Source organism: Geothrix edaphica (assembly GCF_030268045.1).
GTDB classification, from domain to species: Bacteria; Acidobacteriota; Holophagae; order Holophagales; family Holophagaceae; genus Geothrix; species Geothrix edaphica.
On sequence record NZ_BSDC01000001.1, the window covers coordinates 224,797 to 450,706 of the forward strand.

The following is a 225,910-nucleotide window of genomic DNA, read 5'->3' on the forward strand; positions in this document are numbered from 1 at the left end:
GGACGAGGAAGGGGCGCGTGAACAGGGGCGCGATCTCCGCTCCCTGGGGCCCCAGCAGGCCAAGGCCCGGGGGCGCCTCGATGGGACCGAGGCGCTCGACCATCAGTCCATCATCTCGCTGATGCTGCGGCCCCCGTGGATGCGGAGGATGGCGTCGCCGAAGAGGGCGGCCGTGGAGAGCACCCGCAGGTTGGGCAGGGCCTTGGCGCGGTCGGGTGGGACGGGAATGCTGTCGGTGATCACCAGCTCGTCCAGGTTCGCCGAGTTGAGGGTCTCCACCGCGTTTCCCGAGAGGACGCCGTGGGTGACGCCCACGCGGACCGTGCGGGCGCCGAACTCGCGGAGGATGCGGGCCGCCTCCTTGATGGAGCCGCCGGTGGCGATCTCGTCATCGTAGATGATGGCGTCCTTCCCCTTCACGTCGCCGATGAGGGCCACGCTCTGGGCCTTCTCCGTGTCGTCGAAGCGGCGCTTGTCGATGATGGCCATGGGCACGGACAGCCGCTTGGCGAAGTGCCCCGCGAACTTGGCGGCCCCCGCGTCCGTGGCCACCACCACGGCGTTGGAGAGGTCCTTGGTCTTGAAGTAGTTCGTGAGGGTGGGCGTGGCCAGCAGCTGGTCCGCGGGCTTGCGGAAGAAGCCCAGGATCTGGGGGGCGTGCAGGGTCATGGTGAGCACGCGGTCGGCGCCGGCAGTCTCCAGCAGGTCGGCCACCAGGCGGGCCGTGATGGAGATGCGCGCCTCGTCCTTCTTGTCGCTGCGGGCGTAGGGGAAATAGGGCAGCACCGCCGTGATGCGGGCCGCGGACGCGAACTTCAGGGCGTCGATGAGGATCAGCAGCTCCAGCAGGTTGTCGCTGACGGGCGGGCAGGAGGTCTGGATCACGAAGACGTCCGATTCCCGGACGTTCTCCTCGATCTTCACCTTGATGTTCTCGTTGGAAAATCGAGTGATCTTGAGCTTCCCCAGGGGCATGCCCATGTGCGTGGCGATGCCCCTCGCCAGATCCGGGTGGCTGCTCCCGGAAAACACCTTCATCTCGCCGAACATGGATCCCCCGATCTCGCCCCCAGTGTAGCCGAGGGGTCGGGCCGTGGCCGTCACAGGGATATCGCCCCGGATAAAACCCGCGGCGCCCCGGGGTGGGAGGCGCCGCGGGGGCGGGCCGGAGGCCCCAGCCTGAAGTGGCCTGGGCTGCGCCAGTGGGGCGACTCAGCCCTCGTCGGCGCTGGGGCCGTAGATGGAGGGCACCGGGACGTCGAGCAGCCGGAGGTAGACGGCCACCTGAGCCCGGTGGTGGATGAGGTGGTTCATCACGAAGCCGCGATAGACGGCGATGCGGGGCATGGCGAACAGGACCTGGCCCTGGTTCTTGAGCGTCCAGACCACGTGGAAGTCCTCGTCCGAGGCGCCGTCCAGGGCCTTCAGGGCCCCTTCCACCCCAGCGTCCAAGGTGCGGAGCAGCCCCTCGGTCGTCGTGCTGGGCTTGGGCTGCCGGGCCTGGGTTTCGGGCAGGCCGAAATCCAGCTCGGTCTCGGTCATGGTGCTGATGGTCCAGCCGGGGATCGTGGCCAGGTGGTTCGCGAGGTCGCCCAGGGTGAAGGACTTGGGATGGGGGCGGTAGTCCATCCGGCCCGCGGGGATGCGCTCGAGCACGCGGCGCAGGGTGGCCATTTCGTGCTCGAACTCGGGGAGGAGGGCTTTGGCGAGGGCCATGGAGGCTCCTTGGGAAGTGGAAGGACCATGGTGCCCCCGACTCCTGACAACCTGGTGGCAGGAGTGTTTGGACAGGCGCTTTTAGATCTGGTTCTTTTCCGTCCGGATTTTCCCCAGGTAGTCCTCCAGGCCCCGCCCGGGGAGGGCTTCGAAGGGACCGAGCAGCTCCGTGGACTGGATCCGGTCCACCCGGAAGGTGCGGAGCGCCTCCCGGAGCTCGCACCAGGCGGCCAGGTGCCACCGGTAGCCCCAGAAGATCACGCCGAGCGGCTGGAGGACCCGGTCCGAGCAGGTCCCGTCGGCCCGGGCGTAGGTGACCCGCACCCGGCGCTGCTCCCGCAGGCCCTGCCGCAGCTCCCCCAGGAAGCGGGCGGTCTCCGGCGGCACGTGGAAGTCCGGCACCAGGAAGGGGAGGCCCGACAGGGGCTGTTTCCGGTCGGGCGGAAGGACGGCCTCCACCTTGCGGAGCACGCTTTCCGCCGCCTTCCGCAGCGAGGGATCGCCCCAGGCCGCCACGACCCGGGCCCCCAGGAGCAGGGCCTCGCCCTCCTCGGCATTGAACATGAACGGCGGCAGGTCGAAGTGGCGCGGCAGGCTGTAGCCGACGCCGGCCTCGCTCTCGATGGGCACGCCGGAGGCCATGAGGTCGGCGACGTCACGGTAGAGGGTGCGCTCGCTGACGCCGAGCTCCCTGGCGAGGCGCGCGGCGGTGCTGATGCGGTCCCGCCGCAGCAGCTGCACGATCTGGAACAGGCGGTCGGCGCGGCGCATGGGGGTCGGGATCGGGACAGGTCGGACGGCGCCTAGACCCTGCCGCCGCCCACGCGCTCGATGTGCGCGCCCACGCCCTGGAGCTTCTTCTCCAGGCCGGCGTAGCCGCGGTCGAGGTGGTAGATTCGGTCCACGATGGTCTCGCCTTTGGCCACGAGGCCGGCGATGACCAGGGCCGCGCTGGCGCGGAGGTCCGTGGCCATCACGGTGCAGCCCGTCAGATCCGCGGGGCCCGCCACGATGGCCGTGTGGCCGTCCGTGCGCAGGTTGGCGCCCAGGCGCTCCAGTTCCATGGCGTGCTGGAAGCGGTTCTCGAAGATGCCCTCGTTGATGACGCTGATGCCGCAGGCCTGGGTCATGACCGCCATCACTTGGGCCTGCAGATCGGTGGGAAAGCCGGGGAAGGGCAGGGTGGTGACATCCTTCGAGCGCAGCTTCTGACCGCACTCCCGCTGGATGCGCAGCTGGCGGCCGTCCTGACCCTCGCGTTCGGTGATCACGCAGCCCGAGCGCTCCAGCAGGTCCAGCAGCGACCGCAGGTGCTCGGGCTCGCAGCGGTCCAGCACCACGTCGCCGCAGGCCGCGGCCACGGCGCAGAGGTAGGTGCCCGCCTCGATGCGGTCGGGGATGACCGCGTGCTCGCAGCCGTGGAGGCGCTCGACACCCGTGATGGTGAGGGTGCCCGTGCCGATGCCCTCGATCTGCGCGCCCATCTCCACCAGGAGGCTGGCCAGGTCGCCGATCTCGGGCTCCAGGGCGGCATTGCGCAGGACCGTGGTGCCCTGCGCCAGGGCCGCGGCCATGAGGATGTTCTCCGTGGCGCCCACGCTCACCTTCTCGAAGGTGTGGTCGATGCCCTTCAGCCGGCCCTTCACCGAGGCGTGGATGTAGCCGTGGCTGATCTCGATCACGGCCCCCATGCGTTCCAGGGCCTCCAGGTGCAGGTTCACGGGGCGGGCCCCGATGGCGCAGCCGCCGGGCAGGCTCACGGTGGCCTTCCCGAAGCGGGCGAGGAGGGGCCCCAGCACCAGGATGGAGGCCCGCATGGTCTTCACCAGGTCGTAGGGCGCCTTGGGGTCGTCGCTGCCGGTACAGGCGAGCTTGGCGACCAGCTCGAAGCCCTCGCCTTCGGGCTCCAGCGTGGCCTCCGTGCCCAGGGCCTGGAGCACCTTCACCATGGTGCGGATGTCCGCCACCGCGGGCAGGTTGGACAGCACGACGGCATCCGGGGTGAGCAGGGCCGCCGCCAGGCAGGGCAGGGCCGCGTTCTTCGCCCCGGACACCCGGATGCGCCCCCGCAGGGGATGTCCACCTTGGATCACCAGTCGGTCCATCGAAACTCCAGCCCTCTAGCGTAGCCCAAGCAGGGCGTTCGAACTCCACCCCACGGTGGGAACCGTGGGGTGGGTCATGCGCCCGGAGGTGGCCAGATCGGAGCGGACCCCCTACTTCTGGCGGGTGTAGGTGATCTCCATGGTCTTGATCTCTTTCCCGCCCCGGGATTCGTACCACTCCATGACATGGGAGTCGTCGCTCAGGATCTTCACGGTCTGACGGACTTTGACTTTCGTGCCCGGCTTCATCATGTCGTCCATGTCGCCTTTGTAGGTGAAGGTCTTGGAGGTGGGGTCGTAGGTTCCCGTCATGAGCATGATGGCGGTGCCCATGTTGTCGGCCCAGGTGGCGGTGAAATGCCTGGCCACGTTGTCATAGCCCGTGAGCCCGAGCCCCTGGAAGGCCATTCCACCGAATGTGCCCGTGTACTCGCCCTGGATGAAGCGTCCGTCCATCAAGGGGGTGTAGACCGCGGAGCCCGTGGACATCTCCGGCGGGGCTCCGGGTTCCATCCACATCTTCGTGGCGAAGGTCCACTGGCCGGTGAGCCCGGCGAGAAGCTTGTGGTTCGAGCCCGGCGTGGCGGCCTTTTGCCAGGCTTCCATCATCGCCTGCTGAGCGGCCGTGGGCTTTTTCTCCTTCGCTTCCTGGGCCAGGAGTGGCAAGGCCATGACCATGCTGGCGGCGGCCACGATGCGCGTGAAGAGATGCTGCAGGGACATGTGAGCCTCCTACAAGATGCTCGGTACGAGCGGAGGGATACCGTACCACAATCAAGAAAAATAAAATCCATTTCGATGAAATGGCGTTTTTTTCGTCATTCATGGACCCACCCAGGGGCCTGTGCGTGCGAGATCATTCTTCCCTGCCGCGGGCTCGGCGGTGGGCGTTTGCTTTAGAGGATGCGCGCCCGCAGGGCTTTCGCGGGCAGCGGCCCCCAGCTCCGCCCGTCCTGGCTGTCGGGCCGGTTGTCGCCCAGGACCAGGTAGCCGTCCCCGCAGCCCGTCCGGCCCCGCCCCTCGCGCTCCGGATGGACAACCCAGGGCTCATCCAGCCGCTGGCTATTGACCCAGAGATCCGGGCCGGTCCAGGCCACGCTATTGCCGGGAAGCCCCAGCACCCGCTTCACGGTGGGGCCGTGAGGCCCTTCCACCAGCCAGATCTCGCCCCGCCGGGGGGCATGGCTGACCCAGGCCCGCAAGGCCAGGCGCAGGCTCCCATCGTGGAGCGCCGGTTCCATGCTGCGTCCGGACACGCGGACGGGATGTACCACGGCCAGGGGGGCCAGGGCCAGGGCCAAGGCGGCGGGAAGGATCCAGGGTTTCATCATGTGCTCACCAGACATCAGTCCCGCCATCAGCCCCGCACTGCCAGCCGCCGTCCGCGCCCATCCGTCAGGGCGAGCTCCTTGAGGTGGGCGGGGGCTGGGACGAAGGGGGCCAGGTCCGCCAGCAGGCGCCGGGCCAGGGCCAGGGGGCCGTCCAGGTCCAGGTCCGAGAGGAGCTTCCCCTGGAGGGGCGCCAGGCGGCGATCCAGGGCGGCCTCCAGGTCGCGGAAGTCCACCACCACATCGAAGCCGTCCAGGCCCGGGCGCGCGGCCACCACCTCCACCGTGTAGTCGTGGCCCTCCCAGGCCTCGCCGGCGCGAAACACCACCGACAGGGGGCGGGTCACGGCGGCTTCGAAGATCAGGGGGGATGGGGCGGTCAAGACTGACTCCAGGTCGGGACTTCAGTTTGTCACGGCCATGGCTACACTGTCCCTTCGACCGCATACCTGATAACTGGGTGAGACAATGCCAGGGCCCCAAGCCCCGCGCTGTGGCCCACTCTGAACGTCGACTGCTGGGAGGGACCGCCATGAAGGCCCTGGAAATCGCGCTGTTCTGGATCATGACCCTGGCCGCGGTCGGATTCTTCGCCTGGACCATCCGGCTGCGGATCGCCACCCTGAAGGCGGGCCTGCCTGACAACCGCTTCGACCAGCCCTGGGTGCGCCTGAAGGGCGTGTTCACGCTGGCCATCATGCAGAAGCGCATGGTCCGCGACAAGTACGCGGGCTTCTACCACATCCTCATCTTCTGGGGCTTCTGCGCCCTGGCCCTGCGCTCCGTCGGCCTGGTGCTGGAGGGCCTCTTCCCGGCCTTCCACATGACCGAAGCCCTGGGCGCCTTCGGCCTCGGCTACCAGACCACCAAGGACGTGTTCGAGGTGCTGGTGCTGCTTGGCCTGGGCCTCGCCACCTTCCGCCGCCTGGCCGCCAAGCCCTGGCGCCTGGAGAACTCCTGGGACGCCTGGGCCACCCTGAGCCTCATCGGTGGCCTCATGGTCACCGACCTGCTGGCGGACGGCGCCTACGTGGCCCTACACCATCCCGCCTGGGCCGCCTGGTCTCCCGCCGGCGTGGCCGTGGCCGGCTGGCTGGGCGGCCTGAGCCAGACCGGCCTCATGGTGCTCTACAAGACCATGTGGTGGCTGCACCTGGCCACCCTCTACTTCTTCGCCAACTTCCTGCCCTACTCCAAGCACTTCCATGTCTTCACGTCGCTCTTCAACATCTACTTCCGCGAGCTGGAGCCCCAGAAGAACCTCAAGCCCATGGACATGGAGGCCGAGCACTTCGGCATCAACAAGATCCAGGACTTCACCTGGAAGCAGATGCTGGACTTCTACACCTGCGTGGAGTGCGGCCGCTGCCTGGAGAACTGCCCCACGACCCTGACCGGCAAGCCGCTGCGTCCCAAGGATTTCGGGACGGACCTGCGCGACTACCTGAAGGCCACGCCCCTGGAGCAGATGGGCCAGGACAAGCCCGTGCCCGAGGACCGCAAACTCATCGGCGGCCCCGTCCCCGAGGGCTCGTACTGGAAGCGCGATGACGAGCACGCCCCCTGGAGCAAGGCCCAGCTCGAGGGCTGGATCAGCCAGGACACCATCTGGGCCTGCACCAGCTGCGGCTACTGCGAATGGGCCTGCCCCCTGCAGATCAGCTTCGTGGACAAGCTCGTGGGCATGCGGCGCTACCTCACCCTGGAGGAGAGCGACTTCCCCGCCGAGGCCCAGGTGGCCTTCAAGGGCATGGAACGCCAGGGCAATCCCTGGAACCTGCCCCAGGCCGACCGCGCCAAGTGGGCCGAGGGCCTCGAAGTCCCCACCTTCGCCGAGCACCCCGAGGCCGAGTACCTCTTCTGGGTGGGCTGCGCCGGCAGCTACGACGCGGCTGGACAGAAGGTGTCCAAGTCCCTGGTGAAGCTGCTCAAGGCGGCCAACGTCTCCTTCGCCATCCTCGGCACCGAGGAGAGCTGCACCTGCGAGTCCGCCCGACGCCTGGGCAACGAGTACCTCTACCAGTCCGCCACCGAGGCCAACATCGAGACCCTCAAGGGCCATGGCGTGAAGAAGGTCGTCACCAACTGCCCCCACTGCCTGAACACCCTGAAGAACGAGTACCCGGCCTTCGGCGGGGACTTCGAGGTGGTGCATGGCACGGAGCTGGTGGCCAAGCTGATGGCCGAAGGGAAGATCAAGCTCGAGCAGACCGTGGAGGCGGACCTCACCTACCACGACCCCTGCTACCTCAGCCGCATCAACGGCCAGGTGGAGGCCCCCCGCGCCATCCTCGACGCCATCCCCGGCGTGAAGCTCACGGAGATGGAGAAGCACGGCGAAGCCACCATGTGCTGCGGCGCCGGCGGCGGCCGCTTCTGGCTGGAGGAGCACCTGGGCAAGCGCGTGAACCACGAGCGCTTCGAGCAGGCCCTCGAAACCAAGGCCACCACCATCGCCGTGGGCTGCCCCTTCTGCAACGTCATGCTGAACAACGCGGCGGGTGAGACCAACCACGAAGGCGTGGCCACAACGGACGTGCTGGAGCTGGCGGCGAAGGCGCTGAAGGCGTAGGTCGTCCCTTCCTGCGAGACGAGGGGGCGCAAACACGCCCCTTTGTTTCGTTGGAGGGCCCCCACCCCCCGAGGGGCCGCGTTCAGCGGGCAGGGGTGGATCCCTTCTGGCTCCGCAGGTGCTTCCGGATCCTGCGGGCCCAGTCCTTTTCGATGTCCGTGCGCCAGAAGCCCTTGGACACCTGCATGAGGCCGAGGACCTGGCCGGTGGCGGGATCCCAGAGTCTGACGCGGCAGATGGGTCCGTTTCGGGGCTGGGCCTCGCCTTGGAGGAAGAGGGTGCCTTCGGTTTCGGACAGGGTGGGCCCGCCCTTCTCGGCCTCCGGTTCGGCGAGCTTCCGGGGCATGCGGTTGGCCTGGAGGCCCCACTTGAGTTCCTTCTCGCCCAGTTCGGAGTCCAGGGACTGACCGGCGAGCCAGCGCAGGCAGTGGATGCGGGCCTGGCTCAGATCCAGGCCCGAGCTGAACCAGACCTTATCGCCGTCCGCCTCGTGGAGTTCCCTGGCGGGCCACCAGGTCGCTTCGGCCACCGGTCCGCCCGCCAGCTCCCAGATCGCCGCGGGAAGGCTGGTGGGAGACTGGAGGCTCTTGAAATCCAGCCGGTCCTGGAGCGCCAGGACGGTGCCTCCGGTGCGGAGATCCACCGCCTTCACCTGGAACAGAACGTCCGTGCGGTAGCCCGACACGCCGCTGATGAAGAGGGGCTGGTTCAGGGCGCCGTTGGAAAGAAGCAGGAGGGCCAGGTTCACGGGGACCAGGGCGATGTTCCCCGCCACCTGGCCGGCCTTGGCGGCCACCCGGGCCTGGCGATCGAAGGCGAGCACCCGCCCCTGGACCCGATAGACCGGTGGGGCCGCTCCCGGGGGGCTCCACTGCTGGGCCAGTGCGAAGCCCTCGGCGGCGAGGACCTGGAGGACCTGGGTGACCTGATCCCGCTTGGTCGTCCAGGGACCGCCTGCCTCAGCACCCGGAGGCGGAGCCGCGGGGACTTCCCAGGGGGCCAGTTCCATCGGCTGGCCCCGCAAGTCGAGACCGGGCCGGGCCCAGGCGAACGGGACGCGACCGAGCGGCGCCGGTCGGACGCCCTCGCCGAACCAGGCCGGATCCTGCAGGACCGGCTGCTCTTTCGGTCCCTGGGGCAGCGTGGAAGGCGGCGGGTGGCAGGCCGGGAACATCAGCAGGATGACCAAGCCGAGATACCACCTGCCCTTCCGGACCGGTGCAGGGGGAGCGGGGAGCGCGGCGCTGGCGGACATGGGGCCTCGTGCGGCGATTATCCCACCCTGGCGGTAGTGCCTGATCCGGGCGGTCTCAGAGAGCGCCGGCCTTTCAGGAGGCGTTCCGCCGCTTCGGCAGGTGGTCCTTCAGCAGGGCTCGGGTCTCGCGCAGCATGGCGGCGGTGTCGTCCCAACCCAGGCAGGCGTCGGTCACGGAGCAGCCGTAGCGCAGGGTGGCGAGGTCTGCCGGGATGGGCTGGCTGCCCTCCTCCAGGAAGCTCTCCACCATCATGCCGACGATGGAGCGGTTGCCCCGCAGGATCTGGTGGGCGCAGTCCTGGAGGACCAGGGGTTGGAGGCGGGGGTTCTTGTGGCTGTTGGCGTGGGAGCAGTCCACCACGATGTTCTCGGGCAGGCCCGCCTTGCGCAGGGCGGACTCCGCCAGGGCGATGCTGACGGTGTCGTAGTTGGGGCGGCCCCCGCCGCCACGCAGCACCAGGTGGCCGTGGGCGTTTCCCTTGGTGCGCACGATGGCCGCGGAGCCCTGGTCGTTCAGCCCCAGGAAGCTGTGGGGGCGCGAGGCCGAGAGGATGGCGTTCACGGCGGCGGCCAGGTCGCCGTCCGTGGCGTTCTTGAAACCCACGGGCGTGGACAGGCCGCTGGACATCTCGCGGTGGGTCTGGGACTCGGACGTGCGGGCGCCGATGGCCGTCCAGCTGATGAGGTCGCCGATGTACTGGGGCGTGTTGGGGTCCAGGGCCTCGGTGGCCGTGGGCAGGCCGACCTCGCCGATGCGGAGGAGGAACGCCCGGGCCTTCCGCATGCCTTCCTCGATGTGGAAGGAATCATCCATCCGGGGGTCGTTGATGAAGCCCTTCCAGCCCGTGGCGGTGCGCGGTTTCTCGAAGTAGACCCGCATCACCAGCAGGAGCGTGTCGGAGACTTCATCCGACAGGGCCTTGAGCCGTTGCGCGTAGTCGAGACCCGCCACCGGGTCGTGGATGCTGCAGGGCCCCACCACCACCATGAGGCGGGGATCCTCCCGGGTCAGGATGCGCTGGAGGTCCCGGCGGCCCCCGGCCACGGTCTCGGCCACGGCGTCGGGGACGGGCAGGGCGGCATGGACCTCCGCCGGGGAGGGCATGCGGTCGAACGAATCAATGTTGAGGTTCTCGAGCGCCTGGTGGGTCATGGCTGGGCCTTTTGGAAGAAAAAGAAAAACCCCGATTCCTGGGGAGGATCGGGGTGGTCAGTGGGATGTTCCAGGATGTCAGGCTGGACCCTCGCCGTGCCACGCACGATCCGCGCGCGGGAACCAATAATAGGTGTGGAAGCGGGGCGTCATGGGCGGTCCAGGGTGTTCCATCCTGGACCGGGGGGCCGGGACCGTCAAGGTCGGGCGGGCACGGATGGGGGCCCTGGCCGCGGGGCGCTCAGCACGATAATACAAAAATGTCTGCAATCCATGGTGATGTTACAATTTTGTATAACCACCCCCTTGGAGCCCCCATGGCCGCCCCGGAGGACGTCCTTCACCTCTCGCCCCTGCTGGAGCTGAGCCAGGCCCTGGCCGCTTCGGACATCCGGGCCTCCCTGCCGCGGGTGCTGGAGATCCTGGCGGAGGCCTTCGGGGCCCTGAACGGCGCCATCCTGCTGGCGGACGAGGAGGGGACCGCCCTCCGCATCGAGGCGGCCCGGGGCCTGTCGAGCCAGGGGGTGGCCCGGGCCCGCTACCGCGTGGGCGAGGGCATCAACGGGCGGGTGCTGGCCAGCGGCAAGGCCATCGTGGTGCCCCAGGCCAGCCAGGAGCCGCTGTTCCTGGACCGCACCGGCGTCCTGAAGGAGCAGAGGCGGAAGAAGTCGGACATGTCCTTCTTCTGCATCCCCGTGTTCCTGGACCGGAAGACGGCGGGGACCCTCTGCCTCACGGTGCCCTACGACCGCCACCGCGACTTCGACCGGGACACCAAGCTGCTCCAGATCGCGGCCTCCATGGTGGGCCTGGCGATGAAGGTGGCGAAGCTCGTGGCGGCGGACCGGCAGCGGCTGGTGGAGGAGAACCAGCAGCTCCGCCTGGAGCTCCGGGAGCGCTACGACCTGCACCACCTCATCGGCCACAGCCACGCCATGCAGCGGGTCTACGAGGCCGTGGCCCAGGCGGCGCCCAGCAGCACCACCGTGCTCATCCGCGGCGAGTCCGGCACCGGCAAGGAGCTGGTGGCCCACGCCCTCCACTACAACTCGCCCCGGGCCGAGAAACCCTTCATCAAGGTGAGCTGCGGGGCCCTTCCCGAGACCCTCATCGAGTCCGAGCTGTTCGGCTACGAGCCCGGCGCCTTCACGGACGCCCGCCAGCAGAAGAAGGGCCGCTTCGAGCTGGCCCACGGCGGCACGCTGTTCCTGGACGAAGTGGGCGAGCTGTCCCCGGCCACCCAGGTGAAGCTGCTGCGGGTCCTCCAGGAACGGGAGTTCGAGCGCCTCGGTGGCGTGCGGCCCGTGAAGGTGGACGTGCGGCTCATCGCCGCCACCAACCGGAACCTGGAGGCCGCCGTGAAGGCCGGCACCTTCCGGGAGGACCTCTACTACCGCCTGCACGTCTTCGAGATCTTCATGCCGCCGCTGCGGGAGCGCCAGGCGGACATCCTGCTGCTGGCGGACCACTTCGTGGAGAAGATCGCCGCGGCCCAGGGCAAGGACGTCCGCCGCATCTCCACCTCGGCCATCGACATGCTGGCGGCCTACCACTGGCCCGGCAACGTGCGGGAGCTGGAGAACGCCATCGAGCGGGCCGTCCTCGTCTGCGAAGGCGGCGTGATCCACGCCCACCACCTGCCGCCCTCCCTCCAGACCGCCGAGGTCTCGGGCACCGTGCCGGGGGCGGCGCTGGGCGACGCCGTGGCCGCCTTCGAGCGGGACCTGCTGCAGGACGCCCTGAAGTCGGCCCGGGGGAACCGCTCCCGCGCCGCCCGCCTCCTGCAGACCACGGAGCGCATCCTGAACTACAAGGTGCAGAAGTACGGGCTGGAGCCGGAGCGGTTCCGGTCATCTTGAAGGAAACTTACAAATTTGTAGTTTTATTTAAATTTTTGTACATTTTTGTAAAATCATTTTGGGTAAAATTCGGCGTTTTATTTTCAGGCATCTCGTTTTATTTCAGCGTTTGAATTTCACGAGTTGCCGCTTTCCCAAAACCGGCACACTCCCTGCTCTGTCTTAGGGCACAGGTGGCCGATGGTCGGCTCCTGGACTCAGGGAGGAATGGAACCGATCGTGGCCTGGACCGTCCTAACGGATTCCCACGGCAAAGGCCACATCGCTCCTCCGGCCCGTTGAAGGAGGCTCTCCCATGAACCGCCGAACCCTGTCCAGGGTCCTCGCGGTGGCCGTGGCCCTGGCGGCCATCTCCCCGCTGCTCCTCGATCTCGGCGGCGGCCTCCAGCAGTTCCCCTCCTGCGCCGCGGACCTCCCGTCGCTGGTCCTGGGCTCCTCCCTCCCGCACTGACGCCCGTCCCCATTCCGATGCCGCCAGGGACCATCCAGGTCCCCTGGGGTCGCTCTAGCCCGGTCTTCCGGCCCCCATCCCGAGCCCGGGTGCAGACCCGGACCTTCTCCTTCCTGGAGCACGCCATGCACTTTCTCAGGGCCCTTCCCACGCTCGCCACCCTGGCGGCTTCCCTCGCGGCCCAGAGTCCGGCATCGCCGGCCCCACCTCCTCCCCCGGCCCTCCTGGGGTTCACCCTGGGCGGCTCGGCCACCCTCGGCTCCCAGTACATCTTCCGCGGGCTCACACAGACTGACGGCAAACCCACGGTCCAGGCGGAGCTGGACCTGGTCCACCCCACGGGTTTCTACCTCAGCACCAGCCTCAGCAACATCTCCTGGTTCACGGACCAGAACGCGGGCCTGGCCAGCGCGCCCACGTCCCTGGGCTCGCCAGCCGCCGTGGGCGCGCCGCTCTACCGGGCGGGCAAGGTGAACTCCGCCGGGGTGGAGCTGGATCTGTTCGGCGGCTACAAGTGGGGCTTCGCCAAGGACTGGACCCTGGATGTGGGGCTCTACCGCTACCTCTACCCGGGCACCTACGAGAACCTCGGCGCCTACCGGAATCCCGCCACCACCGAGGCCTACCTGGGCCTGGGCTATGCCTGGGCGAGTCTGAAGTACTCCCAGGTCATCAGCGCGAACACCTTCGGGGTCAACAACTCCGGCGGGACGAGCTACGTCGACCTCACCCTGGCGATCCCCCTGGGCGCAAGCGGGTGGACGGTGCTGGCCCACGGGGGCCACACCACCTACGCCGACAAGGCGAACCCCGGCTACTTCTCCAACGGGAGCACCGTGACGGGCGAGAACTCGCTGTTCAGCTACTCGGACTACAAGCTGGGCATCGCGAAGGAGATCAAGGGCTGCACGCTCGCCCTCGCCGGCACCTATGCGGACACGAAGGCCCGCGCCGCCGACGACGACGTGACGGTCTACGAGAACGCCATGGGCCGGAACATCGGCAAGGGGCGGCTGACCCTGACGCTCACCAAGGCCTTCTAGGCGGGGCCCCGCCCTGCCGCATTCGAACACCCTCACCGCCTCTCTTTTCATGGAGCCCGCCATGGCACGGATCACCCACGAGCGAGACAAGCTCTCTTTTGCCGGGAAGCTGGCCCGGCTGTCAGCCCGCCTGAGGGACCCGGAGTGGCGCCGCTACGGGTTCGTGCTGGCCTCGGGCAAGCTGCTGGGGCTGGCCACCATCCTCGGCATGATGATCCTCATTCCGCTGCTGCTGAACGGCAGCTCGGTCCGGGCGGACGTCCCGCCCGCGAACCCGCCCGCCGCCGTGGCCACGGCCGCGCCCGCCGCAGCGCCGGTGCCTCCGGCTGCGCCCGCGCCGCCGGTGGTCGTGGCCAAGGACATCGTCAACCCCCTCAACACGGTCTGGACCCTGGTCGCGGCCTTCCTCGTGTTCGGCATGCAGGTGGGCTTCGTCATGCTGGAGGCCGGCTTCTGCCGCTCGCGGGAGACGGTGAACGTGCTGGTGGAGTGCGTCTTCGACACCTGCCTGTGCGGCATCCTCTTCTGGGCCTTCGGCTACGCGTTCATGTTCAGCGAGGGCAACGGCTTCATCGGCACTCACTGGTTCTTTCTCAAGGGCGCCCCGGTGACCTACGGAGCCACCGGCGTGGCCATCCTGGCCCACTGGCTCTTCCAGTTCGCCTTCGCTGACACCTGCTCCACCATCACCTCCGGCGCCATGATCGGGCGCACGGACTTCATCGGCGACATCCTCTACAGCTTCGCGGTTTCGGGCTTCATCTATCCCATCATCGGCCACTGGGTCTGGGGGCCCGACGGCTTCCTCGCCACCATGGGCAGTGCCGGCAAGTTCCTGCCTTCGCTGGGCATGAACTTCCATGACTTCGCCGGCTCGACGGTGGTGCACACCATCGGCGGTGCGGTGGCCCTTGCGGGTGCCGTGGTGCTGGGCCCCCGCCTCGGGCGCAAGTTCAAGCGGGACGGCGGCGGGCCCATGACGCCCCACGACCTCACCATCGCCGTGTGCGGCGGCCTGTTGCTTTGGTTCGGCTGGTACGGCTTCAACCCCGGCAGCACCCTGTCCGCCATGGACTTCGAAGGCATCGGCCGGGTGGCCGCCAACACGACCCTCGCGGCCTGCGCCGCCGGCCTCACGGCGGTGTCCTACATCTACTTCCGCACGGAGAAGTGGGATCCGGGCTCCATCACCAACGGCTTCCTGGCGGGCCTGGTGGCCATCACGGCCCCCTGCTACTGGGTGAGCCCCTTCGGCTCGGTCCTGATCGGGGCCATCGCCGGCGTCATCGTGATCCTGGGCGTGGACCTGCTGGAGTACCTGCGCATCGACGATCCCATCGGCGCGGTCCCGGTGCACATGATGAACGGCATCTGGGGCACCCTCGCCCTCGGCCTCTTCGCCAGTGGGCAGTATTCCGCCATCGGCAGCGATCCCATCTCGCCCGACCTCTCCACCAGGCTCACGGGGCTCTTCTACGGCGGCGGCACCAAGGTCCTGGCCGCCCAGGCCATCGGCAGCGCCATCGTCACCTCCGCCACGCTGGCCGTGTCCTTCGCCGTGATGCTCGCCATCGACGCCAAGGGGCTCCTGCGGCTCCATGAGGACGCCGAGCACGATGGCCTGGACATCCACGAGCACGGCATCTCGGCCTATCCCGAATATGTGATCTCGGCGCTGGCCTCTCCCGCGGGCGCGCCCCTGCGGGTTCCCGTCCACAGCGAGAAGGCCAGCGGAACGCCCACTCCCGTCCCCCAGTCCCTGTAGGAGGAGCCGACCATGAAGATGATTGTCGCCATCATCCGGCCCGACAAGTTCGAGGCCGTCCAGGCCGCCCTGGTGGCCAAGGACATCTACCTGATGACCGTGTCCGACGTGCGGGGCTGCGGCACCCAGAAGGGCTTCGCGGAGCAGTTCCGGGGCAGCAAGATCGGCCTCATCCGCCTGCTTCCCAAGGTGAAGCTGGAGATCGCGGTGAACGAGGAGTTCGTCCAGCCCGCGGTGGAGGCCATCATGGCGGCCGCCAAGTCCGAGCCCAGCCACCTGGGGGACGGGAAGGTCTTCGTCCTGAACCTGGAGGAATGCTACCGGGTGCGGACGGGCGAAACCGGCGGCGCGGCCATCGGGCCGTGAGTGGGGGTGAGTGGTAGGGGGGCGCCTGGAGCCGTTTCTGGTCCGGGCGCCCCCTGACGAGCCACGGCCTCCCGTCGCCCGGGATTCCGATAAGCTGGTCCCATGCCGCTCGATCCTCGCCTCCTCGAGATTCTCTGCTGCCCGGCCTGCCACGGGGACCTCGTGGAGAAACCGGAGGGGCTGCACTGCCAGACCTGCGGGCTGCTCTATCCCATCGAGGACGGCATTCCCGTGATGCTGGTGGACCAGGCCAAGCAGATGGGCGCCAAGAAGGTGCAGCCGTGAGGCTCGACCGCGCCCAGGCCGAGTCGCTGCTCCGCCGCATGGAGGGCCGCAAGGTGGCCGTGCTGGGCGACGTGATGCTGGACGAGTACCTGTTCGGCGAGGTCAGCCGCATCTCGCCCGAGGCGCCCGTGCCCATCGTGCGGGTGGTGCGCGAGCAGGCGGTGCTGGGCGGGGCGGCCAATGTGGCGGCCAACCTCAAGGCGCTGGGGGCGGAACCGCTGCTCATCGGCACGCTCCAGAAGGATGTGGCCGGCGACCGGCTGCTGGGCCTGCTGGGCCGCCTGGGCATCTCCATCTCGGGGCTGGTCCTCGATACGTCCCGGCCCACCATCATCAAGACCCGCGTCGTGGGCCAGCAGCAGCAGATGCTCCGCATCGACCGCGAGGAATCCGGGCCGCCGGAGGCCGCGGTGCTGATGGGCCTGAAGACCCGGCTGGAGCAGGCCCTGGCCGAGGCCTCGGCCCTCATTGTGTCCGACTACGCCAAGGGGGTGGTGAACGCGCCCGTGATGGAGGCGGTGCGGTCCATCTGTGCCGCCAAGGATCTGCCCTGGATCGTGGATCCGAAGCCCGCGCACAAGGCCCTCTACCAGGGCGCGACGCTCATGACGCCCAACACCAAGGAGGCCTCGGAGCTGGCCCAGCGGCCGGCGAAATCCGATGCGGACGTGGCCGACGCCGGCCGGGCCATCCTCGCCGAGCTGGGCCTGCAGGGCCTGCTGGTGACGCGCAGCGAGCGGGGCATGGCCCTCTTCGCGCCGGACAGCGACCACATGGCGCCGTGGATGGTGCCCACGGAGGCCCGGGAGGTCTTCGACGTGAGCGGCGCCGGCGATACGGTCATCGCCGCCTTCAGCGCCGCCATCGCCGCGGGGGCCGATTGGCGCGAGGCCGCCATGCTGGCCAACGCCGCCGCCGGCGTGGTGGTGGCCAAGGTGGGCACGGCCACCGTCACCCCCGCCGAGCTGCTGGCCCACTACCACGATCAGGAAGCGAATTAGTTCCGCAGTTCGATGGCCAGCACGAAGCGGTCGCCCTTGGCGAGGCGCTCTTTCACCTGGGTGAAGTTCAGGTCGAAGGCCTCGGTCTCGCCGGGCTTGATGGTGCCGACCTTGGTGCCGCCGGAGGCCACGCCGAGCAGCCTGCCGTCCCTGTCCAGCACCGCCACGGCGAAGCCCGGGATCTTCGGGTACTTGGCGGTGTTCGTGACCTCCACCTGGGCCCGGGTCCCGAATTCGGCGCCTTTGAGGAGGTTGAAGAAGCCGGGCTCGATGACGCGCCGGTTGAAGAAGATGCTGGTGACCTTCAGGCCGTCCAGGTTCACGGTCAGGGGGATCGTGCGATCCCAGGCGAAGGGGAAGCTCTCGGAATAGTAGGAGAGTGAGGTCTCGGCGGCGGGGGCGGCCGCGGGAGCCTGGACCGGCGCGGTCGGGGCCGGCGCGGGGGTCGGAGTCTGGGCCAGGCAGAGGAGGGCGGCGAGGGCGAGGGTCTGCATGTCAGTTCTTCCCGAAGAGGCCACCGAAGAGGCTCTTCTTCGGAGCGATCTCCAGGATGGGGGAATCGAAGGCGGGAGCCGAGCCGCTGCGGTCGCGCCGCAGGCGCTCGAAGACCGGGCGCAGGCCGGGCACCTTGTGGGCCTCCAACCAGTTCTCGCTGTGCTGCCGCGCGACCAGATGGTGCTCCAGGATGCGGCCTTCTTCGATCCAGGCGGTCAGCTGGGCCATGGTGAGGCCCGGGTAGATCTCCTCGCCGATCTTCAGGCGCAGCCGCTCGGCTCCCGCGTCCTCGAGCGGGGCCGTGGGCTCCATGACCGGGCTGGCCGCAGCCTGCTGCTCCGGCAGGGGAGCCAGCAGGTCCGAGGGCCGCAGGGCCTCGGTGGGCTGCTCCGGGGCTCCGGCCCGAAGGGCGGCCCGGAGGTCCTCCTGGGTCAGGCGCAGCGTGGTGGTGGAAGGGGCATGGAGGTCCTCGGGGTGCAGGCCGGAGGAGGTGGGCTCATCGCCCTCGGGTGCGGCGGAGCCGCCCGGAGTCGCGCCGCCCTTGCCCAGGGTGGCCTCCAGGGCCGACAGCGTGGCCTCCATGTCCATGGAGGAGGGCTCCTTGGGGGCCTTCGGCGCCTGGGGGAGCTCCGGCATGCCGGCGAACAGCTTGCTGATGGCATCCCGGGCGGAGCTGTACGTGCCGGTCAGGGTATCCTCGCCGGCCTCCGGTGGCAGGGGCTTGGCCGCGCCGATGGCGGCGGCGGGGGGCGCCTCGACCGGGGCTTCGGGCATGGGGACTTCAGGCAGGGAGGCTTCGGGCACGGGATGGCCCAGGCCCGAGAGGGTCTTTTCCAGGATTTCCGCGTCGGTGCCCTCCAGATCGCCCAGGGTCAGCGAGGAGGGGACGGCCGGGGCGGGATCGAGGGGAGCGGCCGGCATCTGTTCCAGCGCCGCCGCGACTTCCGTCAGGTCGAAGCGGCCGGTGGCGGCCGCGGCCTCCTCTACTGGCGGAGCGATCGGCGCGAGGCGGCCCAGGGGGAACACCTCACCGCAGGAGAAGCACCGGGCCCGCCGGATGGAGGGCTTCAACCGCTCGGGACGCAGGCGGTAGCGGGTGGAGCAGCTGGGGCAATGGATCGCTTCGGCCACCTGGAACTCCTGGAGTTTCAAGCAGGATAGCACTGCCGCGGGAGGCGGCCAAACCGCAGGGGCCCGGCCCCCGGGTATCCTCATCGGACGGAGGTCGGTTTGCGGGGCGTGTTCATCACCATCGAGGGTGTGGAGGGTTCGGGGAAGTCCACCCAGCTGCTGCGGCTTTCCGAGCGGCTGCGCCACCTCGGCCTGCCCCTGGTGGTCTCCAAGGAGCCCGGTGGCACGGCCCTGGGCCGGGAGCTCCGCCGCCTCCTCCTGGAGCGCCACAGCAGCGGCGAGACCTGGTGCGCGGACGCCGAGCTGCTGCTCTTCTACGCCGACCGGGCCCAGCACCTGGAGACGGTCATCCGGCCCGCCCTGGCCGAGCGGAAGGTGGTGCTGGTGGACCGCTTCGAGGACTCCACGCGCGCCTATCAGGGCGCCAGCGGTGTGTCGGAGGCCACCCTGGACCGCCTCAGCGAGCTGGTGCTGCGGGGGCTGCGCCCGAACCTGACGGTGCTGCTGGACATGGATCCCGAGGTGTCGCTCCAGCGGGTGGAGGTCCGCAACCTGTCCCTGGGGGCCGAGTTCGCCGAGACCCGGTTCGATCAGGCCGCCCTGGAGTTCCACCGCAAGGTGCGAAACCGCTTCCTGGTCCTCGCCCAGACCCATCCCACCCGCGTCGCCATGGTGCCGGCGCGGGATCCGGTGGACCAGGTGGAGGTGGCCATCTGGGCCCGGGTGGCGCCGCTCCTGCGCAGCGCCGGATTCGTGGTGGACTGATGTTCGCCCCGGACCTGGCCGGCCATCACGCCATCCGCCAGCGCCTCCTGGCCCGCCTCCAGGCAGGGCAGATCCGCGGCTCGCTGCTCTTCACGGGGCCCGAGGGCATCGGCAAGCGCCGGGTGGCCCTGGAGCTGGCGCGGCGCGAGCTCTGCTTCCGCCGCAATGCCTGCGGGCAGTGCGAGGGCTGCCGCATGGTGATGGGCGACGACCTGCCCTTCGAGCTGCCCAACCTGCTGCGCATCGTCCCCGAGGGCAAGGCGGGCGTCATCCGCATCGACCAGGTCCGCGAGGGCCTCGATTCAGACCACCAGCCGCGCTTCAGCCGGGGCGTCATCGAGTGGGCCTCCCTGTCACCCCCCGTGGGCTGCCACCGCTGGATCCTGGTGGAGGAGGCCCACCGCCTCCATGAGAACAGCGCCAACCTCCTGCTGAAGACCCTCGAGGAACCGCCCCCGGACACCCACTTCATCCTGGTGACCCATCGCCCCGAGGCCCTGCTCCAGACCATCCGCAGCCGCTGCGAGCGCATCCCCTTCGCGCCCCTCGGGCCGGAGGAGGCCTGGGCCGTCGCCGTCCAGAACGGCTGGACCGAGGCCGACCGCCCCCGCTGGACCGCCCTGGGCGAGGGGGGCCTGCGCTTCCTGGACGAGGCCGCCTTCCGCCGCGCCGAGGCCCAGGTTGAGGCCTGGCTTGCCTTGCTGCAGGGACGCCCCTTCAGCGAAGCGGGCCAGGCCCTGCTGCCCGAGAAGGATTCCCCGCTGGCCCAGAGCGAGCAGCTGCGGCAGCCCCTGGAGCTGCTCCTGCGCCTGCTGGCGGACCTGGCGCGGATCCGCGCGGGCGAGGCCCCGGGCCTGGACCCCTGGCGGGCGGCCCTGGAAGACCTCGCCGCCCAGCCCCGGGACCTGAGGCCGCCCCAGGAAGCCGCCCTGGAGTCCCTGCGCCACCTGCCCCGGAACCTCAGCCCCGAACCCTTGCTGCGGGAAGTGGGGCTGTCCCTTCAGGGCGCGTGACCCCCGTCACGAACGACCCAGGTAGACTTGGTTCAGGAGCCACGACTCCTGAACTGGAGCCCGCCATGTCCGAACCCCTCTACGGCCACGACCTGCTGTCCCTGCTGGTGGAGAAGGGCGGGAGCTGCCGCCTGGAGGAGCTGCGCGCCGCCTCCGTCGCCGCCCACGGCCCCGCGGCCACCTACTGCAACTGCCATGGGGACACCTTCGACTTCGATGGCGTCCTGGCCTTCCTGGGCAGCAAGGGCAAGATCCAGGTGGCTGGGGGTACGGTGACGCTGGGGATGGCCCCCGCTTGCCAGCACTGACCGGCCGGCCGGAGAGGGGCGGTCCCCCCTCGGGAGGGTGGTTGCCCCGGGTTGCTAGGATCTCCCTTTGACCTCTCCCGCGGATCCCATGGAACCTTTCCAGGACGCTCCCATCCAGACCTTCGCTCCCAAGCGCTTCCTGCTGGGGCTGCAGGCCGGGGTCCTGATCCTCAACCTCTTCGTCATCCTCATGGCGGGGATTTCCGTCTACAAGGGCCTCCAGAGCCGCCGGGACCTGGCCATCGCCACGGCCCAGAACCTGAGCCTGGTCCTCGACCGCTATGTGGCGGAGACCTTCAGCAAGGCCGACCTCGCCGTGCTGGCGGTGAAGGAGGAGGTCGAGCGGGTGGGCATGGATTCCGCCCGGGGACGGCAGGACCTGGATGCCTTCATCCGCCGCCAGCATGAGCGGGCTCCGGAGCTGCTGGCCATCCGGACCACCAATGCCGAGGGCGTGGTGGACCACGGGAGCGGCGTGGGGTCGAATGCCAGCGTCAACCTGTCGGATCGCGAGCACTTCATCCGCCTCCGGGACGTTCCCGGGGCCGGCCTGGTGATCTCCAGGCCATTGATGGGGCGGCTCACGGGCACCTGGGTGATCATCCTGGCCCGGCGCATCGAGCGCCCCGATCACAGCTTCGCGGGGATGGCGCATGCGGTCATCCCCCTGGACCAGTTCACCCGGGCCTTTTCGGCCCTGGATGTGGGGCCCCACGGCTCCGTGGCCCTCCGGGACCTGGACATGGGCCTGATCGCCCGCCACCCGGAGCCCGTGAGCGCCGGGACCGCCATCGGCCAGCGGGTCGTCTCCCCGGAGTTCGTGGCCTTCGCCCAGTCCGGCCGGGGTGCCGGCACCTACCGGGCCGTCACGCCCTTCGATCACGTCGAGCGCACCTTCGCCATCCGCCGGGTGTCCGGGCAGCCCTTCTTCATCCTGGTGGGCCTGGCCGACCGGGACTACCTGGCGGACTGGCGGCGGGACGTCGCCCAGGAGGTCATGGAGGTGCTCCTCTTCACCTGCCTGACGCTGGTCGCCTCCTGGATGGTGCACCGGGCCTGGGTCCGGCAGCAGGCGGTCCATGCGCGCCTGGAAGCCCTGCTGGCCGAGGTGAAGACCCTCGGCGGCATGCTCCCCATCTGCAGCCACTGCAAGAAGATCCGGGACGACAAGGGCTACTGGAACCAGATCGAGGCCTACCTGAACGAGCACACCGACGCCGAGTTCACCCACGGCATCTGCCCCGACTGCGCGAAGGAGGTCTTCCCCAGATCCGGGAAGCACACGGCCATCTAGCTCCGCCCTACACTGGTTCCGGGAGCCCCTTATGAGCACGCAGCTGGAGCGGAGTGCCACTTTGGCGAAGCCGAAGCCCGCAGGGCGCGGCACGGGAGGTGCCGCGTGAAGCTGCTGCGCATCAACCACCTGGGCATCGCGACGCCGGGCCTGGACGAGGCCATGGCGCGCATGGCGCGCCTCTTCGACATGGGCTCCGACCACACCGAGGCCGTGCCCGAGCAGAAGGTGGCGACCGCCTTCTTTCCGGTGGGCGAGAGCACCCTGGAGTTCCTGGAGAGCACCGATCCCGAAGGCCCCATCGGCAAGTTCCTGGCGAAGCGCGGCCCCGGCATCCACCACGTCTGCTTCGAAGTGGACGACATCGACGCCGCCGTGGCCGGGCTCCTGGCCAAGGGCGTGCGCATGATCGACCAGGCCCCGAGGAACGGCGCCCACGGCTGCCGCGTGGCCTTCATCCATCCCGCGGAGACCGGCGGGGTGCTGATGGAGCTGAGCCAGCAGGGCTGAGCGTCTCTTCCAGGGCATCCAGGCGTCCCACATCCAGTTCAGTCATGCCGTCTGTCGCCGCGAAGATCATGGGTTGGAACCGGGTACCCCACTGGACCTCATCGGCGGTGTAGGAGGTCCGGGCGTAGATGGTCTGCGAGAAAGTGTCGTCGAAGGCCTTGATGAGGACGATGAACTCGGCCTTGGCGCGGCGCAGATCCTCGGCGGTCATGCCATGCAGGGGGCTCCCCTCGTCGATGGGGTGCACCACGGTCCAGTTGGATGGGAAGAGGTGGATCTTCGAGCGCTCGAGCGGCAGCAGGGTGTACCGGCGCATGCTGGAGCCCGGATCCTCGAAGGACAGGCTCACCGTGGCCTCCACTTCGATGAGCTGGTTGCTGCGCATGTTGACGAGGCGGAACATGAAGCCCGTGATCTGCCGATAGGGGGCCACCACGGCCCTGGTGCTGAAGCGCAGGCAGGCCTGAGGTCGGGAGAATCGCCCATACAGGAGGCCGGTGGCCAGGGCGAAGCTGAGGAGCCCGAGGAGGGACTCCAGGGCCGCCGCGGAGCTGGCGAGGGTCCCCCTGGGGCTGATGTGCCCGTAGCCCACGGTGGTGAGCGTCTGGGCGCTGAAGAAAAACGCATCTTCCAGCCGGCCCGGGAGCGTCTCGCCGCCCGGCCGGGTGAAGTGTTCCATCCCGATGCCGAGGTAGAGCAGGGCGAATACGGCGTTGGTCAGGAGGAAGGCCAGGAACAGGAGCCCCAGGAAGGGGCCCCAGCCCATGGTGATGAGGTGGTGGTAGAGGTCGTAGGCCCGGAAGCGGGGAAGGCCCAGGCGGCGCACGTTGAAGGAGCCGTCCTTGTTGACCCCTCGACCGGCCCTCCCCTGTAGGCCCAGGCCGAGGTCGTCAGGGAGAGAGGGTCCGCGGAAGGGGGAGGCCATGGCGTCCTGCGAAGGAAGGGAAAGCCCAGATTGTAGCGACGGGGGGCCAGACTGCCAGAGGCAGGCCGCGTCTCCTTCTCTCGCGGTCGGCGGGAAGCCGGATCAGCCCACCACGCCCAGGTACCCCAGCCACAGCGCCCGCCCGAAGAACACCACCATGGGCGTGGCCAGGGCCAGGAAGCAGCCGAAGGGCAGCATGGTCTGGCCCCCGGAGCGGCGGGTGAGCATCAGGGGCAGCCCCACGGCGGCGCCCAGGCCCGCGCCCAGGAAGAGGACCCCCAGCATGGGGGCCCAGCCCCAGAAGGCGCCAAGCCAGGCGAGCATCTTGAAGTCGCCCATGCCCAGGCCGTCGGTCTTGCGGATGGCCTTGTAGACCAGGTTCAGCAGGGCTGGCGCCCCATAGCCGATGGCCAGGCCCAGGAGGCTGGCCTGCCAGGTGACCGTGGGTTCGAAGCCGTGGTAGGCCGGGGCGGGCTGGAGGCCGTTGTGGAAGGCCAGGGCCTGGATGAGCGTGTCCCCCCGTCCCCAGGCCTTCACCAGGGTCTCGGGCCAGGCCAGCTGGGGCAGGGCGCAGAGGACGCCCAGGACCATCAGGGGGAACTGGATCGCATCCGGCAGGATCATCTCGGTGAAGTCCGTGAAGAAGAGCACCAGCAGGGCGTAGGCGCAGATCACGGCCTTGAGCCAGATGAGCGTGCCGAAGGGGAAGAGCCAGTGCGCGCCGCCCAGGATCAGGCCGCCCAGCAGCTCCACCAGCGGGTAGCGGAAGGGGATGCGCCAGCCGCAGGCCGCGCACTTCCCCCGCAGCCACAGCCAGCCGAAGAGGGGCACGTTGTGCCAGGGCTTGATCTTCGCCTTGCAGGACGGGCAGTGGCTGGCCTTCGTCACCACGTTGCGATCCTCCGGCGCCTCCTGGGGCAGCCGGTGGATGAGCACGTTGGAGAACGAGCCCAGGAGCAGCCCGAAGGGCGTCAGGAAGAGGCTCAGGATCCAGGGCGGGAGGTCGAGGAACGGCATGGGACAACGATACCGGGGACTTCTTCCGCGTTCGCGGCAGAATGGAAGGGAACGCCCCCAGGAGTCCCCGTGTCCCGTTTGCTGCCCAGCCTCGTCCTCGCTGTCTCCCTGTCCGCCCAGGCGCCCGTCCCGGCGCCCACGCCAGCGGCCACGCCGGTGCCTGTTCCTGCGCCCCTTCCCGCGCCCCTGGCCAAGCCGCGGGTGCAGCTGCTCACCAGCTACGGTCCCATCGTGGTGGAGCTGGAGCCGGAGCTGGCCCCGAAGACCGTGGAGAACTTCCTTCAGTACGTGAAGGATGGCCACTACAAGGGCACCATCTTCCACCGCGTCATCGAGGGGTTCATGGTTCAGGGCGGCGGCCTGCTGGAGAACCTGGAGGAGAAGCCCATGCGGGCGCCCATCCTCAACGAGGCCCCCCAGACCTTCCGGGCCGGCTTGAAGAACACCCGCGGCACCATCGCCATGGCCCGCACGGGGTCGCCCCACAGCGCCACGGCCCAGTTCTACATCAACACCGTGGACAACAAGGCCCTCGACCACCGGGACCTGAGCGAGGAGGGCTACGGCTACTGCGTCTTCGGCCGGGTGGTGGCGGGCATGGACGTGGTGGACAAGATCGAGAAGGTGCGGACCGAATGGCGCAAGGGCCAGTCCGGGGTGCCCCAGTACCCCGTGCGGCTCAAGGACGCCGTACTGCTGCCGCCGCAGTAGGGGCGATGGCGGGCCGTCCTCTCCTCCGTCCCCTTCTGGTCTGGATCTTCGGCGCCCTGGCGCTGGCGCTCTCTGTGTGCCTCTGCTTTCTGCTGGCGCCCTTCCTCGGCGGCCCGGGGGCCTTCTGGCTCGTGGCGCCCCGCTACATCCGCGGCACAGCCCGGGCCTTCGGCATCCGCCGGGAGCTGGAGGGCTGGGAGGCGCTCCCGCCTGATCTCCGCAGCGGCGGACGGCCCGCCGTGTTCATCGGCAACCATACGTCGCTGTTCGATCCGCCCCTGATGATCTCCACGCTGCCCTGCCGCCCGGTGTTTGTGGCCAAGCGGGAGCTGGCGCGGGTCCCCTTCCTGGGGTGGGTGATCTGGCTGGCGGACTTCATCTTCATCGACCGCCGCGACCGGAACGCGGCCCTGGCGAGCCTGGAGGAGGCCGCCGTCCGCATCCGCGCGGGCCAGAGCATCGTGGCCTTTCCCGAGGGCACCCGCAGCCAGGAAGGGTGCCTGCAGCCCTTCAAGAAGGGGGCCTTCGCCCTGGCCTTCGAGGCCGGCGTGCCCGTGGTGCCCCTCGCCATCCACGGCGGTCCGGAGATCCTGCCCAAGGGCGGCTGGCGCGTGCGGGGCGGCCTCTACCGCATCACCATGGGTTCGCCCCTGGAATCCAGCGCCTACCCCGACGCGGAGGCGCTCCGCCTGGCCGCGGAATCAGCGGTGCGCGAGCTCCTGGGGAAGGGCGACGGTCGCTGACCCCAGCGGTGCCGGGCTCAGTTCACGATCTTGATGGGCGGAGGCGGCCCCTGCGGACGCCGGCGGTCCTTGGGGATGAAGATCGCGCCGAGGACCGATGCGATGACGCTGCTCACCAGGGCGCCGAAGAAGCCGGCCCAGAAGCCCGGGACGGTGAACCCGAGGCCGAGCCGCGAGGACAGCGCCCCGGCCAGCCAGAACACCAGGCCGTTGATGACCAGGCTGAAGCAGCCGAAGGAGCAGGCCACGGGGACGAAGGCGATGAGCTTCAGGAGGCTGCCCACGGTGGTGTTCAGGGCGGCCAGGATCACGGCCACGATGAGCAGATCGAGGAAGGTGCCGTGGCCCAGGCCCGGCACGAAGGCGCAGGCCACCAGCAGGCCGACGGCCGAGAAGAGGAAGCGCAGGAGGGTGGTCATGCCGGCATTCCGTCCTTTTCCTTGGCCTGGGTGATGATGCTGCCCGGAGGCACGCTGCGGGTGAGCCACACGTTGCCGCCGATGGCCGAGCCCTTGCCGAGGGTGATGCGGCCCAGCACCGTGGCGTTCGAGTAGATGATCACGTCATCCTCCACCACCGGGTGGCGGGGGACGCCCTTCACGGGGTGGCCCTCCGCATCGAGTGGGAAGCTCTTGGCTCCCAGCGTCACGCCCTGGTAGATCCGCACGTTGCGGCCGATGATGCAGGTCTCGCCGATGACAACGCCGGTCCCGTGGTCGATGAAGAACCGCTCGCCGATCTGGGCGCCGGGGTGGATGTCGATGCCCGTGAGGCTGTGGGCGAGCTCGGTGATCATGCGGGGCAGCAGGGGCACGCCCAGCTTCAGCAGCTCGTGGGCCAGGCGCTGGCTGGTGATGGCCACCATGCCCGGATAGCAGAACAGCACCTCATCGGGACTGGTGGCCGCCGGATCGCCCTCGAAGCCCGCCTGGATATCCGTGGCCAGGAGGCGCCGCACCTCGGGCAGCCGGGCCAGGAAGGCCCGCGCCAGGTCCAGGGAACGCTCGCCGCAGTCGCCGCAGGCCGGATCGGAGGCCATCATCCCCCGCTGGATCTGGTCGCAGAGCCCGTGGAGCACCCGGTCCATGCGGGCGCCCAGGTGGTAGCGCAGAGTCTCGGCCTTCAGCTCGGAGGCGCCGAAGTAGCCCGGGAAGAGCAGGGCGCGCAGCTCTTCCACCAGGGCGGCCAGGGCCGTGCGTGAGGGGAACTCCCGCCGGCCCAGGGGCATCTCCGTGAGCGCCGAGGAGGCTTCGGCCAGAGCCTCGACCACGGCGTGGAGGTCGGGCCGTGGCTCCGGGTGTCGCTTGCTGGGCATGGGGACTCCAGGATCCATCCGGACCGCGGAGGGCCGGATGGACTAGGATGCCGCAGAATCACTCCCGCACGTAGTGGCAGGTGTAGCCGCCGGGGTGCTTGATCAGGTAGTCCTGGTGATATTCCTCGGCCGTCCACCACGGCCCGGCCGCGGTGATCTCGGTGACGACGGGCCGCTTCCACTTGCCGCTGGCGTCCACCTCGGCCTTCACGCGCTCGGCGGTCTGCCGCTGGGCCTCGCTGTGGGTGAAGATCGCGCTGCGGTACGAGGTGCCCACGTCGTTGCCCTGGCGGTTCAGGGTGGTGGGGTCGTGCATGCGGAAGAAGAAGCGCAGCAGGGCCTCGAAGCTGGTCTTGGTGGGGTCGAAGCGGATCTGCACAGCCTCGGCGTGGCCCTCGTGGTGCTCGTAGGTGGCGTTGGGCACGGTGCCCCCGGTGTAGCCCACCTCGATGCCGAGGACGCCGGGCTGCTTGCGGAGGAGGTCCTCCATGCCCCAGAAGCAGCCGCCGGCGAGGGTGGCGATCTCCTCCTTGGCCACCGGCGCCGCCTTGGCCGTCCGGCCGAACAGGGGCAGGAAGCGGCCCAGGCCCTCCTTCTCCAGGTCATCCACGGGCACGAAGCGGAGGGAGGCCGAGTTGATGCAGTAGCGCAGGCCGCCCTGGTCACGGGGGCCGTCATCGAAGACATGGCCCAGGTGGGAGTCGGCGCCCTTGGATCGCACCTCGGTGCGGATCATGCCATGGGAGATGTCGCGGTGCTCGACCACCTCCTCGGCCGCCAGGGGCTTCGTGAAGCTGGGCCAGCCGCAGCCCGAATCGAACTTGTCCTTGGACGAGAAGAGCGGCTTACCGCTCACCACGTCCACATAGATCCCGTCCCGGTGGTCGTTCCAGAACTCGTTCTGGAAGGGGGGCTCGGTGCCGGCCTCCTGCGTGACGCGGTACTGCATGGGCGTGAGCTTCTTCTTGAGGGCGTCAGGGCTGGGCTTGTCGGGCGCGGTCACATTCACCTCTCGATCGGTCGGGGTAGGAGGATGCCCCGGGTGGGGGAGGGCCAGGGCCGCGCCCGCCAGCGCCACTGCTGCGGCCACCGCCAACCAGATGCTCCGCCTCCGCATGGGTCCTCCGGATGCAGGTTGGATGCCGCCAGGTGCCCGGGCGTTTCCGGCTGAGGGACAATGGGCCCCTTGGGGGGCTTCCATGCGGTTCATCTTCGAGCAGATCCGGGTCGGGGGCGATCGCAACTTCGGCTATCTCCTGGGGGACCGGGAAGCGGGCGTGGGCGTGCTCATCGATCCCTCGTACACCCCCGAGACGGTGGTGGAGCGGGCCCGGGCCCAGGGGCTGCGGATCACCCACATCCTCAACACCCACGGCCACGCCGACCACGCCAACGGCAACGAGGGGGCCAAGGCGCTGACCGGGGCGCTGGTGGCGGGAGGCCCGGGGCACCCCGGGCCCACCGACCTCACGCTCAAAGATGGGGACCGGGTTCCCTTCGGCGCGTATTCGCTCCGGGTGTGGCACGTCCCCGGTCACTACCACGACCACCTGGCCTTCCTGGTGGAGGGCGAGGGCGCCGGCTTCACCGGGGACCTGCTCTTCGTGGGTAAGGTGGGCGGTACCCAGACCGAGGCCGACGGCCGCACGGAGTGGGACAGCCTCCAGCGCCTGCTGCGGGAGTGGCCGCCCCACACCACCCTCTGGCCCGGCCACGACTACGGCGCCCGCCCCAGCTCCACCATCGAATGGGAACGGTGCTACAACCCGTTCCTCCTGTGCCCTGATGTGGAGGCTTTCCTCAAGGCCAAGGGCGAGTGGGCGGGGTTCAAGGCGAACCACGGGCTGCGCTGAGCGCTGGACCCGATCGCCATCTAATTTGAAGGACTTCTTCTCCATTTTGATGGAATCCGCCGGAACGGCAGGCCCAATATGGCTATGTAAGTTATTAATATAAATAAATTTAAGTTGTGGCCTGGAATGTGCACCTCAGAGCCATGGTTGGCGGGTCGGACCTCACGGTCCGGGCCCTCGATCTGCCGTCGCCCCATTCCCCTTCCTGCTTAAGGAGCAGCCATGAATGACTTCAAGCGTTTCGCCCCGGGTGCCTTGACGGTGCTGGTGGCTGTCGGCTTCACAGCCTGCCAGCCCAAGGCCAGTGATGCCACCGTCCAGGCCCAGGTCGCCGCCCAGCTGCAGGCCAAGGCCGCCGAGGACCGGGTGGCCATGCTGGAACAGCAGGTGGCCGACATGAAGGCCGGCAAGAACCGCGCGTCCGGCGACCAGGAAGCCATCAACCAGGTGTCCCTGGCGCACATGCGCGCCCTGGACCGGCAGCTGGCGGACGCCCGGCAGCGGGCTGCAGAGCGCCGCAAGGACGCGGCCACCTTGGCCTCGACTCCGGTCGCCCAATTGCCACGGGTGACCATCGTGGAGGTTCCCAGCGGCACCCGCATCACCGTCAGGATGGGCGCTGAGCTGGCCACGGATCGGGACCAGGCCGGAGATCCCTGGTCCGGGACCCTGTCCGAGGACGTGATGGTGGGGAACACCGTGGTCTGGCCTGCGGGCACCAATGTCAGTGGTGTCGTGGCGCAGAGCACCCCCGCGGGGCGCCTGTCCAGCGGCAATGGTGGGCTGGGCATCCGCTTGACCACAGTGGGCCACAACGGCGTGGATGCCGGAACCTACATGGTGGTGGGCGACACCCGCGGCAAGCGTGACGCCAAGTTCATCGGCGGCACCGCGGCCCTGGGCGCCCTGGTGGGCGTCCTCACCGACAAGAACCACCAGGGTGATCACGCCCTGGGTGGGGCGGCGGCAGGCGCCCTCGCCGGAACCGCGCTTGCGGCCGGTACCGCCGACACCGTGATCCGCATCCCCTCCTCCCAGCTCGTCACCTTTTCCCTGACCGCCCCCGAGCCGGTCTCCGTCAAGTGACTGGCGCATTGTCCAGGAGATGAGAACCATGGTTGCGACCAGGAAGACCATCCAGATCAAGAAGTCCCATGAGGGGCGGCTCCACAAGGACCTGAACCTCCCCATGGGCCAGCCCATCGAGGCCGCCAAGCTGGAAGAGGCCCTGCATTCCAGCGACCCCGTCGTGCGGAAGCGGGGCCAGTTCGCGAAGAATGCCCACCATTTCCATCACCCCAAAAAGGGTCAGTAGATCAGCGCAGAGGCCGCCAGGAGGGGCTTTATGATTCAGGGAGGCCTGGTGGGCTGCCCTGAAAGGATTGGCGCTGTGAACCTGTTCGACGTGCCCAGCGAAGCACACACCGCCGCGGTCGATGCCGCCATCACCAGCCGCCGCTCCATGCGTGCCTTCCTGCCGACGCCCGTGCCGCGCGAAACCGTAGAGGCCATCCTGCGCGTGGCTTCGCGGGCCCCCTCGGGCACCAACATCCAGCCCTGGCAGGTCCATGTGCTGACTGGCGCCGCCAAGGAGCGGCTCTGCGACCGCATCCTCGCGATCTACGAGGATCCCGACGAGCTGGCCCGCCACGAGCGGGAGTACGAGTACTACCCGAAGGAGTGGGTCTCGCCCTACCTCGACCGGCGCCGCAAGGTGGGTTGGGACCTCTACGGCCTCCTGGGCATCGCCAAGACCGACAAGGCAGGCATGCACGCCCAGCATGGCCGCAACTTCCGGTTCTTCGACGCCCCTGTGGGCCTGATCTTCAGCATCGACCGCCGGATGCAGATGGGCAGCTGGCTTGATTACGGCATGTTCCTCCAGAACCTCATGGTGGCGGCCCGGGCCCGGGGCCTGCACACCTGCCCCCAGGCCGCCTTCATCCAGTTCCACCGCGTCATCGCCGAGGAGCTGGCCTTCCAGCCCGGGCAGATGCTGGTCTGCGGCATGGCCCTGGGCTACGCCGACCCGGCGTCTGTGGAGAACAGCCTGGAGACCGAGCGCGCTCCCGTCGCTGAGTTCACGCGATTCCTCGAGGATTAGCCCGGGGCCCTCAGCCCCCACCCACCAGGGGGAAGAGGGCCAGGGTGTCGCGCTCGCTCAGCGGATGATCCAGGGGAGCGTGCTGGCCGTTGACCATGACGATGCCCATCTCGCCCAGCCGGAAGCCCAGCCCGAGGATGACCTCGCGGCAGGCCACGCCGGGCGGGAACTGATGGTCGGCCTCCTTGAACCGGCCGTGCCGGAAGTGGGCGAAGAGCTTGATGGTGACGGTGATCGGCGCCATCTCAGAAATCCCAGAAGGCGTCGATTTCCTCGTTCGTGAAGTCCCACACGGCCTGGTGGGGCGTGACGGGATCCGAGCTGAAGAACTCCGGCAGGCGGTCATCGGCGCTGGTCAGGCCGGCCGCCAGGTTGAAGGCCCGCTCGAGCTTCAGGACCGTCTTGCCCAGGCCCGTCACGTCCTCGCCTGTGAGCTTTGCGCCGAACCGGGCGTTGATCATGGCGATCAGCGCCGGCAGGCACTCGGGAATGTCCAGGGCCGGGAAGGCGATGAAGATGCACATGCCCGTGGAATCGATGGCGGCCGTGGCGATCTGCAGGTTCCGGGAGAGCTCGACCTGGCCCTCCTTCTTCAGCGGATCCACCTGGCCGCCCACGTTGAGGATGTTGGTGGCGATGGTGTAGCCCGCGGTGTGGTCCGCGCCCATGGGGCTGGTGCAGTAGGTGATGCCGATGCCCTTGACCGAGCGGGGGTCGTAGGCCGGGATGGCCTGGTTCTTCACCACGGGCACCCGGGTGACGCCGTAGGTGCGGCCCACGGCGCCTGCGCCCGAGCCGATCACCCGGCCCAGGGCGGTGCCCTTGCCGATCTCCTCGCGCAGGATGCGGACCACTTCCTTCCCGTCGCCCCAGGGGAGGAGGCCCGCTTCCATGGCCACGCCGAAGGCCACGGCGGTCTCGATGGAGTCGATGCCGAGGTCATCCATGAGGTTGTCCGCCAGGGCGATGTCGTCCAGCTCGGCGATGAGACAGTTGGCGCCCAGGCCCCAGATGGTCTCGTACTCGAAGCCGGAGGTCAGGTACTGGCCCTCCTTGTCGTGGTAGACCTGCGAGCACTGGATGACGCAGCCCGCGTGGCAGCCGTGCCGGGGCTTGCCCCCGCGGGCCACGATGGTGTCGTGCATGGTCTCGCCGCAGATCTGCTCGTGGCCGTCGAACTGGCCGTGCGTGAAGTTCCGGGTCGGCAGGCCGCCCGCCTCGTGGAGGATGTTGACCAGCACGTTCGTGCCGTAGGTGGGGAGGCCCTGGCCGCTCACGGGGTGGTCCATGAGGGCCTTCGTGAACACGCGGGAGGCGCGCTTGAAGGCCTCGGGATCCGCGAGCTGGATGCCGGGGGCGCCCTCGTCATCAATGGCGATGAACTTGATCCGCTTGGAGCCCATGACGGCGCCAAGGCCGCCGCGGCCGTGGCTGCGGATCTTGCCCGAGGGATCCTTCACCGAGATGTTCGCGGACGTGAGCTTCATCTCGCCGGCGGGGCCGATGGCGATCACGCCGGTCTTCTTGCCGAGGAGCGCCTGGAGGGCGTCGATGACGGCGAAGTTCCCCAGGCCCAGGAGCCCGCGCTCCTCTTCGATGGTGACGCCGTCCTTGCCGACCTTGAGGGCGTACCAGCCCTCGCCTTTGGGCATGCCCTCGACGATCAGGGCCTTGATGCCCAGGCGCGCGAACATCTGGGCCGCCGTGCCGCCGACGTTGCTCTCCTTGATGCCCCCCGTCAGCGGGCTCTTGGCGCCGGCGGACAGGCGACCCGAGTTGGACGCCGCCGTGCCCGAGAGCAGCCCGGGCGCGAACACCAGCTTGTTGTTGGGCCCGAGGGCGTGGCAGGTGGGCGGGACCTCCTTCGCCACGATGGTCGACGTGAGGGCCCGGCCGCCGAGACCGGCCCACTCGGCGGGCACCTCCTCGACCGCGGTGGTCAGGTCGGTCATGTTCACGCGCAGGATCTTGTCCATGGTGGGCTCCCCTCAAGGTCTCGGATGGATCCCTGACCAAGGCAGGAGGTGTGCCGGTCGCCGGAGGCGGGGGGCTATTCTTGACATAGGTGTCCGCGAAGCCCCGGCCGGCCCGGTCGGGAATGGGAAAAAACGAAGGTCCAATCCTCCGGAGCCGCCCCCGATCCTCGGTTTGAAACGTTACTTCTTGATCATTTATGTATCGAATCGTTACCATGATGGAACAGTTTGGCGCGACCCGCGACCGGACTGGCCTCCGGAGGGGCCATGGCGCAGAGGGAGGGGCAGACCACGGAGCGCTGGGCGGTCTGGGACCGCTTCATCCGGGCGGGGAAGATCGAACCCGGAACGCTGGGCCCTGAGCTGGAGGCCTCATGGCGCCGCTGCCAGGCCGCGGGTGTGGATCCGCTGGCCGGGCGCTCCACGATGGTACTGGGGTCCGCCGAGTTCGCGGCGCTGGCGGAGCGGAAGCAGGACCTGATCCGGGTCGCCAAGCCCTTCATGGAGAACCTGTACAGCCTGGTGGCGGGCTCCAGCTTCGTGGTGCTGCTCTTCGACGAGCAGGGGTACCTCCTGGAAGCCGTCGGCAACCCGGACCGCATCCTCGCCTCCCAGGACCTGAACCTGAACAAGGGCGCGCTCTGGGCCGAAGCCGAGGTGGGCACCAACGGGGCTGGCACGCCGCTGGTGCTGGGCCGCCCCTTCCAGGTCTCGGGGGCGGAGCACTACTGCCAGAAGCACCACCGGTGGACCTGTTCCGGGGCGCCCATCTTCGACCCCCGGGGCAAGACCATCGGCCTGCTGGATATGACCGGCCCCGTGGACGAGACCCACATCCACACGCTCGGGCTGGTGATGGCCGCGGTGGAGGCCATCCAGCACGAGCTGGAGGTGGGCCAGAAGAACCGGGAGCTCCGGCTGCTGAACAACCGGCTCTCCAGCATCATCCTCACCGTCACTGACGGGGTGCTGGTGCTGGACGTCGATGGCGTCCTCGATCAGATCAACCCCGTGGCGGAGCGGCTGCTGGGCGTCTCCAGCCAGCAGGCCGCGGGCAAGCGCATCACGGAGCTGGTCCGGGACCTGGGGCCCATCCGCGAGCTGCTGGCGTGGGGCCGGGAGTTCCTGGACCGGGAGCTGGAGCTGACCTCCGGCCGGGGAACCCTCCAGTGCGTCGCCAGCGGCAAGCCCATCCTGGACGAGGGCGGCGTGGTTAAGGGGGCCGTGCTGTTCGTGAACCCCATCAACAAGATCAAGGGGCTCATCAACCGCTTCAGCGGGGCCCAGGCCACCTTCCGCTTCGAGGACATCCTGGGGCAGGGGGAATCCCTGCAGCGGGCCGTCCAGCTGGGCCAGCTGGCCGCGGCCAACGAGAGCAACGTGCTGCTGACCGGCGAAAGCGGGACGGGCAAGGAGATGTTCGCCCACGCCATCCACAACCAGTCGGAGCGCCGGAAGGGGCCCTTCGTGGCCATCAACTGCGGGGCCATCCCCCGGGAGCTCATCGCCAGCGAGCTGTTCGGCTACCAGGACGGGGCTTTCACAGGCGCGGCCCGGGGCGGGCGCCCGGGGAAGTTCGAGCTGGCCAGCGGAGGCACCCTCTTCCTGGACGAGATCGGCGACATGCCCCTGGAGCAGCAGATCGCGCTGCTCCGGGTGCTCCAGGACAAGACCATCACCCGCCTCGGCGGCGACCGGCCCTTCGTGGTGGATGTACGGATCATCTGCGCCACCCACAAGGACCTGCGGGAGGAGATCCGCAAGGGGACCTTCCGCCAGGACCTCTACTACCGGCTCAACGTCTCCATGATCAGGCTGCCGCCCCTGCGGGAGCATCCGGAGGACATCCCGGAGCTGCTGGAGGCCTTCCTCCACAAGTTCGCCACCCGCAAGGGGGTCGCGAACCTCCGCATCGATCCCGGCGTGAGCGGTGCCCTCCAGGGCTATGCCTGGCCCGGCAACATCCGCGAGTTCCAGAACGTGGTCGAGCGGATGGTCCATGCCATCAAGGGCGAGGTGATCACGCTGGGGGACATTCCCGAGGAGATCCTGCGAGCCCCGGACGCCGCGGCAGCCGTCGCGGCCCCCGCGCCTCCGGGCCCGGCCAGGAATCCGGCGCCCGCGAACCTCCGGGAGCAGCTGCTGGAGGAGGAGCGGGCGCAGATCCAGGCCTGCCTGCGCGCCTCGAAGGGGAACATGAGCAAGGCGGCCCAGGAGCTGGGGATGGCCCGGAACACCCTCTACCGGAAACTCCAGAAGCTGGGCATCTGAGCCATGGGACAGTCCTGGGGGCTCGCAGCGGGAGGCCAAGAGGCGGCGCTGGCCTACCTGGCGGGCATGGCCGCGGCGCTCTGGCTGCTGAACCGGGCCCGGCGCTCCTTCTGGCTCTTCTCCCTGCTGGTGCTGCCCGGGACCTTCTGCCACGAGCTCTGCCACTGGCTCGCGGGGCATCTGCTCAACGGGCGCCCCGTCCACTTCACCGTGCTCCCGCGGCGTGAAGGCCGCGGCTTCGTGCTGGGGGCCGTCACCCTCTCGAACCTCCGCTGGTACAACGCCTTCTTCATCGGCCTCGCGCCCCTGGCCCTGCTGCCCGCCGCCTGGGGCCTGCTCCTGTGGCGGCTCGGCGGCCGGCCCGCCCTGGGCTGGCCCGAAGTGGCCATGGGGTTCCTCCTGGCGAACCTGGTCTTCGCCTCCGTGCCCTCCTGGCAGGACCTCCGCATCGCGGCCCGCTCTCCCATCGGCTGGTTGCTGCTGGCGGGGGCGCTGGCGTGGGGGTGGCTGCGGGACGCGAAGCCGGGCTCCGCCCCGGCTCCATCACGCCCGGGTCACGGCAGGAAGAGCGCCTGAGGCGGACTCCGCCCAGGCCGCGATGCCCTCGGCCAAGTCCGGGATGCCCGGCCCGAAGCGCGCGGCGCCCAGCCAAACCAGGCCCTGGGGGAGGCCGGCGAGCACCCGCGCCACCTGCGTGCCGTGGCCCGGCTCCAGCAATGGGAAGGCCCCGGGGCAGACTTCCTCCCGCACCTGCACGGCCTCGGGCAGTTCCGGCAGCCAGTGGCGGAGCTCGGCGAACACGCCGGCCCAGGTGTGCAGCGCGGGGGCCACGGGATAGGCGCCGCCGAGGTAGGTCCGCAGCTGGAGCAGGCCGGGCACGCCCCGGGGATCGTCCGCCGCGAGGGACACGGCCCCCAGGAGGCCCCGGCCCTCCGGCGGGTGGATGAGCAGGCCGAGGCCCCGCTCCCAGCCCGGAACCATGGCATGGCGGCTGTGCCAGACGCGGAGCTCCAGCTGGGGGACGTCCGCCAGGATCCGGCTCGCCGCGGAGGCCACCGGCGCCAGCAGCGAGGACGCGGCCTGGGCCGGCAGGGCCAGCACCACGGCCTCCGCCTCGCAGCTGAGGCCCGCCCCGTGGACCCGCCACCGGCCCTGCGTCAGGGGTTCCAGGGCCTGGGCGGGTCGGTGGGTGTGCACGCAGCCGAGCCGCTCCGTCAGGTCCCGCGCCAGGGCGCCGGTGCCTCCGACGGGCAGGCGCGTGCGCTCCGGGCCCGCCCGCAGGCCGCCGAGAAGCAGGCCTCCCCGGGCCTCCAGGCGCTGCAGGCGGGGCAGGGCCTCCAGGCCGATGCGCTCCGGCGGTGCCGCCAGCACACCGGCCACCAGGGCCGGCAGCAGCTCGCGCGCGAAGCCCTCCCCCAGGCGGCGGGCGAAGAAGGCGTGCAGGCTTTCGTCGGTCGCGGTCCCCGCCGGAATGAAGGGTTCCGCCAGCATCCGCAGCTTCCCGCCGGGCCCGAGGCCCGGCGCACGCAGCAGCCCCGTCAGCGTGGCTGGGCTGGGCTCGCGCCTCCCGCCCCGGCCCAGCCAGCGGGGGCCTTTCGGCTGGGGAGGGCGCAGCTCCAGATCCAGGTCGTGCAGCAGGCGATCCAGGGCGCCGTCCCGGCCCACCAGGAGCCCCTGGGGACCCCGCTCCAGGAAGCCCGGCTCACCGGCCGGACCAGGCCAGGGCAGCGTCTGTGCCCAGCCGCCCGCCGCGTGGGAGGCCTCCCAGACCTCGACCTCGCAGCCGCGCCGGCGCAGGTGCCACGCCGCGAGAAGGCCGGAGATTCCGCCCCCCAGGACGAGGATGCGCGCGCTGTTCCTGTTCCCTTCCACACCACCCCGTGGCCCGCCCGCCATCGCCCCACCGCAGGAGCCCGGGCATCGCCAGACCGACTATATCGGGGGCGGGCGCCGATCCTTCCCCGTTTTCTGCCGAGGCCAGGAAACCCCGGTGCGATCAGCTCACCCGCGTTCCTTGTCCTTGTCCTTGTCCTTTTCCGGATCAGGCTTGGGCTTGGCTTTGGGGGCCGGATCAGGCTTGGGCTTGGCTTTCTCCACGGGATGAGGCGCGGGTTCCGGCCGTCGCTCGAGCTGCGGTTGGGGCCTGGGAGCAGGCTGTGGATCAGGCCTCGGCGCGGGTTTCCGATCAGGTTCAGGAAGAGGGCGCGGGGCCGGCTCCGGGCGGCGCTCAGGCGCGGGCCGCACGGGCGGTTCTTCCTTGGGCCTGGGGGTCGGATGCAGGGTGGGCTCCCGGCTGGGTTCCGGGGCTGGCCGCGGGGCCGGCTCCGGGCGGCGCTCAGGCGCAGGCCGCACGGGCGGTTCTTCCTTGGGCCTGGGTGTCGGATGGGGCGCAGGCTCCCGGCTGGGTTCCGGGGCGGGACGCGAGGCCGGCGCGGGCTGGCGCTCAGAGGCAGGGCGCCCTTCCGCGGGGCGCGGCTTCGATTCCTGTGCCGGGCTGGCGGGCCTTGTCGCAGGAGTCGGGCTCTTCACGGGCGGTGGCAGGGTTTTCGGCGTGGCCTTCAGGACGGCCTCTGGCACCTGCCCACCGGGGGCCTTGGCCGGCACCACGCTCCTGGGGGAGAAATCGGCGGGACGCACGGTGGCCGCCACGGGCGGTTTGCCGCGGTTCACCGAGGCCAGGAGTTCCCGGTTCTGGCTGGCGACCTCATGATGCCGGGTCTGCTCTGCGGTGGGCTGCACGTGGGCTTCCCGCGCCCACGTCCGATCCCGCTCCGTGGGGGCGACATTCACGCCTCCGGTGCCGCCGTTGTAGGCGATGTAGGTGTTGTTGTTGACGACCGTCTTGTTGTAGACGTAGGTGATGCTGCTGGTGTTCACATTGGTGACGGAGCGGTTGTAGTAGTAGTCCTGCCCCTGCCAGTAGCCGCCTTCGAAGCCATCACCTCCATAGCCATGGCCGTAGTTGATGCCGCCGTAGAAGCCCACGTGGAGCCCCCAATAGCCCCGGTGGAACTCGAAGAATTCGCCTTCCCACCCCCAATAGCCGGGCGTCCAGAGCAGGCCTCTCTGGGGGATCCGCACCCAGGTGCCGGGAACCCAGTAGTAGCCATCGCCGCCCCAGGCCCAATAGCCAGGTGTCCAGGCGTACCCGTACTCGGGAACCATGGGCTGTTCGTAGATGGGAATCGGCGGGGGCCCGATGGTGATCTGGATGCTGATCTGCGCGAGCAGGGCGGAGGGCGCGGCCATCGCCAGAAGGACGTAGGTGAGCCGGGGAAGGAATCGCTGGGCAAGCATGAGGTGCTCCTCCAAGAATCGTTGGGCCGCAGAGGGGTGGTTCGGAGCGGGAGACGATCCACCCCCGCTCCGCCTGATGGCGAAGATCACGGGAAGCACGACCCCCAAAGGGGGCAGGGCCCTTCCGCGAACGTGGATAAGCAGGTTCCGAGCCGCCGCCATAAACATCATTTTTGAAGTTGTTTATGGCTTCCCGATACCCGGTGGCGCGGGCGGGCCCATCAATATGGAGGGGGCTTCCCCCTCAATTTGAAGGAGTAGGAGCCGCCGCCCGCTGCCCCTGGGGCCGGGGCGGCTTCAGGGGCCCGGGCGTCTCAGCGCTTCCCCACCTGGATGCACTCTTTCGTCTTGGGGGTCATGGCCCGGCTGACGGTCAGCTCCACCTTGGGGGCGACCATCACCTTGATCCGCCCCACGGAGGCCGGGCGGATCCCCTTGACCATCCCGGGGCGCAGCAGCAGGTGGCGCTGAATGCGGACCATGCCGTCCTCCGGGAAGGTCTGCTCCACCTCCGACAAGGCGGCCCAGCGCGTCAGATAGCGGTTCTGGCCGCGGCAGGCCCAGACCTGGTTCTGCTCCAGTTCGAAGTGCGTGACCAGCTCCAGCTCCATGTAGATCTCCCCGTCGCCGGCCCGGATGGGGAAGCGGATCGGGGGCGGCACGAGGGCCTTCAGTTCGGTCGGGCTCAGGGGCCGGATCAGCCGATCCCGCAGGCGCTGCAGGCATTTCGCCAGCCGGTCCTCGAACACCGGTTTCAGCAGGTAGTCCACGGCCGCGAGCTCGAACGCGCGCACCGCATAGGTGGAGTAGGCCGTCACGAAGACCACGGGCGGGGTGTCCGGGGCCTCCGCCAGCACCTCCAGACCGCTGAGGCCGGGCATCTGGATGTCCAGGAAGATGACATCCGCTTCGTGGGGTTCCTTCAGCCACTGGAGCAGGGCGACGCCGTCACCGAGCTCCGCCACGACGGTGCAGCCGGCCTCCAGGAGCAGCCGCGAGAGCCGCTCCCGGGCCAGGGGCTCGTCATCAACTACAAGGGCCTTCAGGGACTTCATGGGGGAATTCTACTTGGATCGCCTCGAATCGAATGCAGGCAAGGGTGCCCGTGCCCGAGGGCCCGATGGACAGCCGGGCGCCATTGCCGAAGTGCAGGGCCAACCGGGAGCGCAGGTTCTTGACGCCGATGCCGTTCCCGCTCCCGTGGACCGGGAAGGGCTGCCCCGAATTCCAGACCTCCAGGAGGATGGCCCCCTCCTGGGCCCGGGCCCGGAGCACCAGGTCGCCTCCGGGGATGCTGGGCGCGATGCCGTGCTTGATGGCGTTTTCCACCAGGGGCTGGAGGAGGAGTGGGGGCAGCTCGATGGAGTCCAGCCCTTCGTCCCACTCCCAGACGACCCGGAGCCGGCTGCCCAGCCGGATGGCTTCCAGGGCCAGGAAGTCGGCGATGATCTTCCGTTCTTCCCGCAGGGGCAGGCGCACGTGCTCCGACGCGACGAGGATGCGCCGGAGCAGGTCGGAGAGATGCCGGATGGCGCCCTCGGCGGCCTTGGGATCCTTGTGCACCAGCTCCGCCAGGCCGTTCAGGGCGTTGAACAGCACATGCGGGTGGATCTGGCTCTGGAGCAGCCGGTTCTTGGCGATCTGGGCTTCGGCCTGGGAAGCCTCCCGGAGCTCCTCCGAGCGGGCCCGCGCCGCGACAAGTCCCCCGACGACCATCATGGCTGGCCCCACGAGTGAGGTGTAGAGCTGCACGAGCTTCCGCAGGTTGAATTTGACGTTTCCTTTGGCAAGAAACCATCCATCGATAATGGGGAGAAGAACCGCAACCAGCTCACAGGCAACCACTGAGAGCACGAACCCGAGAATGAAGTTCCAAGGAGTAGAAAGCCGTCGAGGCAGGACCCAGGGCAGAGGGGCCAGGAAGGCGAAAGCTCCAATGTGCGTGAGCGGAGAGGAGAAGGCACTGGCCAGCCACCATCCGGAGCCGATCCGATGAGACGTCCAATGATCGTACAGAAGGAGGATGACCCACAGGGAATAGCAGGCTCCGATGGCCCGCCAGTTTTTGGCCAGCGGAAAGGCTGAAACCCATGGGTTCGCGGGGCCCATGCCCCCTTCTTCCCCCCACTCGGCGAACCCATGTCGGTTGTCAATCAATGGTGGTGAGTGAGGTGGTGAGGGTGATCGGCCGCTGGCCCCGCTCATGCTTCGGCCCCTGGCCTTCCGTGAAGGGCGCTGTGGGTCGGCTGGCAGCTTCGCTCATCTGGCTCGAGCGCTGGATGGATTCTTTGCGGAAGGAGAGGCTGGTGTTCACGGGAGCTCCCAGGTGGCGCCGCAGGGCGCGACCTTGTTTTTGAACCCTCCCGAGACGGGAACCAACGTCTTTCCATGAACGGTATGTAACCACACCTCCAACCGTTGGGACCCCTGCATGCCACCATTCGGAGATTCCGGGTGGTGCGCGGTCGGGAGATGATTCCCTGGAGCGGTCTCCCAACGAAGGCATCCGGCCCATGTCGCACCAGCCCACCTGTCGAACCGCTGACTTTTTTGTGTTACGTAGCCCGAGCCTCCCGCTGGATTCGCTGGATCCCCGGAATCCTCCGGAACGGGACCGGGAGGCCCTGCGCGGGATCCTCCGCGAGCTGGCCGGACGCGACGCCGTGCGGGAGGCCCTGGCGCTGGCCTCGCCGGACCTCGCCGCGCGGCTGGACGCGTGGCGGTCGGGAGCCCTGGAGCCCCCGGCGGCCCGCGGCGTCGAGCGGGCCCTGCTGAAGTACCTCGGCCGCATGAGCCGCCGCGCGACGCCCTTCGGCCTGTTCGCGGGCGTGTCGACGGGAACCTGGGGCGCCACGAGCCAGCTCGCCGTGGCCTCCTGGCCGGAGTGCCGCAAGGCCGTGCGTCTGGATTGGGGCGTCCTGGAGACCCTGGTGGCACGCCTGGAGCAGGCGCCGGAGGTGCGGTCCCGGACGGTGTACCGCCCCAACTCCAGCCTCTACGGATGCGGGGGCTGGTACCGGTACCTGGAGCACCGGGAGCAGCCCGGAACGGGGCGGACCTACCACCTGGAGGCGGTGGAGGCCACGCCCCACCTGGACTTCGCGCTTCAGGAGGCCCGGGATGGCGTGCGCCTGGAGGACCTCGCGGAGCGGCTGGCCGGTCACCTGGAGGTGCCGCCGGCGGAGGCGCGGGCCTTCCTGGAGCAGCTCGTGCAGGCCCAGGTCCTCTGCGGGGATCTGCTGCCTCCGCTGAGCAGCCGGGATCCCCTGGGCCACGTGGTCTCCGCCCTGCGGGCCGAGTCGGCCACGGCCCACCACGCGGAGCCCCTGGCGGCCCTGGGCCTGGGCCTGAAGCGCCTCCAGGAGGCCCCGGCCGGTTCGCACCCCCGAGGCGATCCGGGCCTGGCGGCCGCCCTGCTCGATCTGGGGATCCCCGCGGAAACCCGGGATGTCCTCCAGGTGGACCTCTTCCGTCCCGCCCCGGACCTGTCCCTGTCCCCCGGAGTGCGGCAGGCCCTCGAGGAGGGCGCCGAGACGCTCCGCCGCCTGACGCCGGCCCCGGCCGAGGGGGCGCTGGAGCGGTTCCGGGCGGCCTTCACCGCGCGGTACGACGCCCGCTGGATGCCGCTGCTGGAGGTCCTGGACGAGGAGCGCGGGATCGGCTTCGACGGGGCGCCCGTCTATGACTCGCCACTGCTGGAGGGCCTGTCGTTCCAGAGCCCGCCCGCCCCGGCCCCGCTGTCCCGCCGGGACCGGTACCTGCTGGCGCAGCTGCCCCGCTGGCAGGGGACCCAGGCCTGGGAGCTGGAGGAGGCGGACCTGGCCGCCCTCGCCCACCCGGATCCCCAGCCCTTCCCGCCCTCCTTCGCCGCGCTGGCCACCCTGGCGGCGGCCAGTCCGGCCGCCCTGGACCGGGGCGAGTTCCAGTTCTGGATGGAGCACCACTCGGGCCCCACGGCCGCCCGCTGGCTGGGGAGGTTCGCCTCCGGGGATCCCGAGCTGGAGGAGGCCCTCCAGCGGCACCTGCGGAAGGAGGAGGCCGGGCGCCCCGAGGTGGTGTTCGCCGAGGTGGTCCATGTGCCTGAGGGCCGCATGGGCAACGTCCTGGCCCGGCCTTCGCTGCGGGACTACGAGATCCCCTTCCTGGCCCCGTCCGGCGTCGCCGCCGGGGCGGCCATCCTCCCTGCGGACCTCCAGGTGGCCGTGCGCGGGGAGCGCGTGGTGCTGGCCTCGACGCGGCTGGGGCGGGAGGTCGTGCCCCGCCTCTCCTCGGCCCACAACTTCGCCCGCGGGCCGGTGGTCTACCGGTTCCTGGCCCGCCTGCAGGACCAGGATGGGCGTCCGGGCGGGTGGTCCTGGGGCGCCCTGGCGGAACAGCCCTTCCTGCCCCGGGTCACGCGCGGGCGCCACGTCCTCAGCAAGGCCCGCTGGCGGGTGGAGGCCCGGGAGCTGAAGGAGGCCGCGGCAGGCCCGGGCGAGGGTGCCTGGGGCGCGTTCCAGGCGCTGCGGGAGCGCCGGGAGCTGCCCCGGTTCGTCGTGCTCACGGAGGCCGACAACAGCCTGCTGGTGGACCTGGACCAGGCCCTCTGGGTGGAGACGCTGCACCACCTCGTGGCGAACCGTCCGGGCTTCATCCTCACGGAGTGCTTCCCCGCTCCCGGCGAGGCCCTGGTCACCGCGCCGGAGGGGCGGTTCGCCCATGAGCTGGTCATCCCCTTCGAGGCGACCGCCCCGCCCAGGCCCCAGGCCATCGCCCTCCCGTCGGCGCTCCCCGCGTCCGAAGTCCGGACCTATCCCCCGGGGTCGGAATGGCTCTACCTCAAGCTCTACGGCGGGCCGGCCAGCGCGGACCGGCTCCTCACGGAGCTGGAGCCACTGCTCCGGATGACCGGGGCGCAGGGGCTTTGGGACCGCTGGCACTTCATCCGGTACCGCGATCCAGACCCGCACCTGCGCCTCCGCTTCCACGGCGTGCCCCTCCGGCTCCTCGCGGAGCTGCTGCCCCTGCTCCACAAGTATCTGGAAGAGCGCCGGGCCCAGGGGCTCCTCCGGACCTGGCAGGTGGACACCTTCGAACCCGAGTGGGAGCGCTACGGCGGCGCCCTCGGCTTCTCCCTGGCGGAGGCCTGGTTCTGGGCGGACAGCCAGCAGGTCCTGGCGCACCTGGCCGCGGGCATGACGCTGGAGCAGCGCTGGCGGACGGGGCTGCACGAGGTGGACGCCATCTGGGCGGCCCTGGGCCTGGACCGTTCAGCACGGAAGGCGCTGGCCCAGGCCACCCGGGAGCGTCTCCGGAAGGAATTCGGCGACACCGGGGCGGAAAGCGCCCAGCTGGGCGTGCGGTTCCGGGGCCTTCGGAGGGAGCTCGAGGCGGGGTTCCCCGCGAGCACCGGGGCCTCCGGGGCCCAGCACCTTCGCGGCCTGGACCGGATCCGGGCCGCCTCCGCAGAGGGGCTGCTGCAGGAGAGCCTGACCCGCATCGCGGGGAGCCTGGCGCACATGCACCTCAACCGCCTGTTCCGGAACCACCCCCGGGAACAGGAATGGGTGCTCATGGAGTTCCTGACCCGCCTCTACGACTCCCACCTCGCGCGGTTTCCGGAGGGCTCCGCCGGATCGGGAGGGTAGGGGGCCGGGCCTACCGTTCGGCCGGGAAAAGCGACCGTTCGACCGGCGGGCGGCCCGGCTCCCGCGGCCACTGCTAGGATCCGCTCCATGGAGGTCCTATGCACGAGAACCTGGAGATCCGGGGAACGGAAAGCCAGGAATGGATCAACGTCCACGAGCCCTACGAGCTGCGGGACTGGGCCATCTACTTCAGCGTCTCGCGGATGAAGATCGCCGAGGCGGTCATGGCCGTGGGTCCCATGGTCGAGGATGTGAAGCGCTACCTCGGGAAGTGAGCCACCCCGCCGGCGCCTCCGCCTGCCGCAGGGCGATGGACCGCCGGCTGCAAGCCCAGCACCCCTAGAGGCCTGGGGCGTCTGCCAGGATAGTCGGGAACCTTGCGGTTCCAGAGGCAGGCATGAGCTACGACCCCTTCGACGGTGTGCTGTTGGATGACCCGAGGCTGCCGGTCCCGGGCGCCCTGGGCATGATGCTGCACCTGCGGGTGGCGCGCCGCCTGGCCAAGTCGAATGGTTGGTCCAGGCCGAGTCTGGATGGCCTGAAGGCCCGGGCCGGGGCCTGCCAGGAACTCCTGGCCCAGGGCCTGCTCCCCGCGACGGTCCGGGCTCTGCGGGCCCATGGGCTGGACCTGGGGAATCCCACGACGCCGCACAGCCTGGCGAGCCTCGTGGCCCACCTGGAGGCCTACCTCCTGGAGGTGGACCGCGCCGGCTACCTGGAGCCCGACGTCGCCCTCTGGCGGGCCGTGGATCTGGAACTGGCGGGCCTGCGGGGATTCTGGATCGAGCGCACGGCGGAAGACGGCCCCATCGCCGCCGGCCTGCGCGACCTGGTCCCCGCCCGGCTACGGGCCCTGGCCTGCGTCCCGGGCCTGGAGGGCGCCGCGTTCACCCTCGCCACCCGCAAGGGGGACGCCACCTCCGGGCTCTTCGGCAGCCCCCAACCGGTGGTGGAGTGGTTCCTGGATGGGCTGGAGGAGCATGGCGGGGGCCTGCCCAACGCGCTGGATCTCGCGGAACCGGATGGCTGGGGCTCGGCCCCCTGGGTCCCGGCCCTGGAGAACCTCTTCGAGGGACCCCTGGACCTCGCAGGCCACGAAGGCTGCTTCCAGCGGGGCCTGGTGGAGGGCCCCGTGGACCTGCTGCGCCACGGGGCGGAGCAGGTCTGCGCCTGGCTGGACGAGGGCATCCCCGCGAAGGACATCACCCTCATCCACCCGGAGCCGCACAAGGTGGGCCTCTTCCTGGCGCCCATCCTGGCGGCGGAAGGGGTGGCCCTGCATGTGCGCGGCGGCCTGCTGCCCCTCCTCGCCAGCGAGGCCTGGAGCCCCCTCTGGACCCTGCTGGAAGGCGTGCAGCGCCTGGATCCCTGCGCGGTCTCCGCGGGCCTGCGGGCCTCCCGCCGCGACGACCTGCGCCGCTGGGCCGACCTCCTGGCGGTGGCGGACCAGGACGGGCCGCTCTCCTTCGAAGGCAGCTTCATGCACCTGAACGACTGGGCCAGGGCCGGCGCCCAGGCCACCTGGCGGGAGCTGGACGCCCTGCGCGGCCGGACGGCCGCCGCCCACGACTGGGCCGCGCGCCTGGAGGCCCTGGCCGCGGCCCTGCGCCTGCCCACGGATCCGGAGGACTTCTTCTCCCCGCTGGGCCTGATGAAGGAGGCCTGGGGGAACGAGGCGTGGTCGTTCGCCGACATGCTCACGGCCCTGGAGGCCTTCCTGGAATCCGCCCGCAGCAGCCGGGTGCCCCGGTCGCCCGAGGGCCTGCGCCTGGTGACGCCGGACACGCTGCTGGAGGACTGGTCCGGCGCCCGGGCCACACTGATCCTCGACCTCTCCGAAGGCGCCTGGCCGGGCCGCGCCGCCGACAACCCGGACCTGGACTGGAACCGGAAGGCCGCCCTCAACCGGGCGCTCCTGGAGGCCACCCGCGCCGCGGAGGGGGACGCCGTCTTCCCGCCGGCCCTCCAGCGCTTCTGGCTGCCCCGCAGCGAGCACGGCGACCAGATCCCCCGCACCTTCCAGATGGAGGCCTACGCCTTCAACAAGGTGCTGGCCATGACGCGGGAACGGCTGGTGGCGCTGAGTCCCGGCCAGGATGCCGAGGGGCGCCTGCAGGCCCAGGGGCCGTTCTGGAACGCCCTGGAAGGGGCGGCGCCCTGGGCGCCCCAGGCGACCGCCGTGCACAGCGGCCTGCGCTGGCTGTGGGAAGGGCGCGAGGCGGATCCCCGTGCCGAGGCCCGCGCCACCGCCGCCCTGGCGCGCCCCGAGAAAGACGCGCTGACCACCCAGGCCCCGGAACCTGATCGCGTGTCCGGGGTGCGCGAGGTCTGGCTCAAGGGCCGCCCCGGCGCCAGCCCCACGGCGCTCGAGGGGCTGGCCCGGTGCCCCTTCCGCTCCCTGGCCGAGCGCGTGTGGGGGCTGGCGAGCTTCGACGCCCGGAGCCGGCTCTCCATGGCCGTGGGCACCCTGGTGCATCACGTGCTGGAAGCGGCCCTGACACCGGTGGTGGGGATCGAGGACTGGCCCGCCGCCTTCCTCGCCGGGGCGGGCGTGGCGCCCGAAGCGGGAGCCGACGCCCTGCTGCCGGTGCTCCAGGACCTCTGGACCGCGAACCGGGAGACCTGGCTGGCCGGGCTGGGTGACGCCATCCCCCAGGAGCAGTGGCCCCAGGCCGTGCTGGACCTGGAGGCCCTGCTGCCCAACGCCGCCGCCGCCCTGATGCTCGATGCCACCACCCCGGGTCCCACCCGGTGGGAGATCGCGTTCCTCTATCCCGAGCGGATGCCCCTGGCGGAGGCCGCCAACTGGCGGAAGACGCCGCCCCTGCAGGAGGGCTGGACGCGGACGCTGTTTTCCCTGGAGGGGGAACTGGGTCCGGTGGATTTGGACCTGGGGAACGGCCGGAGCCTCGCCGTGATGGGGAAGGTGGACCGCATCGAGCGCTGGGACCACGTGGAGGGCCTGTCCTTCCTGCGCGTCACGGACTACAAGACCTCGAAGAAGACGAGCCTGGACGCCTACGCCGAGGCGGGCGCCCCCTTCGCCGCCCACCTGCAGACGCCCCTGTACATGCTCATCGCCGAGGCGGCCCTGCCCGGGAGCCTCAGCACCGCGGCGCTGCTACCCCTGCGCGAGGAGGAGCCCGCCCCCTTCACGGAGCACCTCCGGACCCTGGCCGAGGCCGGCGACTCCGGGGCCTGGCGCGCCCGGCTGCGGGAGAACCTGGCCCGCTTCGACGCGCGTCTGGAGACCGGGGACTTCCCGCCCACGCCCGGAGACCACTGCCAGCGCTGCGAGCTGGGCGCCCTCTGCGGCCGGCCGGTGGATGTGACCGTCGAGACCGACGAAGGAGAGGACTGATGCGCAGCCTCGACCTCCGCGATCCCCGCGTCCTCGACCAGTCCCTGGTGGTCAGCGCCAGCGCGGGCTCCGGCAAGACCTTCACCCTCACCGTCCTCGTCACCGCCAATCTGGGCCGCGGGGACATCCGGCCCTACGAGATCCTGGCCACCACCTTCAGCGAGGCGGCGGCGGCGGACCTCCGCGAGCGCCTGCTGCGCCCCCTGGACCTGCTGGCCGCCCTCGACGAGCCCACCTGGCGGGAGCTGCGACCCCTCCTGGGGCAGTCAGACAGCAAGCCCGTCGAAGCCCTGCTGAAGGCCCTGCCTCTGGCGGACCGCCTGCGGAAATCCGCCGGCGAGGTGGGCCTGGCGGCCTGCCACTGGGGCGGCGCCGCCTGGGCGGATTCGCCCGCCAAGGCCCGGGCCTTCTGGCGCCGCACGCGCCGGGAGGCGGAGCTGCTGCAGGTCTCCACCATCCACAGCCTGGCCCTGCGTCTCCTGGGCCGGGGCGAAGGCGCGCCGGAGAGCCTCCGCGACGTGGCCCATCCCGCCCTGCTGCGCCTGCTGCGCCAGACCGTGCGGGAGGCGCTGACCCTCCCCGAGGCGCACCCCGACCAGGTGCCGGCCCGGCTGCTGCTGGCCTGGGCCGAGCGGAACTGGGAGGACCTGTCGCGGGGGCACGACCAGCACCGGGATGCCCTGGGCCACCTCGACCCGGAAGATCCCGCGCCCCACCGGGCCGCGCTGCGGGCCGCCCTGGCCGCGGCCGCGCAGGCCCTGGCACCCTACGCGGCCAACCCGGTGCTGGCCCAGGATCAGGCCAGCCGCTCCCGGCATTTCTTCAAAGCCTCCTGCATCCTTCCGCTCCCGGGTGCGGGTGCGGACCTGGCCGCGTGCCTGCGCTGGGCCGAGAGCCAGAGCCGGCGCGCGGACGCGGAGAAGACCTACTTCACCCCCGAATTCCGGGCGGCCATGGCCACCTTCGGGCCCGTGGCCGATGCGCTGGAGGCCTGGCTGCGTTGCCTGCTGGTGGAGGCCCTGCGGCGGTTCGAGGCGCGCAAGGCGGAGCAGGGACAGGCGACCTTCGGCGACCTCGTCCGCCAGGCCCTGCTCGGGCTGCGGGAAGGCCGGCTGGAGACCACGCCGCCCAAGCTGCTGCTGGTGGACGAGTACCAGGACACCTCGCGCTCCCAGGACGCCTTCCTCACGGCCCTCGGCGCCGGGCGCATCGTCCGCGTGGGGGACGTCAAGCAGGCCATCTACGGATTCCGTGGGGGCGATCCCGACCTGCTGCGCGATCACCTGGCCGCGGCCGGGGACCGGGCCTTCCGGCTTCCCTCCAACTTCCGCTCCACCCCCGAGGTGGTGGCCCTGGCCAACCGCTACGTGGACGAGGTCTGGCCCCGGCTCGCCCCGGCCATGGACGGGCTGGACGGCCTCCAGGAGGCCGTTGGCCCCGAGGCGCTGCCGGTGGGGCTCGTCCGGTCGCCGGCCCCGTCTTCGGGAACGGATCTGCCGGCCCTGTCGGACTGGATCGCAGGGCTCTCCCGAGAGGCGGGCTGGCGGCAGTGTCTGGGCGCGTCCGCGCGGCCCGGCCCTCGCCGCCGGACGCTGCTCCTGAAGCAGCGCACCAAGCTGCCCGCCCTCCTGCAGCGCCTGAAGCACCAGGGTATCCAGCCCTACGTGGTGGCGAAGGCGGGCTTCTGGGACAGCCCCGGCGTGCGCCTGGTCATGGCGGCACTGGAGGCGGTGGCGCATCCCGAGCGGCCGCTGCCCTGCGCCGCGCTGCTCCGCCAGGTGGTGGGGCTCAGCGACGGGGAGCTCACGCGCCTCGCCGCCGCCCACGAGGGCCGGCCGGCCCTTCCGGGCCTGGGCTCGCTCGATCCAGAGGCCCTTCCCGAGCCGCACCAGGACGGGGCCCGCTGGCTGCTGGACCTGCGCCAGGCCTCCACCCAGGAGCTGGCGGGGCGGCTGCTGAGGCAGGGGAGCGTGCTGCGGGCGCTGGGTGCCCTGCGCATCCACGGGGCCATGGAGCCCCTGCGGGCGCGGCGGAACCTCGCGGCCCTGCTGGCCCTTCTGCTGGACCTGCCCGCCAGCCCCGCCGTGGCCTTCGCGCTGCTGGAGGATGAGCGCGCGGGCATGGAGCGGGGCGACCTGCCCGCCTCCGCGGAGGACGCGGACCTGCTCATCCAGACTGTGCATGGCAGCAAGGGACTCGAGTACGACGATGTCATCCTGCCCCTGCTCCACGCCCGACCCCGCGCCTTCCGCCGCGGCGAGCTGCGCACACAGCCGGACACCGGGGACCTGCTGCTGGCCTGGAAGCTGGGCGACCACCCGGGCGCCGCCTACCGGGCACTCAAGCCGATCGTCGAGGCCCGCCAACGCCGGGACGAGCTGAACCTCCTCTACGTGGCCCTCACCCGCGCCAAGGAGCGCCTCTGCCTGCTGCTGCAGGAGCCGAAGGACAAGAAGGATCCCGCCGAGGCGAAGACCTGGGCCCAGTGGGGCCAGCACCTCGCCGAGGCCCATCCCGAGCTGGAGCTCCTCCAGGCCCCGCCCCAGCCCGCGCCGCTTCCACCCCCGGAGGCCCCCGCCGCGCAGGCCCCCGCCGCCAGGCCGGCCCTGCCCGAAGGCGTGACGCCTCCGGACGCCCATGCCGGCACGCCCGCCGACACCCGCGCCAGGGCCCGCCAGGAAGGCGAGGCCGTCCACGCCTTCCTCCGCGACCTCCTGGTGCGCTGGGAGGACCCGGAAGCCCTCGCCGCCTGCCTCGCCGCCACCCCTGCGATCGCGCAGCTGCGCGAGAACGCCCTCCGCTTCCTGGCACAGTTCGAGGCCCGGGGCTGGCGTCCCCTCCGCCGCCGCACCGAGCTGCCCCTGGCCGGGGCTGCCGCCAGCGGCGCGCTGGGCCGCGCCGACCTGGTGGTCTGGGCGGACGACCGCATCCACCTCCTGGACTTCAAGCACTCCAAGGCCTTCGGGGAAGAGGAACTGGCCGGCTACCGCGACCAGCTCGCCCGCTACGCCCGCGTGCTGGAGGACCAGGAAGGGAAGGCCGTCGAGGCCTGGCTGGTGGCGCTGAAATCGGGCGATTGGGTGCGGGTGTAGGCGTTCCCCTGCCGATGCGCCGGAAGAAGCTGTTTCGATCGACTTGGAAGTGAGGGGAAGTAGACTGGTTACATTCAACAGGCCGGATTCCTCGACCGCAGGGAGAACGGATGGCTCAGGTACGCAGCGTCATCATCGGCACGGGCAGCTGCCTTCCCCTGCGCCACGTCCCGAATGACGCGTTTCTGGAGCATGCCTTCTTCGAGGGTGAAGGGCAGCCCTATCCCGCCGGGGAGACGGCGCGGATGGTGGCGAAGTTCCAGGAGATCACTGAGATCGCCGAGCGGCGCTACGCCTCGGAGGATCGGGTCGCCTCGGATCTGGCCCTCGAGGCCGCGAAGCAGGCCCTGGCCGCGGCCGCCATCGACCCGGAGACCCTGGATTACGTGATCGTGGCCCACAACTTCGGCGACGTGACCGCGGGCAGCCGGCAGTCCGATCTCGTCCCCACCCTGGCCGCGCGGGTCAAGGCGAGGCTGCGCATCGCCAACCCCTTCTGCGTAGCCTACGACCTGCCCTTCGGCTGCCCCGGCTGGGTCCAGGCCGTGATCCAGGCCGACTACTTCCTGCGCTCAGGGGACGCGAAGCGCGCCCTGGTGATCGGCGCCGAGACCCTCTCCCGCGTGTCCGATCCATGCGACCGCGACAGCCTGATCTATGCGGATGGCGCCGGGGCCGTGGTGCTGGAGGCCCAGGCCCACGACGAGCCCGTGGGCATCCTAGCGCACGCCACGAGGACCGACACCCTCGACCACGGCGGGCTGTTGCGGATGGGCCGCTCCTTCGACCTGGACCGCGGCGATGGCCAGCTCTACATCAAGATGCAGGGGCGGAAGCTCTACGAGTACGCGATCGCCACCGTGCCGGGTCTGGTGCGCCTGAGCCTCGAGCGGGCGGGCCTCTCCCTGGAGCACGTGGACAAAGTGCTGATCCACCAGGCCAACGGGAAGATGGACGAGGCCATCCTCAAGCGGCTCTTCCGGCTCTACGGCATCGCGGAGCTACCGAAGGGGATCATGCCCATGACAGTCTCCTGGCTGGGCAACAGCTCCGTGGCCACCGTGCCCACCCTCCTCGACCTGGTGGTGAGGGGCCAGCTGGAGGGCCACACCCTGCACAGCGGCGACCATGTGGTGTTCGCCTCCGTGGGCGCCGGCATGAGCATCAATTCTGTGGTCTATCGGTGGCCGTGATTCATCCCGGTGCAGGAGGCTTCATTGCGGCGATCTTTCCGCGGTCAGGATTCTCCTTGATCCAGATCTGGTAGCCTGGCCCGCATGGCCAATGCGGTGCTGACGACTTCGGTCGGATCGATCTATGACGATCTCCCCGAGTTCCGCTATCACTTCCCCAGGACCTACCTGAACCAGGTACAGGCTGCGGTGGGTGACTGGGTGGTGTATTACGAGCCGAGGCGCAGCCATGGTGGTGGCCGTCAGGCCTATTTCGCGATGGCACGTGTGCTTCGGGTGGAACCAGATCCAAATCTTCGAGACCATTTCTACGCGTACATGGATGGCTATCTGGAATTCGAACAGCCTGTCGGCTTCCAGGGAGCGGGGAGATACTGGGAATCCACACTCCAGAAATCGGACGGAACCACGAATAGAGGGGCTTTTGGGCGGGCGGTCCGGCTGCTGCCGGAGGCCGAATTCGAGGCCATTGTTCAGGCGGGCTATCAGCGGAACCTCGAACCTTGGGAGGCTATGGATGTGGCTCTGGCCCAAGGCGTTGCTGAAGAGACTTTCGCCTATGACGCACGTCCGATGGTCGAACAATGGGTGACGCGGCCTTTTCGTGAGGAGGCCTTCCGCCGCAAAGTTCGTGAAGCCTACAAGAACACATGCGCTTTTTCAGGGTTGTGCCTCGTCAACGGCGGCGGCCGGCCAGAAGTCCAGGCCGCGCACATCCGTCCTGTGGCCTCCAGTGGGCCTGATTCTGTGCGCAACGGCCTGGCGCTGACGGGCACCCTTCATTGGCTTTTCGATCGGGGGTTGCTGGCTGTGGGGGAGGACCTTGAAATCCTGGTTTCGCCCCAAGGCGTTCCCGATGGTCTCAGTCGGCTGTTGCGACCCGACCGGCGCCTGGTTGTTCCCGACGCTCCAGACTCACGCCCCCACGCGGTATTTCTCGCCTGGCATCGGGAGAATGTATTTAAGGGTTGAAGATGCCGGACGAATCGCGGAGTGACGCACATTGAGGAAGAGAGTGTGCGAGACAAGCAAAAGGCCCGGGAAACCGGGCCTAAGTGCTTTATTTACTGGTAGGGCTAACGGGATTTGAACCCGTGTTACCGCCGTGAAAGGGCGGTGTCCTGACCCCTAGACGATAGCCCCATGGGGTGGAACTTGGTGGGCCCTGCGGGATTTGAACCCGCGGCCAACGGCTTAAAAGGCCGCTGCTCTACCGCTGAGCTAAGGGCCCTTGCCGGTGGTTCCAGGCCCGCGTGCCCTCGAGCGCGCGGTGCACGCGAGCGTGCGATGCCTGAATGGGCAGGACGACCAGTGTGCCCGTGATAGAGCCCAGGGTCAAGCCAGCAGCGGCTCCAGGAAGGTCCCGGGATAGACGCAGCCCTCCTGGCGATCGGGGCCGGTGCTGAGGTAGGCGATGGGCACTTCGACGCTCTCGACCAGGGCCTCGAGGTAGGCGTGGGCCTCGGCGGGAAGCTCGCCGTGCCTGGTGATGCCCCGGGTGCTGGCCCAGCCCTTGAAGTACTTCACCTCGGGCTTCAGCTCCTTCCAGTCGGCGGCGCAGCTGGGGAGCTTGGTGGTGACGGTGCCTTCGCCGGTGCGGTAGCCCACGATGAGGCCCACCTCGTCCAGGCCGTCCAGGACGTCCAGCTTCATGATGGCCAGGCCATCCACGCCGTTGGTGCGGCAGGCGTGGGCGGTGATGGGGGCGTCGAACCAGCCGCAGCGGCGGGGCCGGCCGGTGGTGGTGCCGAACTCCTTGCCCACCTGGCGCAGGCGCTCGCCGGTGGCGTCGTGCATCTCGGCGGGGAAGGGGCCGGAGCCGACGCGGGTGGTGTAGGCCTTGGCGATGCCGAGGATCTTGTCGAGGGCCTTGGGGGACAGGCCGGTGCCGGTGAAGAGGCCGCCCAGGCTGCAGTTGCTGGAGGTGACGAAGGGGTAGGTGCCGTGGTCGATGTCGAGCAGGGCGGCCTGGGCGCCCTCGAAGAGGATGCGGTCGCCGCGCTCCCAGGCGGTCACGAGATGGCTCTGGGTGTCGCCGATGAAGGGCAGGAGCGGCTTGGCCGTGCGGAGCAGGCCTTCGACGATGGCATCCAGGGTGGGCAGGTCGGCGGCCCCGGCGCCCAGGCGCAGGCGGACCTCCTCGTAGCCGTGGCCGATGCGCTCGGCCAGGGTGTCGGGATGGAGCAGGTCGCCCAGGCGTACGCCCATGCGGCCGGCCTTCATCTCGTAGGCGGGGCCGATGCCGCGGCCCGTGGTGCCGATCTTGTTGGCGCCCCCCTCGCGCCAGAGGTCGAGCGCGATGTGGTGGGGCAGGATGATGTGGGCCCGGTCGGACAGCATCAGCCGGCCGGTCAGGTCGAAACCGCGGGTTTTCAGGCGATCCAGCTCCTGCTGGAAGACCTCGAGGTTGAGGACGACGCCGTTGCCCACCACCAGGAAGCAGCCGGGATGGAGGGCGCCGCTGGGCACCTGATGCAGTGCGATGCTCTGGCCGTCGACCACGACGGTGTGGCCGGCGTTGTTGCCGCCCTGGAAACGCACCACCTGATGGAAGTGCGGGCTGAGGAGGTCCACGACCTTGCCCTTGCCCTCGTCCCCCCACTGGAGCCCCAGGATCGCCAGATTGGTCCTAACCAGGCTCATGTCGCCCTCCCAGCCCTCCAGTCTACCGTTCCGACAGGGTTCTGTCCCGGGTGGAGGCTGCCTTCCGGCCCGGCTCCGGGCTCGGTTCTGTCCCAGCCGGGCCGGGACAACCCGGGGGGAAGGCGCTACCCTGGTAGGCCTCCCTGGAACCATCCCGGCCCCGGGGTCATCCAATCATCCGCAAGGATGATCTGCAGCTAACCCGAAAGGGTGTCCCGTGTTCGAAAAATTCACCGAAAAAGCGCGCCGTGTGATGTTCTTCGCCCGCTATGAGGCGAGCCAGTTCGGTGCCGAGAGCATCCAGAGCGGCCACCTCCTGCTGGGGCTGCTCCGGGAGTCGGAAAAGACCAGCACCCAGCTGCTCGAGCGCATGGGCGTGCAGGTGAGCGCCCTGCGGGAGCGCCTGGTGGCGGCCCTGACCCCCAAGGACAAGAAGATCACCCCCAGCAGCACCAGCATCGACATCCCCATGGAGGAGGAGGTCAAGCGCATCCTCCAGCACGCCACGGCGGAGAGCGCCAAGCTCAACCACAAGCACGTGGGGGCCGAGCACCTGCTGCTGGGCATGCTGCGGGAGGAGGGCTGCCTGGCCGGGCGGCTCCTGACAGAGGCGGGTGCCGACCTGATCGCCGCCAAGGAGATCCTGCTGGAGAGCAGCAAGGAAGAGAAGATCGCGAAGAAGAAGAAGGAGCACCCGCTCCTCTCCGAGTTCGCCCGCAACCTGTCGGAGATGGCCGAGCGCGGCATCTTCGACAACCTCATCGGCCGCGAGTCGGAGGTCGAGCGCATCATCCAGATCCTCAGCCGGCGCCGGAAGAACAACCCGATCCTGCTGGGCGAGGCGGGCGTGGGCAAGACGGCCATCGTGGAGGGCCTGGCCCAGAAGATCTACGAAGGCGTGGTGCCTCCCAGCCTGGCGGACAAGCGCATCTACGCGCTGGACCTCAGCCTGGTGGTGGCCGGCACCAAGTACCGCGGCCAGTTCGAGGAGCGGCTGAAGTCCATCATCGCCGAGGCCAGCAAGGATCCCAGCGTGGTGCTCTTCATTGACGAGATCCACAGCCTCATCGGCACGGGCGCCGCGGAGGGCAGCCTGGACGCCGCGAACATCCTCAAGCCGGCCCTCAGCCGGGGCGAGATCCAGTGCATCGGCGCCACCACGCACAAGGAATACGCCAAGTACATCGACAAGGACCGCAGCCTGGTGCGGCGCTTCCAGCCGGTGACGGTGAACCCCCCGGACGAGGCGGAGAGCCTGCGCATCATCGAGGGCATCCGCAGCCGCTACGAGCTGTTCCACCGGGTGCGCTACGCCGCCAAGACCATGGAGGCCTCGGTCTACCTGTCCAACCGCTACATCACGGACCGCTTCCTGCCCGACAAGGCCATCGACCTGCTGGACGAGGCCGGGGCGCGGGTGAAGCTGCGGGTGGGGCCCGGCGGCTCGGACACCGAGGGCCAGTCCCACGAGGAGGAGCTGCACCGGGTCATCAACGAGATGAACGAGGCGGTCCTCAGTCGCGATTTTGAAAAGGCCGTCCTGCTCCGGCAGCGGGAGCTGCAGCTCCGCGACGAGCTCCAGAAGGATCGCGGCGAGCTGACGGACGAGGACTATGCCCGCTTCCCCGAGGTGACCGAGCGGGACATCGAGGACGTGGTGGCCAGCTGGACCGGCATTCCCGTGACGGCCCTCAAGGGCGACGAGAAGGCCAACCTGGTGAACATGGAGCCCCGCATCAACGAGCGGGTCATCGGCCAGCCCGAGGCGGTGAGCGCCGTGGTGCGCGCCGTGCGCCGGGCCCGCACGGGCCTCAAGAACCCGAACCGGCCCATGGGCTCGTTCCTCTTCCTGGGCCCCACGGGCGTGGGCAAGACGGAGCTGGCCAAGACCCTGGCGGCCTTCCTCTTCGGCGACGTCAAGAAGATGATCCGCTTCGACATGTCCGAATACATGGAGAAGCACGAGGTCTCCAAGCTGCTCGGGGCCCCTCCGGGGTACGTGGGCTACGAGGAGGGCGGCATGCTCACGGACCGCATCCGGCGGAACCCGTACTGCGTCCTGCTCTTCGACGAGATCGAGAAGGCCCACCCTGACCTGATCAACATCCTGCTGTCGATCTTTGACGACGGTCAGGCTTCGGACGCTTTCGGGAACCTGGTGGACTTCAAGAACACCATCATCATCATGACGTCCAATGTGGGCAGCCGGGAGCTGCTGGCGGAGAAGGGGCTCGGCTTCGTCGAGCAGGACGCCCGTCCCGACGCGAAGTCCAGCGACGCCATGAAGGTCCTCAAGCGGACCTTCCCGCCCGAGTTCCTCAACCGCATCGACGAGATCGTGGTGTTCAACCGCCTGGGCGACGAGGAGCTGCGCAAGATCGTCCGCCTGCTGGTGGAGGACCTCAACGTCACCCTCCTGAAGCACAAGCTCTCCGTGTCCCTCACGGATGCCGCCTGCGATTGGCTGGTGAAGACCACCCTGCGGGACCGCGCCTACGGCGCCCGGCCGCTGCGGCGGGCCATCCAGAAGCAGGTGGAGGATCCCCTCGCCGAGCTCATGGTGGGCCAGGACACGGTGCCCTCGGGTCTCGTGAAGTTCGATCTGGTGGACGAGAAGCTGGTCCCCACCCTGTCTGATTCCGGAGACGTGGCCGCTGGCCAGGAAACCCATCTGGTCGGAGCGCCTGAATGACGCAGCGGAACATGGTTTGGAACCGGGTCCAGCCCCGGTGGTGGAAGGGCGTGCTGCCCCTGACCCTCGTAGTCCTGGCGGCGGGCTTCGCACTTCCGCTGGCGGCGCAGGACATCGAGCCCATCGTCAAGATCGAGGTGGTGGGGGCCCAGAAGCAGACGGCCGAGACGGTGATCTTCAAGTCGGGTGTGCATGTGGGCGACGATCTCCGGAACGTCGATCTCAGCGGCGTGATGAGCAGGCTCTGGGCCAGCGGCGGCTTCGATGACATCAAGCTGGAGCTCGAGGATGCCCCGGGCGGCAAGAAGCTGGTCATCCGCATCAAGGAGCGGCCCCTCATCAAGGAGATCGACTACCGCGGCGGCACCGAGGTGGGCATCACCAACATCAAGGACAAGGTGAAGGAGAAGAAGCTCACCATCAACCCGGACACGATCTACGATCCCGAGGCGGCCCGGAAGATCAAGAACCTGATCGTGGACCAGGCCGGCGAGAAGGGCTTCCGGAACCCGGTGGTGGACATCACGCTCGAGCCCATGGGCCCCGGCGTGGCGCGCCTGGTCTTCGAGGTGAAGGAAGGCGGCAAGGCGAAGATCTACAAGGTCGAGTTCCGGGGCAATAAGGTGTTTTCCAGCTCCCAGCTGCGCAGCGTCATGAAGAAGACGCGCAACCACTGGATGTTCAGCTGGCTCACCACCCACGACCTGCTGGTGGACAAGAACCTGGAAGAGGATCTGGAGAACCTCAAGAAGGCCTACTGGAAGCTGGGCTACAAGGATGTCTTCGTGGGCAAGCCGGTCATCGAGGTGGAGGACCGGACCACGGCCAAGCAGAAGAAGAAGAACGAGAAGCGCATCAAGGAGGCGAAGTCGCCCAAGTACGACCTCCGCGCCACCCTCACCATCCCCGTGCTCGAGGGGCAGCAGTACTTCGAGGGCACCTTCAAGGCCGAGGGCGGCAAGCTCTTCCGCGAGACCTACTACCCGATGAAGTACGCGGAGGTGAAGCGGGACAACCACTCCATCCTCAAGAAGTTCTTCAACATCCGGCCCTCCCTGGAGACCCCCAAGGCCGGCGCCAAGCCCGTGCCCTTCGACCTGGATGCGGTGAACCAGACCGTGGACAAGATCAAGGAGGCCTACAGCAACCAGGCCTACATCATGTTCCGCGCGGAGAAGAAGTTCGAGATCCGCGAAGAGGACGGCGTCAAGAAGGTGGACACCACCCTGAAGCTGGACGAGGGCGAGCCCTACACGGTCCGCCGCATCGAGTTCGAGGGCAACCTCACCACCAAGGACAAGGTGCTGCGCCGCAGCATGATGCTGAAGGAGGGCGACCCCTTCCGCATGGATATCTTCAAGGACTCCCTGCTGGGCATCAGCCAGCTGAGCTTCTTCGACGTGAAGACTTCCGAACCCAAGGTGGACCTGGTGCCGGATAAGCCCCAGGTGGATGTGGTGGTGCGCGGTGAGGAGGCCGGCGTCAACGAGCTGCTCTTCCAGGGTGGCTACGGCTCGCTGTTCGGTTTCTCCCTGGGCGTGAGCTTCTCCACTCGCAACCTCGGCGGCGGCGGCGAGACCCTGTCCATGAGCTACAACGGCGGCAAGTTCTCCAAGAACGTCTCCGTGGGGTTCACCGAGCCCTTCGTGTTCGACCTGCCCTACTCCTTCTCCACCTCCGTCTCGAACGGATCGGCAGACTACGACGCCTCCCGCGTAGGTGTTGCGAACGCCTACAAGCAGTTCACCCGCAGCCTCGGCCTGTCCGTGGGCGCGCGCCTGAGCAACTGGTTCCCCAACCAGCCCTGGGCCTTCTTCACCACCTATTCCACGGGCTACAGCTTCCGCCTGATCCGCATCGAGGGCGGCCGCAACTACTACTTCCGGGACCTGAGCAATCAGCTCACCTCCACCTTCAGTCAGAGCCTGGCTTACAGCACCGTGAACCACCAGTTCAAGCCCACCCAGGGCACCCGGGTGTCCTTCGGCCTGGAGTACGGCGGCTGGCAGTTCGGCGGCGACAAGCCCTTCCTGAGGGCCACCTGGGACTTCGCCAAGTTCACCAATCTGGCGGAGCGGCACATCTTCGCCATGAACCTCAGCTACGGCTACCTCCAGAACATGGGCCGCGAGGAGCTGCCGCTCTACGACCTCTACCGGCCCGGCGGCGAGAACAGCATCCGCGGCTATCGCTATGGCCAGGTGGGCTCCGTGCTCCTGGACAACAACGGCCAGCCGGTTGTGGTGGGGGGCAACAAGCAGTTCATCGCCAACCTGGAGTACCAATTCATGATTGCCGACCAATTCCGGCTCGTATTCTTCTACGACGCGGGTAACGCGTGGGGCAGCGGCACCAAGGTCTTCAGCCGCGACATGGTCCCCTACAAGGACGCCGCAAATAACCAGTATTCTTACAAGAGCCCGTCCCTCGTAAGGTCCATGGGCCTGGAGTTCCGGTTCTTCCTGCCCATCAGCCCGGCCCCCCTGCGCCTGATCTGGTCGCGGAAGCTGAACCCCTATCCCTTCGACTTGGAGGGGCAGAACGACTTCCAGTTCTCCATCGGCACCACTTTCTGATGAGTGGGGGCCGGGTCCCCCACGCTACAATGAGCCTTTCCCCCTGGAGCCTTCCCATGCGTCTGCTTGCCCCGTCCCTGGCCGCCCTCTGCCTGTCCGCCGCCCTCGCCGTGCCCGCCGCGGCCCAGGAGGCGCCCCGCTTCGCCTTCTTCAGCATCAACCAGCTGGTCCGCAGCTCCAAGAAGGCCGGCGCCATCTTCTCCGAGCTGGAGATCACCGGCAAGAACCTGCAGGAGAAGCTCCAGGCCAAGGGCCAGGAACTGCAGACCCTGCAGCAGCAGCTGAACTCCCCCAGCATCGACCCCGAGAAGAAGGAGGCCCTGGCCAAGAAGTTCCGGGACCTGGAGTTCGAGGCCAAGAAGATGCAGGAGGACAGCCAGGCCGAGTACCAGCGCGTGGAGAAGAAGGTCGGCGAGGCCATCACCAAGCTGGCCGGCCCCATCGTCGAACAGCTGGCCAAGGAGCAGAAGCTCCAGATGGTCTTCTCCGATCAGTCCGTGCAGATCCTCTCCTGGGCCGACGCGGAGTGGATGAAGGGCTTCACCGCCGAAGTGGCCAAGCGCCTGGACGCCAGCGAGGGCGCTGCCGCTCCCGCGCCCAAACCCGCCGCGCCCAAGCCCGCCCCCAAGAAGTAGTCAGCCCCATCGCCTGACGAGATGACCGCCGCGCGACGGCTGCTCCTGCTACTCACCGGGATCAACCTGGTGAACTACCTGGATCGGTACGTCATCGCGGCGATCCTCGATCCGCTGGGGAAGGAGCTCCGCCTCTCGGACGCCCAGCTGGGGCGGCTGACCCTGGTGTTCCTCCTGGTCTACATGTGCGCGGCGCCCCTCTTCGGGTATCTGGCGGACCGCCTCCACCGTCCCCGGCTGGTGGCGGCGGGCGTGGCTCTGTGGAGCCTGGCCACGATGGGCGCGGCCCTCGTCCACAGCTATCCGGCCCTGCTGGTGACCCGGTCCCTGGTGGGCGTGGGGGAGGCCGCCTACGCGACCCTCGGCCCCGCCATGCTGGCGGACGGGTTCGCGGAATCGGACCGGGCGAAGTCCTTCACCTGGTTCTACCTGGCCATTCCCGTCGGCAGCGCCCTGGGGTACGGCCTGGGCGGCCTGGTGGCCGGGGCCTGGGGCTGGCGGGCCTCCTTCCTGGTGGCGGGCCTCCCGGGGCTGGCCCTGGCCCTCTGGATGGCCTTCCAGGTGGACCCGGAGCGCGGGGCGATGGACGGCGTCCGCGACCTGGGCGTGGGCGAGTCCTTCCGGACGCGGCTGGGGCACATCTTCCTCAACCGGGTCTGGCTGGCCTGCACCGCCAGCTACGTCGCCTACACCTTCGCCATGGGGGCGCTCAGCCTGTGGGGGCCCACCCTCCTGCAGCGCCGCTTCGACGTGAGCACGGCCCGGGCGGGGCTGGCCTTCGGCGGCCTGGCGGCAGTCACGGGCCTCGTCGGAACGTTCCTGGGCGGGTGGCTCACGGACCGGTGGCAGAAGCGCAGGCCGGATGCCGGTGCCTGGATCTCCGGGATCTCCCTGCTGGCCGCCGCCCCGGTGGTGGTCTGGGCGCTCGGCGCCCGCAGCCTGGGCGCGGTCTATCTGGCCTTCTTCCTGGGCATGCTCCTGCTCTTCGTGAACACCAGCCCGGTGAACGCCATGACGGTCAGCTCGCTGCCCGCTTCGGTGCGCGCCACGGGGGTCGGGCTGAATGTCTTCCTGATCCACCTGATGGGGGACGCCATCAGCCCGGAGCTGGTGGGTCGCCGGGCGGATGCGCTCCACGCGGCGGGGCTGTCGGGCGGGGACGCCCTGGCCCGGGCCCTGGTCCTGGTGCTGCCGGCCATCGTCCTCAGCGGCGCGGCCCTCTGGTGGGCCCGGCACCAGCCGGCGCAGGACTGACATGGCCGGCAGCAAGGTCGCCCGCCTGCTGGGCCGGATCTGGTTTCGCGCCCTGCGGCGGGAAGGTCCGCCCCTGCCGCCGGGGCCCTGCCTGATCCTGCTGAACCATCCGAACGGCCTGCTGGATCCCCTCGCGGCCGCGGCCCTGCTGGACCGGCGCGCCGGCTGGCTCGCCAAGGCCACGCTCTGGAAGCTCGCCCCCCTCCGCCCCTTCCTGGCGGCCTTCCGGGCCATCCCCGTGACCCGGCCCAAGGACGGCGGCGCCACGCCGGAGTCCATCCAGCAGTGCTTCCGGAAGGTCCACGAGGTGCTGGCCCGGGGCGGGTCCGTGGCCATGTTCCCCGAGGGCGTGAGCCACTCGGAGGCGGACCTGGCCCCCCTCAAGACCGGGGCCGCCCGAATGGCCCTCTCCAGCCCCGTGCCCCTGTCGCTGGTGCCGGCGGGCCTGGTCTACGGGGACCGGGCCACCTTCCGCCACAGCGCCCTCCTGCGGCTGGGCGAGCCGGTGCCCTGGGAGGACCTCGCCGCCCAGGGCGCGGAGCCCGAGGCCGTCGCCGAGCTGACGGTGCGCATCCGGGCGGCCCTGCAACCTCTCACTCTGCATGACGCCGAAGCGCGCGTGCTGGCCCTGGCCCAGGACGTGGCCTGGCTCCTGGCGGAGGCCCCTGGCAGCCGCGTGGACCTGGAGGCCCTGCGCCGCCGCGTGCGGGCCCTGGTGCCGCATCTCGCCGCGCTGCCCGGGGGGGAACGGGCGGCCCTGGAGGCCCGGGTGCGGGAGGCCCAGACCTGGCTCCGGGCCAAGGGTCTCCGGCCCGACCAGGTGGGCTATCCCTATCCGGGGGCGGAGATCCGCCACTGGCTGCCGGGCGCGGCCCTGCGCCTGGGGCTGGCGGTCCTGCTGCTGCCCCTGGCGTTGCTCTTCTGGCCCTCGTACCGCCTGGTGGACTGGGCGGCCGGGCGCTTCACCGATGAGGGCGACCAGGCCGCCACCCTGAAGCTGCTGGGTGGCCTGCTGCTGCATCCGCTCTGGGCCGTCCTCCTGGCGGTCCTCTCCGGCCTGTGCTGGGGTTGGCCCGCCGCCCTGGTCCCGCCCGTGGCCCTGCTCCTCGCGCTGCTGGGGCTGCCGGTGCTGGAACGGGCCAGGGAGGACCTCCAGGCCATCCGGGGGTTCCTGAGGCGCCGGGACCCGGCCGTGCCCGACCTGCTGGAGGCCCGGAAGCAGCTGCTGGCGGCGTTCCCGGAGCTGGGTCAGTAGGCTCAAAACAGAGGCGGGGCCGAAGCCCCGCCTTTAATGACCCGAGGAAGGCTATTCCTTTGTCGGGTAGTTGATGACCAGGCTCTCGGGCCCGTAGGGGCTTGGTAGATGGACGGGAAGCAGTGTATTGGTCTGGATGCTGGGGTAACCATTCGTAGCATCAGCACCATCCGCGACCTTACCCGTCAACACCCAAATTGCAAGTTGCCGTTGGGCTGCAGCTGTGTCCGCGAGAATCGCGCCATCCAGCAGAAGGCCGTGAGAGGCCGGAGAAGTCAGGGTGCCGTACTGCATGATGCCCTGAGTGGGGTGAGAGGATCCGGTTGTGGTTTCCGGCGCCACGGCCGACTTTTTGGTGGTGAAGTCGGCCAGGGTGCTTCCGCCGAAGATGTACTTATTGGCTGGATCAGTGGTATCCGTGGTCCTGAGGACGTGTGTGAATCCGACGCTGGGATCCGCGCCGAACTGGGGCTTGCGTCCTGCGAGGGCATTCACGAAGTAATTGCCACAGGCATTCTGGATGACAGTATCGCCGATCGCTTCCTGGATCAGGATGCGACCGTTCCCCAGGCGGGAGGCAGAAGTAAGGGAGGTCGGAGTCGCCATGGTGGCGGGGTCGATGGGGTCGGCCACTGCCTGGGCCAGGGCGAAGAACTGGAAGAAGGCCGTGCTATTGGTCGGCACTTTGGCTAGGGCGAGGCCACCAGCCACGGTGGTAGCGAAGGAGGGGCTTTCCTTCAAGATCCAAGCGAGCCGTCCACCAGGAACACTGAGAAGCCCTTTGGGGTTGTTACCGCCGGTCTGGCTGCTGTTACCGGCCAGGAAGTAGGTACCGGTGATGCTGCCGAGGCTCTGGCCGATAAACTGGGTGGCACCGGCGGAAGCACTTGTCGGGGCGGTGTTGTTGAGGGTTTTGCCGGCGGCTGCCATGGCAGCCTGGAGGCTCGTGGTATCCGCCGCAGGCTGGATGAGAACCCTCTGAAGGCGCCAAAGGTTGAAGGCGCTGGTCTGCACGTTGGTGCGCGCGGTCAGGATAGAAGGCAGCATGAAGAAGTTGCTGGCCCACTCGGCCTGGGGACGACCATTGCCGCCGCCCGTGGTGATTCCGGTCGGTGTGAGGCTTCCCGGCCCACCCGGGAATCCGTGAACGGCCTGGTCGATGGAAACCACAGCGAAGCCAGCGGTGCAGAGCGTATTGGCAACGGGAAGCACGTCTTCCTTTGAGCGACCGATCCCATGCATGAAGATCGCGACAGGGAAGCCGCCAGCAGGAGCGTTCCCAGCGGGTGTGATGATGACGAAGGGTACGGTGCGGGTCTTATGGTAGAAACCACGCAAAACACCAGAAGGGTTTCTTGTGGCGCGGAGGAGGCCGGTTCCAGGAGTAGTACTGGTGCCAGGGTTGTAGATGGCTGGGGTGGTGCCAAAGACCGTGTCCATGTTGCCGCTGATGCTGGGATTGGCGTGGGCGTAATAGGGATCCATCTGGAAGTCGGCGCCCTCGAAAGAACCCCAGGCCACCTGGCCAACACTGCTGTGGGGAATGTACTTGAGATGCCCTGGATTATTGGCGTCAGCGGTGCGGAAGATGGATCCGATGGAGCCAGAGCCCGTGACTTCCGCATCCGCAGAGGCTGCGTCGGGAACAGCATTGGTGCCGACCACAGCGAAATTGCTCACCGAGTTGGACCAGGCTCGGCTTTCACTGGTGCTGAAATCCACTAGGTTTAAGCCAGGAGCAGCGGCATTGGGAACGGCGGCATTATTGGCATAGGCCCAGAGAGACATTTCCACCGGAATGCGCACTGCGGCAAGGGCAGGTGTGGCATTGAGAGGATCGGTCGGAATGTAACCAGCTCCTGTGGTGATGAAGCGGCCCATCAGCGCGATGTCGCTGCGACTTGTAACTGTGGTGGTGGTGTGGGCTGTAATGAGGTCATCCATGACCTTTTTGTAGCCCGACAACTGAATATTGGTGGTGCTGCCTGTGACCATGGCGTTGGCCCGGATGGGTTCCAACTTGCCGAAGGCCCCGGAGAGGGGGGTGACGGACTTCAGAGCCTCGAAATAGGGCGAAGCCGAGATTGGCTTTCCGGCCGAATCCAGCACGCGGTTGGTGACAACGTAGAGATAGCGGGTTCCTGGAAGAAGGGGCAGCTTTGGCATGGCATAGACGCCCCAGGCATTTGCATTGGTGACCGTGACACCATTTGCTGCATAGGTTGGGGCGGCGAAACTCGTGAAGGTGAATTGTCCAGATATATCAGTGAATGTAAGTGCATTATTTTCTGTGCTTGCGGGGTCGCTTGTATTGTCTGGGGTGATCTTGAAGACCTTGATGTTGCCATCCACCGTGCTGGTGTTGAACGGCGTGCTGAAGGCGATAAAGATCGGGGCATTCAGGCCAGAGACAGCATGGGTTCCGCCCACTTCTGCGAAGTTCACATAAGCCAGGGCCTTGTCCGGGGTGAGGGGGACCCCCGGGTTGATGTTCAGGTCACCTGCTACTCCCGATGGGGTTGCCGAGTAGGTGAGTTGGCCTGGGGTCCCGTCCACATGAACATACGAGGCGGTCGCCAGGATGTTCGGCAGGGGAACCGCGCCGTTCGCAGGGTCGAACACGGCCGTGGTCGCGCTCGGCATGCTGGCCGGGCCCGTGACGATGGTGGGGGCCTTGGAGTCGCCGCCGCCGCTGCAGGCGAGGAGTGCCAGCAGGGAAGCGCCGAGGACCGCTTGATTCAAGCGTGGAAGCATCGCGTCACCTCATGGGTGGGGTTTGGGAAGGGTTCGAGGATTGGTTTGATGACAATAGGCGGCCCGAAGGGGAATTGCCACACAAAAGGCGAGGCCCCCGGAGGGGCCCCAGCCTTACTTTGGGTAGGACTATCGTAGATCAATCGGTGACGGCAAAGACGACCTTGTCGTTCTTGAAGCGGCTCACGGTGATGAGCTCGATGGTGGCCGTCTGCTTGTCGGCGCTGATGGCCAGCTTGTAGTGCTCGTCCTTCAGGTACGAACCGGGCACCACGTTCACTTTGCCGATCTTCTTCAGATTCAGGTCGGAGGCCTTGATGGTGATGGTCTTGGCGGTGCGCAGGTCCAGGCTCTGGGTGAAGACCTCGTCGCGCCAGTTCTTGCCGGCCCGGTCCTTGGCGAAGACGGGGATCTCGATGATGCCCTCGGCCTTCAGGGTGTCGCGGACGCCCACGACGTAGTGCAGCGAGTTGAGCTTGGCCAGCTGGGCGGTGTTGTCGGCCTGGAGCTTGGTGCGCTCCTCGATGAGGTTGGCGCGCTCGGTCTGGAGGCCGGCGATCTCCTCGGTGATCTTCTGCTTCTGGCTCTCGAGGTCGGTGACCTCCTCCTGCAGCTTCTCGTTCTGGGCCACGGCCTCGTCGCGCTCGCCCTCGATCTTCTCGCGCTCCTGGCGCATGAGGTCATTGGGGGTGATCTTGGCCCGGCCCTGGGCAACCCAGGTGCCGTAGGTCCCGTTGGCGTAGAAGTGGTAGACCTCGAAGCCCGGCGCCAGCTTCTCCAGAATGGCCACGCGGCTCACCAGCTTCTTGGCCTCGGCCTCGGGCACGCCCTTCTTCTTGAGGAAGCGCATGGCCATGCCGTAGTGGCTGTCATTGGGCTTGGCCAGGTCGGGCTTCGGCAGGTCCGCCTTCAGCTTGGCGACCTTGGAGTTGAGGTCCTTGATCTCCTTGTCCTTGTCCAGCACTTCCTGGAGCAGGGCCTGGTAGGAGCTGTTCTTCTCGTTCTTGATGCGCTCTTCCAGGGCCTTCTTCTGCTCGTCGGTGAGCTGGAGGGTCTCGGCGTTGGGCTTGATGTCGTTCACGCCGGCCTGGGCCAGCTTCTTCTGCTGCTCCGTGCTGGCCTGGTTCAGCTGCTGGCTGGCCTTGTCGGCCTCGGCGGCCTTCTGGGTCAGCTCCCGGATCTGGGGGTCCTCGCGTTTGCAGGCGGTGGACACCATCAGGATGGACGCGGCCATCAGGGCAAGGGCCAGCGTCGGACGGCGGAAGGCAATCATGGGTTCCTCCACTGAGGGGGCTTGGGATAGGCGCTTCGGAGATGGGGCCATCCCACCTTAGTCCCCCAGGCTAGGGCATGGCAAGGTTTCCCGCGTCATCCAAAAGATGTAGGAGCAGCAAGCTCACGATATACTTTCCGTTTCCCCCGGAGGATCTTCCGGGGGGATTCCTAGGAGTCCCGAATGGCCGCCCAGGGGCGTCACCTGTTCACTTCCGAGAGCGTCACCGAAGGCCATCCCGACAAGATGGCGGACCAGATCTCCGACGCCGTGCTGGACGCGGCCCTCAAGGACGATCCCCGCAGCCGGGTCGCCTGCGAGACCCTCCTCACCACGGGCCTCGTCCTGGTGGCCGGGGAGATCACCACGGAGACCTACATCCCCGTCGCCGCGCTGGTGCGCGACGTGGTGAAGGACATCGGCTACGACCACCACATCAAGGGCTTCGACTATGCCACCTGCTCGGTGATGGTGACCATCGACCAGCAGAGCCCCGACATCGCCATGGGCGTGGACACGGGCGGCGCCGGCGACCAGGGCCTGATGTTCGGCTACGCCTGCCGGGAGACCCCGGAGCTGATGCCCGCGCCCATCCACTTCAGCCACCTGCTGACGCGGAAGCTCTCCGAAGTCCGCAAGAGCGGCCAGCTGCCGTGGCTGCGGCCGGACGGCAAGTCCCAGGTCACCGTGGAGTTCGACGGGGACAAGGTGCAGCGCATCCACACCGTCGTCATCTCCACCCAGCACGACGAGCACGTCACCCAGAACAGCATCCGCGACGCGGTGATCCAGGACGTGATCAAGGCCTCGCTGCCCCAGGACCTGCTGGACGCGCAGACCATCTTCCACGTGAACCCCACCGGGCGCTTCGTGGTGGGCGGTCCCATGGGCGATACGGGCCTCACGGGCCGCAAGATCATCGTGGACACCTACGGCGGCAGCGGCCATCACGGCGGCGGCGCCTTTTCCGGCAAGGATCCCAGCAAGGTGGACCGCAGCGCCGCCTACATGGGCCGCTACATCGCCAAGAACATTGTGGCGGCGGATCTGGCGGACCGCTGCGAGATCCAGCTGGCCTACGCCATCGGCGTGGCCGAGCCGGTGTCCATCGCCGTGGACACCTTCGGAACCGGGAAGGTGTCGGACGCGGCCATTGTCCGCGCCGTGCGCGAGGTGTTCAGCTGCACCCCCAAGGCCATGATCGAGGCCCTGGACCTGCGCCGGCCCATCTACCGCGCCACCGCCGCCTACGGCCACTTCGGCCGGGCGGAGTTCAGCTGGGAGAAGACGGACAAGGTCGCTGCGCTGCGCGCCGCTGCCAAGTAGCTGTCAGCTATCAGTGCTAACGGATGCGGCCCTTCGGGGCCGCGTCTGTTTCTCTCGGCTGACAGCCGATCGCTGATAGCTACTCCGCCCGTTCCACCCGGTTCCGGCCGCCCTGCTTGGCGCGGTAGAGGGCCTCGTCGGCCAGCTTCAGGAGCTCCTCGGCGTCGGGGCTGCCGGCCTGGCCTTCACGGGCCGACACCCCCATGCTGACGGTCTTCCGGATGGTGGCGCTGCCCAGGAGGTGGTCCATGGCGGCGAACTTCTGCCGGAGGTTGTCCGCGACCCGCAGGGCGGCGGCGGCGTCGGTGTAGGGCAGCACGAGGGTGAGTTCCTCGCCGCCGTAGCGTGCGGCCAGGTCCGTGGCCCGCAGGTTGGAGTTCAGCAGGGTGCCGATGTTGCGCAGCACCACATCGCCCATGGCATGGCCGTAAGTATCGTTCACTTCCTTGAAGTGGTCGATGTCGATCATGACCACGGCCAGGGGGACCTGGGTGCGCCGGGCCCGCCGCACCTCCTCGTCCAGCCGGGTGACGAGGAGGCGCCGGTTCGCCAGCCCCGTGAGGGCGTCGGTGACGGACAGCGCCTCGAGCTGGGCGTTCATCTCCCGCAACTCATCCTGGAGCCGCTTCAGCTTGGTGTGGATGCGCACCCGGGCGAGCAGCTCCTTCTCATGGAAGGGCTTGGTGACGTAGTCGGAGGCGCCCCGCTCCAGGATCTCGGCCTTGCGGTCCAGGTCGTCCTCGGCGGTGAGCATGATCACCGGGATCTGCTCCAGCTCCTTGCGGCTGGCCTTGAGGCCCAGGAACTTGAGGCCGTCGAAGCCCGGCATCACCAGGTCGCAGAGCACCAGGTCCGGCGGAGTCTCCATGATGGTCTTGAAGGCGGTGAGGCCGTCCGCCGCCTCCAGGAAGTGCGTGAACCCGCCGTCCTTCATGAGGACCGCCTTGATCTCGGTGCGGATCATGGCGTTGTCGTCGACGATGAGCACCCGGCCGGCCATCAGGCCTCCCCGGCGGTGGTCTGGAGCCGCCCAAGCCAGGCCTGCCAGGCCCGGGCATCGAAGGGCGCGGCAGGCACCAGGTTCCGGCGCATGGCCCGGGCGGCCTGGAGGGGCACCCGGTACAGGGATTCGGGCAGGCGGCCGGCGGCTTCGGCGCAGGCGGTCCAGCCCTCCGGGGTCTGGCAGACCAGCAGCCACTGGTGCCCGGCCTCCAGAGAGAGGCGCACCCGGTCGTCCCAGGTCCAGTCGGCGCAGCCGCCCATCTCCAGGTCGTCGGGGAGGAAGCGGCCCTGGATGCCCCAGGGGTTTTCCACCACGGAGCCGCGGTGCAGGCTGGCGGGCAGGGGGGCCGAGGCGGGCGTGCGGAGGTGCGCCACCATCACCAGCCGGTCCGCGTGGGCCAGGGGGATGAAGGCCGCAGCGTTGCGGTCCACCCGGGCGGCCTCCTCCAGGGCCGGCAGGCCCAGGTGGCTGTCCAGGGTGGTGCCGCCCAGGCCGGGGAAGTGCTTCAGGCAGCCCCGGACGCCCGTGGACTCCAGGCCGTGGAGGAAGGCCCCCGCGGCGCTGGCGACCTCGGCCGGATCGGCGCTGGCGGCCCGGTCCCCGATGCCCGCCTCCGGGTGGCCGTCCCAGAGGTCCACCACTGGCGCGAAGTCCACGTTGAAGCCCAGCAGGTGCAGCCCCTCGCCCCAGAGCCGGCCCCAGGCGGCGCATGCCTCCGCGCCGCCGCGGGTCCACACTTGTCGCAGCGGTGGCGTGGCCCCCACCCAGGGGCGCAGGCGGCTCACGGGGCCCCCCTCCTGATCCAGGGCCACGGCCAGGGGCAGGTCCGCGCCGAAGCGGGCCTGGAGGCCGTCGATCAGGGCCCGGCAGCGGGCGGGCCCGGCCTCCGGGTCGGGATCCAGGTTCCTGGCGAAGAGGACGAGGCCACCCGGCTTAAAGGGCAGTGCCACCTCCGGGGCGTCCAGGCCCCGGAAGCCGGTCCACAGAAGCTGATGGGGGCTTGTCATGCGATCACTTTATCCAGAGAGCGGGCCGCCGGCGCCGGGCCGGGACCGGTCATGGGACAGGCGTTATACCGCGGCCCAGGGTGAGCTCGTAGATCCGGGCGTCGATGAAGATGCGCAGGGCCTCCTTGTCCAGGAGGTTCACTCTGGCCTCCTGGTCGAGGATCTCCAGGCTCCGTTCCACGCTCACGGCGGCCTTGTAGGGGCGGTCGGCGGCGGTGAGCGCATCGTAGACATCCGTCACGGCCATGAGCCGGCTCTGGATCGGGATGTCCGGCTCCTTCAGCCGCCGCGGGTAGCCGCGCCCGTTCAGCCGCTCGTGGTGGGCATAGGCGATATCGGGCACGCCGGCCAGCTCGGTCGTCCAGGGGATCTGGGTCAGGAACCGGTAGGTGTGGGTGACGTGGCTTTCGATCTCCTCCCGTTCCTCGGCGGACAGGCTGCCCTTGGGGATCCTCAGCAGGTCGAGGTCGCTGGGCTCGAAGAGGATGCGGGGGTCCCCGCTCCAGTGCTGGTAGGTGAGGTCTTCCAGGGTGTCGAGCTCCCGCGCCACCTCCTGGGGCAACACCGTGGGCTCGTTGCTCCGCCGGACCAGGTCCATGATGTGCCGGGTCTCCTCTTCCTGGCGGCGCAGCAGGTTCCCGACGTGGTCACGGTCGAAGGGCTGCCCCTGGCTCCAGGCTTCCAGCATGCGGTCCCGCATGGTCTCGAGGGTGCGCTGATGGAGGCGCTGGTAGATGCTCTCCAGGCGCTCGCCCTGGAGCTTCTTGGCCTTCACCAGCACCTGCTCGCGGACGCCCACCTTGCCGAAGTCGTGGAGCAGGCTGGCGTAGCGGATCTCGCGGATCTGGGTGGGGGTGAAGGTCAGGGCGCCATACGGGCCGTTGGGCGTCCGGTTCACGGCCTCCGCCAGGCCCACGGTGAGTTCCGCCACGCGGCTGGAATGGCCCGAGGTGCTGGGATCGCGGGCCTCAATGGCGGTCACGGAGGCGTTCACGAAGCCCTCGAAGAGGCGCTCGATGTCGTTCTTCAGGCCCAGGATCTCCTCGGTGCGGGCCTCGACCATGCACTCCAGGTTCTGCTGGTATTCCTCGTTCTCCCGCAGCAGCCGGTAGTGCTCCAGCGCCCGCTCCAGGCTGGCCTGGATCTCCACCAGCTTGAAGGGCTTCTGGATGAAGTCGTAGGCGCCGCGCTTGAGGGCCTGGATGGCCGCCTCCGTGGTGGCGTAGCCGGTCATCAGGATGCCCAGGGTCCTGGGGTCCTCGTCGTGGATGGCCCGCAGCAGCTCCAGCCCGGAGAGCCCGCCGGGCATGTTCAGGTCCGTGAAGATGACGGGGAAGTGCTTCTGGTGTACGAGATCGAGGGCCCGGGCGCCGTTCTCGGCGCCAGCCGCGGCATAGCCCTCGTCCGTCAGGGCCTCCACCAGCAGGTTCCGTAGGTCCGCCTCGTCGTCCACGATGAGGATGGGGATGGGGGGAGTGAGAGGCACACCGGCTCCGTCGACCTGGACCTCATCGGAGGGGGCCAGGGGGATGGCAAGTTTCGCATGGTGCGGTCTTATTTGCCCAACCCACCGCCGACGCAACACCTACTGGACGGCCTCGCCCTCGACCAGGAGCTGGCCGTCACGGATCGAGAGCAGGGCCCGGCCGCCGGGCTGGAGCTGACCTTTGAGGATGAGACGGGAGAGGGGATTGACCACGGCCTGCTGGATGAGGCGCTTCAGCGGCCGGGCGCCGTAGTGGGGGTCGAAGCCCTCCTCGGCCAGCCAATCCAGGGCCGCCTCCGGCACCTCCAGATCCAGTCGCTGCTCCTGGAGCATGGCCTCCACGCGCTTGAGCTGGATGCGGGCGACCGCCTTCATGTCGTCCCGGCTGAGAGATCGGAAGATCACCACCTCGTCCAGCCGGTTCAGGAACTCGGGCCGGAAATGGCCGTGCAGGGCGGCCTGGACGGCGGCCTCGGCCTTCGAGGGCTCGCCGCCGGCATCGAAGATGGCCTGGCTGCCCAGGTTGGTGGTCATGAGCACCACCGTGTTGCGGAAGTTGACCGTGCGGCCCTGGCCGTCCGTGAGGCGGCCGTCCTCCAGCACCTGGAGGAAGAGGTCGAAGGTGCGCGGGTGGGCCTTCTCCATCTCGTCCAGGAGGATCACGGCGTAGGGGCGGCGGCGGATGGCCTCGGTGAGGCGGCCGCCCTCCTCGTAGCCCACGTAGCCCGGCGCGGCGCCGATGAGACGCGTGGCGTCGGCCTCGTGGGTGAACTCGCTCATGTCGATGCGGACCAGGGCGTTCTCGTCGTCAAAGAGGAACTCCGCCAGGGCGCGGGCGACTTCCGTCTTGCCCACGCCCGTGGGGCCCAGGAACAGGAAGCTGCCGATGGGCCGCTTGGGATCGCCCAGGCCGGCGCGGTTGCGGCGCAGGGCGTCGGAGATGGCCGTGAGGGCCGGGTCCTGGCCCACCACGCGCTCGCCGAGGCGGGCCTCCATCTTCAGGAGCTTCTCCACCTCGCCTTCGAGGATGCGGCTCACAGGAATGCCGGTCCAGCGGCTGACAATGGCGGCGACATCGGGCTCGCCCACCTCCAGGCGCAGCATGGCGCTCTCCTTGGGCGAGGTGGCGGCGAGCTGCTTCTCCAGGGCGGGGATCTCGCCGTACTCGAGCCGCGAGGCCCGCTCGTACTCGCCCTTCGTCTTCGCCTGGTCCAGCTCGATGCGCAGGTCGTCCAGCTTCTTCTGAAGCCCGCGCGTGCCTTCGATGACCTTCTTCTCGTTCTCCCACTGCGCTCGGAGATGGCTCAGTTCCTCATTCAATTCCGCCAGTTCTTTTTCCAGATCGGCCAGCCGTGCGCGGCTGGCCGCGTCCTTCTCCTTGGTGAGGGAATGCTTCTCCAGCTGCAGCTGCATCTCCCGGCGCTCGCGCACGTCAATTTCCGTGGGGCGGCTGTCGATCTGCATGCGCACGGCGCTGGCGGCCTCGTCCATGAGATCCACGGCCTTGTCCGGCAGGAAGCGGTCGGAGATGTAGCGTTGGCTGAGGTGGGCGGCGGCCACCAGGGCGGCATCCTGGATGCGCACGCCGTGGTGCAGCTCGTAGCGCTCCTTCAGGCCCCGCAGGATGGAGATGGCGTCCTCCACGGAGGGCTCGTCCACCAGCACCGGCTGGAAGCGGCGCTCCAGGGCGGCGTCCTTCTCGATGTGCTTGCGGTACTCGTCCAGGGTGGTGGCGCCGATGCAGCGCAGCTCGCCTCGGGCCAGGGCCGGCTTCAGCAGGTTGGCGGCGTCCATGCCGCCCGACACCGCGCCCGCGCCCACCAGCAGGTGCAGCTCGTCGATGAAGAGGACGATCTGGCCCTCGGCCTTCTCGACCTCCTTGATGACGCCCTTGAGGCGCTCCTCGAACTGGCCGCGGTACTGGGTGCCGGCCACCAGGGAGCCCATGTCCAGGCCCATGACGCGCAGGCCCTTCAGGCTCTCGGGCACGTCGCGCTTGTGGATGCGCTGGGCCAGGCCCTCCACGATGGCGGTCTTGCCCACGCCGGGCTCGCCGATGAGCACGGGGTTGTTCTTGGTGCGCCGCGAGAGCACCTGCAGCACGCGGCGGATCTCCTCGTCGCGGCCGATCACCGGGTCCAGCTTCCCGGCGGCGGCCAGGGCCGTGTAGTCCTTGGCGTACTTCTCCAGGCTGGCGAACTTCTCCTCGGCCTTCTCGTCCTCCACCTTCGAGCCCTTGCGGGTCTCGCGGATGGCGGCCTCCAGCGTCTTCCGGTCCAGGGCGAAGCGCTCCAGCACCTTCTTGGCGTCCGTGTGGGCGTTGCTGAGGGCCAGCAGCAGGGCGTCCGTGGCCAGGAAGCGGTCGCCCAGGCCCCGGCCCGTGTCGCTGGCCACCTCCAGGAAGTGCCGGAAAGCCGCGCCCACCTGGGGCTCGGCGCCTCCGACGGCCCGGGGCAGCTTCGAGACGAGGCCCTCGGCGGCGTCCAGCAGGCCCTGGGTGGATTCGGGCGTGAGGCCGGCCCGCTCCAGCAGGGGACGCAGACCCGCTTCGGGTGCGAGCAGGGCCAGGAGGAGGTGCTGAGGCACCAGCTCCGGGTGCTGGTCCGCCACGGCCCGCTCGCGGGCGGCTACCAGGGCGTCATTGGCTTTCTGGGTGAAGGGAAGGAGGGACACGGAACACCTCGGGTTCCATGATGGGACAAATGTGATGTTGATGCACTAAAATTTTCTTCTAATTTGAAGTATGGCCTTTGGGTGGGGGTTCAAGTCAGGCCCCGTCGATGGGCCTCCCGCTTCAAGGTCGGGTTGATGCCGAGGGCCTTCGCCGTGAGGGCCCGGGCCTCCTCCAGGTGGCCGTCCCGCTTCAGGCGCTCCGCTTCCAGCAGCTGGGCCCAGCCATCCCAGGGGCGGGTCCTGGCGGCGGCCCGGAGGGCGGCAACCGCGCCGGGGTCCAGAGGCAGCCCCCGCTCCCGGGCGGCCTCGAGGGCCAGGGCCCCCCAGGCGAGCTGGAGACCGGGGTTGCGGGGGGCGGCGGCCACGGCGCGCTTCTGGAGGGCGAGGGCCGCGCGGGCGGGGAGGGAGGCCTGGGCCGCGCGGGCCGACAGCATCCGCTCCCGGGCGCTGGCCGCCAAGGCGTCGGCCTGGCCGGGCCCCTTGGCGAGGACGCCAGCGATTTCCCTGCGGGCCTCGGCCAGGTCGGCTGCGGGAGTACGGTCCTGGTCCAGGTCCGAGGCGGCCCGATCCAGGAGGGTCGCGGCCAGGCCCAGGCGCGAGAGCCGCGAGGAGGGCTGGAGGGCCAGGCCCTTCCGGTGGCAGCGCAGGGCCTCCTCGAGGGCGGGGCGGGGGTCGGCGCCGGTCCAGGCCCGGTACTGGGCCAGGGTCTGGTAGGCGGCCCCCTCGCTGTAGTCGTGGCCCACCCAGGGGCGCAGGGCGGACGCCGCCTCGAGATGGTCCGCGGCGGCCTTGACCTCGGCGGCCGGGTCCTGCCCGGTCTGGAGCTGGCGTTCGGCCCGCAGGGCGTGGATGTTGCCGAGGGCGTCCAGGAGGAAGTCGTGCAGGCGCGGCTGGCGGAGCGCCGTCTGGAGCCCGGCCTCCGCCCGCGCCAGGAAGGGCTCCGGATCCCGACCCTGGGCCATCTCCCGCTCGGCGCGGTTGCGCAGGACCGTGGCCCAGTTCACCCAGAGGGTCGCCTCGACGGGCCGGAGCGCCAGGGCCTGCTCGGCGTCCGCGGCGGCGGCGTCGAGCTCAGGGCTGGGATCCTCGCCGCGGCCCAGGAGGTACGAGGCCCAGCGCCGATGGATGGCAGTGCTGTAGCTGTGGGCCCGCCAGCTGTCGGGGGCCACGGCCAGGGCCTCGCGGACGGGGCCGAGCGCCCAGTCGCGATCTGCCGGGGTGGCCTGCCCCTGGTCCACCTTCAGGCCCAGCAGGGCGAAGCGCCGCTGAGCCTCCTCCACCAGGGGCTCGGGCGCGCTGCGCGCGCGGTCCTGGGCGGCCGTCAGGGCGGCGCCCTCGATTTCCATCTGGGCCAGGGCCTCGTCCCGCCGACCCGCCGTGAGCAGGCCGAAGGCGATCTCCTGGCGGACTTCGGCCTCCAGCAGCCACGGTTCCGGGAACCAGGGCTGGCGGGCCTGGGCCTCCTTCGCCTTCCGGAGTGCCTCGTCGAAGCGGCGTTCGACCAGGGCGAGCAGGCCCTCGGCGTAGGCGGATCCCTCCAGGCTGCGGCCCTGGGCTTCGCGCAGGAGGGCCAGGGCCGGGTTGCGGAGGGTGGGCTCCAGGTCCCGGCGGCGCTCCTCCAGGGCCTGGCCATGGAGGCCTTCGAGCTCCGCCACGTAGAGGCGCGCCAGGGTGGTGCCGAGGGCCTGGGCGGCGTCGGGATCCCGGGGCGCGGCCTTCCGGGCCGCCTCGAGCTGGGTGCGGGCCTGCTCCAGGTCACCCAGGGCGAGGTAGCCCCGGCCCAGGGCCAGCCGGGCCGACCCCTGGGCCCACCGGCCCTGGCTCTCGGTCTCGGCCTGGAGTCGCGCGAGCGCGGCCCGCACCTCGTGGAGCTCGGGGCCGGCGGGATGGCGGGGCAGGCTGCGCACCTGGAAGATGCGGCTGTTGAGCCGCTCGACCTCCTGGGCCAGCTGCTGGGCGAAGCGCGCCTGGGAGCGGGCCCTCAGGGCGGAGAAGAGGCCGTAGACCGCCGCCAGGAGGAAGCAGGTGAGGAGGGCCGCCACCGGGCGGTTCCTGCGCAGGAGGCGATCCGCGCGGTAGATGAGGGAGGGGCGCCGGGCCTGGATCGGGTCGCCGTCGAGGAAGCGCCGCAGGTCCTCGCCGAAGGCCCGGGCGGAGTCGTAGCGGCGCTCAGGCTCCTTCTCCAGGGCCTTGAGGATGATGGTCTGGAGGTCCCGCGGGAGCCCGGGGGCGAGGCGGGAGGGTGGCACCGGCTCGTCCTCCGCGATGCTCTTCAGCAGGGCCAGGGGCGTCGCGTCCCGGAAGGGGGGCGCGCCCGCCACGCACTCGTAGAGGAGGGTGCCCAGGGCGTAGACATCCGAGCGGCGGTCCACCTTGTCCGCCCGGCCCTGGGCCTGCTCGGGGCTCAGGTACCTGGGCGTGCCCATGATGGCGTGCGTGTGGGTGTGGGAGACCGCATCCAGGTCCCGCGCCACGCCGAAATCCATGAGGTAGGCGTGGAGGCCCTTGTCGGTCCTCTGCAGCATCACATTGCCGGGCTTGACGTCGCGGTGGACGATGCCGGCGCGGTGGCAGGCGTGCAGGGCCTCCGCGGTCTGGAGGATCACTTCCGCCTTCTCCCGGAGGTTGAGGTTCCCGGAGGCTTCGCGGAGGGTCGGGCCGTCCACGAACTGCATGACGAGGTAGGGATGGCCGTGGGCCTCGCCGGCCTCGAAGATGTGGCAGATGTTGGGGTGTTCCAGCTGGGCCTGGACCCTCGCCTCCTGGAGGAAGCGCTCCGTGTCCTCCCGTTCAAGCCGCTTGAGGAGCTTGATGGCGACCGTGCGCTGCAGCTGGCGGTCGAAGGCGCGGTAGACCACGCCCATGCCACCCTCGGCGACGATCTCCAGGGCCTCGTAGCGGTCCTGGCTGGGCAGGGGGAAGCGGGCCATGAGCTCCCCGGGGCTCAGGCCGGGGGTCGGGGCACCGGAGGACGGGTCGGCCCCCTGGAGCTGGGTCGCATCCTGGGGTGGCGTCGGGCCCGCGGCCGTCCAGTCGTTCCCGCTTCCGCCGGGATTGGAAGGTGGCAGCGATGGGTCCGGGATGGGATCGGCCATGGGTTGACCTCAGCATAGTCGGCCCCGGGGCTTTGGCCACTCTGAAGCCGTCAGGGGCCCCGCCAGCCACGGAGACGGCCTAGCCCGCCGCCTCTTCCGCCAGGGCCAGGCAGGCCGTGAGGCCCGGGGACTCGATGCCGAGGAGGTTCACCAGGCCTGGGACGCCGTGGGCGTCCTCCCGCTGGATGAGGAAGTCCGGCGCAGTCTCTCCGGGACCGTGCAGCTTGGGACGAATGCCCGCGTAGGCCGGCTGGAGGGCCCCGTCCGGCAGGCCGGGCCAGTACTTGCGGACCTCCGCGTAGAAGCTGTCGGCCCGGCGCGGGTCCACATCGTAGTTCTCGCGGTCGATCCACTCCACATCGGGACCGAAGCGGGCCTGGCCCGCCAGGTCGAGGGTGAGATGCACGCCCAGGTGGCTCTGGTCCGGGATGGGGTACACCAGCCGCGAGAAGGGTGCCGCGCCGGCCAGGCTGAAGTAGTTGCCCTTGGCGAGCAGCCGGGGCAGGGGCGGAAGGGCCTCCAGGCGGATCCCGGCGAAGGCGCGGGCCAGGGCCAGGGCCCCCAGGCCGGCGCAGTTGAAGACCTGCTCTGCCATGAGGCTCATGGGCTCCGCGCCGCCCACGTCCACCCGCAGGCCATCGGCGGTGGCCATGCCGCCGGTGACGGGGCTTTTCAGCACCACCGTTGCGCCGGCGCCCTCGGCGTCCATGCGCAGGGCCCGCATGAGGCCGTGGCTGTCCACGATGCCCGTGCTGGGGGAGAGCAGGGCCGCGGCGCAGCGGAGCTGGGGTTCCAGGTGCCGGGCTTCAAGGGCGTCGAGCCACTGGAGGTCAGCCACGCCATTGGCTTCGGCCCGGGCGCGGAGCCTCTGGAGCTCCTCCACCTGGCTCTCGTCCGCGGCCACGATGAGCTTGCCGCAGCGGCGGTGGGCCACGTGGTGCGCCTCGCAGAAGGGGTAGAGGGCCCGGTTGCCGGTCACGCAGAGCCGCGCCTTGAGCGAACCCGCCGGATAGTAGATCCCTGCGTGGATGACCTCGCTGTTGCGGGAGCTGATGCCTGTGCCGATGCGGTCCTCCGCCTCCAGCACCACCACCTCGCGGCCGGCCTGGGCCAGGTGCCGCGCCAGGGCCAGGCCCACGACGCCGGCTCCGATGACGATGCAGTCCACGCGTTCCATGGCTCCATCTTCGCGGCAGACACGGCTCTGTGGGAAGATCGGAGACTCGCCTTTTCCGATCCTCCGACCCTCTGACCCTCTGATCGCCCACCCATGTCCACCCCGATGCTGCAGCAGATCGCGGGCCTCAAGCGCGAGGCGGGCGAGGCCGTGCTGCTCACCCGCATGGGGGACTTCTACGAGATCCTGGGCGAGGATGCCGTGCGCGCCGCGCCGGTGCTGGAGATCGCCCTGACGATGCGCGGCAAGGGCTCCGAATCCGAGACGCCCATGTGCGGCGTGCCCCACTTCGCACTGGAATCCTACCTTCCGAAGCTGCTGGCGGCGGGCTTCTCCGCGGCCATCGCCGAGCCCACGGCCAAGGCCGAGGAGGTCAAGGGCCTGCTGCCCCGCGCCATCAAGCGCATCATCACGCCCGGCACCTGGCTGGACGACGACGCCCGCTGGCTCTGCGCCCTGCACCGGCACGGCGGCACCTGGGGCCTGGCCCTGCTGCAGCTGGCCTCCGGGGCCCTGCGGGTGCTGCCGGGCGAAGGCGAGGAGGCCCTGCGGGCCACGCTGGAGCGCCTGGGCCCCCAGGAGCTCATCCTGGCCGAGGGCGCCGAGGATCTTCCGGATCTGGAGGCGGCGCGCACGCGGCTGCCGGCCTGGCGCTTCGAGCCGTCGAGGGCGAAGCAGCAGGTGCTGGCCTTCTTCGGGTGGCAGCATCTCGAAGGCGTGGGCCTCGATCCCCACCCGGCGGCCCTGGGAGCCCTGGCGGCCCTGCTGGATCACGTGGAAACCACCCAGAAGGGCCGCCCCGCGCACCTCCAGGGTGTGTCGCTGGAGCTCGGCGCCGCGGGTCCCCTGCTGGACGCCACCAGTGCCCGGCACCTGGAAGTGCTGGCCAACGGCCTGGACGGCGGCCGGGCCGGATCACTGCTTGCCCTGCTGGACCAGTGCCGCACCCGCCTGGGCTCCCGCCTGCTGAAGGCCTGGCTGGAGCAGCCCCTGCGGGACCGCGCCGCCCTGGAGCGTCGCTGGTCCCAGGTGGCCTGGCTCACGGAGGACCGTCGCCGCGCGCCCATCCAGACCCTGCTGGGCCAGGTGCCGGACCTGGACCGCCTGCTGGGCCGCGTGGCCCTGGGGCTCGCCACCCCGCCGGAGCTGGCCCAGCTCCGCGAGGGCCTGGCCGTCCTCCAGAAACTGCCCGCGCGGATCCAGGACGAGGGCTGGGCCAGCGAGGTGGCGGACCTGGGCCTGTGGCCCGGCGACACGCCCCTCTGCACGCCGCTGCTGGCGGAGCTCCAGCGCTGCCTGGCCGAGGCGCCGCCCTTGGATCTGGAGAAGGGGGGCGTCATCCGCGAGGGCGTGGACGCGGAGCTGGATGCCGTGCGCCGCCTGGCCCGGGATGCCAAGCAGGTGATGCTCGAACTGGAGGAGGAGGAGCGCGCCGCCTCCGGCATCAACAGCCTGAAGATCAAGTACAACCGGGTGTTCGGCTATTACTTCGAGATCACCAAGGCCAATCTGGGGGCCGTTCCCGCCCACTTCCTCCGCAAGCAGACCCTGGCCAATGCCGAGCGCTTCACCACAGAGAAGCTGGTGGCCTTCGAGCAGCGGCTCCTGAGCGCCGAGAGCGACCAGGGGCGCCTGGAGACGGTGCAGTTCCAGCGCCTGCTGGCCCTGGTGCTGGAGCACCGCGCGGACCTCACGCGCCTGGCTCGGGCCGTGGCCGCCCTGGATGTGCTCGCCGCGCTTGCCGAGCGGGCGCGATTGTCCGGCTGGACGCGACCCGAGCTCGGCGAGGATCGCGAACTGGTGCTGGCCTCCGCCCGCCACCCCATGCTGGAAGCGCGGCTGGGCCGCGAGTGCATCCCCAACGACCTGCAGTTCAGCGGGGCGCAGCCCATGGCCGTGGTGACGGGCCCCAACATGGGCGGCAAGTCCACCTTCCTCCGCACGGCGGCCCTCCTGGTGGTGCTGGCCCAGACCGGCTCCTTCGTGCCCGCGGAGCTCATGCGGTTCGGGCTGGTGGACCGCATCTTCACGCGCATCGGCGCCTCGGACCAGCTGGCCAAGGGCCAGTCCACCTTCATGGTGGAGATGACGGAAACCGCCCGGATCCTCAACCAGGCCACGGCCGCCAGCCTGGTGATCCTGGACGAGATCGGCCGCGGCACCTCCACCCGGGACGGCCTGGCCCTGGCGGAAGCCATCGCCGTGTTCCTGCGGGACCTCAAGGGCGGGGCGCCCCGGACGCTCTTCGCCACGCACTATTTTGAAATGACCAAGCTGGCGGACGACAGCCGCATCCAGAACCTCCACGTGGAGGTCCAGGAGTGGGAGGAGCAGCTGCACTTCCTCCACCGCGTGGCGCCGGGCCCGGCCGACCGCAGCTACGGCATCCAGGTGGCCCGGCTTGCGGGCCTGCCCAAGGCCGTCATCCAGAAGGCCCAGCGCCTGCTGGCCCAGGCGCCGGAAGCCCCGCCCCGGGCGCCCTTGCCGAGCCAACCCGCGCTTCCCTTGTTCGAACCGGAGCCGGACGCCCTCCGTGCCGAGCTGGAGGCCCTGGACCTGAACCGCATGACCCCCCTGGAGGCCCTCAATTGGATCGCGAAGCAGCGGGCATGAGCGCCCCCCACCATCCCATCCGCCGGCGCGACCGGGCGCTCGAGGAGAAGGAGACGTTGCGCCTGCTGGAGGAGGCCGAGTGGGGCGTGCTGGCCACGGTGGATGCCGATGGCTGGCCCTACGCGGTGCCCGTGAACCACGCCGTGGTGGACGGGGCCCTGATCATCCACTGCGCCACGGTGGGCCACAAGCTCGCCAACCTGGCCTTCAACCCGAAGGTCTCGTACTGCGCCGTCACCGTGGCCGAGGCCCTGCCCGCCGAGCTGGCCACCCGCTACGCGAGCGTGGTCGTCTTCGGCGTCGCGCAGCTGCTCACGGACGAGGCGGAGAAGCGCGCGGCGCTTCGGGCCCTGGGGTTGCGCTTCGCCGCGGAGCACCCCGAGGTGGTGGACCGCGAGCTCGACAAGGACCTCTTCCGCACGGCGGTGCTGCGCGTCCGCATCGAGCGGGCCACGGGAAAGGCGCGCCGGTGAGCGGGCAGACGCGGCCCCAGGCCGATGGTGTGCCCATGATCTATTGGATCGCCCACACCCTGTCGCGCGTCGTCGGCCACCTTGTATTCCGACACCAAACCCTGCACCGGGAGTTCCTCCCCGAAGCCGGGGGAGCCCTGATCGTGGCCAACCATGTGAGCTTCCTGGATCCGGCGGCCGTGGGGGCCGCCTTCCGGAAGCCCATCTACTACCTGGCCCGGAAGACCCTGTTCAAGGGGCTCCTGGGCTGGCTGCTCCCGCGGATCCAGGTGCTGCCCGTGGACCTGGGCAAGGGCGATCTCGCCAGCATGAAGCGCATCCTGGGCCTGCTCAAGGAGGGGAACCGGGTGCTCATCTTCCCGGAAGGCACCCGCTCGCCCGATGGCACCCTCCAGGAAGCCGAGGCCGGCATCGGCTTCATCATCGCCAAGGGCGAGGTGCCCGTGGTCCCAGTGCGGATCTTCGGGGCCTTCGAGTGCTGGGGCCGCGAGGCCCGATGGCCGAGGCCGGGGCGGATCACCATCGTCGCCGGGCCGCCGGTGGATCTCTCCGCGCTCCCCGCCGAGCTCACCGGCCGCGCCCGCTATCAGGCCTGTGCCGACCTGGTGATGAAGGCGCTGTCGGACATCCACCTCGAGGCGTGAGCTCCGATCTTCCACACCTCAGGTTCCAGGGCGTAGACTTCCCCCATGCCCAGGCCCCTCAGCAAGACCCGCATCCGTGTGGCCTGGGCCATCGCCCTGACCGTGGACGCCATCCAGGTGCCGGCGGATCTCTCGGGCCCCATGGGCTGGTTCCTGGGTGCCGGCCTCGATCTGATCACCATGGTCGTCCTGTGGGCCATGCTCGGCTTCCACTGGGCCTTCCTGCCGTCGTTCGTCACCGAGGCGGTTCCGTACCTGAACCTCGCCCCCCTCTGGACCCTGGCCGTGGCCCTGGCCACCCGGGGACGGGGCGGGGAGGGCCTTCCCCAGCCCGGCACCCCTGCAGACCCGAAGCCGCCCCTCAAAATCCTGAACCCTGAGGACTGAAGCCCGGAGACCGACCTCAGTCCACCGCCGCGCCGCGGAACTCGTCCTGCTCGTGCCGGTTCTGCTCTTCCATGAGGAGCAGGCTCAGCTCCTTCTTCAGGGCGTTGAAGGCCTGACTGGCCACGTCGCGGGGGCGGGGCAGGTCCACGCGCAGGTCCCGCTTGATGGTGCCGGGGCGGTAGGTCATCACCACGGTGCGGTCCGCCAGGTAGAGGGCCTCCTCGATGCTGTGGGTGACGAAGAGGATGGTCTTCCTCAGTTCGGTCCACAGGCGCAGCAGCTCGTCCTGCAGGTTGCGGCGGGTGAGGGCGTCCAGGGCGCCGAAGGGCTCGTCCATGAGCATGATGGGCGAATCCAGGGCCAGCACCCGGGCGATGGCCACGCGCTGGCGCATGCCGCCGCTGAGGTCCTTGGGGTAGCGCTTCCGGAAATCCTGGAGGTGCAGGAGCTCCAGCAGGCTGCCCACCTTGGCCTGGATGGCCGCCTTGGTCTCGCCCTTGATCTGGAGGCCGAAGGCGATGTTCTGCTCCACGGTCATCCAGGGGAAGAGGGCGTATTCCTGGAACACCATGCCGCGGTCGGGGCCGGGCGCCGAGATGGCCGCGCCTTCCACGGTGATGGCGCCGGAGCTGGGCAGGCTGAAGCCCGCCACGGCGTTCAGCAGGGTGGACTTGCCGCAGCCGGAGGGACCCAGCAGGCAGACGAACTCCCCGCGGGGGATCTCCAGGTCGATGGCCTTGAGGGCGTAGACATCCTGGCCGCCGCTCTGGAAGACCTTGTGGACGCCCTGGATGGAGATGTGGGAGGCGGTGTGGGTCATGTCCGTCATCCCTGCTCCAGGCCGCGATGCCACCGCAGCAGGCGGGAGCTGAGGCGGCTCATGACCGTGTCGATGCCCAGGCCCAGGAGGCCGATGGTGAACATGCCGGCGATGATCTTGTCGGACCAGAGGTACTCCCGGGCTTCGAGAATGCGGTAGCCCAGGCCGTTGTTCACGGCGATCATCTCGGAGACGATCACCACGATGAAGGCCGTGCCCATGCCGATGCGGGCCCCGGTGAAGATGTAGGGCGTGGCCGCGGGCAGGATGATGCGGGTGAACTGCGTGAACCGCGAGGCGCCCAGGTTCCGGCCCACCCGCAGGTAGATGCTGTCCACCGTCTGCACGCCGGTGACGGTGTTCATCAGCACGGGGAAGAAGGCCCCGATGCTGATGAGGAACACGGCCGGCGGGTTGCCCAGGCCGAACCAGAGGATGGAGAGCGGGATGTACGCGATGGGCGGGATGGGCCGCAGCACCTGGATGAGGGGGTTGAAGAGGCCGTAGGCCACCTTGCTGTAGCCCATGGCCAGGCCCAGGGGCAGGGCCAGGCCCGTGCCGATGGCGAAGCCCAGCAGCACGCGGTAGAGGCTGCCCATGGCGTCCTGGATCAGCTCGCCGGTGAAGCACCACTTGAGGTACGACCCCTGGCTGGGATCGAAGGCCTCCAGGGGCCGCAGGTAGGCCCACCACTTGGTGAGCACCTGCATGGGGGAAGGCAGGATGGTGGCGTTCACCCAGCCCTTGGCGGACAGCAGGTGCCAGAAGGCCAGGGCCGCCAGGGGGACGAGGATGCCGGAGGCGGCGTGCTTGTATCGCTTCACTACTTCACCTTCAGCCGCTTCTTGGCCTCCGCCAGGAGGTCGAGCTTCACCCAGTCGCCGGCCTTGGGCGGATTGGCCATCTTGCCCACGCCGTACTTGGCCATCAGGTCCGTGGTGACCTGCACGTGCGACACGGTGATGTCATAGCTGAAGGGGGAGTTCCCGATGGCGTCCAGGTAGTCCTCGGCGCTGATCTGGTTCTTGAACATCGTCTCGCGGACATACTTCTCAGCGGTCTTGGGCTCGTCGATGAACTTCTTGGTGGCCTCCACGAAGCAGAGCAGGAAGCGCTGGGCCACATCGCGGCGCTCCTTGTAGAGCTTCTCCGTGATGACCAGGGCGCGGATGGGCTCGCCGAGGGGCGTGTCGTACGGCTTGAGCAGCTCCACGCCGAACTTCCGGTTGATGGCCTGGGAGCTGTAGGGCTCGCTCTGGCACATGGCGTCGATGTTCTTGGCCATGAGGGCCTGGTTCAGGTCCGCGAAGGGGAGGTAGAGCACCAGCACATCCTTGCCGGGCCTGTCGGACCAGGTGAGGCCGGCCTTGGCCAGCTCCGCCAGCAGCAGCAGCTCCTGGGCTCCGCCGCGCGCCACGCCCACCTTCCGGCCCTTGAGGTCCTTCAGCGACCGGATGCCGGAGCTCGCGTTCACCACGATGCGCGCGCCGCCCCGGGCGAAGCCGGCCACCACGTAGATGGGCACGCCCGCCGCCCGGCCGGCGATGGCGGCATCCAGGGCCGCGGCGCTGGCGTCGATCTCGCCGGCCACGATGGCCGGGTTGATGTCGATGCCCTTGGCGAACATCCGCTCATCGACCCGCAGGTTGTACTTCGGTGCCAGCTCCTTCATGTAGGACACGGCCCCGTAATGCGCGAACTTCAGGTTGCCGAGACGGACCACATCCTGGGCCAGCAGACTCAGGGAGGACAGGGCGAGCAGGAAGGCCAAAGGCTTCATTCGCATGGGGTACTCCGGGGGTTTGGACCATTCTAGGCCAACGGTTCCCGGAGATGCACCGGTCAATCCTGCCGGCGCCTCGCCACCAGCAGGAACTCCCGCCCCAGGCGGCGCGGATGGCTGTTTGTTGCGTGCGCAAGATGCAGGATCTCGAAGCGGGCTTCCGCAAGAAGGCGCATCTCCGACATGGAAACGGCATGTGGAGGTCCCGGCCGTCCGTTCACGTCATGGAAGACCACGGCCATCCAGAGGCCGCCAGGCCGGAGGTGGTGCGCGCAGGCATCCACATAGGCTGGCCGCCGGGCGGGATCCATGGCCACGAAGCAGGTGTGGTCGAAGATCGCGTCCCAGGGCCCGAGCTGGGTGCTGAACCAGTCCGCCTGCGACCACGCGACTCGGTCTCCATAGCGCTTCATGGCGCCCTGGATGGCCAGGGGCGCGAAGTCCAGACCCGTGACCGCGAAACCCCGCGCGTCCAGTTCCACGGCATCGTGGCCATAGCCGCAGCCCGGCACCACCAGGTCGCTGCCCGGGCGCAGGCCCAGGGGAAGGGCCAGATCCAGCATGTCGCGCACCAGTGGCGTGGCGCCGTCCATGTCCCAGCCAGGGCGGCCCTGCTCTTCGTAGAGGCGGTTCCAGTAGTCGGGGTGGTCGGTCATGGCAGCTGGATCTCGTCTGCGCCCACGAACCCTGCCAGCCGCTCCAGGGCCTCGTCCAGACCGCGCTTCCGGGCCTTCGTGGCCTTGACGCCGGGCTCCCACCAGAGGCCCTTGATCTCCAGCAGGCCGCGGTCGCGGTGCAGCTTGGGATCGAGGCGGCCCACCAGGCGGTCGCCCTCGAGGATGGGCAGCACGAAGTAGCCGTACTGGCGCTTCGGCCCAGGCACGAAGGCCTCGAAGCGGTAGTCGAAGCCGAAGCGGCGCAGGGCGCGGGCGCGGTCGCGGAGGATGGGATCGAAGGGGCAGAGCAGGCGCGTGCGGTCCGGCGGATCGGGCAGCTTCGCCAGGCGCGCCTCCCAGTCCGCCAGGGCGAAGGCGGGGCGGACCTCGCCATCGGCCCCCTCCACCTCCACGGGGACGAGGCGCCCTGCCTTCGCCGCGGCGGCGCACCAGGCCCTGGCTTCGGCGGCCTCGATGCCCGCCCAGAACTCCGCCAGTTCCTTCGGAGTGAACACCCAGAGCCGCTCGGCGGCGCTGGCGCAGGCCCACTCCTGGTGTTCCTGGGGATCGGGGCAGGGCCGCGCGTGGTGCTCCGGCAGCACGCGCTCGGTGAGGTCGTAGAGCTTCTGGAAGCCCTCGCGCCGGGGGACCATCAGCTCGCCGCTGCGCCAGAGGAAGTCCAGGGCGGCCTTCTGCGGCTTCCAGCCCCACCAGGGGCCGCGCTTCTCGGGGTGCTCGAAGTCCGAGGACTTCAGCGGTCCCTCGCGCTCGATGCGGGTCTTCACGTCCTGCACCACCCGGGCCCCGTCCGTGCCGCGGAAGTGGTGTTGCCACCAGGCGTGGGCGCGGATGCGCTCCCGGTCCCGCGCGAAGCGGGGTTTCCAGTGGGGGAAGAAGGCCGTGGGGATGGCGGAGGCGTCGTGGGTGAAGCCTTCAAACAGGCTCCGCCTGTCCTCCAGCAGCTTCCTCAGGTGCTCCGGCTTGTAGCCGTCCAGGCGGCTGAGGAGGGTGAGGTCGTGGGCCCGGGCCACCACGTTGATGGTGTCCATCTGGACGAAGCCCAGGCGCTCGAGGAGGCCCTGGACCGACGCCGCGGTGGCCCGGCGCGCAGGGTCATCCAGCAGGCCCTGGGCCCCCAGGAAGAGGCGCCGGGCGGCGGAGGCGGGAAGGAGAGGGAGGGAGCCGGGCATTCAGATCTTCGCCGCCAGCTCGGCGCCCTGGCGGATGGCGCGCTGGGCGTCGAGCTCGGCGGCGAGGTCGGCGCCGCCGATGAGGTGGACGGACACGCCGAGGGCGGTCAGGGGTTCCGCGAGGCTGCGCTCGGACTCCTGCCCGGTGCAGAGGATGATGCTGTCCACGGCCAGGCACTTGGAGCCGGCATCCTTGCCATCGCGGATCCAGAGCCCTGCATCGTCGATGCGCTCGTAGTGGATGCCGCCCTGCATCTTCACCTTCATGGCCTTGAGGCCGGCGCGGTGGATCCAGCCCGTGGTCTTGCCCAGGCCGGCGCCCATGCGGTTGGTCTTGCGCTGGAGGAGGAAGACCTGGCGCGCAGGCGGGGGCGGCTGGGGCGTGGCCAGCAGGCCGCCCCGGTGGGCGTGGGCGCCGTCCACTCCCCACTCGTTGAGGTAGCGCCCGCGATCCGGCGTCGGATCCGGCTGCACCAGGAACTCCGCCACGTCAAAGCCGATGCCTCCGGCGCCGATGACGGCGACGGTCTGCCCGGCCGTCTTCCGGCCCGACAGGAGGTCCGGGTAGCTGATGACCTTGGGATGGTCCACCCCCGGGATGGAGGGCGTGCGGGGCAGCACCCCCGAGGCGAGGATGACCTCCTCGAAGCCGGTCAGCGCCTCCACGGTGGCCCGCTCGCCCAGGCGCACGGTGACGCCCGCGGTGGCCAGGCGGCGCCCGAAGTAGCGCAGCATCTCGTAGAACTCCTCCTTGCCCGGCACGTGCTTGGCCAGGTTGAGCTGGCCGCCCAGCTCCGCCTGGGCCTCGAAGAGGGTGACCACGTGGCCGCGCTCCGCCGCGTGGCACGCGAAGCTCATGCCCGCCGCACCGCCGCCCACCACGGCGATGCGCCTGGGGGCGATGGCCGGCTCGAAGACCAGCTCGGTCTCATAGCAAGCGCGGGGGTTCACCAGGCAGGTGGCGCGCTTGTTCTGGAAGACGTGATCCAGGCAGGCCTGGTTGCAGGCGATGCAGGTGTTGATGTCCAGGGCGCGATCCTCGGCGGCCTTGACCACGAAATCGGCGTCCGCCAGCAGGGGCCGGGCCATGCTCACCATGTCGGCGCAGCCCCCGGCGAGGAGCTCCTCGGCCACCTCGGGCGTGTTGATGCGGTTGGTGGTGATGAGGGGGATGCCCACCTCGCCCTTGAGCTTCTGCGTCACCCAGGCGTAGGCGCCCCGCGGCACCATGGCGCCGATGGTGGGCACGCGGGCCTCGTGCCAGCCGATGCCGGTGTTCAGGATCGTCGCGCCGGCGGCCTCCACGGCCTTGGCCAGCTGGACCACCTCCTCCCAGGTGCTGCCCTCGGGCACCAGGTCGAGCATGGAGAGACGGAAGATGACGATGAAATCGCTGCCGACCGCGGCACGCACCGCCTTCACCACCTCCACGGGGAAGCGCATGCGGTTCTCGAAGGACCCGCCCCAGGCGTCCGTGCGGCGGTTGGTGCGGGCGGCGATGAACTCGTTGATGAGGTAGCCCTCGCTGCCCATGATCTCCACGCCGTCGTAGCCGGCCTTCTTCGCCAAAGCCGCGCACCGGGCGTAGTCGCGGATGGTGGCCCGGATGCCGCACTGGGAGAGGGCCCGCGGCTTGAAGGGGGTGATGGGACTCTTCACGGCGGAGGGGGCCACGCTGAGGGGGTGGTAGCTGTAGCGGCCCCCGTGCAGGATCTGGAGGGCGATCTTTCCGCCTGCGGCATGCACGGCCTCCGTCACCAGCCGGTGCTTGCCCACTTGCCACGGCCAGGAGAGCTGGGAGCCGAAGGGCGCGAGGCGGCCCCGCAGGTTCGGCGCGATGCCCCCCGTGACGATGAGGCCCACGCCGCCCTTGGCGCGCTCCGCGTAGAAGGCCGCCAGCTTGACGAAGCCGCCCTTGGCCTCCTCCAGGTTCGTGTGCATGGAGCCCATCAGCACGCGGTTGCGCAGGGTGGTGAATCCCAGGTCGAGGGGGGCCAGCAGGCGGGGGTACGGCATGGAAGCTCCGGGGCTGGTGGCAGTGTACGGTGAGTCGGGAATCCGTGTTCCCAGGCGGCTTCGCCACGGGGTGTCTCTTGCCTGGCCGGGTTTTCCCCGGGGCGGTTGCGCTGCCATTGACTCTCCGCCGGACTCTTATTCGCCCTCTTGACCCGGCCAGCCTTGGGCCTTCCAATGGTGGACCGTTCCTTCCGGCCCCCCTTGATTGGTAAGACCTTGGCCATGCCCTACTCAGCCTTTCCCGCCCGTCGTCCCGCCCCCGCCTCCGGCGTGGCGGAGGTCCGGGCCTGCGGGGCCCAGGAGCGCCCATGAGCAACCTGCGGGGACTCCTCGAGAGCATCAGCATCACGGACGTGGTCCAGATGCTCCACCTGAACAAGAAGACCGGCCAGCTGCTCCTGCAGAACGGCCGCTTCCAGGGCGTCATCTACGTGAGCGGCGGGGCGGTGGTCCACGCGGAGACGGGCCGGACCACCGGCGAATCCGCTGCCTTCGAGCTCCTGGCCTGGGAGCGGGGCGAGTTCGAGTTCCAGGCGGTCCCGGTCAAGCCCGTGGGGAGCATCCGGAGGAGCGTGCCCGATCTGCTCATGGAATCGGCCCGCACCCTGGACACCCGCCGGCGCCTGGGGGCCTACTTCCCCTCCCTGGACGCGGTGCCCTGGACCTTCCTGCCCGAGCCCGCTCTCACGGCGGGCCTGAAGCTGTCCGCCGACGCCCTGAAGGCCATCCCGCACTTCGATGGCTACCAGGACTTCCATCAGGTGATGACCACCACCCAGCTGAACGAGACGGCGGTGCTTGAAGCCGCCTTCGCCCTCCTGCAGGCGGAGCGTCTCCAGGTCTTCGAACCTGCCGTCCCCCTGGCGGTGGAGACCCTGAAGACCGGCCTCTTCAAGAAGGGCGACCACGTGGAGCTGGGTGTCATCCACGAGTCCCGCTGGCGGGGCCTCCAGCCCTACAGCCACGGCCTCATCACCCAGGTGAGGATCCAGTGGCGCGGCGGCGTGGCCCACGAGGATGTGCGCTTCGTCCAGGGGCTCGCGGATGGCGTGCTCGCCGCGCCCGAGCCCTTCCTCCAGAGCTGGGGCGTCGGCCCCTCCGACATCGTGGTGGTCCGACCCGCCCCCTGACCTTCCCTCCCCGGAGCACGTCCTTTCCCTTGGAGCCAGCCATGGTCCAGACCATCGCCGACCTGTTCTACCAGGCCTGTTCCTTCCAGTCCCCGGATGCGCTGGCCTATCGGAAGGGGGGCGTCTATGTGCCCATCTCCCACCAGGAGCTGCAGGCCAGGGTGGAGCGCCTGGCCCTGGCCCTGGAGGCCCGGGGCCTGAAGGCGGGCGAGCCCGTGGCGCTCATCTGCGAGAACCGGCCCGAGTGGGCCGTGGTGGACTACGCCTGCGCCATCTCCGGCCTGCCCACCGTCCCGCTCTATCCCACCCTGAACGCGCCCCAGAGCGCCTTCATCCTCCGGCACTCGGAGGCCCGCATCGTCTTCTGCTCCACCGCCGACCAGGCCCGGAAGGCGCTCACCGCCAAGGGACCGGACTCGGCGCTGACCTGGGTGGTGCAGATGGACGGCATTCCCGCCGATCCCTCCGTGATCCCCTTCTCCAGCCTCATGGCCGAGGGCGAGGCCCTGGAGGCCCGGCGCCCCGAGGTGCGGGCCTGGGCCCGCCAGCGGAAGGCGGAGGAGCTGCTGACCATCATCTACACCTCCGGCACCACCGGCGATCCCAAGGGCGCCATGCTCACCCACGGGAACCTGGTGTCCAACGTGGAGCGCACCCTCCAGCTGCTGCAGCTCAAGAAGGGCGACCGCTGCCTGTCCTTCCTGCCCCTCTCCCACATCCTGGAGCGCATGGCGGGCCACTACTCGACCATGCGCATCGGCGCGAGCATCTACTACGCGGAGAGCATCGCCACCGTGGGCGATGACCTCCAGGCCACCAAGCCCACCATCATCATCAGCGTGCCCCGCATCTACGAGAAGATCTACGCCCGGGTCCGCGAGGGCGTGGCCTCCAGCAGCATCGTGAAGCGGTTCATCTTCCACTGGGCCATGTGGGCCGGGGACATGTCCGTGCCCTACCTGTACGAGAAGCAGAAGATCCCCCTCTGGCTCCAGTTCCAGCTCTGGTGGAGCCGCCACCTGGTCTTCCACAAGATCCTGGCCAAGACCGGCGGGAACATCCGCTTCGCCATCAGCGGCGGCGCGCCCCTGGCGCCCAAGGTCATGGCCTTCTTCTGGGCCATCGGCCTGCCCATCACCGAAGGCTACGGCCTCACGGAAACCAGCCCCGTGGTCTCCTTCAACCGCTTCGGCGAGGTGGTGCCGGGCAAGGTGGGGCGGCCCATCTACGACAGCTGGGAGGGCAAGCCCTACGTGAAGATCGCCGAGGACGGCGAGATCCTCGTCCAGGGCCCCAACGTGATGAAGGGCTACTGGAAGAACCCCGAGGGCACGGCGGAGGCCTTCGACAAGGACGGCTACTTCCGCACCGGCGACATCGGCGAGCTCAGCGCCCGGGGCCTCCTCAAGATCACCGACCGCAAGAAGGAGATCATCGTCACCAGTGGCGGCAAGAAGGTGGCGCCCCAACCCATCGAGGAACTGCTCAAGACCGACAAGTTCATCACCCAGGCCGTCCTGCTGGGCGACCGGCGCAACTTCATCTCGGCCCTGCTCATCCCCAACTTCGACAGCCTCCACCGCTGGGCCCACCAGAAGAAGGTCCCCTTCTCCAACAACCGCGACCTGGTGGCCCGTCCCGAGGTGCACCAGCTGATGATGGAGCGGGTGGAGCAGATCAACCAGCAGCTCTCCAACTTCGAGCGGATCAAGAAGGTGGCCATCCTCGATCACGAGCTGAGCCTGGAGACCGGCCAGCTCACCCCCAGCCTCAAGGTGAAGCGCCGGGTGGTGAACGAGATGTACGCCACCCTCATCGAATCGCTCTACAAGGGGGCCTGAATCAGGCAGAGAAGAAGGGCCCCCGGAGCGCCAGGCGCCCCGGGGGCCCTTCTCCTGCGTGTGCTAGAAGCGGATGCCTGCGTAGAGTCCGAACTGGCTCTTGGGCGCCATGGCCTTGAGCGCGTCCGCGCTGCTGGCACTGGGATCCACTCCGCTGCTCTTGGTGGTGAGGGGGAAGGCGACCTCGAGGCCCACGAAGGGCTTCACCACGGGCGAGGGGATGGCGAACCCGGCGTTCACCCGGGCCCACACGCGGTTGTAGGTGGTGCTGTCACCGGCACCGGAGAAGCTGGCGGAGAGCCGCTCCGAGCGGAACTCCAAGCCGGCGCCCACGGCCACGAAGGCCTTGAAGTTGAACATGGCGCCCGCGGACCAGTGGTTCTCCTTGAACTCGCCGACGTCCACCGCGGGGGTCCCCGGCAGCGAGGCCTTGACCGTGGCCTTGGACTCGGGCTGGTAGCCGGCGGTGAGCTGGAACTGGGCGGGGCCCAGGTCCACCACCGAGTAGCCGAACCGGACCGCAAAGACGGTCTTGTTGTCAGTCTCCATCCGCAGGGTGGTGCCCGGCGCCACGTCGGTGTGGATCGACGGGTACTGCTGCTGTCCGGCGAAGAGGCCCAGCTCGAAGGTCTGGGCCGCCAGGGGCGCGCCGAGGAGCAGGGCAAGGGCGATGGTTGTTTTTTTCATGGTTACCTCCAGTTGGGAAAAGGGAAGACGGTCCATCCTTCCATGACCTAACTGGAGAGTCAAGGGAGCCACCGGTCATGAATCGCGCCGAGTCCGGCGCTTCCGGCCAGGGGCCGGCTCAGTCCGGATCCACCTTTTCCACTGCGATCACCATGCGGGTGGCCACCGCGGCCAGGGCGCCCACGGCGGCGAACACCGGCAGCAGGGCGGCACCCACCAGGCCCAGCGTGAGGGGGATCTCGATGAGGGTCTTCCCCTCCTCGTTCTTCAGGATGATCCGGCGGATGTTCCCCTCGTGGATCAGCTCCTTGATCTTGTCGAGGACCTTGCCGCCATCGAGCTTGAATTCCTCGGTGCGCGTGCGGTTCTGCGTATCGGCGGACATGGTGGATTCCTTTTGGCGGGGTCAGGCGCGGATCAGCAGGTGCCGGGCGAGCCAGACCTGGAAGCGGCCCAGCAGCAGGGCCAGATGGAAGGTGAGGGGCAGGAGGGCGAGGCCCGCCAGGCCGCAGAGGGCCACCGCCAGGCCGGGGTGGGCGGTGACCCAGGCGACGCCGCCCAGGTCCCCGGTGAAGCTGGCGCCGAGGTGGAGCAGGCGCAGCACCGGCACCGCCAGCAGGGCCAGGCCCGTGGTGAGGAGGGTGACGAGCAGCGTGAAGTAGGCGATGCCCAGGGGCAGGAGCAGCAGGAAGTAGAGGAGGCTGGTCCAGGTGCGGCGGTCGGTGACCAGGGCCTTCAGGCGCGCCAGCCAGCCTTCCCCGGCGGGCAGCAGGGTGGGGGCCTCGGAGCCCTCGGCGCCCACCAGGGCCTTCAGCAGGTGCACCTCGGCCACGGACAGCAGGCGGGTGCCGGCCAGGAAGGCCGCGGCCACGGGGAGGCCGATGATGAGGATGGCCAGGCCCAGGCTCAGGGACAGCCCGGTCACCGCGTAGGTGAAGGTGAGGATGCCCGTGACCATGGAGCACAGCAGGTAGAGCAGGGTCGTGTAGGCGCGGCGGGTGGCCAGGACCTCGAAGAAGCCGGGGTGGGGCGGGGACAGCAGGGGCATGGAACCTCCATGGATGTTCCAATCTACGGATCGGGCGGGCCTTCCGGCGGGGGAAACCGGCGAACGGAGGGCGGGGGTCGGCGAAGGCACGGCTGGGCGCGGGCGAGCCCGGGCCCGGCCTCAGTCGTCGTAGCAGGGGCCGATCTCCCGCACCTCGACGGTGGCCCATTCCGCAGCGGGGCAGGTCGATGCGATGGCGATGGCTTCCTCCCGGGTCTGGCAATCCAGGAGGAAGAATCCCCCCACCATCTCCTTGGATTCGGAGAAGGGGCCGTCCAGGAGGGTGCGCCGGCCCTCGCGCACCTGCACCCGGACGCCCTCCCGATCGGACCGGAGCGAGTTGGTGGCCATCAGCAGGCCGCGGGCCTGCAGGTCCTCCGAAAAGCGCACCATTCGGTCGTAGACGGCATGCCCCTCTTCCAGGGTCCGGCTCGGGCGCTGGGCCCGCGATTCCAGGATCAGCAGCATGTAGGGCATGGGGATCTCCTTTCGAGTGAAATGTGGGGCCTGGGCATGCTCAGCCGCGCTCGCAGGCGGCGGCCCGATCCAGGAGCAGCTTCCGCTCCCGGACGTTCCGCGCGAGGCCGGCTGCCCGCTGGAACTCGGCCCGGGCTTCCCTGGCGCGGCCCAGCTTCGCGAGGAGGTCGCCACGGATGCTCGGAAGCAGGTGGTACTCCCTGAGCGAGGGTTCGGAGGCCAGTGCATCGACGAGCTCAAGGCCCGCCGCGGGGCCGGAGGCCATGCCCAGCGCCACGGCGCGGTTGAGTTCCACCACCGGAGATGGGCTGATCCGGGCGAGCTCTCCATAGAGGGCCGCGATGCGCGTCCAGTCCGTATCCGCGGCGGTGCGGGCACGGGCATGGCAGCTGGCGATGGCCGCCTGCAGTACGTAGGGCCCGGGGGCGCCGCCCAGCTTCTCGGCCCGGTCGAGGGCGGCGAGCCCCCGGCCAATGAGGAGCTGATCCCACTTTCCGCGGTTCTGATCGAGCAGCAGGATCGGATCCCCAGTGGGCCCCACCCGCGCATGGAGCCGCGAGGCCTGGATCTCCATGAGAGCGACGAGGCCGTGGATTTCAGGTTCCCAGGGCGCAAGCTCCGCCAGGATGCGGCCCAAGCGCAGGGCCTCCTCGCAGAGCGCGGGCCGGATCCAGTCCTCGCCGGCGGTGGCCGAGTAGCCTTCGTTGAAGATCAGGTAGATCACTTCCAGCACCGAGGCCAGGCGGTCGCGGAGCTCGGCCCTGCCGGGCCCCTCGAAGGGAACCCGTGCCTCGGCCAGGGTCCGCTTGGCCCGGACGATGCGCTGGGCGATGGTGGGCTCCGGCACGAGGAAGGCGCGGGCGATCTCCCCGGTCGTCAGGCCCCCCAGCAGCCGCAGGGTGAGTGCGGTCCTGGCCTCGGGCGAGAGCCGCGGATGGCAGGCGATGAACATGAGCCGCAGCAGGTCGTCCCCGATGGGATCGTCCAGCTCGGCGTCGAAGGCCTCCATGGCCGTCTCCTGCTGGGCCTCGAGCTCCCGGCCCAGTTCCTCGTGCTTCCGCTCCGCCAGCTTGATCCGCCGCAGCCGGTCGATGGCCCGGCGCTTGGCCGTGGCCATGAGCCAGGCCCCGGGGTTCTCGGGGATTCCCGCTCCGGGCCACTGCTCGAGGGCGATGACGAGGGCATCCTGGGCAAGCTCCTCCGCCAGGTCCAGATCGCTCACCATCCGCAGGAGGCCCCCGATGAGCCGGGCGGATTCCATCCGCCAGACGGTGTCGATGGCTCGATGGGCGTCGGTTGTCGTCACATGGGAATCAGACCAGCTTCAGGGGCGGGCCGCAACCTCCGGGACGATCGCGCCTGCCGGAAGGTGGCGATCAGCCTCGGATCGCCGCTTCGATGGAGGCGATGTCGATTTTCCCCATGGGCATCATGGCCTCGAAGGCGCGCTTCGCGACTGGTCCGCCCCTGGCCATCACGTCGGTCAGGATGCGGGGCGTGATCTGCCAGCTGATGCCCCACTTGTCTTTGCACCAGCCGCATTGGCTTTCCTGGCCGCCGTTTCCGACAATCGCGTTCCAGTACCGGTCCGTTTCCTCCTGGTCCTCCGTCGCGATCTGGAATGAAAAGGCTTCGCTGTGCTTGAACTGAGGCCCGCCGTTCAATCCAATGCACGGGATTCCGGCGACGACAAACTCCACCACCAGGGTGTCGCCAGCGCTTCCATCCGGATAGTCGGAAGGGGCCTTGTGGATGGCTCCGAGACGGCTCTGCGGGAAGGTCTCCGTGTAGAAGCGTGCAGCCTCTTCTGCGTCACGCTCAAACCAGAGACAGATCGTGTTCTTGCTCATTTGGAAGCCTCCTGTGGATCGTGATGGTCGGAGAAGGGCTTCAAGGGCCCAGCGACCTTGTAGGTCGTGAAGAGGATGCCGGACGGGAATGCATGCGTGCTGACAAGCTCGAGTGAACGTGGCGGGGTTCCCTCCGCAAAGAGGCGCTTCCCCGTGCCCAGCAGGACCGGGTAGACGGCCAGCAGGACTTCATCCGCGAGCCCATGCCCGAGCAGCGTCGATGTCAGCGTGGAGCTGCCCGAGAGGATGAGGTCCGGGCCGTCCTGGGCCTTGATGCGGCGAAGGCCGCCGAGAAAGTCCGGCCCGAGGTTCTCGAACGGGCCCCACTCAAGGCTTTCCGGACGGTGGGTCGCAATGTATTTCATGGCCGCATTGAGGCGGTCAGCCATCGGGCTGCCCGGCGCCTTGGGCCAGTAGCCCGACCAGAGGTCGTAGGTGCGACGGCCCAGCAACAGATCGAAGCTCCCGCCGTACGCCGCCAGCATGGCCTCCCGGCCAGCGGGTGTCCGATATGGCACGGTCCAGTCGCTGTGGCGGAAACCGTCATCATCGGTGGAGTGCTGGATCACGCCGTCCAGGGACAAGTGTTCGATGATTCGGAGTTTTCTCATCTGGGCGGGTTCTCATGGGGGATCGCGGCCGGATCCATCCACACCGCCTCCCAGACGTGGCCGTCAGGATCGGTGAACTCGCGGGCGTACATGAAACCCAGATCCTGGATGGGGTTGACGTCGGACACCCCGCCACTCGCGGCGGCCGCGGTGTTCATCGCATCCACCGCCTCTCGGCTCTCGCAGGAGACGGCGAGCATCACCTCGCTGGAGGTGGGCTGGGGAATGGCCCGCGTGGTGAACGTGCGCCACTTGGCATGGGTCAGGAGCATCACGTAGATGGCCTCGCTCCAGACCATGCAGGCCGCCGTCTCGTCCGAGAACGCGGGATTGTTGGTGAAGCCGATGGCGGCGTAGAACGCCATGGACGCCTTGAGGTCAGTGACGGGCAGGTTCACGAAAATTTGTTTGTGCATCGGTTGCTCTCCTTGTCGGCGTGGCTGATGTGGGGGCTAGGCCTTCCCGGCGATCTGGGCGCGCAGGCGCTCCTCCTGCTCCCGCAGTTCGGGTGTGAACTGGGGTCCAAAATCCTCGGCTTCAAAGACCTGGCGGAGCTCGATTTCGGCCGTTTCCCCCGTGGGATTGGGGCAGCGCTTGATCCATTCGACGGCCTCGTCCATCGACCGGACCTGCCAGAGCCAGAAGCCGGCGATCAGCTCCTTCGTCTCGGTGAAGGGCCCGTCGATCACGGTCCGCGTCGCGCCGGAGAAGCTCACCCGCACGCCCTTGGAGCTGGGGTGGAGCCCCTCTCCCGCGAGCATCACGCCGGCCTTCACCAGCTCATCGTTGTAGCGGCCCATGTCGGCCAGCAGCTTCTCGTCAGGGAGGACGCCGGCCTCCGTGTGCTGGGTCGCCTTGATCATGACCATGACGCGCATTGTCATGCCTCCTTGGAAGGGGTGGGGTTGGAAAGGCCGATCGTCCGGAAGGGGAGCAGCACCCCGAGCCGCGCATCGCGCAGGTACAGCCCTCCCCACACCAGCGCGGCCACATAGGTCGGGAAGAGGATGTGGGAGAACAGGGGATCGCCGACCCGCACATGGGTGGCCACCGCGCCGCCCAGGTAGCCCGTGAGCAGGATGGCTCCCAGCACGGAGGTCCTGGGAACCGCGTAGAGCACGACGCAGGTGAGCAGGGTGATGCCGAGGGGACCCGCGACGTTTTCCGAGTAGCCGAGCTTGGCGCAGGCCTCGAGGACCGGCGGCAGCCGCATCAGCTTGGCGACGGCGTCGAAGGCCAGGAACAGCACCGGCAGGACGCTGAGGGTGCGGCCCGCCCAGAGCCGTCTGGCCGGGATGGGGGCGGGTGGGGTGTTGGTTGGCATGGGTGCCTCCTCCAGGTGCGCTGCAGATGTGAACCGTGGGGTGGCTTCCGCGCGAGGTGGCGGCAGGTCCCGGATTCTACTCATGCGTCGAGTGGGAGGCGGCGGAATCGACAGGCTTTGAAACTTTTTTTGAGATGAATCGTTAAGATTAGTATTCGTAAGGTTAACCAGGCCGACGGCCCGGGCCGCCCCGATGCCTGGGCGACCTTGGCAGGCGGGGGGCCTGGTGTCGGGAGGGCCTCAGCCCAGGGCGGGCACCCGCCACAGGGCCAGTTCCTCGCCCAGGGCCGGAAGGGGCAGCAGGCCGTTCTCCACGGCACCGTCATCGCTCTCCGCCTCGCAGAGGTAGGCGGCGATGGCGCCCAGCGGCTGATCCGTGGGCACCAGGGACCAGCCCATGGGCGCCTTCCGGGGCACCCGGCGCCAGGAGACGGCCAGCTCGCCCACGGCGGCGGCCTCCAGGATGGCCCGGCCGCCCTCGGTTTCCAGGGCCTCCACCACGGGCACCTCCACCTCGAAGGCGCCCAGGGCCTCCTGCAGGGTGAGGCCATGGAGGCGCAGGTGGGCGGCCACGGAGGGCGGCACCAGGTAGGCCGCCGGGCGCTCCACCACCTTGGTGCCCACGAACCGGCCCAGGTGGGGCAGGGTCACGGTCGAGGGCGCGCCCTCCAGGGTGCGGGGCGTGCGTGTGAGGATCTCCACAGGCTGCGGGAAGGCCTTCAGGTCGTAGCGCACGGCGATGCGGTTCCGCGGCGTGCGGCTCTCGGCCACGGTCTGCACCACCTCATCCCGGTGGGCGGCCACGTACTTGAGCGTCTCCAGCATGAAGGCGTAGGCGGTGCGGACGCGCTCGGCGAAGGAGATGTACGAGTAGCACTCCAGCAGCAGGTCCATGCGGCTGGTGAGGCCCCGGTAGTTGCTGCCGAAGCGCGGGTGGTGCGGGTAGGTCATCCAGCCCTCGCGCACGGGGGCGCCGGGCTCCGCGTCGCGGTCGGCGTCCAGGGCCCGCTCGTCCTCCACGAAGTTGCCGTACCAGCCCGCGTCCAGGCCGTGGTTGGCCTTCAGGGCCGCGGTGACGGGGGGCAGCAGCCGGTTCCGCATGTACTCGATGGGCTCGCCCCGGCCGCTCTCCACGGTGTGGGGAATGTCGTAGGTCATGGAGAAGCGGTGCACCGAACCGTTCGTGGTGTGGTTGTCGATGGTGAGGTCCGCCGCCCAGGGCTGGCACACGCGGGTCTGCAGCAGGCGCATCTCCGCGCCTTCGTACCGCAGGTAGTCGCGGTTCAGGTTGATCTTGGCGGCGTTCACGCGGGTGCCCACGCCGCTGTCCGGGCCCAGCTGGCCCGTGAGCTTGGGCAGGTGCAGCTTGCGGTTGCCCGGGTCGATGGCGTCATTGCCGTCAGGATTGAAGAGCGGCACCACCACCAGCGTGAGGCTCTCGAGGATCTGGCCCGCATCCAGCCCCGGCTTCCCGTCGAGCAGGTCGCGCACCAGCATCAGGCAGCCCTCCTTGCCCTCCACCTCGCCCGCGTGGATGCCGCTGATGACCAGCACCACGGGCAGGCCCAGGCTGCGGGCCTCCTCGGGGGTGGTCACGCCATGGGCCGACAGCACCAGCAGGGGCAGCTCCCGGCCCTGGGGACTCGTGCCGAAGGAGGTGACGTGCAACAGCTTGTCGCCCTTGGCCTGAAGGCCGGCCACGAAGGCCATCACATCGGCGTGGCGGCTGGTCTCCTCGTAGCGGGTGGCTTCGGCGCGGGTGAGCAGGGACATGGCTTCTCCTTCCGGATGGGATTCACAGGCTCCGCTTCAGCACTTCCAGGCCCATGTGGGACACGCGGTAGCGCCCGATGGCCCGCTCGCGGATGAGGTCGTGGCGTTCCAGGTAGGCCAGGTCCGCGTCCGTGGCGCCGGCCTTGACCAGGTGGTCCCGGGCCACGTCGGGATGCTTGGCCACCACCTGGAGCAGGGTGAGCTGGCGGGAGGAGATGGCATCGACCACGGGGGCTCCTAGTAGCTGATCTGGCGGCGGTAGCTGGGGCGGTGGATGTCCGTGATCTGGACGGTGAGGCTGCACTTCATCTGGGCGAAGGTGCGGGGGAAGGCCCGCGCCAGCTCCTGGAGCAGGGCCTCGCTGATCTCGGCCTTCACCTCGTCCGTGCGGCCGCCGAGAATCTGCACGTTCAGGGTGACGAAGGCCTGGTCCGCCGAACCATCGCCGATGACGAACCGGCCGTGCTGGATGGCCCGGCTCTTGATGTCCGCCTGGGTGAAGAGCCCCGTGGCCACCAGGGCCCGGTTGATCTTCCGCAGCACCTCCGTCCAGTCCGGCTGGTCCAGGAGGTTGTCCGAGGTTTCGAGGATGCAGTGGGGCATGGCGGGTCCGGGGCTCCGAGGGCAGGTACCGGATGCTACCGCCGATGGTCCGGTCGGCGCTGGATCCGTTTCGCCCCGCCCTTGTCCCAGTAGCTGGTCTCCTCCGCGAAGCAGATGTTCTCCAGGTCCGTCACGCGCTCCTGGAGGCAGGCCTGGGCGTCGGCCACGGCCTGGTTGTAGATGGCCGGGCCGATCTCCTTGAGGCAGAAGGTGAGGAAGGTGCCCGCCCCCAGCTCGCCCAGGCTCTCGCCGTACTCCTCGGCCACGAAGCGCTGGATGGCGCCGTGCAGGCGCTTCTCGGTGTCGGGGGAGAGCTTGATGTCCATGGGCGACCTTGTGCCGGCAGGCGGCCGGGCAAGTGTACAGTGGGGGCTCTCCGGGAGGTCCCATGCCCTCGAATGCCCGCCTGGACGCCGACGGCCGCCTGCTCTTCGTGACGCGGGCGGCGCGGATGTTCTCGTACGGGTTCCTGTCCGTGGTGCTGGTGCTCTACCTGGCGGGCCTGGGCTTCAGCGAGGGGCGCATCGGCCTGCTGCTCACGCTCACGCTGGTGGGCGACACGCTCATCTCGCTCTGGATCACCCTCCACGCCGACCGCCTGGGCCGGAAGAAGATGCTGCTGGTGGGCGCGGGCCTCATGGTGCTGGCGGGAATCCCCTTCGCCCTCAGCGGCGACTTCACCGTGCTGGTGCTGGCGGCCACCTTCGGGGTCATCAGCCCCTCGGGCAACGAGGTGGGCCCCTTCCTGGCCATCGAGCAGGCCGCCCTCTCCCAGGTGCTGCCGGAGCGCCGCCGCACGGGCGTCTTCGCCTGGTACAACCTGACGGGCTCCTTCGCCACCGCCCTCGGGGCCCTGGCCGGGGGCTGGACGGCCCAGGCCCTCCAGGCCGCGGGTCACACCCCCGTGGCCAGCTACCGGGTGCTGGTCTTCGCCTACGCCGGCGTGGGGCTGCTCCTCGCCGCGCTGTTCACGCGCATGTCCCCGGCCGTGGAGGCGCCGCCCGCCGCCGCCCACGCCAGCCGCTGGGGCCTGCATGCCTCCAAGGGCGTGGTGCTGCGGCTGTCGGCGCTGTTCTCGCTGGACGCCTTCGCCGGGGGCTTCGTCATCCAGAGCATCGTGGCCTACTGGTTCCACGTGAAGTTCGGCGTGGCGCCGGGGGCCCTGGGCTCGATCTTCTTCGCGGCCAACATCCTGGCCGGGCTCTCCAGCCTCTACGCCGTGAAGCTGGCGGCGAAGATCGGGCTTATCCGCACCATGGTCTTCACCCACATCCCCTCGAATGTGCTGCTGATCCTGGTGCCGCTCATGCCGAACTTGCCCCTGGCTGTGGCCATGCTGCTGCTGCGGTTCAGCATTTCGCAGATGGACGTGCCCACCCGCCAGGCCTACACCATGGCGGTGGTGGCGCCGGACGAGCGCTCCGCCGCCGCCGGAGTCACCGGCATCGCCCGCACCACCGGGGCCGCCATCTCCCCCGTGCTGGCGGGGCCCCTGCTGGCCGTGCCCGCCCTGGCCGGCGCGCCCTTCCTCATCGCGGGCGGCCTGAAGATCCTCTACGACCTGCTGCTGTACCGGAGCTTCCGCTCGTCGGACGTCGGCAAGTCACAGGGCGGATGAACTGGACAGGGGCTGTCCATCGGATGGGGAAAGACTGGACTGTGCCCATCCCTGGAGGCCCCGTGACCGCGCTCATCCTGGACTACTTCGGCGACTGGCGGACCCGCCCGCTCGTGTGCCCCACCTGCGGCTGGACGGGCACCTTCGAGGAGGGCTGGACCGAGCTCTATGAGGCCCTGCAGGACTGCCAGTGCCCCGGCGAGCACGGCTCCGGGCCTCGCCCCATGCTGGCGGTGCTGCCCTATCCCACGCTCCAGCAATGGCAGGCCCATGCGGGCCGATTGTCGCCGGGAGAGCGGGCCTACATCGGCCAGATCGAGAACGGCCGCGACCGCTTCAACCGCCTGAAGCTGCGGATGGCCAGCCAGCTGCCCGACCTGCCGGATCCGGTGCTGGACCTGCTCTGGGACCAGGAGGCCGAGGACCTGGTGATCCGCCTGGGCGCCCGCGAGGTCTGGCGCGAGCCGGTCCGCTACGAGGCCCTGTGGCGCTACGAGCAGGTCCTGGCCCTGCTCCAGGCGAAGTACGGCCCCCGGCTGCGGGACCTGGCGCCCACGCCGGCCGCCGAGTACCACCTCTACGGCGACCAGACCGCCCATCCCGCCGCCGTCCAGCGCCTGCGGGGGCGGCTCCGCCAGGCCTGGGAGGCCGCGGGAACCCGACAGCCATGCTAGCTACCACCTGGTTTTCAATTGGATTAAACAGGTTTAATGATGATGTTACAACATAAAAAATACTAGGTATGGACAATGGAGGAGGGCTACTCTCGGGACCGCCCTCTGGAGGTGGGCTTCCATGAAGCATTCCCTCTTCTCCCCGTCCTCGGCCTTCCGGCTGGCTCTCCTTGTGGCCCCGGCCCTGCTGGCGCCGGGCTTCACGGCCCTGCGGGCCCAGGGCGGCCCCCAGCCGCCGCCGCCCCTCATGATGTTCTACCGCGAGGAGGTCAAGCCGGGCCACGGCGCGGCCCACGCGGCCACGGAAGCCGCCTGGGGCCGCATCCTCGCCAAGGGCAAGGCCACGGAGCACTACCTGGGCATGAGCTCGCTGACCGGACCCTCGGAGGCCTGGTTCATCATGGGCTACGGCTCGTATGCGGACTGGGAGGCGAAGCACAACGAGGGGGACAGCAATCCGGCCCTCAAGAAGGAGATCGACGCCATCTCCCTGAAGGACGGCGACCACCTCGCCGGCACCCGCAGCTTCCTGGGCACCCTCCGCAAGGACCTGAGCTACGGTCCGCCCCTGGAGATCGGCAAGATGCGGTACATGCGGGTGCGCACCTTCCGCGTCAAGCAGGGCATGGGCGCGGCCTTCGAGGAGGGCGTGAAGATGGCCCTCGCCGCCTACGAGAAGAGCCACTTCCCCGCCTCCTTCGCGTTCTACGAGGTGGAGGCCGGCACCTGGTCGCCCACCTTCGTGGTGCTGCGCCCCATGAAGTCCCTGGCGGACATGGATGCCATGGATACCGCCAACAAGGCCTTCCTGGACGCCCTGGGCGAGGAGGGCCGCAAGGCCATGCAGAAGACGTTCATGGATACGGTCAACGGCGTGGAGAACCAGCTCTTCGCCTTCAGCCCCAAGCTCAGCTACCCCAACTCCGACGTCATCGCCAGCGACCCGGCCTTCTGGGCCCCCAAGCCCCCGAAGGAGCCCGCGAAGTAGGGCGCGGTCCTCAGCGTTCGTCGATGTCCCGCGGCGGCTCCTGCTGCTCCGCCGCGGGCTTCGCGAACCGCTGCGCCCGCAGGTGGAAGTCGTCGGTGAAGGTGCGGCGCACGGGCGGGAGCGGGGCGGCGTCGGCCACCTGCTTCGCCTTGCGCACGCGCCACAGGCCCCAGGCGGCGGGCAGGAGCAGGAGCGCCGGGTACTCCAGCAGCACGCGCAGCAGCGTCAGGCGGAACTGCGTGGGGCGCAGGCCGTCCACGTACCAGGCGTCGAGGATCCACACCTCGTCGTCCGCGCGCAGCTCGCCGGCCTCGGCCTTGGCCAGGCGCAGCACCCGCTCCGCGTCGCCGTGCTTCACGGTGACGAAGTCGGTGATCTGGCTGTCGGCGTCCCGGTCCACGCTGCGCACCTGCACGTGGGCCGCGCCCGGCGCCTGCAGGTGGCAGAAGGGATTCAGGGCCAAGAGGAAGACCTGCACCAGCAGGATCCACAGCACTGCCCCCACCAGCGCCCAGAGCCCGATGAGGACGGACCAGCGAAAGGCGGGGCGGGAGAGGGGCGGCATGGGGCGAGTATCCTACGTTGACGGGTCCGTCTCCACCGCCACCAGGGGTTCCGGCTCTACCTCTGTGCCCTTCGGCAGGCGTTCCAGGAAGGCCTCGATGGCCTTTACCGCGGCGTCGGGGCGGGTCTGGAGGAGCCAGTGGGGGCCCTGGAGCCGCGCGATGTCCAGGTTGGGGAGATGGGCGCGGAGCCACTCGGTGGCCACCGGGGGCACCAGCCGGTCCTGGGCCCCGACGAGGGCCAGGGTGGGCACGCGGAGGCGGGCCAGCAGGGGCGTCTCGTCCACGGCCACCACCGACCGCAGGCGGCTCTTCAGCGTGCCGGCGGGCACCTGGGGGAGCAGGGCCTGCACCCGCGCCAGCAGCGGCTCCGTGGCCCAGCGGCCCAGCAGCAGGAAGCGGATCAGGAACAGCGGCAGGCGGCTGGGCAGGATGCCGAGCAGCGACGCCGCCCAGGCCAGGCCCGGCCGGGGGTTCCGCGCGAAGGTGCCGCAGAGCACCAGGCCGACCAGGTTCTCCGGCGCCTCCGCGGCCAGGGCCACGGCCACGGGGCCCGAGAAGGATTCCCCCAGCAGGAGGAAGGGCCGGTCCCGGGGCAGCAGCGTCCGGGCGTGATGGATGCAGGCCGGGTAAGACGTCAGGGCCGCCGGGTAGCGCATCACCCGCGCCTCGAAGCCGGAGTGGCCGAGGGCCGCCACGAACGGCTCGAACATCAGCCCCGTGCCGTCCATGCCGGGCAGCAGGACCAGCAGCGGGCGGTCCGCGGGGGTGCGCTGGAGGACGGGGGCCGGGGGTGGCATGGGGGGAGTATCCCAGCTTCAGAAGAAACCGTGCCCTCGGGGAATCCGGCTCTGGTCCTCCCTCGCCTCGCGCCGGCGACGGGCTGGCGCGCGGGAGATCCCGCCCTTCCCAGGTCGTCCGATCGGTCCTGGAGCCGGGGAAACCGCTCACGCCACGAGGATATCTGCCGATAGGCGATGAAAGGTTTTCACTCCCTGTCCCGACACGCTCTGCCCCATCGCCTTTCCATCACACCCTGCAACCCGTCCGAGGAGGAATCGCCCGTGCTGAGGAGTCTCTGTACCTGGATCGCCCTGCTTGGACTTGGAGGAGCCGCGCTGGCGGCCCATGGGTCGCCCGACACGGACCGGGCGCCGGTCCACCGGAACGCCGCCGCCCAGGATTCGAAGCAGCTGCCCTTCAGCCTGCCCAAGGCCTTCGAGCGGGAGCGCGGCGTGTCCTGGGACGGGCGGATCGGCTGGAAGACCCCGGAGCGGGCCTGGCTGTTCGCCGCGGCCCTGGAAAGCTCGCTGGAGGGCCTCCTCCGCCCCGACAGCCCGTACCGTCTGAGCGTCACGGTGATGCGGGCCGAGCCGGGCGCGCGGACCTTCGTCGTCGAGTTCGCCATCCAGGACGCCTCGGGGGAAAGCCTGGAGCTGCTCCAGGAGGAAGGTAGCGGCCCCCGCGAGGGGTCGGCCGATGACGTCTACCCCGCCGTGGCGGGACAGATCGTCACCACCTTCAAGAAGAGCGTGCTCCAGTAGGTCCCGCCGCCGTCAGGACTTCCCGGCGGTGTAGCCGCCGTCCACCATCAGCAGGGCGCCGGTGATGAAGCTGGCTTCGCTGCTCAGCAGGAAGGCCACGGCGTTGGCGACTTCGTCCGCACGGCCCAGGCGGCCGAGGGGATGCAGGTCGATGAGGGCCTGGCGGGCCTCGGCATCCAGGGCCGCCAGCAGGGGCGTGTCGATGTAGCCGGGGCCGACGGCGTTGACGCGCACGCCCTTGCTCGCAGCTTCGAGCGCCAGCGTGCGCGTGAGGTTCACCACGCCGCCCTTGGCCGTGGAGTAGGCCGCCGTCAGGGTCTGGCCGAACACGCCCAGGATGGAGGCGCAGTTGACGATGCTGCCGCTGCCCTGCAGGTACATCTGGCGCAGGGCCGCCCGGGCCACGCGGAACACGCCGGTCAGGTTGATGTCGAGCACCCGCAGGAAGGCTTCGTCGGAATACTGGTCGGCGGGACACAGGCCGCCGATGCCCGCGTTGTTGAAGACGCCATCCAGGCGGCCCAGCTGCGCGACCGTATCGGCGATCAGCCGGTCCACCTGGTTGGTGGACGTGACATCCACTGGCAGGAAGAGGCAGCGGCCGGGGTGGCGCGCGTCCAGCTCCTTGGCGCGCTGGGCGCCCTTGGAGTCGGACAGATCCGCCAGGACGACGTGCGCATCCTCCTGCAGGCAGCGCTCCACCGTGGCCAGCCCGATGCCGCTGGCGCCGCCGGTGATGAGAATGGTCTTGCCCTTCAGGCGCATGGCAACCTCCTCGGTGGCGCGGCAGGGCAACGTCCCGGGAAGGCCTTTCCCGGCGGAAAACGTCTGGGGATGGCGGAAAAGCTGGTTTCCCGCCCTCGGCCTGCCGCGGCCCCATTCTTCGCTTCGGCGGGCGTCATGGCCACTGTTTTTTCCAGCAAAGCCCTATCGGACACGAGGATCCAGGCGCCGATGGCGCGCCACCTCGTGGTGTTTGGGTCGCGGACGCAGCCGGCCCTACATGTCCACGAGCATCGGGTGGGCCAGGCGCTCGAAGTCCTTGTAGGCCATGCGGATCAGCTCGGTGTGGGTGCCGGCGTTGAAGGCGATCTCCGGGTCGGCCGCCAGGTGCGGCTCCACGTAGACCGGCATGCCGTACAGGTTGCCGAAGGGCGGCATGGCGCCGGGCTCGCAGCCGGGGAAGTCGCCGCTGAACTCGCGCTCGTCGGCCAGCTCGGCGGTCACGGATCCGGTGGCCTGGCGCAGGCGCTCCAGGTCCACCTTCCGGTCGGCGGGCACCACGGCCATGGCCAGGTGGCCGTCGAGGTTCACCACCACGGTCTTGGCCATCTCCTTCCCGCGGATGTGCGCGGCCCCCGCCACCGAAGTGGCCGTGAAGGCCAGCGCGTGGGGGATGACCTGGTGGGCCACCCCGTTCTTGTTGAGGAATTCCTCGAGCCTGGTCATGGGCATGGCAGCCTCCTTGGACCGAACGCGGAGCAAGGATGGGTCCCGGGGGAAAGGTTGGCCACGGATGGACACGGATTCACACGGATTCTTTAACCAGCGTGGCGCGCGGTGGTCGGGCTGAAAAGCATCCATAAGCGGAGGGAAGCGGAGCGGCAGAGGAGAGCGGAGAAAAGAAGGTAACGAATTCTTCTTTCTCCGCTTTCCTCAGCTCCTCCGTTGTCCTCCGCTTCATCTGATCTTTTGTCCCTGGGCCCCGCTGTGGGCCGGGGAGCAAGGCGTGGCTACAGATCGTCTGGTGCGCCACCAGTCCGCAGTTGGCCGGTGTGGGCGGCGTCACCTGCCAACTGCTTTTCGCCACCGATTTCGGTGATTTCAGTGATTTGCTGCGACGAGGCAGCCTGGGTGGAGCCGGGGGCGCCGCCGCCGGGCCTTATGGGAGCGCAGCCACGGCGCCCCCGGCTCCCTTCCGGCCAGGCCGGAAGCCGCCTCCGGCGGGCCCATGCGGGAAACCCTCGACACGCCTTCCCCGTTTATCTCCGTGCATCACCGGCTGAATCTTTTTTAATCCGTGTCCATCCGTGTGAATCCGTGGCCCATTCAGCTTTTCGTCTTGGATGCAGCGGCGAGCTGTTCTTCGGTGAGGCCGAAGAGGGAGGCGACGGGGCGGCCGCGGAGGCTGGCCATGAGGTAGAGCTGGCCGCGGTGGTGGGCCTCGTGCTCGGCCATGGCCCTCAGCCATTTCCATGTGGCCATAGAAGCCCCGGCGGGGTTCACGCAGGGGGCCAGCAGGTCCGCGTCCGTGAGCGTGCCGAAGAGGGCCAGGGATTCCGCGTGGCAGCGGTCCAGGTAGGCGCGCACCCCGTCCAGGCCCGCGGCCAGCCCCCCTGAGAGTTCAACCCCGTGGCCCGGGTAGGCGCTGGGGCGGCCCCGCACGTTCTCCGCGTACATGAAGCGCTCCAGCCCAGCCAGGTGGCGGAACAGGTCGCCGAAGGTGAAGGCCCCCGGCACCGGCGCCCACTCCAGGTCCTCGGGCGCCAGCGCCTCCAGCACCCGCACCGTGCGGGACCGGGCGTTGCGCCAGTAGGCGAGGAAGGAAGGAGTGTCCTGGAGCATGGATGTATTATCCCGGGGCGCCTGAAATCGTAGATGAAGCTCGATCAATCATAATTAAAGCATTGTGGCCAAAATATCATTGAGAGTTGCCAGATAAACAATAATGATTATGATTACACGAAATCAATTGATTTACCGTATCAATGCAGTAAGTGCTTAATGCACTAAAATCCATATTTCAATTTTCTAAGATGAAATGCCTCTTGGCCTCCATCAAGTATTTCTAATATGGCATTTCTAATTTTAGGTTGTTCTATTGCTCCTTTTGATGAAACCCAACCTTGCTCTGCATTGGCTTCAAAATAAAGCACTTGATCTGCGTCGCCATTCACGACAATATTCGCATTGTGGGTGGCAAAGATTATTTGTCTTCTATCCTTCCGCATGCGGAGTGCGGGGAGAACTTTGTCCCATAGGAATCTATTATTTAAATCATCTTCAGGCTGATCAATTACTAATGGTCGATTGTCATCGCTATCAAGTAAAAGAGTCAGAAGAACACTTGTACGTTCTCCTCCCGAGAGTTTTTCCAGCCCACGCCATTCTCCATTTTCTAGCTCCTTTTCGATCAGGACTAGATCAGGGCACCAAATGGATCGAAGTCGCCATAAAAACTCTCCCTGAAGTTTCTCCCAAAGTGTGCTCTTAGTTGTATCTCCTAGCTCTAAACCTGAATAATTGCTTGAATTTCTTGCAAATTTACAAAGTAAATCATGCATATTCTCGATTGGTTTGGTGCGCCGTTCGTTCCACCAGCGTGTAATTCCAACCTGCGCAAATGAAGTTAGAAATTCTCCTAATTCGTCCTGATTTCCTTGGGGTATAAATCGAATCCGGATATCCCTATACCTAGATTGTACCGTTTTGCCAACTTCTGTTAATGATTCTCGATATTTTTCTCGAAGCTCTAACCGCGAGTTCTCTGTTTGGGTTAGTATATTATCTAATTCTTCAAGTTCTTTTTTGGTTCGTTCATATGATGATTTCAAATTTTCGTAATCCCTGGCAGACCGAGAGAGGGCGTCAAATTGGTCAAGATCTTCGGGCCGACCACCTTGTTGAACAAGCATTACAGCCAGTTGGTGCTTTAGTTCCCGCTCATGTGTTTCACCGACATCAACCGCTCGTTGTATACGATCATGAATTAATTTCTTGGTTTCTTGAATGTCATGGACGCTCGCTCCAAATTTATTAAAATCTTCGATTAGAGAACCATTATCGTCCGTCAGTAATTTAACCAATGTTGGTTCACTTATTTCTGGCATAACGAGATTTCTAACAGACTCGCTGAGGCCATAAATATTGGATTCCATACCCACAATGAATGATTGAAGATTCCTAAGACGTGAAGTATCACGTTGAATATTATGAAGATCGGCAATCCCAAGATCCTCGAATCGAACAAGAGCTAATTTGGCATTATTTGAAATGTTGAATGCCGACTCTTCCTCGGTAAGTCTTGAAAAAATACCAGTGCGTTTTTCAGAAAGTTCTTTCAGTTGATGGTTTTTTCCCCTTATTTCAGATAAGAGAGTGTCAAGTTTGGGCTTTTGATCAGGATCCAAACCATGGATGACTTCAGCACGACCGAAGTCATCACCTGCAAGTGTCTTCAATTCACCCTGTGTAAAGAACCAAGCAGGCCAGTTTTCTTTGGTGGGTCGCGATGCGGATTCATATGTGTCAGGCGGAACCGAAACTGAAATACTCCCTTCCATCCCGGCAAATCTATGCTGCCCACGCTCCAACACCTCACTGGATAACCGTCTGTCGGAAGGCATAGGTAATTGACAATTTGACCTCAAGCCATCTAAGAAGGTGGATTTTCCAGTCATACTTCCACCAATGATACAATTGAAATATGGACTAAAGTGGAAGGTTTCTCCTCCGGTTTTAGAAAAAAATGAAGTACTTGATTTGATTTCTACCCATCTCATCCATGGATGGGTCGGTACACCTGGATCGGGTAGGGATGGAAGTAAGCCGTAGCTGCCATCTTCCCGATCCCCAAATGCCAACCGTATTCGTGAGTCATTAGCTAGGAACGCTTGTTTCAAGGCGGCGACGGTTGGCTCAGCCAGCTTGATTAAACTCCATCGATTTCCAATGTCCTCGACGCTATATGCATCGCTTCCATGAAAAAAACCATGGCGAAGTTTCTGAGCCGCTGGGAGTAGCCATTGGCGAGTAGATAGGGTCGTCTCCAGGCTTTTATCATCGCCTAGTTCAATTCCGTGGAGGCAGTGTTTGGCCGACTGTTGTAGAACTTGGCTTTTTTGCTCTTGAAAAAAACCGTGATTCGAAAATGCATGAGGGGCTAGAACAATAAAATCCCAACCACCTTCAGCTTGTTTTAAGTTTTGGAGTCCATCATAGGTTTCATCAAATTTTTTGGGAGACATCTTAAGGCTGTTGCCTTCATGATATGGGGCAATCCCGCCCATTGAAGCATTATATGCTCGTGTGTATCTTTCTCTCCCGATCTCCGGATCGAACAGGAATAAAAAATGAACTCCAGCGGCTCCATCGCTTAAATTGGGTTCAAACCCAGGAAAGACTGCGAATATTTTTTCGCGAAATGGTATCTCATCATCATCGATACCCGAGTTCCATTCCTCGACAATCTCCCAAACTAAGGATAATTGAGGAGTTGCAAATGGATTATGAGGAGTCAAGCCAAGTACATGGATTCCCTTCTTGATAGATTTTTGCAGAAAGACACGTGCGTAGATTTTGGGGTCGAACCGCGCATCTATTGGACTGATTCCGACTTCCGAGGGTACCTTGGTCCGACCTCCTAGGTGGTCATCGAGCGTATGTAGGTGAAGGTCTGATCGATACCACCTTACCCCGGGAATAAGCCCGCCCCAACTTGGAGCTAGCTGCCGAATAAAGGGGCTCACAAATCCTCCCTAATCAGAAATCTAATCTAGGGATATAGCACGGGCCTGATTGCCAGGCTGAATTTATCTGAAAAAAGGACGATGAAAAATACAATTTGTGACTTGCAATTAGAATGGGCGACTGGAGATCAAATTGGAAAACTACTCAGTACTGAAGTAAAGACATTACGAATGCTCTACCCCATCGGCTCCTCATGCCCGCACTTGGGGCAGATGAGTACCTGGATGGGGTCCTTGCCCCGGGGCTTGCGGGTCTTCTCGCCCATGCTGGGGTTCTTGCAAGCGGGGCAGGTGACGGGGACGGGCTTGTCCCAGGCGGTGAAGTCGCACTTGGGGTAGTTGGTGCAGCCGTAGAAGACCTTGCCGAAGCGGGTCTTGCGGGGGCTGAGGCCGCCGCCGCACTTGGGGCAGGGCACGGCCAGGATCTCCTTCTTCACCGTCTTGCAGGTCGGGTAGTCGATGCAGCAGATGAATTCGCCGTAGCGGCCGTGGCGCTTCACGAAGTCCTTGCCGCAGTTGGGGCACTTCTCCCCGATGGGCTCGTCCGGCGGCACGGGGATGCCCTTGGGATCGGCCTTCACGATGCCCTTGCACTTGGGGTAGTTGGGGCAGGCCCAGAAGGGGCCCCACTGGCCCTTGCGCAGGTTCATGGGCGTGGTGCCGCAGAGCGGGCACTCCGGCGCGTCCTCGGGCTCCTCCATCTTCTCCAGGTCCGCCGTGTAGTCGCACTTGTCCTTCTCGGCCTCGGCGCTGTAGTTGGTGCAGCCCACGAAGAGCCCGTTGCGGCCGATGCGCTTGAGCAGCACGCCCGGGTGCTTCTTCCGGTCGCCGCACTTGGGGCACTTCTCGCCCGTGGGCACGCCGGCCTTCAGGTTCTGCATGTCCTGCCCGGCAGCGGCCAGGGCCTGCTCGAAGGGGCCGTAGAAGTCGGTCATGGCCTTCTTGAAGGTGAGCTTGCCGTCCTCGATGAGGTCGAGGTTGCCCTCCATGCCCGAGGTGTACTTGCTGTCCAGCAGGCGCGGGAAGCCCTGGATGAGCAGCTCGGTGACCACCATGCCCAGCTCCGTGGGCTTGAAGCGGCCCTCGTGCTTCTTCACGTAGTCCCGGTCCTGGATGGTGCTGATGATGCTGGCGTAGGTGGAGGGGCGGCCGATGCCGTCCTCCTCCAGTTCCTTCACCAGGGTGGCTTCGTTGAAGCGGGCGGGGGGCTTGGTGAACTGCTGGTCGGCGTCGAGCTGCTCCAGCTTCAGGGCCTCGCCCAGCTTGAGGGCCGGTAGCAGGGCCTCGTCCTCGTCCTCCTCGTCGCCCTTGGTGGCGTCGGCGATGGACTCGGCCTCGGTCTCCGTCTTCTCGGCGCGGTAGACCGCCAGCCAGCCGGGGAAGCGCTCGATCTCGCCCTTGGCCTCGAAGAGCGCCGTCTCCTTGCCGACTTCCGCTTCCGTCTGCACCACCGTCTCGTCGAAGCGCGCGGCCTCCATCTGCGAGGCCATGGTGCGCCGCCAGATGAGGGCGTAGAGGCGGAACTGATCCGGTTCGAGGTGCCCGCGCAGGGACTCGGGCGTGCGGGTGATGTCCGTGGGGCGGATGGCCTCGTGGGCGTCCTGGGCGCCGGCCTTGCCGGTGTAGACCCGGGCCTTGGCGGGCAGGTACTCCTTGCCGTACTTCTTCGCGATGAACTCGCGGGTGGCGTCGATGGCCTCGGGGGCCATGCGGGGCGAATCCGTGCGCATGTAGGTGATGAGGCCCACGGGGCCCTCGCCGAAGTCCACGCCCTCGTACAGCCGCTGGGCGTTCTGCATGGTGCGGCTCACGCTCATCTTCAGCTTCTGGGCCGATTCCTGCTGCAGCTTGGCGGTGGTGAAGGGGGCGGCGGGGTTCCGCTTCTTCTCCTTGGTCTCCAGGCTGGTGACCGTGTAGGTGGCCTTCTCCAGCTTGGCCTTCAGGTCCTTGGCCTGGACGGCGTCCGCCACGCGACGCTTGGTCTCCTTGTTGCCCAGCTGCAGGGCCTCGCCGCCCACCTTCACCAGCTTCATCCAGAAGCTGGGGGGCAGCTTGGCGGCGAACCGGCCCTTCAGCACCCAGTACTCGACGGGGTTGAAGGCCAGGATCTCCTTCTCGCGGTCCACGATGATGCGCACGGCCACGCTCTGGACGCGGCCGGCCGAGAGGCCCCGGCGCACCTTGTCCCAGAGCACCTGGCTCACCTTGTAGCCCACCAGGCGGTCCAGCACGCGGCGGGCCCGCTGGGCGTCCACCAGCTTCTTATTAATGACCGTGGGCGCGGCCATGGCCTTCTGGATGCCCGCCGGGGTGATCTCGTTAAACAGGACCCGGCTCACCGGCAGGCTCTTGGGCGGCTTGATGGCCTCCAGCAGGTGCCAGCTGATGGCCTCCCCCTCGCGGTCGGGGTCGGTGGCGAGCACGAGCTCGGAGGCGGACTTGGCGGCGGTGCGCAGCTCCCGGACCACCTTCTCCTTGGCCGGGCTGATCTCGTATTCCTCCTGGAACCCGTTCTCGATGTCCACGCCCAGCTTGCGGGGCAGATCCCGGATGTGGCCCACGGAGGCCATGACCTTGTACCCCTTGCCCAGGTACTTGGTGATGGTCTTGGCCTTGGAGGGGCTTTCGACGATCACGAGCTTCGAGCCCTTCACGGTGGGCTCGGCGGGGCTTGGTGCACCGGCATCGTCTTGCTTCAGCTTCCTGGCCACGGCGGAACTCCTAGGGGCCTAAGGATGGAACCTAAGGGCGGAGGTTTGTCAAGTGACTGGGGTGGGGCCGAGGTCCTCCAGGAGGTCGGCAGGCGATAGGCAAATGCGTGCGGCGCCTTCCCTTAGCAAGGCATTGGGGCCCTCGGCGGAAGGATCTTCCGGCGCCCCGGGGCAGACCCAGAGCTCCCGGCCCAGGTCGAGGGCGAGGCGGGCGGTGACCAGGGAGCCGGACTTCAGGCGGGCCTCGGTGACCAGGACGCCGTCCGACCAGGCCGCCAGCAGCCAGTTGCGCCGGGGGAAGTGCCATTTCCGGGGCGGGGCCTCGGGCGGGAAGGGGGTGATGACCCCGCCCCCGGCCGCCACCATGCGGTCCATGAGGTCGCGGTGCTCCGGCGGGTAGGGGTGGTCCAGGCCCGAGCCCATGACGCCCCAGGTGGCGGCCAGGCCCGACTCGGCTTCGAGGGCCCCCGTGTGGGCGGCCCCGTCGATGCCCCGGGCCAGGCCCGAGATCACGGCCACGCCCGCCTCTGTGAGTGCCTTCGCCCAGGCCCGCGTGCGCTCCCGCCCGCGGCGACTGGCCACGCGGCTGCCCACGATGGCGATGCGCCGGGCCCCGCTCGAGGAGGGCGGCGGCAGCGTCCCCCGCACCCACAGGGCCACGGGGTAGGGCAGGGGCGCCTGGAGGGTGTCCACGCCCGGATCCCCCGGCAGCAGCAGGCGGGCGCCCTGGTCCTGGGCCTCCTGGCGGCGGCGGGGCAGGTCGTCCGCCAGGTGGGCCAGGGTGTCGGCCTGCGTGGCGGTCAGGCTGGGCTCGACCCCGGCCTGGAGGGCCTCCCAGGCCTCGGCCTTCCAGCGTTCCGGCCAGTCCAGCACGGTGAAGGCGAGGGCCCAGAGGGCGAGGTCCATGGGGTGTTCCGGTAGGATGGAGGCTATCGTGGCCACCTGAAGTAGTGGAGCGCAAGGGCTTTCCCCTTGCGTTCCCTCCGTACATGGCTACACTGGTTCTCTTGGCTGTTTTCACTTCTGGCTCGTGAGGTTCCCATGTCCCGTCAGTGCGAAGTCTGTGGCAAGAAGCCCCAGTTCGGGAACAACGTCTCCCATTCCAACAACGTCACCAAGCGCCGCTGGAACCCGAACATCCAGCGCGTGCGCGCCCTGGTGGGCGGCGCCCCCAAGCGCCTGCGCGTCTGCACCTCCTGCATCCAGGCCGGCAAGGTCCTGAAGGCGGTCTAAGGTTCAGGCACAACCTCGAAGCGGCGGCCGGACGGCCGCCGCTTCGCGTTCGGTCCGGGCCCGCCTGTCACACTGACCTCATGCTCCTCGCCCTCGACACCACCACGGAGATCCTGCACCTGGCGCTGATCCGGGGCGAGCGGGCGTGGGCGCGGCGGGTGCTGTCGGGCGTGGGGCGGGGGCACAGCGAGCGCCTGATCCCCACCCTGGACGAGCTCATGGCCGAGGCGGGCGCGCGGCCCGCGGACCTGACCGGCGTGGCCGCCTGCCTGGGGCCCGGGGGTTTCACCAGCCTGCGCATCGGCGTGGCCACGGCCGAGGGCTTCGGCCTCACGGGCCTGCCCACCTGGGGCTTCTCCGCCTTCGCCCTGCGGGCCGAGGCGCTGCGCCGGACGGGTGTGGCCGGACCCTTCTGGATCCTCCTGGACGGCCAGCGCAGCGAGGCCTTCCACCAGCGCTGGACCGACGACGGTCCCACGGAACCCGCCGCCAAGCACCCCCTGGCCACGCTGCCGGAGCGAGTGGGCGCCGAGCCCTGGTGGGCCCCGGAGGCCTTCGCCCCCAAGGTGGAGGCCCTGCTGCCCGCGGCCCAGCGCATCCCCCTGGCGGACGAGGGCGAGGCCACCCTGGCGGGCCTGGCGACCCTGGCGCGGCGGGTCTCCCAGGGGCCTCCCGAGGCGCCCCTGGTGCCCTTCTACCTGCGGGAGACCGATGCGGAAGTGAACTTCCCCCACGCCGCCGCCCACCTGCCCGAGGCCCTGCGGAAGGGCGTGGCGCGATGAGAAGGCGCCCGGAGGTGGAGGTGCTGAGGCTGGCGGAGGCGGCGCCCCTGCCGGAGTGGGTCTCGCGGCTGGACCGGCTGGCCTTCGGCGCGGCCTGGACCAGCCTGGCCCCCCACGAGGCCCTGTGGGTCATTCCCGAGCTGGCCTTCGCCCGGTGGTCCCGGGTGCCCGCGGCCGGGGAGGCGGAGCTGCTGCGCATCGCCGTGGCACCGGAGGCCCGGGGGCAGGGCCTGGGCCTTGTCCTGTTGGAGGCCTGCCAGCGCGACCTGGCCGGGGAGGGCCTGGTCCATCTCTTCCTGGAGGTGCGGCCCTCCAACGACCATGCCATCCGCCTCTACGAAGCCTGCGGCTGGGAGACCTGCGGCCGCCGCCACCGGTACTACACCGACGGCGAGGACGCGCTGCTGTTCCAGCGGATGGGCTGAGCGCCACGGGGTTTGGACCGGTGGATTCAGGCTACGCATGAATCCGTTAAATTGACGACCAAAGGGTATTGACCAAGATGACGGTGGAGGTAATGTTATCTCCAAGGTCACCTTCGAGGTCCCATGGTCGGCATCTCCAGACAGACAGATTACGCGGCACGGCTGGTGCTCCACCTGGCTTCGCTGCCGGAGGGGACCCGGGCCTCCATCGCGGAGATCGCCGCGGCCCGCCTCCTGCCCGCGCCCTTCGTCCGCCGCCTCATCGGCGGCCTCGCCAAGGCGGGCATCCTCCAGACGGCCCGGGGCACGGGCGGCGGCATCGCCCTGGCCCGCCCCGCCTCGGAGATCTCCCTCCTGGACGTGGTGACCGCCCTCGAAGGCCCCATCGTCCTCAACCAGTGCCTGGACGGACACCACCACTGCCCGCTGGCGCATGGCTGCCCCATCCAGACGGCCTGGGCCGAGGCCGCCCGCACCCTTGAGACCCACCTGGCCGGCGTGCGCTTCGATGCGCTGGCCCGCACCCCGGAGACCCACCTCGCCGCCCACCTGCGCTGCCATTCGGCGCTCAGGACCCAGGCGGCGTCGAACTGTTCCTGATCCCCTAACCCCCATCCCCAACCCAGACCTGTAGGAGGAGTCCGTGGACGCCTTGACCTTGTCGCGCCTGCAATTCGCGGTGGCGACCTATTTCCACTTCCTGTTCGTGCCCTTGACGCTGGGGCTCTCGATGCTCGTCGCCATCATGGAGACGCAGTACGTGCGCACCGGCGACGAGGACTACAAGCGCATGACGAAGTTCTGGGGAAAGCTCTTCCTCATCAACTTCGCCGTGGGCATCGTCACGGGCCTCACGCTGGAGTTCCAGTTCGGCACGAACTGGTCGCGCTACTCCGCCTACGTGGGCGACATCTTCGGCTCGCTGCTGGCCATCGAGGCCACGGCGGCCTTCTTCCTGGAATCCACCTTCATCGCGGTGTGGTACTTCGGCTGGGACAAGCTCTCGAGGAAGGCCCACGCGGTGACGATCTGGCTGGTGGCCATCGCCTCGAACATCTCGGCCTTCTGGATCCTGGTGGCCAACGCCTGGATGCAGCACCCCGTGGGCTACGCGCTGCGCCACGGTCGGGCCGAGCTGGCGGACTTTTTCGCCGTCATCACCCAGCGCTTCGCCATCCTCGAGTTCATCCACACTCTGGGCGGAGCCTACCTCACGGCGGGTTTCTTCGTGCTGGGCATCTCGGCGTGGCACATGCTCCGCAAGCAGGAGGTGGCCTTCTTCAAGAAGTCCTTCCGCATCGCCGCCGCCTGGACGCTGATCTTCGCCCTGTTCGAGATCGCCCAGGGCCACATGAACGCCGAGATCCTGGGCCAGGCCCAGCCCACCAAGCTCGCGGCCATGGAAGCCCACTGGGAGACGGGCCGGAACGTGCCCATGAACCTCGTCGCCTGGCCCGACGCGAAGCATGAACGCAACACGGTGCAGAGCCTGTCCGTGCCCAGCGGCCTCAGCCTGATGGCCACCTACTCCACTGCCGGCGAGGTGAAGGGGTTGAAGGACTACCCCGCTTCCGAGCGCCCGCCGGTGCTGCCGGTGTTCCTCAGCTTCCGCGCCATGGTGGGCCTGGCCTTCCTCTTCCTGGCCGTGGGTCTTTACGCCTGGCTGAAGCGGGAGTGCATCGAGGACCGCCAAGGCTTCCTCCGCATCCTGCCCTGGCTGATCCCGCTGCCCTACCTGGCCAACGAACTGGGCTGGACCCTCGCGGAGCTGGGCCGCCAACCATGGATCGTCTACGGCCTGATGAAGACCACGGATGCGGTCTCGCCCATCGCCGTGTCCCAGGTGGGCACGTCGCTGGTGGCCTTCTTTCTCGTCTACGCGCTGCTGGGCGCCGTGGACTTCTACCTGCTGTTCAAGTTCGCCCGCAAGGGCCCTGAAGCCGCGCCCGCGGCCGTGAAGTGAGGGAGGCGATCATGCTCGAGACCATCTGGTTCGTGATCTGGGGAGTGGCCTGGGCCGTCTACTTCATGCTCGACGGCTTCGACCTGGGCCTGGGGACCCTCTTCCCCTTCCTGGCGAAAAATGAAGCCGAGAAGCGGATCCTCGTGAACGCCATGGGCCCCTTCTGGGATGGCAACGAGGTGTGGCTCATCACGGCGGGCGGCGTGACCTTCGCGGCCTTCCCCCGGGCCTACGCCATCATGTTCTCCGGCCTCTACACGCCGCTGATGCTGCTGCTCTTCGCGCTCATTTTGCGGGGCGTGGCCTTCGAGTTCCGGGGCAAGGAGGACAGCCAGGCCTGGCGCACGACCTGGGACGCCTGCCTGGTGGTGGGCTCGTTCCTCCCGGCCCTGCTGCTGGGCGTGGCCTTCGCCAACATCTTCGCGGGCCTGCCGCTGGATGCCGGAGGCCTCTTCCACGGCAACCTGTTCACCCTGCTGAACCCCTACGGCCTGCTGGGGGGCGTGCTCTTCGTGTTGATCTTCGCCGTGCATGGCGCCCTGTGGCTGACCACCCGCACCGAGGGTGAGCTACAGGCCCGCGCCGGGCACCTCGCCACGTCGCTGTGGCTGGTGGAAGCCGTGGTGGCCGTGGCCTTCCTGACCATGACGTGGTTCAGCACCCGGCTTTGGCAGAACGTCCTGGCCAAGCCCCTGCTGCTGATCCTGCCGCTCCTCGCGGTGGCGGGCCTGCTGTCACTGAGGGTGTTCGTGGCCAAGGGCGCCTGGTGGAAGGCCTGGTTCGCGTCTTCCGTCCTCATCCTGGGCGCGGTGCTCTTTGGTGTGGCGGGGCTGTTCCCCAACCTGCTGCCTTCCAGCCTGGACCCCACGGCCTCGGTGACCGCCTTCAATGCCGCCTCCAGTCCGCTGACGTTGAAGATCATGCTGGGCGTGGTGCTCTGCTTCCTGCCCGTGGTGATCGGCTACCAGCTGTGGGTCTACCTGAAGTTCCGGGACACGCTCACCGCCGAGAGCATCTCCCGCGGCCCTTCCTACTGACCTGATCCATCGCGTGTGAACCGGCTCCCCGTCCCATGGCGGGGTGGGGAGCCTTTGTGTCCCATGCCCCGCTTCCGGGGCGATGCCAAGGAGATGTCCCATGAAGTCCCTCATCCTGCCGGTGGCCCTGACCGCCGGGTTGCTGAGTCCTGCCTCGCTCCAGGCCCAGGAGGGCCCGTGGATGGTGCGCCTGCGCGCCGTCTCCCTCCAGCCCGCCGACAAGTCCGACGCGGCCTCCGGCCTCCCTGCCGACGCCATCCACGTCAGCTCGAAGACCATCCCCGAAGTGGACTTCAGCTACTTCTTCAGCCCGAACCTGGCCGCGGAACTGGTGCTCACGGTGCCCCAGAAGCATGATGTCACCCTGTCGGGCACGAAGATCGGCACCTTCAAGGAGCTGCCGCCCACCCTCACGGCCCAGTGGCACTTCCTTCCCGCCCGGACTGTGAATCCCTACGTCGGCGCGGGCCTGAACCTGACCCTCATCTCCGACGTGAAGCTGGCGGGCGGGGCGCTGGACCTGGACAAGAGCAGCGTGGGTCTGGCCGCCCAGGCTGGCGTGGACTTCCGGGTGGCCAGGAACTGCTTCATCAACCTCGACGTGAAATACGTGCAGATCCGGAGCGATGTGAAGGTCGCCGCGACCGGCGCCAAGGTCACGACCGTGAAGGTGGATCCCATGCTCTACGGTGTGGGTGTCGGTTACCGGTTTTAATCCTGTCCGCAGGTCCCTGCCACGCAGGCGTGGCAGGGACCTGCGGGCGCGCTGCGCCTCCGTGTCAGCGGACGCCCGTGGGCTCCGCCAGGGTCGCGGAGAGGGCCTCCAGCAGGGAGGCGCCGTCGCCGCGGAAGGAGCTGCCGTGCATGGTGGCGAGGGTCTCGGGCCGCAGCTCCGCCAGGCGCGCCAGGGTGGTCCGGGCCTTGTCCCGGCAGGCGTAGTAGTCCATGCCCGCGAGCATGGCCTCGCTGGGGCCGAGGATGTCGCCTTCGGTGATCGGGGGCAGCTCCGCGCCGGGCTGGGTGAACAGGTCGCCGCAGAGGAGGGTGCGGGCGGTGGAGACCCAGAGGAGGCCCGCGTCCCACCCGTGGGGCACGTGGGGCGTATCCACCCACTGGACCCGATGGCGCCCCAGATCCAGCTCCTCGCCATCGCCCAGGGCGCGGGGCGGCCGGTCGGCCATGTCCCCCATGGACACCAGGGCGCCCACCCGGCTGCACAAGGGGACGGCGGCGGGTGCCACCGCGAGGAAGTCATTCATGGCGCCGCACTCGTCCGCTTCGACGTGGGAGTAGCCCAGGTAGCGGATCGAGGCGACCGGCAGCACCCGCTCGATGGCGGCCCGGGTGACGTTGAAGAGGCTGCGCAGGCCCGTATGGAACAGCAGGGGCGCCGCGTCCCGGATGAGGATCTGGTTGAAGGTGAAGCCGCCGGGGACGGCGGGGATGGGGACCGACGTGCTGATGCGGAAGATCCCGTCGGCGATTTCGTCCACGCAGGTGGTCATGGGGACCTCGGAGCTCCGATGGAACGACCGGAATAGACTGGCGCGGAACCGGCCTGTGTCTCCGCCTAGGGTCTGGGCGCTTCGGGCACCACGTCCCACTTCCCGCGGACGTCCACGGAGAGCACGCAGTCGGCGCCGGGCACGCACTTGGTGATGTGCTCCTTCTTCCCCTTGAACACGAAGAAGGAACCTGCCGGCAGCAGGGTCTCCTTGCCATCGACGGTGAAGGACATGGTTCCCGAGAGCACCGTGGCGAAGTGGTCGGAGGAATGATGGTGCAGCGGCGTGACGAACCCGTCCTTGAGCTTGATCAGGAAGTGGCCCGCCCCCTTGGCGGGATCCCCTTCGAGGACCGCCATCTGCACGCCCGGGAAATCAGGCACGTCGGTCCACTTGAGGTCCTCGGCGGGAATCAGGATGGCGGTGCCGGCCTTCTTGCCATCCTTGGCGAGGGCGGGCGGCGCGAAGGCGGCAAGGGCCAGCGCCAGTGCGGAAACGGCCAGAGTGCGTGTCTTCATCTAACCCTCCTTGTGGCTGCGGTGAGCCGGTACCTCGAAGGGCGCGGCCCCTCCAGGCGTTGCGCCCGGCTGCCGGCCCACCCAGGGGCGCGGCGAAGTCCCGCCCATGGGCGGTCATCCAACATGGGCCCCCGGAGCTTGGAGTCAATGCGTCAAAAAAATTTCTATGCGTTTATTTTACCAAATCGATCCATCAACCACGCACCTCGGTGCCGGTCATCATGTGACGCTGGCCGGGAGCGGAACCTCGCCCGCGAGACGCGCGAGATGGGCCTCCAGAGTGGCCCGGAAGGCGGCCACGGCGTCGTCGGCGTAGGCGCGGAAGTCCTTGGGCAGGCGCTGGTACCGGGCCTGCGTCTGGCTCAGCGCCTGGTCCCGAAGGACCTTCAGCTCGGCGAGCCGCTGCGGGAAGTCCAGAGGCGTGGCGGCCTGCAGGCGCCCCTCGAAGGTCCTGGCCAATTCCTGGAGGCTGGCCTTGAAGCGCTCCAGCTCCAGCAGGCTCCGGGTCATCTTGAAGAAGTGGTGGCCCTTCACGGCCAGGGTGACGGTCTCCGGCACCATGAGGGGCCGCGCGAGGAAGCCCTGCACGAGGAAGCGCCAGTAGGTCCAGCCGTAGCGCGAGAAGGTCTGGACGACGAGGGACCGGACGAAGGCCCGGAGCTCCATGAGGTGAAGCTTCCGGCGCGAGGTGAGGGGCGGCTTCATGGTCTTCAGGAGCTTCAGGCAGCGCTCGAAGTAGCGGTCCGGCCGGTAGATCTCAGCCAGGATGCGCTTGTAGCCGTCGATGAGCTTCCGGGTGTCCATCCTCGGCAGGAAGTTGAGGCGCAGGTCGTGGGTGTTGTTGCCCCCGCCGGAATCGCCCGTGAGGCGGCCCTCCGCCTCGAGGCGGCGGTGCAGGCGGGTGCGGGGGAGGGCGGTGAGCAGGCCCACCATGGCCGTGGGGATGGCGGCCTCCTGGATGAACCGGACCTGGCGCTCGAAGATGTCGCCGCCGTCGCTGTCGAAGCCCACGATGAAGCCGCCGGAGACCTCCAGGCCCTTGCGCTGGATCTTCCGGATGCTGGCGAGCATGTCGGCCTTGAGGTTCTGCCGCTTCCCGGCGGCCTGCAGGGCGCAGAGATCGGGCGTCTCGATGCCCAGGAACACCATGTTGAACCCGGCCTGGGCCATCTGGTCCAGCAGCGGCTCGTCACTGGCCAGGTCGAGGCTGGCCTCCGTGAAGAAGGTGAAAGGATGGTGCCGCTGCTGCTGCCAGGGGATCAGCTCGGCCAGCAGGGCGCGGACTTCGCGGCGGTTCCCGATGAAGTTGTCATCCACCAGGAAGAGGGGGCCGCGCCAGCCTTCCGCGTAGAGGAGGTCCATCTCGTGGAGGAACTGGGCCGGGGTCTTGGTGCGGGGCCGGCGGCCGAACAGCTCGATGATGTCGCAGAACTCGCAGTCATACGGACAGCCGCGGGAGAACTGCAGGGCCATCTCCGCGTAGTCCTTCCGCCGCACCAGGTCGAAGCGCGGCGCGGGTGTGCGCGTGAGGTCGGGTCGTTCCGTGCTGGCGTACAGGGGCTTGGCCCGCCCCAGGGCGTAGTCGTGGAGGAACAGCGGCAGCGTGACCTCCGCCTCGTTCAGCACGAAGTGGTCCACGCCGGCGATCTGGTCGTGGCAGCTGGTGGGGTAGGGGCCGCCGGCCACCACCGGCTTGCCCAGCCGGTTGCAGAGCTGGACGACCTGCGCCATGGACTCCTTCTGGACGATCATGGCGGAGATGAAGACGAGGTCGGCCCGGGCCACGGCGGCTTCCGTCAGCGGCTCCACGTTCAGGTCCACCAGGGAGACCTCGAAGCCCTCCGGCAGCATGGCGGCCACGGTGAGCAGGCCCAGGGGCGGGAAGACCGCCTTCTTGCCGATGAAGGGCAGGGCGTACCGCATGCTCCAGTAGGTGGGGGGCATTTCCGGATAGACCAGCAGGACTCTGCGTCCCAATTCCTCCCCCTTTCTGGTTGGGCGACCGGGACAAGGGTCGGTTCCCCCTGGGGCCGGGCAAGGTCCCTAGCTGCGGACCGCCACCACCTCGAGATACTCCGCCTCGACCCGGGTCGAGCCGTCCCGGGCGTGGTTGTGGTCGGCCCAGAGCTGTTCGAGGTCCTCATGCAGGGCCTTCTGCCCCTCCGCATCCAGTGAGGCGAAGGCGCGGTTCGTGGGGCCGTAGTAGCGCTCGAAGAAGGTCACCACATCCCCCGGCGGGAAGGGGTAGTGCATGGGGTAGAAGTGCTTCCGGGTGGCCACCTTCGAGACCCCGTCCTTCAGCCGCTCGCGGACGGTCGGCTCGTCCCCCCACTTCACCGGGGAGGCCATGAGGGGGTGCGGCGGGACGTGCTTGCCGAGGACCTTGAACATCTGGCCGACAAAGCCCTCGGGGGTCCAGTTCGCCATGGCGATGCGGCCCCCGGGCCGGCACACGCGGACCAGCTCAGCGGCGACCCGCTCGGGCCGCGGCGCGAACATGGCGCCGATGAGGCTCACCACCAGGTCGAACGCGCCATCCTCATAGGCGAGCGACTCCGCGTCGCCCTCCTCGAACTGGGCCTCGAGACCCTCGGCCTGGGCGCGCCTCCGCGCGGTCTCGATGGAGTTGGTGGCGATGTCGATCCCCGTCACGCGCACCCCCGCGCGGGCGGCGGGGATCGCGATCTGGCCCGCCCCGCAGCCCACGTCCAGCATCTGCATGCCGGGTTCGGGCCCGAGGCGGTTCAGGAACGCCAGGGCGCCGGGCTCCAGGTAGGTGGCGAAATGCGCATAGTCGCCGGCCATCCAGGTGGCCTTGAGGCGGACCTTGAGGGTGGCCATCTCCGGGGTCAGGGCGGGCGTGGGGTGCGGGGTGGTCATGGTCGCTCCTCCAGGCAGGTGGCAGGGGGGCTTCGAGAGGCTTCGGCAGGGGACCTGGTCCCCTCAGGCCATGGCGTGGGCCTTGCTGAACTGGAACGTCACTTCGCCCTCCACGATCCGGGGCGGCTGGATCCTCAGGGCCGGCCGGTTCCGGCCCAGCCAGACCGTCGCCCGCTTCGTGGATTCATCGCAGCTGTGGCGGTCCTGGCAGATCGTGATGGACATGGCGCCATCGTCGGTCCTGATGAGGTAGTAGGCGATGAAGCCGGGCACGGAACCGATCACGGCCTCGATGTCCTGGCTGCACTCCAGCAATTCGTCGGCAATTTCCTTACTGCCGGCATAGCCGCGGATGACGGTGTGCATGGAGCCTCCCCCGGGGAGGAGTCCTCTCTCCCCGATCCAGACCCTGGTCGCGCGCCGGCACAGGCAGGCGAGCGTGGAATTCCTCAGGGCGTCAACCCCAGAAACCCCGGAAGGCCAGGGTCAGGACCCCAAGAATGGGATCTTCTGAAGCTGCGTCAATGAATCAAAAAAATATTTATGCCTGTTTTTACCCATTGCAAACCAACACCATGCTTGGCCTCGGGTGCCATCCTGTCCGGCGCTCAGGCCTTCTCGAAGAGCACGATGCGGTTGCTGTTGGTGCCCTTGCCGTTGTTGTCCACGCCCCAGATGTGGGCGGTCTTGGTGAAGACCTGGGTGTTCACCAGCACGCCGTGGGCGCGGAAGCCCGCGGCCAAGCCCAGGGGCAGGGCGACCTCGTCCAGCTTCAGCTTGCCGCCGCGCACCTCGCCCACCTCGAAGGCCACGAAGCCGCCGGGCCGTGTGACGCGGAACAGCTCGGCAAAGACCTCGCTCATGGCCTGGGACCAGGCCGCCACCGTGCGGTGGGTGCTGAGGCCGCGGCCGATGGCCTCGGCGTCCAGACCGTTGAACCAGCAGCGCAGCCAGTTGTCGCCCACGTAGTCCACCACGTCGAGGAAGGGCGGCGAGGTCACAGTGAGGGCCACGGAGCCGTCCTCCAGGCCGGGCGTGGCCCGGGCCTCGCCCGTGAGGAAGACCGCGTCCCCGGCCGCCGTCGCCAGGTTCCGGAGGGCCAGGGGCTCCAGGCCCGTCAGCAGCTGCCGGGTCTTCTTCAGGATGAGGGCATGCGTGTCGCGGTAGGGCGGGACCTGGTTCCGCTTCGCATTGATCAGGCGCTGCTTGTCGGCGCTGACGGCCTGGTTGGGGGGCAGGGTGTAGACCGAGAAGAAGCCGGGGCTGTGGCCCGTGAGCCGGTTCGTGGCCACCATGCGGATCCAGGTGTCGAGCGCATCGAGCTCGCCGCTCCGCTCGCGGGCCAGGCACCAGTCCCGCAGGCCGCGGATCTCGGCCTCGGTGTCCGGGTGGAAGAACATGGCGAGATCCAGACCATCCGAGGGCGCCGTGCGCGGAATCTCCGTCAGGCGCCGGGCCACGTCGGCGGGAGCGGGCGGGGTGAGCCGGGGCTCCGCCAGCATGCGCGAGAGGGGATTGAGGTCGTTGGCGGCCACCCGGCGCCCCATGAGCGCCGCCTCCAGGGCCGTGGTGCCCCGGCCGCTGAAGGGGTCGTACACGCGCTCGCCGGGCAGGGTGAGGCGCTCGATGAAGTGGCGGGGCAGCTGGGGCTTGTAGCAGGCCCGGTACGAGATCTCGTGGAGGTTGGCGGCCTGCCGCTGGCGGGAGGTCCAGAACTCCGCCGACAGCCGGGGGCGGCGGCCGGAGGCGGTCTCCACCTCGTCCCAGGCCGCGTCCTCCACCGGCGCGAGGTCGGCCAGGAAGGCCCTGCTCGCGGCTGAATCCGTCTCCATCCCTGCCCTTCCCAGATCATCCAGGATAGCCTGCTGGGGATGCCCGCCCCCCATCCCAAACGCCACCCCGAGCTGACCCGCCTCTACGTGGCGGTGGGGCTGGTCGTGCTGATCCTCATGATCATCCTGGCCTACAAGACCGTGGGCAACCGCATCGCGGAAGGGGGGCTGGACGCGCCCTCGCGCTGGGCCCTGATCGCCCTGGGCCTGGCCAACGTGCTGGCCATCGGGACGCTGCTCTTCATCGTGGCGCGCAGCCTGGCCAAGCTCTACTTCGAGCGCAAGAGCGGCATCCTGGGCTCCCGCCTCCGCACCCGCATGGTGCTCACGCTCTTCGTCGTGGGCATCGTGCCCAGCCTGATCCTCTTCCTGGTGGGCCGGAATTTCATCAACAAGAACGTGGAGCGCTGGTTCAGCCCCGAAACGGAGGTGGCCATCCGCGATGGCCAGAAGGTGGCGGGGGATCTCCGCGCCGCCGCCAGGGCCCGCCTGGACTTCGGCGCGGGCCGCCTGCTGGACTCGCCCTCGGCGGAGGCCTCCGCCATCCGGGCCGCGTCGGATCTCGACCTGGTGGCCTTCCTGGGGACGAGGGCCGGCGAGGGCGTGAAGGCCATGGACCTGCGCGCGGGCCTGGAGCCGCCGGACCTGTCCGGCCTGGGGACCGAGGACGCCCAGGAGACCGGGGAGGGCCTCTGGCTGCTCCGCCGCGTGCCCCGGGGGGACGGGGTCTGGGCCGTGGGCACCCTCATGCCCCGGGAGACCTTCGACCGCGTGCTGGCCCTGGAGCAGCGCTACCGGGAGAGCCAGCAGATCCGGTCCGCCCGGGACACGCTCCAGACCCTGCCCCAGAGCACCTTCCTCTTCCTCACCCTGCTGACCCTCTTCTTCGCCGTGTGGTCGGGCCTGGCCCTGGCCCGGTCCCTCAGCGAGCCCATCCGGGCCCTGGCCAAGGCCGCCCAGCGCGTGGGCAGCGGCGACCTGGAGGTGCAGCTGCCCGAGATGGGCGAGGACGAGCTGGCCTTCCTGGCCCGCACCTTCAACGCCATGACGCAGGACCTCAAGACCAACCGCGCGGCCATCGAGGCCCAGGCCAGCCGCCTGGAGCAGCAGCGGGCCTACCTGGGCCAGATCCTGGCGGCCCTGCCCGTGGGCGTCATGAGCTGGCGGGCGGATGGCGAGCTGCGCACCTTCAACGCCGCGGCCAAGGCCTGGATGGGCCTCGAGTCCTTCGACCCCGCGGAGGACAGCTGGGGTTCCGTCGAGGCCCTGCCGCGGCTGGGCCGCCTGCCGGAGCTGCTGGCCGCTGTGCGGGAATCCGGCCGGGGCGTGCAGGAGGAGCTGCGCCTGGGCGGCGAGGGCGAGGGCCGTCCCGTGCGGGCCATCCTCGAGCCGCTCCAGGGCGGCGGCGTGCTGGCCGTGCTGGAGGATCTGTCCCTGCTGGCCCAGGCCGAGAAGCGCGCCGCCTGGCAGGAGGTGGCCCGGCGCATGGCCCACGAGGTGAAGAACCCCCTCACGCCCATCCAGCTCACGGCCCAGCGCCTGCTGCGCCGCACCCGCGAGGGGCGCCTGGACCTGGCGGCAGTGCAGGAGGGCGCCGAGACCATCCTCACCGAAGTGGCCAGCCTCTCGCGCCTGGTGGACAGCTTCAGCCGCTTCGCCCGGCTGCCCTCGCCCCAGTTCTCCCCCTGCGATCCCGCGGAGCTGCTGCGCCAGGTGCTGGCCCTCTACGAGCCGAACCATCCGGGCATCAAGTGGTCCATCCGCTTCCAGCTGGAGCCGCTGGGCGCCGTCTGGGACGGGGACATGGTGAAGCGCGCCCTCATCAACCTCGTGGACAACGCCGTGGCTGCGGTGGACGGCCAGGGCGCCGTATCCCTCTCGCTCACGGGCGAGGACGGGAACCTGCGCTTCGACGTGGAGGACGACGGCACGGGCGTGCCCGAGGGGGATCGCGACCGGCTCTTCGAGCCCTACTTCTCCACCAAGTGGAAGGGCACAGGCCTGGGCCTGGCCATCGTCCGCCGCATCGCCCAGGACCACGGCGGCGACGCCCGCTACCAGCCCCTGGCGCGCGGCAGCCGCTTCACCCTCACCCTGCCGAGGGCAACGGACTCCAGGCGGTAGGAAGGGGCCGCGAGGCAGGCGGATGGAGCCCGTTTGCTGGTTGTATCCATCGGGGGCGCCACCTCGTCTCAAGGGATGAAAGGAGGACGCCATGTCCCAGCCCTCATCCCTCATGACCGAGGCCGTCGCCGAATTGGTGGCCATCGGGGCCGCCATCGCCGCCAGCTGCGAACCTTGCTTCCGGCACCACTTCGACTCAGCCCGCAAACTGGGCGTTTCCAGGGAGGACATGCGGGAAGCCGTCAATGTCGCCCTGGCCGTCAAGGCCACGCCCCATCGGAAAGTCGTGGAGGCCGCAGACCACTGCCTGGCCGAGGCTGGGCCGGAAGCGACAGGCAAGGGCCGGGCCGCCGCCTGCGGTTCCGGCGGCTGCTGCTGAATCCGGGAGGGAGGTCATGGCCAAGTCCCTGAGGAAAGGCCGCCCGCTCGCCGTATCCGCTCCACTGGCGCCGCCCGCGGGTCAAACTAGGGGAATGGTGCGATGACGGTCATGGCCTCCCAACCCACCCCCTTCGAGACCCTGGAAGCGGCCACCAGGCCGAAGGTTTTGAGCTACCTCAGCCGCTTCGTGGGGCCCACCGAGGCGGAGGATCTCGCCCAGGAGGTCTTCCTCAAAGTCCACCAGGGACTGGGCGGCTATCGCGGGGAGGCCAAACCGGCCACCTGGGTCTTCCAGGTGGCCACCCATGCGGCCCTGGATCGCCTGAAGAGCGCCTCCTACCGGGCCTCCCGGGCTCAGCTGCCCGAGACCGTGCTCGACAGCACGGGCCTTCACGCGGCCCCGGACCATGGCCAGGAGCCCCTGAAAGAGGAGATGTGCCGCTGCATCCGGGACCTGGTGGACACCCTCCCCCTGGACTACCGCACGATCATCTACCTCAGCGAGCTGAAGGAGCTTCGCATCGGAGAGGTGGCGGAGGTCCTCGGCATCAGTCCCGGTTCCGCCAAGATGCGCCTCCACCGTGCCCGCCGGATGCTGCGGGCCCAGATGGAACAGGACTGCCGGATCCTCCTGGATGAACAGGCGGAGCTCCAATGCGATCGCAAGGAACGACCCTGACTGCCGCCCGCAGCCAGGACCCTAGGTTCTGTCCCGCCGTCGCCGCCGCAGCCAGAGTCCCACCGGCCCCAGCACCAGCCAGGCCAGCAGCACCATCTTGACCAGCGGGGACACGGGAACTCCGGCAGGGCCCGGGGCCCCGAGGACAGCCTCTCATGGCGGGCTTATGCTGGTCCCATGGAGACCCGGGAGGGGGCAACGATGGGCACCTGCCTGATCGCGGGCTGCGGCTACACCGGAGCGCGGCTGGCCAGGCGCCTGGCGGGCTCGGGTCCTGTGCTCGCCTGGACGCGGTCCCCGGCGCACGCCGAGGCCCTGGCCGCCACGGGCATTCCGGCGCGGGCCGTCGACTTCGACGGGCCAGTGCCCCCCGAGGTGCCGGCGCTCGCGTCCGTCCTGTACCTGGCGCCTCCACCCGCCACTGGGGAGGCCGATTCGCGGCTGGGGCGGTTCCTGGACAGCCTGGCCGGGGCCCGGCCCGAGGTGCTGGTCTACCTGAGCACCACCGGCGTGTACGGGAATGCGGGGGGCCGGGCCGTGGACGAGGCCACGCCTCCCGCACCCGGGGACGGCGCCGGTCGTCGCCGCCTGGCCGCGGAGCGGGCGGCCTTCGCCTGGTGCGCGGAGCGCGGGGTCCGCTGCGTGGCGCTCCGCGTGTCCGGAATCTACGGGCCCCAGCGCCTGCCCCTGGACCGCCTGCGGGCCGGGGAGCCGGTCCTGCGGCCCGAGGACTCGGGCCCGGGCAACCGGATCCACGTGGACGACTTGGTGGCGGCCTGCGTCGCGGCGCTGGGCCGGCCCGTGTCCGGCGTGGTCAACGTGGCGGATGGGGATCACCGCAGCATGGGCGCCTTCCTGGAACTGGTGGCGCGGCTGGCGGGCCTCCCCGCGCCCCGCCGGGTGACGCTGGCGGAAGCGCGCCAGGAACTGAGTCCCGGCATGCTGGCCTACGCGACCGCCAACCGCCGCGTGCTCAACCGGCGCCTGGTGGAGGACCTGGGCGTGCGCCTGCGCTACGCGGACCCGGAAGGGGGCGTGCGGGCGAGCTTGGTGGAGATGGGACTGATCAGTACCGCAGCACGCTGAACACCGGCAGCCCCTCGACCTTCTCGCGGCCGGGCAGGGAGGTCAGCTCGATGAAGACGGTGAGGGCCACGGCTTGGGCGCCGGTCTTCTGCACGAGCCGCTGGGCGGCGGCGGCGGTGCCGCCGGTGGCCATGACGTCATCCACGATGAGCACCCGGTCGCCGGGGCCGAAGGCGTCCGTGTGGATCTCCAGGGCATCGCTGCCGTACTCGAGGCCGTAGGCCTCCTTGTGGGTGGGCATGGGCAGCTTGCCGGGCTTGCGGGCGGGCACGAAGCCCACGCCCAGCTTCTGGGCCAGGGCGCTGCCGAAGATGAAGCCGCGGGATTCCAGGCCCAGCACATGGGTGGGCTGGAGGGTGAGCACGGGCTGGGCCATGGCCTCCACGGCTTCGCCGAAGGCCTCGGCGTGGGAGAGCAGGGGCGTGATGTCCCGGAAGAGGATCCCGGCTTTCGGAAAGTCCGGCACGTCGCGGACGAAGGCGCTGAGGGGAGTGGTGAGGGTCATGGCTACCTGAGGATCTGGAAAGGAAAGGGAAGCGAGGATCGCACATCCAGGGGCTCCCAGTCCAGCCGTCTCACGGCCGCGAAGGACGGACCCTCCGCCAGCCGGGGTCGGAGGGCCGCCAGGGCGGCCGCGGGACCTTCCACCTCGCCGGAGACCGAGCCGTCCGGCTCGTTGCGCACCCAGCCCGCCAGCTCGAGCGCCCGGGCCTCCCGCTCCACAAACCGGCGGTAGCCCACCCCCTGGACGGCGCCGTGGACGTGGAAGCGCACCGGCACCGGACTAGGCCCCGGTCGGCCCGTTGAAGGCCGAGTCGAAGTCGGCCTGCCGGGCCAGGGTCTCGGGGCAGCCCAGGTCCAGGCGCAGGGGCGTGACGCTGGCGAAGCCCTCGAACACGGCTCCGGCGTCGCTGCCGGGGGCCTTGACATAGGTGGGGCCCGCGTCGCCGCCGATCCAGAAGTAGGGCGTGTTCCGGGGATCCGCCCGGCGCTCCACCAGGTCGTGGTAGGCGCGGCTGTCCTGGCCCGTGAGGCGGAAGCCCTTGGGCTCGCCCTGGGGGAAGTTCACGTTCCAGATGCGGTTGCCGGGCAGGTCCATGGCCTCCCAGCGCTCCAGGAAGCGGCCGATCCAGGGCTCCGCCTGCTCCAGCGAGCCCTGGGGGTGGATGGAGAAGGCCGCGGCGCGGGCGCCCTGGAGCCGGCCCTCGAAGGCCGCGCCCACGGTGCCCGAATAGAACACGTCCTCGCCCAGGTTGAAGCCGTGGTTGATGCCGGAGAGCACCCAGTCCGGCCGGCGGTCCAGCACCTCGCAGACGCCCAGCAGCACGCAGTCCACGGGAGTGCCGTCGCAGGCGTGGCGGTCGGGGCCGATCTCGTGCAGGCGGAGGATGTTGTGCAGGCTGAGGGCCGAGGAGATGGCCGAGCGGTTGCGGTCCGGCGCCACGGTGACCACCCGGCCGAAGCGGGAGGCCACCCGGGCCAGGGCCGCCAGGCCCGGGGCCCAGAGGCCGTCGTCGTTGGTGAGCAGGATCAGGCGTTCGGGCATGGCACCAGTGTATCTGCCCCGCCCAGGATCAATCCTGGGCCAGGTCCCCGAAGAAGCGCCGGTCCCAGACCATGATGTGGCCCTTCACGAGGTCCAGGGCCAGGAAGCCGAGGATGGCGGGCAGGTCCGTGCTCACGCCGCCCATCTCCTGCTGGAGGATCTTGGCCTTGGCGACGAGGCGGTTGTGCTCCTGGGCATGCGCGGGCAGGTCCGGGTGGCCCACCCGGGCGAGGATGGCCTCCTCGTCGTGGAAATGCTGGGCCACGTGGGCGATGAGCAGCTGCATCCGGAGCTTCGCCTCTTCGGGATAGCGGCCGCTGGTGATGGCGGACAGCAGGCTGTTGGAGAGGCTGTAGAGCTGCTGGTGCTGGTGGTCGATCTCCGGATGGCCGCATTCCAGGCGGGGATCCCAGGTGAGGGCGAGGATGGAGGCTTCGCCCTCACCGTGGGGCTCTGCCGCTGTCAGGGAGGCCTCGGTGCGGTTCCGGCCCCGCTCCTTGGCCCGGTAGAGCGCCTCGTCCGCCCGGCCGACCCAGGCGTCGAGCTCTTCCAGCCCCTGGTGCTGCGCCACCCCCAGGCTGATGGTCACCATGCCCACCTGGGGGATGGAGCGGGCCTCCACCGCCTTCCGGATCTTCTCCGCCAGGATCGTGGCCCCGGCCAGGGTCGTGGCGGGGCAGAGCACGACGAACTCCTCGCCGCCCCAGCGCGCCAGGGCGTCCGAGGCCCGGAGCTGGCCGCGGACGGTGCCCGTGATGGATTTCAGCACTTCGTCCCCCACCCCGTGGCCGAAGGTGTCGTTGACGTGCTTGAACAGGTCCAGGTCGAGCATGATGAGGCTCAGGGCCGCGTCCCCGCGACCGGACAGGGCGATGAGCTGGGCTGCGCTGTCCTCGAACCAGCGGCGGTTCCAGGCGCCGGTGAGGGGGTCGGTTCCGGCGACCTGCTCCATCTGGTCCAGGGCCCGGCGGAGCTCTGAGTTCGCGAGCTCGCTGGCCGCCTGGGCCCGGGTGAGGTCCTCCAGCCGGCGCCGGAGCTCGGGATCCGGCCCGGCGGCCCGGAGGCGCCGGATCCAGTGCCCGAGGGCCGCGCCGGCCGCGAGGCCAAGGGCGAAAGCCGCGGGGAGCGCCAGGGGGTTCGTCGCGTCCAGGGTCATGGGCAGCCTCGGCTTCCGTCCACCCTACCCGTTCAGCGCCCGGAACCTGGATGATTCTGGGCCGCCCGGTTCCTGCCAGGATGGAACCCACCCGACCGGCCCATGGATCCCGACCTCTCGCTGACCTCCGCCCTCCCGATCCCCGAAGGGGAGGGTGGGGCCGCAGGTGTTTCGGCGGGTCGTCTCGAGGTTCTGGCCCGGCTCCGTGAAAGGATCGTGGCCTTCGCGGCATCCCGGGGTGCAGGCGCCCATGCGGAGGACCTGGCGCAGGAGGTGCTGGTGCTGCTCCATACGAAGTACGGCCATCTGGAACGGGCGGAGGACCTGGTCCCCCTGGCCTTCCAGATCCTGCGCTTCAAGCTGGCGGCCCACCGCCGCCGCGCCGCCCGCCGCGGCGAGTACGACGCCGTGGACCTGGACGCCTTCCCGCCGCCCTCGGACGCGCCGGACCCGGCCATGGTGCTGGAGCGCAAGGAGCTGCTGGCCCGGCTCATGGGGGGCATCGCCCAGATGGGGGAGCGCTGCCGGGAGCTGTTCCGCCTCAAGCTCCAGGGCCGCACCTTCGCGGAGATCCAGGGCCTCCTGGGCGCAGCCAGCCTCAATACGGTCTACACCTGGGACCACCGCTGCCGGAAGCAGCTGCTCGACACGCTGGGCGGGCGCTGGGAAGGCGTCGGAAGCGGACCGGGCGGAAGGGGGGCGCCATGAAGCGCGCCGAGGCCGAGAAGCTGCTGGGCGGCCATGCCGCCGGGATCCTCACCGAGGCCGAGCGGCGCGCGCTGTTTGAGGCGGCCCTGGAGCATCAGGGCCTGTTCGATGCCCTCATGGACGAGGAGGCCCTGCGGGAGCTGCTGGCGGATCCCGCGGCCCGGGTCCAGGTGCTGGCGGCCCTGGCGCCCTCCGCAGCCGCGCCCCCCAGGCTCGTGCCCTTCTGGCGGCGCCCGGGCGTGATCGGCGCCGCGGCCGGGATCCTCGTGGCCACCACCGCGGGCCTGGCGATCCTGCGCAGTCCCGAGGCCCAGCCGCCGGCGGCGAAGGTGGCCCCTGCGCCTGCCCCGGCCACGGCACCGGCACCGGCACAGGCCACCAACCCCGCGCCCGAGGCCCAGGCGATCGCGGCCCCGCCGCCGAAGGCGGCCCGGCGGACGGTGGGGATCGAGGCCCCCCGGACTCTGGACACCCCGGCCGCTCCGGCTCCGGCACCCCCGGCTCCGGCCCAGGTCGCCGGTGCCGTCGCGCCCCGGGAAGAGGCCCGGGCCCAGGCGGCGGAGGTGAAGCAACTGGAGGTCCGGGACCAGGTGTCCAGGAAGGCGGAGGCGGCGGGGATGAACCGGGCCGCCCTGCTGGAGGCGCGGGATTCCGGGTCGGCCCCGGCGCCCCGCGTGGCCGCGAAGGCAGCCGCGCCCGCGCCCCAGGCCGCGGCGCCGGTGTGGACCCTCGACACCCTGCCGGACGGGTCCACCCGCGTGACCGTGAGCGCCCCCCGGGCCGCCCATGTGGTGCTGCTCCGCCGCGGCAGCTCGGGGGTCGAGGTCATCCGGCCCGCGGCCGGGCCGGAGCCCTGGCTGTTCCAGCTCCGCCTGGCGCCCGGCGACGTCCTGGACCTCTACGTGCTGAGCGGCCCCGCGGCCGACGCGGCGAGGCTGCCGGAAACCGGCCCCGTGGACGGGTTCCGGGCCCGGATCCACCCGCCCGCGAAAAAATAATCCGCTCCCTTGAAAGGGGCGCCCTCCCGGCGGCATTCCCTCCTGAACCGCGCCCTGCCGGCGCGGCCCCTCCGGGAGGAACCCATGCCGCTGCGCCGGTCCACCACTGCCCTGTTCGCCTGCTGTGCAGGTCTCGCCGTGTCCTTCACCGGGGACGTCCAGGCCCGGAGCCGGCCCGGAACCAACCCCAGGCTCCAGGCCCCCGGCGGCGAGTCCGCGGACGCCACCCTGTCGCCCTACTTCTTCGTGAAGGGCGGGGACGCCTCGGTGGACCAGCTGCCCCTGAAGTCCACCTCCGCCAAGGTGGCCATCGCCGGCGTCATCGCCGACGTGACCGTGACCCAGGTCTACCGCAATACCGGAAGCAAGCCCCTGGAGGCTCTCTACGTGTTCCCGGGCTCCACGCGGTCGGCGGTCTACGGGATGACCATGCGCATCGGCGAGCGGGTGCTCAAGGCCCAGATCAAGGAGCGCGGCCAGGCCCGGGCCGACTACGAGCAGGCGAAGCAGCAGGGCCGCAGCGCCTCGCTGCTGGAGCAGCACCGGCCCAACGTGTTCCAGATGAACGTGGCCAACATCCTGCCCGGCGATGAGATCCGCGTGGAGCTCCGCTACACCGAGCTGCTGGTCCCCACGGAGGGCACGTACAGCTTCGTCTATCCCGCGGTGGTGGGCCCGCGCTACGCCGGCAAGGCAGGCACGGAGTCCAGCACGGGCGAGACCTGGGTGGCCAACCCCTATACCCACGCCGGGGAGAAGCCCGCCACCACCTTCGACCTGGAGGTGAAGCTGTCCGCGGGCCTGCCCATCCAGCGCATGGCCTGCGACACGCACAAGACGTCCATCGCCTACGACGGCAAGACGGACGCCACGCTGCGGCTGGACCCCAGCGAAGCCCACGGCGGCAACCGCGATGTCATCGTGAAGTACCAGCTGGCCGGGAACGCTGTGCAGTCGGGGCTGCTGCTGGACCAGGGCAAGGACGGGAACACCTTCCTGCTCATGGCCCAGCCGCCCAAGCGCGTCACGCCGAAGGATCTGCCGCCCCGCGAGTTCGTCTTCATCATGGATGTCTCCGGCAGCCAGATGGGCTTCCCCATCGAGGTGTCCAAGGTGCTCATGAAGGAGATGATCCAGGGCCTGCGGCCCCAGGACCTCTTCAACGTGATGGTCTTCGAGGGCACCTCGGCCTTCTGGTCGCCCAGCGGGTCCCAGCACGCCACGCCTGAGGCCACGCAGCAGGCCCTGGCCTTCGTGGGCTCGCAGCACGGGGGCGGCGGGACGGAGCTGGGCAGTGCGCTGCGCAAGGCCCTGGGCCTGCCCCGGGTGCCCGGCATCTCCCGCACCTTCGTGGTCTCCACGGATGGCTACATCAGCGCCGACGGCCAGGTCTTCGATCTCATCCGCAAGAACCTGGGCGCCGCCAACCTCTTCGCCTTCGGCATCGGCAGCTCCGTGAACCGCCACCTCATCGAGGGCATGGCCCACGCGGGGCAGGGCGAGGCCTTCGTCATCACCAAGCCCGAGCAGGCCGCCCTTGAGGCCGAGCGCTTCCGCGCCTATGTGTCCTCGCCCGTGCTGACCAACGTGAAGCTCACCACGAACGGCTTCCACGTCCAGGACCTGGAGCCCCTGCAGCTGCCGGACGTGCTGGCGGAGCGGCCGGTCATCTGCCTCGGCAAGTGGACGGGCGAAGCCAAGGGCACGGTCACGCTCTCGGGCATGACCGCCGCCGGCCCCTGGAGCCAGACCTTCGAGGTGGGGAAGGTGAGGGACCGCGACCACGGCGCCCTGCGCCAGCTCTGGGCCCGCCAGCGCATCCAGGCCCTGTCGGACTACGACCAGTTCGGCGCGGATGAGGGCCGCACGGCGGAAGTGACGCGCCTGGGCCTCGCCTACCACCTGCTGACGGCCTACACCTCCTTCGTGGCGGTGGACACCCAGGTGCGGAACGCGGGCGGCGGAAGCACAACCGTCACCCAGCCCCTGCCCCTGCCCGAAGGCGTGTCCGACGCGGCGGTGGGCGGCCTGGCCAGCCAGTCCGTGGCCTATGCGCCGGCCCCGATGCAGCGGAAATACACCGCGTCCCCCGCCGCCGCCGGAGAAGCCCTGGCCGAGGACCGGGCAGCCCGCCGGGAGGTCCGCCAGGCGGAGCCCAAGGCCCGCCCCACGCTGCGCATCCTCGCCTTCTCGGGGATCACCGGCACCTCCGACCCGGCCTCCCTCCGCCGTGAGCTTGAGGCCCGCCTGAAGGACCCGGCCCTGGTGGCGGCGCTGGCCAGCCTGCCCGCCGGCACGGACCTGGCCCTCCAGGTGGACGCCTCCGGCCAGGTGGTGGCGGCGACCTTCAGCCGGGCCTTCCCCGGGGCTGCCCAGGCCAAGGCCCTGATCCTGGTCTGGCGCCTGCGGAGCTGGACGGGCCGCATGGCGGGGCAGCTCGACCTCACCCTGGGTATTTAGCTCTGAGTTCAATCATTTGCCCTACGCGGATCCCTGGCTTGCCAGGGATCCGCGCTGGCGGGAAGCCGTGTACGGGGTACCTTCGTACCCATGCGAAGGCACCTGGGAGTGGCCTTGATGCTGACCCTTGGGGGCTGCAACCCGGAACCCGCCCGACCCGCCGCCCCTCCCCCGGTGGTGGAGCCGGTGCTTGCCGAGGCCAGGATGCACATGGTGCGGGACCAGATCGTGGCCCGGGGCATCACGGATCCCCGGGTGCTCGAGGCCATGACCCGGGTGCCCCGGCACGAGTTCGTCCCCGCGGCGCAGCGCGGGGAGGCCTACGAGGACTGGCCCCTGCCCATCGGCTACGGCCAGACCATCTCCCAGCCCTACATCGTGGCCTTCATGACCGCCGCCCTGGGGCCCGGGCCCGGGGACCGCGTGCTGGAGATCGGCACCGGCTCGGGCTACCAGGCCGCCGTGCTGTCCTGCCTGGTGGCCGAGGTCTACACCGTGGAGATCGTGGACCCCCTGGCCCGGCGCGCCGAGGCGGACCTGAAGCGGCTCGGCTACGCCAATGTGAAGGTCCGCGCCGGGGATGGCCACCACGGCTGGCCCGAGGCCGCCCCCTTCGACGCCATCATCGTCACCTGTGCCCCCGAGCAGGTCCCCCAGGCCCTGGTGGAGCAGCTCAGGGAGGGGGGCCGCATGATCATCCCCGTGGGCTCCCAGTGGGGGGCCCAGGAGCTGTACCTGCTGCGGAAGACGCCCACGGGGATGCAGCGGCAGGGGGTGCTGCCCGTGCGGTTCGTGCCCATGGTGAAGGGCCGTTCCTGACGCAGAAGCGCCCGCGAAGCGGGCGCTTCTGCGTCAGGAAAGACCGCTCAGGACGCCTTCCAGCCGCCCCCCAGGACCTTGTAGAGGCCGATCAGGTTGCCGATCCTGGCCTGGCGGAGGGCGATGAGGCCCTGCTGCGCGGCATAGAGGGAGCGCTGGGCGTCGAGCACGCTGAGGTAGCTGTCGATGCCCGCCCCATAGCGGGCCTGGGCGAGGCGGTAGGCCCCCTCCAGGGCCTGGGTGAGCGCCTCCTGGGAGGCCAGCTGCTCATCGAGGGTGCCGCGTTGGGCCAGGGCATCGGCGACTTCCCGGAAGGCCACCTGGATGGCCTTCTCGTACTGGGCCAGGGCGATGTCCCGGTTGGCGTGGGCGACCTTGAGGTTCGCGCGCCGCGCGCCCGTGTCGAAGATCGGGAGGACGATCTGGGGCGAGAAGGCCCAGGTCTCGGATCCGGACTTGAACAGCCCCGAGAGCTCGCTGCCCATGGTGCCGAGGCTCGTCGTGAGCGAGATCCGGGGGAAGAAGGCCGCCCGCGCGGCGCCGATGTTGGCGTTGGCGGCCTTGAGCTGGCTCTCGGCCATCCGGATGTCCGGGCGTCGCGTCAGCACTTCGGAGGGCAGCCCCGGGGCGAAGTCCTTCAGCGGGGCCAGGGCGCCGAGCGCCTCCGGCAGCCACTCCGCTGGCACCGGGGAACCGACCAGGAGGCGGAGGGCATTCTCGTCCATGGCCACGGTGCGGGTGTACCGGGCCGCATCCGCCCGGGCCGTCTCCACGGTGACCTGGGCGCGATAGGAGTCGAGCTCGGAGGAGGCCCCGACCTCGAAGCGGCGGTGGACGAGCTTGTAGGCCGCCTCCTGGTTCACGAGGGTGTCCTGGGCCAGCTTCAGGGCTTCGCGATCGGCGGCGAGGGCGAGGTACACGTTCGCGACCTCGGCCAGCAGGGAGACCTGCACGCTGTCGCGCGCCTGTTCCGAGGCGAGGTACTGCTCCAGGGCCTGGTTCTTCAGGCTCCGGACGCGCCCGAAGAAATCCAGCTCCCAGGCGCTGATCCCCACGCCGACCACGTCCTGCTCGACCACGAGGGCCTGGCCGGTCCCGGAGACGCTGGCGGGCAGGCGCTGCTTGGTCCCCTGGGCGAAGGCATTGACCTTGGGCAGCAGGTCGGCCCGCTGGATCCGGTAGTAGGCTCTGGCCTTCTCCGCGTTCAGCGCCGCGATCCGGAGATCCCGGTTGTTGCGGAGCGCGAGGTCGAGGACCTTCCGCAGCCGCTCATCGAGGTAGAACTCCTGCCAGGCGGTGTCGGCGGCCGGCTGCCCGGTGGGGCCGGTGGCGGCCCGGTACGAAGGCCCTTCGGGCCAGGCCTTGGGCACCGGCGGCTCAGGGGTGCGGTACTTCGGCGCCATGGAGACGCAGCCGGTCAGCGCCAGGGCGAGGGGAAGGGTGGACCAGGCTTTGAGCGGCGTCATGGCTGCCCCTCCTCGGAAACCGGGGCATGCGCCGGGGCGGGCTCCTGGGCCTTCTTCCTGAACAGCTGGCTCACCAGGACGAAGGACAGGGGGATGTAGAAGATGGCGATGAAGGTGGCCGTCAGCATGCCGCCCACCACGCCGGTGCCGATGGCGTTCTGGGCCGCGGCGCCGGCGCCCCGGGTGAGGGCCATGGGCAGCACGCCGAAGGTGAAGGCCAGGGAGGTCATCAGGATGGGGCGGAGGCGGAGGCGGGAGGCTTCCATGGCCGCTTCGAGGAGGCCGGCGCCCTGGGCCATCTGCTCCTCGGCGAACTGCACGATGAGGATGGCGTTCTTGGCGGTGAGGCCCAGCGTGGTCAGCAGGCCGATCTGGAAGTAGACATCGCTGGACAGGCCCCGGCCCCAGGTGGCCAGGACGGCGCCGAAGACGCCCACCGGGAGCACCAGGAGGATCGAGAAGGGGATGGTCCAGCTCTCGTAGAGGGCCGCGAGGCACAGGAAGATCACCAGGATGGATACGGCGTAGAGCGCCGGGGCCTGGGCGCCGGCCTGCCGTTCCTGGTAGGAGAGTCCCGTCCACTCGAAGCCGATGCCGGAGGGGAGCTTCTTGGCGAGGTCCTCCATCGCCAGCATGGCGTCGCCGGTGCTCTTGCCGGCGGCGGGCTCACCCTGGATGTTCACGGAGGGGAAGCTGTTGTAGCGCTGGAGATTGGGAGAGCCGTAGCTCCACTCTCCGGCGGAGAAGGCGGAGAAGGGGACCATGGCGCCGGCGGTGTTCCGCACATAGAGCTTGTTCAGGTCCTCCAGCTGCATGCGGAAGGGCGCGTCGGCCTGCATGTAGACGCGCTTGACCCGGCCGCGGTTGATGAAGTCGTTCACGTAGGAGCCGCCCCAGGCGCTGGCGAGGGTATCGCTGATGGCCGGCAGGGGGATGCCCAGCGCGCCGGCCCGGTCCTGGTTCAGCCGGACGTTGTACTCGGGCTGGTCATCCAGGCCGTTGGGGCGCACGGCCTTGAGGTTGGCGTTCTGGGCCGCCAGGCCCAGCAGCTGGTTGCGGGCCTCCATGAGCTTGGCGTGCCCCACGCCGGCGCGGTCCTGCAGCTGGAAGTCGAAGCCCGTCGCATTGCCGAGCTCCAGGATGGCGGGCGGGGCCACGGCGAAGACCATGGCATCCCGGCGCGAGGAGAAGGTGCGCATGGCCCGGCGGATGACCGCCTCGGCCTTCAGTTCGGAGCGGTCCCGGAGGTGCCAGTCCTTGAGCTTGACGAAGGCCATGCCGTTGTTCTGGCCGCGTCCGGCCACGCTGAATCCGCCCACCGTCAGGCAGGAGGCCACCGCCTCCTTCTCATCGTCCTGGAAGTAGTGCTGCACTTCCGACATGACCTTCTGGGTCTGCTCCATGGTGGACCCGGCGGGGAGCTGGACGAGGGTCATGATGATGCCCTGGTCCTCCTCGGGCAGGAAGGCGGTGGGCAGCCGCAGGAACAGCACCCCCATGCCGACCACGATCGCGCCGTAGATGACGGCGTAGCGGCCCCACTTGGAGAGCACGCGTTCCAGCTGGCCCACGAAGATGTGGTTGATCTTGGTGTAGAACCGGTCGAACCACAGGAAGAAGGGGCGCGTGACCTTCCACCCCTTCTCGGCGGCCTCGTGGCCCTTCTCGATGGGCTTCAGGAACGTGACGCAGAGGGAGGGCGTGAGGACCAGGGCCACCACCACGGACAGCATCATGGCGGTGATGAGGGTGAAGGAGAACTGCCGGAAGATGATGCCCGTGGACCCGCCGAAGAAGGCCATGGGGCCGAACACCGCGGACAGTACCAGGCCGATGCCCACCAGGGCGCTGGTGATCTGGCCCATGGACTTCCGGGTGGCCTCCAGCGGCGACAGGCCCTCCTCGTGCATGATGCGCTCGACGTTCTCGACCACGACGATGGCATCGTCCACCAGGAGGCCGATGGCCAGCACCATGGCGAACATGGTGAGCATGTTGATGGACATGCCCACGTACTGCAGGATCGCGAAGGTGCCCAGGAGCACCACGGGGACGGCGATGGTCGGGATCAGGGTGGCGCGGAAGTTCCCGAGGAAGAGGAGCATGACCAGGAAGACGAGGATCACGGCCTCGATGAGGGTCTTCACCACCTCTTCGATGGCCACGGATACGAAGGGGGTCGTCTCATAGGGGTAGTCGACCCGGACGCCTGGCGGGAAATAGGGGGCGAGCTCATTGAGTTTGCCCTTCACGAGCTTGGAGGTGTCGAGGGCATTGGCGCCCGAGGCCAGGCGGATGAGCATGCCGGCGGCCGGCTGCCCGTTGAGCTTCGTGTCGCTTTCGTAGGACTCCGTTCCCAGCTCGGTGCGGGCCACGTCCCGCAGGCGGATGGTGGAGCCGTCGGGGTTGATGCGCAGGGGGATGGCCCCGAACTGTTCCGGCGTCTGCAGGAGCTCCTGCACGTTCACGGTCACGTTCAGCCGCTGGTTCTTGACGGCCGGAAGGCCGCCCGCCTGGCCGGCGGAGATCTGGGCGTTGTAGGCCCGCACCGCCTGGCGGATGTCGTCGGGGGTGATGCGGTAGCCCACCATCTTGTCGGGGTTGAGCCAGATCCGCATGGCGTACTGGGTGCCGAAGGACAGGACCTCGCCGACGCCCTCCACGCGGCTGATGACGTTCTCCACGCTCGAGGCCAGGTAGTCGCGCAGGTCCTCGGCGTTCATGCTGCCGTCCGTCGAGGTGATGGACAGGATCATGAAGATGTTCTTGGTGGATTTCGTGACGGCGATGCCCATCTGCTGCACGACCTGGGGCATCAGGGGCTTGGCCAGCTCCAGCTTGTTCTGGACCTTGGCCCAGGCGGCGTCGGGATCCGTGCCGGGCTGGAAGGTGAGCGTGACGCTGCCGTGGCCCGCCGAGTCGCTGGAGGCGGACATGTAGAGCAGGCGGTCCAGGCCCGTCATCTTCTGCTCGATGATCTGGGTGACGGTGTTCTCCACGGTCTTCGCGGAGGCGCCCGGGTAGAAGGCGTCCACGGAGATGGAGGGCGGGGCCACGGGCGGGTACTGGGAGATGGGCAGCGTCTTGATGGCCAGGAGGCCGGCCAGCATCATGACGATGGCGACCACCCAGGCGAAGATGGGCCGATCGATGAAGAAATTGACCATGGGGCGGCTCCTCTGCCTACTTCGCGGCCGCGGGGGCGGGCTTCGCCCCGAAGGGCACGACCTTCACGGCCACGCCGGGCCGGACTTTCTGGAGACCTTCCAGGATCACGCGGTCCCCGGCGTGGAGCCCTTCGAGGACCAGCCACTTCGGGCCGATGGCGCGGTCCACCTTGAGCGTCCGCTGCTCCACCTTGTCGGAGCCGTCCACGACCATGGCGATGGCGTTGCCCTTGGGGTCGCGGGTGACGCCCTGCTGCGGCACCAGGATGGCCTGCTCGGCCACGCCCTCCTCCACGATGGCCCGCACATACATGCCCGGCAGCAGGATGTGCCGCGGGTTCGGGAACACCATGCGGAGGATCTGCGAGCCGGTGCTGGGGTCCACGGTGACATCGGAGAACTTCAGGATGCCCTGCAGGGGATAGGGGGTGCCGTCCTCCAGGAGGAGCTTCACCTTGGCCTGGTCGGCGCTGCCCTTGATCCGGTTCGCGGCCAGGTTCCGCTGGATCCCCAGCAGGATGGCGCTGGACTGAGGGGAATCCACGTAGACCTGGTCCAGCTGCTGGATGGTGGTGAAGGCGGGGCCCTGGTAGGCCGCGGCCAGGGCGCCGGGCGTCACGCTGGACTTGCCGATGCGGCCCGAGATGGGCGCCGTGAGGCGGGTGTAGCCGAGGTTGATGCGGGCGGACTCGGCCCCGGCCTTCAGGGCCTGGACTTCGGCCTCGGCCTGCTTGGCGCCGGCGGCCGCGTCCTCGTAGTCCTGCTGGCCCACGGCGTTGACGGCGAGCAGCTCCTTGAACCGCTCGGCCCGCTTCCGGATGGCGGGGAGGTTGGCCTCGGCCCGGGCCAGGGCGGCGGCGGCCGTGTCGTAGGCGGCCTGGTAGGGCCTGGGATCGATCTGGTAGAGGACGTCGCCCTGCTTCACGTCGCTCCCCTCCGTGAAGAGCCGCTGCTGGACGATGCCGTTCACCTGGGGATGGACCTCGGCCATGAGGAAGGCGGAGGTGCGTCCGGGCAGCTCGGAGGTGATGGCCACCCGCTCGGGCTGCAGGGTCACCACGGCGACTTCGGGCGTGGCCTTCGCCTGTTCCTTCTTGCCGCAACCGACAGTCAGCACCATTGCCACCAGGGCAGCGGCGAGGAAGACCATTCCGCCTCGATAGGGGGTCTGCATGGGAGCACTCCAAGAAGGGGCCTGAGAAAAATCTGCTTTCGGCACGCGGGGAAGAAGGCGTCGGACGGTAAGTATCAATGCTGTCGAAGGCCGTGATAAGTGAAATCAGTCAGGCGCTCCGCCATGGCGTCGAGGGCCAGGGACGGGTCGGCCGCCGTCCAGGCCAGGCAGTGGATCTCGCTCATCAGCGCGTGGTGGATGCAGCTGCCGTGGAGGGTGATGCCCCAGAAGTCGACCTCTGCGGGGGACAAGTCCGGGCGGATGGCCCGGAGGCAGGCGCGGGCCTCACGGACGAAGGGTTCCATGCGCGCCTGCAGAAGGTCCTTGACCTCGTGCCGGGGGGACTGGAGCTCGCTCAGCCAGAGCCGCGAGGCCGGCACCCGCAGGGGATCCGAGGTGTCGAAGTGGGCATCCAGCTCGCGGAGGAGCCGCCGGATGTGGGTGCGGAGCCGCGCCCGGCCATCCCCGTCCCCATCTTTGGAATCGTCTGAGGCCCGGTCCGCCTCCAGGGCATCCCTTTCACCGGTCTTGGCGGCGAAATGGGCCAGCAGGTAGCGGAAGACCTCCCGGTACAGCCCCTCCTTCCCCTTGAAGTAGTAGGAGATCAGGGAGGAGTTCTTGCCCGCCATGGAGGCCACCAGCCGGATGGAGGTGGCGTCGTAGCCGTACTTGGCGAAGCAGGCCAGGGCCGCCTCGAGCAGTGCGTCGCGGGTGTCGGGGCAGGGTGGGACGGCGGAGGGGTTCATGGGCGGATAGGCGATTTAGTCGTTCGACCGATCAATAGAATTAATCGTTTGAACGGCTCTGGCAAGATGTTTTTTAAATCGGTTAAATTTTTATTAAATAGATTAAATAAATAAAAATAATTTATAAAATAAATCATATTTTGATTATTGACATAGGTCAATCGTCCTATTAAATTGCATTTGATCATGGGTCACTCGACCGATGCATCGTTCTTGGCCACGCCGGCCGGAAGCCTTTCCCATCTTGTTCTGCCCGCCCGGGCACAAGGAGATCCCCATGAAATCAAGCCTAAGCCTGGCTTTCTGCCTCACGGCCGCCCTGCTGGCCAGCGGTCCGCTCTCCGCCCAGGAGATCAAGTTCGGCCTTCAGGGCACGCTGGCCTATCCCACGAGCGATCTGGGCGACCGGGACCTGCTGGACCACTCGCTGGGCTACGGCCTCGGCGCCCACATGGTGATCGGGTTCCCCGGTGGCCACGCCATCGTGCCGCGGCTGGACTACACCCACTTCGAGAAGGACCACCGCAAGGTCCAGCTGCTCCAGCTCGGGGCCGACTACAACTACTTCTTCTCGCAGCAGGTGAACCGCGGCGCCTACCTCGGGGCCGGCCTCGGCTTCGGCCTGGCGAAGTTCGAGATGGACCTGCCCGGAATGCGCGCCGACGACACTCCGAACGCGGTGCACGGCTCGGTCTCCGCGGGCTACATGTTCACTCCGAACCTGGGTGCGGAGCTCCGGTACGTCCACACGAAGTACGAGCCCGAGCTCTTCGGCACGAAGCCGGAGATCACCTCGCCCACCCTCAACGCGAGCTTCATCTACCGCTTCTGAGGGGCCGGCGCATGCCTGCCGCCGGGCGTTTCCCGGACCGGGGGGGTGCACCTCCCCGGCCTGCGGGTCTAGCCCTCGTGCGGGGCCGGCAGGTCGGTCCGCAGGCCCTGCAGGCAGAACTCCACGAGCAGCTCCGCCTCCTGGAAATGGCTGCCGAAGGGCGGGTACTCGCCCCACAGCACCTTGTTGAGGCCCGACATCGTCCCGTGGCCCGCCACCTGGCCCATGATCGTGGCGCTGAGGAAGGCCACCTGCGCGGCGTTCAGTTCGGGGCGGAGCACCCCGATGCATTTGCGGATCAGGTCCGCCGTCGGGCTGAGGTACTCGTGGATGATCGGATGGAGGCTGGCGCGGGGGGAGCGGAACTCCCGCACCCAGAGCCGGGCCCGGTGGTCCTGGAAGGGCCGGGCCTGGGCCGCGTCCGGAGCGGCCTGCTGGTACATGAAGTGGATCTGCTCGCGCAGCAGGCGGACGGCCCCCTGCCGGTCCCGCGGATCCAGGTCCAGGCCCGGCGCGGGGTGTGGCGACTGCGGCGTCGACGTCTCGAAGATGTACTTGAACACCTCGAGATACAGCCCCTCCTTGTTCCCGAAGTAGTGGGACAGGAGCGAAAGGGGCCGCCCGGCCTTCTCCGCGATCATCCGCATGCTCGTGCCGTCGAATCCATGGTCGGCAAAACACACCAGGGCGGCCTGGAGCAGCGACGTGCGTGTGTCTGGGGCTTTGGGTTCCATGCTGGATCCCAGGATAGCCATACTTCCCTCCGATCCGCGGGCCGGACTGGCCAGGCACCCGCGGCCCCGCCGGCCGTCGCACCCACCCGGGCAGGGACATGATCCGAAGCAGCGCTGCAGGCCTCATCCTCGCTCTGGCCCTCCCCCTTGTCGCGAAGCCGGAGGAGGCCTGGCCCGACCCGGGCCCGCCCTCCAGCCGGGATCTCTTCCCGTTGAACCTGGTCCCGCTGACCTACTGGCCCGTGGGGGCGCAGACTGTGGGTCAGGGACGATGGCGGTTCTCGTTCCAGGTGACCCGCTCGAACACCTTCGAGTTCTCGGATCTGATCAAGGAGCGCCTGCGGCGGGATGCCTCCGGTCGCTTCACCGTGGATCGGGCGGGAGCGGAGGCGTTCGCCGCCTCCCTGGCGGACGAGCCGCTGATCTACTACTTCGACGCGGAGGTCCAGCGCACGGAGCTCAGCTTCCGGTACGGCCTGAGTCCGGAGACCGACCTGGCGCTGACCCTGGGCTGGCAGAGCGTCGACGGCGGCTTCATGGACGGGCTGATCGAGGGGGTCCACCGGCTCGGGTTCGAACAGGCGGGGCGGGAGGCCATCGCGCGGGACCAGGTCACCTCCGTCATCATCCAGAACGGCCAGGTGGTCTTCTTCTCGCAGACGGCGATCCGCCTCCACCCCGTGGATCCCGTGGTCGCCGTCATCCACCGCCTCCACGAGAGTCCCGGGCTGACCGTCAGCTTCCTGGGGGCGCTGCAGGTGCCCGCCACCCGGTTCGCCGGGCAGTTCCGCTCGGACTGGGACTCGAGCGCCGGTCTGGGTTTCCAGTGGCGTCCCGCGGGGAACCTGGTCGTCAACGGGGGGGCGGCCTACCTGCGCCGCGGCCTCAAGGGCGGAGCGGCCCCGAACCCCTTCCTGATCAAGGACCAGATCGCCGGCCACCTGGGCTGGGAGTGGCGCGGGTGGACCCGGGTGCGGCCATTCCTCGTCCTCCTCTACCACGATGCGCTCACCTCCCAGGGGCCGGGGGCCACCCTGGACAAGCCCTCCGTGATCCACGACGTCGGCGTGCATGTCCGCCTGGGCCCCCGCACCGCCCTGACCTTCAGCTACATCAACAACATCACGAACCACGAGAACACCGCGGACATGGGGCTGGCGCTGAGGCTGGCGGTGCGGCCGTAGGGCGGAAATCCCACTCGGAGGTTGGCCGTGCTCCATATTTGGGATCGACCCACCAGAGCGGGATTCGAACTGTGTCTGGCTGCGCCAGCCGCCGGTCCCCGCTCCCGACAGTGCACCGCGCTGTCTCCGCGGTCCCACTCGGAGGTTGGCCGTGCTCCGTATTTGGTGCCGACCCACCAGAGCGGGATTCGAACTGCGTCTGGCTGCGCCAGCCGCCGGTCTCGCTTCGGCGTGCCATCAAGGCACGCCTCGGGCGATCCCACTCGGCCGAAGGCCAAAGGGGGTGGTGAGTGCAGGCGCCCGGGCGGCGCCTGCCGAACCGGGCACCCCCGGCCTGAGGTTCGAATCCTCTCGTCCCGAATGGTCAAAACACCAGAAGGGCCCTCTTTCGAGGGCCCCTCTGGTGTTTTGGTCGGCGCGAGAGGATTCGAACCAATGGATGACGATCGAACATGCGGCCAGGTGCTGCATGTTAATTGTTGATAATAATATTTTTGTAAAGACTGCGAGATTAAGGCCCCTCCCGTCAGATGGCGACAAAGTGGGCCGAGTAAGTTGTCTGATATCAATGGGGCTATCCCTTCCTGTGCTGCGATGTGTGCAGCAGAAACTGGGGTCCGGAGGGGACCTTCTGCAGCACATCGATGTGTCGGCGGAAGCACGTCGGTGTGCTCCGGGCAGCACACAGATGTGCCATGCGACACATCGCTGTGATGAGGGTAGAACCTCCTTCTATCCGCAGGCGCGATAGGCACTTCGGCGAAGTGAGAAGCGCGGCGGGGCCGGCTTTGCTGGAGCCGCACCCGTTGGTGCTCACCAGGAGCATGTCCATGTCTACCCCTTCACTCATCTTGAAAGCAGTTCGGGACGCCGTCATGGAAGAGTGTCACCCGGATACGGGGCTTCCGGGAGCTTCCGTCATCGATCTCCTCGCCATGGCTGGCCTCACGCTGGAGCAGGCTTCGCACAGGCTTGGGATCTGTAAAGAGGATCTGTACCGTGTCTGTTGGCGAATGTGCTGGGACCCTCGAGTCATGGCCGAGATCAACGGTCTGATCCGGGGCTTCGGCTTCGACCACACCGTGATCTGGGGACGGAATCCGTCGGCAGCGTTCGATGGTCCGAAGACCCCCACTGCCTTCGAGGGTGTGCCTGCGTTCCAGGGGAAGCTTGACCTCAGCCGCCACGGCTTGCTGCTGCTGGCGGACTGCGAAACCAGCGGGCCCGACGCCGAGCGCCATCGGGCCGTGGAGGTGGCGCTTCTGAAGGTCGTGGTGGATCGCCGGCCCCAAGGGGGTTCCCGGCTCCTTGGCGCCTTGGACGCCTATCAGGGACTCCAGGATCCGGGGCCTCACCCCGTCAACCTCTTCTCGATGAGGGTCCACCGCATCCCCCTGGGGCACCTGCTGGGGCAGGTCCTGGACGAAGGTGCGCTCGACCGTGTGCTGTCTGGAGTCAGGATCGTGGTCGCGCACAATGCCTCGTTCGACAGGCGCTTTCTCACCAAGGCCATCCCCGCGCTCAAGGGCATGTTCTGGGCCTGCTCCTACCGCGGCGTGGATTGGCGTGAGTTCGGCTGCCCCATCGCCAACCTGAAGACCCTCTGTAGGCATTTTGGCCTTCCGGTTCCCGGCCACCGAGCGGCCGGCGACGTGGCAGCCCTGTACCGACTCCTGGAGCACACCATGCCCGACGGCAAAACGGCCCTTCGCCATCTGGCGGAAGGCTTGGTCTCGCCGGAAGGGTAGACCTGGAGATAAGCGCCCTGATGGAGTGGACACCCTTTGTCCAACCCATTGGCGGAGACTCAGCGATCAGGAGGTAATCAATGATCGCTCGAGTAATCAATGTCCTGGGGGGCGCGCTGTTGGTGGCCAGCATCGGCTGCGCCCCGCCGGCGACGGACCCCAACAAGGGCAACCTCACCCTGGGTGCGGTCCAGACCCGCCTGGAGAACGGCAAGACCACCAAGGCCCAGGTGTTGGAGTGGTTTGGTTCCCCCAACATCGCCACCAAGGACAGGAACGGCGAGGTCTGGAACTACACCCGGCAGGGAACGGCTACCGAGGTGAGCTCCAGCCATGTGGGCGCCTGGATGCTCATTGCCTCAGGTGGGAGCAGCACCGGCTTCAGCCGCAGCGGCAGCTACTCCTTCGATCTCCTCATCCGTTTCGATACCCACGACGTGGTCGTGGACTACAAGGTCCTCCAGACCGCCTTTTAGGAGCCCCACACATGCGCCGAACTCTACTCATCACCCCGGCCCTCCTCTTCCTCGTGGCTTGTGCGCCGCCCGAGCTGACACCGGACCAGCAGATGGCCCTCCGCCAGGCCCAGACCCGCTCCTTCGAAGTGCCCTACGGAACGGTGTTCGCGTCCACCATGACCTATCTCCAGGACAACGCCTACCAGATCCGCCAGGCTGCCAAGGACGCGGGCCTCATCTCCGCCCACAAGGCCAAGGATCTCTCCGGCGCCGAGAAGTTCTGGGGCGCCTTCTTCGCCGGTTACCAGGCCAAGAAGGGCGACTCCTACGAAGTCTCCTTCACCTTCGATCCGATCGACGACGCCAACACCAAAGTCCGCGTGAACATCACCCACGGCACCTTCAACATGGCCGGCGCCAACACCGACGTGCAGGCCGTCACCGATCCTGCCCTCTACAAGTCCGTCATGGATGCCCTGGCCCTCGAGGTTCAGCGCAAGCACCTGACCACCCAGATGCGGCAGGAGAAGGGCGTGGCAACCACTCGATAAGCCGTCGTTCACGGATGGTTGAGTACAGCAACACCACCCTGATGCACTCGATCACTTATTGCGGCGAGGTGAAAAATAGATTACTTCAAGGTGGTTAGAATCAAACAGGATCCCTACATATGACTCAGCCACAACCCGGGCAGTTCTTAAAACGTCGCCGCCGATTCGGACGGGGAGTCGACCTGCTTCCCCACCACGGGGACCTCAACGGGGTGACCTCCCTCGTGGATGTGACCTACCTCGATCCCTGGGCTCACCCCGAGTCCGTCAAAGTAATCTGGCACCTGGAGGAGGGGACGGGGGCCGAGGTCATCTCTTCCCTGACCCTCCCCAATCCAATTGAAGGGCGGGCCGACCACCCTGCGGACCTGGAGGCGATGGTCGATGCATGCCAATGGACCACCCTGGACCGCATGCCCTGCTGGAGCCCAGATCCCCTAGAGCGGGCCCAGCACGCGCCCCATTCGACGTGGTCCGACAAAGAGGACACCGACCAGATCCGCCAAGGGGTGTGTCGGCATCGGGGTCAGCTATGAAAAAGGACAATCGCTGGACTGGGGGCCCCGTCCATCTCGTCTTCCCCCCACTCAGCTCCCAAGAGGTGGGACGGTGCGGTGCTTCCTTCGCTTGGCTAGACTTCAACATCGGACATGGTGAAGAGATGTTCCTCGAAATCTTCGAGGAGCCCGAGTGGGCGGAGCGATACGGTGCCCTCGAGGAGCTGACGGTCGAGGTGACGCCCATGGCGTTGCACACGGATGCGGGCCCCGTGGGCTTGTTGATGTGGCACCTGCTCCATCAGGGAAGGTCCCTGGTCCACTACGAGCACTTCCTCGATCCCACCGGAGCGGATATCCGCCAGCGCATCGCCGCCATGGCCGATCAGACCCGCTTCAAGGTGATTCTTCGGGATAACCAGACCGGCGAGGTCACAGGGTTTTGGGAGCTGGACAACACCTTCTCACCGGCCCTGCTGGCGTTCGTCGAAGGGTGCGTCCGAGCATTTGAAGGGAGTGAGCGAGGCTCCTTGGACGAGCGCATTGCCTTGGTTACGAGTCGCTACACGTCCAAGGACCTTCTCGGCCTGATCAAGCAACACTGAACTAGACGGAGGCAATCCCGGATGTCGATCCAAGTTTCGCTGGTCTACGAAAACGAGCACGGCATCCGTGGCAGTCTTTCCTACGGATTCCCCCGGAAGGCTCCCGGGGAGTATGCCCTCCAGGTTGGTTACACAGGCTTCTCCGAGCGACAGCCCCCTCAGACCATGTCAGAGGCTAAGGAACTGGCCCATGCGGGTCACAGCTATTCGCGGAGACTGAATGACGCAGAGTTGCTCGCCCTGAAGGGCGCATTGGTAGGGGAGAAATGTCCCTACGCCAGGGTGGGGGGCTCCTCCTTCGCCAGAGGGTGCGTGCTCACAGAGGATATGGTGGCCGAGATCGGCGAGCACCTCTTTGCCTTGAAAGAAGTCGGCTGGGACTGGACCCAGCGCATCGACCCGATTCGGTGGATGGTGCTGAACCGGCTCCAAATGGAATACCAAGGGCGCTTGAGGGAACCCTTCTACATAGGGCAGAGCATTCTCATCCGCATCCTCCCCACCCACGACAAGGTCGAGGAGTGCGCCATCGAGGTCTCACCCGAGATCGCGCTGGATCTCGCGCACCAGCTGACTCTGGCCGCCCATAAGGCACTTCCCGCCCACATTGTGGAGATTGCCAGTGTCCATGAGGTTGAGGAGGAGTTGTCATGAGCCAATGGACTCGGGTTCTCTGGAAATGATGACGAATGAGCGACCCAGGCGCCAACCAGCTTGATTCTCAAGCGCTGAGAATTTCTTTCCTCTTGCCACGACTACCGATCTCATCTCTTAGGCCGCCCCATGTCCGCCACACCTCGAATTATTTTGGCACTGCAGGACCCGGAGATTCAGGCGGCCATGAGCCAGGGGGCCTCGAAAGTCCCAAAGGCGGTCTTGGCTTCAATGCTCAAAACCATCCCTCCCAAAGGGGGAATCCGGCCGCCCAACCCAAACAGGGACACCCCCGAGAAAGTCGTCAGCTTCCTCATCAGACGCGAGCATCCGGTGGCGCTCGTATTCTTGTTTCTCGGGCTGCTCTCTTCGCTCCGTTCTGGGGAGTTGGCTGAAAATCGCCGGAAGCTCGTACCCAATCTGCCGGAAGCGGACATCCCCGATCCGGTGGGCCAGGAAGCCCTAAAACTAAGTCCCAACCTGCCCTTGTCTGAATCGGTGCTTGCGTCGGTCAGGGATGATTTGCGCGCTCTTGCCGGGAAGTCCTTTACTGAAGATGAAACGAAAGTCCTCCTGATCCTCGAGCACGCCTGCCCAGAATTGAAAGAGGAAGTGGAGTCCCTGCTCCCACTGGAACCTGGTTCATCCACCTCTGTGCCAAGGGTCGAGGGCGCTGAGGCCGAACCGCTCCCAGAATCTGAAGAACCGAGTGTCTCTGATTCTGAAGAATCTGAGACCTCGGCTGTTCCATCCGAGGAATTCTCAGCCCTGGACAAGTTGCTGTTTCGCGCAGCCGTTGACTCTGTGGCTGGCGTCGACGGCAGCCTTCCTCCCGAGGAAGTGGCAGATCTGGTTGAAGAGCTGATCTACTTGAACACCACTAGGACTAAGTCCTACTTCCATCGCGGGTTCCTGCATGCGCTCACAGGGCCCAGTTTTGTCCCGACCAGGCAAGAAGAGAATCAGGAGCGCAGAGCTTGGGAATGGGCAGGGAAGATCATTGCCTTGGCGCGCTACGATCGCAGGGACGACATCTGCCTCGCGTTTGATGACGCGACGGATCTCGCTCTGCAAATGGCAGAAGGGCGATTCGAGGGGCCTGCCAAGGGTGCCATGCCGCATGTGGCCGAATCCTTGCTGCATTCTGGGCGTTTCCAGGATGCCTGCACCATTCTGAAGCCTGAGCTGGTGCGGCTGTGTCCCGGGAAGTTCATTCCTGGCCTCATCCGGGAAGGACGGCATCTGGTCCGCTCCCGAAGGGTTGAGGAAGCCAAGCGGGTGCTGGGGAAGGGCAGGGAACTCCTCGCCATTGAAGAGATCGCCGAGGGGTGCCCACCAGAATTGCTATACGAATGCGAGCGACGATGGGGACAGGTGCTCCGCGCGCAAGGAGCATTTCGAGAAGCCCGTTCCCATTTCGAGCACCTGCTGCGAGACGGCGGAGCCGTGGCGGAACTTCGGACCGACATGGCGCTTTGCGCGGCCAAGAAAAAATGGCTCGACGATGTTGCGCTGCCGATCCGGAACCAGGAAGTTGGATCACTCCTTCCACAACTCGAAGCGGCCCTCCCCGATTGCATGGCGGCCATAGAGTCGGGTGGAGTGGCCCCTGGAGCCGCCTACATGCTTGGGATTGTGAGCCTTCTCCACAGAAATCAGGAAAATGAGGCGCTCCAGCATCTGGAAATGGCCTATGAGATGGCCCTGTCTCGAGAAGAGGTCTATCCGGATTCTCGATTCTTCAATCAGCTCTGCATGGCCCTGTCCGTGGCCATCTTGCTGGCCATGGACGAGTCGCAATTCGACAAGGCTCACGACCTGATCCATCGCGCATTAGATGATGGAAGAATTACGGAGCTCCCCCTTGATCTCTTCAAACGGGCCATCGAGGTGATTCGGGCGAGCTCCCATCCCGCATGTCTCAGCATTCTTGAAGACTTCGAGCAGCGATGCCCGGAAATCCTGGAAGAGCACCTTCGCAGAAAGGAATTCCTGGAATCGAGTCCCGCCGTCTTGAAGCTGCTCGAGAAGCGCGCCCAATCCAAGGACCGGACTCCAAATGGTCGCTGGAGGGACCTAGAGGCGCTTTTGTCGGCTCATCTTCGATCGGGAAATCAAGTCGAATCCGAAGGCTGCTTGGCCTACATGGAGGAGCTAGCCCTAACCCATGAACGATTGAGTGCGGGATACCTCTCGGTCCTTGAAGATCCCGACCGGGCAGGGGCGATCCTTGAAGACTTCGAGCGACTCGAAGCCATTCGACTGCTCCACCAGGTAAGGGGTCAACGTCGGTCTGAAGGGCTTGTCTTGGCCCAGCTGGCGAGGCTGGCCCTGGGCCAAAGTCAGGCTGAACTGGCGACTGAATACCTGGATTTGGCTCGAGCTTGTGGTTTGAACGCGGCCGAACTGGACATGGAACACCGGTGGGCGAATGAAATCATCGAATCGACCCGCCTAGTCGAGGAGGCTCGGCAACCCCACCCCGTCTCTGTGCTGTTGGTGGGGGGCAATGAGGTCCAGGAACGCTACGACCATGCCATCAAAGAGCACTTCCGTCGCCAGGATCGGCACCTAACGGTCGAGTTCCTTCATCCAGCCTGGAGTAGCAACTGGAATTTCGACCTAGAGGATGTCAAGCGGAGGCTTCCCGGCCATGATGCGCTGGTCGTCATGCGGTTCAACCGCACCCAATTCGGCCGCCATGTCCGTCGCCTGGCTGGAGAGCACGGCAAGCTTTGGTTCGCCTGCACTGGCCATGGGCGGGACTCCATCATTCGGGCCGTCGATCGAGCCGCGGGATTTCTCCGGTCCAGGGCGAATTAAGCAAAGGGCTTTGAAATGGCATCGACGAACCAAACATCTCCCTCGCTTCATCCATGGGATACCTGGGAAGGACCGGCTCTTGAAGAGCCAATTCGAGCCAGCTTTCGGGGCTGCGTCTATTACTTCCACGATCGCAGATCGGCATGGAATGAGACATTCAGCCTGAAATACCCAGGCCACCTGGCCTATCACCTCTCCATGATCGAAGCTCGCCGGGCCATCGAGAAGCGGCGGGTTCAAGGATCGCAATGGAAGATCGAAGAACTTCCGGCACTGGTTCTGGAAGGGGATGTTCACGCATTGGTGGTAACCGAAATCAATACCCGATCTCCTCTGTCCGACTTCACGAACCTGATACCAGACTCTTGGACGCTTGAAGCGGCGGCCAACTTGTTGAACTCCCGCAGGAAAAACAGAACCTCTCGGTTCATCACCCCGAAAGGGACACTGAAGCCTCAAGATCCACCCTCTCGGCGTTACAGCTCGCGCTCTGTCGGTCCAAAGGACAGATACATGCTCTCTTGGGTTGGAGAGCCCCTGGATGTCGATGAACAACCGCTTCAACTGATCATCGCCAGGTGGAACCGTGCTCTCCGGGAATTGGAGGGCAAGGATGCTTCTTCATGTGGCCCAGGATGCAAGCAATAAGGTTCGCATAGCCACCAAAGCAGGAACCCTGTTGGTGCCATCAGTACTTGACGAATTCCACTTGAATCAACGCAATTGCATCTCGTTTAACTGATAAGCTCCAATCATGTCAGCCCAATACACTTCCTTGCAGCCCCTGGACTTCGACCGCCTGCTGAAGCTTCGTCTTGTCGTGGCTAGGGTTGGGGAGCTCGGGTTAGCTGGCTGGTGGGGCACGAAGGATGTCCTCGGCAGTATGGGGGCCATGGCCTATCGGCGCGGATTCCCCAGGTCGCATCACTGGGCCCAGGCCAAAGTCGTCTTCGAGGTGGCGCGGGCCCGTTGCCAGGAACGCTTCCCAGATCCCACGGCCATCACCCTCTGGAGCCTACCGGCCACCGTTGAGGAGCAGTTTGAGCATGCCTGGGGCCGCTGGATTGGGGAGAACGAGGCCTGGAAACCCTTCTTTGATCGGCTGAAGGAGTGGAAGTCTCCCTCACTGACGGAAGCCCTGAAGGCCTTCGATCTGTGGTCCCCAGGCATGGATGTGGCCACGGCCCAGGCGGCCCCTGCCACAGCCTCCCTTGCGCTGGGGACCTTTCCTAGCCTCGACCAAGCGTCGGTGGATGGTCTCGCAGTGGGCTTCTCCTTCGGCCAGCATGGGGAGCCGGTGGTCCCCTTCGTGCGCCTTCAGGAGGCCTGATGGCGGCACCTGAGGCAACGGTCAGTTCGTACGGTGTGATCAAGGGCCCCATGGTCGAGGAGACCTACGCCTGCTTTCGGGCCTGGGACTGGAAGCTGAATCAGAACGAGAACCTGAAGCGCCTCAAGGAGCAAAACTTCGTGGGGGCCGCCAGCGTGAACTGGCTGCGCGATGTTTACAAAGTGCTGCACAGCCGCTTCGACCCCAATGGCAAGGACAAGCCGCTGACGCTCCTGGCCCAGAAGGATCCGGGTCTCGAATCCTGGAAGCACCTGCTCCTCTGGCACTGGGCCCAGGACGAGTATCTGCTCCGCATGTTCCTGCTCGATTGGCTTGGCCCCCGACTCCGGGAAGGCTTCGTGCGCTTCAAGCCCGAAGACCTCCTACCGGCCCTGAAAAAGCTCTGGGACAAGGGCGGCCCGGTGGCCGAGCCCTGGTCCGAGGCGACCACCAAGCGCGTGGCAACGGGCCTGCTGAAGGCCGCTGCCATTTTCGGCCTCATGGAAGGTGGCACGGTAAAGACCCTGGCGACCTACCACCTCCCGGAGCCTTGCTTTATTTATGCCCTTCGATTCCTGCTGGATCGCGAGGGTAGCCCGCGCAAGGCAGTCGAGGCCCCGGATTGGGGGATCTTCTTGATGGACTCGCAGGCCGTGAAGCAAGAGCTCCTGCGCCTCCATCAGTACCGGAAGCTGGAATACCACGCGGCAGGAAGCTTGGTGGAGCTCACGCTTCCCCACGCCAATCTGCTCGACCTTGTGAATGGGTGGTCCTGATGAAGCCCTGGACGGAACGACTCCTCGATCTGGAGGCCCTGTTGGCGAAGCCGGACCCACGGCCCGACATCAGCGCCTACCATGACATGCCGTACGCCATTTTCCATTACCCCCCATCCGAGGAATTGGCCTTTCGACGCGAGATGAACCTGCTGGCCACTCGCCTGCGGAACCAGGCGGCCAAGCGCGTGTCCGTGCTCTCGTTGGCGGAGCTTCTGGACAAGGCTGTGGGTTCAGTCATGAGTTGGCCCGAGCTCATCTCCGACGAGCGCACCATCGGCCTACCCGAAGTGCAGGACACCCTCCACCAGATCCTCTCTGAAGAAGCGCCTTTGCCCGATCTGGTGGCCTCCGAGATGCCCCAGGATCCCGACCCCGAACGGGATGTGGTCTTCCTCTGGCGGACAGGCTCGCTGTTCCCGTTCTACCGGACCTTTGCCTTGCTGGAACAACTCAAGGGCAAGGTCGTGGCCCCCACCATCCTCTGCTACCCAGGTTCGCTGGATGGCCCGGCTGGATTGCGCTTCATGGGCCAGCTTGAAGCTGAACACAACTACCGACCCAAGATTTTCTAGCGGACTGGTGCCATGACCGAACTCATCCGAACCCTCTTCGCCCAGGACATCGACCGGCGCATCGAGGAAGTGATCAAGGTGGACCAGGACGACGAGAGCCTTGTCCGCCAGGAAATCCGCGAATACGTCGCCACGGACGCCATCCAGAGCTCCTTCATCAAGCTCCTGGATCGCTACATGGAGACGCCCAACAAGCCCCACGAGGGCATTGGCATCTGGGTCTCAGGTTTCTTTGGGTCCGGCAAATCCAGCTTCGCCAAGTACCTCGGCGTGGGCGTGGAGAACCGCCCACTGGAGGGCCAAGGGGCCGCAGATCTTCTTGCGGAACGGTTCAAGGACAAAAAGGCCTCCCTGCTGCTTCACGGCATCAACGAGCGCATCCCCACCCATGTGGTGATCTTTGATGTCTCCACCGAGAGGGACATCAAGGCCGGGCAGCCCCTGACGGAAATCACCTACAAGGCTCTCCTCAAGAGTCTCGGATATGCCAAGAACCTGGATCTTGCCGAGCTTGAAATCGCGGAGGAGGAAGGGGGCCGCCTGGAGGCCTTCAAGGCGACCTATCACGAGCTCTACGGCGAGGATTGGGACAAGTCCAAGCACCTCGTCAGCCGTGCCATGGGCCGTGCATCGGCGGTGATGAGCAAGCTGGAACCCCAGACTTATCCTGAGGCCGACTCATGGGCGAAAGGGGCCCGCTCCCAAGCGGAGTTGAATCCTGGCCTCCTGGCCACCCGCTGCAAGACCCTCCTGGATCGCCGGGCCCCTGGCAAAGCGCTGATGTTCGTCGTGGACGAAGTGGGCCAGTTCGTATCCAAGGATGTCCAGAAGATGCTGGATCTCCAGGCCATCGTGCAGCAGCTTGGTAAGACGGGCCGTGGCCGTTTCTGGCTCGTCGTCACGTCCCAGGAAAAGCTGACGGAACTCGTGAGTGGCCTGGATGACCGCACCGTGGAACTGGCTCGCGTCATGGATCGCTTTCCTCTGGAGCTCCAAGTCCATCTGGAGCCCAGTGACATCAGCGAAGTCACCAGCAAGCGAGTGTTGGAGAAGAACTCTGCCGCAGAGGCCAAGCTCCGCAAGCTCTTTGATGAATGCCGTGCGCGGCTGACGGCCAGCACCAAGGTCGAAGCCTCCATCAAGCTGCCAGAGCTCTCCGCCCAGGCCTTCGCAGACCTCTACCCGGTGCTTCCCTACCAGGTGGATCTGATCATCCAGATCGTTTCGGGCCTCCGCACGCAGGGAGGTGCCTCCAAGCACGTGGGCGGCGCGAACCGCACGATCATCAAGCTCGCCCAGCAGCTTCTGGTGAACCCCGGTGTGGCCCTGGCGGACAAGCCCCTCGGACAGTTGGTCACGCTCGACAAGGTGTACGACCTCGTGAGCGGCAACATCGAGAGCGAGATCCGGGGCAAGATCCAGGAAACCGGCCAGCATGTGGGGCACCCTCTGGCCCCCGACGTGGCCAAGGCCATCTGCCTCCTCCAGTTCGTGCCCACGGTGCCCCGTACGCCGGAGAACCTCGCGGCGGTGCTCCACCCCTACATCGACGCCGACTCCCGCCTGCCGCAGGTCAAGGAGGCCCTCGGGGAACTGGAAAGGGCCCTTCTAGTGCGCCAGGACGGCAAGGGCCAGTACCGCATCCCAAGTCCTGTCGAGGACGACTGGGAGCGCCGCCGCAACGCCCTTGAGCTCAGGACGCCCGACCGCAACAAGCTGCTGCGGGACATGCTCACATCCTTCTGGGAGCCTCAGCCCTCCCAGAACCTCCAGGGCGTGAAGCAGTTCAAGGCGGGCCTGCTCTTCAACAGCACCGAGCTCGTGGATGGGGACATCCCGGTGAACCTGCACCTCCTGGAGGAAGGGGCCGGATACGCAGAACGGCTTGAAGACCTACGCCGCCGAAGCCAGACCGAGCCCCTCACCCTCTTCTGGGCCTGTGCCACGAATCCCGATCTGGAGGAGGAGCTCCGGGAGTTGTTCCGTTCCCAGGAGATCCTCAACATCAAGCGCAGGGAAGCCCAGACGCCGGAACAGAGCCACCTCCATAGCGAAGAGACGCGGCGCATGGGCAACCACAAGGACGAGCTCCGCCGTCGGCTCAAGGAGGCCGTCCTGGGTGGCACCGTCTACTTCCGGGGCAACGACCGCAGCCCGGCAGGGGCCAGTTCCGTCGACGCTGCCGTGAAGGCCCTTCTAGGACAGGCTCTGCCGGAGGTCTACCACCGCTTCGACGAGGCTGCGGCCCGTGTCGATGCGAAGGATCTTCAGGCCCTCATGGGGGCCGACAGCCTCAAGGGGCTGACCCCGATCTTCAACAAGCTCGGTCTGCTCAAGGAGGAGGGCGGTAAAGCCCGCTTCGACGCGGAGCGCCCGCCACTATCGGATGCGCTGGCCCGTATTAAGGCTGCGGCGGACTATGGCAACACCATCACCGGCAAGATGCTGGAGGAGCAGTTCCGCAAGGAGCCCTTCGGCTGGGATTTCGACATGGTGAAGCTCCTGGTCCTCTGCCTCCTCCGGGCGGGCTTGATCGAGGTCCAGAGCGCGGGCCGCAGCTTCGACGATGCCCGGAGCATGGAGGCCAAGACCGCCTTCACCAACAACACCGCCTTCCGACAGGCCTCCTTCCGCCCCAAGGAGACTGTGGATTTCGCCGTGGTATTGCAGGCCGCCGAGGCCTTCAAGGCCACCTTCGGGAAGGAAGCCAAGGAACTGGAACAGGGCAAGGTCGCCCAGGACATCCGCGCCGAACTGGAGCGCCAGGAGCAGGAGCTCCAGGCCATGCACACGCTGCTGATCCGCCACAACCTCCCCGGCGAGGAAACCATCCAGCAGGCCCTCGATCTGGCCCGGGATGTTCGGGGAGGCAAGGAAGAGCACACCATCCAGGCCTTCCGCAGCAACCACACCACCCTGAAGGACGCCATCCAGCAGGCTTCGGAACTGAAGCGGAACCTGGACGAGCCAAAGCTCTTCTCACTCCAGAAGGCCCGCGAGGTGCTTCGCGGCCCCTGGGCCTTCCTGAGCACCGAACCGGAGCTTCCGGAAGACCTCAAAGATGCTGGGGCTCGGCTGAAGGACCTCATTGAGAAGGAGAGCTTCCACCGGGAAGTGGCCGAGATCGAGCGCCTCGGCATGAAGCTCCAGGACGCCTTCCGAAAGCTTCAGGAAGACGCCTTGGCAGCGCGGGCCGAAGCCTACGAGGCGGCCCTGCATCACCTTCAGGGCATGACCGGGTGGGCCGACCTGGATGAAGACCAGCGGGCCACCATCGCCAAGCCCCTCACAGATCTGGCAAGCGCCTACTGCGATCAGGCCCCACCCGTTCCCCAGCTTCGCGCCGACAAGGATGCGGCCCCCCTGCGGCTCCAGAAGGCTCAGGAGGAGATGATGCGCCTGCTGGAAGGCGAACGACTGGTGAGCCTTAAGCTGGCGCAGTTTTTCAATGGCGGTATCGAGAACGCGGACCAACTGGAAGCGGCCCTCGACGAGATCCGCAACGCCTGTGCGCCACTGCTGGCATCCGGCAAGAAGGTGGTGTTGCAGTGATGACCTGGGCCGAGCGCTTCCAAACCTTTTTCAGCCGTCCGGAGTTCCTAAAGGAGCTTGCGACTATCTGTTCCGCCGAAGGCTGCCGGGAAACCTGGCTGCACGGCAATGCCTTCATTCATTTCAATACCCGAGGGAAGCAACTCGCCCAGGAATCCTTTCGAGTGAACTCCCATCCTCTTTCCGCCCAGCATCGAGGAGGGAAAATCGATTTTGCTGCATATGAGGGAGATCAACTCCGGATGATTGCAGAGTGCAAATTTCTGGGCGTCAGCGACTATTACGCCAAGGGACTCGCAGGTTGTGGAATCAATCGCCTGAAGCAGCTTCAACGAGATCCCAAAAGGCGCGGACTGACCTTCACCAAGGACGATTTCTCCGCCTTCGAAATGGGGGCATGGAGCCTCCTTCGCGACTACCAGAGGCTCTCGACAAGTTGGCCTGCCAAGCGTGATGTGGAGCGCTACCTCATTCTGGTTCTGGATAAGAGCAATACTCCCGATTCCTTCGGAGCGCTGCTGGATCAGGCGGAGTTCGGTGGCCCCCATACGCCACTGATCTCCTCTGACATTCCGAACCTCGCCGTCAAGCTCTGGCGCGTGGAGACGGAGTAGCCGGTATGGACGCTCAACTCGTCAACCTCATCGCCTCCACCACCCAATCCGCCCGGCGTCTTCTGGAGCGGGAATTCGCCGAACAGTTGGAAGGCAGCTTCGACCTGAGGCCCGCCGGCCCCCTGCCAGAGAAGGCGGGCAGCCACTTGGACGCTCGTCAGGCCCTGCTGCGGGACAAGCTGTATGCCCTCGTTCGCCACAAGATGGCGGCGGGCAAGTCCCAGGCTCAGGCGGTCCAGGAGGTTTGCCATGCAGCGGCCTTCACGACCCTGAACCGCTTTGCGGCCCTCAAGATGCTGGAAGCACGTGGGCTCATCCAGGAGTGCGTTTCAAAGGGTGACCAGTCCTCCGGCTTCAAGGAGTTTTGCGGGCTGGCCCAGAGCCTCGCCGTGCAGGAGGGGGCCTACGCCCTCTACCTGGGCTGCCTCTTCGACGAGCTCGCGGTGGAAGTGAAGGTGCTCTTCGACCGGCAGGAGCTCTCCGGCCTGCTCTGGCTCCGGCGGCCCGCCCTGCTGGCCCTACTCGAACTCCTCAATGCTCCGACCTTGGCCCTCGCCTGGGTCGAGGACGAAACCATCGGCTGGACCTACCAGTACTTCAACAGTCTGGATGAGCGCCGCGAGATGCGGGCCGCCAGTGCGGCCCCCCGCAACAGCCGGGAACTGGCGGTGCGCAACCAGTTCTTCACGCCCCGCTACGTAGTGAAGTTTCTGGTGGACTACACCCTGGGCGAGCTCTTCCAGAAGGAGCCCAAGGACCCTCGCGATCTCAAGGTGCTGGACCCCGCCTGCGGCAGCGGCCATTTCCTGCTCTACACCTTCGAGGTGCTCCTGGGAATCTACCGGGCAGCCTGGGAGATGGAAGACCTCCCGCCGTCCACCGTTTTGGGGAAAACCCTGCGCGAGGACTTTGGCACCTGGGAGGCCCTGGAGAAGGCCATACCCGCCCTTATCTTGAAGCACAACCTGCACGGCGTGGACATCGACGGGCGCTGCGCCCAGATCGCGGCCCTCTCCCTCTGGATGCGGGCCCAGAAGACCTTCCAGGCCCAAGGCATCGCCGCCGGAGACCGACCCCTGATCACCAAGGTCAACATCGTCGTGGCTGAGCCCATGCCCGCTGAGAAGGACGAACTCCAGGCCTTTCTGGACCAGCACCTCTCTAGTGATGTGGAAGCTCGCATGCTGGGCCAGCTTCTGAAAGAGGTCTTTGAGGCCATGAAGCTGGCTGGGGAACTGGGCAGCTTGCTGAAGGTGGAGAAGGCCATCGCCGCCACCCTGGAGGCTGCGGAAAAGCAGTGGCGACGAGGCATCCAAGGTGTCGCCCCACGGAGCCTCTTTGGGAGCGATACGGCGATTTCCCAACGTCAAAGGCTGGAGTTCGAAGTCTCGGGTATTGACCGTAGCTTCTGGCAGGAAGCTGAGGCACGGCTCTACAAGGCCCTCCAGGCCTTCGCCGAAGAAGCGACCCGCATGCAGGGCTACCAGAGGCAACTCTTTGCCGAGGATGCGGCTCACGGTTTCGCGCTCATCGACCTTCTTCGCCAGAATTACGACGTGGTGCTGATGAACCCGCCATTTGGAGAATGCTCCTTACCTTCAAGGACTCTATTCCAAAAGGATTACCCTAGAACCAAGTCCAACTTATACGCTGCATTTGTGGAGCGAGGCGTTGATCTATTGCGACCAACAGGGCGTTTGGGTGCGATTACGAGTCGAACAGGATTCTTTTTGTCGACATATTCGCGTTGGAGAACCGAGATAATGTTAAAGGAATCGACGCCTATTTACGTAGTTGATTTGGGCTTAGGCGTTTTAGATGCAATGGTTGAAACTGCTGCATATATTATCGAGAAACAGTGATGCCTAAAACAATATTCATTCGACTCCTCGCTGAACAGGACAAGGAAAAGGCTCTTGATACAGCAATTCATTCAATTCGAACAAATAAACCAAATAGTAATATTTATGAAGTTGAGTCAGATACCTTTAATTATATCCCTGGTAGTCCCATGGGGTATTGGGTTAGTGATGCAGTGCGTTTCACTTTTAAGAAATTTTCAGCCTTCGAGTCTGAGACCAGAACTGCATGCCAAGGTATGGCTACAGCAGATGATATAAGATTTGTAAGAAATTGGTGGGAAAATCCAAAGTTTGAAATTAATAAAGAATGGTTTTTCTTTGCAAAGGGCGGTGCTTATAACCAATACATTGGTCAGCCAAATTTGGTTGTGAATTGGGCACACGATGGCAATGAATTAAAATCTTGGGCTGGATCACTTTATAACAACTCTCATTGGTCGAGAATTATTAAAAACGTTAGCTGCTATTTCAGGCCTGGTATTACTTGGTCCCTCCGAAGCCAAAAAGGTCTCTCGTTCAGGGCTTTACCCAAAAATTGCACATTTAGCGTCCAAGGCCCTTGTGGGTTTTTACAAAATAATGAACCCAATGATTTATTAATCACCTTGGGTATTATGAATAGCTCGTGCTTTTTAGGACTAGTAATGCTTCAATCTGCATTCGGAAAATTTGAAGTCGGGATGATTCAAAGATCGCCGATGCCAATTGTGAACAGCAAGGAGAGAAGCACTATATTAACTCAAGTAAATAAAATTGTAGCAAATAAACAATATTTAGAATCATTTGATGAAACGAATACTAACTACACTAGTCCGATTAGTTGGACTACCAATTTTCAATCATTGCTGAATCTTTTCTCGGAGCACGCCCAAAAAGTTCTATTACTAGAAGAAGAGAATAAAATTGCGCAAGAGCAGATTAATTTAGCGTGCTGGGATATTTTTGGTATTACGGAATCTGATCGCCAAGCGCTTTTATCTCCAACACCCGCTGTGCAGCAAGCGGAGAATGAGGAGCCCGAAGAAGACGATAGTGCTGAAGAAATTTTTGTTGAATCCATCTCGAATTCAGCCCTCGCTGGAAATTTCTGTTCATGGTTATTTGGGGCTGCAATCGGAAGGTGGGACATTGGCATTGCTACAGGTAGGACCATACTAAGTCCAATTCCGGGACCCTTCGAGAGCTTGCCAGTGGTTAGCCGAGGCATGCTAGGAAGTGCAGAAGGTATTCATCCCTCCCTAGACGTTCATGGACGGTTTTTACCTGAGCATGATCTACTTCTAGATGATAATGATGAAAAATTGGATCTAGTAAGACAAGTTCGCGGTGTGTTGGAAAGCGTAGCCGGGAATCATGCTGATTCCTGGTTCATAGAGCTTGAGAGTTTGCTCAATTCAGACTTGCGCACCTGGTTCCGTCGCTCTTTTTTTGAACATCACCTAAAACGCTATACCAAGAGCCGACGCAAGGCCCCCATCTACTGGCAGCTTGGCACGCCCTCGGGTAGCTACTCTGTGTGGCTCTACTACCCGCGCCTCACCCGCGACAGCCTGTTCCGCCTTCTGAACGACGTGGTAAAGCCCAAGGTTGCCTACGAGGAACAGCGACTCGCAGGGATGCGGGAGCAGAACGCCCGGCGCACCGAACTGGAGCCCCAGGAGGCCCTGGTGGAAGAGCTCCAGGCCTTCCGGGACGAGGTGGCCCGCGTGACGCCCCTCTTCGACCCCAATCTGGATGATGGCGTCCTGATCAACGCCGCCCCGCTCCACCGCCTGTTCGTGCATGCCGGATGGCGGCGGGACACTCAGGCCGCCTGGGCCCAACTGGTGCGCGGCGACTTCGAATGGTCCAACATGGCCCTCCACCTCTGGCCCGAACGTGTGATCCCCCTATGCGCCGAGCAGCGCCATCTGGCCCTAGCCCATGACCTGGAGGGGCCCTTGAAGACCCGCAGCGTGGATGATCTGGTCGCGGCCCACACCCGGCCCGCCGTGAAGGAATCCCTTCAGACCCTGCTCAACGCCTCGCCCCAGGCCGGAGGCCGCTCGGCAGGCCGACTCGCACGGGCCCCACGCGCCCCCCGTCCGGCTCCGGAACCCCTCACCGCTGCGGAACCCACGCCTCGGGCCCCCCGTGCCGGCGCCGAGGTGCCCGAAGCCACCCTGGCCGCCATCCGCGAAGTCCTGGCCCGCTTCCCCGGTGGGGCCGCAAAGTCCGATGTCCTCTCCGCCACGGGCATCCCGGACGGCACCTGGAACGCCGCCATCTCCCAGCTACTGGCTACCGGCGATGTGGAAAGCCAGGGCGAGAAACGCGGAACTCGCTATTTCCTGAAAGCCTGAGGAGTACCCGGATGATCTTCACGGTGCCCAACAAGAACCTTGTCACTGCCCAGAAGGTGTCTCCAGGAACCTTCCTCGACCTGAAAATCTGGGAACGCCAGCACATCGAGCAGTGGGTAATCAACAATCCTGAGATTCTTGGCGAAGAGCTCCTGATCCTTACTGCCGAATTCAGCGGGTTCGAACAGAGCAAGGATCGATTGGATGTCCTGGCCCTCGACCGGCAAGGGAACGTGGTTGTCATTGAGTTGAAGCGGGACGGTCTGGCCGCCTATGCCGATCTTCAGGCCCTGCGCTACGCCGCCATGGTGGCTTCTCTCACCATTGAGAAAGTCATTCCTTACTACATCAAGTTCAGAAAGCGTGTGGCTGATGAGGTGCTTACCGAAGAACAAGCCAAGGCAGAGATCCAGGACTTCGTTATCTCCGACACCTTTGAGGAGTTCTCGACCAAAGCACGGATCATTCTGTGTTCCGAGGATTTCTCGAAGGAGATCACCAGCACCGTGCTCTGGCTCCGGGACTTCGGCGTGGATCTGAGTTGCATCAAGATCACGCCCTACGCGATGGAGGATAAAGTTGTCATCGTCCCTCGGGTGCTTATTCCGCTAGAGGAAGCTAAGCAGTATCTGATCGGGATTCAGGCGAAGGAAAACCCACAGCCGTCCAAGGGAGCCAAGCGCCAACGAACGGTGAAGATCCTTCTCGAAAACGCATTGGTGAAGGCTGGGGACAAGGTGTTCCTGAAAAACGGACTCCCCTCATTCCTCCAATTCAAGAAGGATGACCCCATCTTTTCTGCGGAAATCACTGGGCTCAAGGGGCAGAGCGACGCCATTCGCTGGGCCAATGACGGACAGTGCTACTCGTTGTCCAATCTGGCCTGGAGCATTTTTAAGGAGCATCACCCGGAGGGCAAGGATCCCGGTGGTGTGAATGGCGCTTGGCATTGGGTGAATGAACAAGGCGTTTCTCTCTGGGATTTGGCAGAGAAACACTTGGCTGCGGCCTCCACCAAAGCCTGATTCGGAGAGGCCATCACCATGCATCCACTCCACGACCGTATCTCCGCTCTCCTCCATGCCCACCTAGCGTCCAAGCGCATCGTGGTGTGGTACGACCCACGCAAAGAGTTCGAGCCCTACTTCACTGAACTCCTCGACAGCAAGACCACTGGAGAAGGTCTGGTGCCAGTGAAGTTCAAGAAGCTCAAGGTGCAGGTAGGAGTCTTTCGGGGCTCCTACTTCGCGCTCCGCCAGCAGGCCGAGCCCCATTACGCCAAGGAGGAGCCGGATCACCTGCTCCTGTACCTCCCCGGCGAAACCTGGGCGCAAAAAAGCTCTCCCCTTATGGAGCTCGATCTCGCGGGCCACCGATACACGGATCTGTCGCTTCGCCGCGAAGCTCGGCATTGCCTCAAGGATGTGGGCTACTCGGATGGCGTGATCGACGATCTACTTCGGCCCGAGTCCCTCGGCTACGCAGATCTGGTGCGGGTCCTTGCCGGAGGAGGCGAAGGCCAGGGCAGTGGCCTGCTGAGGACTGTCTTCAAGGAAACGGACTCCGAATCCCTGATCGCCGCGTGGCTGGCGGATCCCAACACGGACGAGAAATTGGGCCAGAAGGATGCAGGTGCGGAACTGCTCAAGCTGGTGGCCAGCCGGGTGGGGGCCACGCTTCCGGTTGAACTGCCTAAGACTCGGCGCATTCTGTTCCGCTATCTGCTGGTCAACGAGTTCCGGTCTGATCTCCAGGGCTCGACGGTCGAAATACCTGGATCCGTTCCTGCCGCTGGAACGAAAGAACTGGAGCGGGTTCGCAAGATCGCAGGCCTCCTGAGAAGCCACCATACTGAGGCCTACCGGGCCGCTGCGGACGAGGTGGAACAGGAACTGGGGCTGCCGACCCTCGGCATACATCCGGATCACCTGGGCAGCCTGGACACCTTCCGCTTCGAAGAGCGGGCCCTCTTTGGCCGCTGCGCGGAACACATCGCAGAGCGTCGATTCCAGCAGGCCCTGGATCTGGCCTCGGCCCGGCAGACCAGCTTCTGGCTCACCCCCGAGCGGCGCAGCCAGTGGGAGCTCTGCGCCCGCATGGCCACCCTGGGGCTCGCCATGGAGGCCGCTAAGGGCCAACTGCAGGGCCTGAAGGACAAACCGGAGGCCTGGTTCGGTTGGTACACCGAAGGCGAGGAGGCGGGCCACCTTGTGGATCGCCGCTTCCGAGAATTGGAGACGGCAGTTTCCACCCTGGAGGAGGACCCCGAAGCGGAACCGGCCTACAGCCTCATTCGGCAGTCCTACGACCGCTTCCTGGAGGGTTGCACGGAAGGCTTCACGGCGGCCCTCGCCAAGCGGGGATGGCAGGTGCCGGGCGCGTTGCACCAGACCCGCGTCTTCGAGGACGTGGTGCGGCCCCTTCCCGCCAAGAAGGCCCTGATCCTGGTGGACGCCCTTCGCTACGAAATGGCCGTGACCCTGAAGGCCCGCCTGGAAGACCGCGTCGACGAGCTCAAGCTGCGGCCCGTGGTGGCAGCCATGCCGACCATTACGCCCGTGGGCATGGCCGCCCTGATGCCAGGGGCCGCGACCAGCTTCGAAGTCGCTGAAGAAGGTGGGAAGCTGGGATCCAAGGTCAGCGGCACCTTCCTCCCGGATCTGGCGGCCCGCAAAAAGTGGCTGAAGGAATCGGTCCCAGCTAGCACGGACCTCGATCTCCAGAGCGTTCTCACCCTGGCCCCGGCGAAGCTCAAGGCCCAGATCGACGGCGCAGACCTCGTGGTGGTCCGCTCCCAAGAGATCGATGCCTCAGGTGAAGGCGGCCTTGGCAGCGTGGCCCGCCGCGTCATGGATGGCCTGCTCACCACGGATCTGGTGAAGGCCATGCGCCGTCTGAGTCAAGCGGGCATCACCCACTTCGTGCTTTGCGCCGACCACGGCCACCACTTCGCTCGGGCCAAGGAAGACGCCATGAAGCTCGACCTCCCAGCGGGCCAGCGGATCGAGGATCACCGCCGCTGCGTCATTGGTCGTGGGCTTCAGGTGGCCAATGGATGCGTCAAGGCCACGGCCCAGGAGCTTGGTTACACCTCCGATCTGGAGTTCCTGTTTCCGGACGGGGCCGGTGTCTTCAAGTGCGGTGGCGATCTGGCCTTCCACCACGGCGGCCCCAGCCTCCAGGAGCTTGTGGTGCCCCTGCTGACTTGGCGCGCCAGGGGAGCAGACGATCAGGCCACCGAAGCCGTTCAGGTTCGTCTGGAGGGCCTGCCGGAGACGGTCACGAACCCCATCTTCACGGTGAGCATTGAGTGCTCTCAGGGCCTCTTCGCCCAGCCGTTGAAGGTCTATCCCGTGCTGATGGCTCAGGACCGCGTGGTCGGTGAAGTCGTAACCGCATTCGACTGCGAGCGGGACGACGCTACCCAGCAGGTGACGCTGGAGCCGGGCCGCAAGGCAACGTTGGTGTTCCACCTAAAGGACGAATCCCCGGCAAGCATCCAGGTCAAAATTCTGGATCCCCGCACGGATTCTGAACTCCTCAAGCCCAAGACCCTGCCTGTTTCCCTGACGAGATGACCATGAACGCCAGCCCCCAGCGCGATCCCCTAGACGACAAGGTAAACCGCCACTTCGCCGGGAAGGTAGTCCGAAAGGATCTCGTCCGGAAGGTGAAGGTGGGGGCAAATGTGCCGGTGTTTGTTCTCGAATACCTGCTTGGGAAGTACTGCGCCTCGGCAGACGAGATGGCCATCCAGGTCGGTCTCCAGGTGGTGAATGACACCCTTGCGAAGAACTACATCCGCCCGGATGAAGGCCCCAAGGCCCAGAGCAGAGTCAAGGAAGCCGGAAAGTACAGCTTCATCGACAAGGTGAAGGTCCGCCTCGTGGACTCGGAGTATTGGGCCGAGGCCAACAACTTCGGACACAAGAACCTCCATGTGCCTACCCACTACGTCGTGGACTACGAGCGCCTGCTCACGGGCGGGATCTGGGCCCAGATGGACATGCGCTTCGAATACGACGAGGAGTCCAAGGGCAAATACCCCTTCTGGATCGATCGCCTGAACCCCATCCAGATCGCGAGCTTCGACCTGGAGGAATACCGGAAGCTGCGCCAGGAGTTCACCACGGACGAGTGGATCGACTTCATCCTCCGGAGCCTTGGCTACGAGCCGACGGCCATGGACCGCCGCCTGAAGCTGCTCTTCCTCATCCGCCTGATTCCTTTGACGGAGCGGAACTACAACATGGTGGAGCTCGGCCCCCGTGGCACGGGCAAGAGCTACGTAATCCAGGAAGTCAGTCCCTACGCATCACTGCTGACCGGCCCCACTACCGTGGCAAACCTCTTCGGCCACATGAACGGGAAACAGAAGGGCATGGTGCAGATCTGGGACGTGGTGGGCTTTGACGAGGTGGCCGACCTCCAGAAAATGCCCAAGGAAGTCATCACCACGATGAAGACGTATTGTGAGTCCGGAAGCTACCAGCGGGGCCAAGAGGCGACCTCGGGTGATGGTTCCATCGCCATGTTCGGGAATACCCAGCAACCCATTGATGTGATGGTCCAGTCGGGCCACCTCTTCGAGCCAATGCCCGACGTGATCCGGGATGACATGGCCTTCATCGACCGTCTGCACTTCTATCTCCCTGGCTGGGAGATCCCGAAGATGCACAACGACCTCTTCACCGACCACTACGGCTTCGTGGTGGACTACCTGGCAGAGGCCCTACGAGAGCTCCGGAAGCACAACTTCACGGAGGTTATCGACCACCACTTCGCGCTCGGGGCCCACCTCAACGCACGTGACCGCAAGGCCGTCCGCAAGACCGTTTCCGGCCTGATGAAGATCCTCCACCCCCATGGCCAGTGCAGCCAGGAGGAGATGGGCGAACTGCTGGAACTCGCGCTGGAAGGGCGTCGGCGCGTGAAAGAGCAGCTAAAGAAGATGGGGAGCTTCGAGTACTACCACACGAGCTTCAGCTACACCGTGCAGGAGAGCGGCGAAGAGCGCTTTGTGGGCGTTCCCGAACAAGGGGGCCGCGACCTCATCAGCCAGGATCCACTGTCTCCCGGAACGGTCTACGCTGCCGGAGTTTCTGCCGAAGGCACCGTGGGCCTCTACCGGGTGGAGGTCACCCTTTCCTCCGGCACCTCAAAGCTAAAGCTGGCGGGTGGCATCAGTGGCAGCACCAAGGAGGCCCTCCAGCGGGCCTTCGGGTATCTCCTGGCCCACAAAACCGATCTGAGCGTGGCCAAGGACGTCGATACCTCTGACTTCCACGTGGAGGTGGTCGACCTCCTGAACAACCGCCTCGAAGTAGAACCCGGCGTGGCCTTCTTTGTGGCCTTCATGTCGGCCCTCCGGAAGGCCCCTGTCTCCCCGGCCATGCTGATCCTGGGTGACCTCAGTATCCAGGGCAACCTGAAGCCCCTCCGCAGCCTCGTAGAGCCCCTCCAAGTCGGCATGGACAACGGAGCACGCCGGGCCCTCGTCCCCATTGAGAACAAGCGCAACTTCTTGGAAGTCACCGGAGACGTTGTGGAGAAGGTGGATCCGGTGTTCTTCGGGGATCCGAAGATGGCGGCAGCGAAGGCGATTGGGTGATAAATATCAACCACAATTGGAGTAAACCATGGGGACAGCTAAAGCGTGGCAAATGGAGCAGGAAGATAGAGGATATTATGGAATAGGGACGAACTTTTGTAAAAACTGCGTCGATGACGCTAACGTAATAAAATTTATCAAAAATAGCGGTCTAATACATACGACTGATCAATGTTCATACTGCAATATTACAAAAAAAGTTTGGTCTACCGATGATTTGATGGATACGCTTGCTTCAAAAATCTTTGAAGAATGGGGTGACCTTCATGACGGTAGGGTTCCTTATGATGATGAAACCGGCGACCCAATCGGGAATGAACATTCTTTTAGCACTGAAGAATTACTTGAGCATGAAGGCTTTTTGGTAAGCTCAACACAGCTTCAAGAAGATATACAAAATGCATTTATTGCAACCGAATGGTGCGAAAACGATCCATTTGGAGACAATGAGGAGCTTACACTCAAGATCAGCTGGAATGAGTTTTCGAATATCGTAAAACATAAAATGCGATATACATTTTTCCGAAATACAAATCAAGCCGATTCATATGTCTATACACCCCTTGAATTGCTTAACAATATGAAACGCATTTTTATGTTCAAGGGAATGCTCCAAACCATAAGTGCTGGGGCTACTATTTTTAGAGCAAGGCCTGGATTTGGACATAATGGCGGGAAAGCACTAGGGACTCCTCCTATTGGATACGGTGGTGCCAACAGAATGAGTCCAGAAGGAATTGGAATGTTTTATGGCGCTTTTGACGAAGAGACATGCTTCAAGGAATTGTTTGATTATAAAAAACCAAAAAAGAACCACTGTTCAATTGGACAATTTATTACAACATGTGATTTAAAGGTCTTGGATTTAACAAAATACCACAACAGTAGTGTTTTAAATGAAAACAACAAAGAAAAGCGAGAAATACTGAGATTTTTGAATCATTTTCAAAAAGAAATTTCAAAACCTCTTTCATCAAAAAATTCGCAAATCGATTACATACCAACTCAAGTTTTAACTGAATTTATTAGATATAATCTGATTTCCAAAAAAGGCCACGGCATAGACGGAATAAAATATAGAAGTTCGAAAAATTATGGCCATAACTGTGTAGTATTATTTGTAATGCATGAAGAGTGTGGAAATAAATCAGATGTAAATACAAAATTGAATTTAGTTTCCGCATCAAACAGAAGAGTTGGGCCATAGTCTGTAAAATGATTCCGCTGTGCTAATGCTGATCCTTCATAGAAGGGATCATGGAACTGAGGTGGTGTTAACGCCATAGCTATGAGAGCAGAGCCTCCAGAGGATCAGGACTCTGGCCCAAGAAGAAACCTTCCGGGGTTGGTTGGGTTTTGTCCTGTGGCTGGGGACGCACAAGACTTCAAGGAGCAGATCAGGGATGCCTTCAGCGGTCCCACTCCCAGATGATTCAGTTCCATCACATCGGTTCGCGTAGCCTCCGAAGGCGTTGCTGGGCGAGATGCCCCACACGCGGCCATCCGGCTCGACGATCACCACGCCGGCTGTGAGGTGCAGCGGGCTGATGGGCCGCGGAGGTTCCTCGAAATCGCCTTGCCCGGATACCTGGGCCCAGGCGGCGGGCGTGGCGGGCGCGCCCACCCAGGGCGCGAAGGGGAGGTCGTTCAGCGCGTCGGGCCTGGGGCCGTCCGGCATGGTGGTGGCCAGTGCCGCGGCGTCGGCCCAGGCCGCCAGGGGCGTGGGCTAGCTGGGGGCCTTGAGGAAGACGGGACGGCCGTGGGGATCGGGCCTGGGGTGGACGGTCATGGATGCAGCTCCGAGAGGGCCCGGTAGGCATCCCGCAGGGGGCGGGACCAGGGGGCGGCGGGATCGGCGGCCAGCCGGTCCACGCCGGCGCCGTAGTACCAGAGCTGATCCGGGCGCCCGGCCTTGAAGCGCGACCAGACGTCGTTCCCCTGGGTGCGCAGGTCGGCCAGGAGGCTCTGCAGGTTGTGGAGCTTGTCCGCCGCGGCCACGAGGCGGACGGAGTGCGGGGCGGTGGCCAGGTGCGCGAAGTGGGTTTCCTTGCGCTCGCGCCAGGGGGCCTTTTCCTGGGGATCCTCGGTCAGGCTGTCGCTGCAGGCCCGGACGATGGCGGCCACTCGGCTTCCGAAGGCCGCTTCAATCCGCGCCAGCATCGGCGCACCGCCACCATCCTCCGCGGTGTCATGCAGCAGGGCGGCGATGGCTTCGTCCTCGTCGGCGCCGAAGGTCAGCGCCAGCGAGGCCACGGCCAGGGGATGGGCCAGGTAGGGGATGGTGGTTCCCTTCCGGAGCTGGCCCTGGTGGGCGGTGCGGGCGAACTCCAGTGCCTGGGTGAAGCGTGGGGTGAGGTCCAGCGGCTGGGTCATGTTCTTGGACCTTTCAGGGGTGCCGTGAGGACCGGCTGGATATCCGCTTCGCGGTCGAGGTCACGGGCCTCCTCCAGCGCCTCGCCCGGATCCGGTCCTGTGCCGGGCCAGAACCGGAAGGGCCCTGCGTTGTCGGGCCGCCGGTCGTCGGTCCAGGTGCCGAGGATGCGGCGGCCGTTCCACTGGCCGCGGTAGGTCATGCGTGCGGGAACGCCTTTGTTGGGGCGTGTGTAGGTCTTGCCGAGCAGCACGCGGCCATCCTGTTCGTAGGTCCCGGCGTACTGGAACTCGCCGTCGTTGTCGGTGCCGAAGCCCAGCACCTGGCCCTGCTGGAACACCAGGTCGAGGGATTCCCGGCCCTCCTCGCGGGAGACCTGGCGCCAGCTGCCGGACCAGGGGCCGCTGAGCAGATCGAGAGACCGGGTCCGGGGCTCCATCACAACCCCCAGGTCTCGTGGGCCGCGCGCCAGAAGAGCCAGGAGGTCTCCAGGGTGGCGTCGATGATGGCGTGTAGGCCGTTCGGGTGGATGCCCTTGGGGAGGGTGATCTGATGGTCCAGCATGAGCTGGGCGGAGTGGGTGGCTTCGCGGGCCTCGACCTCCTCCTGGGGCGGCGGCGGGTCCTGGTTGGTGTCGGTGTACCGGAAGTCCTGCTCGACCAGGGCGCGGGGCCAGCGGTACTCGTTGTTCCACCAGTTGCAGAGGCGCAGGGCCTGGACGTATTGATCCGGCGGGATGCGCTTGTCCCCGGTCCACTGGAGCACGAGGATGTCCGCCTGCTTGCCACTGATGGAGAGCCTCAGCTGGACGCAGCGGTCGGACTTGAGGCTGAACTTGAAGTCCACCAGGAAGCCGCGGGTGGGGTGCTGGAAGGCAGAGAACCCCACTTCCTCCAGCCAACCCGCGAGCATGTCCGGCGCGAGGGGGCGGATCTCCGTGGGGGGAAGGGGCACGAGCGGCGTGGGCTCATCCATGGAGGACTCCGTCGGTGGGGCTTCCCAGGGGGCGTGGTAGGCCTCCCAGGCCGCCCGGGAGAGGGCCTTGAGGACTTCGGGGCGGCGGTCGCCCCCGGCGTGGCGCCGGAGGGCTTCCTCGGGGGACAGGGCGCGGGAGGGGGATTCGAGGGTCATGGGCAGCCTCCCGGATGACGAGGGCGGCTCGCGGCGTCCTCCGTGGCCAGGCACTGGGCGAGGTGGGTCGCCAAGAATCCCTCGTCGAAGGGCCTGGCCTTGGGGACGGAAAGACCCTGGGCCACCTGCCAACGGCCGGCTTCGTCGAGGATCAGAGTCAGGGACGGGGAGAAGGCGCCCTTCGCCCGGTGGGTCGGACTCAGGCTGACGCTGAGCACCCTGGGCGGCGGGCCCGCCAACGGCCTGAGGAGCTCGATCCCGGCCTGCTCCGGGCCCAAGGGGGCGAACTCGAGGGAGAAGCGGCCCAGCACCACGTCGAGGCCGACCACGGGCTCGGACCGGATGACGCAGTCCCTGTGGAGGACGGGGTGGCGGAAGGCGAGGAGCCCCTGGTCGCGGAGGGGGCGGAGCCAGCCCTCCACCTGGGTGAAGAGCGTGTCCACCTGGCCCAGGTAGGCGCGGTAGCGGGCCATGCGCGCCGTGGCCTCCGAGCGCTGGCGCTCCTGGCGCTGGGCGAGATGGGCGGCGAGGTCATTCAGGTCCATGGCCACCCTCAGATGAACCACCAGGCCAGGAGGGCGCCGGGCAGCAAGAGGATCCAGGCGCAGCCCTTGAGTCCGAAGGTGGTGCGGTTGTAGACGCGGTTGTAGGCGGCCTTGCGCGGGTTGGTGAGCCAACCCCAGCCGCGGGGCGCCTTCAGTCCGAGGTTCTGGCGGACGAAACGGGCTGGGCTGGTGCGGGCTGCGATGCGCTTCTTCAGGGAGGGGATGCGGAGACCGACCTTCATGGGAGCTCCTTCGAGACGGGATGGTGCTGGATCAGCCGCCGTCCCAGCTGGAGGATGCGGTTGCCGTCGGAGACGCAGGCCTGCCACTCGGCGGGGATGGCCTCAAGGCCGTCTCGGGCGCCCAGGAGCGCGCCCACGATGGCGCCGTTGGTGTCGGTGTCGCCGCCCTGGCGGATCACCCAGGGGAGGGCCTCGGCGTAGGGCTGACCCGAGCTGAGGACGGAGATGGCCACCTTGAGGGCTACCAGCGTCGAGCCCATGTCCCAGCCATCGAGTCGGCGCTCGGCCAGGGATTCAAGGGATACGGGGACGAAGGCCTCGGCCACCTCGGGCAGCAACGCCTCGGCGTGGGCCAGGGCGAAGTGGCGGGGGTCCCGCTCCCGGTGCACCTGGGCGGCCACTAGCAGGGCGAGGAGGGCCGCGGACTGGCGGCAGGCGGGATCCCAGTGGGTGAGGGAGGCCTCCTCTGAGGCCAGCCGGAAGACGTCCCCGGGCTGGCCGGCGAAGGCCAGACCCAGGGGTGCGATGCGCATGGCGGCACCATTCCCGAGGGGTCGCTCACCGCGCTTGCAGCGGGTCTGCCACACGCGCTCAGCGGCCCGGGCCTCCCCGGCCAGAGTCTTGATCAGCACCTCGCGGGTGAGACCGCCGATGCCTCGGGAACCCGACCGGAGCCAGTCCAGGTAGGCCGAGAGGATGGCTGGGTGGCCCAGCTGGTCCGCCCCCGGCGGGAGGTTGGCGAGGCAGCCGCCCAGGGCCATGGCCATGGCGAGGTCGTCGTCCCAGGCGCGGTGGGCCTCCTCGACGGGCAGGCGAGGGAAGGCGCCTGTGGAGGCCAGGCGTGCCCGGGTCTCCTCCCGGGTCCGGGATTCCACCGCGAGACCGAGCACGTTGCCGACGGCCAGGCCCATGAGGCAGCCCACTGCGCGGGATTCGGCGGTGAGGAGGTAGAAGGAGGTGACTGGGCTCATAGATGCAGGATGGATCGAAGAGGTGGACATAGGCTGTCGAATTCTAGGATTCAAATGAGATTCAGGCGCTCCTGAGCTAGGCCCAGTGTGGCCAGGGAGCCCCAGGGGAAGGCCACCCGATCAGCCTCGATCCCGTCTCCGAAGAGCGTCCCCAGGTCGTTCATCTCGGAAACGACCACGAGGGTCTGTCCGGGGCCCAAGATGCCCTCGGTGAGGGAGGTCCCGGTGGCGCGGCTGGGGAAGGCCTCCCGGACAAAGTAGGCCAGGGTCGGGACCGTGGGCTTCGGCAAGGTGAAGGCGCTGTGATGCGCCTGGTGGATGGATCGCGCCCAGCCCGTGGAGCCCGTGCCCGTCGCTACGATGAGGCCCGAGGAGGACTGGCGCTCCTCGCGGTCCCCGAGGCGCAGGCGGTAGCGGGCGGACTGGTGGCTGCTGTGACCCACGAAGATCTCATTGAGGGCGAGGAGCCGCTGCCCGTCGTCCAGGCGGGCCTCCACCATGGTCCGGGCCTCCACGGGCACGCGACCGGCTACGGCGTCCTGGAGCAGATCGGGGGCGGCCTCCGCTGGATGCTTGACCAGCAGGCCGTCCACCCGTTCGGGATCGGGGTTCAGCCCCAGAACGCGCTGGCCCTCGAGGTACTTCGCCACATTGGCCACTAGGCCGTCCTGCCCCAGGGCCACCACCAGGTCCTCCGGCTCGAAGACGAAGGCCGGTAGGTCGGCGCGATCCAACAGCACCCGCCGCCAAGTGAGCGGGATGGCGCGCAGGACCGAGGCCAAGGCCTGCTCAGTGCGCAGGTGCTGGGCTTCGACCTCGTCCAGATTCTGGCCGTGGCCATTGAGGATGAAGCGGGCCTGCTCCCGGGTGCCGTGGGCCATCAGCAGGGCCTGGTAGTCCGTGGGCCGGGTTACCAGCACCACGCGGGGGAGCTTGCCCAGGGCCATGTCAGGACTCCTTGCTCTCGAGGCGCTTGGTGCCGGCCTCCAGCAGGTTCGTGAGCATGGGGCCGAGTAGGTCGGGGCTGAGGTTCAGGTGTTCGATGGTTTGGAGCTTTCCGGCCAGCTCCTTGAAGCCCAGGCCGAAGATCACCGCGGGCGGCATGCCCTTGAAGACCTCCATCTGCCGCTGTTCCAGTTCGACCCGGGTGCCCTCCACAGCCTGGAGGCTCTCGGCCTGGGCCTGACCACCCAGGCGGGTCTCATGAGCCGCCGCCTCTGCCTGGACGCGCCGGGTCTCGGCCTCAGAGCGCGCGGCCACCTGCGCCGCCTCGGCCGCTTCCTCGGCCTTGCGCCGGCCGTTCTGGCCTTCCTGAGCGATGAGCTGCTCCTCCCGCTTGGCGAGCTCGATGCGGTTCTGCAGCTCGTTCTCCTGGATGGCCCGCTCCTTCTCCACCGCCAGGGCCCGACGCTGGAAGGCGGCCTCATCGGCCTCCTGCTTGATGTGCTCCCGCATGGGGGCTTCCAGGGCCTTCTCCAACTCGGGGTTGGGCTTCACGGCCGAGACGCGGACGGAGACGACCTCCAGGCCCATAGACTCCAGCAGGCCCTCGCCCGCCAGGCCGGCCTCGATGCGCTCTCGCAGCCGGGTCTGTCCCTCCACGAGGATGGTGCGGACGCTGGTGCCGGTGAGGTAGTCCGAGGCGTGCTGCTGGGCCATCTGGGCGAGAATCTGCGCCAGGCTCTCCAGAGGCTTCTTGTGGAATTGGCCTGTGCGGGAATCCAGGGTGAAGTCCACCCGGCCCGCCAGCTTGGCGGGATCCGCCACCCTGTAGCCGAGGACGCCCTGGGCGGTGATGTCCTGGAAATCGGAGGACCGGCCGTGGAGCATCACGGAGAGCTCCCGGTCGTCCGCGGGGATCTCGGCCAGGCTGTCGCTCATGGGCAGGAACCAGAAGGCCAGACCACGGCCCTGCTTGAGCAGGCGCGAACGCCGGAAGTGGAGGATGTGGGAGCTCGCCTCACTTCGGAGGTGCCTCAGGAAGGGGTAGCTGCGGATCTCGGCCATGGGTGCCTCCGGGGGGCGAAGGGGGGAATCACCTTCGATACACAAAGCATATATGCCTAAAGCATCGAAGTCAAGGCTCCGAGGCAGCGACCGCAGAGCCCGGCTGTAAGTCCCTTCATTAGGTGCGAAAACGGGTTGTCAATATGGAATAACTACAATCAATTAAATATTTAAAACTTAAGGCAAATCATGGAAGTGGAATAAAAGTAGCCCAATCAGGCCGGATAGACTTCTACACCCGCGACAAAGCGCCACACCTTTCAAGGTATTACAGGGCTATTAGGGCCTGTAATAGTTGGATAGCATCAAAAACGGCCAAAAAAAGCCGGAATTGACAAAATATAATAATGCCTTAGATTGGGAATACCGGCTAAGAATGGCCGGAAACATGAAGGATTCTAAATAAGCGGCGGAAGAGGGCCTGAAATGATATTCGAGTATATGACCATTGCTGAGCTCGCGGGCGAATTGGGGACAAGGATTCGAGACCTCCGAGTTCGCCATCGGTTCAATCAGGAGGAACTGGCCGCTCACGCTGGTCTTGGTGTGCGGGCTGTCCGTGACCTGGAGCGAGGGAAGGGCTCCACTGTGGAATCGCTCTTGAAGGTCCTCAAGGCCCTCGATTCGCTCGAAGGGCTCAACTACTTGGCCCCGAAGCCCTCGGTAGATCCAATGGCCCTCCTGAAGCAGCGGGCGCCCCTTGTTCGTGTCCGCAAGACCCGTAAGCAGAAAGGCGAGCTGTGAATCCGAACGTTGTCGAAGTCCGAATTTGGGGGCAGCAGGTTGGCGCCGTGGCGTTCGACGACAAGACCAACAGCTATGCCTTCAGCTATGCGCCCTCGTGGATGCGAGCGGCCGTAGAGCTGTCCCCCCTGCACATGGCGCTTGCCGAGGGGCGTGGCCCCTTCGTCTTTCCGGGGCTGGCGAGGCTGACTTATAGCGGGCTCCCTGGAATGCTGGCGGACGCGCTGCCTGACAACTGGGGCAACCGGATGGTTGACGCCTATTTGCAGATGCGTGGGATCTCGAAGGACTCCGTCAGTGTCCTGGATCGCCTCTCCTACGTGGGGATGCGAGGCCTAGGTGCCTTGGAGTTCAGGCCCGCGATGGGGAGCCGGAAATCACTCGGCACGGGCATCGACCTGCAGGACCTGGTCGATGAGGCGCGGTTGATCCTGGAAGGCCATCTGACCGATCAGGTGCTGACGAAGAAGGCGCTCTCCCAGCTCATCGAGGTGGGTGCTTCTGCGGGTGGCGCCAGGGCGAAGGCTGTGGTTGCGTGGAATGAGGAGACCAAGACACTACGCAGCGGTCAGTTCGACGTCCCTCCTGGGTTTGCCCACTGGCTCCTGAAGTTCGATGGCGTGGGCAAGGATGCGGAACTTGGCGGGACGGAGCACTACGGGCGAATCGAATACGCCTACCACCTGATGGCGCGAGCGGCCGGGATCCAGATGTCGCCTTGCCGGCTCATGGAGGAGAATGGCCGGGCGCACTTCATGACGCTCCGCTTTGATCGCGATGGCAACCAGAAGCACCACGTCCAGACCCTCTGCGGCTTGGCCCACCTGGATTTCCGACAGGCCGGAACCCATGACTACGGTCAGGCCTTCGTGGCGATGGACAAGTTGGGTCTTGATGCCGAGGCGAGGGATGAGCTGTTCCGCCGGATGGCGTTTAACGTCATGGCGCGGAACTGCGACGACCACACCAAGAACATCGGCTTCATCCTGAAACAGACGGGGCCGTGGGCGCTGGCTCCGGCCTATGACGTGATCTATGCCTACAATCCAAACGGGGCATGGACGGCTCGGCATCAGATGAGCATCAATGGACGCTTCGACGACATTCGCCGGGAGGACTTCCTGACCCACGCAGAGCGGTTCCGTGTTCGGAGGCCCGAGGCCCTGCTGGCGGATGTCCGGGCGGCGGTGGAATCCTTTGATCAGTTCGCTGGCGAGGCAGGGCTCCCGGTGGGTATGCGAGATGCCCTGGTAGCCCAGTTTCAGATGATCTGAAAAGGGTGACAGCGGAGGGTGGACGCTCACTGTCCAATAAGTTCCTCCAGGATGGGGGTCAGCCAGGACAAAAGACATGATCCCCATCACGCCCTACACCCTCCGCCAGTTCGTGCTCGACTTCGAGACCACGGGGCTCGACCCCGCCTCGGACCGAGTGCTTGAGGTGGGGCTGCGTGGAGCTGACACGTGGGATGCCCTGGTCTCAGATGCCGGGGACGCCTCCGAGGGTGCCGTGGCCGTGCATGGGTTGGACCCTGATCTCTGCCGCTGCTTGGGCCGGCCCTCCTCCGGGGTGCTGGACGGCCTGCTGGGGCGACTCGGCCCCGGGCCCGTCGAGGTGGTGGCCCATAAGGCCGCCTTCGAGAAGCGGTTCCTTGAGGCTTGGGTTGAGCGGGAGGGGCGCGTCCTCCCCTGGATCCGCTGGCGCTGCACCCTGGAGCAGGCCTGGGACTTGGCGCCTCAGGCGCCCTTCAGTTGCCGGCTCGGGGAGCTTGCGGAGCTCTTCGGATGGCCCACGGAGGGTCTCCACGGCGCGGGGATGGACGCCACGCTGACCGAACGTCTGGTGGCCACGCTGGATGCCTGGACCGAGGTGCGGAACCGGCTGGGAGGCGAACCGGGGCTGGTGTATCTGGCTGGGCCCTTACGGGGCGACGGCACTGCCGAGGCCATTGCTCACAACCGTGCTCGCATGGCGGGACTCGCCAGGTGGGCCCAAGCAGTGCTTCCCCAGGCGACCTTGGTGGTGCCCCACCTGAACTTTGCATTCGCCGACGAGACTGGCCGCCGCGGGGACCTTGTACGCACGCAGGTGCTCCGCAGCTGCGAGGCCCTCGTCGCTCAATGCCAGGCGTTGATTCAGTGCGGTCACACCCGCACAGAAGGCGTGGCGAGGGAAGTCGCCGTGGCTGAGGCCCTGGGGTTGCCGGTGCTCGAGGTGCCTGGATGGCCCTCCTTGAAGCGACAGCCAGCCATCCAAGTGAAGGGTGTGGCATGAAGGCGGCGCGCGTTCCCGGGAAGCGGGGGAGCCGGAAGCCCCTGCCCCCAAAGCTCCTGAGGTTCTGGATCGGCGGGTTTGGGGGCTCAGACTTCGATCTCGAATGGGACGGTGCCCAGCTTCGGCTCAGGTCCAGCAAGGCTCCCCGGGGGTGGCCACCGGAGTCGCAACCTTGGGAGGACCTCCCAACGCCGGAGCAGACCCAATGGATTGAGTTGGCGCAGGCGCTCGAGGAGGTAGGCGCTTGGACGTGGCCCACCTACTCCGACGATCTCGACGTCATGGACGGCACTCAATGGAGCCTGAAGATCCGCTGGGGATCCCGCCGCAGGTCGGTAGGAGGCAGCAATGCGTTTCCACCTGGGTTCGATCGGATTCGGGGCCTTGTCGAGCGATTGGCGGGGCCAGGAGAAACGTAGGCTCCTACGCCGTATATCGATAGAGCGCCGCCGGTCGGTGCCCCACGTCCTCCTGCTGCTCGCCCGTGGGCTCCAGCAGGCCGGTGGCCAGCATTCGGCGGCGGAAGGAATCCTTGTTGAGCTTCCGGGCGAGGACGGTCTCATGGACCTTCTGGAGGTCGTAGAGGGTGAAGGACTCGGGCAGAAGCTGGAAGGCCACGGGGCTGTAGTCCAGCTTGCCGCGCAGGCGCTTCACCGCGAGGCCGAGGATGTCGGCGTGGTCGAAAGCGAGGGGCATGGGCTGGTCGTGGGGATCGAGCACCTGGACGGGGCCACCGGTCTCGTCCTCCCATGGGACGACCAGCCGGCCCACGGTGCCTTGGGTCCGCCGGCTGGTGAACCGGTCGTGGTCCACCAGGGCCATGTAGGCCACGCTGAGGATGCGCATGCGGGGGTCGCGCTTGGGCTCGCCGAAGGTGTAGAGCTGCTCGAGGAAGATGCCCTTCAGGCCAGCCTTATCGCGAAGCACCCGGGCCACGGCGGCATCCAGGCCCTCGTTCATGCGGATGAAACCACCCGGGAGGGCCCATCGCCCCTTGAACGGGTGCTCCTCCCGCTGCACCAGCAGGGTGTGGAGGCTGCCCTCCGCCGGGGCCAGCAGCACCACATCCACTGCCACCGATGGCCGCTCGAACTGTGATGGGTCGTAGCCATCGAGGAAGGCTTGTTCGTCGGGTGGGGTAACTTGTTGGGCTGGAGGCATGGGTTATCGACCAAATGCATCATACTCGCGACTCATGCCAGTCGACCCTGAGAATGGCCGGAGAACCATCCGGACATAGCCTGAGGTCCTTACTTCATCGGAATTCCTCGAAGGTTTCGGGTGCTCCTGACTTTGGTATTTCAAACGCCGCTGGCCTGAAGGGGCTCATTCAATCTGAGTGGCCCTTCCATCCATGCCCTCAAAAAAATGCAGCGGCTCTTGATTTCCTTTTTGAGGAGCCTAGCTTTTTTTTGCGTGTAATTCGCAGGCCCTAATGAATGTGGCTGGCGACGCAGAACCCGAGGTCCACCACCAAATAGCGAACGAGACGAGCAGCATTGTGCGTCTGGTTCGGGCTGTTTGCGGTGCCCTGTTCTCGTCCTCCACATGTCTCACCTAGGGCGCGAGTCAAACATCACCACCTCCCCGAGCCTGGATGCAACCACCCCCACCGAGGTCTGGTACACCGTCGATGGTGATTGGGTGGAGTCCTGAGCCAGGGCCTCCTGACGTTGGGACCAAGGCAGGTCGTCTCTCTTCGGCGAAGTATGCGCTGCGCTGGGCGCTGCTCTGATCGGAGGCGTGGACTTCCCACGTCGAGGAGAAGATCTGAATGAGCCAAGACGCATATGTTTCCAGAGTGGATGCTTCCGCCCAGTGCATGAAGGGCGAGGGGGCTCATCCGGTGGATGGGCTGGTGGGGCAATCCCACGAGGGTGGCTCTAGCGACTTGGAGCGTCGCGTCCAGGCTGCGATGAGGCACTGCTTTAAGGGAGATCCGGAGCCGTACCTGGATCGCTCCGGACTTCGGGAGGCCCTTGGGTGCGTACTCCCCATGAGGCCGTCGTTTCGGACGCTGGAGCGATGGGTTGACCGGGGGCTCCCCTTTGGCCGGGATCCGCTGAATGGCCGAAGGAGGTACCTGCTCTCACAAGTGTTCGCCTGGTACGAGGAGGCGATCGGGTATGGCTCTCCTGCCGCAGAGGGACGGGACTTGTCGAGGCGTCTCCACCTCACGGTGGCTTGCCACGAGAGGAGAGCCCGTTCTCCTACCAAGGGATGATGGCCGCTCGCGAGAAATCAAAGTCCCATTCGGGTGTGGAGGCAGTCAAACACTCAATGAAATGGTGAGGGAAGGACATGGCGAAATCGAAGACGGATACCAAGCGCAGCCTGTCGGAAGATCAGTTGAGCCGCGGAGCCCCACAATTGTCCGATGAGAGGGCACCTGAGGTGGTTGAGGAACAAGGCGCCGAAGGGGCTACCTCCGCGAAGCCCAAGACAAACCCCAGGAGAGGAGCGATCCGATACTCCAATGGGATCGGGTGGTCTGATGCGACTCAGACCTGGTGGGTTCATGTCCGAAGTGGCAAGAGCACCTTCACGCGTGACACGGGGAAGCGGAATCGCCGTGACGCAGAGTCCTGGCTGCTGAACTTTCGCCGTGCCCAGGCAGTCCTCACCGGTGCAGACTACATCCCGCACCTGACGGTGGAAGAGGGGCTCCGGCTGTGGGTGGCGAATGTCACATTGGAGCCGATGCGTTCGAGGCCACCCTCCGAGGGCCACATTGAAAATGTGAAGCGCGCCTACGAGCTTCACGTAATCCCTCAGATTGGTCGCAAGGAGATCGAACGGCTTCAGAAGTCGGACCTGCTGGATCTGGTCTCAAGGTACAAGGAGGGAGAGGGTCCGCATGGTTTGCACGATCAGGGCGGCCCTCGGAACTTCATCATTACCCTCAATATCCCTTTGAGGTGGCTCTTGAAAACGGAACGGGTGAGTCGCCTTCCTAGGTTGCCGATGATTCCCAAGATGGAACGCAAAATCCCCATCATTGTTCCACTAGAGCACTTCGAAGAACTGCTGCGGCGCTACGACAGGTACGTTCAGTACGACCTCTACGCCATGATCTACATCCGGGTGATGGCACTAGTTGGCTTGCGGACCACAAACGCACGTGACCTGCTGAAGAGCCAATTCCGAAATGGGCTGAGCCAACTCGCTACTGGTATTACCAAGAACGGCGTCGAGTACCTTCTCCCAGCCCCGAAGGACATCCAGGAGTTGCTGAAACACGTCCCATCCATGGAGGACGCAGCACCGCTCTTCCCGGCTCCCTACGCCAGGAAGCGGCGCAGTGAGGGTTGGTGTCTTGAGGCTTTTCGCCGGGCAGCCAAGGATATCGGCATGACAGAGAAGGTAGCTTGGCACAGGCTGCGGGCGACCTACGCCTCCGCTCTGGTCCAGATGGGCGCAGATATGTTCGTCCTCAAGGAGCTGATGGGTTGGGAAACCCTTGCGGTCGCTGCTCGCTACGTGAACACCTCCTCGTCTCGTTTGGTCTCGGCCCAGGGCAGCGCTGCGGACCTGCTCACGGGTCGGGGGCGAGACGGGAGGGAGGGGCAGCCGCCGGATCGTGGTTAGAGCCATGCGGCTTTACTGATGGATTACGGAGCTGGGTTCTATGACGAGACACGACAAAGATGCAGCAGACATGAGTGTGATAGAGGTGATCCAGGAGTACGCTCGCCGCGGTCCCCGGGAGATCCATCACACCGGAGCCCGGTTGATTCGCCGTAATGCCTCCCCCAGGTTCCTGGCGGCGCCCATCGATGAGATTGGATCCGAGGACTTCACGGGCGAATTGGAGCGCTACCTGGCCGGTGGTAACGGTCGTCGCAGGACGGGCTATCGCTTCGTAGGTGACTACAACCGGCTGATGCAGTTCGCGGTTCAGGAGGGGTACAGGAGGGCTTCATTCAGTCCTTATCCCTATCCGCGGGAGGCCAGTGTGGCTCCGCCTCCTCTGAGTCCGGCGGAAGTCGTGCGGTTCAAGGAGGAGCTTGATTCCGTGTATGGTGATGACCTTCGGCTTCGGATTGTGGTGCGCGCCATCCTGTGCCTTGGGTTGGAGCTGCAGGAGGCCAGGCGCTTTGATCTCAGGAAGGGTGCCCTCGTGAGGGGGTTCTACGTCTTCAGCGATGGGCGCGGCCGGCTTCGACACATCCCGATCCCCAAGGACATGCAGGCGCTGATGGCCCGGGCCCAGCACATGGGTGTGCTGGATGAGAAGGTTTCTGGCCCCTGGGTGAGCCTCCGGCAGCTTTCTGTGGCCGTGGCACACCTCGGGGGGCTCATTGGCGTTCCGGGGCTGACCCCCCTCCGGTTGAAGCGGACGGCCATCTATGGGGAGTGACCTCGGGGGCCATATGGATCTGTTCAGGGCCTCGCCAAATCGACTTCGAGAGATCCCAACTGGGAACGAAAAAGCCACCCCAAAGGGTGGCTTTTCTGAGGATGACCTGGTGGGCTGTGCTGCGGATGTGCAGCGCATTCCAGGGGTGTTGCCAAATCTCCTCATTTCAAGTTTTTTTTGGTCGGCGCGAGAGGATTCGAACCTCCGACCCCTACCACCCCAAGGTAGTGCGCTACCAGGCTGCGCCACGCGCCGTGAATCATTGACTCTAGACCGGACGGGGGCTCAGGTCAAGGTTTGACTGGCCGGGACAGGCGCTCGTGAAGGGCCCGCACGGACTTGAGGATGGGCTGGAGGTCGGAGCTGGTGCGGAGGAGCCTCGGGATGGTGGGTTTGGGCTTCGCGGCGGGGGCGGCGGGGAGTTCATCGAGGTCCAGGCCCAGGTCGAGGCGTTGCACGAGGTGGCCATGGGCCAGCAGCTCCGCGCAGTCGGCCACGGTGAGGCCCTCGGCCAGCCAGGCCTTGATGCGCTTCAGGCGGGGCAGCTCGTCCACGTGGTAGTAGCGGAGGTTGCCCTTGCTGCGCCGGGGCTTGATGTCGGGGATGACGTCTTCCCAGTAGCGCAGGTCTTTGGGACCCACGCCGATGAGGGTGGCGGCTTCACCAATCTTGAACCACTTCTTGTCACTCACGGCCCGCCTCCGCCGGTCGTGATCCGCCCCCTGCGAAGCAGGGCAGGGCGGCGATCATCTAGCTTTCCCTGGGCTCGATGCCCAGGGCCTTGAGGCGCTTGTAGAGGTTGGAGCGGTCCACGCCCACGCGCTCGGCCACGCGGGTCATGTTGCCGCTCTGGAGCTTCATCTCCCGCTGGAGGTACTGGGCCTCGAACCAGTCGCGGGCCTCCTTGAGGCTGGGGAACTCGGGGAAGGAGAAGGGGTCGGGTTCGGCCAGGTGACGGGCGGCCAGGGCGCCCAGGTCCCGGGGGCCGATCTCGGCGCCGCGGCCCAGGATGACGGCCCGCTCCATGAGGTTCTTCAGCTCGCGCACGTTGCCGGGCCAGTCGTGGCGCAGCAGGGTGTCCTTGGCCTCGGGTCCCAGGTGTTTGGGCGGGCGACCGTACTGGCGTCCGATGCGGCTGATGAAGGCCTCGGCCAGGGGCAGGATGTCCTCGGGCCGCTCCCGCAGGGGCGGGATGCGCAGGGGCACCACGGCGAGGCGGAAGTAGAGGTCCTCGCGGAAGCGGCCCTTGGTGATCTCGCCGGAGAGGTCCTTGTTGGTGGCGGCGATGACGCGCACGTCCACGCCCACGGCGCCGCCCCCGCCCACGGGCTCCACGCGGCCCTCCTGGAGGGCGCGCAGGACCTTGGCCTGGGTCTTGAGCGACATGTCGCCCACTTCGTCGAGGAAGAGCGTGCCTCCGTCCGCCTCGCGGAACTTGCCCTTCTGGTCGCGCACGGCGCCGGTGAAGGCGCCCTTCTGGTGGCCGAACAGCTCGCTCTCGATGAGCTCCTCGGGGATGGCGGCGCAGTTGACTTCGACGAAGGGGGCGTCCTTGCGGGGGCTCTGCACGTGGAGGAGCCGCGCGACTTCCTCCTTGCCGCTGCCATTCTCGCCCGTGAGCAGCACGCGGCCTTCCGTGGGCGCCACCAGGGCCACGTCGGCCATGAGCCGCTTCATGGCGGGACTGTCCGCCAGGAAGAATCGGCCGCCCTCGACCTCCGCGTGGAGGCGCTGGTTCTCGCGCTCCAGCTTCGACTGGCGCAGGGCGTTGCCCGTCACCAGCAGCAGGCGATCCAGGTCGATGGGTTTTTCCAGGAAGTCGAAGGCGCCCAGCTTGGTGGCCTGCAGCGCGGTGTCGATGCTCGCGTGCCCGGAGATCATCACCACGGGCAGGTCGGGCCGCACTTGCTTGGCTTGTTTCAAGGTCTCCAGGCCGTCCTGGCCCGGTAGCCAGACATCGAGCAGCATGAGCTGGATGCCTTCGCCGTCGGGGTTGTGGAGCAGGTCGATGGCCTGCTCGCCCCGCTCGGCCTTCACAACGTGGTAGCCCTCATCCTTGAGGGCTTCGCCCAGGGACCGCCGGATGCCCGGCTCGTCATCCACCAGGAGGATGGTCGTGGGGACGCTCATGGTTCCATGCTGGGGGCGGGGCAAGCCTTTGTCCAGCAGGGGGTTGGCTAGAATTCCGCCAATGCCTTCTCGGTTTCCGGCCAGAGGGTGCCGGCCAGTTCCCCGGCGGCCTGGTAGTACGGGTGGGGCTGCACCTGGGGCAGCTGCTCAGTCACCCGCGCCACGAAGGGACGCAGGTGCTCCCGGAGCAGGCGCTGGGCCAGTTCCACGAACCGGTCCCGCTCTGCCAGGTCGCCTTCGACAACCTGGCCCAGCAGGTAGCTGAGGCAGGCGAGCTCCAGCCCCAGGTGGTCGGGCGGGATGCCCAGGTTCTCCTGGATGGAGATGTCGGCCTCGTCGTAGATGGCCTTGAGGGGCTCCAGCACCTCGGGGGCCATGTGGTGGCCCCGGGCCTGGACGGATTCGAAGAGGTGGACGATGTCCGTGTCCTTGGCGTGGAGGAAGAGCCGGGCGTACTCCACGGGCTGTTCCTGGGCGGGCAGGGCGTGTTCCACCATCCGGGCCAGGGGGGTCGCCAGGGAGGGGCTGGGGCCGCTGTCCAGCAGCTGCTCCAGCCCCTCCTTGAGATCGGCATCGGGCTCCAGGAAGACTTCGGCGAGGATCTGGGCGAGGTCCGCCAGGAGCGCGAGTGGCATGAGTGGTCCCTTTAGCGGAGCAGCCCCATCTGGTGGAAGCTGCTCACCTGGCCGGCGTAGACGAAGATGTAGCGGAGCAGGAAGCCGCCGATCAGGACCAGACCCGCGGCGGTGAGGGCCAGGTTGCGGCTGCCGTGGAACTCGTGGCCCTTGAAGATGTTGGGGGCGAGCTCGTAGACCTCGATGGCCAGCGGTACCAGGAGACCCATGACGAGGAATGGACCCCAGAAGACGAAGGTGTAGGGGCCGCCCAGGATCAGGCCCAGGGCCTGCTTCACGGCCAGGGAGGACAGCTGCCCGTGGATCAGGTAGGGCAGGATGATGAACAGCTCCAGCGAGATGAACACCACATCCAGGGTGACCAGGAACTTGATCTCGTGCTTCTCGGCGGGGCTCCTCTTGTTCAGGACCATGGCCAGCATGAGCGCCGCGGCGCCGCTGGAGAGGGCGGAGAACAGGAACATCTGAGCCACCAGGTTGGTATTCCAGAAGGGGCGCGCGGATACGGCTCCGAGCAGCACACCGGTGTAGATGCCCACGCCGATGGAGAAAGGAAAGCCCACCATCGCGATCTTCCCCCGCCAGGCGGAGAGGTCCACGTTCAGCCGGTGGACCTGCTTCCAGGTGGCGGGCACCTTGCTGAAGAGCCACTGGCGCTCGTCCGCGGTGAGCCAGGCGAAGAGGTAGAGGAAGGCGATCACCGTGAAGATGGTCAGGAGATACGACCCGATGGACATGGGGCTCTCCCACCGGAAGTGGGTGAACAGCTTGTAGAAGCGGTACCAGTTCCCCAGGTCGAGGATGAGCAGGCCCGATCCGATGGCCACGGGCCAGGGCGCGAGGAAGGCCCCCATGCGGGCCACGCGGGCGTAGACGGGCTTGTCGTCGACGGTCATGTAGTCTGCGAGACCGGCGGCGAAGAAGAGCCCGGCTGATAGCCCGCCCAGGAAGAGGTAGACGACGATGAGGAGACCCCAGTTGAACTCGTGCATGTCTTCCTCCTAGAGCAGGTAATAGAGTTGGGGGCCGTTGCCCGTCTGGGGTTCCTTCACGCGGTAGCGCCGCGTGGCGAGCAGGTCGTGGATCCGGCTGGCGGGATCCTCCAGGTCGCCGAAGACGCGCACCTTGGAAGGGCAGGTCTCGACGCAGGCCGGAATGTCGCCCTTGTCCACCCGGTGGCTGCAGAGGGTGCACTTGTCCACCACGCCCTCCTCCTCATTGAAGTAGCGGGCGTCATAGGGGCAGGCAACCATGCAGTAGCGGCAGCCGATGCACTCGTCGTAGTTGACGAGGACGATGCCGTCCTTGCGCTGCCAGGAGGCGCCGGTGGGACACACGCGGACGCAGGAGGGCTCCGCGCAGTGGTGGCATTGCTCGGGCTCGAAGTTGATGCTGAGCTTGGGGTATTCGCCCTTCCGTTCTTCGTTGATCCGGTTCCGGAAGTTCCCGATGGGAACCCGGTTCTCAGCCTTGCAGGCGACGACGCAGGCCTTGCAGTTGATGCATTTCCTGGAGTCGATGACGAGGGCGTAGCGCTTCTTCTTGATGGCCATGGTCCACCCTCCTCAGGCGTTCGCGACTTTGACGAAGGTTTCGTGGAAGGCGGCGTTGCCGGACACCTTGTCCCAGGCCGTCTCGAGGATCACCGCGTCGCTGGCGCCCACGTTGTAGACCAGGCTCTGCATCTTCGACTTCTTGCCGAAGCCGTGGAGCATGAACACGCAGTCGGGACGGATCTCCTCCGTGACCCGGGCCTTGAGCTTCACGCTGCCCACGCTGCTGGCGACGCTCACGAAGGCGCCATCCTTGATGCCCAGGCGCCCCGCCGGCTTCGGGTTGATCCAGAGGTCGTTCTCCTTCATGAACTCGTGCAGCCAGACGTTGTTCGACTGGTTGGCGTGGGTGAAGTAGCCCACGCGGCCGAGGATCAGCCGGAACCGGTCGCCGGGCGGCTGGACGGGCGCCGTGTAGACCGGGAGCGGGTCGTAGCCCGCCTCCTGCAGGCGCTCGGAGAAGATCTCGATCTTGCCGGTCTTGGTGACGAAGCGATGGTCCGGGGTCAGGGTCTTGCCGTAGCTGGGCTGGCCGCTGGCGGCCCAGACACCGTGCTTCTTCATGTGCTCGGCGGCCATGGGGATGGGCAGGTCCTTGAATTCCGCCTCCACCCACTGCTCGATGGTGTAGTCGAAGTAGTCACCGAGACCCAGCCGCTTGGCCAGGCCCTGAACGATCTCCAGGTTCGGCTTCGTGTCGTGGATGGGCTTCACCACCTGCTGGCGGTAGACCACGGCGGGCCAGATGCCGGGCATGACCTCGACCGGATCGGTCCGCTCCAGGTAGGCGCTCTCGGGGAAGACCACGTCCGCATACCAGGCCATGTCGCTCATCTGGACGTCGATGACACCGATGAAGTCCATCTGCTCGATCATCTTCAGCGTCTTGGCCTGGTCGGGCAGGGAGTTCATGGGGTCCTGCTTGTAGACCATCCACGCCTTGACGGGGTAGGGCTTCCCGCTGAGCACGTTCTCGCGCAGCTTCAGGTAGACGCCGTCGCCGGCGGCGGCCAGGGGGAAGGCCGTCTTGATCTCATCCACCCGGGGCGCCTTGGGCTCATCCCAGGGCATGAAGAGGAACTCGCCCTTGGGGAGCTTGGCGTTGGGCACCATGCCACCCATCTGGTCCCAGTTCCCCACGATGGCGTTGAGGATGGCCTGGGCGCGACGCATCTGGAAGTCGTTCTGGTACCAGGAGGACCGGCGGCCCGCGTAGTAGAGGGCCCGGGCGCCGGCGTCCGCGAACTCGCGGGCGATGCGGACGATGTCCCTGGCCGGGATCTCCGTCTCCTTCTCGGCCCACTCCGGCGTGTACTGTTTCACGTGCTCGGCGAGCTGCTCGAAGCCGGTGGTGTAGGCGGCGACGAAGTCCTTGCTGTGGCGGTTCTCCGCAATGATCACGTGGATCATGGCGAGAATGAACGCCAGGTCGGTGCCGGGCTTGATGGGGTACCACTCGTCGGCCTTGGCGGCGGTGACGGTGAAGCGGGGATCCAGGTAGACCAGCTTGGCCTTGCGCTCCATCACGCCGCCGATGAGGTCCATGGTGTCGGGCGTGATGATGCTCTCGAAGCGGTTCGCGCCGGACATGATGACGAACTTGCTGTTCAGCAGGTCGAAACTCGGGACGGTGCCGAAGGTGGCGCTGTAGGCCAGGTTGACCGAGGCCAGGCACAGGGTCGGGTGGCGCACGAGGTTGGGCGACCCGAAGGCCAGGCCCAGGTTCTTGAAGAAGACTTCCTGGAAGCCTTCGGTGGAGGACCAGAGGGACGCTTCCGGCCCGTACTTGTCCTTCACTTCCGAGAGCTTCTTGGCGGCGAAGTCGAAGGCCTCGTCCCAGCTGACGGGCTTCCACTTGCCTTCGCCCCGGGCCCCCACGCGGATCATGGGCTGCTTGAGGCGGTCGGGATCGTAGACCTGCTTGATGGCCGCATTGCCGCGGGCGCACAGCATGTCACGGGATTTGGGGTTCTCGGGGTTGGGGTTCAGCTTCCGGACGAAGCCGCCCTCGACCACGGCGATGGCCGAACACTTGTTCGGGCACAGCTCGCAGGTCGTCGGGATCTCCTTCGTTTCTGCAGCGGAGCTGCGCCCCTTCTTGAAGTATCTGAGGCATCCCACCTGTGTGGCGGCGACGGCCCCGGCGGTGGCGCCCGCGCTTTTCAGGAACAGCCGGCGATCCATGCGAATCGTTCCCATCGTGGTCTCCCTGGTGATCGAGGAAGGGCCGGAGGGTCGCCCCCCCGGCCCAGGTCATTCAGGCTTCTAGAACTTCACTTCGATCGAGGCGTAGGTCGTCTTCACCGTCGCGGGGAACCCGTACTGCAGCATCGGGTTCTTGCTCAGGTCGTAGGCGTCCTCCCAGGACTGGCCGGGCATGGCGGGGCCAGGGGAGATGTGCCAGCCGCTGAAGGCGTGGCTGTACTTGTAGTCCAGGTAGCCCAGGCGGAAGGCGGCATTCTTGGCGAACTGCCAGTGGATGTAGCCCTCCCACACGTCGCCGCGGGTGCCGAGCTTCTCGGTGGCCTCGCCGGTGGCGGGGCTGTAGGTCCACCACCGGGGCGACCCGTGGTTGAACTCGACGCCGAAGCCGATCTTCTCGCTGGGGTCCCACCGGAAGCCGGCGTAGTAGGCGCTGGCGGTCTGGCTCTTGTTGGCATCGCCCAGGAGGCCGCCGAAGCCGGCGAGCTGCTGGGTCTGGCCGCCCATGGCCGCGGGCATGGTCCAGTAGGCGCCGTACTGGCTCATCTTGCCGTTGGGCAGGCTCTTGATGTGGCCGTAGCTGGCGAAGTAGGTGAAGCTGTCGCCCACCTTGTGCTTCCAGGTGGCGGTCCACTGGTCGATGTCACCCAGGTTGTTGGTGGCGGTGACGTACTGGATGGCGGGCATGCCGCCCATGCCGGGCATGGCGGGCACGGGGAAGTTGTTGGTGCTGCCGAAGGGGATGTCCGTGAGGTTGCCCATCCGGTTGTAGCCGATGTAGAGGTTGGTGCTCTGGACGCTGTCGCCGATCTGGAAGAGCAGAGGCATGTCGAACATGGCGCCCAGGACGGTGCTGTCCTTCAGGGGGCCGATGCTGTTGACCTGCAGGGTGGCCTTCTGGGCGTTGGGCTGGGTTGGGGAGGCCCAGTCGACGTTGGTGAAGTTGAAGCCCACGGGCGCGGCGCTGGACTTCACACTGCCGCCGCCGCCGAAGCCGGACTCATAGCCCACGCCGTAGCAGATGCCCAGCAGGGTGCCCTCGGGCAGGCCGATCTTGTCGAGCTGGAACTTGAAGCCGATGCCGTCGACCATGGCGTTCACGGCCAGGGCCTGGGGCGTGGCCTGGCGCTCGACGCCCTCCTTCACTTCGAACGGGGGGCCGTCCGAGGTGTTCTGGCGGCCGATGGAGAGGATGCCCACGGGGAAGTCGTAGACGAGGCTGGCGCGCTCGACGCGCAGCACATCCGTGCCGGGCACCTTGGCGCTGTTGAAGGAGTTCTGGACCGTGTTCGGGGAGCCGTTGAAGGTGGGCACATCGGCACCGCCGTGGACCTTGTACATCGTCAGGCGGCCCATGATCTTGGCGTGCTCGTTGATGGTGATGCCCATCTTGAGGCGCAGGCGGGTGGACCACTGGACGGAGTTGCTCCAGTCCTGGGCGGGCACCTGCTGGGTCAGCGCCATGAAGGGATAGGGATTGCCGGGGACGCCGGGGTTCTGGGCGAAGCCCATGAACTGGGTGTAGGGCTTGAAGTGCCACTCGCTGCTTTCAAAGCGGGTGCGGAGGTCGCCGCCCCACTGGATGTTGTCGCCGGCGACCTTGGTTTCGACCTTGGTCAGGCGCGTGTCGACTTCCTGCGCGGCGGCGGCCTTCTCTTCGACGGCCTTCAGCTGGACTTTCAGCTGTTCGATCTGTTTCTGCAGGTCCTGGTTGGACTGGGCGCTGAGGGCCGCGGGCGCCAGCATGGCGACGAGGGCGAACGCGATTCGGGAGTTCATGGTGGGAGTCTCCGGGGTGGGGTTTGGGGGCAGGGGGTGGAGGAAGAGGGAGTGGAGATCAGCCGCCGCAGGTTTCGGGCTGCGGAGAGTCGGATGCGTGATTCACGAGGAAGGTCTGCACGTCCTTGACCTGCTCGGGCTTCACGATCGAGTCGATCCGCTCGGCGCCCTTCTTGTGCTTGCCGGCGGCGAAATAGGCCTTCCACTGGGCCTGGGTCTTGGACAGGGGGGTGATCTCCTTGGCGCCGCCGCCGGCGGCATGGCAGGACTTGCAGCTCTTCTTGAAGAAGAATTTGCCCTTGGTGTCGCTGCCGCCCTGGGCGGCCAGCGACGCCGAGAGCGTGGCGATCACGGCGAGAAGCTTCAGGGTGTTCCGCATGGAGCACGTCCTTTCTGGGGAGAAGTGGGGGGGATGGCACCGACCGGGCAGGCCGAAGGCCCTGGACCCCGGGGATCCTGTGGGAGCTTGCTGTGGGCGCGCTAGGAGCGGCGCTGGATAGAGGATGAACGGGTGAATAACGAGGTCAAGTCGTTCGTGACCATGGTCACTAATAATTAAATAACCACTAAGTAATTTGATTCAAAACCTTCGATTGGCATGGATCTGGAACCTTCCATCAAGACCCGGCAAGGGCTGGTATCGTGTGATTCCGCGAGGCCTTCCATGGATCCATCCCGTCCCCTTCCCACGCCCGAGCAGGATGCCGCCGTGACCCCTGTGATGGGGACCGCGCTGCAGCGGCAGGTGCTGGTCTGCACTGCGAAGAGCTGCACGGCCAACGGGTCCGAGGCCGTGCTGGAGGCCTTCAAGGCCCAGCTGATCGACGAGAAGCTGCTCTTCTACAAGGGCAACCGCGAGGGCGAGGTGCAGTGCATCCACTGCGGCTCCGTGGGCTTCTGCGCCATCGGACCGGCGGTGCTGGTGTACCCGGACGGCATCTGGTACGCCCACGTCACGCCCGCCGACGTGCCCGAGATCATCGAGAGCCACCTCAAGGGCGGCGTGCCGGTGGAGCGGCTGGTGCGGAAACGGCTGGGCTGACGCGCCGACGGTCCTAGGCCTCGTCCTCGAACACGCGCCGCTCCTCCGGTGTGTCCACGTCCACCCACTCGGGCCCATCGCAGGGCAGGATGAGGTGGGGCAGGGACTGGGCCAGGGCCGTGAGCGACCGTGGCGTGGCCGTGGCGATGGCGGGCCGGAGCGCTGCGGCAAGCCAGCCGCCGAGGGGCTGGAGGCGGCCCCCATGCTGCGCCACGACCCAGTGGAGGGCCTGCGGGTCGGCGGCTTCGGCGCGATGAGCCCAGCCTTCGAGGCTCGCGGGGGTCCACCGCACCTGGTCGCAGGCCACCACCCACCAGCGGCGCACGGCGGGCTCCTCCAGCGCGGCCCAGGCCCGGAGCGCCTTGGCGGGGCCCTCGCGGGCATCCTCGATCACGGCGAGTTCCGGGCGGTCCGGCAGCGGGTCCCCGAGCACCCGGATGGGCGCTCCCGGGAAGACGGTCTCGAACACCTGGACGAGCCGCCCGCCCCAGGTGCCTCCCGCCGGGTGCGCCAGGGTGTGCTTGGCCGCTCCCATCCGGCGGCTCTGGCCCCCGCTCAGGAGCAGCAGCCCCGCGGTTCCAGGTTTCACCCGCCCACCTGCCACATGCCGTTGGCGAACTCCGGTTTCTGGCCGCGGCGCATCGGATGGCAGTCCAGCTTCTCGGTGAGGGTCTGCCGGATGAGGCGGGCCAGGTCCTCGTGGGAGGCGTGGTTCCGCAGCGGTTCCAGCAGGTCGACGGGCCTGTTCCCGAAGAGGCAGGCCTGCAGCTCGCCGCGGCTGGTGAGGCGCACACGGTTGCAGCGGTCGCAGAAATCGGCGCTGAGGGTGGAGATGACGCCCACCTTGCCCTCGCTGTCCGGCAGGCGGAAGATCCGCGCCGGACCCTCCTCAAGGCCGACCACCGGCTCCTCCTCCAGCGGAGCGCCGAGGCCCTCCTGGACGAGGCCGAGGATCTCGGTGGCGGGCATGAACTGGTCCTGCCCCCAGCCGTTGCCCTGGTAGGGCATGAACTCGATGAAGCGGACCTGGATGCCCTCGGCCTGCGCGAGGCGGGCCAGGGGGAGGATCTGGTCCTCGTTCCAGCCGCGCAGCACCACGGCGTTCAGCTTGGTCTTGAGACCGGCGGCGCGGGCAGCCTCGATTCCGGCCAGCACCCGGGAGAGCCCGTCCTTGCGGGTGAGGCGCTCGAAGGCTCCACGCTCGGCGGCGTCCAGGCTGATGTTCACGCCGCACAGTCCCGCGTCGCGCAGCCCCCGGGCGCGCCGGGCCAGGTGGAAGCCGTTGGTGGTGAGATGCACCCGACCCTCCACCTCCGGGCTGATGCCGGCGACGATGGTCTCCAGGTCGCGGCGCATCAGGGGTTCCCCGCCCGTGAGCCGCACCTTCCGGATGCCCAGGCTCGTGAAGACCTGCACGGCCTGGACCACCTCGTTGCGGCTCATGGCGGGCGGCTCCGCCCGCTCCAGGGCCCCGGTCCTCGGCTTGCAGTACACGCAGGCCAGGTTGCACTGCTCGGTCACGGAGACCCGCAGGTAGGTGATGGCCCGCCCCAGCCCGTCCTTGAGCCCGTCCTTCAGCCTCAGCATGCGGGGCGGCTGGTTGTTGGTGGGCATGGGGAAAGAGGAGGGCACGAAATCTCCGGGTCCACCCAGGATGCGCGGAATGCCCCGGCCCCGTCCGGGGATTATGCCCTTGGTCACAGGGGTGTCAGGGCTCCTGCAGGGGGAGTTCCACCTTGAACCGGGAGCCCCGGCCGGGTTCGCTGTCGATCTTCAATTCCCCCCGGTGGGCGTCGATGATGCTCTGGCAGATGGAGAGCCCCAGGCCCCAGCCGCGGGCCGCGTCGCCGACCTGGGTCTGCCGGAAGGGCTGGAGCAGTTCGTGGAGCTTGGAGGCGTCCAGCCCGCGTCCCGTGTCCCAGATCTCCAGGCACCAGGTCCGGGCGGTCCAGTCCACGGAAGACCTGATGCCGACCTGGCCGCCGGCGGGCGTGAACTTCAGGGCGTTCTCGAAGAGGTTCAGCATGACCTGATGGAGGGTGGCCGCATCGGCCTGGATGTGCGCCTGCTCCGCTTCCGGGGCGACCTCCAGGTGGAAGGCGAGGCCCTTGGCTTCGGCCTTGAGGCGCAGCACATCCTCGAAGCCCTCCGTGACTTCGGCCGGGACCGTGGGCACCAGCTTGAGGCTCTGGAGCAGCGCTTCGGAGCGGCTCTGGTCCAGCAGGTTCCGGACGAGGGTCTCGATGCGGTTCGCCTCGCGCTCCATCACGTCGAGGAGGTTCATGTTGGCGGCGGGGATCAGCTCGCGCAGGCGGTCCAGCGTGAGGAGGATGGTGGTGAGGGGGGAGCGGAGGTCGTGGGTGACCATGTCCAGCAGCTTCAGCCGGCTCTCGAGGCTGCGCTTGATCTGCTGGTGGGCGTGCTCCAGGGCGCGGTTCTGCCGGTCGAGCATGAGGGTCCGGCTTTCGATCGTCTCCTCGAGCTCGCGGGAGCGGAGGGCGACGCTGTGGCCGCGCCACCAGAGCGCCCAGGCGAGGAGGGCCAGCAGGCCGAGGCCGATCAGGCCCCGCACCAGCCAGCGCTCGTGCCAGGCTGGGCTGACGACGATGGAGACGGGGGCCGCCTCCGCCCAGGCCACGCCGTCGCTGGAGGCGCGCAGCCGGAAATCGTAGTGGCCGGCCCTGAGGTTCCGGTACTGGAGCGTGAGCCCCTGGCTCACGGGCCGCCAGCCTTCATCCACACCGTGGAGGTACGCCTGGTAGTGGAGCTGGGAGGGAACCAGGGGATCGCCCGTGTCGAAGCTGAGGTCGAGGAAATCCGGGCGCGGGGGGACTTCCGCCTCCCGGGGAAGGGCCGCGGAGCCGCCGGGCCAGCGCACATCGAGGAGCGTGGGCGGGCGCAGCGGCGCGTTGTGGAAGCCCTGGGCATCGCGGAGGATGCAGACGCCGCCGATCATCCCGATCCAGAGGCGCCCCTTGGAATCCAGCAGGAACCCGTCGTGGTTGGTCTCCTCGGAGATCAGGCCCTGGCTGCGGCTCAGGTGATGGAGGTTCCTGCCCTCCAGCAGGGTCACGCCCTTGTTGTGGCCGAAGGCCATGCGCCCACGCCCCACATCCGCGATGAAATTGATCCCCTCGTCCGGCAGGCCTTCGTTGAGCCCGAAAGTGGCCCACTGGCCATCCCGCCACAGGTGGAGGCCCTTCATGGTGCCCACCCAGAGCCTCCCGCGGGCGTCGATGGCCATGGCGGTCACGGTGGAGGCGGCGAAGGGCGCGTCCGGGAAGGCCCGCTGGAGCCTGCCCTCGGCCAGCTCCCACAGGCCGAAACCCGTGGCGAGCAGCAGGCGGCCCTCGTAGCGGACGATGTCGGACACGGATTCGTTGCCCGACTCGGGCGGGAGCCGGTGGTGGGCCAGGAGGCCCCCCTGGGCGTCGAGCTGGAACAGGCCCTGATCCGTGCCGGCCAGGATGCCGGTTCCGTCTCGGACCAGGGTCAGCACGGCCGCCTTCGACATCTGGGTCGGGCCTGCTACCGAGACCCGGCCGTTCCTCCAGCGGGCGAGGCCGCGGTCCGTGCCCACCCAGGCGCCGCCCGATCCATCCGGGAGCATGCCCCAGGTCTCGGTGGCCGGCAGGCCCTCGCGCTGAGTCCAGTGGCCGATGATGTTCCGCCCCTCTTCCACGAGGTAGACCCCGGTACTGGCGGCCAGCAGGTACCTGCCCGGAGCCAGCTCGAGGATCCCCGACACGGCGGCCAGGTCCCTTCCCCGGATCACGTCGGCGCTGTCCAGGGTCTGCAGCTCCGGCAGGGCCTGAGCCGCGAGCCCGTCGCCGTCGGATCCGATCCAGAGCACGCCGCGGCGATCCCGCATGGCGATGAAGATCCGGTCGCGGGGCAGCCCGGCCTCCGCGGTGAGCACCCGGGTGCGTCCGTCGGGTTCCCGCACCAGCACGCCGTCGCCGCCCAGGGAGATCTGGAACCCCTCGCCCTGCGGGTTGAAGCGGAGGCTGACCATGCGGGGGATGCGGGGAAGCCCGGCCAGGGCCTCGTTCACCCACCGGCCCCGGTCCATGCGGAGCAGGGCGCCGTCCAGCAGCAGCCAGGCCTGCCCGCGCGTATCCACCTGGAGGTCGCGGGCGCGGCCGCCGGGATGTTTGGTGGAGAGGGAATACATGCGGAGGCCCTGCGGATCCCATCTCGCCACGAGGTTGTCGCGCCCGAGGATCCACACGCCCCTGGCGTGATCCCGGGCCAGGCGGAAGATCGGTCCTCCGGGCCAGGGCGCGGGCAGCTGGACCGGGACGAACCGGCCCTCCTCCAGCCGGAACAGGCCCTGGCGATTGCCCACCAGTACGCGGTCCTGGTCATCCAGCCCCAGCGTCCGGCCCTCGAAGGCCTCCACCTCCTGGTCCAGTCGGTAGTTCAGGACCGTCTCGCCGCGGATCTCGGAGACACCCTCCTGGCTGCCCACCCAGATGCTGCCCGAGGGGGATTCCAGGAGCGTGTGGATGAAGAGGGCCTTGAGACCCTGGGGACCGGCGAAGGTCCGGAAGCCCGAGGCCCCGAGACGCGCGACGCCGCCCGTGTTGGTGCCCACCCACAGGAACCCGTGCCGGTCCTCGACCATCGCCGTCACCTGGCTCTGAGGCAGGCCATCCCGCAGCCCGAACCGCCGGAAGGCCGGCTGCTGTCCCGCGAGGGGCGGGAGGATGCCGGCGAGACCCAGCCAGAGCCAGGCGAGCAGGGGGCGGAGTGGGCGCATCGGGGGAAGATTCCGTCGTGTCTAAGGAGGATCATCGGCGCGACGGGCGCTCTCCGTGATCCTTGGGAGGCATGGGACTATGAAAGCATGCTTGTGGACGCGCATTGCCATCTCACGGGGACCTACCTGGCCGAGGACCAGGTGGAGGACACCCTTGCGCGCGCTCGCGCCGAAGGCGTGACCGGCTTCATCGCCGTGGGTACCGATCTTGAGGACTCCCGCACGGTGCTTGAGCTTGCGCGGCGCCTTCCCGGTGTCCAGGCCAGCCTGGGGGTGCACCCCCACGAAGCCAAGACCTGGTCTCAGGATACGGGAGCGGCCCTGGCGGCCCTGGCGCTGGATCCCGCCGTGCGCTTCGTGGGCGAGACCGGCCTGGACTGGCACTACGACCTGAGCCCCCGGGACGAGCAGGAGGCGGTGTTCCGCGCCCAGATCCGCCTGGCCAGGACCTTGCGGAAGCCCCTCATGATCCACACCCGGTCCGCGCCGGAGGCCACCCTGAGCATCCTGGAGGAGGAGGGCGCCGACGCGGTGCGGGGCATCATCCACTGCTTCAGCGAGGACCGGCCCTTCGCGCAACGGGCCCTGGACCTGGGCTTCTACCTGAGCTTCTCCGGCATCGCCACCTTCAAGAAGGCCGAGGCCGTGCGGGACGTGGCGGCCTGGGCCCCGGCGGACCGCATCCTGGTGGAGACCGACGCGCCGTTCCTGGCGCCGGTGCCCTACCGGGGCAAGCCGAACGAGCCGGGCTTCGTGCGGTTCACGGCCGAGGCCGTGGCTGGGCTGCGCGGGATCTCCTCCCTCAAGCTGGCTGAACTGACCACCCGCAACCTGGAGGCCCTGTGCGGCTGGGCGCCCTCTTCCTGATCAGCGCGGCCCTGGCTGCCGCGCCCCCTTCCGAGCCTGTGGCTGCGGCCCAGGGACACCCGGGCCTGCCCTGGGAGCGGGCCTCCCCCCTCGCCTGGCAGGCGGAGCCCTGGGTGGCCCCCGCCACGGAGGCGGGCCTTCCTGCGGCGTCGGCGGGGCCCATGACCGTGCTTCTGACCGGGGACGGCACCCTGCGCGTCAGTGATGCCCGGGGCCTGATCCGCCTGCTGGCGGGCCTTCCGGGGCGGCCCCTGCGGACCTGGCGGGACGGCGGCGTGCCGCTGGAGGCCGCCTGGGGCACCTGGGGCTTTCCCACCGATTCCCCGCTGGCCCAGGGCCTGGGCGGGCTCCGCTGGGGTGCCGAGGACTTCAGGCCCTTCCTTCGGGGCCTGCTCTGGGTGCTGGAGGATGGCGAAGGCTTCCTGACCGTGGTGCATCCCGCCACGGCCCGGCTGGTCCACCTGCCTCTGCCGCCGGGCCGCGATCTGCGGATCCGGTTCCTCCCGGACCGGCTGGAAGTGGCCGCGGGGGACGTGGAGAAGGGCGCGCCGCGCCAGTGGTCCATTCCCTGGATGGGGCTGCTGCCCCGTCTGGCGGCCCTGGGCCCCCGCCCCGACCCCCCCAAGGTGGGGACCGCCCTCGCCCCTTTCCCCAAAGACTGAGGACTGAACACTGGGGACTTAGCAAACTGGCACGACCCTGGCTCACTACCCCCCGGAACCGATCCTGTAGGCGTCGGCATCCAATCCAGCGGAGGTCCCATGAACGCGTCCTTCACCCATTCCCGTCTTGCCGCGGCGCTGCTGCTGCCCGCAGCCTTCGTGAGTGCCGCCCCCCAGGCCCCGGTGGACGATGAGACCTACCAGGGCGAGTCCCCCGAGCGCTATGCCATGGTGCGGGCCCTGGAGGGGGATGTCCGCATCCGCAAGGGCGACCTGGATGAGACCCTGAGCCGCGGCACCCCCATCGCGGAAGGCGATGTCGTGGAAAGCCGCGGTCGTGGCGTTCTGCAACTGGGAGATGGCACCCGCATCGCCTTCGGCGGCGCCACCCGCTTCACCGTCGCGGCCCTCTTCACGGACCGGAAGGGCGAGAAGCAGGTCCTGCTCCGCCTGGACTACGGCCGGCTGCGCGTGCTGCTGGGCGGGCAGTCCGATGCCCGGTTCCGCGTGGACACCCCTTCGGGTAGCGCCACCTGCCTCGACAGGGGCGCCTTCACGGTGGAAGCCGAGCGGGACAAGGTGGTGCGGCTCAAGGTGCATAGCGGCCGCGTGACTTTCGCCAACGAGCGCGACGAGAACCGCATCGTCGCCGGTGAGCGCCTGACGGTGTACAGCCCCCAGGACAACCTGGACCGGGTGCGCGGCTTCAACACCTACGAGGGCGACGACTTCGACCGGTGGAGCGAGCGGGCCCTGGTGATCCGGCGCGGCGAGAGCTGGGACCGGGTGCCTGCCGAGATCCGCTACTACGCCGATGACCTGGACGGCCACGGCCGCTGGGTCGAGTCTTCCGAGTTCGGCTGGGTCTGGCAGCCCAACGGCGTGGCTGAGGACTGGCGTCCCTACTACGAGGGCCGCTGGGCGCCCTACTCCGGAGGCATGACCTGGGTGTCCGACGAGCCCTGGGCCTATGTGGCCTACCACCACGGCCGCTGGCACTGGAGCCTCGGTGTGGGCTGGTTCTGGATCCCGGGCGTCTACTACAGTCCCGCCTGGGTGGCCTGGAACTACACCCCCGGCTACTACGGCTGGGCGCCGCTCGGCTACTACAACACGCCCTGCCACTGGGGCTACGGTGCCTGGGGCGGCGGCTACGCCTGGAACGTGGTGTCCGTGAACTACATCAACGTGGTCAACGTCCGCGGACACATCTATTCGGACGTCAACGTCATCCGCAACTTCAACGGGGCCACCGGCAGCACCACCTGGACGGGCCAGGGCGGCCGCGACCTGCGGGCGCCATGGCAGCGGTCCCCCCTGGTCGTCTCCCAGGCCGAGTTCCGGAGCCCCGGCCAGATGCAGACGGCCTTCCAGCGCGACGTGAACCGCCAGCGCCTGGCGAACTATGAGCGCCAGGCCCAGGCCGCCACGGGCCGCACCATCATCCGCCGCGAGGCTCCGCCCGCCGCCACCGTCCGTCCTGGCACTCCCGCCGCCGCGGGCCGCCCCGGCGCCCCCGCAACCGGTGCCGGTGTCACGCGCGTGCCCTTCGAGGATCGCGGCCGGGCCCAGGGCGCCGAGCGCCCCGTCTCGCCCCGGGAACGCGGCTTCGAGGATCGCCAGCGGGACCGCGGGCGCGAGCTGCCCGCCCAGGACCGTCCGGCCACCCAGGCCACCCCGGCACCCAGGGACCGTGGCGCGGAACCCCGCGGACGGGTCGAGGACCGCCGGCCGGATCCCACCCCCCGGGAACGCACCGTGGAGCCCCGGCCTCGCGGGGAGGAACGTCGCCCGGACCCCGCCCCCCGGGAACGGACCTACGAGCCCCGGCCCTCCCAGGAACGCCGCTATGAGCCCGCCCCCCGGGAGCGTGCCGTGGAGCCCCGGCCGCGGGTCGAGCGGGAGGAACGCCGGCCGGACCCTACGCCTCGGCCCGTGGAGCGGGAGTCCCGCCCCGCGCCTCGGGTCGACCCGCCCCGCGAGGAGCGGCGCGAGGAACGGCGCGAAGCAGCCCCCGAGTCCCGTCCCGCCCCGGCGCCCACACGGCCGTCCGGCGGTGAGGGGCGAGGCGAAAGCCGTGGTGGCGGCCGCGAGATCCGGCGCTGACCAACCACCTCTGGAATGCAGAACGGGCCCCGACGGGGCCCATTCTGTGATTGCCGCCGCCTAGCGGTGGCGCAGGCGTCAGATCACCTCGACCGGATAGCTTCCCTTCTGGATCAGTTCCGAGGCGATGCGTCCCCGCAGCCGGGCGCTGCTGGTGGGGTGGAACTCGGTGAAGGCCTTCACGCCGGCCAGGGCGTGGCGCAGGGCCTCGCCCTCCACCACGTCTGCGCAGAGCATGCGGGCGTCGCCATGGACCTTGTGCCAGCTCTCGTTCACGTAGAGCTCGGTGATGTCGCGGGCGATCTGGGCCCAGCGGTGGCCGGACTCCACCATGCGCTCGGCGCGCACCACGGCGCTTTCCATGGCGTAGATCTCCATGAGCATGTTGCTCATGCGGGCCATGACCTCCTGGTTGTCGATGAGCTTCTGGCCCAGCACCTGCACGGCGAGCCCGGCCGCCAGCATGCACTGGCGCTTGCTCAGCTCCACGCCGTGCTTCAGGCGCGCCAGGGGGCCGGTGAAGGCCTCGGGCTTGATCGGGTTGGAGATCTCCTTGGCCACCTGCTGGCCGAACTGCATGAGGGGCAGGTCGCCCTTCATGGCGCGCTTCAGCAGGGTACCGGCGATGAGGAGGCGGTTGATCTCGTTGGTGCCTTCGAAGATGCGGTTGATGCGGCAGTCGCGCAGGGCCTTCTCGGGCGGGTACTCGGCGCTGAATCCATAGCCGCCATAGGCCTGCACGGCCTCGTCCGCCACCGAGAACAGGGCCTCGCTGGCCCACACCTTGGAGATGCTGCACTCGATGGTGTACTCATCGATGGCGGCCATCTTGTCGGCGCCGGCGGTGGGGCTGTCCCAGCTGGTGGCGTGGAGGGCCTCGTCGATGTAGCCGGTGGTGCGGAAGTTCAGGGCCTCGCAGACGAAGATCTTGGTGGCCATGTCCGCCAGCTTCTGCTGGATGAGGCCGAAGGAGTTGATGGGCTTGCCGAACTGCTGGCGCTCGGAGGTGTACTTGATGGCGTATTCCAGGATCCGCTTCATGCCGCCCTGGCTGCCCACGCCCAGCTTGAAGCGGCCGATGTTGAGGATGCCGAAGGCGATCTTGTGGCCCTTGCCCAGCTCGCCCAGCAGGCGGTCCTTGGGGATCCGGCAGTTCTCGAGGATCACGGTGCGGGTGGAACTGCCCTTGATGCCGAGCTTCTTCTCCTCGGCGCCGGTGCTGATGCCGGGATCGTTCTTCTCCACGATGAAGGCGCTGAACTGCTGGCCGTCCACCTTGGCGAAGATGATGAAGACATCGGCGAAACCGGCGTTGGTGATCCACATCTTGGTGCCGTTCAGCACCCAGGTGTCCCCGTCGAGCACGGCCGTGGCCTTGGCGCCCATGGCGTCGGAGCCGCTGCCGGCCTCGGTGAGGGCGTAGGCCGCCAGCCACTCGCCGGAGGCGAGCTTGGGCAGGTAGGTCTTTTTCTGGGCTTCGGTGCCGAAGTAGACGATGGGCAGGGTGCCGATGCCGGTGTTGGCGCTGTAGCTGACGGCGAAACTGCCCTGCTTGCTCATCTCCTCGAGCACGAGCATGGCGGACCGCTTGTCCACATCCATGCCCTCGTAGGCCTCAGGGATCTCCAGGCCCAGCAGGCCCAGCTCACCGGCCTTCTTCATGAGCTCGATGGTCAGCGGGAGGTTCAGCTTGTCGATCTCCTCGTCCCGGGGCAGGACCTCGCCCTGGATGAAGTCCCGGGCGGCCCGGGCGAATTCCTTGGCGTCGTCGCCGAATTCCTCGGGAGTGAACTGGGGCATGGCCCCGATGGGGGTCAAAAGGAAACTGCCTCCCTTGACCTGCTCTGCAGCGGTGGTGCTCATCTCTGTCCTCCAGATTGGGTAGGGATCACGATGGGCGGCGTCGCGACTCTTGCCTAGCCTCTACCTCCGGTCAATGCGGCCCTACTCTGGTTCAATAGAAAGACCCAGGAGGTTGGATGCCGGAAGGCAGGCAAGTGCAGCAGATGTTCTCGGCCATCGCCGGGAGGTACGACGTCCTGAACCACGTGCTTTCCGGCGGCGTGGACTTCTGGTGGTGGTGGCGCATGGCCCGCCGCTCCGGCGCCGGCCCGGGGAAGCGCTTCCTGGACGTGGCGGCCGGCACGGGGGACTCCAGCCTGGCCCTGGCCCGCCGGGGGGCCGAGGTGGTCAGCACGGACTTCACCCATGCCATGCTGCGCCTGGGGCCCGCCAAGTTCGCGAGGAAGGGGCTGGCAGGCCTGATCTGGGCCTCCAGCGACGCGGACGCCCAGCGGCTGCCCTTCCGGGACGCCCGCTTCGACGGGATCACGATCTGCTACGGCATCCGCAACGTGGAGGACCGGGCCCTGGCCTACGCGGAGTTCCTGCGCGTGCTCAAGCCCGGCGGGCAGCTCACCATCCTGGAGTTCAGCGCACCCGTGTTCCCCTGGCTGAGGGCCTTCTACGACTGGTACAGCCACCGCGTGCTGCCCCGCATCGGCGCCTGGATCAGCGGCGACGCATCGGCCTACACCTACCTGCCGGAGAGCATCCGGGCCTTCCCGGACCAGCGGGCCCTGGCCGCCGAGCTGGAGGCCGCAGGCTTCCGGCAGGTGGGCTGGACGAACCTCACGGGCGGCATCGTCGCCCTGCACACGGGGATCCGATAGAGGGTCAGCCGATGGGGTACCGCCCCTGCTCCATGAGGGCCTGGGCGATGCGGTTCCGCAAGGCCGACAGGGGCGCCGGCGCCGGGGCGCGCATGGCGAGCAGCTCCGCCATGAGCGCATCCAGTTCCTCGCCGGAGGCCAGCTCGCCGGCCAGCATGCGGGCTTCAGACTGCACGCGGTTCCAGGCCTCCTGCGCATAGACCTCGGCCAGATCCCGGGCCAGGGCCGCCCAGCGGTGGCCGGCGGCCGCCATCTTCCCGGCGCGGACCACGGCCGATTCCATGGCGTAGAGCTCCAGCAGCAGGTTGCTGATGTGGGCTGCGGCCTCCTGGTTGTCGAGGATCTTCGGGCCGTGCTCCGCCTGGGCCCGGGCGATCACTTTGAGGGCGCGGGCCTTGGCCAGGGCCACGGTGGCCTGGAGGGCGTCCTCAGGCAGGGCGGGGGGCGTCCCGGCGGCCTCGGCCAGGGGCAGGCCGTCCGTGCCGCCGCAGCGCTTGAGGAAGGTGCCCGCGATGAGCAGGCGGTTGATCTCGTTGGTGCCCTCGAAGATGCGGTTGATGCGGCAGTCGCGGTAGATCTTCTCGGCGGGGTACTCGGTGCTGAAGCCGGCTCCGCCGAAGGTCTGCACGGAGTCGTCGGCCGTGGCGAAGAGGGCCTCGCTGCCCCACACCTTGGACATGGAGGCCTCCACCGCGTACTCGTCGATGGCCTTCATCTTGTCGGCGCCGCCGGTCTCGCTCTCCCAGCTGGTGTGGGCCAGGGCGTCGTCCAGGTAGCCGATGGTGCGGAAGCTCATGCTCTCGCCCACGAAGATCCGAACGGCCATGTTCGCCAGCTTCTGCTGGATGAGGCCGAAGGCCGTGAGGGGCTTGCCGAACTGGGTGCGCTCGCCGGCATATTTCAGGGTGTATTCCAGCACCCGCTTGCCGGCCCCGACGGAGCTGGCGCCCAGCTTGAAGCGGCCCACGTTCAGGATGCCCAGGGCGATGCGGGCGCCCTTGCCCTTGCCGCCCAGCAGCCGGTCCTCGGGGATGCGGCAGTTGTCGAGGATCACGGTGCGGGTGGAACTGCCCTTGATGCCCAGCTTCTTTTCCTCGGCCCCGGTGCTGATGCCGGGGTCGGTCTTCTCGACGATGAAGGCACTGAGGTGGCTGCCGTTGATCTTGGCGAAGATCACGAAGACATCGGCGAAGCCCGCGTTGGTGATCCAGGCCTTGGTGCCGTTCAGCACCCAGTGGCCGTCCTGCAGCACGGCGGTGGTCTTGGCCCCCAGGGCGTCGGAACCGCTGCCGGCTTCGGTCAGGGCGTAGGCCGCGCACCACTCGCCGCTGGCCAACCTGGGCAGGTACTTGGCCTTCTGCTCGTGGCTCCCGAAGTAGACGATGGGCATGGTGCCGATGCTGGTGTGCGCGGTGTAGCTGGTGGAGAAGCTGGCATGCCGGGCCATCTCCTCCAGCACCAGCAGGGCGGTCTTCTTGTCCAGGTCCAGGCCGCCGTAGGCCTCGGGCACCTCCATGCCCAGGATGCCCAGGTCCCCGGCCTTGGCCAGCAGGTCGCGGGTGAGCTCCAGGTCGAGGCGGTCGATCTCCTCGTCCCGGGGCATGATCTCGCCGTTCATGAAGTCGCGGGCGGCTTCGGCGATGGCCCGGGCCTCCTCGCTGCTCTCCTCGGGGGTGAACTGGGGCAGGGTGCCCGCGGGGTGGAACATGAAACTGCCGCCGCGCACGGCAAGGCTGCTGGTCTCGGCCATAGAGGACCTCCCGACCTCCTGATCATCTACCCGGAGTCAGGCCCCCTCCAGCGGGGAGTGGGGGATCTGGGTCACAAGTTGGGTGCCCTCAGAGCAGCCGCTTCTGCCCCTTGGGGTGGCTCAGGACCACCTCCTTCACCCGATGGATCCAGCCCGGGCGGTTTCCGGGCTCTAGGCGCTCGAAGGGGATGGACCGCTCCTCCAGGAGCTTGTCCACCAGCTGGTCGATGGATTCGGCGAAGAAGGTGTCCGTGTCCCGCACGCCGTCCGCCGCCAGATGGCCAGTGAAGGGCACCTTGAAGAGCAGGTCGTAGCTCTTCATCCAGTGGTGCATGAACCGCTCGATGGGCAGCTGGCGGCCGAAGGCCAGCATCATGTAGGCGTAGTTGTCCAGCACGCTGCGGTCGCAGACCACCGCGTCGTGCTGGCTGCCGGAGCGGATCTCCTCAGCCATTTGCGTCAGGAAGATCCAGGTCTGGGCCTCCAGCGAGGTCTTCTGGTTGATGGGCAGGGGGGAGAGCCGCGCGACCTCCTTCACGATGTCCACGTGGACCCCCTCCCGCTTGAGGGCCGCGGCCAGCTCGTAGCAGAGCGTGGTCTTGCCCACGCCGTGGGTGCCGATGAAAGCGATCTTCATGCGTCCAGTATCTCCGGGGACGATGCGCTGGGGATGTGCCCTCCATCACCTTGGAGGGTCAGCCGCCCTGGTCCCGCCGGGCCCTTATTTCCTCCCGGAACCTCTGGGCGCAGTCGGGGCAGACACCGTGGGTGAAGGTGGCCTCCGTGTGCTCGGACAGGTAGGTCTCGATCTGGCTCCAGTAGCCGTGGTCGTCGCGCACCTTCTTGCAGCTGCTGCAGATGGGGAGCATGCCGCTGAGCTGCTTCACATCGGCCAGGGCCTGGGTCAGGCTCTGGATCAGCCGCTCCCGCTCCACTTCCAGCCGCTTGCGCGCGGTGATGTCCCGGGTGACCCCCTGGAAGCCGAGTAGGCGGCCATCCTCGCCCCACACCAGCCGCCACTGGGCCTCAATCTGGAGCTCCCGGCCATCCTTGTCCTTCACGGTGGCCTGGAGCAGGTCGCCCTCGAAGGGCTGGGAGCCGGGAGGGAGCTGGCGGGCCTTCTCCATGCGCTCCCGGAACATTTCATTGCCCTTCCTGGAGAGGGCCCGATCCTCCGGGCTCAAGGCCATGAACTCCTCGGGGGTCCAGCCGCGCTGGCGGAGGATGGAGGGGCTGATGTAGGTGAGCCGGCCATCGGGATCCATGGACCAGATGACGTCCGTGGCGTTCTCCGCCAGCAGGCGGTACCTCGCCTCCTGGGCGGCCAGGCGCTCCTGATCCGCCATCTGGCGGATCCACGAGGCCCGGGCCTGCCAGCCCAGGGCCAGGGTCAGCGCGGCGAGCCCCAGCACCGCCGCGATGGCGAAGGCGACCTGATGGCGCCAGGCCTGGAGGTACTCCCGCTGGGCCAGGCCCACCAGGATGTAGAACGGGGGGTGATCGGTCTTCCGCAGGCTGTAGGTGCGCCGGAGACCGTCGACGACCGAAGTCTCCGTGAACTGCACTGAGGCGCGGTTGGACCGGACCGCCTCCAGGTAGGCGCCGGCGACGCGGGTGTCGCCGGTCAGCCGCTGGCGGCCCACGAAGTCGGGGTAGCGGACGAGCAGGCTCAGGTCCGTGCCCCGCAGGGACACGGAGCCCCAGCGGCCCACGTCCACCTGGGACATGGTCCGGGCCAGCTGTTCGGTGGGAAGGAGGGCGAAGACCGCGCCGGCGAACCCGCCTCCGGTGCGTTCCAGCCTGCGGGCCAGGATGAGATGCCAGGTTCCGTCCGGGCTCCGGACGGGCCTGGAGATGAGCAGATCCGGCGCAGGGTTGGCTTGCAGCTGGTGGAAGAAACCCTGATCGGCCACGCTCGGGTCGGTGGGGGCCGGGGCGGCGTGGAGGATTCTTCCCGAGGCATCGGCGACCTGGAGGGAGGCCAGGATCTCGGCCCGCTGGAACTGCAGCCGGACGAGGTTGCCGAGGCGGCCCTGGGAGTCGTGGCCGGCTTCATCCTGGATCGACTGGATGGTCAGATCGATCCTCTGGATCGTGTCCTCCACGCTGCCTTCCAGCACCTGGGCCAGATTCTGGGTGGCCGATTCAGCCCGCTCCACATAGTGGCGGCGGCTGAGGGCCAGGACCCAGATGGCGGCGACCACCAACACCAGGTTGAACAGGACCAGCAGCGCCCCCATCGCCTTGATGAAGGTAGACGGCGTGGCGCGCAGGAATCGGCGGGCGTCGTTCATGGCGGCGTCAGAGGAGGCTCTTCCCGTCCATGGCCTCGGGCTGGGGCAGGCCGAGCAGCTTCAGGAGGGTGGGCGCCACGTCGCTGAGGGCGCCGCCGCCGCGGAGCTGATGGGCCTCGAAGCCCCGGGCCACGAGGACCGCGGGTACGGGATTCAGGGTGTGCGAGGTGTGGGGGTTGCCCCCCTCGTCCCGCATGCACTCGCAGTTGCCGTGGTCCGCGGTGATGAAGAGGGCGCCGCCCATGGCCAGGGTGGCGTCGGCGATGCGGCCCACGGCGGCATCGATGGCCTCGCAGGCGGTGATGGCGGCGCCCAGGTCGCCGGTGTGGCCGATCATGTCGGGGTTGGCCAGGTTGCAGACCAGCAGGCGGTAGCGATCCGAGCGGATGGCGTCCTCCAGGCCCGCGCTCACGTCGGGCAGGCTCATCTCCGGCTGCAGGTCGTAGGTGGCCACCTTGGGGGAGGGCACCAGGCGGCGCTCCTCGCCCTCGAAGGGCGCCTCCCGCCCGCCGTTGAAGAAGTAGGTGACGTGGGCGTACTTCTCCGTCTCGGCCGTGCGGAACTGCCGCCAGCCCTGCGCGCTGATGAGCTCGCCCAGGATGTGGTCGAGGCTCTGGGGTGGATAGGCCACGGACACGAAGGGATCCAACTCCGCGTCGTAGGCCGTGAACGTGAGGAGTTTTACAGCGGGACGCTTTTTCTGGGTGAATCCGGCGAAAGCCGGATTCACCAGGGCGTGGCACATCTGGCGGGCCCGGTCCGCCCGGAAGTTGAACCACAGCACGCCGTCGCCATCCGCGATGGGGTGGAAGGCGTCGAGCCTGGTCGGGGCCACGAACTCGTCCGTCTCGCCCCGGGCATAGGCGGCGGCGATGGCCGCCAGGGCGTCCGCGGCCTGCTGCGGGGCGTCACCGTCCACGTAGAGCTTCCAGGCCTGCTCGGTGCGCTCCCAGCGCTTGTCCCGGTCCATGGCTGTGTAGCGCCCGCAGACCGAGCCGATGGTCACCAGAGGGGTGTTCCGCAGCTGGAAGGTGTGCCACTGGAGGTAGCCGTCGGCGCTCTTCTGGCCCGTGTCGCGGCCGTCCGTGATGGCGTGGATGGTGGTGGGCACGCCCTCGGCCTGGGCCCACTGGGCCAGGGCCGCGAGGTGGCTCTGGTGGCTGTGGACGCCGCCGTCGCTCACCAGCCCCATCAGGTGCAGGCGCTTGCCCGAGGCCTTGAGTTCCGCCAGCAGGGCACCCATGGCGGCGTTCTCGCGGAAGGTGCCGCGCCGGATGGCGGCGTCGATGCGGGTGAGCTCCTGCCAGACCACGCGTCCCGCCCCGAGGTTCATGTGGCCTACTTCGGAATTGCCGAACTGGCCCTCCGGCAGGCCCACGGCTTCACCGCTGGTGAGCAGCTGGGTGGCGGCGTAGGTCTTCCGCAGCGCATTGAAGCGCGGCATGGCGGCCATGAAGGTGGCATCGAAGGCGTTCCGGGGGCCGTCGCCGAAGCCATCGAGGATGAGGAGCGTGATGGGGCCAGGGATCGTGGCGGGAGTCATCTCTTCTTCTCGCCGTGCTGCTGGGTCTTCAGGCCCTTGGGGAGGTCCTCTTCGGTGACGAATCCGATGTGGCGTTCCTTCGGGGCGCCTTCGACCTCCTCGCCCTGGATGAGCTTCAGGACCATGTCCAGCTTCTGCTCCAGGGCCGCCACCCGGAGGGACAGCTCGGCCTGGGCCGTGATCACGTGCCGGGCTTCGGCGAAGGCCGGAAGGAGCGTGAGCAGGGCCGGCTCGTGGCCGGGCACCAGGCCGGTCAGCAGGGCGGCTCCGGCCTCGGTGAAGGCCAGCACGGGTGCGTCGGGAATTCGCTGGCGCTCTTCGGCCGTCAGGTGGAAGACCAGCGTCTCCGGGAAGCGATCGGGATGGGCCTGGATGATGGCCGCCAGGTCCCGGGGCTCCAGCCCCAGCTGGTCCGCCAGGGCCTTGTCCGGCAGGGCCGCAGCATCCCTGATCCAGAGCAGGCGGGACAGGATTTCGACGGGAGCGGCCATCAGGGCACCTGCTCGCCATGCGGATGGGACAGCAGGTAGAGGACGGCCATGCGGACCGGCACGCCGTTGGTCACCTGGTCGAGGATCAGGTTGTTCGGGCCGTCGGCCACGTCGCTGGTGATCTCCAGGCCGCGGTTGATGGGGCCGGGGTGCAGCACCACCACGTCCCTCTTCGCCTGCTTCATGCGGGCGGGGTTGAGCTGGAAGAACCGGCTGTACTCGCCCTGGCCGGGGATGTAGGCGCCGGTGCCGCGCTCGAACTGGGCGCGGAGCATCATGATGGCGTCCTGGCTGGGGATCACGGCGTCGAAGTCGTGGCTGATCTCGATGCCGGGCCAGGTGGCCTTCATCTCCTGGGGCACCAGGGTGGGCGGCCCCACCAGGGTGACCTTGGCGCCCATGCGGGTGAGCAGCCAGAGGTTGGAGCGCACCACCCGGCTGTTGCGGATGTCGCCCACGATGGCCACCCGCAAGCCCTCCAGGCTGCCGAAGTGCTTGCGCAGCGTGTAGGCGTCCAGCAGGGCCTGGGTGGGGTGCTCGTGGGCGCCGTCGCCGGCGTTCACGATGCTCGCCTTCATGTGCCGCGCCAGGAGGGCGTGGGCCCCGGGGGCGCTGTGGCGCATGACGATGAGATCCGGGTGCATGGCCTCCAGGTTCATGGCCGTGTCGATGAGGGTCTCGCCCTTGTTCAGGCTGCTGGTGTCGGCGTCGAAGTTGATGATCTCCGCCGACAGCCGCTTCTCCGCAATCTCGAAGCTGTTCCGGGTGCGGGTGCTGTTCTCGAAGAACAGGTTCACCACCAGCTTCTTGCGCAGGGCCGGCACGATCTTGATGCTGGGACGCTCGCAGACCTCCTCGAAGGCCCGGGCCTGGTCCAGGATGGCCGTGATGTCCCGGGGGCTCAGGGGCTGGATGCCCAGCAGGTGCTTGTGGGGGAAGACGTAGCGCTCGGTGGTCATCAGCAGGTCTCCACGGTGACGCCATCTTCGCCGTCGATTTCCTTCAGGCGCACCGCCACCCGGTGGCCCGGGGGCACCTCCACCCGCAGCCCGGCGAGGTCGGCCTGGATGGGCAGCTCCCGGCCGCTGCGATCGGCCATGACCAGGAGCATCACCCGGCGGGGGCGGCCGTGGTCCAGCAGGGCGTCCAGCGCGGCCCGGACCGTGCGGCCCGTGTAGAGCACATCGTCCACCAGCACCACGGTCCGCTCCTTCAGGGTGAAGGGGATCTCCGTGGGCCTGACGATGGGACTGCCCACCATCTCGGTGAGGTCGTCCCGGTAGAGGGTGATGTCCAGGGAGCCCACGGGCACTGCCGCCCCGGTGGCGGCGCGGAGGAACGTGGCCAGGCGCTCGGCCAGGGGCAGGCCCCGGGAGCGGATGCCGAGGAGGACGACCTCCTCCTCGGGCCGGAGGCGGGCCACCAGATCAGCAGCCAGGCGCCGGAGAGCCGCTTCCATCTGGCCGGGGTCCATGGGACAGGGACCTAGGGCTTCGGGCATGGAACCTCCGGGGTGCGCCCCCGCGGGGCGCGCGCGCGGTCTCAAGTCTAGCCGAGGCCGGACCCGGGTCGGGGGCCCCAGGGCGCCAGATTTCAAGCCGTTCCCAATCCGCCGCCGTGAGGCGACAATTCGTAAGCATTCCCGTCCTACCCCTCGCCGGGGTGGCACCGCCACTCCGGCGACCCAGCCCCCCTTCCTGGAGACCCCGTGAAAATCCTCGTGGTGGACGATTCCCCGACGATGCGGCGCATCATCATCGGCAATCTCCTCCGCATGGGCCACCCGGACGCGGTGGAGGGCGAGAACGGCCGGGTCGGATTGGAAAAGCTCGCCCAGGGCGGGGTGGACCTGATCATCACCGACTGGGACATGCCGGAGATGAACGGGCTGGAGTTCGTCCGGGCGGTGCGGAGCCAGGACACCGCCCTCCCCATCCTCATGGTGACCACCCACGCGGCCACGGAGGACATCCTCCAGGCCCTCCAGGCCGGCGTGAACAACTACGTGGTGAAGCCGTTCACCCTGGAGGGGCTCCAGGCGAAGATCAACTCGCTCTTCGAGTAGGGGGCGGGTCCAGGGGCCAGGCTCAGCCCTCCGGAGCGACGGGCCCTGGAGCCGACCCGCCGCTCCGGGCACAATAGAGGTTTGGCCCTGGAGTCCCCGTGAGCAGCCAGCCCTTCACCGAAGTCCGATTCCTCGCCGGCCAGGTCGGCGAGACCGTCCGGCTGCGGGGCTGGGTCCGCAATGCCCGCACCAGCAAGACCCGCTTCATCGAGCTGCGGGACGGCTCGGGCTTCGTGCAGTGCGTGGTCGGCGCTGCCGAGGCCGATCCCGAGAGCTACGAGCTGGCCGGGAAGCTCACCCAGGAAGCCGCCATCACCGTGACGGGCGTGGTGCAGCAGCACCCCAAGACCGGCCAGCCCGAGCTCCTGGTGAAGTCGCTGGAGCTGGTGGGGGGCAGCACGGACTTCCCCATCACGCCCAAGGAGCACGGCACCGAGTTCCTCATGGAGAACCGCCACCTCTGGCTGCGCAGCAAGCGCCAGTGGGCAATCCTCCGCATCCGCCACACCCTGGTGAAGGGCATCCGCGACTTCTTCGACGGCGACGGCTTCACGCTGCTGGACGCGCCCATCCTCACGCCCAGCGCCTGCGAGGGCACCAGCACCCTGTTCGGCACCGAGTACTTCCACGAGGGCATGGCGTTCCTCAGTCAGTCGGGCCAGCTCTACCAGGAACCGGGCATCGCCGCCTTCGGCAAGACCTACTGCTTCGGGCCCACCTTCCGCGCCGAGAAGAGCAAGACCCGCCGCCACCTCACGGAGTTCTGGATGGTGGAGCCGGAAGTGGCCTTCGCCCACCTGGACGACGTGATGGTCCTGGGCGAGCGCATGACCAAGTTCCTCATCCAGCGCGTGCTGGAAAGTCGCCAGGAGGAACTGAAGATCCTCGAGCGCGACACCGCGCCCCTGGAGACCGCCCTCAATACCACCTTCGACCGCATGACCTACACCGAGGCCGTGGAGAAGCTGAAGACGCTCGGCAGCGACATCAACTGGGGCGAGGACTTCGGCAATGACGACGAGACCATGCTCATGAACGCCACGGACAAGCCGCTGTGGGTGCACCGCTTCCCTAAGGCGTTCAAGGCCTTCTACATGGAGCCCGATCCTCAGGATCCCCGCCTGGCCCTGGGCGCCGACCTGCTGGCCCCCGAGGGCTACGGCGAGGTCATCGGGGGCGGCGAGCGCGCCTCCAGCCTCCAGTACCTCCTGGACCAGATCGAGCATGAAGGCCTCAGCCGCGCCGACTACGAGTGGTACCTCGACGTCCGCAAGTACGGCAGCGTCCCCCACGCCGGCTTCGGCATGGGCCTCGAGCGCGCCGTGGCGTGGATCTGCAAGCTGCCGCATGTCCGCGAAACCATCCCGTACCCCCGCATGATGGGGACGCTCAGACCGTAGCACTCGGCCACGACACCGCTCCCGCTGCGCGATCGCGGGCGGCAGCCTCCGCAGGGCTGCGCCCTGCTCCGACTCGGGCCGGCGGGGCCCCGCGCCGCGGGCTGCCGATGCAGCCCGCTCTGCGACCCGCATCGTCCCTCGCCGCATGTCCGCGAAACCATCCCGTACCCCCGCATGATGGGGACGCTCAGACCGTAGGGTTCGGGCAGAAAAACAAAAACTCTCGCGGAGGGTCGCGGAGAAAGTGGAGTTTCGCAGAGGAAAGCTTCTCTATGGCCTTGCTCTGCATTCTCTGTTGCCTCAGCGTCCCTCTGGGAGAGTCGTGTCTTTTCGACCAGTCTGGCGGGCCCTACAGCTGCATCACCACGCCCGGCAGTTTCTGGATGGCTTCCCGCAGCGGCGTCTCCTTGGTGGCATCTGGCAGGGTGACCCAGAAGGTGTAGCTGATGAAGGAGCCCTTGCAGTTGGCCGAGTGCTGCTCGTCGCCTTCGGCCTGGGGGCCCAGGTGGGCGAGGATCAGCTCCATGACCATGTCCGGGCGCAGCTCCTCCTGGCGCCCGATGATCTTCATGGGGATGCGGGTGGGGTAGGTGATCTCGGGGCGGGGGCAGGCTTCCATGGCTTCCATCTTACCGTTTGCTAGGCTGGAGGGTCGGAGGGCCCCGTGCCGGAGCGTCTGAAGGACCTGGAAACCTTGTCCCGCGGGCTGGATCCCGGCGCGGAGGACCGGGCCGCGCTGTGGGAGGCCACCCGGGCCTACAGCGAGGGTTTCCTCGGAGCCCTGCCGGAGGCCCCGGCCTTCGTGCTGAAGGACCGGCCCGGATCGGGCCTGGCGGACTTTCCCATCTCCGAGGCGGGGCGGCCCTTCCCCCAGGTGCTGGGCACCCTGGCCGAGCATGTGGATGGCGTGGGGGCCAACGGAGCCTCGGGGCGGCACCTGGCCTTCATTCCGCCCTCGTCGCTCTTCGCGGGAGCTCTGGGCGACCTGCTGGCGGCGATCACCAACCGCTACGCCGCCTATTTCTTCGCCGGCCCCGGCGCCGTGCGGATGGAGAACCAGGTCCTCGGCTGGCTGGCCCGGGAGCTGGGCCTGCCCGAGGGCAGCTCGGGCAACCTGGCGGCCGGCGGCAGCATGGCCCACCTGGTGGGCATCTGTACGGCCCGGGAGGCCGCGGGCCTCAAGGCGGCGGATTATCCGAGAGCCTGCGTGTACCTGTCGGACCAGGCCCACCACTGCCTCGTGAAGGCCCTCCGGGTGGCCGGCATGTGCGAGGCGCCCGTGCGGGAGATCCCCACGGATGTCGATTTCCGGATGCGGCCCGAGGCGCTGGAGGCGGCCATCCTGGCGGACCTCCGCGCGGGCCTGCGCCCCTGGCTGCTGGTGCCCACGGCCGGCACCACCAATACCGGGGCCGTGGATCCCTTGGAGGCCTGTGCCGACCTGGCCGGGCGCCATGGCCTGTGGCTGCACACGGACGGCGCCTACGGGGCCTCCTTCGCCCTGACGGGCCTGGGGAAGGCCGCGCTCCGGGGGCTGGAAGGCAGCGACAGCCTGGTGCTGGATCCCCACAAGGGGCTCTTCGCGCCCCTGGGCCTGGGAGTCCTGCTGACGCGCCACCTGGAGCCCCTGCGGAAGGCCCACGCCTTCCAGGCCGACTACCTGCCTTCGCCGCCGGAGGACCTCGAGGAGCTGAGCCCCTCGGAGACCACCCTGGAATTCAGCAAGCACGCCCGGGCCCTGCGCCTTTGGCTGCCCCTGCAGCTCCACGGCGTGGCGGCCTTCCGGGCGGCCCTGGAGGAGAAGCTGCTCCTGGCCCGGTACGCCCACCAACGGCTCCAGGCGATGCCCGGCGTGGACCCGGGCCCGGTGCCCCAGCTCAGCGTCCTGGCCTTCCGCTTCCTGCCCAGGGCTGGCGACGCGGACGCCTTCAACCAGGCCCTGCTGCAGCGCCTGACGGCCCAAGGCCGGGTCTTCCTCAGCGGCACCAAGCTGAACGGGGCCTTCCACCTGCGCCTGGCCATCCTCGCCGCCCGCACCCACAAGGACCAGGTGGACGAAGCACTGGAGCGCCTCCAATCGGAAGCGGCCAAGCTGGCCTGATCACAGCCTATTCCACCGCGCAACGCGCGAGCGTTGCGCGCGGGCTACGCGACCTCGATCTCCCGCAGGTCCTTCCCCGGCTTGAAGCGGATGCTCTTGCCCTTGGGGATCTGGACGCTGGCGCCGGTCTTGATGTTGCGGCCCATGCCGCGCTTGCGGGGGCGGGGCTCGAAGACGCCGAAGCCGCGGATCTCGATGCGGTGGCCGTTCAGGAGGGCGTCCTTGAGGCGCTCCGTGAGGAGGTCCACCACCTGGAGGGCGGTGGCGCGGGAGCAGGGGTGGACTTTCATCAGCGAATTGGCGATGTCGATCTTGATCATCGGCGACCTCGGGCCTTGGGAGTGGGAGAGCCAGGATAAGGGCAAGAGCGGCTAGCGTGCCAGGGTGATTTTCACGTCCGTGGACGGGGGCATGGCCATGGGCATGCCCGGAGCGGGGGGGTGGACCTGGGGGGGTGTCTGGCCTCCCCCGCCTTCCCGGCCGCTGCCCTGGGCGATGGACATGCTGCGTTCCATGTTGGCCTTGGCCATGTCGGAGGAGCCCATCACGCCTTCGAGGCGCAGCTTGAACTCGCCCACGTTGGTGGCGCGGAGCAGGGCCTCCTCTTCGGTGATGAGTCCCTGCTTGAGCAGGAAGTAGAGGCTCTGGTCGAAGGTCTGCATGCCGTACTGGGCAGTGCCCTGGGCGATGACGTCCTTCAGCATCTTGGTCTTGTCCTTGTCCTCGATGCAGGTGCGGACGGTCTCTGTGGCCACCATGACCTCCACGGCCGGGACGCGGCCCTGGCCGTCGGCCCGGGGCACCAGGCGCTGGGAGATGATGCCCTTGAGCACGGCCGCCATCTGGAGGCGGATCTGCTTCTGGTGGTGGGGCGGGAACACGGAGATCACGCGGTTGATGGTCTCGGTGGCGTCCAGGGTGTGCAGGGTGCTGAAGACCAGGTGGCCGGTCTCGGCGGCGTGCAGCGCCGTCTCGATGGTCTCCAGGTCGCGCATCTCGCCCACGAGGATCACGTCGGGATCCTGGCGGAGGGCGGCGCGCAGCGCCGTGGCGAAGGTCTTGCAGTCCGCCTCCACCTCGCGCTGGTTCACGATGCTGAGGTTGTCCCGGTGCAGGTACTCGATGGGGTCCTCGATGGTGAGGATGTGCTCGGACCGGGTGGCGTTGATGAGGTCGATCATCGCGGCGAGGGTCGTGGACTTGCCCGAGCCTGTGGTGCCCGTCACCAGCACGAGGCCGCGCTGCTCCTGGCAGATATTCTTCAGCACCTTGGGGAGCATCAGGTCGTCGATGGTGTAGATCTTCCGCGGGATCACGCGGAGCACCAGGCCCACCGTGCCGCGCTGGTTGAAGATGTTGCAGCGGAAGCGGCCCAGGCTGGGCACCGAATAGGCGATGTCGAGGTCCAGGTTCTCCTTGAACTTCACCTTCTGCTTGTCGCTGGCCATGATGGCGTAGGCCATGGCGATGGTGTCCTCCTGCACCAGGCGCTTGAACTGCGTCATGGGCGTGAGTTTCCCCTTGATGCGGGCGATGGGGTGGTTGCCGACCTTGAGGTGGAGGTCGCTGGCGCCCTGCTCGCAGACCACGGTGAGCAGTTCGTTGATATGCATGGGGTTCCCCCGGTGAGAGTGGGCTTATCTTAGACCTCTGGCGCGACAATGGAAGGGGTTGCAATCAATGCTCGGAAATCGGCCCAGCATCTGGTAAAATCGAAGGTTCTGCCTGGCTTGTGCCCGGGCTGCCCGGGAGCAAGATGACCCCCCTCGAGAAGATCCGCAACATCGCCATCATCGCCCACGTCGACCATGGCAAGACCACCCTCGTGGACGCCCTGTTCAAGGGCGCGCACATGTTCCGGGACAACCAGCGGGTCCAGGAACGGGCCATGGACAGCAACGACCAGGAGCGCGAGCGCGGCATCACCATCCTGGCCAAGACGACCTCCCTGCACTGGGGCGGCTACCGCTTCAACATCGTGGACACCCCCGGCCACGCCGACTTCGGCGGCGAGGTGGAGCGCGTCCTGAGCATGGTGGATTCCGTGCTGCTGGTGGTGGACGCCTTCGACGGCCCCATGCCCCAGACCAAGTTCGTCACCCGCAAGGCCCTGGCCCTGGGCCTGCGGCCCATCGTGGTCATCAACAAGGTGGACCGCCCCGGCGCCCGCCCCGTGTGGTCCCAGGACCAGGTCTTCGACCTGCTCATCGAGCTGGGCGCCACCGAGGAGCAGCTGGACTTCCCCTGCGTCTTCGCCAGCGCCAAGCTGGGCTACGCCATGCTGGACATGAACGAGGCCAGCGACAGCCTGGATCCCCTCTTCGACACCATCGTGAAGCACTGCCCCCATCCCACCGGGAGACCCGACGCGCCCCTCCAGATGCTCGTGACCCTCATGGACTGGAGTGATTTCGTCGGCCAGATCGGCATCGGCCGCATCGTCAACGGCCGCATCAAGGTGGGCGAGACGGTCGGCCTGGTGAAGCGCGACGGCAGCATCCAGCAGCACAAGGTCACCCAGCTCTACGGCTTCGAGGGCCTGTCCCGCATCCAGCAGACGGAAGCCAGCGCCGGCGAGATCGTGGCCATCGCGGGCATCGCGGACATCCGGGTGGGCGAGACCATCGCCGACGCGTCCACTCCCGTGGCCCTCGAGTACGTGGACATCGACGAGCCCACCATCTCCATGATGTTCATGGTGAATGCCGGGCCTTTCGCCGGCCAGGACGGCAAGCTCATCCAGAGCCGCCGCATCCGCGAGCGCCTCCAGAAGGAGCTCCAGCACAACGTGGCCCTGCGCGTGGAGGACACGGACAGCCCCGATTCCTTCAAGGTGAGCGGCCGCGGCGAGCTGCACCTCTCGGTGCTCATCGAGACCATGCGCCGCGAGGGCTTCGAGCTCTGCGTGAGCCGTCCGGAGGTGATCCTGCACATCGATCCCGTCACAGGCGAGAAGCTGGAACCCTACGAGGACGTGACCATCGACATCCCCGAGGCCTACATGGGCGTGACCATGGAGCACATGGGCAACCGCAAGGCCGAGATGCAGGACATGGGCAACGAGGGCGGCCGCCTGCGCCTGCACTTCAAGATCCCCAGCCGCGGCCTGATCGGGTTCCGCAACGAGTTCATGACCGACACCCGGGGCGAAGGCCTCATCCACAGCCTCTTCAGCCACTACGGCCCCCACAAGGGCGACCTGGTGGGCCGCAAGAACGGCGTGCTCATCAGCATGGACCAGTGCGAGGCCGTGGGCTTCGCCCTCATGAACCTGGAGGAGCGCGGCGTCATCTTCATCCAGCCCGGGACCAAGTGCTACGAGGGCATGATCGTGGGTGAGCACGCCCGCGAGAACGACCTGGTGGTGAATGTGGCCAAGGCCAAGAAGCTGTCGAACATGCGCTCCAGCGGCAGCGACGAGGCCACCCGCATCACCCCGCCCCGGGAGCACACCCTGGAGCAGGCCCTGGAGTACATCGAGAGCGACGAGCTGGTGGAAGTCACGCCCAACTTCATCCGCATGCGCAAGCGCGTGCTGGACACCAACGAACGGAAGAAGTCGGAAAAGCGGTCCGACGCCTGATGGCCTGAGCCAGCCCGTGCCCAAGACCTTCCACGCCCCGCCCCGCGCCAGCTTCCTGCAGAAGCTTGGTCCCGGCGGGGCGTCTTCGCTGGGCCTGGCCCTGGCCTCCGCGCTGGGGCTGCTGCTGGTGCCGGTGGGGTTCAGACTGCCGCAGGTGCTGAGGGGTGCCGAGGGCGACCCGCTCGAACCGGCGGACGCCATCCTGGTGCTGGGGCGGCGGCTGGAGGGAGACTGTCTCACCCCCGTGTTCGAGGCCCGGCTGGCCCATGCTGAAAAGCTGTGGCGGCAGGGCCTCGCGCCCCGGATTTTCGTGTCCGGCGGCACCACCGGAAGCGCCACCCGCAGCGAGGCCGAGGCCGGGCGGGACTGGCTGCTGGCCCGGGGGGTCCCCCTGGAGAACATCCTGCTGGAGGACCGCAGCCAGCACACCCTGGAGAACCTCTTCAACGTGCGAACCCACCTGCGCGCCGAAGGCTGGCGCACGCTGCTGCTGGTCTCCGACCCCCTGCACCTGGCCCGCGCCCGCGCCACGGCCCTGGGCCTGGGCCTGGAGGTGCGCTGCAGCGCCGCCCCCGGTTGCCTCCCGGCCTCAGGCAGCCTGGCCTGGTGGCGGCGGGCCGCCGTCGAGGCCTTCTTCCTGCACTGGTACCACACCGGCCTGCTCTACAGCCGGTTGATCCGCAGCGAGCGGCAGCTGGAGCGGGTGACATGAATCCAGGCCGCAAGCCTGAACATCATGTAGCTACATACGTCAGGTCTTAAAAAACAGATCATATTCCTGTCCGAATCGGCGTAGCCTCAGGGGCCTCACTCAAGGAGGAGCCTATGGATACGCGAATCCTGCTTTGCCTCTCCCTCGGCGCCACCCTGGTGGCCGGCGAGCCGCCGGTCCCGAGCTGGCCCAAGGTCCTGCGCATCGGCGTGGAGGACGTGAAACCCGGCCGGGAGGCGGCCCACCAGAAGAACGAGTTCGCCTGGTCCAAGGTCTTTGTCCAGGCGAAGAGCCCCTACCACTACCTGGGCCTGGTGCCGGTGGTCGGCGCGAACCAGGCCACATGGGTGTGGTTCTACGACTCCCTGGCCGGGATGGAGGCGCAGCAGGCCTACATGGAGAAGAACCCCGCCCTCAAGGCACAGGTCGAGGCCTTGGCTCTGAAGGATGCCGATTACATCACGAACTACAGCAGCGTGGCCTATGTGCTGCGCGCGGACCTCAGCCGCGAGATCGGGAACATGGCGCCCCGCTTCTACTGGACCTCCACGATCCAGGTGAAGCCGGGCCATGACGCCGAGTTCACGGCCGGCGCGAAGAAATACGCCGAACTCTATGAGAAGGCCGGCCTGAAGCCCCGGTGGGGCGTGTACCAGGCCGTGGCCGGTACCGCCAATCCCACCTTCCTCTGGGTGGTGCCGCTGCACAGCCTGGCGGATGCGGATGCCACCATGGCCGACGACGAGAAGATGGCCAAATCCGCTGGCCCCGAGGAGCTCAAGGGCATTTCGAAGTTCATCGCCGACTGCTTTCTGCGGGAGGACGCCCAGCTGCTGGCGGTGGATCCAAAGATGAGCTACCCGCCCGCCGACGATATCGCCGCGGACCCCGAGTTCTGGAAGGTCTGGACGGCCAAGCCCGCCGCAAAGGCCCCGGCGCCTTCAAAGTAGGGACTCCGGGCCCCGGTCGGGACTACGGGGGAGACCGGGCCGGGGTCAACCACCCCGGCCCGTGGCTGAATTGAACTTGGATTCCTCGGTGCCGATAGGAGGGGATCACCTGGCACCCAAGGGAGGGTTCATGAACCGCTGGATCGCCACCATCGCTTGCGCAGCCCTGGTTCTGGGAGGTTCCGCCGAGTTGCCGGCCGCCCCGCCCGTCCAGGAGGCGCCCCAGCCGGCGCTCCCTGCCGTCGGCCAATCCCTTACGGACGCCACGCTGCTCCAGCTGCTCGATGGCCTGGGCTACGCCCCGAAGAAGCTCTCCAAGGGGTACCTCATCGCGATCCAGCGGGAGAGCTGGACCTACTACGTGCAGCTGGTGCTGAGCCCCGATCAGACCAAGCTCGGGATGAACGCCAACCTGGCGACCTCGGCCAACCCGGCCGCCCTCCCAGCTTCCGTGTGGCTGGCTCTGCTCCAGGACAACGAGGATGTGGATCCGTCCTGCTTCTACTTCAATCGGAAGCAGAACAAGCTCTATCTCCATCGCGTCCTGGACAATCACGCCATCACATCGGCATTTCTGCGCGAGCAGATCGACAAGTTCTGCCAGAACGTCAAGAGCTCCGCCGACGATTGGGGGGCGGTGAAGTAGGTTCCGACTCCGTTCCAGGAATGCCCCGTGCCGCCTTCCCGTGGGGGCTGCCAGACTGGATGGATATGGCTGGCCATCTGATCCTCGTCCCCACGCCCATCGGCAACCTCGGCGACCTCACCGACCGCGCGAAGGAGGCGCTGGGGTCGGCCGACCTGGTGGCCTGCGAGGACACGCGCCGCACGGGCGGCCTGCTCAAGCACCTGGGCATCGACAAACCCCTGCTGCGCTTCGACGACCACGCCGGAGCGGCGGCCTACGAACGCATCGGGCTGGAGCTGGCCTCGGGCCGCACCGTGGCCTACTGCAGCGACGCGGGGATGCCCGGCATCAACGATCCCGGCTTCGAGATCGCCCGGGCCGCCCGGGCCGCCGGGGCGAAGGTCACCGTGCTGCCGGGGGCCTCGGCCGTGCTGCTGGCGGTGGTGGCCTCGGGCCTGCCCAGCCATGCCTTCAGCTTCTGGGGCTACCTGCCCAACCGCGGCGAGCCGCGGCGCACCCTGCTGAAGAAGCTGGGCGCCGAGGAGGAGACCGTCGTCGTCTTCGAGACGCCCCACCGCATCCACGAGACTCTTTCCGATCTGGCGGAGCTCCTGCCGGATCGCGAGATCGCCCTGGGCCGGGAGCTGACCAAGCTGCACGAGACCTGGTACCGCGGCACGCCCGCCCAGGTGACGGTGCAGCTGGGCCGGGAGGACCGCGGTGAGATGGTGCTGGTACTGGCGGGGGCGGGGGCCAAGCGGCTGGTCACCGAATCCACCGCCGCGCTGGAAGGGGGCACGCTGCCGGACTGGGCCAAGGCCTACCTCGCCGCCGCCCGGGAAGGCGGCATGACCCTCCGCGAAGCCGTGAAGCCCCTGGCCAAGCACCTGGGCGTGTCCGCCTCCGAGCTCTACCGCATGGCCACCGAGGTCTGACGGCCCATGCCCCGCGACCCGCTGTCCCGCCTGCAATGGCTGGTCTTCGCGCTGGTCAGTGCGGTGTTCACCACGGTCTACATCCCCCAACCCGTGCTCCCCGTGCTGCGCCAGACTTTCGGCGTGGGCGAGGGCACGGCTTCGCTGACGGTATCGGCCGTGGTGCTGGGCATCGCCCTGGCGAACCTGCCCTTCGGCGCCCTGGCCGACCGCATGGCCATCCGGCCCATCCTGCTGACGGGCGGGTTGGTGGTGGCCGCGGCGGGCGTGGTCTCGGCCCTGGCACCGACGCTGCCGCTGCTGGTGGGGGCCCGGTTCGTCCAGGGGCTCTTCGTGCCGGCCCTCACCACCTGCCTGGCCGCCTACCTGGCGAAGGTGATGCCGGCCGAGCGGCTCAACGTGGTGATGGGCTCCTATGTCTCCGCCACGGTGGTGGGTGGGCTGTCGGGCCGCCTGCTGGGCGGCTTCGTCTTTCCTCCCGGCCATTGGCGCTGGGCCTTCCTGGTGGCCGCGGCTCTGCTGCTGGCGGCCACCCTGGCGGCCTACGTGGGGTTGCCGGTGGAGGATCACGAGAAGGCGCGTCAGGCCGAAGGCGTGCGCTTCCGCGATGTGCTGTTCCGGCACGATCTGTTCCGCATCTACTGCGTGAGCGCCGGCGGCTTCTTCGTGTTCTCGTCTGTCTTCAACTACATGCCCTTCTACCTGCACGGGGCGCCCTTCCACTGGTCC

Annotated in this window: 204 protein-coding genes and 3 tRNA genes (2 of these 207 running past the window's edge); 97 read left to right on the forward strand and 110 right to left on the reverse strand. The window is 67.5% G+C overall.

Annotation, left to right across the window (positions count from 1 at the left end):
- From QSJ30_RS01040 to QSJ30_RS01075, 8 genes are all read right to left on the reverse strand, one after another.
- Positions 1-103 carry the 5' end (the start) of a class I SAM-dependent methyltransferase gene (locus QSJ30_RS01040; protein WP_285605925.1) on the reverse strand. It extends 1,061 nt beyond the left edge of the window, so 103 of the gene's 1,164 nt are visible here — the first part of the coding sequence; it begins with the start codon at positions 101-103; its stop codon lies beyond the left edge, outside the window.
- Positions 103-1,050, reverse strand: a complete 948-nt coding sequence (locus QSJ30_RS01045) for a ribose-phosphate diphosphokinase (protein ID WP_285605926.1) — start codon at positions 1,048-1,050, stop codon at positions 103-105. Before QSJ30_RS01045 ends, QSJ30_RS01040 begins: the two co-directional genes overlap by 1 nt.
- A gap of 162 nt (positions 1,051-1,212) precedes the next feature.
- Positions 1,213-1,716: a DinB family protein gene (locus tag QSJ30_RS01050; RefSeq protein WP_285605927.1), complete on the reverse strand. Its 504-nt coding sequence runs from the start codon at positions 1,714-1,716 to the stop codon at positions 1,213-1,215.
- 81 nt (positions 1,717-1,797) lie between these two features.
- On the reverse strand, positions 1,798-2,487 hold the full coding sequence (locus tag QSJ30_RS01055; protein WP_285605928.1) for a helix-turn-helix transcriptional regulator: 690 nt from the start codon (positions 2,485-2,487) through the stop codon (positions 1,798-1,800).
- 32 nt (positions 2,488-2,519) lie between these two features.
- Positions 2,520-3,821, reverse strand: a complete 1,302-nt coding sequence (murA, locus tag QSJ30_RS01060) for a UDP-N-acetylglucosamine 1-carboxyvinyltransferase (protein WP_285605929.1) — start codon at positions 3,819-3,821, stop codon at positions 2,520-2,522.
- Positions 3,822-3,932: 111 nt separating this feature from the next.
- Positions 3,933-4,544, reverse strand: coding sequence for a DUF1579 domain-containing protein (locus QSJ30_RS01065; RefSeq protein ID WP_285605930.1), 612 nt, complete (start codon positions 4,542-4,544; stop codon positions 3,933-3,935).
- A gap of 173 nt (positions 4,545-4,717) precedes the next feature.
- On the reverse strand, positions 4,718-5,152 hold the full coding sequence (gene lepB, locus QSJ30_RS01070; RefSeq protein WP_285605931.1) for a signal peptidase I: 435 nt from the start codon (positions 5,150-5,152) through the stop codon (positions 4,718-4,720).
- Between the two features lie 26 nt (positions 5,153-5,178).
- Positions 5,179-5,532, reverse strand: coding sequence for a hypothetical protein (locus QSJ30_RS01075; RefSeq protein ID WP_285605932.1), 354 nt, complete (start codon positions 5,530-5,532; stop codon positions 5,179-5,181).
- A 149-nt stretch (positions 5,533-5,681) separates the two neighbouring features.
- On the opposite strand from QSJ30_RS01075, the gene QSJ30_RS01080 reads away from it, so the two are divergent.
- On the forward strand, positions 5,682-7,721 hold the full coding sequence (locus tag QSJ30_RS01080; RefSeq protein WP_285605933.1) for a (Fe-S)-binding protein: 2,040 nt from the start codon (positions 5,682-5,684) through the stop codon (positions 7,719-7,721).
- Between the two features lie 82 nt (positions 7,722-7,803).
- Here the strand turns inward: QSJ30_RS01080 and QSJ30_RS01085 are convergent, their stop codons facing one another.
- Both QSJ30_RS01085 and QSJ30_RS01090 read right to left on the reverse strand, forming a co-directional pair.
- The gene (locus tag QSJ30_RS01085) at positions 7,804-8,976 is read right to left on the reverse strand and encodes a hypothetical protein (RefSeq protein ID WP_285605934.1); all 1,173 of its coding nucleotides are present in this window, start codon (positions 8,974-8,976) and stop codon (positions 7,804-7,806) included.
- Between the two features lie 73 nt (positions 8,977-9,049).
- Positions 9,050-10,129, reverse strand: a complete 1,080-nt coding sequence (locus tag QSJ30_RS01090) for a 3-deoxy-7-phosphoheptulonate synthase (protein WP_285605935.1) — start codon at positions 10,127-10,129, stop codon at positions 9,050-9,052.
- A gap of 317 nt (positions 10,130-10,446) precedes the next feature.
- Between QSJ30_RS01090 and QSJ30_RS01095 the strand changes: the two genes are divergently transcribed.
- From QSJ30_RS01095 to rfaE1, 7 genes are all read left to right on the forward strand, one after another.
- Positions 10,447-11,988, forward strand: coding sequence for a sigma-54 interaction domain-containing protein (locus tag QSJ30_RS01095; RefSeq protein WP_285605936.1), 1,542 nt, complete (start codon positions 10,447-10,449; stop codon positions 11,986-11,988).
- 295 nt (positions 11,989-12,283) lie between these two features.
- Positions 12,284-12,439 (forward strand): hypothetical protein, encoded by a 156-nt coding sequence (locus QSJ30_RS01100; RefSeq protein ID WP_285605937.1) that lies wholly within the window; start codon positions 12,284-12,286, stop codon positions 12,437-12,439.
- Between the two features lie 125 nt (positions 12,440-12,564).
- Positions 12,565-13,482 carry a TorF family putative porin gene (locus QSJ30_RS01105; protein WP_285605938.1) on the forward strand — a complete coding sequence of 306 codons (918 nt, stop codon included), beginning with the start codon at positions 12,565-12,567 and terminating at the stop codon, positions 13,480-13,482.
- A 61-nt stretch (positions 13,483-13,543) separates the two neighbouring features.
- Positions 13,544-15,247 carry an ammonium transporter gene (locus QSJ30_RS01110; protein WP_285605939.1) on the forward strand — a complete coding sequence of 568 codons (1,704 nt, stop codon included), beginning with the start codon at positions 13,544-13,546 and terminating at the stop codon, positions 15,245-15,247.
- 12 nt (positions 15,248-15,259) lie between these two features.
- Positions 15,260-15,613, forward strand: coding sequence for a P-II family nitrogen regulator (locus tag QSJ30_RS01115; protein ID WP_285605940.1), 354 nt, complete (start codon positions 15,260-15,262; stop codon positions 15,611-15,613).
- Positions 15,614-15,715: 102 nt separating this feature from the next.
- Entirely contained in the window at positions 15,716-15,898 is a 183-nt protein-coding gene (locus tag QSJ30_RS01120) for a Trm112 family protein (protein ID WP_285605941.1), read from the forward strand.
- Positions 15,895-16,899 carry a D-glycero-beta-D-manno-heptose-7-phosphate kinase gene (gene rfaE1 / locus QSJ30_RS01125; RefSeq protein ID WP_285605942.1) on the forward strand — a complete coding sequence of 335 codons (1,005 nt, stop codon included), beginning with the start codon at positions 15,895-15,897 and terminating at the stop codon, positions 16,897-16,899. The genes QSJ30_RS01120 and rfaE1 overlap by 4 nt, the downstream gene beginning before the upstream one ends.
- On the opposite strand, the gene QSJ30_RS01130 is transcribed toward rfaE1, so the two are convergent.
- Entirely contained in the window at positions 16,896-17,393 is a 498-nt protein-coding gene (locus QSJ30_RS01130; RefSeq protein WP_285605943.1) for a hypothetical protein, read from the reverse strand. The two genes, rfaE1 and QSJ30_RS01130, sit on opposite strands and share 4 nt — an antisense overlap.
- 1 nt (position 17,394) lies before the next feature.
- The gene (locus tag QSJ30_RS01135; RefSeq protein ID WP_285605944.1) at positions 17,395-18,525 is read right to left on the reverse strand and encodes a zinc-ribbon domain-containing protein; all 1,131 of its coding nucleotides are present in this window, start codon (positions 18,523-18,525) and stop codon (positions 17,395-17,397) included.
- A gap of 108 nt (positions 18,526-18,633) precedes the next feature.
- Here QSJ30_RS01135 and tmk point away from each other — a divergent pair, with 108 nt between their 5' ends.
- The 5 genes from tmk to mce all read left to right on the forward strand — a co-directional run bounded on the left by tmk (position 18,634) and on the right by mce (position 22,415).
- Positions 18,634-19,290, forward strand: coding sequence for a dTMP kinase (gene tmk / locus QSJ30_RS01140; RefSeq protein WP_285605945.1), 657 nt, complete (start codon positions 18,634-18,636; stop codon positions 19,288-19,290).
- Positions 19,290-20,303: a hypothetical protein gene (locus tag QSJ30_RS01145; protein ID WP_285605946.1), complete on the forward strand. Its 1,014-nt coding sequence runs from the start codon at positions 19,290-19,292 to the stop codon at positions 20,301-20,303. The genes tmk and QSJ30_RS01145 overlap by 1 nt, the downstream gene beginning before the upstream one ends.
- Positions 20,304-20,368: 65 nt before the next feature.
- Positions 20,369-20,611, forward strand: a complete 243-nt coding sequence (locus QSJ30_RS01150; protein ID WP_285605947.1) for a DUF2492 family protein — start codon at positions 20,369-20,371, stop codon at positions 20,609-20,611.
- Positions 20,612-20,699: 88 nt separating this feature from the next.
- Entirely contained in the window at positions 20,700-21,905 is a 1,206-nt protein-coding gene (locus tag QSJ30_RS01155) for a PDC sensor domain-containing protein (RefSeq protein WP_285605948.1), read from the forward strand.
- A gap of 105 nt (positions 21,906-22,010) precedes the next feature.
- Complete coding sequence (mce, locus tag QSJ30_RS01160) at positions 22,011-22,415, forward strand: methylmalonyl-CoA epimerase (protein ID WP_285605949.1); 405 nt, start codon at positions 22,011-22,013, stop codon at positions 22,413-22,415.
- Here mce and QSJ30_RS01165 read toward each other — a convergent pair.
- Positions 22,360-23,340 (reverse strand): ion channel, encoded by a 981-nt coding sequence (locus QSJ30_RS01165; protein WP_285605950.1) that lies wholly within the window; start codon positions 23,338-23,340, stop codon positions 22,360-22,362. The two genes, mce and QSJ30_RS01165, sit on opposite strands and share 56 nt — an antisense overlap.
- A 102-nt stretch (positions 23,341-23,442) precedes the next feature.
- Positions 23,443-24,357: a prepilin peptidase gene (locus tag QSJ30_RS01170; protein ID WP_285605951.1), complete on the reverse strand. Its 915-nt coding sequence runs from the start codon at positions 24,355-24,357 to the stop codon at positions 23,443-23,445.
- Between the two features lie 108 nt (positions 24,358-24,465).
- Between QSJ30_RS01170 and QSJ30_RS01175 the strand changes: the two genes are divergently transcribed.
- Positions 24,466-25,068 (forward strand): peptidylprolyl isomerase, encoded by a 603-nt coding sequence (locus QSJ30_RS01175; protein ID WP_420798764.1) that lies wholly within the window; start codon positions 24,466-24,468, stop codon positions 25,066-25,068.
- 5 nt (positions 25,069-25,073) lie between these two features.
- On the forward strand, positions 25,074-25,811 hold the full coding sequence (locus QSJ30_RS01180; protein WP_285605953.1) for a lysophospholipid acyltransferase family protein: 738 nt from the start codon (positions 25,074-25,076) through the stop codon (positions 25,809-25,811).
- 17 nt (positions 25,812-25,828) lie between these two features.
- Here the strand turns inward: QSJ30_RS01180 and QSJ30_RS01185 are convergent, their stop codons facing one another.
- The 3 genes from QSJ30_RS01185 to QSJ30_RS01195 are packed head-to-tail and all read right to left on the reverse strand — an operon-like array spanning position 25,829 to position 28,243.
- Entirely contained in the window at positions 25,829-26,230 is a 402-nt protein-coding gene (locus QSJ30_RS01185; protein WP_285605954.1) for a phage holin family protein, read from the reverse strand.
- The gene (epsC, locus tag QSJ30_RS01190) at positions 26,227-27,144 is read right to left on the reverse strand and encodes a serine O-acetyltransferase EpsC (RefSeq protein ID WP_420798754.1); all 918 of its coding nucleotides are present in this window, start codon (positions 27,142-27,144) and stop codon (positions 26,227-26,229) included. The genes QSJ30_RS01185 and epsC overlap by 4 nt, the downstream gene beginning before the upstream one ends.
- A 40-nt stretch (positions 27,145-27,184) precedes the next feature.
- Complete coding sequence (locus QSJ30_RS01195) at positions 27,185-28,243, reverse strand: bifunctional methionine sulfoxide reductase B/A protein (protein ID WP_285605956.1); 1,059 nt, start codon at positions 28,241-28,243, stop codon at positions 27,185-27,187.
- A gap of 82 nt (positions 28,244-28,325) precedes the next feature.
- On the opposite strand from QSJ30_RS01195, the gene QSJ30_RS01200 reads away from it, so the two are divergent.
- The 4 genes from QSJ30_RS01200 to QSJ30_RS01215 all read left to right on the forward strand — a co-directional run bounded on the left by QSJ30_RS01200 (position 28,326) and on the right by QSJ30_RS01215 (position 31,083).
- On the forward strand, positions 28,326-28,979 hold the full coding sequence (locus tag QSJ30_RS01200) for a hydroxyacylglutathione hydrolase family protein (RefSeq protein WP_285605957.1): 654 nt from the start codon (positions 28,326-28,328) through the stop codon (positions 28,977-28,979).
- A gap of 222 nt (positions 28,980-29,201) precedes the next feature.
- Positions 29,202-30,065, forward strand: a complete 864-nt coding sequence (locus QSJ30_RS01205; RefSeq protein WP_285605958.1) for a hypothetical protein — start codon at positions 29,202-29,204, stop codon at positions 30,063-30,065.
- A 28-nt stretch (positions 30,066-30,093) separates the two neighbouring features.
- Positions 30,094-30,294: a hypothetical protein gene (locus QSJ30_RS01210; RefSeq protein ID WP_285605959.1), complete on the forward strand. Its 201-nt coding sequence runs from the start codon at positions 30,094-30,096 to the stop codon at positions 30,292-30,294.
- A 75-nt stretch (positions 30,295-30,369) separates the two neighbouring features.
- On the forward strand, positions 30,370-31,083 hold the full coding sequence (locus QSJ30_RS01215) for a nitroreductase (RefSeq protein ID WP_285605960.1): 714 nt from the start codon (positions 30,370-30,372) through the stop codon (positions 31,081-31,083).
- Positions 31,084-31,093: 10 nt separating this feature from the next.
- On the opposite strand, the gene QSJ30_RS01220 is transcribed toward QSJ30_RS01215, so the two are convergent.
- Together QSJ30_RS01220 and QSJ30_RS01225 are read right to left on the reverse strand one after the other, a co-directional pair.
- Positions 31,094-31,327, reverse strand: a complete 234-nt coding sequence (locus QSJ30_RS01220) for a MoaD/ThiS family protein (RefSeq protein WP_243303642.1) — start codon at positions 31,325-31,327, stop codon at positions 31,094-31,096.
- Position 31,328: 1 nt separating this feature from the next.
- Positions 31,329-33,059 (reverse strand): aldehyde ferredoxin oxidoreductase family protein, encoded by a 1,731-nt coding sequence (locus QSJ30_RS01225; RefSeq protein ID WP_285605961.1) that lies wholly within the window; start codon positions 33,057-33,059, stop codon positions 31,329-31,331.
- 267 nt (positions 33,060-33,326) lie between these two features.
- Between QSJ30_RS01225 and QSJ30_RS01230 the strand changes: the two genes are divergently transcribed.
- Positions 33,327-35,330: a sigma-54-dependent Fis family transcriptional regulator gene (locus tag QSJ30_RS01230; RefSeq protein WP_285605962.1), complete on the forward strand. Its 2,004-nt coding sequence runs from the start codon at positions 33,327-33,329 to the stop codon at positions 35,328-35,330.
- 3 nt (positions 35,331-35,333) lie between these two features.
- Positions 35,334-35,906 carry a hypothetical protein gene (locus QSJ30_RS01235; protein WP_285605963.1) on the forward strand — a complete coding sequence of 191 codons (573 nt, stop codon included), beginning with the start codon at positions 35,334-35,336 and terminating at the stop codon, positions 35,904-35,906.
- On the opposite strand, the gene QSJ30_RS01240 is transcribed toward QSJ30_RS01235, so the two are convergent.
- The 5 genes from QSJ30_RS01240 to QSJ30_RS01260 all read right to left on the reverse strand — a co-directional run bounded on the left by QSJ30_RS01240 (position 35,874) and on the right by QSJ30_RS01260 (position 40,941).
- The gene (locus QSJ30_RS01240) at positions 35,874-37,202 is read right to left on the reverse strand and encodes a protoporphyrinogen/coproporphyrinogen oxidase (RefSeq protein WP_285605964.1); all 1,329 of its coding nucleotides are present in this window, start codon (positions 37,200-37,202) and stop codon (positions 35,874-35,876) included. The genes QSJ30_RS01235 and QSJ30_RS01240 overlap by 33 nt on opposite strands.
- Before the next feature lie 129 nt (positions 37,203-37,331).
- Positions 37,332-38,627 carry a hypothetical protein gene (locus QSJ30_RS01245; protein WP_285605965.1) on the reverse strand — a complete coding sequence of 432 codons (1,296 nt, stop codon included), beginning with the start codon at positions 38,625-38,627 and terminating at the stop codon, positions 37,332-37,334.
- A 314-nt stretch (positions 38,628-38,941) separates the two neighbouring features.
- Entirely contained in the window at positions 38,942-39,682 is a 741-nt protein-coding gene (locus tag QSJ30_RS01250; RefSeq protein ID WP_285605966.1) for a LytR/AlgR family response regulator transcription factor, read from the reverse strand.
- Complete coding sequence (locus QSJ30_RS01255) at positions 39,654-40,346, reverse strand: sensor histidine kinase (protein WP_285605967.1); 693 nt, start codon at positions 40,344-40,346, stop codon at positions 39,654-39,656. The genes QSJ30_RS01250 and QSJ30_RS01255 overlap by 29 nt, the downstream gene beginning before the upstream one ends.
- Positions 40,347-40,776: 430 nt before the next feature.
- On the reverse strand, positions 40,777-40,941 hold the full coding sequence (locus QSJ30_RS01260) for a hypothetical protein (RefSeq protein ID WP_285605968.1): 165 nt from the start codon (positions 40,939-40,941) through the stop codon (positions 40,777-40,779).
- 238 nt (positions 40,942-41,179) lie between these two features.
- Between QSJ30_RS01260 and QSJ30_RS01265 the strand changes: the two genes are divergently transcribed.
- The 6 genes from QSJ30_RS01265 (at position 41,180) to QSJ30_RS01290 (ending at position 52,872) form a co-directional block, all read left to right on the forward strand.
- Entirely contained in the window at positions 41,180-44,254 is a 3,075-nt protein-coding gene (locus QSJ30_RS01265) for a lantibiotic dehydratase (RefSeq protein ID WP_285605969.1), read from the forward strand.
- 98 nt (positions 44,255-44,352) lie between these two features.
- Positions 44,353-44,529: a DUF3606 domain-containing protein gene (locus QSJ30_RS01270; RefSeq protein WP_285605970.1), complete on the forward strand. Its 177-nt coding sequence runs from the start codon at positions 44,353-44,355 to the stop codon at positions 44,527-44,529.
- Positions 44,530-44,651: 122 nt separating this feature from the next.
- Positions 44,652-47,615 carry a PD-(D/E)XK nuclease family protein gene (locus QSJ30_RS01275; protein WP_285605971.1) on the forward strand — a complete coding sequence of 988 codons (2,964 nt, stop codon included), beginning with the start codon at positions 44,652-44,654 and terminating at the stop codon, positions 47,613-47,615.
- Positions 47,615-50,707: a UvrD-helicase domain-containing protein gene (locus QSJ30_RS01280; RefSeq protein ID WP_285605972.1), complete on the forward strand. Its 3,093-nt coding sequence runs from the start codon at positions 47,615-47,617 to the stop codon at positions 50,705-50,707. The genes QSJ30_RS01275 and QSJ30_RS01280 overlap by 1 nt, the downstream gene beginning before the upstream one ends.
- Before the next feature lie 110 nt (positions 50,708-50,817).
- Positions 50,818-51,900, forward strand: a complete 1,083-nt coding sequence (locus tag QSJ30_RS01285) for a 3-oxoacyl-ACP synthase III family protein (protein WP_285605973.1) — start codon at positions 50,818-50,820, stop codon at positions 51,898-51,900.
- Between the two features lie 84 nt (positions 51,901-51,984).
- Positions 51,985-52,872: an HNH endonuclease gene (locus QSJ30_RS01290; protein WP_285605974.1), complete on the forward strand. Its 888-nt coding sequence runs from the start codon at positions 51,985-51,987 to the stop codon at positions 52,870-52,872.
- Between the two features lie 96 nt (positions 52,873-52,968).
- Here QSJ30_RS01290 and QSJ30_RS01295 read toward each other — a convergent pair.
- The 3 genes from QSJ30_RS01295 to QSJ30_RS01305 form a co-directional block, all read right to left on the reverse strand.
- Positions 52,969-53,043 (reverse strand) — tRNA-Glu (locus tag QSJ30_RS01295).
- 13 nt (positions 53,044-53,056) lie between these two features.
- Positions 53,057-53,131: transfer RNA gene (locus QSJ30_RS01300), tRNA-Lys, on the reverse strand.
- A gap of 104 nt (positions 53,132-53,235) precedes the next feature.
- Positions 53,236-54,543 (reverse strand): adenylosuccinate synthase, encoded by a 1,308-nt coding sequence (locus tag QSJ30_RS01305; RefSeq protein WP_285605975.1) that lies wholly within the window; start codon positions 54,541-54,543, stop codon positions 53,236-53,238.
- 217 nt (positions 54,544-54,760) lie between these two features.
- Here QSJ30_RS01305 and QSJ30_RS01310 point away from each other — a divergent pair, with 217 nt between their 5' ends.
- Genes QSJ30_RS01310 through QSJ30_RS01330 form a run of 5 tightly spaced genes read left to right on the forward strand, consistent with a single transcriptional unit; the run spans position 54,761 to position 62,955 of the window.
- Entirely contained in the window at positions 54,761-57,235 is a 2,475-nt protein-coding gene (locus QSJ30_RS01310) for an ATP-dependent Clp protease ATP-binding subunit (RefSeq protein WP_285605976.1), read from the forward strand.
- On the forward strand, positions 57,232-59,811 hold the full coding sequence (bamA, locus tag QSJ30_RS01315) for an outer membrane protein assembly factor BamA (protein WP_285605977.1): 2,580 nt from the start codon (positions 57,232-57,234) through the stop codon (positions 59,809-59,811). The genes QSJ30_RS01310 and bamA overlap by 4 nt, the downstream gene beginning before the upstream one ends.
- Positions 59,812-59,867: 56 nt before the next feature.
- On the forward strand, positions 59,868-60,446 hold the full coding sequence (locus QSJ30_RS01320) for an OmpH family outer membrane protein (protein ID WP_285605978.1): 579 nt from the start codon (positions 59,868-59,870) through the stop codon (positions 60,444-60,446).
- A 21-nt stretch (positions 60,447-60,467) separates the two neighbouring features.
- Entirely contained in the window at positions 60,468-61,700 is a 1,233-nt protein-coding gene (locus QSJ30_RS01325) for a spinster family MFS transporter (RefSeq protein WP_285605979.1), read from the forward strand.
- Position 61,701: 1 nt separating this feature from the next.
- On the forward strand, positions 61,702-62,955 hold the full coding sequence (locus tag QSJ30_RS01330) for a 1-acyl-sn-glycerol-3-phosphate acyltransferase (protein ID WP_285605980.1): 1,254 nt from the start codon (positions 61,702-61,704) through the stop codon (positions 62,953-62,955).
- Between the two features lie 51 nt (positions 62,956-63,006).
- On the opposite strand, the gene QSJ30_RS01335 is transcribed toward QSJ30_RS01330, so the two are convergent.
- A complete protein-coding gene (locus QSJ30_RS01335; protein WP_285605981.1) occupies positions 63,007-65,709 on the reverse strand; it encodes a hypothetical protein in 2,703 nt (900 codons plus the stop codon).
- Positions 65,710-65,848: 139 nt separating this feature from the next.
- Positions 65,849-66,982 (reverse strand): hypothetical protein, encoded by a 1,134-nt coding sequence (locus tag QSJ30_RS01340; RefSeq protein WP_285605982.1) that lies wholly within the window; start codon positions 66,980-66,982, stop codon positions 65,849-65,851.
- 183 nt (positions 66,983-67,165) lie between these two features.
- Here QSJ30_RS01340 and metK point away from each other — a divergent pair, with 183 nt between their 5' ends.
- Positions 67,166-68,308 (forward strand): methionine adenosyltransferase, encoded by a 1,143-nt coding sequence (gene metK, locus QSJ30_RS01345; protein ID WP_285605983.1) that lies wholly within the window; start codon positions 67,166-67,168, stop codon positions 68,306-68,308.
- A 79-nt stretch (positions 68,309-68,387) separates the two neighbouring features.
- Here the strand turns inward: metK and QSJ30_RS01350 are convergent, their stop codons facing one another.
- The 6 genes from QSJ30_RS01350 to QSJ30_RS01375 form a co-directional block, all read right to left on the reverse strand.
- Positions 68,388-69,308: a diguanylate cyclase gene (locus QSJ30_RS01350; protein ID WP_285605984.1), complete on the reverse strand. Its 921-nt coding sequence runs from the start codon at positions 69,306-69,308 to the stop codon at positions 68,388-68,390.
- A complete protein-coding gene (locus tag QSJ30_RS01355; protein ID WP_285605985.1) occupies positions 69,308-70,318 on the reverse strand; it encodes a glycoside hydrolase family 3 N-terminal domain-containing protein in 1,011 nt (336 codons plus the stop codon). The genes QSJ30_RS01350 and QSJ30_RS01355 overlap by 1 nt, the downstream gene beginning before the upstream one ends.
- A gap of 49 nt (positions 70,319-70,367) precedes the next feature.
- Positions 70,368-71,804, reverse strand: coding sequence for an HD domain-containing phosphohydrolase (locus QSJ30_RS01360; protein WP_285605986.1), 1,437 nt, complete (start codon positions 71,802-71,804; stop codon positions 70,368-70,370).
- Positions 71,805-71,903: 99 nt separating this feature from the next.
- Entirely contained in the window at positions 71,904-74,477 is a 2,574-nt protein-coding gene (locus QSJ30_RS01365; RefSeq protein WP_285605987.1) for an ATP-dependent Clp protease ATP-binding subunit, read from the reverse strand.
- Positions 74,478-74,566: 89 nt separating this feature from the next.
- Complete coding sequence (locus QSJ30_RS01370) at positions 74,567-77,572, reverse strand: serine/threonine-protein kinase (protein ID WP_285605988.1); 3,006 nt, start codon at positions 77,570-77,572, stop codon at positions 74,567-74,569.
- Positions 77,573-77,651: 79 nt separating this feature from the next.
- Positions 77,652-78,749: an NAD(P)/FAD-dependent oxidoreductase gene (locus tag QSJ30_RS01375; protein WP_285605989.1), complete on the reverse strand. Its 1,098-nt coding sequence runs from the start codon at positions 78,747-78,749 to the stop codon at positions 77,652-77,654.
- A 93-nt stretch (positions 78,750-78,842) separates the two neighbouring features.
- Between QSJ30_RS01375 and mutS the strand changes: the two genes are divergently transcribed.
- Genes mutS through QSJ30_RS01395 form a run of 4 tightly spaced genes read left to right on the forward strand, consistent with a single transcriptional unit; the run spans position 78,843 to position 82,866 of the window.
- Positions 78,843-81,362: a DNA mismatch repair protein MutS gene (mutS, locus tag QSJ30_RS01380; RefSeq protein ID WP_285605990.1), complete on the forward strand. Its 2,520-nt coding sequence runs from the start codon at positions 78,843-78,845 to the stop codon at positions 81,360-81,362.
- Positions 81,359-81,835 (forward strand): pyridoxamine 5'-phosphate oxidase family protein, encoded by a 477-nt coding sequence (locus QSJ30_RS01385; RefSeq protein ID WP_285605991.1) that lies wholly within the window; start codon positions 81,359-81,361, stop codon positions 81,833-81,835. Before mutS ends, QSJ30_RS01385 begins: the two co-directional genes overlap by 4 nt.
- Before the next feature lie 35 nt (positions 81,836-81,870).
- On the forward strand, positions 81,871-82,479 hold the full coding sequence (locus QSJ30_RS01390) for a lysophospholipid acyltransferase family protein (protein ID WP_285605992.1): 609 nt from the start codon (positions 81,871-81,873) through the stop codon (positions 82,477-82,479).
- Between the two features lie 45 nt (positions 82,480-82,524).
- On the forward strand, positions 82,525-82,866 hold the full coding sequence (locus QSJ30_RS01395; protein WP_285605993.1) for a hypothetical protein: 342 nt from the start codon (positions 82,525-82,527) through the stop codon (positions 82,864-82,866).
- Positions 82,867-82,882: 16 nt separating this feature from the next.
- Here the strand turns inward: QSJ30_RS01395 and QSJ30_RS01400 are convergent, their stop codons facing one another.
- Genes QSJ30_RS01400 through QSJ30_RS01425 form a run of 6 tightly spaced genes read right to left on the reverse strand, consistent with a single transcriptional unit; the run spans position 82,883 to position 89,331 of the window.
- Positions 82,883-83,695: an ABC transporter ATP-binding protein gene (locus QSJ30_RS01400; RefSeq protein WP_285605994.1), complete on the reverse strand. Its 813-nt coding sequence runs from the start codon at positions 83,693-83,695 to the stop codon at positions 82,883-82,885.
- Positions 83,692-84,510: an ABC transporter permease gene (locus tag QSJ30_RS01405; RefSeq protein WP_285605995.1), complete on the reverse strand. Its 819-nt coding sequence runs from the start codon at positions 84,508-84,510 to the stop codon at positions 83,692-83,694. The genes QSJ30_RS01400 and QSJ30_RS01405 overlap by 4 nt, the downstream gene beginning before the upstream one ends.
- Positions 84,510-85,472: an ABC transporter substrate-binding protein gene (locus tag QSJ30_RS01410; RefSeq protein WP_285605996.1), complete on the reverse strand. Its 963-nt coding sequence runs from the start codon at positions 85,470-85,472 to the stop codon at positions 84,510-84,512. Before QSJ30_RS01410 ends, QSJ30_RS01405 begins: the two co-directional genes overlap by 1 nt.
- Before the next feature lie 56 nt (positions 85,473-85,528).
- Positions 85,529-86,125, reverse strand: a complete 597-nt coding sequence (locus QSJ30_RS01415) for a methyltransferase domain-containing protein (RefSeq protein WP_285605997.1) — start codon at positions 86,123-86,125, stop codon at positions 85,529-85,531.
- Positions 86,122-87,315: a winged helix-turn-helix domain-containing protein gene (locus QSJ30_RS01420; protein WP_285605998.1), complete on the reverse strand. Its 1,194-nt coding sequence runs from the start codon at positions 87,313-87,315 to the stop codon at positions 86,122-86,124. The genes QSJ30_RS01415 and QSJ30_RS01420 overlap by 4 nt, the downstream gene beginning before the upstream one ends.
- Complete coding sequence (locus QSJ30_RS01425; RefSeq protein WP_285605999.1) at positions 87,316-89,331, reverse strand: NADPH-dependent 2,4-dienoyl-CoA reductase; 2,016 nt, start codon at positions 89,329-89,331, stop codon at positions 87,316-87,318.
- 308 nt (positions 89,332-89,639) lie between these two features.
- Here QSJ30_RS01425 and QSJ30_RS01430 point away from each other — a divergent pair, with 308 nt between their 5' ends.
- Positions 89,640-90,461: a DUF4388 domain-containing protein gene (locus tag QSJ30_RS01430; RefSeq protein ID WP_285606000.1), complete on the forward strand. Its 822-nt coding sequence runs from the start codon at positions 89,640-89,642 to the stop codon at positions 90,459-90,461.
- A 41-nt stretch (positions 90,462-90,502) separates the two neighbouring features.
- Entirely contained in the window at positions 90,503-92,302 is a 1,800-nt protein-coding gene (locus tag QSJ30_RS01435; RefSeq protein WP_285606001.1) for an AMP-dependent synthetase/ligase, read from the forward strand.
- Positions 92,303-92,365: 63 nt separating this feature from the next.
- Here QSJ30_RS01435 and QSJ30_RS01440 read toward each other — a convergent pair whose 3' ends face one another.
- The 14 genes from QSJ30_RS01440 to QSJ30_RS01505 form a co-directional block, all read right to left on the reverse strand.
- Positions 92,366-92,989 (reverse strand): hypothetical protein, encoded by a 624-nt coding sequence (locus QSJ30_RS01440; protein ID WP_285606002.1) that lies wholly within the window; start codon positions 92,987-92,989, stop codon positions 92,366-92,368.
- A gap of 118 nt (positions 92,990-93,107) precedes the next feature.
- Complete coding sequence (locus QSJ30_RS01445; protein WP_285606003.1) at positions 93,108-93,374, reverse strand: DUF4342 domain-containing protein; 267 nt, start codon at positions 93,372-93,374, stop codon at positions 93,108-93,110.
- Positions 93,375-93,395: 21 nt separating this feature from the next.
- Positions 93,396-94,037 (reverse strand): sensor domain-containing protein, encoded by a 642-nt coding sequence (locus QSJ30_RS01450; protein ID WP_285606004.1) that lies wholly within the window; start codon positions 94,035-94,037, stop codon positions 93,396-93,398.
- 120 nt (positions 94,038-94,157) lie between these two features.
- Entirely contained in the window at positions 94,158-94,514 is a 357-nt protein-coding gene (locus QSJ30_RS01455) for a YciI family protein (RefSeq protein ID WP_285606005.1), read from the reverse strand.
- Positions 94,515-94,554: 40 nt separating this feature from the next.
- On the reverse strand, positions 94,555-95,775 hold the full coding sequence (locus QSJ30_RS01460) for an RNA polymerase sigma factor (RefSeq protein ID WP_420798765.1): 1,221 nt from the start codon (positions 95,773-95,775) through the stop codon (positions 94,555-94,557).
- A gap of 115 nt (positions 95,776-95,890) precedes the next feature.
- Complete coding sequence (locus tag QSJ30_RS01465; RefSeq protein ID WP_285606007.1) at positions 95,891-96,364, reverse strand: VOC family protein; 474 nt, start codon at positions 96,362-96,364, stop codon at positions 95,891-95,893.
- Positions 96,361-96,975 (reverse strand): dihydrofolate reductase family protein, encoded by a 615-nt coding sequence (locus QSJ30_RS01470; RefSeq protein ID WP_285606008.1) that lies wholly within the window; start codon positions 96,973-96,975, stop codon positions 96,361-96,363. Before QSJ30_RS01470 ends, QSJ30_RS01465 begins: the two co-directional genes overlap by 4 nt.
- Positions 96,972-97,391, reverse strand: coding sequence for a VOC family protein (locus QSJ30_RS01475; protein WP_285606009.1), 420 nt, complete (start codon positions 97,389-97,391; stop codon positions 96,972-96,974). The genes QSJ30_RS01470 and QSJ30_RS01475 overlap by 4 nt, the downstream gene beginning before the upstream one ends.
- A gap of 36 nt (positions 97,392-97,427) precedes the next feature.
- Positions 97,428-97,853, reverse strand: a complete 426-nt coding sequence (locus tag QSJ30_RS01480; RefSeq protein ID WP_420798766.1) for a YciI family protein — start codon at positions 97,851-97,853, stop codon at positions 97,428-97,430.
- Positions 97,854-97,855: 2 nt separating this feature from the next.
- Entirely contained in the window at positions 97,856-98,299 is a 444-nt protein-coding gene (locus QSJ30_RS01485) for a DoxX family protein (RefSeq protein ID WP_285606011.1), read from the reverse strand.
- A 240-nt stretch (positions 98,300-98,539) separates the two neighbouring features.
- Positions 98,540-100,072, reverse strand: a complete 1,533-nt coding sequence (locus tag QSJ30_RS01490; protein ID WP_285606012.1) for a M14 family metallopeptidase — start codon at positions 100,070-100,072, stop codon at positions 98,540-98,542.
- Between the two features lie 22 nt (positions 100,073-100,094).
- Positions 100,095-100,301: a hypothetical protein gene (locus QSJ30_RS01495; protein WP_285606013.1), complete on the reverse strand. Its 207-nt coding sequence runs from the start codon at positions 100,299-100,301 to the stop codon at positions 100,095-100,097.
- 8 nt (positions 100,302-100,309) lie between these two features.
- Complete coding sequence (locus QSJ30_RS01500) at positions 100,310-100,675, reverse strand: 5-carboxymethyl-2-hydroxymuconate Delta-isomerase (protein ID WP_285606014.1); 366 nt, start codon at positions 100,673-100,675, stop codon at positions 100,310-100,312.
- Positions 100,676-100,710: 35 nt separating this feature from the next.
- Positions 100,711-101,001, reverse strand: a complete 291-nt coding sequence (locus QSJ30_RS01505) for a DUF2164 domain-containing protein (RefSeq protein WP_285606015.1) — start codon at positions 100,999-101,001, stop codon at positions 100,711-100,713.
- Positions 101,002-101,063: 62 nt separating this feature from the next.
- On the opposite strand from QSJ30_RS01505, the gene QSJ30_RS01510 reads away from it, so the two are divergent.
- From QSJ30_RS01510 to QSJ30_RS01520, 3 genes are all read left to right on the forward strand, one after another.
- Entirely contained in the window at positions 101,064-102,293 is a 1,230-nt protein-coding gene (locus QSJ30_RS01510; RefSeq protein WP_285606016.1) for an MFS transporter, read from the forward strand.
- A gap of 62 nt (positions 102,294-102,355) precedes the next feature.
- Complete coding sequence (locus QSJ30_RS01515) at positions 102,356-102,967, forward strand: hypothetical protein (RefSeq protein ID WP_285606017.1); 612 nt, start codon at positions 102,356-102,358, stop codon at positions 102,965-102,967.
- A 121-nt stretch (positions 102,968-103,088) separates the two neighbouring features.
- A complete protein-coding gene (locus QSJ30_RS01520; protein WP_285606018.1) occupies positions 103,089-103,955 on the forward strand; it encodes a hypothetical protein in 867 nt (288 codons plus the stop codon).
- A 10-nt stretch (positions 103,956-103,965) separates the two neighbouring features.
- Here the strand turns inward: QSJ30_RS01520 and QSJ30_RS01525 are convergent, their stop codons facing one another.
- Both QSJ30_RS01525 and QSJ30_RS01530 read right to left on the reverse strand, forming a co-directional pair.
- The gene (locus QSJ30_RS01525; RefSeq protein ID WP_285606019.1) at positions 103,966-104,520 is read right to left on the reverse strand and encodes a hypothetical protein; all 555 of its coding nucleotides are present in this window, start codon (positions 104,518-104,520) and stop codon (positions 103,966-103,968) included.
- 12 nt (positions 104,521-104,532) lie between these two features.
- Entirely contained in the window at positions 104,533-105,318 is a 786-nt protein-coding gene (locus tag QSJ30_RS01530; protein ID WP_285606020.1) for an alpha/beta fold hydrolase, read from the reverse strand.
- A 264-nt stretch (positions 105,319-105,582) separates the two neighbouring features.
- On the opposite strand from QSJ30_RS01530, the gene QSJ30_RS01535 reads away from it, so the two are divergent.
- Positions 105,583-106,062, forward strand: a complete 480-nt coding sequence (locus QSJ30_RS01535; RefSeq protein WP_285606021.1) for a hypothetical protein — start codon at positions 105,583-105,585, stop codon at positions 106,060-106,062.
- A 12-nt stretch (positions 106,063-106,074) separates the two neighbouring features.
- Here the strand turns inward: QSJ30_RS01535 and QSJ30_RS01540 are convergent, their stop codons facing one another.
- The 6 genes from QSJ30_RS01540 to dprA all read right to left on the reverse strand — a co-directional run bounded on the left by QSJ30_RS01540 (position 106,075) and on the right by dprA (position 115,147).
- Positions 106,075-106,827, reverse strand: coding sequence for an SDR family NAD(P)-dependent oxidoreductase (locus tag QSJ30_RS01540; RefSeq protein ID WP_285606022.1), 753 nt, complete (start codon positions 106,825-106,827; stop codon positions 106,075-106,077).
- Positions 106,828-107,061: 234 nt separating this feature from the next.
- Positions 107,062-107,517 carry an aminoacyl-tRNA deacylase gene (locus QSJ30_RS01545; protein WP_285606023.1) on the reverse strand — a complete coding sequence of 152 codons (456 nt, stop codon included), beginning with the start codon at positions 107,515-107,517 and terminating at the stop codon, positions 107,062-107,064.
- 594 nt (positions 107,518-108,111) lie between these two features.
- Entirely contained in the window at positions 108,112-108,627 is a 516-nt protein-coding gene (locus QSJ30_RS01550; RefSeq protein ID WP_285606024.1) for a DinB family protein, read from the reverse strand.
- Between the two features lie 164 nt (positions 108,628-108,791).
- Positions 108,792-111,530 (reverse strand): TrlF family AAA-like ATPase, encoded by a 2,739-nt coding sequence (locus tag QSJ30_RS01555; protein ID WP_285606025.1) that lies wholly within the window; start codon positions 111,528-111,530, stop codon positions 108,792-108,794.
- 176 nt (positions 111,531-111,706) lie between these two features.
- A complete protein-coding gene (gene topA / locus QSJ30_RS01560; protein ID WP_285606026.1) occupies positions 111,707-114,241 on the reverse strand; it encodes a type I DNA topoisomerase in 2,535 nt (844 codons plus the stop codon).
- A gap of 48 nt (positions 114,242-114,289) precedes the next feature.
- Positions 114,290-115,147, reverse strand: a complete 858-nt coding sequence (gene dprA / locus QSJ30_RS01565; protein WP_285606027.1) for a DNA-processing protein DprA — start codon at positions 115,145-115,147, stop codon at positions 114,290-114,292.
- A 135-nt stretch (positions 115,148-115,282) separates the two neighbouring features.
- Here dprA and rpmB point away from each other — a divergent pair, with 135 nt between their 5' ends.
- The 7 genes from rpmB to QSJ30_RS01600 all read left to right on the forward strand — a co-directional run bounded on the left by rpmB (position 115,283) and on the right by QSJ30_RS01600 (position 120,396).
- Positions 115,283-115,474: a 50S ribosomal protein L28 gene (gene rpmB / locus QSJ30_RS01570; protein WP_243286606.1), complete on the forward strand. Its 192-nt coding sequence runs from the start codon at positions 115,283-115,285 to the stop codon at positions 115,472-115,474.
- A gap of 80 nt (positions 115,475-115,554) precedes the next feature.
- A complete protein-coding gene (gene tsaB, locus QSJ30_RS01575; RefSeq protein WP_285606028.1) occupies positions 115,555-116,256 on the forward strand; it encodes a tRNA (adenosine(37)-N6)-threonylcarbamoyltransferase complex dimerization subunit type 1 TsaB in 702 nt (233 codons plus the stop codon).
- Positions 116,253-116,681, forward strand: a complete 429-nt coding sequence (locus QSJ30_RS01580) for a GNAT family N-acetyltransferase (RefSeq protein ID WP_285606029.1) — start codon at positions 116,253-116,255, stop codon at positions 116,679-116,681. The genes tsaB and QSJ30_RS01580 overlap by 4 nt, the downstream gene beginning before the upstream one ends.
- A gap of 123 nt (positions 116,682-116,804) precedes the next feature.
- The gene (locus QSJ30_RS01585; RefSeq protein ID WP_285606030.1) at positions 116,805-117,281 is read left to right on the forward strand and encodes an RrF2 family transcriptional regulator; all 477 of its coding nucleotides are present in this window, start codon (positions 116,805-116,807) and stop codon (positions 117,279-117,281) included.
- Between the two features lie 43 nt (positions 117,282-117,324).
- Complete coding sequence (locus tag QSJ30_RS01590) at positions 117,325-118,644, forward strand: cytochrome ubiquinol oxidase subunit I (RefSeq protein WP_285606031.1); 1,320 nt, start codon at positions 117,325-117,327, stop codon at positions 118,642-118,644.
- A gap of 11 nt (positions 118,645-118,655) precedes the next feature.
- On the forward strand, positions 118,656-119,681 hold the full coding sequence (cydB, locus tag QSJ30_RS01595) for a cytochrome d ubiquinol oxidase subunit II (protein WP_285606032.1): 1,026 nt from the start codon (positions 118,656-118,658) through the stop codon (positions 119,679-119,681).
- A gap of 100 nt (positions 119,682-119,781) precedes the next feature.
- Positions 119,782-120,396 (forward strand): OmpW/AlkL family protein, encoded by a 615-nt coding sequence (locus QSJ30_RS01600; protein WP_285606033.1) that lies wholly within the window; start codon positions 119,782-119,784, stop codon positions 120,394-120,396.
- A gap of 64 nt (positions 120,397-120,460) precedes the next feature.
- Here QSJ30_RS01600 and QSJ30_RS01605 read toward each other — a convergent pair whose 3' ends face one another.
- The 6 genes from QSJ30_RS01605 to QSJ30_RS01630 form a co-directional block, all read right to left on the reverse strand.
- Positions 120,461-121,186 (reverse strand): oxygen-binding di-iron domain-containing protein, encoded by a 726-nt coding sequence (locus QSJ30_RS01605; protein ID WP_285606034.1) that lies wholly within the window; start codon positions 121,184-121,186, stop codon positions 120,461-120,463.
- Between the two features lie 65 nt (positions 121,187-121,251).
- On the reverse strand, positions 121,252-121,704 hold the full coding sequence (locus QSJ30_RS01610; protein ID WP_285606035.1) for a cupin domain-containing protein: 453 nt from the start codon (positions 121,702-121,704) through the stop codon (positions 121,252-121,254).
- Between the two features lie 219 nt (positions 121,705-121,923).
- A complete protein-coding gene (locus tag QSJ30_RS01615; protein ID WP_285606036.1) occupies positions 121,924-123,681 on the reverse strand; it encodes a B12-binding domain-containing radical SAM protein in 1,758 nt (585 codons plus the stop codon).
- 66 nt (positions 123,682-123,747) lie between these two features.
- The gene (locus tag QSJ30_RS01620) at positions 123,748-124,584 is read right to left on the reverse strand and encodes a class I SAM-dependent methyltransferase (RefSeq protein ID WP_285606037.1); all 837 of its coding nucleotides are present in this window, start codon (positions 124,582-124,584) and stop codon (positions 123,748-123,750) included.
- A 63-nt stretch (positions 124,585-124,647) separates the two neighbouring features.
- Positions 124,648-124,950 carry a hypothetical protein gene (locus QSJ30_RS01625; RefSeq protein ID WP_285606038.1) on the reverse strand — a complete coding sequence of 101 codons (303 nt, stop codon included), beginning with the start codon at positions 124,948-124,950 and terminating at the stop codon, positions 124,648-124,650.
- A gap of 242 nt (positions 124,951-125,192) precedes the next feature.
- Positions 125,193-126,416 (reverse strand): DNA methyltransferase, encoded by a 1,224-nt coding sequence (locus QSJ30_RS01630; protein ID WP_285606039.1) that lies wholly within the window; start codon positions 126,414-126,416, stop codon positions 125,193-125,195.
- Between the two features lie 39 nt (positions 126,417-126,455).
- On the opposite strand from QSJ30_RS01630, the gene QSJ30_RS01635 reads away from it, so the two are divergent.
- The 4 genes from QSJ30_RS01635 to QSJ30_RS01650 all read left to right on the forward strand — a co-directional run bounded on the left by QSJ30_RS01635 (position 126,456) and on the right by QSJ30_RS01650 (position 130,686).
- Positions 126,456-128,540, forward strand: a complete 2,085-nt coding sequence (locus QSJ30_RS01635) for a sensor histidine kinase (protein WP_285606040.1) — start codon at positions 126,456-126,458, stop codon at positions 128,538-128,540.
- Between the two features lie 91 nt (positions 128,541-128,631).
- Entirely contained in the window at positions 128,632-128,919 is a 288-nt protein-coding gene (locus tag QSJ30_RS01640) for a carboxymuconolactone decarboxylase family protein (RefSeq protein ID WP_285606041.1), read from the forward strand.
- A gap of 111 nt (positions 128,920-129,030) precedes the next feature.
- Positions 129,031-129,600: an RNA polymerase sigma factor gene (locus QSJ30_RS01645; RefSeq protein WP_285606042.1), complete on the forward strand. Its 570-nt coding sequence runs from the start codon at positions 129,031-129,033 to the stop codon at positions 129,598-129,600.
- 201 nt (positions 129,601-129,801) lie between these two features.
- A complete protein-coding gene (locus tag QSJ30_RS01650) occupies positions 129,802-130,686 on the forward strand; it encodes an NAD-dependent epimerase/dehydratase family protein (protein ID WP_285606043.1) in 885 nt (294 codons plus the stop codon).
- Here QSJ30_RS01650 and QSJ30_RS01655 read toward each other — a convergent pair.
- From QSJ30_RS01655 to QSJ30_RS01670, 4 genes are read right to left on the reverse strand one after another with little or no spacing between them, the layout of a single operon-like run.
- Positions 130,667-131,191 carry an adenine phosphoribosyltransferase gene (locus QSJ30_RS01655; RefSeq protein WP_285606044.1) on the reverse strand — a complete coding sequence of 175 codons (525 nt, stop codon included), beginning with the start codon at positions 131,189-131,191 and terminating at the stop codon, positions 130,667-130,669. The two genes, QSJ30_RS01650 and QSJ30_RS01655, sit on opposite strands and share 20 nt — an antisense overlap.
- A gap of 2 nt (positions 131,192-131,193) precedes the next feature.
- Positions 131,194-131,460, reverse strand: a complete 267-nt coding sequence (locus tag QSJ30_RS01660; RefSeq protein WP_285606045.1) for an acylphosphatase — start codon at positions 131,458-131,460, stop codon at positions 131,194-131,196.
- A 10-nt stretch (positions 131,461-131,470) separates the two neighbouring features.
- A complete protein-coding gene (surE, locus tag QSJ30_RS01665; protein WP_285606046.1) occupies positions 131,471-132,232 on the reverse strand; it encodes a 5'/3'-nucleotidase SurE in 762 nt (253 codons plus the stop codon).
- Positions 132,233-132,260: 28 nt separating this feature from the next.
- The gene (locus QSJ30_RS01670; RefSeq protein ID WP_285606047.1) at positions 132,261-133,388 is read right to left on the reverse strand and encodes a diguanylate cyclase; all 1,128 of its coding nucleotides are present in this window, start codon (positions 133,386-133,388) and stop codon (positions 132,261-132,263) included.
- Positions 133,389-133,490: 102 nt separating this feature from the next.
- Here QSJ30_RS01670 and QSJ30_RS01675 point away from each other — a divergent pair, with 102 nt between their 5' ends.
- The 4 genes from QSJ30_RS01675 (at position 133,491) to QSJ30_RS01690 (ending at position 138,373) form a co-directional block, all read left to right on the forward strand.
- Positions 133,491-134,096: an RNA polymerase sigma factor gene (locus tag QSJ30_RS01675; RefSeq protein ID WP_285606048.1), complete on the forward strand. Its 606-nt coding sequence runs from the start codon at positions 133,491-133,493 to the stop codon at positions 134,094-134,096.
- The gene (locus QSJ30_RS01680) at positions 134,093-135,094 is read left to right on the forward strand and encodes a hypothetical protein (protein WP_285606049.1); all 1,002 of its coding nucleotides are present in this window, start codon (positions 134,093-134,095) and stop codon (positions 135,092-135,094) included. Before QSJ30_RS01675 ends, QSJ30_RS01680 begins: the two co-directional genes overlap by 4 nt.
- An 84-nt stretch (positions 135,095-135,178) precedes the next feature.
- Positions 135,179-137,554, forward strand: a complete 2,376-nt coding sequence (locus tag QSJ30_RS01685) for a VIT and vWA domain-containing protein (RefSeq protein WP_285606050.1) — start codon at positions 135,179-135,181, stop codon at positions 137,552-137,554.
- Between the two features lie 120 nt (positions 137,555-137,674).
- The gene (locus QSJ30_RS01690; RefSeq protein WP_420798767.1) at positions 137,675-138,373 is read left to right on the forward strand and encodes a protein-L-isoaspartate(D-aspartate) O-methyltransferase; all 699 of its coding nucleotides are present in this window, start codon (positions 137,675-137,677) and stop codon (positions 138,371-138,373) included.
- 47 nt (positions 138,374-138,420) lie between these two features.
- Here the strand turns inward: QSJ30_RS01690 and adeC are convergent, their stop codons facing one another.
- The 4 genes from adeC to QSJ30_RS01710 form a co-directional block, all read right to left on the reverse strand.
- Complete coding sequence (adeC, locus tag QSJ30_RS01695) at positions 138,421-139,839, reverse strand: AdeC/AdeK/OprM family multidrug efflux complex outer membrane factor (protein ID WP_285606052.1); 1,419 nt, start codon at positions 139,837-139,839, stop codon at positions 138,421-138,423.
- The gene (locus QSJ30_RS01700; RefSeq protein WP_285606053.1) at positions 139,836-143,006 is read right to left on the reverse strand and encodes an efflux RND transporter permease subunit; all 3,171 of its coding nucleotides are present in this window, start codon (positions 143,004-143,006) and stop codon (positions 139,836-139,838) included. Before QSJ30_RS01700 ends, adeC begins: the two co-directional genes overlap by 4 nt.
- Positions 143,007-143,022: 16 nt before the next feature.
- Entirely contained in the window at positions 143,023-144,180 is a 1,158-nt protein-coding gene (locus QSJ30_RS01705; RefSeq protein ID WP_285606054.1) for an efflux RND transporter periplasmic adaptor subunit, read from the reverse strand.
- 74 nt (positions 144,181-144,254) lie between these two features.
- Positions 144,255-144,926 carry a TetR/AcrR family transcriptional regulator gene (locus QSJ30_RS01710; protein WP_285606055.1) on the reverse strand — a complete coding sequence of 224 codons (672 nt, stop codon included), beginning with the start codon at positions 144,924-144,926 and terminating at the stop codon, positions 144,255-144,257.
- 277 nt (positions 144,927-145,203) lie between these two features.
- Here QSJ30_RS01710 and QSJ30_RS01715 point away from each other — a divergent pair, with 277 nt between their 5' ends.
- Positions 145,204-145,758, forward strand: coding sequence for an outer membrane beta-barrel protein (locus QSJ30_RS01715; protein ID WP_285606056.1), 555 nt, complete (start codon positions 145,204-145,206; stop codon positions 145,756-145,758).
- Positions 145,759-145,826: 68 nt separating this feature from the next.
- Here the strand turns inward: QSJ30_RS01715 and QSJ30_RS01720 are convergent, their stop codons facing one another.
- Positions 145,827-146,492: a TetR/AcrR family transcriptional regulator gene (locus QSJ30_RS01720; RefSeq protein ID WP_285606057.1), complete on the reverse strand. Its 666-nt coding sequence runs from the start codon at positions 146,490-146,492 to the stop codon at positions 145,827-145,829.
- 98 nt (positions 146,493-146,590) lie between these two features.
- Here QSJ30_RS01720 and QSJ30_RS01725 point away from each other — a divergent pair, with 98 nt between their 5' ends.
- The 19 genes from QSJ30_RS01725 to QSJ30_RS01815 all read left to right on the forward strand — a co-directional run bounded on the left by QSJ30_RS01725 (position 146,591) and on the right by QSJ30_RS01815 (position 173,404).
- Positions 146,591-147,676 (forward strand): DUF3187 family protein, encoded by a 1,086-nt coding sequence (locus tag QSJ30_RS01725; RefSeq protein ID WP_285606058.1) that lies wholly within the window; start codon positions 146,591-146,593, stop codon positions 147,674-147,676.
- Positions 147,677-148,710: 1,034 nt separating this feature from the next.
- On the forward strand, positions 148,711-149,424 hold the full coding sequence (locus tag QSJ30_RS01730; protein ID WP_285606059.1) for an exonuclease domain-containing protein: 714 nt from the start codon (positions 148,711-148,713) through the stop codon (positions 149,422-149,424).
- 80 nt (positions 149,425-149,504) lie between these two features.
- Positions 149,505-149,900 (forward strand): hypothetical protein, encoded by a 396-nt coding sequence (locus tag QSJ30_RS01735; protein ID WP_285606060.1) that lies wholly within the window; start codon positions 149,505-149,507, stop codon positions 149,898-149,900.
- An 11-nt stretch (positions 149,901-149,911) separates the two neighbouring features.
- Positions 149,912-150,433: a hypothetical protein gene (locus QSJ30_RS01740; protein ID WP_285606061.1), complete on the forward strand. Its 522-nt coding sequence runs from the start codon at positions 149,912-149,914 to the stop codon at positions 150,431-150,433.
- 661 nt (positions 150,434-151,094) lie between these two features.
- A complete protein-coding gene (locus QSJ30_RS01745; protein WP_285606062.1) occupies positions 151,095-151,535 on the forward strand; it encodes a hypothetical protein in 441 nt (146 codons plus the stop codon).
- Between the two features lie 21 nt (positions 151,536-151,556).
- Positions 151,557-152,189: a hypothetical protein gene (locus tag QSJ30_RS01750; RefSeq protein WP_285606063.1), complete on the forward strand. Its 633-nt coding sequence runs from the start codon at positions 151,557-151,559 to the stop codon at positions 152,187-152,189.
- 129 nt (positions 152,190-152,318) lie between these two features.
- Entirely contained in the window at positions 152,319-155,012 is a 2,694-nt protein-coding gene (locus QSJ30_RS01755; RefSeq protein WP_285606064.1) for a hypothetical protein, read from the forward strand.
- Positions 155,013-155,766: 754 nt separating this feature from the next.
- Positions 155,767-156,342 carry a BrxE family protein gene (locus QSJ30_RS01760; RefSeq protein ID WP_285606065.1) on the forward strand — a complete coding sequence of 192 codons (576 nt, stop codon included), beginning with the start codon at positions 155,767-155,769 and terminating at the stop codon, positions 156,340-156,342.
- Entirely contained in the window at positions 156,342-157,118 is a 777-nt protein-coding gene (locus tag QSJ30_RS01765) for a BrxA family protein (protein WP_285606066.1), read from the forward strand. Before QSJ30_RS01760 ends, QSJ30_RS01765 begins: the two co-directional genes overlap by 1 nt.
- Positions 157,119-157,159: 41 nt before the next feature.
- Positions 157,160-157,693 carry a BREX protein BrxB domain-containing protein gene (locus QSJ30_RS01770; protein ID WP_285606067.1) on the forward strand — a complete coding sequence of 178 codons (534 nt, stop codon included), beginning with the start codon at positions 157,160-157,162 and terminating at the stop codon, positions 157,691-157,693.
- 12 nt (positions 157,694-157,705) lie between these two features.
- The gene (gene brxC / locus QSJ30_RS01775; protein WP_285606068.1) at positions 157,706-161,245 is read left to right on the forward strand and encodes a BREX system P-loop protein BrxC; all 3,540 of its coding nucleotides are present in this window, start codon (positions 157,706-157,708) and stop codon (positions 161,243-161,245) included.
- On the forward strand, positions 161,245-161,859 hold the full coding sequence (locus tag QSJ30_RS01780; protein WP_285606069.1) for a hypothetical protein: 615 nt from the start codon (positions 161,245-161,247) through the stop codon (positions 161,857-161,859). The genes brxC and QSJ30_RS01780 overlap by 1 nt, the downstream gene beginning before the upstream one ends.
- Positions 161,860-161,864: 5 nt before the next feature.
- Positions 161,865-163,721 (forward strand): Eco57I restriction-modification methylase domain-containing protein, encoded by a 1,857-nt coding sequence (locus tag QSJ30_RS01785; RefSeq protein WP_285606070.1) that lies wholly within the window; start codon positions 161,865-161,867, stop codon positions 163,719-163,721.
- A complete protein-coding gene (locus QSJ30_RS01790; protein ID WP_285606071.1) occupies positions 163,721-166,063 on the forward strand; it encodes a BREX-1 system adenine-specific DNA-methyltransferase PglX in 2,343 nt (780 codons plus the stop codon). Before QSJ30_RS01785 ends, QSJ30_RS01790 begins: the two co-directional genes overlap by 1 nt.
- 11 nt (positions 166,064-166,074) lie before the next feature.
- A complete protein-coding gene (locus QSJ30_RS01795) occupies positions 166,075-167,088 on the forward strand; it encodes a PDDEXK family nuclease (RefSeq protein WP_285606072.1) in 1,014 nt (337 codons plus the stop codon).
- A gap of 18 nt (positions 167,089-167,106) precedes the next feature.
- On the forward strand, positions 167,107-169,641 hold the full coding sequence (locus QSJ30_RS01800; RefSeq protein ID WP_285606073.1) for a PglZ domain-containing protein: 2,535 nt from the start codon (positions 167,107-167,109) through the stop codon (positions 169,639-169,641).
- A 2-nt stretch (positions 169,642-169,643) separates the two neighbouring features.
- On the forward strand, positions 169,644-171,674 hold the full coding sequence (gene brxL, locus QSJ30_RS01805) for a protease Lon-related BREX system protein BrxL (RefSeq protein WP_285606074.1): 2,031 nt from the start codon (positions 169,644-169,646) through the stop codon (positions 171,672-171,674).
- 28 nt (positions 171,675-171,702) lie between these two features.
- Positions 171,703-172,881, forward strand: coding sequence for a HEPN-associated N-terminal domain-containing protein (locus QSJ30_RS01810; RefSeq protein WP_285606075.1), 1,179 nt, complete (start codon positions 171,703-171,705; stop codon positions 172,879-172,881).
- Between the two features lie 340 nt (positions 172,882-173,221).
- Positions 173,222-173,404 carry a hypothetical protein gene (locus QSJ30_RS01815; protein ID WP_285606076.1) on the forward strand — a complete coding sequence of 61 codons (183 nt, stop codon included), beginning with the start codon at positions 173,222-173,224 and terminating at the stop codon, positions 173,402-173,404.
- A 55-nt stretch (positions 173,405-173,459) separates the two neighbouring features.
- On the opposite strand, the gene QSJ30_RS01820 is transcribed toward QSJ30_RS01815, so the two are convergent.
- The 8 genes from QSJ30_RS01820 to QSJ30_RS01855 are packed head-to-tail and all read right to left on the reverse strand — an operon-like array spanning position 173,460 to position 178,941.
- Positions 173,460-174,047 carry an HD domain-containing protein gene (locus QSJ30_RS01820; protein WP_285606077.1) on the reverse strand — a complete coding sequence of 196 codons (588 nt, stop codon included), beginning with the start codon at positions 174,045-174,047 and terminating at the stop codon, positions 173,460-173,462.
- A complete protein-coding gene (locus tag QSJ30_RS01825; protein ID WP_285606078.1) occupies positions 174,044-174,484 on the reverse strand; it encodes a hypothetical protein in 441 nt (146 codons plus the stop codon). The genes QSJ30_RS01820 and QSJ30_RS01825 overlap by 4 nt, the downstream gene beginning before the upstream one ends.
- Entirely contained in the window at positions 174,484-175,176 is a 693-nt protein-coding gene (locus QSJ30_RS01830; protein ID WP_285606079.1) for a YbjN domain-containing protein, read from the reverse strand. Before QSJ30_RS01830 ends, QSJ30_RS01825 begins: the two co-directional genes overlap by 1 nt.
- Positions 175,173-175,721, reverse strand: coding sequence for a hypothetical protein (locus QSJ30_RS01835; RefSeq protein ID WP_285606080.1), 549 nt, complete (start codon positions 175,719-175,721; stop codon positions 175,173-175,175). Before QSJ30_RS01835 ends, QSJ30_RS01830 begins: the two co-directional genes overlap by 4 nt.
- Positions 175,722-175,729: 8 nt before the next feature.
- The gene (locus QSJ30_RS01840; protein WP_285606081.1) at positions 175,730-175,963 is read right to left on the reverse strand and encodes a hypothetical protein; all 234 of its coding nucleotides are present in this window, start codon (positions 175,961-175,963) and stop codon (positions 175,730-175,732) included.
- Positions 175,960-176,934, reverse strand: coding sequence for an ADP-ribosylglycohydrolase family protein (locus tag QSJ30_RS01845; protein ID WP_285606082.1), 975 nt, complete (start codon positions 176,932-176,934; stop codon positions 175,960-175,962). Before QSJ30_RS01845 ends, QSJ30_RS01840 begins: the two co-directional genes overlap by 4 nt.
- Positions 176,935-176,984: 50 nt before the next feature.
- Positions 176,985-177,881, reverse strand: a complete 897-nt coding sequence (locus QSJ30_RS01850; RefSeq protein ID WP_285606083.1) for a diacylglycerol kinase catalytic domain-containing protein — start codon at positions 177,879-177,881, stop codon at positions 176,985-176,987.
- A gap of 1 nt (position 177,882) precedes the next feature.
- Positions 177,883-178,941, reverse strand: coding sequence for an SPFH domain-containing protein (locus tag QSJ30_RS01855; RefSeq protein ID WP_285606084.1), 1,059 nt, complete (start codon positions 178,939-178,941; stop codon positions 177,883-177,885).
- Positions 178,942-179,382: 441 nt separating this feature from the next.
- Between QSJ30_RS01855 and QSJ30_RS01860 the strand changes: the two genes are divergently transcribed.
- The 3 genes from QSJ30_RS01860 to QSJ30_RS01870 all read left to right on the forward strand — a co-directional run bounded on the left by QSJ30_RS01860 (position 179,383) and on the right by QSJ30_RS01870 (position 181,959).
- Positions 179,383-179,685, forward strand: coding sequence for a helix-turn-helix domain-containing protein (locus QSJ30_RS01860; RefSeq protein WP_285606085.1), 303 nt, complete (start codon positions 179,383-179,385; stop codon positions 179,683-179,685).
- Positions 179,682-180,959: a type II toxin-antitoxin system HipA family toxin gene (locus QSJ30_RS01865; protein WP_285606086.1), complete on the forward strand. Its 1,278-nt coding sequence runs from the start codon at positions 179,682-179,684 to the stop codon at positions 180,957-180,959. Before QSJ30_RS01860 ends, QSJ30_RS01865 begins: the two co-directional genes overlap by 4 nt.
- Positions 180,960-181,035: 76 nt before the next feature.
- Positions 181,036-181,959, forward strand: a complete 924-nt coding sequence (locus QSJ30_RS01870; RefSeq protein ID WP_285606087.1) for a hypothetical protein — start codon at positions 181,036-181,038, stop codon at positions 181,957-181,959.
- A gap of 423 nt (positions 181,960-182,382) precedes the next feature.
- Here the strand turns inward: QSJ30_RS01870 and QSJ30_RS01875 are convergent, their stop codons facing one another.
- Positions 182,383-183,036, reverse strand: a complete 654-nt coding sequence (locus QSJ30_RS01875) for an NUDIX hydrolase (RefSeq protein WP_285606088.1) — start codon at positions 183,034-183,036, stop codon at positions 182,383-182,385.
- Positions 183,037-184,260: 1,224 nt separating this feature from the next.
- On the opposite strand from QSJ30_RS01875, the gene QSJ30_RS01880 reads away from it, so the two are divergent.
- Together QSJ30_RS01880 and QSJ30_RS01885 are read left to right on the forward strand one after the other, a co-directional pair.
- A complete protein-coding gene (locus QSJ30_RS01880; protein ID WP_285606089.1) occupies positions 184,261-185,547 on the forward strand; it encodes a tyrosine-type recombinase/integrase in 1,287 nt (428 codons plus the stop codon).
- A 40-nt stretch (positions 185,548-185,587) separates the two neighbouring features.
- Complete coding sequence (locus QSJ30_RS01885) at positions 185,588-186,319, forward strand: hypothetical protein (RefSeq protein ID WP_285606090.1); 732 nt, start codon at positions 185,588-185,590, stop codon at positions 186,317-186,319.
- 178 nt (positions 186,320-186,497) lie between these two features.
- Here QSJ30_RS01885 and QSJ30_RS01890 read toward each other — a convergent pair.
- From QSJ30_RS01890 to QSJ30_RS01930, 9 genes are all read right to left on the reverse strand, one after another.
- Positions 186,498-186,574, reverse strand: a tRNA-Pro gene (locus QSJ30_RS01890).
- 35 nt (positions 186,575-186,609) lie between these two features.
- Positions 186,610-187,011 carry a helix-turn-helix domain-containing protein gene (locus QSJ30_RS01895; RefSeq protein ID WP_285606091.1) on the reverse strand — a complete coding sequence of 134 codons (402 nt, stop codon included), beginning with the start codon at positions 187,009-187,011 and terminating at the stop codon, positions 186,610-186,612.
- 58 nt (positions 187,012-187,069) lie between these two features.
- Positions 187,070-188,449 (reverse strand): sigma-54-dependent transcriptional regulator, encoded by a 1,380-nt coding sequence (locus QSJ30_RS01900; protein WP_285606092.1) that lies wholly within the window; start codon positions 188,447-188,449, stop codon positions 187,070-187,072.
- A gap of 47 nt (positions 188,450-188,496) precedes the next feature.
- Complete coding sequence (locus QSJ30_RS01905; RefSeq protein WP_285606093.1) at positions 188,497-189,084, reverse strand: TorD/DmsD family molecular chaperone; 588 nt, start codon at positions 189,082-189,084, stop codon at positions 188,497-188,499.
- Positions 189,085-189,095: 11 nt separating this feature from the next.
- Positions 189,096-190,076 (reverse strand): NrfD/PsrC family molybdoenzyme membrane anchor subunit, encoded by a 981-nt coding sequence (nrfD, locus tag QSJ30_RS01910; protein WP_285606094.1) that lies wholly within the window; start codon positions 190,074-190,076, stop codon positions 189,096-189,098.
- Between the two features lie 9 nt (positions 190,077-190,085).
- A complete protein-coding gene (locus QSJ30_RS01915; RefSeq protein WP_285606095.1) occupies positions 190,086-190,637 on the reverse strand; it encodes a 4Fe-4S dicluster domain-containing protein in 552 nt (183 codons plus the stop codon).
- A gap of 12 nt (positions 190,638-190,649) precedes the next feature.
- Complete coding sequence (locus tag QSJ30_RS01920) at positions 190,650-192,836, reverse strand: molybdopterin-dependent oxidoreductase (protein WP_285606096.1); 2,187 nt, start codon at positions 192,834-192,836, stop codon at positions 190,650-190,652.
- 66 nt (positions 192,837-192,902) lie between these two features.
- Positions 192,903-194,618, reverse strand: a complete 1,716-nt coding sequence (locus tag QSJ30_RS01925) for a DUF3373 family protein (RefSeq protein WP_285606097.1) — start codon at positions 194,616-194,618, stop codon at positions 192,903-192,905.
- Positions 194,619-194,676: 58 nt separating this feature from the next.
- Positions 194,677-194,997 carry a c-type cytochrome gene (locus tag QSJ30_RS01930; RefSeq protein ID WP_285606098.1) on the reverse strand — a complete coding sequence of 107 codons (321 nt, stop codon included), beginning with the start codon at positions 194,995-194,997 and terminating at the stop codon, positions 194,677-194,679.
- Positions 194,998-195,282: 285 nt separating this feature from the next.
- On the opposite strand from QSJ30_RS01930, the gene QSJ30_RS01935 reads away from it, so the two are divergent.
- Positions 195,283-195,660: a (2Fe-2S) ferredoxin domain-containing protein gene (locus tag QSJ30_RS01935; protein ID WP_285606099.1), complete on the forward strand. Its 378-nt coding sequence runs from the start codon at positions 195,283-195,285 to the stop codon at positions 195,658-195,660.
- A gap of 13 nt (positions 195,661-195,673) precedes the next feature.
- Here QSJ30_RS01935 and mobA read toward each other — a convergent pair whose 3' ends face one another.
- From mobA to QSJ30_RS01950, 3 genes are all read right to left on the reverse strand, one after another.
- Positions 195,674-196,249 carry a molybdenum cofactor guanylyltransferase gene (mobA, locus tag QSJ30_RS01940; protein WP_285606100.1) on the reverse strand — a complete coding sequence of 192 codons (576 nt, stop codon included), beginning with the start codon at positions 196,247-196,249 and terminating at the stop codon, positions 195,674-195,676.
- Positions 196,246-197,292 (reverse strand): GTP 3',8-cyclase MoaA, encoded by a 1,047-nt coding sequence (gene moaA / locus QSJ30_RS01945; RefSeq protein WP_285606101.1) that lies wholly within the window; start codon positions 197,290-197,292, stop codon positions 196,246-196,248. Before moaA ends, mobA begins: the two co-directional genes overlap by 4 nt.
- A gap of 76 nt (positions 197,293-197,368) precedes the next feature.
- Positions 197,369-200,422 (reverse strand): sensor histidine kinase, encoded by a 3,054-nt coding sequence (locus QSJ30_RS01950; protein WP_285606102.1) that lies wholly within the window; start codon positions 200,420-200,422, stop codon positions 197,369-197,371.
- Between the two features lie 87 nt (positions 200,423-200,509).
- Between QSJ30_RS01950 and QSJ30_RS01955 the strand changes: the two genes are divergently transcribed.
- The 3 genes from QSJ30_RS01955 to QSJ30_RS01965 all read left to right on the forward strand — a co-directional run bounded on the left by QSJ30_RS01955 (position 200,510) and on the right by QSJ30_RS01965 (position 204,057).
- Positions 200,510-201,289 carry a TatD family hydrolase gene (locus QSJ30_RS01955; RefSeq protein WP_285606103.1) on the forward strand — a complete coding sequence of 260 codons (780 nt, stop codon included), beginning with the start codon at positions 200,510-200,512 and terminating at the stop codon, positions 201,287-201,289.
- The gene (locus QSJ30_RS01960) at positions 201,265-201,951 is read left to right on the forward strand and encodes a hypothetical protein (protein WP_285606104.1); all 687 of its coding nucleotides are present in this window, start codon (positions 201,265-201,267) and stop codon (positions 201,949-201,951) included. Before QSJ30_RS01955 ends, QSJ30_RS01960 begins: the two co-directional genes overlap by 25 nt.
- Positions 201,952-202,050: 99 nt before the next feature.
- Entirely contained in the window at positions 202,051-204,057 is a 2,007-nt protein-coding gene (locus QSJ30_RS01965) for a DUF6600 domain-containing protein (RefSeq protein ID WP_285606105.1), read from the forward strand.
- A 78-nt stretch (positions 204,058-204,135) separates the two neighbouring features.
- Here QSJ30_RS01965 and QSJ30_RS01970 read toward each other — a convergent pair whose 3' ends face one another.
- On the reverse strand, positions 204,136-205,920 hold the full coding sequence (locus QSJ30_RS01970; protein WP_285606106.1) for an acyl-CoA dehydrogenase family protein: 1,785 nt from the start codon (positions 205,918-205,920) through the stop codon (positions 204,136-204,138).
- A 116-nt stretch (positions 205,921-206,036) separates the two neighbouring features.
- Between QSJ30_RS01970 and QSJ30_RS01975 the strand changes: the two genes are divergently transcribed.
- Positions 206,037-206,729, forward strand: coding sequence for a class I SAM-dependent methyltransferase (locus tag QSJ30_RS01975; RefSeq protein ID WP_285606107.1), 693 nt, complete (start codon positions 206,037-206,039; stop codon positions 206,727-206,729).
- 4 nt (positions 206,730-206,733) lie between these two features.
- Here the strand turns inward: QSJ30_RS01975 and QSJ30_RS01980 are convergent, their stop codons facing one another.
- The 7 genes from QSJ30_RS01980 to pyrR form a co-directional block, all read right to left on the reverse strand.
- Positions 206,734-208,479 carry an acyl-CoA dehydrogenase family protein gene (locus tag QSJ30_RS01980; protein WP_285606108.1) on the reverse strand — a complete coding sequence of 582 codons (1,746 nt, stop codon included), beginning with the start codon at positions 208,477-208,479 and terminating at the stop codon, positions 206,734-206,736.
- A gap of 88 nt (positions 208,480-208,567) precedes the next feature.
- Positions 208,568-209,116 carry an ATP/GTP-binding protein gene (locus tag QSJ30_RS01985; protein WP_285606109.1) on the reverse strand — a complete coding sequence of 183 codons (549 nt, stop codon included), beginning with the start codon at positions 209,114-209,116 and terminating at the stop codon, positions 208,568-208,570.
- 58 nt (positions 209,117-209,174) lie between these two features.
- The gene (locus QSJ30_RS01990; protein ID WP_285606110.1) at positions 209,175-210,773 is read right to left on the reverse strand and encodes a PAS domain S-box protein; all 1,599 of its coding nucleotides are present in this window, start codon (positions 210,771-210,773) and stop codon (positions 209,175-209,177) included.
- A 7-nt stretch (positions 210,774-210,780) separates the two neighbouring features.
- Positions 210,781-212,316 carry a 2,3-bisphosphoglycerate-independent phosphoglycerate mutase gene (gene gpmI / locus QSJ30_RS01995; protein WP_285606111.1) on the reverse strand — a complete coding sequence of 512 codons (1,536 nt, stop codon included), beginning with the start codon at positions 212,314-212,316 and terminating at the stop codon, positions 210,781-210,783.
- Positions 212,313-212,807: an ORF6N domain-containing protein gene (locus QSJ30_RS02000; RefSeq protein ID WP_285606112.1), complete on the reverse strand. Its 495-nt coding sequence runs from the start codon at positions 212,805-212,807 to the stop codon at positions 212,313-212,315. Before QSJ30_RS02000 ends, gpmI begins: the two co-directional genes overlap by 4 nt.
- Positions 212,807-213,766, reverse strand: a complete 960-nt coding sequence (locus QSJ30_RS02005) for an aspartate carbamoyltransferase catalytic subunit (protein WP_285606113.1) — start codon at positions 213,764-213,766, stop codon at positions 212,807-212,809. The genes QSJ30_RS02000 and QSJ30_RS02005 overlap by 1 nt, the downstream gene beginning before the upstream one ends.
- Positions 213,766-214,308, reverse strand: coding sequence for a bifunctional pyr operon transcriptional regulator/uracil phosphoribosyltransferase PyrR (gene pyrR / locus QSJ30_RS02010; protein WP_285606114.1), 543 nt, complete (start codon positions 214,306-214,308; stop codon positions 213,766-213,768). Before pyrR ends, QSJ30_RS02005 begins: the two co-directional genes overlap by 1 nt.
- A 207-nt stretch (positions 214,309-214,515) precedes the next feature.
- Here pyrR and QSJ30_RS02015 point away from each other — a divergent pair, with 207 nt between their 5' ends.
- Complete coding sequence (locus QSJ30_RS02015; protein ID WP_285606115.1) at positions 214,516-214,872, forward strand: response regulator; 357 nt, start codon at positions 214,516-214,518, stop codon at positions 214,870-214,872.
- Between the two features lie 98 nt (positions 214,873-214,970).
- Complete coding sequence (asnS, locus tag QSJ30_RS02020) at positions 214,971-216,272, forward strand: asparagine--tRNA ligase (protein WP_285606116.1); 1,302 nt, start codon at positions 214,971-214,973, stop codon at positions 216,270-216,272.
- A gap of 349 nt (positions 216,273-216,621) precedes the next feature.
- Here the strand turns inward: asnS and QSJ30_RS02025 are convergent, their stop codons facing one another.
- Positions 216,622-216,891, reverse strand: coding sequence for a DUF493 family protein (locus QSJ30_RS02025; protein WP_285606117.1), 270 nt, complete (start codon positions 216,889-216,891; stop codon positions 216,622-216,624).
- A 45-nt stretch (positions 216,892-216,936) separates the two neighbouring features.
- Here QSJ30_RS02025 and QSJ30_RS02030 point away from each other — a divergent pair, with 45 nt between their 5' ends.
- Positions 216,937-218,373, forward strand: a complete 1,437-nt coding sequence (locus tag QSJ30_RS02030) for a pyridoxal phosphate-dependent decarboxylase family protein (protein WP_285606118.1) — start codon at positions 216,937-216,939, stop codon at positions 218,371-218,373.
- A 44-nt stretch (positions 218,374-218,417) separates the two neighbouring features.
- Here QSJ30_RS02030 and QSJ30_RS02035 read toward each other — a convergent pair whose 3' ends face one another.
- Together QSJ30_RS02035 and QSJ30_RS02040 are read right to left on the reverse strand one after the other, a co-directional pair.
- Positions 218,418-218,693: an HU family DNA-binding protein gene (locus tag QSJ30_RS02035; RefSeq protein ID WP_257305117.1), complete on the reverse strand. Its 276-nt coding sequence runs from the start codon at positions 218,691-218,693 to the stop codon at positions 218,418-218,420.
- A 51-nt stretch (positions 218,694-218,744) separates the two neighbouring features.
- Positions 218,745-219,986 (reverse strand): type IV pilus twitching motility protein PilT, encoded by a 1,242-nt coding sequence (locus tag QSJ30_RS02040; protein WP_285606119.1) that lies wholly within the window; start codon positions 219,984-219,986, stop codon positions 218,745-218,747.
- A 143-nt stretch (positions 219,987-220,129) separates the two neighbouring features.
- Between QSJ30_RS02040 and typA the strand changes: the two genes are divergently transcribed.
- From typA to QSJ30_RS02070, 6 genes are all read left to right on the forward strand, one after another.
- A complete protein-coding gene (gene typA, locus QSJ30_RS02045; protein WP_285606120.1) occupies positions 220,130-221,956 on the forward strand; it encodes a translational GTPase TypA in 1,827 nt (608 codons plus the stop codon).
- A gap of 16 nt (positions 221,957-221,972) precedes the next feature.
- Positions 221,973-222,668, forward strand: coding sequence for a YdcF family protein (locus QSJ30_RS02050; RefSeq protein WP_285606121.1), 696 nt, complete (start codon positions 221,973-221,975; stop codon positions 222,666-222,668).
- Between the two features lie 113 nt (positions 222,669-222,781).
- Complete coding sequence (locus QSJ30_RS02055; RefSeq protein ID WP_285606122.1) at positions 222,782-223,618, forward strand: hypothetical protein; 837 nt, start codon at positions 222,782-222,784, stop codon at positions 223,616-223,618.
- A 130-nt stretch (positions 223,619-223,748) separates the two neighbouring features.
- Positions 223,749-224,264 carry a hypothetical protein gene (locus QSJ30_RS02060; RefSeq protein WP_285606123.1) on the forward strand — a complete coding sequence of 172 codons (516 nt, stop codon included), beginning with the start codon at positions 223,749-223,751 and terminating at the stop codon, positions 224,262-224,264.
- A gap of 65 nt (positions 224,265-224,329) precedes the next feature.
- Positions 224,330-225,181, forward strand: coding sequence for a 16S rRNA (cytidine(1402)-2'-O)-methyltransferase (gene rsmI / locus QSJ30_RS02065; protein WP_285606124.1), 852 nt, complete (start codon positions 224,330-224,332; stop codon positions 225,179-225,181).
- Between the two features lie 6 nt (positions 225,182-225,187).
- Positions 225,188-225,910, forward strand: the 5' portion of a protein-coding gene (locus tag QSJ30_RS02070) for an MFS transporter (RefSeq protein ID WP_285606125.1). It continues 474 nt past the right edge of the window; only the first 723 of its 1,197 coding nucleotides appear in the window; its start codon is at positions 225,188-225,190; the stop codon falls past the right edge of the window.

Bases quoted from the DNA above. Each gene is read 5' to 3' on its own strand.
- QSJ30_RS01440 (WP_285606002.1), bottom strand. From the start codon at position 92,989: ATGAAAAAAACAACCATCGCCCTTGCCCTGCTCCTCGGCGCGCCCCTG.
- QSJ30_RS01710 (WP_285606055.1), bottom strand. From the start codon at position 144,926: ATGAACCCCTCCGCCGTCCCACCCTGCCCCGACACCCGCGACGCACTG.
- QSJ30_RS01250 (WP_285605966.1), bottom strand. From the start codon at position 39,682: ATGAAGTCCCTGAAGGCCCTTGTAGTTGATGACGAGCCCCTGGCCCGG.
- QSJ30_RS01475 (WP_285606009.1), bottom strand. From the start codon at position 97,391: ATGCACAAACAAATTTTCGTGAACCTGCCCGTCACTGACCTCAAGGCG.
- QSJ30_RS01415 (WP_285605997.1), bottom strand. From the start codon at position 86,125: ATGACCGACCACCCCGACTACTGGAACCGCCTCTACGAAGAGCAGGGC.
- QSJ30_RS01080 (WP_285605933.1), top strand. From the start codon at position 5,682: ATGAAGGCCCTGGAAATCGCGCTGTTCTGGATCATGACCCTGGCCGCG.
- QSJ30_RS01045 (WP_285605926.1), bottom strand. From the start codon at position 1,050: ATGTTCGGCGAGATGAAGGTGTTTTCCGGGAGCAGCCACCCGGATCTG.
- QSJ30_RS01400 (WP_285605994.1), bottom strand. From the start codon at position 83,695: ATGACGGACATGACCCACACCGCCTCCCACATCTCCATCCAGGGCGTC.
- QSJ30_RS02060 (WP_285606123.1), top strand. From the start codon at position 223,749: ATGAACCGCTGGATCGCCACCATCGCTTGCGCAGCCCTGGTTCTGGGA.
- QSJ30_RS01985 (WP_285606109.1), bottom strand. From the start codon at position 209,116: ATGAAGATCGCTTTCATCGGCACCCACGGCGTGGGCAAGACCACGCTC.
- QSJ30_RS01115 (WP_285605940.1), top strand. From the start codon at position 15,260: ATGAAGATGATTGTCGCCATCATCCGGCCCGACAAGTTCGAGGCCGTC.
- QSJ30_RS01205 (WP_285605958.1), top strand. From the start codon at position 29,202: ATGAATGACTTCAAGCGTTTCGCCCCGGGTGCCTTGACGGTGCTGGTG.
- QSJ30_RS01780 (WP_285606069.1), top strand. From the start codon at position 161,245: ATGACCTGGGCCGAGCGCTTCCAAACCTTTTTCAGCCGTCCGGAGTTC.
- QSJ30_RS01925 (WP_285606097.1), bottom strand. From the start codon at position 194,618: ATGAACTCCCGAATCGCGTTCGCCCTCGTCGCCATGCTGGCGCCCGCG.
- QSJ30_RS01330 (WP_285605980.1), top strand. From the start codon at position 61,702: ATGGCCGGCAGCAAGGTCGCCCGCCTGCTGGGCCGGATCTGGTTTCGC.
- QSJ30_RS01970 (WP_285606106.1), bottom strand. From the start codon at position 205,920: ATGAGCACCACCGCTGCAGAGCAGGTCAAGGGAGGCAGTTTCCTTTTG.
- QSJ30_RS01800 (WP_285606073.1), top strand. From the start codon at position 167,107: ATGCATCCACTCCACGACCGTATCTCCGCTCTCCTCCATGCCCACCTA.
- QSJ30_RS01285 (WP_285605973.1), top strand. From the start codon at position 50,818: ATGGCTCAGGTACGCAGCGTCATCATCGGCACGGGCAGCTGCCTTCCC.
- QSJ30_RS01765 (WP_285606066.1), top strand. From the start codon at position 156,342: ATGGCGGCACCTGAGGCAACGGTCAGTTCGTACGGTGTGATCAAGGGC.
- QSJ30_RS01325 (WP_285605979.1), top strand. From the start codon at position 60,468: ATGACCGCCGCGCGACGGCTGCTCCTGCTACTCACCGGGATCAACCTG.
- QSJ30_RS01720 (WP_285606057.1), bottom strand. From the start codon at position 146,492: ATGGAACCCAAAGCCCCAGACACACGCACGTCGCTGCTCCAGGCCGCC.
- QSJ30_RS01385 (WP_285605991.1), top strand. From the start codon at position 81,359: ATGAGCGCCCCCCACCATCCCATCCGCCGGCGCGACCGGGCGCTCGAG.
- QSJ30_RS01670 (WP_285606047.1), bottom strand. From the start codon at position 133,388: ATGACCCTGGACGCGACGAACCCCCTGGCGCTCCCCGCGGCTTTCGCC.
- QSJ30_RS01885 (WP_285606090.1), top strand. From the start codon at position 185,588: ATGACGAGACACGACAAAGATGCAGCAGACATGAGTGTGATAGAGGTG.
- QSJ30_RS02055 (WP_285606122.1), top strand. From the start codon at position 222,782: ATGGATACGCGAATCCTGCTTTGCCTCTCCCTCGGCGCCACCCTGGTG.
- QSJ30_RS01605 (WP_285606034.1), bottom strand. From the start codon at position 121,186: ATGACCACCTGCGTGGACGAAATCGCCGACGGGATCTTCCGCATCAGC.
- QSJ30_RS01490 (WP_285606012.1), bottom strand. From the start codon at position 100,072: ATGTCCCTGCTCACCCGCGCCGAAGCCACCCGCTACGAGGAGACCAGC.
- QSJ30_RS01650 (WP_285606043.1), top strand. From the start codon at position 129,802: ATGGGCACCTGCCTGATCGCGGGCTGCGGCTACACCGGAGCGCGGCTG.
- QSJ30_RS01725 (WP_285606058.1), top strand. From the start codon at position 146,591: ATGATCCGAAGCAGCGCTGCAGGCCTCATCCTCGCTCTGGCCCTCCCC.
- QSJ30_RS01990 (WP_285606110.1), bottom strand. From the start codon at position 210,773: ATGAACGACGCCCGCCGATTCCTGCGCGCCACGCCGTCTACCTTCATC.
- QSJ30_RS01180 (WP_285605953.1), top strand. From the start codon at position 25,074: ATGGCGGGCCGTCCTCTCCTCCGTCCCCTTCTGGTCTGGATCTTCGGC.
- QSJ30_RS01220 (WP_243303642.1), bottom strand. From the start codon at position 31,327: ATGGCGCCGATCACCGTCACCATCAAGCTCTTCGCCCACTTCCGGCAC.
- QSJ30_RS01845 (WP_285606082.1), bottom strand. From the start codon at position 176,934: ATGAGCCCAGTCACCTCCTTCTACCTCCTCACCGCCGAATCCCGCGCA.
- nrfD (WP_285606094.1), bottom strand. From the start codon at position 190,076: ATGCACGAGTTCAACTGGGGTCTCCTCATCGTCGTCTACCTCTTCCTG.
- QSJ30_RS01675 (WP_285606048.1), top strand. From the start codon at position 133,491: ATGGATCCCGACCTCTCGCTGACCTCCGCCCTCCCGATCCCCGAAGGG.
- QSJ30_RS01735 (WP_285606060.1), top strand. From the start codon at position 149,505: ATGATCGCTCGAGTAATCAATGTCCTGGGGGGCGCGCTGTTGGTGGCC.
- QSJ30_RS01975 (WP_285606107.1), top strand. From the start codon at position 206,037: ATGCCGGAAGGCAGGCAAGTGCAGCAGATGTTCTCGGCCATCGCCGGG.
- brxL (WP_285606074.1), top strand. From the start codon at position 169,644: ATGAACGCCAGCCCCCAGCGCGATCCCCTAGACGACAAGGTAAACCGC.
- QSJ30_RS01280 (WP_285605972.1), top strand. From the start codon at position 47,615: ATGCGCAGCCTCGACCTCCGCGATCCCCGCGTCCTCGACCAGTCCCTG.
- QSJ30_RS01685 (WP_285606050.1), top strand. From the start codon at position 135,179: ATGCCGCTGCGCCGGTCCACCACTGCCCTGTTCGCCTGCTGTGCAGGT.
- QSJ30_RS01755 (WP_285606064.1), top strand. From the start codon at position 152,319: ATGTCCGCCACACCTCGAATTATTTTGGCACTGCAGGACCCGGAGATT.
- QSJ30_RS01335 (WP_285605981.1), bottom strand. From the start codon at position 65,709: ATGCTTCCACGCTTGAATCAAGCGGTCCTCGGCGCTTCCCTGCTGGCA.
- QSJ30_RS01100 (WP_285605937.1), top strand. From the start codon at position 12,284: ATGAACCGCCGAACCCTGTCCAGGGTCCTCGCGGTGGCCGTGGCCCTG.
- QSJ30_RS01355 (WP_285605985.1), bottom strand. From the start codon at position 70,318: ATGACAAGCCCCCATCAGCTTCTGTGGACCGGCTTCCGGGGCCTGGAC.
- QSJ30_RS01750 (WP_285606063.1), top strand. From the start codon at position 151,557: ATGTCGATCCAAGTTTCGCTGGTCTACGAAAACGAGCACGGCATCCGT.
- QSJ30_RS01640 (WP_285606041.1), top strand. From the start codon at position 128,632: ATGTCCCAGCCCTCATCCCTCATGACCGAGGCCGTCGCCGAATTGGTG.
- QSJ30_RS01790 (WP_285606071.1), top strand. From the start codon at position 163,721: ATGCCTAAAACAATATTCATTCGACTCCTCGCTGAACAGGACAAGGAA.
- QSJ30_RS01155 (WP_285605948.1), top strand. From the start codon at position 20,700: ATGGAACCTTTCCAGGACGCTCCCATCCAGACCTTCGCTCCCAAGCGC.
- epsC (WP_420798754.1), bottom strand. From the start codon at position 27,144: ATGGATCCTGGAGTCCCCATGCCCAGCAAGCGACACCCGGAGCCACGG.
- QSJ30_RS01340 (WP_285605982.1), bottom strand. From the start codon at position 66,982: ATGATTGCCTTCCGCCGTCCGACGCTGGCCCTTGCCCTGATGGCCGCG.
- QSJ30_RS01450 (WP_285606004.1), bottom strand. From the start codon at position 94,037: ATGCCCCTGCTGTCCCCGCCCCACCCCGGCTTCTTCGAGGTCCTGGCC.
- QSJ30_RS01095 (WP_285605936.1), top strand. From the start codon at position 10,447: ATGGCCGCCCCGGAGGACGTCCTTCACCTCTCGCCCCTGCTGGAGCTG.
- QSJ30_RS01955 (WP_285606103.1), top strand. From the start codon at position 200,510: ATGCTTGTGGACGCGCATTGCCATCTCACGGGGACCTACCTGGCCGAG.
- QSJ30_RS01825 (WP_285606078.1), bottom strand. From the start codon at position 174,484: ATGGAGCCCCGGACCCGGTCTCTCGATCTGCTCAGCGGCCCCTGGTCC.
- mutS (WP_285605990.1), top strand. From the start codon at position 78,843: ATGTCCACCCCGATGCTGCAGCAGATCGCGGGCCTCAAGCGCGAGGCG.
- QSJ30_RS01445 (WP_285606003.1), bottom strand. From the start codon at position 93,374: ATGTCCGCCGATACGCAGAACCGCACGCGCACCGAGGAATTCAAGCTC.
- QSJ30_RS01600 (WP_285606033.1), top strand. From the start codon at position 119,782: ATGAAGTCCCTCATCCTGCCGGTGGCCCTGACCGCCGGGTTGCTGAGT.
- QSJ30_RS01545 (WP_285606023.1), bottom strand. From the start codon at position 107,517: ATGCCCATGACCAGGCTCGAGGAATTCCTCAACAAGAACGGGGTGGCC.
- QSJ30_RS02000 (WP_285606112.1), bottom strand. From the start codon at position 212,807: ATGGCCGCTCCCGTCGAAATCCTGTCCCGCCTGCTCTGGATCAGGGAT.
- QSJ30_RS01850 (WP_285606083.1), bottom strand. From the start codon at position 177,881: ATGGCCCTGGGCAAGCTCCCCCGCGTGGTGCTGGTAACCCGGCCCACG.
- QSJ30_RS01170 (WP_285605951.1), bottom strand. From the start codon at position 24,357: ATGCCGTTCCTCGACCTCCCGCCCTGGATCCTGAGCCTCTTCCTGACG.
- QSJ30_RS01730 (WP_285606059.1), top strand. From the start codon at position 148,711: ATGGCCGAGATCAACGGTCTGATCCGGGGCTTCGGCTTCGACCACACC.
- QSJ30_RS01235 (WP_285605963.1), top strand. From the start codon at position 35,334: ATGGGACAGTCCTGGGGGCTCGCAGCGGGAGGCCAAGAGGCGGCGCTG.
- QSJ30_RS01245 (WP_285605965.1), bottom strand. From the start codon at position 38,627: ATGCTTGCCCAGCGATTCCTTCCCCGGCTCACCTACGTCCTTCTGGCG.
- pyrR (WP_285606114.1), bottom strand. From the start codon at position 214,308: ATGCCCGAAGCCCTAGGTCCCTGTCCCATGGACCCCGGCCAGATGGAA.
- QSJ30_RS01980 (WP_285606108.1), bottom strand. From the start codon at position 208,479: ATGGCCGAGACCAGCAGCCTTGCCGTGCGCGGCGGCAGTTTCATGTTC.
- cydB (WP_285606032.1), top strand. From the start codon at position 118,656: ATGCTCGAGACCATCTGGTTCGTGATCTGGGGAGTGGCCTGGGCCGTC.
- QSJ30_RS01470 (WP_285606008.1), bottom strand. From the start codon at position 96,975: ATGAGAAAACTCCGAATCATCGAACACTTGTCCCTGGACGGCGTGATC.
- QSJ30_RS01715 (WP_285606056.1), top strand. From the start codon at position 145,204: ATGAAATCAAGCCTAAGCCTGGCTTTCTGCCTCACGGCCGCCCTGCTG.
- bamA (WP_285605977.1), top strand. From the start codon at position 57,232: ATGACGCAGCGGAACATGGTTTGGAACCGGGTCCAGCCCCGGTGGTGG.
- QSJ30_RS01835 (WP_285606080.1), bottom strand. From the start codon at position 175,721: ATGGACCTGAATGACCTCGCCGCCCATCTCGCCCAGCGCCAGGAGCGC.
- QSJ30_RS01090 (WP_285605935.1), bottom strand. From the start codon at position 10,129: ATGACCCACCAGGCGCTCGAGAACCTCAACATTGATTCGTTCGACCGC.
- typA (WP_285606120.1), top strand. From the start codon at position 220,130: ATGACCCCCCTCGAGAAGATCCGCAACATCGCCATCATCGCCCACGTC.
- adeC (WP_285606052.1), bottom strand. From the start codon at position 139,839: ATGACGCCGCTCAAAGCCTGGTCCACCCTTCCCCTCGCCCTGGCGCTG.
- QSJ30_RS01460 (WP_420798765.1), bottom strand. From the start codon at position 95,775: ATGGAATCCGCCCGGCTCATCGGGGGCCTCCTGCGGATGGTGAGCGAT.
- gpmI (WP_285606111.1), bottom strand. From the start codon at position 212,316: ATGACTCCCGCCACGATCCCTGGCCCCATCACGCTCCTCATCCTCGAT.
- QSJ30_RS02040 (WP_285606119.1), bottom strand. From the start codon at position 219,986: ATGCATATCAACGAACTGCTCACCGTGGTCTGCGAGCAGGGCGCCAGC.
- QSJ30_RS01610 (WP_285606035.1), bottom strand. From the start codon at position 121,704: ATGAAGACACGCACTCTGGCCGTTTCCGCACTGGCGCTGGCCCTTGCC.
- QSJ30_RS01510 (WP_285606016.1), top strand. From the start codon at position 101,064: ATGCCCTCGAATGCCCGCCTGGACGCCGACGGCCGCCTGCTCTTCGTG.
- rsmI (WP_285606124.1), top strand. From the start codon at position 224,330: ATGGCTGGCCATCTGATCCTCGTCCCCACGCCCATCGGCAACCTCGGC.
- QSJ30_RS01855 (WP_285606084.1), bottom strand. From the start codon at position 178,941: ATGGCCGAGATCCGCAGCTACCCCTTCCTGAGGCACCTCCGAAGTGAG.
- QSJ30_RS01370 (WP_285605988.1), bottom strand. From the start codon at position 77,572: ATGGCCGATCCCATCCCGGACCCATCGCTGCCACCTTCCAATCCCGGC.
- QSJ30_RS01435 (WP_285606001.1), top strand. From the start codon at position 90,503: ATGGTCCAGACCATCGCCGACCTGTTCTACCAGGCCTGTTCCTTCCAG.
- QSJ30_RS01230 (WP_285605962.1), top strand. From the start codon at position 33,327: ATGGCGCAGAGGGAGGGGCAGACCACGGAGCGCTGGGCGGTCTGGGAC.
- QSJ30_RS01150 (WP_285605947.1), top strand. From the start codon at position 20,369: ATGTCCGAACCCCTCTACGGCCACGACCTGCTGTCCCTGCTGGTGGAG.
- QSJ30_RS01585 (WP_285606030.1), top strand. From the start codon at position 116,805: ATGGTCGGCATCTCCAGACAGACAGATTACGCGGCACGGCTGGTGCTC.
- QSJ30_RS01950 (WP_285606102.1), bottom strand. From the start codon at position 200,422: ATGCGCCCACTCCGCCCCCTGCTCGCCTGGCTCTGGCTGGGTCTCGCC.
- QSJ30_RS01920 (WP_285606096.1), bottom strand. From the start codon at position 192,836: ATGGGAACGATTCGCATGGATCGCCGGCTGTTCCTGAAAAGCGCGGGC.
- QSJ30_RS01645 (WP_285606042.1), top strand. From the start codon at position 129,031: ATGGCCTCCCAACCCACCCCCTTCGAGACCCTGGAAGCGGCCACCAGG.
- QSJ30_RS01740 (WP_285606061.1), top strand. From the start codon at position 149,912: ATGCGCCGAACTCTACTCATCACCCCGGCCCTCCTCTTCCTCGTGGCT.
- QSJ30_RS01525 (WP_285606019.1), bottom strand. From the start codon at position 104,520: ATGCCGCCCCTCTCCCGCCCCGCCTTTCGCTGGTCCGTCCTCATCGGG.
- QSJ30_RS01465 (WP_285606007.1), bottom strand. From the start codon at position 96,364: ATGAGCAAGAACACGATCTGTCTCTGGTTTGAGCGTGACGCAGAAGAG.
- QSJ30_RS01705 (WP_285606054.1), bottom strand. From the start codon at position 144,180: ATGCAGACCCCCTATCGAGGCGGAATGGTCTTCCTCGCCGCTGCCCTG.
- QSJ30_RS01580 (WP_285606029.1), top strand. From the start codon at position 116,253: ATGAGAAGGCGCCCGGAGGTGGAGGTGCTGAGGCTGGCGGAGGCGGCG.
- brxC (WP_285606068.1), top strand. From the start codon at position 157,706: ATGACCGAACTCATCCGAACCCTCTTCGCCCAGGACATCGACCGGCGC.
- QSJ30_RS01050 (WP_285605927.1), bottom strand. From the start codon at position 1,716: ATGGCCCTCGCCAAAGCCCTCCTCCCCGAGTTCGAGCACGAAATGGCC.
- rpmB (WP_243286606.1), top strand. From the start codon at position 115,283: ATGTCCCGTCAGTGCGAAGTCTGTGGCAAGAAGCCCCAGTTCGGGAAC.
- QSJ30_RS01840 (WP_285606081.1), bottom strand. From the start codon at position 175,963: ATGAAGGTCGGTCTCCGCATCCCCTCCCTGAAGAAGCGCATCGCAGCC.
- surE (WP_285606046.1), bottom strand. From the start codon at position 132,232: ATGCCCGAACGCCTGATCCTGCTCACCAACGACGACGGCCTCTGGGCC.
- QSJ30_RS01255 (WP_285605967.1), bottom strand. From the start codon at position 40,346: ATGATGGTCGTCGGGGGACTTGTCGCGGCGCGGGCCCGCTCGGAGGAG.
- QSJ30_RS01210 (WP_285605959.1), top strand. From the start codon at position 30,094: ATGGTTGCGACCAGGAAGACCATCCAGATCAAGAAGTCCCATGAGGGG.
- QSJ30_RS01110 (WP_285605939.1), top strand. From the start codon at position 13,544: ATGGCACGGATCACCCACGAGCGAGACAAGCTCTCTTTTGCCGGGAAG.
- QSJ30_RS01410 (WP_285605996.1), bottom strand. From the start codon at position 85,472: ATGCGAATGAAGCCTTTGGCCTTCCTGCTCGCCCTGTCCTCCCTGAGT.
- QSJ30_RS01540 (WP_285606022.1), bottom strand. From the start codon at position 106,827: ATGCGCCTGAAGGGCAAGACCATTCTCATCACCGGCGGCGCCAGCGGC.
- QSJ30_RS01900 (WP_285606092.1), bottom strand. From the start codon at position 188,449: ATGAGCGTCCCCACGACCATCCTCCTGGTGGATGACGAGCCGGGCATC.
- QSJ30_RS01785 (WP_285606070.1), top strand. From the start codon at position 161,865: ATGGACGCTCAACTCGTCAACCTCATCGCCTCCACCACCCAATCCGCC.
- QSJ30_RS01795 (WP_285606072.1), top strand. From the start codon at position 166,075: ATGATCTTCACGGTGCCCAACAAGAACCTTGTCACTGCCCAGAAGGTG.
- QSJ30_RS01500 (WP_285606014.1), bottom strand. From the start codon at position 100,675: ATGCCCCACTGCATCCTCGAAACCTCGGACAACCTCCTGGACCAGCCG.
- QSJ30_RS01480 (WP_420798766.1), bottom strand. From the start codon at position 97,853: ATGCGCGTCATGGTCATGATCAAGGCGACCCAGCACACGGAGGCCGGC.
- QSJ30_RS01350 (WP_285605984.1), bottom strand. From the start codon at position 69,308: ATGGCCGGCCGGGTGCTCATCGTCGACGACAACGCCATGATCCGCACC.
- QSJ30_RS02005 (WP_285606113.1), bottom strand. From the start codon at position 213,766: ATGACCACCGAGCGCTACGTCTTCCCCCACAAGCACCTGCTGGGCATC.
- QSJ30_RS01320 (WP_285605978.1), top strand. From the start codon at position 59,868: ATGCGTCTGCTTGCCCCGTCCCTGGCCGCCCTCTGCCTGTCCGCCGCC.
- QSJ30_RS01165 (WP_285605950.1), bottom strand. From the start codon at position 23,340: ATGGCCTCCCCCTTCCGCGGACCCTCTCTCCCTGACGACCTCGGCCTG.
- QSJ30_RS01430 (WP_285606000.1), top strand. From the start codon at position 89,640: ATGAGCAACCTGCGGGGACTCCTCGAGAGCATCAGCATCACGGACGTG.
- QSJ30_RS02035 (WP_257305117.1), bottom strand. From the start codon at position 218,693: ATGATCAAGATCGACATCGCCAATTCGCTGATGAAAGTCCACCCCTGC.
- QSJ30_RS01275 (WP_285605971.1), top strand. From the start codon at position 44,652: ATGAGCTACGACCCCTTCGACGGTGTGCTGTTGGATGACCCGAGGCTG.
- QSJ30_RS01375 (WP_285605989.1), bottom strand. From the start codon at position 78,749: ATGGAACGCGTGGACTGCATCGTCATCGGAGCCGGCGTCGTGGGCCTG.
- QSJ30_RS01200 (WP_285605957.1), top strand. From the start codon at position 28,326: ATGCGGTTCATCTTCGAGCAGATCCGGGTCGGGGGCGATCGCAACTTC.
- QSJ30_RS01880 (WP_285606089.1), top strand. From the start codon at position 184,261: ATGGCGAAATCGAAGACGGATACCAAGCGCAGCCTGTCGGAAGATCAG.
- QSJ30_RS01290 (WP_285605974.1), top strand. From the start codon at position 51,985: ATGGCCAATGCGGTGCTGACGACTTCGGTCGGATCGATCTATGACGAT.
- QSJ30_RS01625 (WP_285606038.1), bottom strand. From the start codon at position 124,950: ATGCACACCGTCATCCGCGGCTATGCCGGCAGTAAGGAAATTGCCGAC.
- QSJ30_RS01505 (WP_285606015.1), bottom strand. From the start codon at position 101,001: ATGGACATCAAGCTCTCCCCCGACACCGAGAAGCGCCTGCACGGCGCC.
- QSJ30_RS01530 (WP_285606020.1), bottom strand. From the start codon at position 105,318: ATGCCACCCCCGGCCCCCGTCCTCCAGCGCACCCCCGCGGACCGCCCG.
- QSJ30_RS01305 (WP_285605975.1), bottom strand. From the start codon at position 54,543: ATGAGCCTGGTTAGGACCAATCTGGCGATCCTGGGGCTCCAGTGGGGG.
- QSJ30_RS01420 (WP_285605998.1), bottom strand. From the start codon at position 87,315: ATGCCCGGCTCCCTCCCTCTCCTTCCCGCCTCCGCCGCCCGGCGCCTC.
- QSJ30_RS01130 (WP_285605943.1), bottom strand. From the start codon at position 17,393: ATGCAGACCCTCGCCCTCGCCGCCCTCCTCTGCCTGGCCCAGACTCCG.
- QSJ30_RS01820 (WP_285606077.1), bottom strand. From the start codon at position 174,047: ATGACCCAGCCGCTGGACCTCACCCCACGCTTCACCCAGGCACTGGAG.
- QSJ30_RS01120 (WP_285605941.1), top strand. From the start codon at position 15,716: ATGCCGCTCGATCCTCGCCTCCTCGAGATTCTCTGCTGCCCGGCCTGC.
- QSJ30_RS01965 (WP_285606105.1), top strand. From the start codon at position 202,051: ATGAACGCGTCCTTCACCCATTCCCGTCTTGCCGCGGCGCTGCTGCTG.
- QSJ30_RS01860 (WP_285606085.1), top strand. From the start codon at position 179,383: ATGACCATTGCTGAGCTCGCGGGCGAATTGGGGACAAGGATTCGAGAC.
- QSJ30_RS01395 (WP_285605993.1), top strand. From the start codon at position 82,525: ATGCCCAGGCCCCTCAGCAAGACCCGCATCCGTGTGGCCTGGGCCATC.
- QSJ30_RS01915 (WP_285606095.1), bottom strand. From the start codon at position 190,637: ATGGCCATCAAGAAGAAGCGCTACGCCCTCGTCATCGACTCCAGGAAA.
- QSJ30_RS01270 (WP_285605970.1), top strand. From the start codon at position 44,353: ATGCACGAGAACCTGGAGATCCGGGGAACGGAAAGCCAGGAATGGATC.
- QSJ30_RS01195 (WP_285605956.1), bottom strand. From the start codon at position 28,243: ATGCGGAGGCGGAGCATCTGGTTGGCGGTGGCCGCAGCAGTGGCGCTG.
- QSJ30_RS01055 (WP_285605928.1), bottom strand. From the start codon at position 2,487: ATGCGCCGCGCCGACCGCCTGTTCCAGATCGTGCAGCTGCTGCGGCGG.
- QSJ30_RS01635 (WP_285606040.1), top strand. From the start codon at position 126,456: ATGCCCGCCCCCCATCCCAAACGCCACCCCGAGCTGACCCGCCTCTAC.
- QSJ30_RS01455 (WP_285606005.1), bottom strand. From the start codon at position 94,514: ATGCCCTACATGCTGCTGATCCTGGAATCGCGGGCCCAGCGCCCGAGC.
- QSJ30_RS01905 (WP_285606093.1), bottom strand. From the start codon at position 189,084: ATGCCACTCGCGCTCCTGGCGGACCTCGCCCAGATCCTCGCCGAAGTC.
- QSJ30_RS01620 (WP_285606037.1), bottom strand. From the start codon at position 124,584: ATGACCACCCCGCACCCCACGCCCGCCCTGACCCCGGAGATGGCCACC.
- QSJ30_RS01930 (WP_285606098.1), bottom strand. From the start codon at position 194,997: ATGCGGAACACCCTGAAGCTTCTCGCCGTGATCGCCACGCTCTCGGCG.
- QSJ30_RS01655 (WP_285606044.1), bottom strand. From the start codon at position 131,191: ATGACCCTCACCACTCCCCTCAGCGCCTTCGTCCGCGACGTGCCGGAC.
- QSJ30_RS01700 (WP_285606053.1), bottom strand. From the start codon at position 143,006: ATGGTCAATTTCTTCATCGATCGGCCCATCTTCGCCTGGGTGGTCGCC.
- lepB (WP_285605931.1), bottom strand. From the start codon at position 5,152: ATGATGAAACCCTGGATCCTTCCCGCCGCCTTGGCCCTGGCCCTGGCC.
- tsaB (WP_285606028.1), top strand. From the start codon at position 115,555: ATGCTCCTCGCCCTCGACACCACCACGGAGATCCTGCACCTGGCGCTG.
- QSJ30_RS01815 (WP_285606076.1), top strand. From the start codon at position 173,222: ATGGGCCGCGGAGGTTCCTCGAAATCGCCTTGCCCGGATACCTGGGCC.
- QSJ30_RS01185 (WP_285605954.1), bottom strand. From the start codon at position 26,230: ATGACCACCCTCCTGCGCTTCCTCTTCTCGGCCGTCGGCCTGCTGGTG.
- QSJ30_RS01760 (WP_285606065.1), top strand. From the start codon at position 155,767: ATGTCAGCCCAATACACTTCCTTGCAGCCCCTGGACTTCGACCGCCTG.
- murA (WP_285605929.1), bottom strand. From the start codon at position 3,821: ATGGACCGACTGGTGATCCAAGGTGGACATCCCCTGCGGGGGCGCATC.
- QSJ30_RS01935 (WP_285606099.1), top strand. From the start codon at position 195,283: ATGGATCCATCCCGTCCCCTTCCCACGCCCGAGCAGGATGCCGCCGTG.
- QSJ30_RS01065 (WP_285605930.1), bottom strand. From the start codon at position 4,544: ATGTCCCTGCAGCATCTCTTCACGCGCATCGTGGCCGCCGCCAGCATG.
- QSJ30_RS02025 (WP_285606117.1), bottom strand. From the start codon at position 216,891: ATGGAAGCCTGCCCCCGCCCCGAGATCACCTACCCCACCCGCATCCCC.
- QSJ30_RS01810 (WP_285606075.1), top strand. From the start codon at position 171,703: ATGGGGACAGCTAAAGCGTGGCAAATGGAGCAGGAAGATAGAGGATAT.
- QSJ30_RS01485 (WP_285606011.1), bottom strand. From the start codon at position 98,299: ATGCCAACCAACACCCCACCCGCCCCCATCCCGGCCAGACGGCTCTGG.
- QSJ30_RS01145 (WP_285605946.1), top strand. From the start codon at position 19,290: ATGTTCGCCCCGGACCTGGCCGGCCATCACGCCATCCGCCAGCGCCTC.
- QSJ30_RS01425 (WP_285605999.1), bottom strand. From the start codon at position 89,331: ATGCCGTACCCCCGCCTGCTGGCCCCCCTCGACCTGGGATTCACCACC.
- QSJ30_RS01550 (WP_285606024.1), bottom strand. From the start codon at position 108,627: ATGCTCCAGGACACTCCTTCCTTCCTCGCCTACTGGCGCAACGCCCGG.
- QSJ30_RS01105 (WP_285605938.1), top strand. From the start codon at position 12,565: ATGCACTTTCTCAGGGCCCTTCCCACGCTCGCCACCCTGGCGGCTTCC.
- QSJ30_RS01390 (WP_285605992.1), top strand. From the start codon at position 81,871: ATGATCTATTGGATCGCCCACACCCTGTCGCGCGTCGTCGGCCACCTT.
- QSJ30_RS01680 (WP_285606049.1), top strand. From the start codon at position 134,093: ATGAAGCGCGCCGAGGCCGAGAAGCTGCTGGGCGGCCATGCCGCCGGG.
- QSJ30_RS01085 (WP_285605934.1), bottom strand. From the start codon at position 8,976: ATGTCCGCCAGCGCCGCGCTCCCCGCTCCCCCTGCACCGGTCCGGAAG.
- QSJ30_RS01830 (WP_285606079.1), bottom strand. From the start codon at position 175,176: ATGACCCTCGAATCCCCCTCCCGCGCCCTGTCCCCCGAGGAAGCCCTC.
- QSJ30_RS01745 (WP_285606062.1), top strand. From the start codon at position 151,095: ATGTTCCTCGAAATCTTCGAGGAGCCCGAGTGGGCGGAGCGATACGGT.
- QSJ30_RS01225 (WP_285605961.1), bottom strand. From the start codon at position 33,059: ATGGACAAGATCCTGCGCGTGAACATGACCGACCTGACCACCGCGGTC.
- dprA (WP_285606027.1), bottom strand. From the start codon at position 115,147: ATGGACCTCGCCCTCTGGGCCCTCGCCTTCACCGTGCTGGACTGGCCG.
- QSJ30_RS01870 (WP_285606087.1), top strand. From the start codon at position 181,036: ATGATCCCCATCACGCCCTACACCCTCCGCCAGTTCGTGCTCGACTTC.
- QSJ30_RS01520 (WP_285606018.1), top strand. From the start codon at position 103,089: ATGAAGCATTCCCTCTTCTCCCCGTCCTCGGCCTTCCGGCTGGCTCTC.
- metK (WP_285605983.1), top strand. From the start codon at position 67,166: ATGGCCGCCCAGGGGCGTCACCTGTTCACTTCCGAGAGCGTCACCGAA.
- QSJ30_RS01630 (WP_285606039.1), bottom strand. From the start codon at position 126,416: ATGGAGACGGATTCAGCCGCGAGCAGGGCCTTCCTGGCCGACCTCGCG.